Genomic DNA, 213,683 nt, shown 5'->3' with positions numbered 1-213,683 from the left:
AACCACTGCGTCCGGTTTCAGACCTGCCATACGGCACTTGATGTCCAGGAACTTCTCAGCTCCAAGGTCTGCACCGAAGCCGGCTTCGGTTACTACGTAGTCCCCTAATTTCAGGGCCATCTTGGTTGCCATTACAGAGTTGCAGCCGTGCGCGATGTTGGCAAACGGTCCGCCGTGTACGATGGCTGGTGTATGCTCCAGAGTCTGTACCAGATTCGGCTTTAAGGCATCCTTCAGCAGTGCGCACATTGCGCCTTCTGCCTTTAAGTCTCCCGCGGTTACCGGTTTCTGGTCAAAGGTATATCCCACAACGATTCTTGCCAGACGTGCCTTCAGGTCATTGATCCCTGAGGACAGGCACAATACTGCCATAATCTCGGAGGCAACGGTAATGTCATAGCCGTCTTCACGGGGCATTCCGTTGGTCCTTCCGCCCAGGCCGTCTGTCACGAAACGAAGCTGACGGTCATTCATATCTACACAACGTCTCCAGGTAACTCTTCTCGGGTCAATTCCCAGTTCATTTCCCTGGAAAATATGGTTATCCAGCATAGCGGCCAGAAGGTTGTTGGCTGCACCGATGGCATGCATGTCGCCTGTAAAATGCAGGTTAATGTCTTCCATTGGCACTACCTGGGCATATCCGCCGCCTGCGGCTCCGCCCTTTACGCCGAATACAGGTCCTAAGGATGGCTCACGGAGCGCAACCATAACGTTTTTGCCAATCTTGCGCATACCGTCTGCCAGACCAACGGTAGTTGTTGTCTTGCCTTCACCGGCCGGTGTCGGAGAAATTGCTGTTACCAGAATTAACTTTCCATCTTTTTTGTCTGTGTCGCGAAGCATGTTATAGTCGATCTTAGCTTTGTAGTTTCCGTACTGTTCCAGATACTTCTGATCAATACCAGCTGTCTTGGCAACCTCTAAAATCGGCTGCATCGTCGTTTCCTGTGCAATTTCGATGTCTGATTTGAATCCCATAGTAAAATCCTCCTTTAAGTTGTGTAAATTAAAATTACTCTCATCGTTTCTGCCCTTTCCCCCAAAAAAGCAAGAAAGGGCAACATCTGCTCGCTGCAAATGCTGCCCAGACGGTCGGCTTACTATAAATCCTGATCTCACTGTGGTGCTCCACATTAAACCCGTCAGAAATCAGAACCCTCTTTGATGATATGTTAAAAATATCACATTCTTACAGTTTTGTCAATAGTTTACAGCAAAGTTTGTGAATTTTTTGCCAATATCTCCTATCAGTAATGTTCCGGCGCATTCGTTGAGGTAATAATAAGTGTTATTATACACGTTCTTATCCTTACTTACAACACTTTCCTTTTATTCTATCAGCATAATTTCATCTAACTTTTTAACCCTTCCGGGCTCTCTTGTAAGTGTCATGTCGTAGTTATCTGCATTTACCAGAATTACAGGAGTAGTCAGATCATACCCCTCTCTTTCAATAAATTCTTTCTGAAATTCAATCAATAGATCCCCCCTCCTTACCTTTTCACCCTTCTTCACCCTGCAGCTGAAATATCTGCCCCCAAGATTAATGGTGTTAATTCCCACATGCACCAGGATTTCCGCACCGTTTCTTCCCGAAAGTATCACTGCATGTCCGGTATCAAAAGTCACTTCTATGGTTCCGTCCACAGGTGCTGCGATCTTCCCTTTGGAAGGGCGTATGGCCACGCCGGGTCCCAGAACGCCTCTGCCGAAGGTGGCATCGCTTACCTCCGCCAGGGGTATCAGTTCTCCCTGTACAGGCGAAGTGACATGGAGGTTTTCTTCCCTCCCTCCCAGAATCCACGTTAGAGCAAAGGAAACTGTCAGAGCAATAAAAAGACTGATAAGGTAATCCCAGGGTTTTTCAAGATACAGAGGGAAGGCAAAGATGCCTGTAATCCCCGTTCCCGAGGCCCCCAGCCCACGCAGAGCCGCATACCAGCCGCCGAAGGCACCGCCCAGCGCCGCTGCCAGAAAAGGAGTACCATAGCGGAGGTTTACGCCGAAAATTGCCGGTTCCGTAATCCCCATAAAGGCGCTTAAGGCCGAAGGAATTGCGATCCCTTTTACCCTCCGGTTCTTCATTCTTATAGCCATGGCGAGGGCGGCCCCTCCCTGGGCTATATTCGCTGCAGAAGCTATCGGATTCAGATAATTAAACCCATAGGTAGCCAGCTGTCCCAATTCCAGTACCGTATACATATGGTGAACTCCGGTAATCACAGTTGCGGAAAAGATTCCTCCCATAAAAAAGCCGCCGATTCCCCAGGGCGCTGTCAGGATACCTTTTACCACCAGAAGCAGGATATCTTCGATTTTAAGAAAAACAGGGCCTACAACAGCAAATGTCAGATAACCCGAGATAAACAGGCTCGCCAGAGGCGTTATAAATAAATCAAGCATTGGAGGTACTGTCTTATGCAGCTTTTTCTCCAGTGCACTCATAATCCAGACCGCTATAATCACAGGAAGTACATGTCCCTGATATCCTGTCATGGGAACCTCGTACAGACCGCAGAATACACTCTGGTATGTCACGCCCCCGTCAGACACTTTGGACCAGGCATTCTGCAAGTCCGGATTCAGCATCATCATACCCACCACAGCGCCCAGATAGGGATTGCCTCCGAATACTCTGGCAGCACTGAAGGCGATTAGAATAGGCAGAAATGCATATACGGAATTGACGATCAGACCTGCAAATGAATAAAAGGAATTGTCCAGTCCGATATTCAGAATCCCATGCTGGGACAGGGTTCCCATAAGGTCCACAATTCCCTTTAAAAATCCGGCAGCCACAAGGGCGGGGATGATGGGAATAAAAATATCTCCCATTTTTTTCACTCCCTTTTTCAGCCAGTATCCAGGAGATTTTCTTCTGCCGGATGCCCTTTGCATCTCATCCCTTTCTGTCAGATACAGATGGTTAAAGATCCGGATAACTGTCCCCGGCCCCAGAATTATCTGCAGATCTGCCCCGTCATGGACAACACCGCTGACCTCTCTCAGATTTTTTAAGCCTCGCAGATCCACTTTTTCCGGATCCTTTACCGTTACTCTGAGACGGGTAGAACAGTGCTCCACCTTTTCCAGGTTATCTCTCCCTCCCAGTTTCCGGCATATCTGCCTTGCCGCCTTTTTATAATCCATCTCCGGTCCACCCTATTTTCCACTATTTGCCAGTTCTCACCTCTATTTTCTCACATAGTCATTCTTACGTAAAGTAGGTTTCCGTGTTACTTGTCATTCTCTTCTATCCGCAGCATTCGGTAGCCGATTCCGATATGGGTCTGGATGTACTCGGGCTCCGAGGTGTTCTTTTCAATTTTTTTTCTCAGAGTTGCCATAAATACCCTGAGAGACGGTACATCACTCTGCATCACATTCCCCCAGACCTCATTCAGGATAAAATTGTGTGTAAGTACTTTTCCTACATTCCTGGACAGAAGGCAAAGCAGCTTGTATTCGATCGGCGTGAGATGTATTTCCTTACCGTCTACACTTACGCACCCCGAGGCGTAGTCAATGGTAAGTCCGCCATTTCTGAAAACAGCACTGTTCTCAGATGCATTGCTGTTTTGATACTGTACCCTTCTCAGGCTGACTCTCACTCTCGCCAGCAATTCCTCCACACTGAATGGCTTCGTAAGAAAATCATCGGCTCCCTCGTCCAGCGCTGTAACCTTATCCCTGTCCTCGCTTCTGGCACTCACTACTATAATTGGTACCTGGGACCAGGAACGGACCTTGCGGATGATCTCCACCCCGTCCATATCGGGAAGGCCCAGATCCAGAATGATTACGTCGGGTCTCTGAGATACCGCCTCAACCAGGGCCTGAGCTCCGTTTTTCGCCACATGATAGCGGTATTCCTGGGTATCCAGCGTTGTGGAAATCAGGTTTCGGACTGCTTTGTCGTCCTCAACAACTAATATTAATGGTTTATTCATGTATAATTACCTCCTCTGCAGGCAGCGTGAAATAGAAAATGGTCCCGTGAGGGCTATTTTCCTTCACACCAATATTCCCTCCGTGTGCAGTTATAATGGACTTGCACAGCGCAAGCCCCAGACCCAGGCCCCTTCGGCTGTCTCCCCTCTCATTATTTGCCGTATAAAACATATCAAATAATTTCTCCTGTTCCTCCCTGCCGATGCCCGGTCCGTCGTCCTCTATTTCTATATATAAATACTTTCCTTTCTTTTTCCCGATGATACGGATACAGGAACCTTTCTGCGTATACTTGATCGCATTATCTATGATATTAATAAAAACCTGCACAATTAATCTGGAATCCATCTTTCCCATAAGGAACTCATCTTCCAGTTCTACCTGGATCGTATGGTCCGTACTTTTTCTGTTTATATGGTGCAGAGCCTCTGTGATTACCTCCTCCAGCAATTCCGCCTGCATCTGTATATTCATGGTTCCATTGTCGATCCGTGTTACAGACAGCAGGTTTTCTACCAGATTTATCAGCCACATGGAATCGTCAAATATGTCCGTGTAAATCTTGTTTTTCTGGGTCTCTTCCATATGTGACCCGTTCTGCATCAGCACACTGGCATTTCCTGAGATACTGGTCAGAGGTGTCCTTAGATCGTGAGAGATCGCTCTTAACAGGTTAGCTCTCAGCTGCTCCTGCTGGGCTTTCAGCGCAATCTCATTCTTTTTTTCATTCAGCACCTGCTTTTCCAGAGCCAGCGCACACTCGCTGAGCATTGCTATTAAAAGACTTTTTTCAAAAGATTCCAGCATGTCACTGTTTAAAACAACACCCGCAACCGCCAGCGCCTGTTCTTTATTACGCACGGCCAGATAAAGGCATTTTGCCCCCGGAAGTGTGCTGGTGGTCGCCCCGGCATGTTTGTTGTTTTTATAAACCCACTCTGCCACTGCCTGCTCCTCTTCATTGATATACACGGAGGTATCCTCTCCCTCCTGTGTGCCGAATATGCTTGGGATCAGCTTGTTTTTCTTATCCGGTGTATAGAAAACCACAGGCCGATCCAGCAATTTTGTCATCTGGCCCGCAGCTTCCCTGATAATTCCGTCAATGGTGCGCTCTTTCTGAAGCTTCTGGCTGGTCTCAAGCAGAATCTCTGTGCGATATGCCTTGGCCGCTGACTGGAAGGCCTGCTGTTTCACCTTCATCGTAAGGGTTGACGTGATAAATGCCACCAAAAACATGATTACAAAAGTAACCGGATACCCAGCCTCATAGGCATTAAAAGAGAATCTGGGAACGGTAAAAAAGAAGTTAAATGCAAGCACGCTGATAATCGAGCTGATAAGGCTGTAGCTTTTGCTCTTCGTACACAGCGCGGTTACCAGTACTCCCAGGATGTACACCATTATGATATTGGATTCTGTAAAGCCGAGGCTCCTGAGCCAAAGGCCCAAGGCGGTGCATACCACCAGGATCCCAAGAGCCTTTAGCGAATCAAGCAGTGAGAAACCACGGGCCGGCTGTCCTCCTTTTATACTCTGATAGGGCTTTTTCTTTTCCTCTGCTGACTCCGGAATAATATAGATGTCAAGATTCGGGGCAAGCTGCGTCAGCTTATCCGCAAAGCTTTGAGATGAGAACAGCAAATGCCGCCTCTGCTGGCTCCTCCCCAGAACAATCTTAGAAACCCCTGCCAGCTTAGCATACCCCGCAATCTGCTGGGCGATATCGTCCCCGAATACGTTAACTATTTTAGCTCCCATCTGCTCGGCCAGGCGCAGATTGTCTGCCAGCCTCTGCTGATCAAATTTACTTAGTGTCTTCGTCTGAGAGGTTTCCACGTAAACTGCGGTGAACATGCCGTGGAAGGCGCTGGCCATACGGGCTGCCGTACGTATTACCTTTGCATTGGAGGGAGAAGATGACAGACAGATAAGTATGTGTTCATCCGTATAATAATTACTGTTTTTCATCCAGGGCTTATTTTTTTCCGATATTTTGTTCACCCTGTCAGCGGTACGGCGCAGGGCGATCTCCCGGAGCGCCACCAGATTATCCTGCTGAAAAAAGTTCCCCAGGGCCTTCTTCGCCTGCTTGTATTTGTATATTTTCCCTTCGTTCAGCCTTTTGATCAGATCCTCCGGCTCCACGTCTACCAGTTCCACCTGATCTGCGTCATCAAAGACATCGTCAGGGATTCGCTCCCTGACCACCACCCCGGTAATGGATGCCACGATATCGTTCAGACTCTCCAGGTGCTGTACATTTACTGTCGTATAAACATCTATTCCGGCCCGGAGAAGCTCCTGGATATCCTGATATCTCTTTCTGTGGCGGCAGTTTTCTGCGTTGGTATGAGCCAGCTCATCCACAAGAATCAGCCTGGGTTTTCGTTTGATAGCACCGTCCAAATCAAATTCTCTCAGTGTAATTCCTTTGTACGGAATCTCCAGAGGGGGGAGCTGGCAAAGTCCCTCAAGCAGTGCCAGCGTATCCGGCCTTGTGTGTGGTTCAATATACCCCACAACCACGTCCAGGCCAGCCTTCTTCGCCGCGTGAGCAGCCTCCAGCATCGCATATGTTTTTCCCACTCCTGCCGCATAGCCAAAAAATATTTTTAGTTTTCCTTTCTCTTTTATTACCTTCTCTTCTTCGATCTGCTTTAGAATGGCATCGGGATTCGGCCGTTGTTCCATCTTTTCACTCCCCCATACAGGATTCATCGTCAAATTCTTACTCCTTATGTTTTCTTAATATCTATTAGGTATTATACCTGATCTCCCAGAATTCAGAGAATAAATTTTTTCTGCAGCGCATTAAGATTGCATTAAGATCAGAAAAACGTATGAAAAGGCTGTCACACTTTTCCATACGTTTTTCTGCTAATTCGTACGAGGAACGGCAGGAAACAGAAGTTTAAGGAACAATTTTTCCGCCGCTGCGGAAGACCGGTAATCCATCCATATTCGACGGCCCTGCCGATCCAGGATCCTAAAGTCATCTTTCTCATAGAGAACAGATATTCCTGCCTGGGACACTGCCATCTGCAGAGCCAGGTTCCATTCAAATATATTAATCTCCCAGTCTCTTCCGATGGCATCGTTCAGATATTCAAATTCTACAGGGCTTACCCCTTCCTCCAGATACACAGTCCAGAGTTCTTTTTTTTGTTCTAAGGTGAGTATATTGAGGAAAAATTCTCCCTGTTCCTCCCTCAGCTGGAGATAAGCAAAATATGTGTCAGGATCTTTTTCTGTCCAGTCTTCCCCCATATCCTTCCACTTTTTGCGGTTAACAGCCGCATAATCTTGCCGATAGTCCATATGGGAAAACAATTCCCAGAGCGCCTCATATTGTTCTGTGCTTTTTGCTTCTATTTCAATGCACAGACTTCTGATACTTTCAAAATCTGAGCCTGAACTGTTCCGTTTCCGGTATCTGATATTTTTTTCATCTGTAAACTCAGCGGCAAGTTCTCCCAGCTCCAATTTATCTGCCATACCATAGACTTTCACATGGATATCTTTTTCTATGGAGGCCAGCAGTACCCCGTATTCTTCAAAAAAAGTGTCACAATCAAAACAGAAATACGGATATTCCAGCCATATCACCCTGTCCTTGTCATTTTTATAGGTTTCAGGATGATTACAGTATTCCATACTCAAGGAGTCTGCCAGTTCTGTGAGCAGGCTTACAGGCTCCCCAAAGTCCGGGGCAAACTCCAGCTTTCTTTTTGCTTCATATGCAATTCTTCTGTTAATCACTGTATTCCACTCCTTTCATCCGGCACTGCAGCTACAAAATACCGTCCAGCGCCAGATTTACTTTTAATACATTAACTCTGGGTTCTCCAAAGATTCCCAGGAAACGTCCCTCTGTGTATTTGTCCACTATATCTCTGATCTCTTCTTCTGATTTTCCTGTGGCTTCTGCGATTCTGGGAATCTGGTATTCTGCAGCAGCAGGGGAGATTTCAGGATCTAATCCGCTTCCTGATGCTGTCACCAGATCCACCGGCACTTTACCTGCCTGATCCGGATTGCTTTCTTTTAGTTTTTTCACACGCTCCTGAACCAGCGCTTCCATTTCTTCCCCGGCAGGGCTTAGATTGCTGGGGCCGCTGTACATAGCAGGGCTGCCGTTCTCATCTGTAAAGGTTTCCGTATTAATATTCATAACACGTCCCCACATATGGCCATCATCAGTGAACTCCTGAGCAAGAAGCTCACATCCGTACTTCTTTCCGTCCACTTCTATAATACTGCCGTTGGCTTTGTCGTGAAACAAAAGCTGAGAGATTCCTGTCATCGCAAAGGTGTAGATGAAACCGCATATAATAATAAATGCGATCAGGATCCCCAGAGACTTTAAAAATACTTCTTTTCCATAACTTTTCATTTTCCCACACCTCTCTTATACAAGTCCGATTCCCGTGATAATCATATCAATCAATTTAATAGCAAGGAAGGGAGCGGCAATGCCGCCAAGACCATAGACCAGCAGATTTCTGGACAACAATTTTCCGGCCGGAACTTCCCTGTACTTTACCCCCTTTAAGGCAAGGGGAATTAACGCAACAATAATCAGGGCATTGTAGATGATTGCTGAAAATATGGCGCTGGATGCACTCTCCAGATGCATAATGTTCAGAGCGGCCAGTCCCGGATATAACCCCATAAAAAGTGCAGGTATAATAGCAAAATACTTTGCCAGGTCATTGGCTATACTGAAGGTGGTAAGGCTTCCTCTTGTCATCAGCAGCTGTTTTCCTATCCGGACTATATCGATAAGCTTTGTGGGAGAGGAATCCAGATCTACCATATTCCCCGCCTCTTTTGCCGCCTGTGTTCCTGAGTTCATGGCTACTGCCACATCTGCCTGTGCCAGAGCCGGCGCATCGTTGGTTCCGTCCCCGGTCATTGCCACAAGGTGTCCCTGGCTCTGGAATTCCCTGATGAATGCCAGCTTGCTTTCCGGAGTTGCCTCTGCGAGAAAGTCATCCACTCCTGCTTCTGCCGCAATGGCAGCCGCTGTCATAGGGTTATCTCCGGTAATCATAATGGTTTTAATCCCCATTTTTCTAAGGTCTGCAAATTTTTCTTTTACCCCCTGTTTGATGATATCTTTCAGGTAGATAACCCCCATAATCTTATGGTTTTTAGCTACTACAAGGGGAGTTCCTCCCTGGCGGGAGATTCTTTGCACGACTTCGTCGCATTCTTCACTGTATATACCGCCTTTGTCCGTAACATACTGCTTTACGGCATCCGCTGCCCCTTTTCGTATCTCATTTCCGTCATAATCCACCCCGCTCATACGGGTTGCGGCCGTAAACGGGACAAAGGTCATATTCATATCCTGCATATGCCTTCCCCGGATATTGAATTCTTCCTTTGCCAGGACAACGACGCTCCTCCCCTCGGGAGTTTCGTCTGCAAGGGATGCCAGCTGGGCGGCATCCGCAAGCTTTTCCTGTGTATTGCCGTCTACGGGAATAAATTCGCATGCCTGCCGGTTTCCCAGTGTAATCGTACCTGTCTTATCCAGCATTAATACATCCACATCACCCGCCGCTTCAATTGCACGGCCGCTCATAGCCAGTACATTTGCCTGGTTCAGACGGCTCATTCCCGCGATTCCGATGGCCGATAAAAGAGCGCCGATGGTTGTAGGTGCCAGGCATACCAGAAGTGCGACCAGTGAGGTCACTGATGTAGGATTCGCAATCCCTGCCTGCTTTGCAGAAAATACGGAATAGGTATACAGGGACATGGTTACCAGTACAAAAATAATAGAGAACGCAATCAGTAGAATCTGGAGCGCAATTTCATTAGGTGTTTTTTTTCGGGAAGCCCCCTCTACCATAGCAATCATTTTGTCCAGAAAACTTTCCCCCGGTTCGCTGGTAACACGGATCACCAGCCAGTCAGATATCACAGTGGTTCCTCCTGTCACTGCACTTCTGTCTCCGCCGCTCTCGCGGATAACCGGAGCAGACTCACCCGTAATGGCACTCTCGTCCACGGATGCCGCACCGTCGATCACCTCGCCGTCTGCGGGAATTTGTTCTCCGGCATATACAACTACAATATCACCTTTTTTTAAGTCGGCCGAGGACACCTTTACAATGACATCTCTCTCCTCTGCCGATGGTATTTTGTGTGCTTCAACGTCTTTTCTGGCTGAGCGCAGGGCGTCTGCCTGGGCTTTCCCGCGTCCTTCTGCAATAGCTTCTGCAAAGTTTGCGAATAATACAGTAAACCACAGGATAACAGCAATTCCCAGAGTGAAGCCTGCAGGTGCGTCCTGAATCCCCCCCAGGGAGAGGAAGAACAGGATGGTAGTCATGATTGCAGATATATAAACCAGCATCATAACAGGGTTCTTAGCCTGGGTCTTTGGCGCCAGCTTTACAAAGGAATCCTTTAGCGCACGGATAACCATATCTTTGTCTGCAAGTCCTTGTTGTTTCTTAGACATTATTCTCATCTCCTCCTATCCTATCATCTGAAAGAATTCTGCTATGGGTCCCAATGCCAGTGCCGGCAAAAAGCTCAAAGCGCCGATTAGCAGAACTATAAATATTAATAAGAATACGAACATGCCGTTGCAGGTGGACAAGGTACCGGCACTTGTGGCAACTGTCTTCTTTTTGGCCAGACTGCCCGCGATTGCAATTGTTGCAAGCATTGGAAGAAATCTCACAAAAAGCATTACCAGCCCGATGGTCACATTCAGGAACGGAGTATTGGCATTAAATCCGGCAAATGCAGATCCATTGTTGCCGCCTGCGGAGGAATATGCATAGAGCATTTCCGCAAACCCATGGGCTCCGGGGTTGTTCAGACTGTCTGCCACTCCCGGCCAGACTGCCGCAATACCGCTGCCTACAAGGATTCCTACCGGGGTCGCCAGGCACACAAGCACTGCCATTTTCATTTCAAAAGGTTCAATCTTTTTTCCAAGGTATTCCGGAGTTCTCCCCACCATCAGGCCGGCGATGAATACCGTCATAATGGCAAATGCAAGCATCCCGTACAGCCCGCAGCCCACTCCGCCGAAAATCACTTCCCCCAGCTGCATCTGCAGCATAGTTATCATTCCGCCGATAGGTGTATAACTGTCATGCATGGAATTCACCGAACCATTCGACGCCGCTGTGGTGAAGGCAGCCCAGGTTGCGGATGTGGCAATGCCGAATCTTGTCTCTTTGCCCTCCATGTTGCCCCCCGCCTGATCCACAGTTGTCAGATTTACCTGGCCGCCCGCGGACAGCTGAGGAGTTGCCTGCTGTTCGTTATATCCGATAATCCCCAGTGCAGCTACCAGCATAATCGCCATAGCCACAAAGATTGCATATCCCTGTCTCTTATCCTTTACCGCCTTTCCAAAAGTGAAGCACAGGGAAACCGGAATCAGCAAAATTGACAGCATTTCAAACAAGTTAGACAGGGGGGTGGGATTCTCCAGCGGAAACGCAGAGTTTACCCCGAAAAAGCCCCCGCCATTGGTTCCCAGCTGCTTTATTGCAATCTGGCTGGCTGCCGGTCCCATTGGAACTGTCTGCTCTGTTACCTCTGTCCCATCCTCTGTCTCAAAGGATTCCACCAAAGATACCGTTTCATATGGTTTCAGATTCTGCACGACCCCCTGGGAAACCAGTACCAATGTTACCACTACACTCAGAGGCAGCAATATGTAAACTACGGTTCTTGTCAGGTCTACCCAAAAGCTTCCAAGAGTGTCTGCTTTCTTTCTCACAAACCCTCTGATTAATACAAATAAAACGGCAATACCTGTAGCCGCCGAGACAAAATTCCATACCGTCAGGCAGGTCGCCTGGGTAAAATAACTCAGTGCAGACTCTCCGCTGTATGCCTGCCAGTTCGTATTTGTGACAAAGCTGGCCGCTGTGTTAAACGCAAGATGCCAGGACAATCCGGGAAGCTTCTCCGGATTTAATGGCAATATCTGCTGAAGCATCTCAATTGCAAAAAAAATTACAAGACCAATGCCGCTGAATAAAACAGTAGACAGCGCGTATTTCTTCCAGGTCATTTCTTCCTTTTCATCCACACGCAAGACCTTATAAATCAGTCTCTCACATGGCCTGCAGATACAGGACAGGAACACCTTATCCCCTTTCATAACCTTAGCGATATAGCCGCCCAGAGGAATTGCCAGGGCAACCAGAATCACAAGGTATAATACATACTGCAAAATAGACTCCATACTACCTGTCACCTCCTAACAAAACCGCCGTCAGATAAACCAACACGCCAAGTCCGATAACGCCTATGATTCCTATTACAATATTCATAATAAAATCACTCCTCCTTTATATTTACTTGAAACACTTTACCATCTTTTTTATAAAAATAGTGTTAGGGAAAAACAGAAGAGTATTAAGATTATGAAAAGAGGAAAAAGGGAAAAAAGGGGACGTGTTCTTTCTACAAAGAACACGTCCCAAAATAGGATCGGCCTGTCCCAGATTAAGATCGGCCTGTCCCCAACTCTTATCTTATTAACGCACGTACATCTTTATGATGCCCTACTATTATCAGGGTCTCTGCCCTGCTGAAGATATGGTCGGCCGGCGGCAGCGGTCTCAGATCTTCCCCCTGTTTTGTGGCCAGTATACTGATATGATATTTTGTTCTGACTCTCTTTTCCAGTATGCTTTTCCCTACCCATCCCTCTGGCACTGCTATCTCGTAAATGGAGTAGTCGTGTGTAAGTTCTACATAATCAAAGATATTGTTTGTTCCGTATTTCATGGCAAGGCGCTCTGCCATTTCTTTCTCAGGATAAACAATCCGATCTGCTCCGTTTCGCAGCAGGAATTTTGCGTGTACATCCCTGTTCGCCCTTGCCAGGACAAAACTTGCTCCATAGTCTTTCAGCAATGAGGTAGTCTCCAGCGAGCTTTGAAAGTTATCACCGATTGCAACCACACAGATATCAAAGTTCCGTACGCCCAGGGAGGCGATAAATGCCTCACTTGTGGCGTCTCCTATCTGTGCGTTGGTAACTGTCTCCAAAACTTCGTTGACTCTCTCCTCCCTGTTATCAATGGCCAGTACCTCATTCCCCAGTGCCATCATATTCTCGGCCATATATTTGCCAAATCTTCCTAATCCTATAATTAATACTGATTTCATAATACCTCCTGTTATAGCTTAGATCCCACGCTATCCAACTGTAACCTTTTCCAGGGGCAGCTTCGATGGTCTGAAAGCAATTCTGTTTCCAAATGAGATTAATATTGTGATGCCCCCTACCCGCCCGATAAACATTAACAACACAAGAATCAGATGGGAGACGGTTGATAATTCCGGGGTAATGCCTAGGGACAATCCAACTGTGCCAATGGCTGATGTAACCTCAAATAAAGTCTCCTCGATGGATGACTGGTCAATTGCTGCTATGGCGACAGTCGCCCCCATAATCAGCATAACATACAGCATCATGATGCAGGTGGCATGGCGGAGTATCTCTCCGTCTATTCTCCTTTTGAAGCATTCGATGTCTTTTCTTTTAAATAATTCTGTCCAAATACTCAGCAATAAGACCATCGCTGTAGTCGTCTTAATTCCCCCCGCTGTGGAACCCGGGGAGCCCCCGATAAACATAAGAGCAATCATTGTCAGCTGGCTGGTTTGGTTTAATTTATCTAAAGGAATTGTATTAAAACCCGCCGTCCGGGGAGTTACCGACTGGAAAAATGCAGCCATTACTTTCTCCCCCACACTCTTTCCTTCCATTGACTGCCCGTGAAATTCAAAGAGAAGCAGCAGCAAAGTCCCCGATACAATCAGAAATACGGTCATAGAAATTACCATTTTGGTATGCAGCTTATAATTTTTGAAATGTCTCCCGTGCTGCCTGATATCTGACCACACAAAAAAGCCAAGCCCTCCTACTATAATAAGTGCCGTAATGGTCAGGCAGACCACCGGACTGTTCCCTGCGGTAACCAGCGATGAGCTTTCTTCAAATTGTCCCATAAGATCGATCCCCGCATTGCAGAACGCTGATATGGAATGAAACACAGAAAAATAGATTCCTTTCCCAAATCCCAGCCGCGGCACGAACCAGAAAGCCAAAAATATAGCACCAATTCCTTCGAACAGCATTGCTCCGCATAGGATAAACTTTGTCATCCGGACAATACCGCCCACCTGTGGTGCCACAACTGCTTCCTGCATTATCAGACGCTGGGAGAGCCCTATTTTCTTTTTTGTAAATGTCAGTGCCGTGATGGCAATTGTCATAAAACCAATGCCGCCTATCTGTATCAGCAGCAAAATCACTGCCTGGCCAAAGCCGGACCAATATGTAAAGGTATCGTGCAAAACCAGTCCGGTCACGCAGGTGGCAGAAGTTGCCGTAAAAAGAGAATCTATAAATCCGGCCCCTCCGCTCCCTTTGCTGGAAATGGGAATCATCAGCAAAAAGGTGCCGGTTACTATAACTACTAAATACCCCAGAACTATTAATTTTGTAGTAGTAAATTTCTTACTCAGCAATTGAATCATAAAGATTCCACCTTACTATTAAAAATACGATTTTATCGTGATTCTTAATGCCTTCTTTATATCTTGTGTAGTTAATTCTAATAACTTTTCGATTAAAATAGGATAAAGCTTTTTACTTCCGCATTAAGAACGCATTAAGATGTTTTGCTCTTTACGTATTCTTAATATGTCCGCATCTTCCGTAATGCCCCTTTAATCCTATACCTGCTATGCTATAAATAAAGGAGGGGATTGTCATGCGTGATGTGTTGTTAGTACTTATAACGTTACTAGGTATGGGAATCGGTTTTCTCCCAATGCTTAAAATCGGTGATTTTCTTGAAAAAGGAGGCTTTCGGCCCGAAATATACCGCAGTAATAAAATTTCTTCCAAAAAAAGAAAACACAGCGTCAAAAATGCCTGACGCTGTGTTTTCTTTTCTCACTTCTTCTTTTGTTCCGGCCAGAGCCATTGCACAAAATCCTCCAGGGCCTCTTTACACCCCCGCATCATATTGTCAAATACACCCATCTTATAGAAATTAATGATAATAGCACCAATGGGCACCGCCAAAATCATTCCCAAAACACCCGCCAATTTATAACCGGCATACATGAATACCAGCGTAGCCAGAGGATCTATCCCTATAGAGTCCCCTACCAGCTTGGGTTCCAGAATACGCCGCAGCAGTTGGGTGAACAGATACAAGATTGTCAGCTCCACTGCCATTTTCATATCTCCCGAAAGAATCCTGAACAATGCCCATGGGATCAAAGCCGTACCCGTGCCGAAAAAGGGAAGCATATCTAAGAATGCCACTAAGAACGCAATAAAAATGGCAAACTTTACTCTCATAAACATAAATCCCACCACCAGTACAATCCAGATAATGGCCATAATCTTAAACTGCGCCTTAAAGTAACCGCCGATAACACCTCTGAAATTGTCAGCCAGCACTTTCCATTTCCGCTGTATAAACATGGGCGTATTATCTCTTCCAAATTCCAGGATCTTATCTCTGTCCGCTATGAAAAAGTAAGCCGAGAGAATCGTAAAAATAATGCCGATGAGCACATTTGGCAGGTGCTTGGCAATATCTCCCGCATAGGCAACTGTCCACTGACTGAAGCCTGAAGCAAACTCTCCGATCTTTGCCCCTATATTTTCCTGCATGTCCAGAATCGAGTCCTGAACCCCCTGGGGCAGTTCCAGAATAAACCGATCGAGGTTCTTCTCTACCTCTTTATAGTCCTGGCTGAAGCTCTGATAGATATCAGGTGCCTGCTCCACCAGTTTTGCGGTCTCCTCCACAACCTTGCTGCCCGCCAGATAGACGGCCCCCACAATCAACCCCAGAACAACAATGATGATCAGCATGGAGGTATACTTGCGTACAATCTTCATCCTGCTCTCAGCAAACCTTACCAGAGGGTTGGCGATCAATGCGATAATCCATCCAATTACAAACGGCATAAAAAACCTGAGGAATTTTATGCCGATGATAATGCCTAGTACAATGCCCACAACGGTGAACAAAAAGGCCAATATACTTTTAATATATTTCTTCACGGTTACATTCATTTTCAATACCTGCTTTTTTAGTAATTGTATGCTTGTATTATACACCTATGCCAGGTTCTGTAAAATGATTCATCCGTTAATTTTTTATTAATTATTTGTGTATGCTAATTTCTCCGCAATGCCTCAATAGGACTTAGCTTTGCCGCCTTTCTCGCCGGATAGATTCCAAAGAAAATTCCAACCGCACAGGAGAACAGCGTAGCCAGCAGGATCGTAGTAACTCTGATCCCCGGGGTAATTGCAGAATTCATGGAACCGCTCATAACAGAGCAGATTCCAAAGGCCCCCAGGATACCCAGAATAATTCCTATAACGCCTCCCAAAGCTGTAATAATTACTGATTCCGCTAAAAACTGCATCATAATTGACGAGGTTTTAGCGCCTAAGGACTTACGGATACCAATTTCACGTGTTCTCTCAGTCACGGATACCAGCATAATATTCATAACACCGATTCCTCCAACTAAGAGAGAAATTGCTGCAACAAATGATATAAATGCTGTTATCATACCCATCATAGAATTCATCTGAGCGGCTACATCGTTAAAGTCCTGCACCAGGAAAAATCCTTCCCCTGAGCTCTGATGCCTGGACTCCAGAATTCGAATGACATTATCTGAAATAGTTTTGGAATCCACTACCTTATCTCCGATGACATATAGATTAGAAAACCCGTCATATTCGATGTCATAATCTACCATAGCCGTATAGGGCATATCAATATTAACCGGCGCACCTTCATATGTGTAAGAAACAAAGTTACCATTTGTCAGATTATCCCGGACTCCTATAATGTTTACGCTCTGGGTAATGCCGTTTATGGTGACATCCATATCCATTCCTACAATATCGTCAGTACCAAACAGGCGGATAGCATCCCCTTTGCTTATGACTCCTACTCTTCGTCCTTCCTGTATATCTGCCTCAGAAAGATATCTGCCCCTGATGATCTGTAGCTTAGATGTAAGCTGCATATCCTCTGTTCCCACACTTACCGATATATCAAACTCTCCTTTGGAAGTGTATACCTGTCCGCTCTCCCCCCAGCCCGGAGTTACTCCCTCCACGCCTTTGACTTTGCTGCGGATCGCTTCCATATCTTCTTCCGTAATTGACTGCATATTGCTGACAGCTTTATCGCTGGTATAAATATATATCTGTCCTGCGGCCAGATCATTCAGCTCACTGTTCATCTGATCCGTAGTACCTGCGCCGACTGCCATAATCATGATGACCGACGAAATACCAATAATAATACCCAGCATAGTCAGAAATGAACGCCCTTTGTTGGCTTTGATATTCTCCACTGCCATCTTTATATATTCTAAAAGCTGTGCCATAGATGACTCCTTTCGTTCTGACTACGCGCTATTCTGCCGCAACAGTATCCTGCTGTGCTTCACCATCTGTCTGGCCGCTGGCTTCCTTAGCCTCTACAGGCAGTCCCTCGGTAAGGGTATCCGGTGAATCTGTGATTACCACATCCCCTTTCTTCAGTCCTGACTTCACTTCAATGTAGGAATCAGACGCGATTCCTGTCTCAATAGTTCTCTTTGCAACCTTACCGTCCTCTACTACATAGCAGAAAGAACCAGTCTTACCCGTATTTACTAATTCTACAGGAAGGAGTACTGCATTCTTGGCTTCGTTGCCCACTATGGTAACCTTGGCGTCTACTCCCAGATAAATATCCTGATCCGGATTATCAATATGAACCTGCGCACCTAACACAGGAGTACCCTTCTCGTTAGGAATAGCTACCTTATTAATCTTGGTCAGAGTTCCGTCGTAAGTCTTACCTGCAATGGTAACTTTTGCCTTCTGCCCTACTTTAATTTTATCAATATCGTACTTGGACACGGTTACAGAAACACTTACATCCTCCGTACTCTCCAAAGTAAACATTTCCATTCCCTGGGTTACCGCAGCTCCGTCAACAATTTTGGAATCTGAGATAACGCCTGTAAATTCTGCCTGAATCCCCTTTTTGCCCTCTGCAATTAATTCATCCAGCGTCTTTGCTTCTAATTCTGTGAGGTTGTTATTAACCTGAAGCTGTTTCTTGGCATCTTCTGAAAGAACGCCCGCGTCTCCGCTTTCTGCCACAGACTTGTTAGTAGCCAGATCGGATTGAAGCTCTGCCAGTTCTGACTGGGCATTTTGAAGCTGGAGCTGAAGCTGGCTGGTGTCGGCTGTGCCTGCCTCTCCTGTTCCTCCCGAAGCTCCCTGATATACAGGCGGGTTATTAAGCAGATTATCCCTTGAAGCCTTTGCCGCATCCAATTTGTTCTGGGCATCTGTAAGCACTTTTTCCTGTTCCTTAACTGCCTGCTCATTGGTGCTGGTTTTAGAGGAATCCCATTTGCTATATGCCATATCATAATTTGTCTTTTCCTGATTATATTTTGTCTGGGCATCCGTAACTGCATTCTGAGCATCCGCTAACGCTTTATCATAAGCCTCTTTGTCTTTCTTATACTGTGCAGCCGCCTGGTTTGCCGAGTCTTCGGCTGCATTCTGAGCGTCTGCAGCAGCCTGAGCCTGAGCGCTGCTAATCTGTGCGGTAAGATCTTCCACTTCCTGCTTCTTAGCATCTACCTGGCCTTCCAAAGTCGCAACCTTTGCCTTGGCATCCGCCACATCATTTGCTGCTTTATTAGACTTCTTTATACTGTCATTATACCCATACTGCCCTGCCTTTGCAGTCAATTCTGCCTTCTGGTTATCTCTCTCAAGATTCTCCAGGTCAAAATCAATCAGCTGTGTGCCGGCAGCGACACTATCGCCTACCTGGAAGTTCAAATTCTGTACCTCGGCATTCACCGGTGAGAAAAACACCTTTTTATTCTGGCTTTCCACTGTTCCGCTGGTATCCACCTTTTCCTGTACATCGCCGGTGGTAACCGTCTCAACATTGACGGACGGCAGTGTATTGCCCTTCATCATGTTACTCACTAAAACCAGTACTACAAGAACCACAACTACTGCGGCAATAACTATGTACAATACCAGGTTTTTCTTCTTTCCTTTCACTCCTGCTTTCATCTTACTCCTCCTGCTACTCACTAAAATTCTCGTTGATAAAGTCTGATTCTATTTTACCATCCATAATCCGGACTACACGCTTTGCCTGAGCAGCAATTCCGTCATCATGGGTAATTAAAATTACCGTTCTGCCGCCGTCGTGAAGCTCCCTTAGAATCTTCAGAATCTCCCTGCTGGATGCAGAATCCAGGTTACCGGTAGGCTCGTCTGCCAAAATCACTGGAGGCTTCGCAGCAATGGCTCTGGCAATTGCAACCCTCTGCTGCTGTCCGCCGGACATCTCTGATGGTTTATGCTTCATCCGGTGCTCCAGTCCTACCATCTCCAGTGCCTGAATGGAAAGCTCCCTTCTGGTCTTTTTATCGATCCCTCTATAGATGAGAGGCAGTTCCACATTTTCCAGTGCTGTCAGATTCGTTATCAGGTTAAATCCCTGAAAGATAAATCCAATTTCTTTATTGCGGACTGCAGACTGTTCATTATCTGTCATAGTCGACACATCTGTCCCGTTCAGATAATATTTACCGGTGGTCGGCACATCCAGACATCCCAGCATATTCATTAAAGTCGATTTTCCGGATCCGGATTGTCCGATAATAGCTACAAACTCTCCCTCTTCTATTACCAGATGAATATGATCCAGAGCACGAACTTCATTTTCCCCGGGATTATATATCTTGCACAAATTCTCTACTCTGATTAACGCTTCCATCGCTTTCCTCTCTCTTCTTCCCGATATATCCCATTTTCTGTATTATTGTATTACTTATATAATACAATAATACCTCCATATCAATTTGTCAAGTGGATATTTTGATCTCCAAATGAACCGTCTTCTATTCTATCTTTCATATCTTCAGATATCACGAATCATTTCTTAAGATTTCCTTAAGATATCGTTTCCCAGAAAAGCATTTGATTGCTGAAATCGGTATTTAATTTGCCATTATCTTTGAGCCAGGAGAGGTAAGAACGAATCGTGCTTCCTACCAACGCATACTGTTCAAAGTTCATGGAAAGGTCATATTGATGAAATATTTCCTGAAGGATCACCTCAAAGCATTTTGGTTTCCGGCATATATCCAACAGACGTTGGGCAGCTTCCAGCACCTTATCCCGATTATACCCTGCCAGCTCCTTCATGTCTCTGGAAACTTCTGCATGGGAAGGTACAAAGACAGCTGCCTCCATTTGCTCAACCTTGTCCAATGTCTCCAGATAAGCCTGTACATCGTAGATAAATGGGATTCCATATTTATCCAGGGTCTCTCTGCTGCTGATGCAGTCTGCCAAAAAAACCGTCTGATCCGGTGTCCGGAAGCCAGTCATATCAAAAAAATGTCCGGGCAGCGGTATCACTTCTATCTCTTGGGGAAATTCTTCATCTGTAAAGGGAGATGTGCGGCATTCCTGGGCCAGCAGGAACTTGTGCCGCAGTTCCCTGCATGGATAACCTCCATATAGAAAAGATGGCTCCAGAATCGGATGGCGTGTAAAATCTTCTTCAATCCCTTTGGCGTAAACTTTACAGCCCGTCTGCGACTGCAGGTAATGATTCCCCCCAATATGGTCTGCATTGGAATGTGTATTCAAAATGCCCTTCAGATGCCAATGGTTTTCCTCCAGGATTTTTTTTACTTTGCGCCCCGCATCCTTATCATTTCCGCTGTCTATAAGGTATACCCCGTTATCCCCGGCTGTATAGATACCAATTTTGGCAGGGCAGTTAATATAATAGCTCTTTTCTCCTGCTTTTCTCAATTCATACATGCTGCACATTCCTCTCATCTTTATTTCAGTCTTATTTGCCTTTTTTGCCTCGAAATATAAGTATTATACCACCCCTGTATCTTCAACCACAACAACTTTATTACTAACAGGATTTTCCGGATGATACTACACGGTATGTATCATTATATTTTTTGAATATGCATTCTCATCCGTCGCCGCCGTATGCCTGCAGGATATGTGTTATAGGATGCTCTTTAGGTATATAAAAAGAGACAATGAAAATCTGATAACTTTCATTGTCTCTGTATTTGCAGCTCACTGCCTATAATTCTTCCTGCAAAAATCCAAAAGGCTCCTCTTCCTCATGGAGAAAATGCATCAGCATATACGCGCAGATAATTGCTACTTTTTCTTCCCTTAAAATTCTTTTTACTTCTTCCCGGTCTGCGAGTACTATCTCCAGCTCTTCGGAATCTTCCAATCCGCACTTGGAGGGGGTACCGCATGCATATCCATAAACCGTTGCACAGGATTCATCTGTCATTCCAATAGTTGTGAAAAATGGCTTTTCATAGGCCTTATCCACCTTAAACGGCTCAAAGTCCAGTCCAGTCTCCTCTTTCATTTCCCGGATTCCGGCCTCCCGATAATTCTCACCGGGTTCCACCAGGCCCGCCGGAAATTCATAAATATAATCATCAATCGTATAACGGTACTGACGCACCAGCACTACCCTGTCTTTCTTCTCACCGTACAGGCTGTAAATTACCACACCGTCCGGATGGTTCTTGCCGGTCACCAGCTTCAGGCCCTCCGTACTCTCCGCCCTGGATGATACAAAATAGTGTACCGGCGTGCCTATCTTGCTGGTTGCGTCAATAGCATACATATTAAGATGCTTATTCTCTGTCAGCGGTGTCACTTTATGAATATGTCCCATAGTGGTTATTCTCCTTTTAATAAAACTCTGACTCTTTTATATAATAGCAGAGTTATCAGGGAAACCACAACCCCTTTTACCAGATTAAAGGGCGTTACTGCCAGAAGCACAAATGTAGCTACTCCGTTAATTCCCCCATTGATTGCTGAACCGGCCGCGATGATCGCTTCCATTCCTCCAAATGCCGCTGCATAGAGAGGCAGTAACACGAACGCATTGCACAAACCTCCGATCACCGTCATAATCGCAGTCCCGGCACCCATTCCAACCAAAGCGGCTTTTCTGGTCCTCTTATACTTGTAGAGCAATCCTGCCGGTACAATAAAGGCACACCCAATTACAAAGTTTGCCACATCCCCTACGCCGGCCGTTGTCGTTCCCATAAATACCATATGAAGAACTACCTTAATCAGCTCAATAATCACGCCTGCCAGAGGACCCATTGCAAAGCATCCAATCAGTACCGGAACTTCACTCAGATCAATCTTATAAAATGCCGGAGCAAAAGGAAGGGGAAATTCAAAAGACATCAGAATCACTGCGATAGCGGAAAGCATGCCAATCTGTACCATGGTTCTGATCTTTGATCTGTTCGCCGTGCGGGCATTCCTTACATTTTTGTTGCTTACAACTTGTTCACTCATTTTCGTTCTCTCCTTTTTTCATGTTATTTTAATCAGCATAAAAGGAAATTCTTACGAAAAAAGCCCCGGATACAGCATCCGGGGCAGATAAACGATGGATATCATATTACCTTCTTCTCACATCCAGACTATACTGTCGGTACTGGAATTACACCAGTTCAGCCATTTGCATGGGTCGCGGACTGTCACCGCCGGTAGGGAATTACACCCTGCCCCGAAGAATTTTCTTTTATTCTATAGGAAATTATAGCGCATTTACCCATAGTTTTCAAGGTATTTGTGAATATTATATAAAAATGGATCAGCTGAATTCATGTCCGGGAATCCCGTTGCACATATAAGAAATGCCTTCCGTCGGGTCAAATCCCGAAACTTCAATGGTAGTCACATCAGGGAAAGTAAAGTTTAGTGTATACTGCTTTCCAAAATATGCAGCTGTTGTCCCGTCTCCAGTAAATACTGCCGTATGCTTGTTAAAGATTACACTGTATGAATTCGATGACGGATCCCACTGTTCTATCCTGAAGTCAAAGGAAGTATCCGTAACATTCGATACGGAGATCATGCATGGATTCTCCGGACAATTTGGATTGTCACCGAACCAGCGGTAATCGTTATACTCTCCGGCATACAGTTCAATATTTCTGGCTGTGCCTGTATCCTGTTCCTGGGCATCTTCCTTGGGTCTTTCGCTTTTTACATACTTCCCGGCTCCATGTTCCGTGTCATGGTTATTTCCCGCCATGCTGCTCATAATCATGGCATCTCTTCCCTCCGTCAGAGTAAACGAGTCTCCCTCCCAGGTAATGGTCACGCCGCTGAATTCCAAGGTGTTTCCGTCAATAATTTTTCCCTCCTGATCTTTGCAGGCAAATTGCGTAGGGCTGTATGCATACTCATATCCATCATACAGAACCGTTCCAGAGGTATTGTCAATGCTCTTCAGATCCATTGCCCAGTATCCGTTGCTGTAATATCCGGCCCGACTCTCCGGAAATTCCTGGGATTCTTCGGAAGACACTGTCTCTCCCTGGGAAAAGAGCTCCTGGCAGAAATTTTGCATTTCTTCCGGACTCTGCTTTTCCTTCCCGGCATAATACTCTGCCGCATTCACATTCTCATATTCATCTTTATAAATCGTCAGACTGTATTCCTTTTCCTGATGGATAAAAGAACATTTAAGAAATTTTTTTCCGTCTTCCTCTTTATACTTCCATTCAACTACTTCGTATTCTCCGGTAAATGCCTCCCCAATGGTTCTGCCGGGATAGGCAGTCAGAGATAATTTTTTCAATGCCTCCACTTCTTTACTGTTATCTTCCCATTCGCTTTTCTCAGCTTTGACTGTTGTTTCATCGGGTACTTTCTGGGTATCTGCCTTTTGTCCGCACCCGCTGATAGAAACTGCTAATAAGCACAGTACCGTCAGCATTGCCGCTTTCTTTTTCATCACTCTTTCTCCTTCGCATACATTTTTCTATTCTTTATTTCCGCATAGCAGACATAAAATACCTAATTTTAATTTAGTCTTTACACTTTCTTAAATCTTCCATCACAAAATCAACACATTTCATCCCTTGTACTATTAACAATACTCCTGCTTCTATATATTATAACTTTTTTCCTATTATATCACAACTATTTCTCCTTTCGTTATTGTTGTTAACTTGTGATAATATCGCGTTAGGATTCACTTATGAAAATGTCACTTTTGTGGAACCTATAATAGTATGAAAGAATCCTCTCTTCTGGCGCATCCTCCCTCATTCATGGAAATACTGGTAGAAAGCCTGTGCACACTCTTTCTGACAAAGAAAAAGAAGCTGTCCTTGCTATCCACTCTTTCCCAGAGTATTCGCAGGCCAACTTCCTTCACTTTCAAAAAATTCTCAAAGACAAGTATGACATTACTATATCATATTCCTCTCTTCTTAGTATACTAAAAATGCTGGCATTCAAAGCCCTCAGAAGAAAAAAAATAAAAATCGCCCCCATTGGGGGCAAGCGTAAGGCCTATGTCGGGAAACTCATTCAGGTGGATGCAGCTCCTTTTGAATGGTTTGGCAACGGCCAGAAATTCGCTCCTCATAGAAGAGCCTATTTAAAAAGTGGCATTTTCAAAAGTTATTGACAAGGTTTTTGTGAAGATATATCAATATGTTATACGTCTCCTATCACCTTCACATAATACTCCCTGTTCCTGGGTCCATCGAACTCCAGAAAGTAGATTCCCTGGGAACCGCCAACCAGCAATTTTCCCTTATGGATAATGAACATCCTTTCTATTCCCAGCAGTGCTGACTTAACATGGCCCGCAGCATCCTGCGGACTATCATGCTGATGATGAAAGTCAATTCTGGTGGGAATCAGCCTGCATATTTCCTCCTGCACCCCGCTCTTACTCACAGTCTCCTTTATACTATCTGTAATATCGTAAATATCATTATACACTGTGCTTATCTCAAATTTTCTTAACAAAGCCATGTAATCCACTCCTTACACATATGGTGCACATATTGTCCAGCCTATTCATAAATCCCTGCAGAAGAGGCCCGTAGAGTACCGCAGTAAGAATAGTTGCAATGCCAATAGGTCCGCCGAACAAAAATGCCAGCGTGCACAGTCCGATCTCAACAGACGTTTTCGTCACTCTAATACTAAGATGGAGCCTGTCTTTTATTGCAAAAATAAAATCATCCAATGCACTTTTGGCAAACCCGCTTTTAAAATATATGGCTGTTCCCAGAGGGCCTAAAAGAATTCCTGCTCCGTACATCAAGATACGGATCCCCATACTGTCTGGTTCGTAAAAGTGTTGAAAAAACCGTGCCCACAGATCAAAGAATACGCCGAAGATAAATGAGGACACCAACCCTCCCGCCAATGGTTTTCTTCCGGATAAGACTGCTGCTGTACACATCATGAGAAAGGCGGTGGCCGCCACCCATGTTCCCGGGGTAAGCCCCGCGCTCTCAGACAGTCCCACACAGAGAGCATCCAGTGCGTCTGCCCCCAAGCCTGCCTCCACAAACAGCCGCTGTCCCAATGTGAGGATAATCATTCCTCCCAAATAAAGAGCGCCCTTTCTTAAAAACAACATTATATCTCTCCCTCTATTACCTGATTATGATCTCACTTTCTCTCACGCAGCGGCCTCCCTTGCTGAACTCCCAGGGTCCTTCGCCGTCTCTCCCGTAAGTTTCTCCTGTTATAGCTGACAGATACCCTGCCATGAGACACAGAGGAGCAAAATGCGTGACAGGCATATGAATGGGATATACCGGGGCGTGTACCTGGATATAGGCAGCCCTTACGCTGTCAAAATCCTCGGGGCCCCCGTCGGTTATTATTGCCAGCGGACGCCCCAGCTTTTGCGCATACCTTACCATTTCTTTCGTTCTGCTCACGGCCGGATTAGCCGTATTGCACACTACCACAGTTCCTATCTTATCTGCCTCCCTGGCGAAGAAATTCAGGTGATGCCAGTCCTCCGCATTGCAGTGCATGACGAACTTTCCCACCGCCTCCAAAATCTTGGCATGTCCGAACCAGGCTGCTGCATAGTCAAATCCGGCCCCCACATATTCATAACAAGGACAGTCCTTCCACTGACGGGCAACCTCCAGGCAGATTCCGTCCATTTGGGGAAGCAGTTCTCTTAACAAATCAGACTGGTTTCTGATATCCTTCCGGTAGCGATCCCCCATTTCAGAAGTATAGTTTCTTCTCAGCTCTCCTAAGCGGACAGCCAGAAGATTCAGCGCCAGGATACTCACAAGATAGCTCCTGGTTCCCGGTGCGTTTTCAAAAGTCGGGATCTGCGAACAGAGGATTTTTTCACTGTGTCTTCCCAGCTCTGAGTGCCGGTTTCCTGTGATTCCCAAGGTCATAGATCCATGCATACCGGCCCGCTGCACTGCCTCAGAGACCCTGGCCACATTTCCGGAATTACTGACAGCAATCACCAGGGGATTCCCCTTATCCTGGCCGAACTGTTCCTTGCAGTAATATCTGGCCAGATCAAGGGCCGGGACTGCCTCTGTGGGAATTCCGGTCAGCGTCTCAAAGGTATACTTCTCCGCCATACATGCGGCATAGGAGTCCCCGCAACCGGTGAGGATGATTTTCTGAATACACAGCGCTTCCTCCCGAGTCCACAGGTCCGCAATTTTAGGAATTAAGTCACTGACCTGCTGCTCTATTAAATCCGGCAGGCTGAATACCTGCCGTCTCATTGGATTATCATATCCTTCCATTCATACCTCCTACTTATTTGCAGTGAATGTTACACCATAGTTCATACAATGGCGGAATCTGTGCTCTCATCTCTGGTTCCAGCAGGCTCCAGATAACCCCTTTTGTGGGTTTGGGATACTCATTCCTGGTTTTTATCACCCTGGTAGGAGTGACAATATAATCAATAGCCGTGTCAAACTCCCTCACAGCCACGTCCGCGTCCATGATCTGGCAGTCGTGGCCTGCAGCTACCACCGGAGTTTCCGTATCCACAATTCCCATGGTGTACAGCATCGCCCACTCCAGATCAAAATACCCGTGGCCTTTTCCAAACCGTACGCCTCCGGGGGTAATGGCGGAAGCCCCTGACACCAGCACGTCAATTCTTCCCACAGACGCTTTTAATTGCTTTAGGGTCTGATGCTTCCAATATCTTCCCACCCCGTCCAGCAAAGAGGCCAGTTCTTCCTTCCCTTCCGGAACCGCATCAGGTGTTACCAGAAAAAAGCCTCTGGTAATCCCGTAATTCGTCATTACCAGTGTTTTTTTGTCTCTGATCACCTGTTCCCTGAGGCGTTCCAGGTTATTGTCCGGTGTGACAAAAATCACCTTTGCGTTCTGATACAGCTCTGTCTGGCAAAACCGCCGGGCGCCCTCGCCGCTGCCTTCATAATCGGTAATAAATTCCCCGAACTCCCAGCTGAAACGGGAGTCGGGCCTGGCCACTTTTCTCAGTTCTTCCCAGATAAGCGGCCTTGCTTCTGTTGCATCTATTTTTTTCATTTGCTTTCTTCCTTCATACTCATAGCTTAGTTAATCTTGCGCCAGTCCGGGATGCCAGTATGGTTTTCCCTTTTTTTCTTCGTCCATCCGCTTCAGTATGGCGCAGCCTTCCAGGGCAATATCCACGGCCACGTTGTGTCCGGCCCCGGCACTGAACTTTCTTCCAGTACATATGTTATCCGCCACGGAACAAACAGAGCCTCCCCGGCGCTGAAATAAGGCTGAAAGAGTAATAATGGCGGAAGACTCCCTGTCTCCGTTCAGACAGCCAGCCCGGTTATAGCTCCCTGCCTTTTCTATGTTTTCCGGCTGAAGATATCCGCCCACTCCTGGACGTCCTCCGCCTACATAGTCACTGTCACTGGACACGGTCACCCCCACATGATAGGGATGGCCAATCTTCTCTGCAGCTTCCACCATAGCACAGACCACCTCATAATGGCTGGCCGCCGGATATCCGGCATCAATATAGGCTCTTGTCATTCCCTCTGCCCGTACCGCTCCGCTGGAAATCACCACATCCCCAGGATTCACCTCATCCCCAAAGCCTCCGGAGCCCCCTACTCTTAGAAAGGTATGAGCATCCGTATGTTCCATATAGTCATATAAAATCATTTCCATCTCAGGAGCGCCGCTGCCTCCGCTCACCACAGTAATAGAGGCTCCTTTGTAATATCCGCTGTAGGACAGATACATTCCGGACTGACCTATCATACGGGCATTATTCAGTTTTCCGGCAATGACTTTAGCCGGATCCTGGTCATAAGAGCACAGGGCATCCCTGACACAGATTAGGACAAACTCTCCCACCTGGGAGGTATCTATCTGGGTCAACGCCGGCTTTCCCTGGATATAAAATCCCTTTTCCGGGATGTTTTTGTCATATTCATACTGTGTATGGATCTGTCTGATTGACTCTTTTGCCCTGATTTTATCGCTTAATTTCCCCAATCTTTTACTCCTCCATCATCTGTCTTCTCAGCCTCTCAGCATTTCTGCGAAGCCCGTCATCTATGTTTTCCGGGACAGCATACTGGGTAATGCAGGATGCGGCGGATATACTGCCAAGGATACCGCATTCCTTTGGTCCAAGTCCCTCACAATAACCATAAAGTACTCCGGCGGAGGAACTGTTGCCTCCTCCTGTGGAATCTATTACTGCAAGGTTTTGTACCCCGGGAACATCCTGAATCTCCCGGGAAGTTATCATATAAGCCCCTTTGGAACCTCTCCGGTAGTAGACGAGAGGCACTCCCATAGACCGGAGCCGTTCCACCGCTTCTGCCTCCTCACACCCAAACAACCTTTTTGCCTCCGCTGCATTAATGGAAAAAACATCAATCCCTTCTGCGATACTCCTGACAGCATTCGCATACTGGGGGCAGGCATAATCCCCGTTCAGCTCCCACAGGATACGGAACCCATACTGTTTCTTTAAGTCCAGAATTTCGTTCCAATAGCCTGAATCCGTGCCCTTAAATATATATACCCCTTTGGCATCCCTGCAGTGAGGCTCTATCTCGCGGGGAACCGCCTCCATCCATTGATAATGTTCCGCGCCGTAAAGAGGCGTTTCTGTTCGCTCCCCATTCTCCTGATACTGCAGAATTGATATCGGGCTGTATTCTGACTTTATGGTAATTCCCTCCGTAGAAAGCTGGTTCTTCTCAAACCAGCTTTTATGCCTGTCATACAAATCCTGCCCGGTCCCGGTTACTAATATCACCTGATCCGTCCACAGTTTGGCCCCGCATAGGGCGTAAATGCCCGCTCCCCCCAGCAGCTTTCCCATATAAGTTCCGTCGGCCAGGGTCATATCATCCATCACTGCAGTTGATACTACTACGTATTCCATGCCAATTAACCCTTACACGCCTTTAACCGTGAGGCCTTCCGCCACAATAGCACCCTCATCCACCATGAACCCTGCTGCTCCGTTTGCAAAGGTATCGTCTGTGCAGGCAACTTTCTGTTCTCCGTCGATAAACATGGTCAGCCGGTTTCCCTTTACCTCCAGTTTTACTTCATGTGTCATATCATCTGTGGTGGGAAACGCAGTGGCAGCCAGAGATATCACATCACGGTCAAAGCGTTTTATGATCTCCGCCTTGTTGTCCCGGAAGACAGCTGCATAGTATCTTCTGTGGCCTTTGGATCTTGCCACAACCCCCGCACAGTTGCCATGTACAAACTGAAGCTTTGTCTCTATGGAATAATCATCCCAGTCCGTAGTTCCTATAGTCATTACTCCGTTTTCTTCCGGATGGGACAGGGAAATGGTAGCCAGATAGTCCGGACCATAGTGTTTTACCGACGTCATAAACGCGGACAGCCACTGTGTACGTGTCACAAAGGGGCTGATACCCGGTGTCAGTTCATTGGCCTTTCCCATATGGAAGAGTTCCGGAGACCCTTTCCAGTCCAGGCTTTTTATTACAACAGATCCATTCAGCATATGGTCACTGTTCAGCCGGATTCCCAGGCGGTAGATGGACCGGCCTGTGGTATCCGGCACCTTCCAGGCAATTTCATTTAGACCTGGTTCCAGCCTTATCGTATCCCCTTCTATGGTGCTGATTCTGTCATTCTGATCGTAGTAATCAATAAATAATTTCAAATCAGGATTTTCCACCTCAAAGCATTTCACCGTCATGTGCACGGTCTGGCCGGAATAAATGGAGGGACTTGCGTATACTTCGAAATAAGAAGTCCCGGCTTTTGCCTTTGGCGCAGGATCCACAAAGGTTGCCACTGACGCGGAGGCCTTTGCCCCTCTGCCCAGATTCTTATATGTAATCTGAAGTCCGGCCTCACCCTTTTCTTCCCATGCATTCTTTACTTCCGTGGCTGCCTGTACATGGATGGGTTCCGGATGAAGCATAAAGCCCTGGGTAGATCCCCTGTATTCAAATGCAAATCTATTTTCCGGAAGTTCTGCAGCTTCCCCTGCCAGGGCAGATGCTGCTTTAATAATCTTTCTGCTCTCCTGCACTGCGTCGGAGATACAGGACCCCCCGTCGGAGCTTACCACCAGCATCCTGTCAGCCACGGGGCCTCTAAGGTCAACGCCGTGATTGATAGCATCCAGACCCAGACGGATCCCGTTTAAGCATCCTACATTTCCTGCATTGCAGTCCGTATCCCAACCCGCGCTTGTAGCGATGGAAATGCTCTCCTGGAAATCATCCCCCGCCATTTTCAATGCCATGATCACTGCCAGATGATTGGGTACCATGGGGCAGTTTCCGGGATACAGATGGTATCCGTGATTCTCCTGGATCCAGTCACGTACCTGCCTCCAGTCCGATGCCCGGCTGCACTGTTCCACCACATCATCCACAAGCTTCAGGAGTTTTTTGCCATATTCCCCCTGTACGTATTTTCTGGCACTGCGTAGCAATTCATCTACGTCTTTGATATCAAAAGCCAGGGCTTCAATGGCTGCCAGATACACGGCCGCCTCCACTGCAATCCCTGCGTGACTTACAATGGCTGCCTCTCTTGCCATTTTTGCAGCGCGTTCAGGATTTCCCGGATTACTCATGGCCCAGGTGTCAATAAAAATCTGTGATCCGATGGCTTCCGCAATAGATTGTCCATTATATTCAAAAGAGCCGCTGTAAGGAGGTTTTACTCCCTGTTTTAATCTTAGATAGGCAGAGTGCTCTGTAGATCTTGCCAGGCCGCCCCACCAGAGTATGGTTTTGTCTTCTATAATATAATTCAGCCAAGTCTGTCCAATCTGATCCGCCGTCACGTCTTTCGGATAGCCGTTGTCCTCAAGGGCACGGTAAAATACAAAAGTGCCGGATATATCGTCATCTGGAACAATTAGAGGGAAACCATTGTGCTCAGCCACATAATTCTCTATTTTACCGAATTCATTTACAATGTTTTCATAGGACCAACCTTCCACTGGCCTCCCCATATATACTCCTATGATTTTTCCTAACACTCCTGCATAGATTTGTTCGCTGTATGTCTTGCTAATCATCACTAACCTCCAATATTATTTTTATTATCCTTTTACCGATCCGCCGGTCATACCTTCAATAAAATATTTCTGCAGCAGAAGGAATACAATAACCACCGGAACAATCATAATTACTGCTCCCGACATGATAATACTCATATCTCTGGAGAATGTTCCATTTAAATTTAAAAACTTAATGGTTGCCGTAAAATTTGTCTCCCCCTGGAGCAAAGTGGAACTTAACAGATATTCATTCCAGGAATTCAGTGCTACAATTACGGCTACTGTTATCAGTCCCGGCGAGACGATGGGCAGCATCACCTTAGTAAATACCTGAAAGGTTCCTGCCCCGTCAATACGCGCTGCTTCTTCCAGATCCCTTGGTATTTTCAGGAAGAAGGTACGCATAAGGAAGATAGGCAGGGGAAGATTCCATGCCGCAATTACCACTCCTGCGGCAAATGGATTCCCCATGAGTCCTAATTTGACAAACGTGGAGTACAAAGGCAGTAAAAACAGCTGCATGGGAACCGTTGTCACCAGCATGAAGTAGATCAGAATCATGCCCCACATCTTAATTTTCTTTCCCGCAATGACATATCCGCATCCTGCGGATGCAAGTACTCCAACCACAACGGCGGTTCCGGAAAGCTTGATACTATTAGCAAATCCTTCCCCAAACTTGCCCAGCTCCCAAGCCTGCTGGTAATTGTAAAAAGAGAATTCTTTCGGCCAGGCCAGTGGATTCGCTACAATCTCCGCGTGCGTCTTAAAACTATTCACCAATACCAGAAGCACCGGTGTAAGGGCAATGACTGATAGAACTGCCAGAATAACTACGATAATAACTTTATGAATGACCTGCTTCCTTTTCATTATTCAGCCACATCCTTTCTGCTTATCCAAACATAGCAAAATGCTGCAACACTTCCGAAAATCCCCATCACTACAGATACAGCGGCGCTGCGCCCGAACTTAAAGGCAGAAAATGCCGTACTGTAGGCAAAGGTGCTCAGCAATTCCGTGGCATGGGCAGGTCCCCCTCCTGTCAGAAGATATACATAATCAAAAGAAAGGAATGAATAGATCACAATCATAACAAACATCAACTTTACGGTAGGCATAATGTTTGGCAGATATATATAACGATAGATCTGCCATGCATTTCCCCCTTCTACCCGTGCCGACTCAATCTGGTCTATTGGTGTCTGCCGCAGAGCCGCCAGATAAATCACGGTCAAAAAACCCCAGTAATGCCATATATCTACTCCAACTACACCGTAGAGCGCGGAAGACATATTACCTAACGGTGATGAAATATCCAGCCCCAGGTCCTTCAAGTATCCAATCACCCCTGCATTAGGGGAAAACATGATATTCAGCCAAATTACTGCATTGGTAGAAGGTGCCAGAATATAGGGAATCAGATAAAAGGTCTGAAACATATTTTTGGTCTTCTTCATGTTGATCAACAGGACTGCCGCAACCATCCCTATGGTTACCGGGACGATGAGAAAAATAAGCGTCCATCTAAAATTATTCTTCAAAGATGTCATGAAAATTGGATCGCCCAGAATATCTTTGAAGTTCTGCAGTCCTATCCATTTCATCTCTCCCATGCCGTTCCATTCCGTGAATGAAGCATAAATGGTGGTAACTGCCGGAATCAAAACCACAGACAGGCTTAAAAGTATAGCGGGTGCGGCAAGTAAGTAATAACCTGTTTTTCTTTCTCTTTTACTCTTTCTATCGCTCATCCCTTATTACTCCTATTTACTTTGCTCTGGCAGGCTCTGCCAACGGGCTTACCAAATTCTTCTCCAACTCAGCGGGGAACACGGCATCCACAGAGTCAAGGAACTCTTCGGGTGTCATAACTCCCTGCCAAACCATGTCAATATCTCTCCATTTTTCCTGAGTCTCCGGAGGCATAAACGTGGTTGGATGGAAGCTGAACTGTCCGTTATCAATAGCTGTACAGGCTTCTTTTACTGCGCCGATAAATTCACCGCCCAATCCTTCAATTGAGCTTTCATCTACTGTGATCTCCTTGAGAGGTGTTGCCCAGTATCCCGGCCATCCTTTTGTCATTTCTACCAGGAAATCTTCTGTCAGCATAGTGTCTAAAATTTTGGCACATTCGTCCGCATACGGTGTGTTGGCGCTGATGCTGAAATTACAGGGGGTAGCCACATCATACACCGGTGAAGGCTGATCAGACTGCAGGGATGGAAATGGGACAAATCCAAGATCATCTTCTAAGTCTCCGGTAAAGAACTGTCCTGCAAACTGGAAATACAAGGTAGGCGCAAGGACAAAGGGAGATTTTTTCTCTGAAAGCATCTGCATACATTCTTGAGAATCCAGATCCGTGTAGTCCGAGCCTCCCAGATATCCTTTTTCGTACCACTCTTTCGACAGCTCAACGGCTCCTGCCATTTCGGGATTGTTAAAAGGAGTCTTGCCGCTGAGACAGTCATACATTACAGACGGATACGTAAAATGGCTGACCATAAGAGAACTGAAATTATCGTTGCAGGGCTTCCATCCTTTATTTCCGGCCAGAGAGCCATATAAACCATCTTTTATTGCCTCGTCCATAATGGCTGTCAACTCATCTACCGTGGAGGGTACCTCCCAGCCTTTCTCTTCGAATAAAGCTTTATTATAAAAAATCCCTCCCACAGAGATAGAATTAGGAATGGAATACAGACTTCCGTCTACCGTACATGCATCATACAGAATTCCCAGCATTCTGTCCTTCCAGCCGTACTGCTCTGCATATTTATCCAGACTGATTACCTTTCCCTCCTGGACATAAGTGGATACATACGAGGGACCGGAAGCATATACTATATCCGGACCGGAATCAGCCGCCAAAGCAACTGGAATATCTTTGTCCACGGTATTTCTGAATTCCAGAGTAAGCCAGTATTCCTCCTGAGACTCGTTGTAACTGTCCACCAATACCTTCTGCATGTGTTCCTGATAAGGGGTGGCACAACCCCAGAACCACATAGTAATCTGTTTTCTGTCTCCCTCTGCCGATGCCGATTTACCAGACTTCTCTTTTTCTGAGCTGCCGCACCCGGCCATTCCTACTGCCATACACAATGCTAATACCAAAGATAATACTCTTCTCTTCATATCAGATCCTCCACTTCTTATTCAGCCACCTGCCACTTAGGTGCTAAGTTGATCAAATCTTCTGCTACCGGCGTCATATCTATATGATTTACTTTATTAACCGTTTCTCTCCATACCAGCGGTACGGCATCCACGCCGTTCATTGCTCCCGCCATTGCCCCTGCCATTGCGGCATTCGTATCACAGTCCCCCCCGATATTGACGGCATACTCGATGGTATTCTTAGGATCTCCTTTTCCCAGGACAAATAGTCCTATGGTCTGTGGAATGGAATCCGCACAGAGATCGCCTCCGCCAAAGTAGCTGTAAATGGCATCCATTCCCTCTTGAGGGGATTTTGCCTTAAATGCCAGGTCTGCCGCACAGTCAATCCGCTTGCCGATGGACGGTGCCGGAATATCATTTCCAAATATTTCCCCTGCTGCTGCTGCCTTTATAGTCTCTTCCACCACTTTACCGACATCGGTCTCACCTTTCATACAAACTGCAATCCCCCATGCGACTGCGGCTCCCGAGGACACTGCTACTTTCGTGTTATGTGTCACAAGGCATGTCTGATATACATCTCTGACAATCTCCTCAATAGAGCTGTCCCGCAGCCCGTGGATGATTCCCAGAGGGCTGATTCGCATGGCAGAACCATTGGTATTGCCGTATTTCCCGGATTCCCCGATAGGGCAGCCTTCCCGTATCGCTTTCAGTGCCCGCTCCGTGCTTGGTCCGAAGGGACTTGCGTATTTATCTTTCACTCGCTCAGCCCATTTTTCCAATTCCTTAGCAATGTCTTCCGGAACTACTTTGCGGTACCGGAGAAAGGAATGGGTCAGGGCAAGAGCCTGCTCCGTATCATCTGTATATTCCCCTGCCAGAAGTCCGTCATGGTAAATATGTCCCTTCTCCGGAGGGTAAAAAGTATCAATCCATCCATATAATTCCCTGATGCGGTTAGGTGTCAAAAAAGATGACGGTACACCCAGGGCATCTCCGGTTGCTGTTCCGTAAAGGCATCCCAAAGTTCTGTCCATTTTGCTGATTTTCATGTTTTATCCTCTCTTACCTTTTATTTTTTGTGCTGTCTCAGGGTATGTCTGCTCCAGCCTTTCGATTAACTGTGCAAATTCGGGCAAATTCGTCTGCCCACCTATGGTCTCCAATACAAAACTGGCATTGGCCGCCCCTACATAACCTGCCAGTACCGGTTCCATCCCCCACACTGCTAACGCTGATACAACCCCGCTGGTGTAGGCATCCCCGGCGCCGGTAAAATCTATGATTTGATTCCCGGTTACCACAGGCACCTGGGTCATCCGGCCCTTCTCGTAAACTTTACTTCCCTTCTCCCCGTTAGTAATAAACAGCAGTCCCCCGTCTACATAAGCGGCCAATTGTTCTTCCCTGCAAAATCCCAGATGTCTCATCAGATAGTCAGCCTCATGCTGATTAATAATTACCGCCTTCACATCCGGCAGATAGGGAATCAGTTCCCGGGAGCATATACCGGTTACAATACAGGATTTTTTCTCTTCGATTCCACGTTTCAGATACTCTTCCGTATATCCATTCAACACGGGGGCTATCACTACCCATTCTCCTAATCTAGCTTTTGCATCTGCCTTCCCGCACCGGGCCGCTCCTGCATAACCAAGACAGATAGTTTTCCCATCCTTCTGCATGTACATGTGCGCATATCCTGACCGGCAGTTCTCTACTTTTGTTACGTTTTCACAATTCAGTCCCTTATCTTTCCAATAATTTTCCAGGCCGCTGTCTTTATAGTCATAGCCCACCGGATAGAACAATTCCGGTGTTGTCCGAGTCAGATTTTTAATTCCCACCGCAATATTCGGTGCACACCCGCCCCACACCGGCTCCGGATGTTCTCTTATAATCTCTACAATATCTCCTGGTCCAGGCAGTTTATTTACTTCATATATGTAATCACATACTGCTGCTGCTCCAATTACTGAAATCCTCTCCTTTTCCAGAATATCTCCTCCTTCCATTTTTCTACATCTTGTCTGCTTGTTATGTTGTATTAACTTTAACACAAGTTGTGCAGTATGTCAACTATCAACTTTTAAATTATTTTTTCTTGTGCAATTTTTCTTTTTATAAATAAATTTGACATTTAGGAAGAAAGTATGTAGAATCAATATATAATCTTGTCTGCTTGTAATAACTATATAACAATAAAGGAGGGAACAATATGGGACAGACATTAGACCGCAATTCCCCCATTCCCGCATACTATCAGATAGAACTTGATTTAAAAGAACGCATTACGAAAAAAGAATGGGATATTAATGACCGGCTGCCCAGTGAAGCAGAGTTATCTGCCCAGTACGATGTAAGCCGCGTTACCATAAGACAGGCATTAGCAGAGCTGGAGAAGGATGGAATTATCAAGAAGCAGAGAGGGAAGGGTGCTTTTGTCAGCGCCAATCCCCAAGCATTTATACACGATTTAGATTATAGTATTATTTCAGGCGAAAAATTGAACCACCAAGGGTTTGAAATGCATGCTAAAGTTTTAGAGCTGCAGCTGTTCACAGCCCCCCGAAGTGAAGTATATGAAAACCTGGAGATTTCTCAGGACTCCCCGGTAGTTTATATTAAAAGGCTTTTTCAGCTGGACGAACGGCCTATAGCAATCTGTGACTCATGGCTTCCTGCCTGCCTGACGCCAGAGCTGCAGGAGCGGGGACTTATAGATGGAAAACTGTCCAAAACATTAAGTACTTATTATCAGCTTGTGCCTGAAAGGATAACAGACTATCTGGAAGTCCTCAGACCTACCAGCAAACAAGCTCTGCTGTTAAATACAACATCTGAATCTCTATTAATCCTACTGAAAGGTATCTCCTATATGAAGGATGGCACCCCTCTGGAATATTCAAATACTTATTGGCTGGGCGATGTAATGCGATTCAAATTTCAGCTCCATGCAACAGAAAACGGGTTTGAAATCGATAATTAAGCATGAAGAACCACCGGTATAAAACCGGTGGTTCTTCATGCTTAATTGCCGATGACTGCTCAATATGTCGCCTTTAACCTGTCATTTGTTCAACTCTTATTACCATGTCATCTGCCACATTAAGAAAGGTAAAATCACATGTATGCATATTTTATTTAGTCTTTACACTTTCTTAAATCTTCCATCACAAAATCAACACATTTTTCTTTTATAGTGATAATCAAATAAAGGCCAGCTGCCTTTTTCATATAGATTTCTTTTCATATACGCCGGTACCTCATTCGTACCGGCCCTCCTTTTTTAGGCCTGTATATAGTATAACTTTTTTCTTACTGCTTGACAACTATTCCCGCTTTCGTTACCATAAACTTAGTTTACCGTCATGCCGCTTACCGGCTGCATGATTATCCTGAAAGGAGGAGTTTAAAATGATACAGCATTCCAGAGAAGCAGAAGAAGCCGCTGTAATACATGTTGCCCGTAAGATGTGTGCTGCTGCCAGGACCGCCCCCAAGACAAAGGGAGAGGACTATCTGGCCGCCTGCATTCTGACCGGAAAGGAAAAAGAAGAACTGGCAAACCAAATGGAGGAGTTGTCCCCAAAACTGTCCTACGGCTTTTTCATGAGAGACGCGGCAAATGTACGTGACAGTTTTGCGGTAGTATTGCTGGGCATTAAGAACCAAGCCCGTAAAATGAACGAAGGCTGCCGCTACTGCGGGTTTGAAAACTGCAGCGCCTGTATGGAAGCAGGAGGAATGTGCGCGTTCGGCCCTATGGATCTGGGCATTGCCATAGGCTCCGCAGTCAGTGTTGCTGCTGATGCCAGAATTGACAACCGGGTAATGTTTTCAGCCGGCAGAGCGGCTAAGGAGCTTGGAATTCTCGGAGAGGATGTAACAGACGTTATCGGCATCCCCCTTTCAGCCAGAGGAAAATCTCCATATTATGACAGAAAGAGATAAAAGGAGGATCAGCTATGTCTATAGAAAAAGTACGGAATCATCTGAAACAATACGGCTTGGATTCTAGAATTATGGAATTTGATACCTCATCCGCAACCGTAGAGCTTGCGGCACAGGCTGTGGGATGTGAACCTGCGCGGATCGGCAAAACTATGTCTTTTAAAGCAGAGGACAAGCCCATCTTAATTCTCACCGCCGGAGATGCCAAGATTGACAATGTCAAATATAAAAATCAGTTTCACGTAAAAGCAAAGATGCTGGCGGCACAGGAAGTAGAGCCTCTTATCGGTCACGGGATCGGAGGCGTCTGCCCCTTTGGAATTAATGAGGGAGTTGATGTCTATCTGGATGTCTCTCTGAAACGATTTCCCTCAGTATTTCCCGGTGCAGGGAATGACAGCAGCGCGGTTGAACTGACCATGGAGGATCTGGAGCTGTGCGCAGGAAGCAAAGGATGGATAGACGTGTGTAAGGGCTGGGAATAATCCCCAGCCCTTATTTATCTGTGAACAGCACCACGCAATACTTCGGTAATCGTTCCCTTTACAGCCAGCACTGGGTATCCTCCAGGTGTCTGGTAAACAATCTGCCGGCGTCCTCCGGCTTCTTGGCCTGATGGTATTTAAACAGCATCTCATCCTCTGCCGCCATACCAAGGATCTCTATTTTGCCGGCTTCATGGGAGAGGACATAGCGGAAGTTTTTCCCCATTCCGTTCTGCATACCCTTAGCCTCCTCTACAATCTGAAAGCCCTGCTTTAAAGGAACCTGGAACTGGTTCTTCACACCGCTGACCGGACGGCACTGAAATACATAGTATGGGAGTACTCCCGCTGCTGTTAGTCTTTTCAGCAGCATCCCCAGTACCTTTGGAGAGTCGTTAATTCCTTTTAAAAGTACGGCCTGATTTCGAACGGGAATTCCCACATGCAGTAAAGCCTGAACGGCTGCCTTGGATTCTCTGGTAATTTCATAGGGATGATTGAAATGAGTGATTACATAGATTTGCTTTTTGCTGCTGTATCTCTGCAAAATATCCAACAATTCTTTGTCTTCTGTTATCCGCATGGGCAGCACTACGGGGGTTCTTGTCCCAAACCGGATAAAATCAATATGCTCCATTCTGCTTAAGCGCTCCAGATACTTTTCAATTACCTCGTTGCTGTTGAGGAAGGCATCCCCTCCGGATATAAGTACATTGCTGATTTCAGTGTGTCCTTCTATGTATTCCATAATCTTATCGAAATACTTCGCAATCTCTTTGTCAGATAATCCAACCAGCCGCTTTCTGAAACAATGACGGCAGTACATGGCACACCTGTTTGTGGATAGTATCATGGCACTCTGTTTATATTTGTGCTGCATTCCTTCCACCACTGTATTATCTGCCTCTCCGCTGGTATCAAAGCTTCCGTCCAAATCTGTCTCCAGGATAGAGGGAATGCACATTTTTCTTATGGGATCATTTTCGTCTTCCCAATGAATCAGTGATAGATAGTACTGGGTAATGGACATAGGGAATTGTTCCAGTATCTGCTTTAGCTTTTCCGTCTCCTTATCGTTAAGTTGCAATACGCCTTTGAGTTGCTCTGCTGTAGTAAGATTGTTTTGTAAATTTTCTGCCCAGTTCATGCTAACACCTTCTTTCATAGTTGTAACGTCTGATACTAAAACAGCATTTCATGGGTATCCTGACGTCCGTTATTATTGACAAAAATGCTGTATATGAACTTTATTATAGCAGAAAACGACTGTTTTGAGAACACCTTTCATATTCCTCCGCCAGCATACTGCACAATGTCCTGGAAGAAAAGGCAATGTCTTCAAATCTGTGCACCGGCATGATCCCCAGAAGAGAATTCGTTACCATCATCTCATCGTACTCTCCCGCCTCACAGGGATAAACGATTTTTTCCTCCACCGGGAACTTTTGCATCACAAACTTTCGGACAATGCCGTCCAGCAGGCCGCAGGAAAGGGGCGGTGTGTACAGTCTTCCATTTTTTCCAAAAAACAGATTGGTTGTTGCCCCCTCTGCAAGCTGCCCTTTTGTATTTAGGAAGACCGGTTCATCTATTCCTCTGCGGCGGGCAGCCCTTTTTTCCAGAATATTCTCCCCGCAGTTCAGTGATTTCAAGTAGGTAAAAGGGGAAGTCTCATTCCTGGCCGTAGATGCCAGATCCAGTAAAAATCCTTTTTCATACTGTTCTTTGGTATAGGGGTTTTCCCGGAAGCTCAGCGTAACATTGTCCTGGGAAACAGTTATCTTTAAGGCCCCTTTTTCTATGCCTTCTCGCCGGACAGTTTCCAGAAGATACGCTGTTGAAAGCTTCTCTCCTCCCCCTGGATGGGGAATGTGAAGGGCCTCCATCCCCTTTCTCAGTCTTTTCATATGCTCCTCAAAGAAAACCACCCTCCCCTGCTCGATTCCGATCGTCTCAAAGACACCGATTCCAAAAAAGTACCCGTCGTCCGCTTTTATCTCATTCATATACTGCCTCCAAGATTGCTTTTGCTTTTTGTAAAGTTTCCTCATATTCAAATTCCACATCAGATTCGTAAGTAATTCCGCCCCCCACTCCCAGATGGTATCTCCCATTCTCATAGACAGCTGTGCGGATAACAATATTCAGGTCACAGTCTCCGGAAAAGGACAGGTACCCGATGCTCCCCGTGTAGAGGCCTCTGCGGTCATGTTCCAGTTCATCAATAATCTCCATTGCCCTTATCTTGGGAGCGCCTGTAATAGAACCTCCGGGGAAAACTGCAGGTATCACATCCATTCCGTCCATCCCCTTTTTCAGTCTCCCCTGTACGGCTGAAACCAGCTGAAATACAGTAGCGTATTCCTCCACCTGAAAAAGTTCCGTCACTTCCACACTCCCTGGCTCACAGATCCGGTTCAGATCATTCCGTTCCAAATCCACAATCATCAGCAGCTCACTCTTATCCTTGTCAGAATTTTCCAGTTCCAGACGCAGCGCTTCATCCTCACCGGGAGTCTCCCCTCTTTTTCTGGTTCCCTTGATGGGACGGGTCTCTATAATACCGTTTCTTATTTTAAAGAAACGTTCCACAGATGCGCTCACGATTTGGAAGTCTCCATAATTCATATAGCTGCCGAACGGGGACGGATTATGCCGCCGAAGATAGGAAAAAACTTCATATGGACTCTTTTTGCTTTCAATCGTCAGCTGCTGTGTCATATTGGCCACATAGATGTGCCCTTCCTCCATATATTTCATCATGTTTTCTATTGCCTGTTTATACTCGTCTTTCGTAAAGTTTGGCTGAAATTCCGCCAGCTCTGTCTGCCTCTGACAGTTCCTCCCGCAAGAAGCCTTCTCTATCTCTTTTTCCACTTTATCCAGAACTTCCTCCGGCATTCCGGTCTCCCCTCTTGCGGTCAGAAAGAGGGTTTTCTTCTCCAGATCTCCTATAATATATACATCGTAAAAACAGAACATTGCCTCCGGCATATGAATTTTCTTCTCATGCCGGGAAGGTATCCCCTCAAACTTTCTTCCATAATCATAGCTGAGATACCCCACTGCACCGGATACCATGGGAAGCCCGGTGGGGTTTGCCTCCTTATTTTCCTTCAGATATTTGTTCAGAAGAGATTCCAGGCTTTCCTCCGTCCTGCTGTTATTGCAGTAGCAGATACCGTCTTCCTCTCTGAGACATACATAAGGGTATAGTCCTATCATGGAGTACCTTCCCAGCCTGTTCTCAAGGGATGAGTCCAAAAAAACGGCCATAGGCTCTTCCCTGAATCTGCGGAAAATATCTTCTGGTTCCCGGTAAAAGGATAATCTTCTAATTACTGTACCCATGCTCTGCCCTCCAATGCCCCGCACACTTTAAAAAATTATGCAGAAGCTCATGTCCATAATCTGTCAGTACTGCTTCCGGATGAAACTGCACGCTATAAACCGGCATATTTCTGTGGTGCATACCCATAATCTCTCCGTCTTTGGACCAGGCATCAGCCTCCATACAGCCGGGAAGCGTATGTCTGTCTACCACCAGAGAGTGATACCGGGTTACCTGAAAGGCTTCCGGCAGCCCTTCAAAGAGTCCCTTTCCGTTATGCACGAGCCCTGTAACCTTTCCATGCATGGGCCGCACCCCCTTTTTAATCTGACCTCCGAATTCCCGCCCTATGATCTGGTGTCCCAGACAGACCCCAAGGATAGGTATCCTCCCCGCCAGCCTCTTCACCATCTCTCCCACACCTTCGCACTCGGAGGGACTTTTGGGACCCGGAGATATGATAATTCCTTCCAGTCCGCCGGATGCGGCCTCTCTCTCCGCCTTCACGGGATCTATACTGTCATTTCTGACAATCTCCAGTTCAACCCCCAGTTCTTTAAAATATGCCGCCAGATTATGGACAAATGAATCATAATTGTCAATCATCAAATACATCGTTAACTCCTTTCCCTTCTTATCCAAAGCTTCAGGCAACCTTTCAGGAATACAAAAAGCCGGATACAGAGAGATGCAGTTGACCTGTATCTCTCTGTATCCGGCAGTTTTCTGGTACAATCATTCAAGTACCCAGACACACCTGAATTGCATTCAATATATCACAAATTATCTCCTTTGTCTATTAAAAACCGCTTTTTTCCCCTCTCTTCCCTATATTTTTTGGGAGTCATCCCCACGATTTCCCGGAAGACCTTCGTAAAATAGCTCTGCCCTTCAAACCCGCACAGGCTGGCAATCTCTACAATACTCAGATTCTCCTCCAAGAGAAGGAGCTTACTCTTTTCTACCCGTACTTCATTAATATACTGCGGAATAGTGCTGCCTGTCTCCTTCTTAAATATGGTACCCAGGTAAGACTTGTTCACGTATGTAAGGGCAGCTAATTCATCCACGGTTATCTTCCTTCTGTAATTATCCTTTATATATTCAACTGCTTTGTACACTACATCCGCATGTTTTACATTATCAAAGTTAAAAGTATAGGCAATGAGCTGCTGCATCAGGTTAGTGGTCCATATGCTGAGTTCCTCAATGCTCTCAAATTCGTGAATATGGTTTACAAACATCTGAATCATTGCATCCGTCTCATTCATGTCTGCCCCCGCATCCACCGCTGCCCTGGAGATAACTACCACCAGCTCAGACAGCCTGGGTTTTATTGCCTTCAGGTTATGACAATTAGAGACATAGATATAGGCAAGAATCTGATTGAGAAGCACCTGAGCTTCCTCCACTGCCTTGCTTCTTACTGCGATCCGCAGTTTTCGTTCCAGAGCAATGGGATAAGTATAATATTCTGTATCTTCTGTTTTTTTGAGCTTCTCCGCATATATAGCATTAAGCAGATGTTCCTGCTTGTAAAAATACCTGCCTGCTTTCCCGTGAGTAACCCCTGAAATAAACCCGGTAACGGCGCTCATAATCTCGCCCATACTCTGTATCTTCTCCGGTGCAAAACAGGGACTCTCAGATACAATTTTTTGAAGGACTGGATCGTATATTTCCTGAAAATTATCCTCCGGGTTACCCATGCACAGAGGGCCGGCCGCGATCCCCCCCGCCAGCTCACCGGTCTCGTCAGACAGCGGTGCTGTTATTAATATAAGTCCCAAGGGGCAGAGGGATATATAGATGCCGTCCCAGCGATAGGCTTCCTCGCAGCCTTTCCGATAGGCGTTCATCCCCCAGCATCCAAAATGATTGCACTGTTCGCAGGCTTTGCATATCTCTCCTGGTTCCCACTTATTCTCACCTTGCTCCTGGTCCCCCTGATTTACCGGTACACACTCCACACCAAATATTTCCGCAAGATGTCTGCTGTATTTTATTACCTGTTCCCACATATGTCCCGACATTCCACTTCTCCTGTTGTGCTTTCCCTAGTTTTCTGTTCTCCCCTCCTGTCCCCTCATAGAAAAACAGGAGGATTCCACGGCCACGACCTGAACCTTCCTGTTTCTCAGAATATCATAAATATCTTATTTATACAATCATATCCAGCAAATGCTGTTTATAATAAAATGATTTTGCAGTGTCAAAGAATGCATCTATATTCTCAAATTCTGTCAGCGGCGGAATATCGCATCCGGAAGAAACGATAAAGTTTGGAAATTCTTTACAGTTTTCCAGCACCCTCATAGTCTCTATCCTCACAGAAGAGGGCGTCCCGTTGAGAAACTGTGCAGAGGGGCTTACATTCCCCATAGCAAGACAGTTTTTCGGGATGCGCTGCATCATCTCCTTCATATCGATGCTGTCCCCGAAATGGTACATGAGACACCCGGTATCCAGGATCTGATCGATGAGCTGGATAACATAATTGCCGCAGTTATGATAGATAACCACAAACCCCTGATCCTGCGTCTTTTCAACAATCTCTTTTACGTAGGCACTGGAGAATTCCTCCATGAGCTGGGGAGACAGCATACCGGCAAGGGGTTCCGCCATCACAATTCCGTGGGCCCCTGTTTTTTTGTATTCCAGAATATAGGCAATGAGAAAGTCCGTCACCTTCCGAAGAATCGTGTGTACCATATCCGGCTCCTCGTAGCAGTACAGCATCACCTCGTTCACATCCATCAGTCTCCCAGCCAGTGAAAAGGGACCGATGCAGCCTGCGAATACCGGGCGATCGGTGATAAGCTTCAGGGCTTTCCGGATACCCTCCAGGCATACGCCGGTACGTCCAGCCCCCACCTCAGGGATCTTAAGCCGCTCAGCCTCTTCTTCTGTTTTCACTATATTCCCTATGATTGTGGGAACCTCATCCGCCGCATAGACGCAGCGCGCGCCGAAGGCTTCCGCCTCCACAGACAGATCCATAAAGCTCACTGCCGCTGCCGTGTCGTACTTATCTGCAAGCATCTTCATCCCCAGCGCCTGGTAATTACTGTCCGCGACTAATTCCTTCACCGTAACACACAATAGCTGCACTGACGGAAAGGACAATATAGGCATTGGTTTTTTCTCATCCGCATAAATCATTTTTTCTATCCAGCGATACATATTCATAACAAAAACCCTCCGTGAAATTTTTAACGTAATAGAAATATTATCACTTTTCAGAAGATTTTTGTATATCACAAATATTCAAATTTTATCACTTTTTTTACATCTTTATCAGTATCTCAGTTTTATCCTGGACAGTTCTACCGGAACCTGGTACCCGTGCCTGTGCAGATAATATTCCATTCCTTTTCTCGCCAGATCACTGTCATTTTTGGGAGCCACGGTAATTCCCCGGATCGGCAGCTTATTGTCTGATTCCAGCATGGTAATCTTTATATAGGGAATTAAAAAACCTTCTTTTTCCCGGAATAACACATTCATCCCCTCGCTCTTTTTAAACACAAACCGATACTCCCGTTCTTCTGTAAATCCCTCCTGCTTAAAGAACATCGCATAGATTTTGGCGGCTTTCTGAAACATTCTGCACGCCTTCTGGAACACGGGATCGCTCTCCGAGGTCATACCTCTGTTCATAATATCGGCAAAGGAAAGCCCAAAGGACTCCGGTATCTTCTTCTGCATCAGATCCAAAATATAGTCTCTCTGTTCCTCCAGGGCATATACCACATATCCGTGATAGGCAATGGCATTGCTTTTCGCTATCTTTTTGATGATTTTTTCACTGTCAAAGGCCATGTTGTATCCGGTCTCATTGCCAAACTCTGCCCACAGAGTTATGCTGTCGGAGCAGGTGGAAAATGCCAGTACGAAAAATTCTTTATTTTTCTCATAGACAAAATGATCCCCCTCCTTGAAAATATTCTTAAGGAAAAGCTCCTTCCATTCTTTGTTCTTAAAGACGGATCCGCTCATCTGCTGGATCACTTCTATGATGTAAGAAAATTCTCTCGGGTCATTGAGAAAGTCACTTTTTGTAGCCCAAAAGCTTTTTTCATCCAAAATTCCCTGCACCCCAGCAATCTGTGTGTAATGATACAGGGTAGTATTCCGTTCTATCGTTTTTAGATGGATAATCTGATTTCTCATAGCTTTCCCTTCCATGCAAGGCAGACCTTCGGTCAGAATCCTCTGATTTTATCAGTGCTGTCATCCCGGGTGTTCTGGATTTCCCTGACAACAACGTAGTATCCGGTTTCTTCATTTATTTTAACCAATACCCGGTCCCCCGCTTTATGTCCCAGAATAGCCTTACCGATGGGAGACTCAGTGCTGATCATACCCTTCAGAGAATTTCCCCGGATAGAGGTTACCAGCTTGAATTCTTCTGTCTCGTCCTCATCCTCAAAATATATTTTTACCGTATTATTAATCCCTACTTCGTCCTCCCTGGACTCATCCGATACGATGACAGCTGTTTTCAGCATCCTCTCCAGATAGCGGATCCGGCTCTCATTTTTATTCTTATCCTTCTTGGCCGCATAATATTCAAAATTCTCGCTGAGATCTCCCTGAGCCCTGGCTTCCTTCACGGCCTCTATTGCTTCTTTCCGCACAACCAGCTTTCTGTATTCTATCTCTTCCTGAATCTTTTTTACGTCGCTCTTTGTTAACTGTTCCCTCATACTTGCTCCTTTAACTCCTGTCTTTTCCCTTATTTCTGTCCCTTAACAGTGTATCACAGTTATCCCTTTTTCTCATCAGTTTTTTCTATTTCAGAGAAAGGTACAGTCCCAAATCCGATTGACTTGCTTTCTCCTGTCACTTAGAATAAGAGATAGCTTATCTCCCTGCGGAGAATCTAATGAAAGTGAGAGAAACTTATGTGGAAATCCTGCCTGAAGCTTATTATCCCCATGCTGATTTTCGGAAGTATCGGCATATTTGTCCGGGGAATTTCTTTATCTACCGTGGAACTTGTCTTCTACCGCGTTTTTATTGCCAGCATTTTTTTCTCCCTCCTAATGCTGCTGAAAAAAAAGAACCCCTTCCGCTGCGGGAAAAGGGCTCTCTGTCTGGCCGCCGTATCAGGTGTTATTATGGGGATCAACTGGCTCCTGTTTTTCCAGGCACTGCGCTGGACCACTGTAGCCGCCGGCACTATGACCTATTATCTGGCACCGGTGCTGGTTTTATTCGCGGCTCCCTTTGTCCTGGGGGAACATCTGTCCAAAAAACAGGTTATCACTGCCCTTCTGGCTCCAGCCGGACTGGCTCTTATTGTATTCAGCTCCGGGGAATCCGCCCTGACCGTGTACCATCACGGGCTGGGGCTTTTATGCGGTGCCGGTTCTGCTCTGTTTTATGCCATGCTGATTCTCTGCAATAAAAAGCTGGACAACATCGATAATATGGACCGGACGCTGATACAGCTGCTGGCTGCCGCTCTGGTGCTCTCTCCGGTGCTCGTAAAGAATCATAATTTTTCTGTAGTGAGGTCCAACCTTCCCATGCTTTTGATTTTGGGGATTGTACATACCGGCATTGCATGTTATCTGTATTTCTCCGGTTTGAAGGAGACCCCTACACATCTTACGGCTGTACTCAGCTACATTGATCCTGTATCTGCTGTCTTCTTTGCCGCCGCCTTTCTGGGGGAGCCCATTTCCCCCGTTCAGCTGGCCGGCACAGCTGTTGTCCTTGTCTCTGCTTATTTGTCAGGAAAAAGCCAGACGGGAGCAGGCTCTCCAGGATGTGACAAAGTAGATGAGGTAAACTAATCCGAACAATCCCAGACTGATTCCCTGGGAATGCAGAAATGTTTTGTCGGAAATCTCATTCATCAGCATCCAGTACGAAAGCTGTCTGGACAAAAAGATGCTTAGGGGCACCGGAATCATCAGGGGCACCCCGAAAAATAACAGCTGCTGCTGAAACACCAGTTTCTTCCCCTCCCGGTTTCCCACACCCAGTTTAGAGAGAATCTCATAGCGGAACTGATACTTCACCGCCTCGCTCAACTGATGAACCGCCAACACCGCAGCGGCAGCACAGACGAAGATAAGTCCCACATAATACAGGGAAAATGCCAGAATGGTAAATACAGAAAGATACGTATCCCGTATGCTCCCTTTGGTATTGCAGGTGTCAATCCCCTCATAGCTGTATGTTTCATACAGGAGATTTACCAGATTAACCGCATCCTCCGGGGTGGTTTCTTTTTCGGTCTGGACAGCCAGAGACATATGGTACACGGGAAGCTTTGCTGCAATATTGTCCGGTACAATCACCACGTATCCTGTCCCGTTGAATCCATCTCCTACTCCAAATGGTTCTGACCGGCTTTCCTGGAATGTAAGTGTCTCCCCTCCGAAGCGTATGTCCGGAATTTTCTCCTGCTCTGCTATCTCCCTGATTCTGGGAGTGCACTGAATGAGATACCTCCCCTCTTTTAGTTCTGTCTCTCTGTATCCCAGCATTTGTCTAAGCTCTTTGTAATCTGAATAAGCCAGAACCGGCGCAAATTCCATCCATCCCACCGGACTGTCCTGTTCGCGGAACCAGTCTGTCAGTGTCTTATTTCCCCCGTCATACAATGGGTAGGCAAGCTGGCTTTGAATTCCAAGTTTTTCTTCTGCATAGGCAGATACCGGACTCAAATCTTCAGAGGGCCGTGCGGTAGATGCCGTGATATCAAAAGACATGGTGCTCTCTCTTTTCTCTGAAAAGAACCGCTCAAACAACAGCCCCATAGAGGTTGCCGTAAGCGTCAGGGTTAAAAGCAGAGCCAGAGTCCCTATGGTTACTCCCATGGTTCTCATTCTGGCGGTCATATTTCTCAGAAGAAACAGGCGGTGTTTCTTATATTTGAAGCTATTCCCTGCCAGCACTGTTTTGCTGAGAAAAGAGGTCACCGTCATATAGATCCCATAGATACTCCCGATCAGCAGAACCACGGAGAGAAGGAGCAGCACGCCTCCATTGTGCACCTCCTCACTGTGGTGGCAGAGATACCATAAGATACCTCCCCCCGCAGCGCAGGCTGCCACTGCGGCCAGAAAAAGGGTCCAGTGGCCCTTTCCGGTCTTCAGAGCCGAGGCTTCATTTTTTTTCTCCATATACAGGAGATCACAGATCTTAATTTTACTCAGCTGCCGTCTTACTCTCGCCATGGCAAACAGATAGATGGCAGCCCCGTATCCTGCGGTCAGTGCCAGTGCTTTGGCAGAAAACTGAAACTGTATCTGATATGACGCCTGAAAGATTCTCATAATTATCATATCCAGAATCTGATACAGAAAGCTACCCACCAGAAGGCTTATCATAAGAGCCGCAGCGCCCATCAGGAGATTTTCCCTGACAAAAAGGCTGGCGACATCCCGGTTGGGAATTCCCAGAAGAAGATAGGTGCCGAATTCCCGGCTTCTCTTCTCCAGGATAAATCTAGTCATATAACAGATCAGCCAGCCGATGACTAATACAATAATCAGAGAGATAAAAATAATGATTCCGGTCATGGCGCTCATGCCGTAACTTAGGTTCCGTATCTCGCTGGAGAACACAATCAGATTAAAGGCATACACCATAGACAGAGAAAAGGTTACGGTTACCAGGTAAATCAGATAATCCCTTGCCGAACGCTTTGCATTCCTTACTGCCAGTCTACTGAGCATTGGAAACATCACCTCCCAGCAGGGTCACCACATCCAGGATCTCCTGAAAAAATTCCTTTCTCTCCCTGGTTCCGCGGCGGATCTCATTGAAAATCTCTCCGTCTCTGAGAAACAGGATCCGGGAACAGTAGCTGGCGGAGAATACGTCATGGGTAACCATTAAAATGGTAGCCTTAAGTTCCCGGTTCAGAGCCCCGAAGCTCTCCAGCAGCATTCTTGCCGACTGGGAATCCAGAGCTCCCGTCGGCTCATCCGCCAGAATGAGCTTTGGTTGGTTGATCATAGCCCTGGCACATGCACAGCGCTGCCTCTGGCCTCCGGACACCTCATAGGGAAATTTGGTAAGGATGTCCCCTATACCAAGCCTCTTTGCGATCTCCTTTACCCGTATACTGATTTTTTTCGGATCTTCTTTGCAGATCACAGGTGCAAGTCCTATATTTTCTTCAATGGTAAGGGTATCCAGAAGATTAAACTCCTGAAATACAAACCCCAGATTCTTCTGTCTGAACTTTGCCAGCTCTTCTTCTCTCAGTGCTGTAATATCTTCCTCTTCCAGATAAATATGCCCGGCGGTCACAGTATCAATGGTCGCAATACAGTTCAGCAAGGTTGTTTTTCCGGAACCGGACGCCCCCATAATCCCCAGAAACTCTCCCTCCTCCACAGAAAAGGAGACCTGGTGCAGGGCCTTTGTGACAAAGGAACGGGAACCGTAATATTTTTGGATATCCTCAATTCTCAGTAATGTTTTCATGCAATCACTCCTCGTGTATGTTTTCTTCAGTATACCTCCCATCTCTTCCTTTGTTTACTTACAAAGTTGTAATACTACTTTTTTCCCTTACATTCTATGGAAATTTCCCACAGGAAACTCAAGAGTAACTGTAGTCCCCTCCCCCTCTTTGGAGGCGGCAGACAGGGCAATTCCCAGCCTCTCGCACAGCTTTTTACAGAGATACAGCCCGATGCCTGTGGCCCCTTTTTTCTGCCTGTCCCCTCCTGTAAATCCTTTGTCAAAGATCCGGGGCAGGTCCTCCGGAGGAATCCCCCTCCCGTTGTCTTCCACACACAGCCGGATTTTCCCCCATTCTGTGCAGGAGTAGATATGAATCCCGGGCTCTTCCTTGTCCTGATACTTTACTGCGTTAGACAGAATCTGACCCAGAATATAGCGCATCCATTTACCGTCTGTGTATACAGTTTCAGAGAGCTCCTCTACCCGCAGCCCAATCCCCCGCTCCAGAATATAGGGACGATAGGCCAAAAGCGCCGGATTCACTACGTCTGAAAGAATGCATTCGGAGATAAAATAATCTTTCTCCACCTGTTCACTTCTGGCAAAGTACAGCACCTGTTCCACCAATTCTTCAATTCTTGCGAATTCCTTTTTTATCCTGCTGCCCTGTGGGGAAGGATGATTGCTGCAGATAAGGGTTCCGGCGGCAATCGGAGTCTTTACTTCATGAATCCACTCTTCAACGTACTCCTTATACTCCCGGCTTATCTTCTGGACCTCCTCAATCTTCTCTGCCATGGCCTTGTTAGCTCCCCGGACCATTTCATAATACATCTTTTCCATCTGATCTTTGGGTTTCCCCATTAGTTCACAGATCAGATACTTTTCCTTTAGCCCGTCAAAAAGTCTGCACATTTCCCTGTATTTTCTTCTCTGCCTCTCATACCCCCACAACAGGTTTCCTGCGAGAATTAAAAGCCAAATACCGATAAAGTAAAATATAACGGCCCCCGGATTGCCGCAGGCTCTCAGATAAACCCCGGCAAGAACCATGAGAAACAGGTTTCCCATCATCACAAAGATCTTTTCTTCCAGATAGCACAAAAAATTCATTCCGGCTCCCCTCCTGCCCGGTACCCTTGTTTCGGTACCGTATGAATCAGATCTCCCAGTCCAATCTCACCCAGGCGCTTGCGCAGTCTGGAAAGATTTACATTTAGAATATTTTCATCCACATACCATTTATTCTCCCAAAGATATTCCACAAGTTCGTCTTTTGCAACAGTTCTCCCCTGGTTGAGAAACAGGAAATAAATAATCTGCAGTTCTTTTTTGGACAGTTCCAGAGATTTTCCCTGGAACTCAATCACCCCGAACACCAGATTCAGGGCGGCTCCATCCACAGTTATGCTTTCCTTTGCCTGGCTGTTCCGCTGAAGAATCCTCCGCACCCGTGCAGTCAGGACAGGCAGACTGTAGGGCTTTCGGATAAAATCATCTCCTCCGGAACGAATGGCAGTCAACTCGTCCTCCTCTGAATCCCGGCAGGTGACAAATAGAATGGGGACCGCCGATTCCCTCCGGATTTTCCGGCAGAGGGACAGTCCATTTTGGACTCCCAGCTGAATATCCAGCAGTACCAGATCCGCGTCTTTGATTATTGCCTCATTGCCCTCCCATGCATCGCAGGCTGTTACTGCAAATCCCTGACCGGCAAAATGTTCCTTCAATTCCCGGCGGATCCCTTCATCATCCTCAACAATAGTAATCTTCCACATATGCTTTCCTTTCCGATAAAATGTGCATTCCTGCCCTATACGGGTCCGGCAGTTTTCAGCTTACCGGATATGAACTCCATGAAATGCCGGCTGGCTATAGGCAGTGTCTTTTTCTCCTTAAAAGCCAGGGCAATAGTTCTGGACAGGCACGGCTCTATCTCCTTTACCGCAATATTGTAATTCAGTCTGTTCAGTATAAGCTCCGGCAGAATGGCAACCCCCAGTTCCTTTTCCACCATTGACATAATGGTATAGTCATCGTGCACCCTGTACTGTATATTAGGGATAATCCCATGCTTGTGAAAAAAGTCCAGGGGCTCGCTGACCCGCCCCTCTTCCAGGAGAATAAAGGGCTCTCTGGCCAGGGCCTTCAGGGAGACCTTATCTCTGGCCGCAAGGGGATGGGAAGGCGGCAGCACTGCCAGCATAGGATCTTCCCTGAGAGGTATGGTTTTCATATCCGGTACTGCCTCAGGGTTAATAAATCCGAAATCTACACTGCCTTCGCGGATCAGTTCTTCCACTGTGTTGTAGTCCCCCTGATACAACTCAAAATGTACCCCCGGATAACTCTCCCGAAACTCCTTCATCAGCCCGGGGAGCCAGTGACAGGATACGCTGGCAAAGGTGCCGATGCGGATGATTCCGCTCTCCAGCCCTTCCATTTCCCTCTGCTTTTCCTTTAGTTCACGGTAAGCGTGATATATATTTTTTATGTAGGGAAGCAGTTCCTCCCCATCGGGGGTAAGCTCCGCCCCTTTTTTAGATCTGGTAAATAAGATGGTTCCCAGCTCATTTTCCAGGGACTGTACCATCTGGCTTACTGCCGACTGCGTGTAGCCCAGTTCCTCCGCCGCCTTGGTAAAGCCTCCTGTGTCTACGATTTTGACAACAGCCTGATATCGGTTCATATGTAACCCTTCTTTTAATTTATATAAGTATTTCTTATGTATTCATAATAAACATTTGTTTTACTGATGTAAAGATTAATGCTATAATTTGTGCAAAAAGCCAAGGAGTACCAACTATGAACAGTAATTATTTGCAGTGGAAATACGGCGTCAAAGATGGTATCCCCATCTGTCTGGGGTATTTTGCCGTATCTTTTACCTTCGGCATTATGGCCAGCGGAGCCGGTCTTACGCCGCTCCAGGCAGTTGTTATGTCTGCCGCTAATCTGACTTCTGCAGGTCAGTTTGCCGCACTGGGAATTATCAGTGCCTCTGCCTCCTATACAGAGATGGCCGTCACTCAGCTTATTATCAATCTCCGCTACTGTCTTATGTCCTGTTCCCTCTCCCAGAAGCTGGACAGCAGGTGCAGCTTTCTCCACCGGTTCCCTGTGGCTTATGGGGTCACAGACGAAATCTTCGGAGTCTCCGTGTGCAAGCCTGGACTCTTAAGTCCCTTTTATAATTATGGACTGATTACAGCAGCTGTACCGGGATGGGCCGGAGGAACACTGTTTGGAGCTGTCTGCGGAGATATTCTCCCGGGCAGAGTGATCAGTGCGCTGAGCGTGGCTCTGTACGGCATGTTCCTGGCTGTTATTATCCCTCCTGCAAAAGGCAACCGGGTTTTAACAGGAGTCATTCTGGCTTCCATGGGACTAAGCTTCCTGTTCACCAAGCTGCCCGTGGTCAGTTCCATCTCCTCCGGCTTCCGTATTATCCTGCTGACAGTGCTCATTGCAGGAGCAGCCGCTTTTCTGTTTCCAGTAAAGGAGGAATCCCATGAAAAGTAATATCTACATGTATATCCTTGTAATGGCGGTGGTCACCTATCTGATCCGCGTGCTCCCCCTCACCCTTATCCGGAAAGAGATTACAAATGTATTCATAAAATCCTTTCTGCACTACGTACCCTTTGTGACGCTCTCTGTGATGACCTTTCCGGCCATAATGACTGCTACGGCTAGTATGTGGTCCGCCCTGGCTGCATTTGCAGCTGCCATACTCCTGGCTTACCGGGGACGAAGCCTGATTCAGGTATCACTGGCTGCCTGTCTCTGTGTGTTTATTATCGAGCTGTTCTTGACGTGATCAGGGCCTGCCTCCGCATTCTGCGGATGCAGGCCCTGCTTACTTCTCAATCAGACTCTTTCTACTGTGAATCCATCTCCCAGGATGGCCCCCCGGTCTACGACATAACCGGCTCCGCCCTGGGCATAGCTGGAATCCTCCGCCTCTGCCACAGTCTTTCCGTTTACTGCCATAGACAAATGTTTCCCTTTTACGGTAAATGAAACCTGATATTCTCCGTCAATTTTATAGGCATAAGGCACTGCCGCGAGCTCCGTAATCTCCCAGTCCTTCCTGCGGATAATCTTTGCCTTCCCGTCCTGGAACACGGCGGCATAATACCTTCTGTGTCCTTTCGCCCTGGCCACAAGGCCGGCACATTCCTGCTGGGAAAATGTAACGGCAGAGGTAACCGTATAATCCTTCCAGTCCGGTCCTCCGGTGGTTACAATACCATTCTTTCCGGGGTGAGATACGGAGAAGGTTCTGAGGTAGTCCGGATAAAAATTATCCGCCGAACTGACAAAGGTCTTCAGCCAGATGGTTTCGTTCGTCCAGGTTACCAAAGAGGGGGTCATCTCGTAAGACTTGCCCATCTCATACTTTCTGGGGGCCCCGGTCCAGTCCATCCATTTCAGAATCACCTTTCCGTCCAGCCTCTTTTTGCTGTCAAGCTGTATTCCCAGCCTGTAAATAGCCTGTCCGCAGTGTTCCGGTACTTCCCAGGAAGTTAGATTCTCACCTGGCTTCAGCAGAAATTCCTCCCCGGTTAACTTCTGAAGCTGATCCTGGCCGTCATAATAATCTACAAAAAAGCGGAGGGACGGCGTCTCTTCATCCGGGCAGAAGAACAACGCATTTATGGTCTGGGTAGGATATAAATTAGGGGATGCATATACTTCAAAATAGCTGGTTCCTCCCACCCCCTTAGGGCTCTTGTCCACATAAGTCTCCACGCAGGCAGCTGCGCTGCTACCAGGTGCCAGATGCCGATACTCCAGTTCCAGTCCCTGCCCCAGGGGATTGGATATCCCGCACAGGGCCTGCTCCTCTGCATAATCCGGATGAATCATAAATCCCTGCACACTGCCGGGATATTCAAAGGCGTATCTCTTATCCGGAAGATCCACGTTTTCCTGATACAGTTCCGCGGCTGCTCTCAGAATTTTTCTGGTCTCCAGCACCGCATCAGATACACAGTCTCCCCCGTCTGCTGTAACTACATATAGACGATCTGCAACAGGGCCCCTAAGATCTGCTCCCCCATTAATTCCCTCCAGGCCCAGACGGATCCCGTTCAGGCAACCCACATTGCCGGCATTGCAGTCCGTATCCCATCCTGCCGAGGCTGCTATCATGATTGATTTATTAAAATCATCACCGCCCATTAAAAGAGCTGCCAAAACTACCAGATGATTGGTTATCATAGGGCAGTTGCCTGGGTATTTTTCATATCCGTGGTTAGCCGCTATCCACTCCCTTACCTCGTGCCAGTCCGATGCCTTTCTGCATTGCTCTCTGACATCCGCCACCAGTCGGTGCAGCAGCCCGTCATCCACATAGGACAACCCCCGATCTATAAGGACATCCATATTGGTCTCCTCAAAGGCCATGGATTCCATAGCCGCCAGGAAACACGCAGCAGACACCGCAATCCCGTCATGACTCACGCTCGCCGCTTCTTTCGCCATGCGGACTGCCAGTTCCGGTTGATTGGGATTTACCAATGCCCAGGTATCGATAAAGATTTCAGCGCCGATGGCCTCAGCCATGCTCTGTCCATTCTGGGCGATGCTTCCGCTCTCGGGCGCCGGAATTCCTTCCTTAAGTCTTATATACGCAGAGTGCTCCGTGGAACGGGACAGACCGCCCCACCAGAGAATTGTTTTATTCTCCACCAGATAGTTCAGCCAGGTATCCCCTATCTGTTTAGCTGTAAGATCTTTCGGATAGCCGTTGTCCTCCAGCGCCCGGAAAAAAGCAAAGGTTCCTGAGATATCATCGTCAGGCACAATCAAAGGCGCCCCCGCCGCCTTATGTTTAAAGTTATAGACTTCCCCGAATGCCTGATTAATCCTATCATAGAACCATCCCTCTACCGGACGCCCCATATAGACTCCCAGACATTTTCCAAGTACGCCTGCATATATCTTCTCTCTGTAAGTATTGATCATAGTTTTGCCCCCTTGTATCCATACAATTTTATTTTGTCAGTTTTTCTATTAAATCTTTCATCAGCGCATCCCGATGGATGCGGTATATATAGTTTATCAGGTGCCTGTCCCTGCAGCAGGTATAGGTATCATCATATTCAGGAATCGGGCTGGATACCAGCCTCTCTTCCATAAACTGCCCCCGGTCATTCAAAAGCCAGGCCACTGCCGTCACATCCCATATTGTCTTGGACCAGGGCGTTCCCTCTGCCCATGCCTCCATCTCTCCTATGGTAATCCCCGTGAGATAATCACACAGAGGATTCTTTCCCTGCAGCCAGTACTCCAGTTCCGGACGGGTAACCGTAAAATGCTCTGCCACATCCATACACGGCACCTGAATCAGCGGCACTTTGCTGTTAAATACCACCCTTGCGGCTGCCAAATCCTGCATCATATTAAATTCCCGGTTGTGGGCAGAATGTTGTGCATTTCCTCCCAGCCACACCACTGCGATACGTTCCTTCAGCGCAGGTTCTGTCAAAAGAGCTGAGGCAATATTGGTGAGAGCTGCTATCCCCACTACATACAGGGGATTTTCAGGGCTATACGCCATTGCTCTCTGCACCAGATCCCGCACCGCAGGGGAATCCACAGGTTCGGTCTCATTTTTAAGGAATCTGTCGGCCCCGTAAAATACCTGTTCCTTTTTCCCACCGTGTCCCCCCAGTTCCAGAACTTTTTTGATCTCCTCATAGCTCTTATTCATCCCATCCAGAGGGGAAGCGGATTTATGATTATGGAAGGGTGCTGCATAAATTGCAGCGGGATTCAGCTTTTCGCCGGAATTCATCAGATAGGCAATGGCAAACTGGTCGTCAATCTCATTAAAAGCATCTGTATCTAAAACAACATCCACCCGATGCAGAGGTACCTTCAGATTTTTTCTGTATTGGCTCTCATCCATAGCTTTATTCTATTTCCTCCGGAACCCAGCAGGGAAGATTTTTTTTCTCCTTCTGTACATCCATGTTATGTAAATTGGCAAGCCCCTCAAGGACTACCTGGATGGAATCATCATGTCCCTGTCCTGGTATAAACCGTTCTCCCGTTACAATATTATTGTCTATGGAAAATACCGCGCCCCCTCGCTTCCGGAACAATGTACATAGTGTGGCAATGACACTGGATTCCCGATCCAGATTTAGAACATTCGCCCTGTTATAGTACTCTATAATCTCCGTGTGCCAGGGCTGAATATACCCATTCACAGCCGGGCGTCCGCCGCCCACGTGCTCACAATCAGAGCATCTGGTAACCCCCACATGCCACCTGCAGCCCAGATCCGCAGCACTTTTGCTCATTGCCAGTACCACTTCATGGCTGCACAGGGCAGGAAATTCAGGTTCTATATAAACCTTGGATACTCCGTCCCCTCTTACGATTCCGCTGCTTATCACCACATCCCCGCTATGTATCTCTTCGCTGATGGCAGCAGAGCCTGCAAGCCTTATAAAGGTATCTGCTTTTGTATAATGCATCAGCTCCACCAGGGGCAGCTCCGCCTCAGGCGCGCCGCTGCCGCCGCTGACAAAGGTTATATGGGCTCCCTTATACCATCCGCTCCAGGTGGTAAAGAGTCCTGTTTTGCCGGCCAATACCGGCTTCTCCAGTCTTTTGGCCAGAATCTCAGCGGGATCCCCGCCATACACAAGCAGAGGATCCCGTACCAGCATAACTACATATCTTCCCACCTTGTCAGGGTCAATCCCTGTCATAGCAGGTTTTCCGTCAATTACCAGACCGCCCGGGGCCATGATTCCTCCCGGTTCCATACGGTCTTTGTACACATAACTATCAATTATCCGTTTTATGGATTCTTTCATACCATTCCTGCCTCCATAATGCCTTCTCTGTATCGGTTTTCCAGCTCTTTCTTTTCCTCCCGGGCGATTCTCTTATTCTCCGGGGTCAGTTCCATGGCCCCCTGGTATCGCAGATTCATTCCTGCGGTAATATTAGCCGCGGCAGCAATTCCGCAGACATCCATATTCTCACACCAGGCGTAAAAAGCTGCGGCAGTAGAACTGTTTCCGCATCCGGTCACATCCACCACGGAATATTTCTGAAAGCTGGGGGCAAAAAACACCTCTTCCCCTTGGATAATGTAAAGTCCCTTTGATCCAATCCGATATACTGCCATAGGCAGCTCAAGTCCCTGCAGAGCCCGGATGGCTTCGCTGTCTTCCTCCACACCAAACAGTCGGTACGCCTCTCTGCGGTTAATAGAAAATGCGTCTATATTCTTCAGGATTCTTCGGATCACCGGAAGCTTTTCCGGCACGGTAATAGTGGCCTTGATTTCCCACATGAACCGAAAGCCGAACTCATTTCTCAGTTCTGCCATCTGTCCAAAAAAGTCCGGATCATCCGCCCGAAAGCAGTAGACCCCCTTTGTCCCTTCCAAAAAGTCCCGCAAATGGTCCTTTTGGGGATCACAGTCCAGGCTTTCATAATGCTCGTTTCCATATTCTGTATAGGAATACCAGTCTCCGCTGTCTCTGTACACCAGATAATTTAAAGGATTTCTGGGATCTCTCACATGAAATCCTCTCCGGTCAATCTGGTTGCGCTCCATCCAGTCTCCCATATGCTCCATATAATCCGCACCGAATCCCCCGCACATCAGCACACTGTCTGTCCACAGCTGGATCCCGGTAAGGGCAAACAGGGTAGCTCCTCCAGGCATAAAACCGGTGCTTGTTCCATCGGCAAACGTTATCTTATCTACAGCAGCATTGCCGGCAATCACGTAATCTGCCATATCTCCTTCTCCTATTCTATATTCAGTTGATTTTTTTTACAGAATCTCTCTTTACAAGAGACGGAGCAATCCGGATAATCTTATCTGTAATTGGTTCATTGTGGATCTGCTTCATTAAAAGATCCACGGCTGTCTGAATCATATCATCCACGTGCTGGTCCACCGACGTCATGGCCGGCTGGGCACACTCAGACAGTATCGTATTGTTGTAGCCAATGATTGATAAGTCCTCCGGGATTCCAAGCCCCATCTGTGCGCACACCTTATAGACACCCATTGCCAGCACATCATTTTCACAGATCACTGCAGTAAACTTGTTTTTACTCTCCATAAGCTCCCGAAAGCATTTTACTCCGTCCAGCATACCGAACCCCACAAATTTCACCAGATTGGGATTCACTGCAAGACCGGAATCCAGCAGGGCATTTACGTATCCCTGATACCGGTAATGCTCAAACATATGAAAACGCAGGCCTGAGATATACGCGATCTGTGTGTGGCCGTTTTCTATCAGATGTTTTGTTGCTTCGTACATGCCCCATACGCCATTGGAGAATACCAGGGCCGGCACGTTATACTCTGACAGGTAGCTGTCTAGCACCACGAAGGGCTTCCCCGCATCTTTGAGCATATCGTAACAGTTTTTTTCCTCATTTACAGTACTCATGTAGACGATTCCCTGCACATTCTGCTGAATCAGTTTTTTGATGTACTGCTTTTCTCTCTCAAAGGATTCCTGGCTCAGGCAAAGCTGCACATTATAATTGTAGGTTTCGGAACACTTCTCTACAGCCTCCACGATTTGTGCGAAAAAAGGATCTGTAATATCAGGAATCACCACAGCGATATTGGCCGGGGTTTTCATCTTTGCATTCACATATCCATTCTTTTCCGCTAACTCATCCAGCTTTTTGCGGGTACTCTCACTCATAGAAGCGTAATCCTGATTGATATAACGGGATACGGTGGCAATTGACACTCCTGCATCTCTCGCCAGATCCCGTACGGTATACTTTGAACTTGCCATTTTCTTATTTCCTTTCCCCCGATTATGTAATTATAGATAAGGCCATCTTTATCATGTCATCAAAGCTGTTCTGCCTTTCTTCCACGCTGCATTTTTCGCCAGAGAATACCAAATCAGAAATCGTGCAAATTGCCAATGCTTTTTTATGAGTCTTTGCCGCATTCATATACAGCGCAGCCGACTCCATCTCCACTGCCAGTGCTCCCATCTGTGCCCATTTTCTGAGAATTTCCTCCTCATAGTAGAAGGCCTCTCCTGAAAAAAGCATCCCCGCCCGGCACCCAAGCCCCTTTTTTTCGGCATAGTCAAAAGCTTTTCTTGCCAGCCCGAAGTCCCCGCATGGGGCAAGAGTTCCGGGCAGACCGTACTGGAGGGCATATCCTGTATCCGTGCTGGATGCAGTGCCTATCACAATATCTCTGAGAGCCAGATGAGGAGATAATCCCCCTGCGGATCCCACCCTTATAATCTTTTCCACACCGTAAAACTGAAAGAGCTCATAAGAGTATATTCCCATAGATCCTGCCCCCATACCGCTGGCCATGACGGACACTTTCCTGCCCCGGCAGCTGCCTGTGTAGGCATAAATGCCTCTGACCTCACTGACCAGCCTGGCATCGGCAAGATAGTTCTCTGCGATAAAACGTGCCCGCTGCGGATCCCCGGGCATGAGCACGCATTCCGCTATCTGCCCCTTCTCCGCCTGATTATGCAGGGTTGGTGTCTCCCTCTTTGTGCCGTCAGATTTCATCATAGGGTTTCCCCCCTACGGCTTCCACAAAGGTTCTCTGATAGCGTTCACTGTCAATTGCGCAGGCCGTCCATATCCTGGGAATATGTGTCCATTTAAAATGGTTTCTTCTGTCCCACAGGGTCATTCCTCTGGTGAGCTGATTGTCACTGGTGTCCACCTCCACATGGATCTCTCTGGTTTCTATGATGTCAGGCTGTATCACCGCACACATAGCTACCGTGTCAATCGGACCATTATTGAACAGGTCCGGCAGTGAATTGTTCTTATCCACATAATCTATAATCTCAAGCACATATCTGGACGCTTTGGTATTCAATTTTTCCAGCTTTTTAAGCGCCTCTTCCCGGATGTTTACCCATTCCGGATTGAACGCTACATCCAAGCCTATGGTTGTCAGCTTTACCCCGGACTCATATACTGCCTTTGCCGCCTCAGGATCCACATAAACGTTCCATTCACTCATAGGATTGTCCCCTGTTGCATTGAGAAATGCATAATCCGTGACCCCATATGCACCGCCCAGGTGATATACCTCTTTAACCATAGGAATAATGTCTGGTTTTAGCATAAATGCCAGTGCAATATTTGTCAATGGAGCAGTAGACAGGATGGTGACCTCCCCGGGAAACTGCTCCACCAGGTCTATGATCATCTGTGCCGCATATCTTGGATCCGGCTTTAACTCAGGTTCCGGAAAAAAATGATTTCCCAGTCCGTCTTTTCCGTGGGAATAGGGATCTTTTGGATACTCTCTTACCAGAGGGTGCTCCATTCCCTTGGCCACAGGAATATCCGGGCGTTCCATAAGTTCCAGAATCCTGAGGGCATTGGCACAGCTTTTACTTGCAGGCAGGTTCCCGCTTTCAGCCGTAATCCCCAGCAGATCAATTCCCGGATGAGTAAGCCCCATAATAATACATACGGAATCATCCGTCCCCGGATCACAGTTTAGTATTAATTTTTTTCTTTCCATAGACAACTATAACCTCATTTCTTTACTTTTTGCATATACTTCCGCTAACAGGCAAATGCCTTTACATAGCACATGCGGTTTCTGGGTCCGTCAAATTCCAGAAAATAGATCCCCTGGGAGCTTCCCAGAAGGGCCTTTCCGTCTTTGATCAGAACCGGCAGTGTGCAGCCGGTAAGAACCGATTTGATATGTCCTGCCGCATCCTCGGGAGTGTCAAACTGGTGGCAAAAATCTACCCTGGTGGGCACAATCCGCCGCAGTTCTCCTTTGATATCCCCAAAATCTGTTTCATCCCATTTTGAAGTTAGGCAGAGTCCTGCGGTTGTATGAGGAATATGCACCATACACATCCCCTCCTGAATCTGACTCTCTTTTATTGCCTCCTCCACATACCCGGTGAGACAGAAGACATCGTCCTTCTTTGTAGAAAATCTGAACTCCTTAATCATAACTTATCTCCTATAGAATCTCTATTCTGCTTTCTGTGAGAAGCTTTGTTGTTCCGCACACCTTCCAGCTGTCCCGGCATCCTCTTCCATAGGCCTCCCCCTTCAGTTCGCAGAGATAACCCGCCAAAAGCGACACAGGAAGGTAATTCAGCAGAGGCCACATCCAGTCTTTCTGGCAGCCGGGTATCCATATCCGCTCTGTGCCTTCCGGCAGCACCAGGTCTCTGCTGTCTGTTATCACACAGAAATCCATCTTCATTTCTGAGATCGCGGTCATAAGTTCCTTTGACCGGCTAAGTTCCGGTCCCTTTGCCGACGCGTACTGAACGGTAAGCTTTCTGGAGAGATGCTTGAAAAAGCAGTTCAGATGCATCCACCCTTCCGTGTCGCTGTATGTCGCCCACTCTCCTGTAGCCTCAATGATTTTGGCCTGGGAAAACCAGGCAGTGCCTGTGTTTCCCCCGGATCCAATAAAGTCAAACAGCTCCTTGGAAGCATATTTCTCTGCGGCCCTGAACATCTGCTCATCCAGATCAGGCATTATGTTCCTGAATTCCTCCGCATAGACACAGATTTCATCTCTTATGCTCTGGGAAGCCTCCATCGTATACCTGCCTTTTACTTCCCCTATGCGGATTGCTATAATCAGCAGGGCAAGCATAGATACCAGATAACTTCTCACCCCGTTTCCGGATACAAACTCCGGAATGGATAACTCCACTACTTTTTTGGATACACGGGCCAGTCTGGATTCCCTGCTGCCGGTGACGGCAACGGTAAGACATCCGTAGTTCCCCGCTCTCTCTATGGCCTCCCCCAGCCGTGCTACCTTTCCGGAGTTGCTCACTGCCAGTACCAGAGGGGTGCCTTTCTGTCTTGTCAGCAGCTCCGAGGGAGTATACCGGGCCAGATCCACTGCGGATATCACTTCCACAGGCAGTCCGGTCAGAACTTCTATCGCCGGCTTCATGGCCAGGCCTGCAGCATAAGAGTCTCCGCAGCCTGTCACAATGATTCTGCCCAAATCCCAGATCTCCCCGGCAGATACCGTAAGACGGGAAGCCTCCTCTATCAGCCTGCACTGGCTGACACAGAGACCTGGGACGTCCCGCACATTTTGAGCCATAGGGTTATCGTATTCTTCTCGTACCATTCGTTTCTTACTCCTCCTTTTTCTATTCTTTTACTGATCCTGCAGTGAGACCATCCACCACATACCTCTGCAGAGACAGAAAGAAGATGAGGATTGGTATCACAATAATCAGGGAACCTGCCATCTTCATCCCCTGGTCAAAGGTAACAGAGCCTCCGTTCAGAGACAGATACCCCAGTGTGGCTGTAAAGTTCTTTTCTCCCTGCAGAAAAGTAGAAGAAATCAGATATTCATTCCATGCATTTAATATGACTATCACTGCTACGGTAATGAATCCTGGCTTCACACAGGGAAAAATAATCTGGAACAGAATCTGCCGGGTATTGGCCCCGTCCAGCATGGCCGACTCCTCCAGCTGCATAGGCACCCCAACGAAAAAGGTGCGCATAAGCATTACTGCCAGAGGTATATTGATGGCGGCAATCACAAAGGAAACTGCATAGATATTTCCAATTAAATCCAATTTGGCAAATACACCATAGAGAGGGAACAGGAATAACTGCACCGGTATGGTCATAGCCAGGAGAAAATACGAAAGCAAGAGCCCTTTCCCTGTAAACCTTTTTGTCCCCAGGGCATATCCTGCAAAGGCAGAGGCCGCCAGCACAATTAGGGCGGTCGTGACCACAAGGCGGATACTGTTAAAAAATCCTCTTGAAAAACCAGCCGTTCTCCAGGCCTTGGAAAAGTTGTCCAGGAAAGCAGACTTTGGAAAACTAATGGGATTGGTGACAATATCAGCATGAGGCTTGAATGCGTTTATCACTACCAGATACAGGGGAAACAAAACAATAAATATCAATAGGGCAATGATGATCCACTGAAAAATCGCCGTACGTTTTTTTCTCTTCATAACTAATCCCTTTCCTCCCCTCTGCTTAACTTCATATATACCACAGACGCAATCAGGCCGAAGAAGCTCATGACAATGGAAATGGAGGAAGCCATTCCGATCTTCCGCTCACTGAAGGCAGCGGAATAGGCAAGGGTGCTCAGCACCTCCGTATAATGGGCCGGCCCTCCCTGAGTCATCAGCTGAACATAGTCGAAGGCCAGGAAGGAGAAGATCACAATCATAATCTGCATCAGCCGTACCGTAGGCCTGATATTGGGATAATATACATACCGAAACCTCTGAAAGGCATTGGCTCCGTCCAGCTTAGCCGCTTCTACCTGATCCTCAGAAACCTGCCGCAGAGATGCCAGATAGATAATCATCAGATAACTCCAGAAATGCCAGATATCTACGGCTGCCACAGCAATAAGTCCAAAGTTCTTGCTGGTCAGAGGTGTTTTCAGCACAAATCCCAGATCCATCTGATTGATAAACTGAAGGAGACCAGAGGTAGGACTGTATATAATATTTTTCCATATCATAGCGGTCACCACAGGTGCCAGTACGTAGGGAATCAGCATAATCATCTGCAGCATATTCCGACCTTTCTTTCTGTTTAAAAGAAGAAGGGCAACTCCCATTCCTATCACCACCGGCACGGTGAGAAACAGAGCCATCCAGATCAGATTATTTTTCAGAGCAATCCAGAAATATTTGTCCTGGAACAGGCTGATATAATTTGCCAGTCCGATAAAATTCTTTTTGGCTGCAAATCCATTCCAGTCTGTAAAAGAGGAATATATGGTATTTATTCCCGGTAAAACTACAACGCTGGCGCTGATAAGGATAGCCGGCAACATAAAAAGAATATATTTTGAATCTTTTTTCTTCATAAGCTTCTCCGTCTTACTGGGAGGGGCAGCTCCCTGCCCCGTCCCCAGTTATGCTAAGTAAATTAGAATGCAGGTTTAGGAATGGTGGCTACAGATTTCTTCTCTACGTCCTCTGCAAAAGCCTTATCCATATTATCCAGATATTCCTCCACCGTGGCCTCTCCAAACCATACCGTATCAATATCAATGCAGGCCTCATAGGTGGACGCCGGGAAACAGGTAGCCGCGCCGTAGGCAAAGTCACCCTCATCCAGGGATTTCACAATATCCGTGCAGGTTTTCATATATTCTTTGTAAATTCCCTGATACTGTTCCATATCAATCTGCGTAAGATCCTTCAGAGGCATTCCCCAATAGCCGGGCCACTGGGAGGACATTCCCGCTGAAAAATCAGAGGTAAGCATATAATCCAGAACCATAGCCGCCCCGTCCGGGTTTTTGCACTGAGAATTAATAGAGAAAGAACAGATGGAACCCAGGGATGCTCTGTGATCTGTACTGCCGTCATAATTGGGCAGGGGGAAGAATCCAATGTTATCACACTGTTCCTCTGTGGCTATGTTTTTAATAAACTGAAATACATTAAGCGCACCGTAGAAGAAAGGAGACTGCTCGTTGGCAAGCATCATAGCCGCTTCATTAAAGTCAAAGTTCCAGTAATCATCCCCGGCAAGATATCCATTCTTATACCAGTCCACCAACACATTCATAGCCTCAGCAACCTCAGGGGAATTCCACTTCTGCTCACCGGTAAGAACCTTATACATGACTTCAGGACCTGCCACATGGGTCAGCATCATCCCCACATACATCTCATTGGTATACCGCCAGTCCTTGGCTCCGGTAAGACCCGCATAAAGCCCCTTCTCCTTTGCCTGTTCCATAATGTCTACCAGCTGTTCATAAGTTGCCGGCACCTCCCAGCCGTTATCTTCGAGAACCTTCTTGTTATAGAACACACCGGTGGAGGTCAATGCGCCCGGTATACTGTAAAGACTTCCGTCTATCGTACAGATCTCATAACAGGGATCCAGCACACGCTCCTTCCAGCCATACTGTTCTGAATACTTGTCGAGATTCAGAAACAAGCCTTCCGCCGCGTATCCTGCTACAAAGGCCGGGCCTGAACCATATACAATATCGGGCCCCTCTCCTCCTGACAGGGCAACTGCAATATCATTATCCACAGATGCCCGGTACTCTACAGTCAGCTCATACTCATCCTGGGATTCATTAAACGCCTGAATGAGATACTTGTCCATAGCTTCCCTCTGATAATCAGATGCGCCCCAGAACCACATGGACAATTCCTTTTTTCCCGAGGAATCCCCCTCTTCTTTGGAAGAGGCAGATTCCTGTGATCCTTTTTGCTCTTCTTCCTTCCCGCACCCGGTGAATACAGTTGCTGCCATAGCAGCGGCCATGAGCATGGCAAGAGCTTTTTTCGTTTTCTTCATTTCATTTCCTCCTTCTTATCCTTATATTTTTCTTTTGTTACTTTTTTGTTTCGTAAATTTTACGTATCATGTTTACGTAACAAACATACATCTTTTTACTAAACTTGTCAATTGATTTTCTCTATTTCTTTTCCCTCGTTTACATTTTTGTTACTTTCTTATGATTTACGTACGCATTTATTGACATTTTTCACAATTGACAATATCCCGCCGTGAGGTATACATTAGAAACATAATTGATATTCTGATTTTTGTTACGTTAACATCGAATCGGAGGAACCTATGAAGGAAAACTACGTATTTACTAACACCACTATTTTAACCCTGGATGACACTGCCCCTGTACGGTATAACGCCTGCCTGGTAACCGAGGACGGGCGTATCTCGTATCTTGGACAGGAACTTCCCCCGCAGCTCCCTGCCCGGCACAAAAGAATTGACGGAAGAAACCTCCTGCTCTGTCCCGGACTTGTGAATGCCCATACCCATACGCCTATGACTCTGCTTCGGGGATTTTCTGACGACTGTTCTCTGGAGCAGTGGCTGTCACATATTTGGCCTGCAGAGGAAGCCCTTACGGAAGACGACTATTACTATGGCTCTCTCCTGGGAATTGCAGAGATGCTGGCCTACGGCACAACTTCTGTCAGCGATATGTACCGGTCCTCCCACACCATCCTCCGTTCTGCTGTTGACAGCGGGATAAAGGCTACTATCTGCGAAAGTATTACCTGCCCTGCAGACCAGGATCCGGCCCTTCTCCCCTCTGTCAGGCGTTCCATTGACCTGATTCATACTTATAACGGCTGGGACAGAGGACGTATCCGGTGCGATACCAGTATACAAAGTGTATTTCAGACCACCCCGGCCCTCTGGGAGTTTATCGGGGATGTGGCAGCCAGGGAACATATAGGGATTCATACCCATATCTGTGAAACCAGAAAAGAGGTGCAGAATTGTATCCAAAATTACGGCTGTACTCCCATCGCCGCCCTGCAAAGGGCAGGGGTGTTCCGCTCAAGAGTGGCTGCCGCCCACGGTATCTATGTTTCAGAGGAGGATCTTGAGATTCTCAGCTCCTCCCGGGCGGTTGTTGTTCACGATCCCTGCAGCAATCTGAAATGCGGCTGCGGGATTGCCAACCTGAAACCTTTTATCCAGCGGGGGATTCCGGTTGCGCTGGGAACAGACGGGGTTTGTTCCAACAATTCCGGCGATATGTTTGAAACCATGAAATTTACTGCTCTGATCCAGAAGGGAATCCATGAAGATCCGACGTTTGCGGACGCCGGACAAGTGCTCTCCATGGCGGTTCAGGGAGGTCTCCTGTCACAGGGACGGGAGGGAGAATCCGGCATACTTGCCCCGGGGAGAGATGCCGATATCATCGCCCTGGATCTGAGCCATCCCGGCCTCTCCCCCCTTACTTCTCCTGTGTCTAATCTTGTCTATGCGGCCCACGGAAATCATGTGGCTATGACTATGGTTCGGGGGAATATATTGTATTATAAAGGGGAATATATGACCATTGATTTGGAAAAAGTGAAGTATGAAGTGAAGAAGTGCATGGAACGGCTTCTGTTATAACTTTCCGGTAACGGCAAAAGGTACCCGTAAAGGGAATGTCACCTCAGATAACATTCCCGTCCGGGTACCTTTTTCATCTCTGTAAATGTTTCAGTATCTTATCATTCTCCAGATATTCTCTCTTAATATTATAGTAGGCATCTAAAATGGGCTGACACCGCTGCAGGGTATGTTCCATTATTTCTTCGTAATCCGCCACTATACAGCTGACGCATTCTGCATCAATGGTTTTCTCCCTTCGCATGTTCTCAATAATATCTACTACCTTTTCTCTGGGATATGCATCCTTATAGCTTCTGGTGCCTGTGAGGGCGCTGACAATATCTGCTACAGCCACAATTCTCTCTCCCTTTGTCAGATCCCTGCCGGTGAGTTTTCCCGGATATCCGGAGCCATCCAGTTTTTCATGATGCCTGAGGGCAATCCTCTTTGTGGTCTCATCCACATCTGTCCCAAGAATCTCTTCCGTAATCTTTACATGGGTCCGCATAATATGCATGGCCTGAGGGCTTAACCGTCCCGGATACTCCAGTATCTCCACAGGTATTCCGATTTTCCCCAGATCGTGGAGAAGGGCTCCCCGCACAATACTGGTGATCTCTCCCTCCCCCATTCCCATTCGGAGGGCCAGCTCGTAGCTAATGCTGGTGGTCGTCATAGTGTGGGTTACTGTATGTCTGCTGCGGAAATCTATGGTACAGATCACCATCCTGAGATAGTTTTTTACTTCTTCTTTTGTAAAAGGAAGGCTTCCCAGCAGGTTCTTAAATTTCTCGTCTTCCAGGGCTCTCTTTTCCAACAAGCCTTCCGTCCCAGCCTCTGTCACAAGTTCCACCAGCCAGGGGGCAAATTTATTGCCGCTCTCCTGTCTCAGCAGTCCTGTAAAGTCCTCCCAGCGGTGTCCCTCTTCCTCCATGTACACATCTGTTCTGTCAGCGATATTTAGAATCTGGGCAAGTGTCTTTATCTCTTCGCTTACATCCTCCATCTCCTTTAGCTGCTTCCAGGAAGTGTGATGAAGCAGCACAACCGGGGCCAGTCTGGCAAGGGGAGAAAAATACTTAATAAACAGATACCCATAGTTGGAATGCTCCCATACATTCTCCGTCTCAAACTCCAGCATTCTGCTAATCTCTTCGGTTTTATAAGCACCTATATCGTGCAGCATGGCCAGGATACAGATATCCCTCATCTCAATTTCGCTGTATTTTCCTGTCCTTTTCAATATCTTTGATACTAAATATGAGGTCCTGTATCCGTGGTTCATAAGCCTGGGATCCACATAATTGCAGGACCTTCTCATAATTCCCAGGATCCCCTCATTTTCTATCTGATCAATGTACTGCAGCATTACCCGGTGCCTGCCTTTCTCTTTACTTTTCTGCAATTATAACATACTTTAAGGTGCACGGATATAATTATTACCGGCCGCCATAGGAATGACGCCGGTAATAATCCTATTCCCTTCGAAGGGAAATATTTGTTAAGTTTTCTTATCTGGTCTTTGTCCAGGCTCCGGAAGCATTGACATAATACTTGCCTATCCACTTACTGGATGCCATTGCTCCGCTGCTGTACAAATAGTACCATTTGCTGCCTACTTTTACCCAGCCCGTGGCCATTGCCCCGTTTGCCTTCAGATAATACCAGGTTTTTCCATCCAGAAGCCAGCCTGTGGCCATTGCTCCATTGGATTTCAGGTAATACCAGGTCTTTCCGTCCAGCAGCCAGCCGGTAGCCATGGCCCCGCTTGTTTTCAGGTAATACCAGGTTTTTCCGTCCAGCAGCCAGCCGGTAGCCATGGCTCCATTGGATTTCAGGTAATACCAGGTTTTCCCTATCTGCAGCCAGCCGGTTACCATTGCTCCATTTGCCTTCAGATAATACCAGGTCTTTCCGTCCAGCAGCCAGCCCGTGGCCATCATTCCGTTTGCTTTCAGATAATACCAGGTCTTTCCATCCTGCAGCCAGCCCGTGGCCATTGCCCCGTTGGATTTCAGGTAATACCAGGTAACTCCATCCTGCAGCCAGCCCGTGGCCATTGCTCCATTGGATTTCAGATAATACCAGGTCTTTCCGTCCAGGATCCAACCGGTAGCCATATACGTATCTTCATTAAAGTAGTACCACTGTCCGTCAATCTGCTTCCATGTCTCTGCCAGGAAACTTCCGTCCGGATTTCTGTATTTCCATTTGTTTCCTTCCTGTACCCAGCCGGCCTGAATCTTTTCTTTCACAGTAACCTGGAAGTCAGCCGTTTTATCTTCATAGGATACCGTCACCGTCTTGGTCCCCGGCGTCATAGAATCAAATCCCTCAAGTTTGCTGTCTTTTGTCACATCTTTGCTTGTTCCATCACTGTACAGAGCAGTAACCTTCATTCCAGCTGTGTTCAGCTCCTCCCCTACCAGATATTCTGTCTTATCCGGGGCTTTGACCTGAATCTTGGTTACTGTCACATCCGGTGTCTCTGCCTTGACAACCACTTTTGCGGAAACCTTTATTGCCCTGCTGCTGTACAGCTGTTTATCTTCTGCGTCGTACTGAGTGGATCCGTCTTTTCCAACCCACTGATCCTTGTTTGCACTGATGGACTGTACGGTGCCCACAGCCTTATAGGTTCCGGCCTCGTCAAGGTTCACGTCAGAAGTATCCCAGGTTACCGGAAGTTCTGAGGTGCCCATATTATATGCCAGGTTCACCTGTGCCGTCTGCGGCAGAAGTTCTGCCAGATCCTCTGCTGCTTTTCCCTGGCTGATTTCTACACTGTCAAGTTCCTCAGTCACTGGGGATACAGCATCTGCCCCTCTGACTGCATCATACTGCTTTTTCGTAAGAGAAATCACACCGCCGTGCTTCGTGTTTGGAGTCAGGAAATAATCAGGACTGTCAAGATAGTCCCATCCCTGGTTCAGGTCCGTAGATATCATCGGCTGATAACCGGGAGAGGGAAGATCATCTACAAAGAGATACCAGCGGTTGTCATTGCTGTGGTCTTTAAATACTGCCGGCCCTTCTACCGATCCAAATCGGCTTTGACCGATTCTCTCCTGTACTCTGGTCCACTGGGTACCTTCTTTCCACCACTCTTTGTCATCCGTATATTCCATGATAATCTGCAATTCGTTGCTCTTTGTTATATGGTAGGTTCTGCCTTCGTTCTGGAGAATAGTGGTATCGATCCAGCCTTTGGCTCCGCCATCCAGGAATTTTCCGCCGTATTCAAAGGTTTCCTGTGTAAAATCCGTGGTTGCTCCCCACATTATGCTCTCAACGCTGGAAGCATCATGGTTGGGATCATCCTCTGCATAGGTTTTAGAGGACCAGTATACGACAAAAGCGCCTTTTCCTTCCCCGTAGTAGTCCGGTACCCAGGTGGCTTCCGGTGCCCACATCATACCCAGCTCCGCTACCTTGTTTCCATCCATATCACGGGCCACGTCAAACTGACGTACATCGCTCCAGTGGATGAGATCTTTGGATTCCCACACATTCATCTTTGTGCTGTAGCTCTTAGACCATGTACCCCAGCCTGCATCGTCGCCGCCAAAGACACGAAGATCCGTTGCTATGATATAATAAGTTTCTGTCTCCGGATTGTAAGTGAGATAGGGATCTCTGGTACCGGTGGTTCCCAGGTTGGATGCCAGTATCGGCTCACCGCCGTTGAGGGGATCCCACTGCTCCGGATTATCTCCTCTGGATATGTCAAGGTAAATCTTCTCACAGTATCCGTTGCTGTCCTCAATAAAGTGAACCATCATGTACCCGTAAGGATCCTCCTCACCCACTGCTGGTTTTACCGTCACATTTACTTCCTTTCTCATCTGCTTTCCGCAGATAGAGATCACAGCAGTAAGTTTTCCTTCCAGAGGCTCTTCTCCCGCGGCCGGCTGCTCTACTTTGGCGGACAGTCCGTCTTCTGCAATTTCCACTTCCTCCATTGCAGATTCCCAGGTCACGGTTCCTTCATAATCAGGAAGAGTTGTATTGGCATCGCTGATGACAACATCTTTGACCTCCTCTGCCTTCTTTTCAAGCATCAGATTTACAAAGCTGTCATCCGGAATCTCTTTTATCTCTTCCGCTGTGAGGGCTTTGCTGTAGATTTTGAAGTTATCAATCCAGCCCTTATAGTATTCGCCGCTGCCCCAGTTTGCTTTACCTATCTGAAGAATGCTGCTGCTGCCCAGAAGTTCTTTCACTCCATAAGTGCTTGCCTCCTGCGCCTGTTTTACTCCATTTAGATAAATGGCTGTGTCAGTTTTGCTGATGACTACATCCACATGCACCCAGTCACTTCCAGTGGTTACAAATGGGTTCTTCGGCCGGCCGTTTGTGTTATTGTACCGTTCAGCAGTTGTTGTGCCGTTATTTGCCAGTATACCAATATATTTTTCGTTCCCATACTCCTGCCTGTTTCCGTTCGGAGCGGCGAACATCACCCAGTTCGTTGTTGTGCGATCTGGTTTTGCTTCATAGGAGATCGTTAGTTCCTCTGCACCGGTAAGAAGGCTCTTTCCGTCTTGATCTGTCACAGTCAGATAGTTGGAGGCAGAACCATCCAGATACAGAGCCTTTCCGTTTTCGTCATAGCTCTCTTTTAATGTATAGCTGCCCGTCGCTCTTGCCCTTGCACTTGTCAATCCGGTCTCTTCATCATTAAAGTGGAAGTCAGCCAATAAACTGTCATCCTGGGTACCCTCCACGGTAACAGTAAAGGCGGACTCAAATCCTCCATAGCTTACCGTTACAGTTTTACGTCCCGGTGTCCTGGAATCAAACCCGCTCAGCTCGCATTCGCCGGTCACATCTTTGCTGCTTCCGTCACTGTACTGGGCCGTTACCTGCAGGCCTGTAGTATCCAGTTCTTCACCCACCAGATATTTTGTCTTCTCAGGGGCTTTGACCTGAATTCCTGTAGCCGTTATTTCTGGTTCTTCATCCCTTGTAACAATAATGTTGTCATAAGTTCCTGTGCGCAGGAATCCTGTCTTATACGTACATCCCAGACTGGCATCTACTGTGTCCAGAGCGCTCAGCTTAAAGCCAAGCTCCTGTGCGCCTATCAGTGTCTTCTGGCCTGTCATTACTGAGACTTTTCCTGTGGCATCATCCTCACTGTATATAATTTTTATGTTCTGCCATTCGTTCAGCTTCACTGGTTCGGATAATTCGTATTCTGTCTCTGTACCTGCCGCACATACCTTCAAATACCCTTTGTTATCCTTCCGCTGGGGAATGATACGGAAATGATTGTCACTGTTTCCAATCATCGCCATGGATGTATTGTCATCAAGTCCGTCAATGTTCACATCCATTCCCAGGGTAAAGTTTGTATTTTTAAAGATTGCCTGTGCCTTTTCAAAAACACCGCCGCCGTTTGCAGGGCTGTTGCCTCCCGCGATCCATCCGGACGTAATTCTAAGTACATTGCCTCTCTCGGCATCTTTTTCTACAGACGCACCGTTTCTGGCAGTGATGACACCCTGCTCTTCCAGCGCTTCCCCGAAGAATTCAACTACATTTACCTGTGCAGTTCCGGTTCTGCCCGGATTTGCTTTGGACGCTGCCGTGACGGTAAGCTGTTTTGCCGTCTCATCCGCTCCAACCGTAAGAACACCCTCCGCCGTCATAGAGGTACTGCTGCTGCTGTTCCCTTCCACCTTCCATGTAACGGATGCGTCAGCTTCCTCTTTTGTTTCTGCTGCAAAGGACTGTGTACTTCCTTTTCCCACAATGGTGATACCCGGAGTTACTGTGATATACTTCACCGTAGGATTGTCAGACGCAGGGGTTACAGCCGTCACGCCCTCCAGCGTGGGCGTCATAGTCATGTAGCCGTTTTTGTCGAAGAATATCTCATCAATACAGGTTTCCCTGTGCTTCCCAAGACCATCCCCTGAGGTGAAGATATTCAATGGCGTATAGAATCTGTGGTAAGCCATGTAGTAATGATCCTGTCCTTTTTCGTCTCTGATATAAAGAATAGAGGACTGGTGGGCACTTCCAAGGATTCCTTTTTCCGTATCCTTCTCAAGCAGAGTACTGTGTTTTGTAATGGAACCGTCCAGTGTATCGGAAGTTCCGTATTCTACATGGTAATTAGGGCTGTTGGCATCATCGCAGGACCAGGTCCAGTGATAGATTCCGTTTACCTTGATTACATTTACAGATTCTCTGAAGTTTGTCAGGCCATTCAGTTTCCGGATGGTATCCTTCTTAATACTCATCATATCATCGCCCAGCTCTACGATCCCTGCTCCGCCGTTGCCGTACAGCAGATAGGATTTCCCGTCGTCATCGGTAAAGATGCCCGGATCAATAGCTTGACCGACTCCTGCTCCGCCCTCTGAACTGATGGCTTTTGTCATCAGGGGCTCCCCTTTGTCAACATAAGGGCCTTCCGGGCTGTCTGCTACTGCAACACCTATCGCAGACTCCCCGTTTAACTGCTTTCCGCAGTAATAGAAGTAATATTTTCCATTTTTTTCTTCAATAGTAGGTGCCCAGGCACTTCCCACTGCCCATTTGGACGCTGCAATCTGTATCCCGTTCTCATTTAATCCGGGATTATCTTCCTTCAAATCCATAATGACGCCTTCATCCGTCCAGTTTACCAGGTCCGGAGAAGAGAACGCATGGAACTGATATCCACTCCAGGAAGGATAACCGTCTGTGGTTGGGAAGATCCAGAATTTGCCGTCAAAGAAATCCAGATCCGGGTCTGCATACTGACCGGGTAATACAGGATTATTGCTGATCACAGGTTTCTTTATCGTCCAGGTTTCCTCTGTGCCGCCTGACTGCAGAACCACCTGCACATCCTCGGACAGATCCAGAGCAGTCCCGTTTTCAAAAGACTCTCCATTTACAAGGATGGCATCTACTTCTTTGTTCAAATAAAAGGTAACAGGAGTTTTCGTACTGTCAGCTGTCTTCCGGATATAGGATGTCACTGTCATATTCTCCTGATCTACTTCTGTCAGAATTGCCGTATGATCATCCGTCCCTCTGTACTCAAGGGCCGTCTCCCTGTCAGGTGCTGTCCCTACCAGTACATCTTTGACTGCCGGCAGCTTACTGAGTAAATTATCAGCTAAGGCTTTGATCTCCTCATCGCTCAGAGTATAATTAGCCACTCTGAAGTTGTCAATCCAGCCTTTGAAATATTCACCGCTGTTCCAGTTCGCCTTTCCTATCTGCAGAATACTGCTGGTTCCGAGAATCCCCTCCAGTGTATAGCTGCTGGCTTCGCCGGCCTGTTTCACTCCGTTAACATAGACTGAAGTATCTGTTTTGCCGAATACAACATCCACATGGTACCAGCCGGATCCTGTGTCTGCATATGGATTAACAGGTCTGCTATTCGAATTATTGTAACGTTCTGCTGTGGTGCGGCCCCCCGCTTCCAAAATGCCCAGATATCTTTCATTCATATAAGAGGCCGGATTTCCATTCGGGGCTGCAAAGAACGCCCAGTTTGTCTCGGTTCTGTCTGGTTTCATATCATAGGATACCGTAAGCTCCTGAGCCCCTGTCAGCAGGCTCTTCCCGTCCTTGTCTGTAACCGTCAGATAATTAGATGCTGATCCGTCCAGGTACAGCGCTTTGCCGTCATAGCTGTCTTTGAGTGTATAGGTACCCTCTGCTTTTGCGTTTTCACTGGAGAGCCCTGTTTCTTCATCGTTAAAGGTAAAGTCTGCCAATACCTTCTTATCCCCTGTGGGAGGCTCAATGTTGGCAAAGGCTTTCCGGACAGCATGGTATTCTTCCTCTGTAATGGGAAGAATGGTGCCGTGGCGCTTTTTCAGTGATCCGAAATTTACATCAGATGCCGGAGACCAGCTGTCTGTACTCATGTCTGCCATATTCGTTGTCCGGAATGGCAGATAGCCTCTTCCCTCGGCATACTGATCACACATAAGCCCCCAGGTGTCAACCTTGTTTCCGTCTTTGTCTGTCAGGAAGTCTCTGTCGTTATACTTAAAGAATTCCGGGCCTTCAAGCTTTGCCCCGCTGTAATTGTCATTGTTAAAGATATCCTTTAAGGTTCCGATGATTTTCCATCCATCGTATATAGAATCACTTTCTTCAATCGTGATCTGGCCGTCGCCGGATGCACGGTAATATTTGCCGTTGGCTTGGATCATTGTAGTATCAATGATGGAATGTTCTCTGTCAATCCAAAGCACGGGTTCTGAGAATGTATAGAAGTCACGGGTAGTGGCATAATACATATTCATGGGATCACCCAGTTCATTGCTCTCACCCGATGCCGTAGCCCAGTAAACTACATACTGGCCGGTCTCTTCATCATAAAATGCTTCCGGCGCCCATGCACAGCCCGCACCCGGAATCCTGGATGCCACATCCACCAGACGCGGTTCGCTCCAATTTACAAGATCAGAAGATTCCCATACCACCAGACTGGTGCTTCCGGTAGTAGTAGCAGCAGCATTGCCCCAGCCGCCTCTGTGATAGATACTCAGGTCTGTAGCAATCAGGTATGTCTTATCGCCCTCAGGAGAACGCACCAGATAGGGATCTCTGACACCTTTGTCTCCCAGTTCGGAAGAAAGGACAGGGTTTCCGTTTTCTCTGAGATCTGTCCACTGGCTTCCGTTCTCGCTTGTGGCAAAATAGATCTGTTCGTCGGTGCTTCTGCCTTCTGATCCGGTGAAATGCGCAAACAGATATGCTGTGGTTTCCCCTTTTTCTTCCGGTTTTGCTTTTACAGTAAACGTAAAGGATTTACTGTCCGCACTGTCGCCCACGGAAACATCTGCGGTAAGCTGAATTTCCGTGTCTTTTGCCGGTCTGGTTACCACACCGGCAGGAATTGTTCTTCCGCCTTCGGATGTCTGATCTTCCACCGTAATGAGATCTTTTCCGGCTTCGTTCACAGACCACTGAACAGCTGCCCCGTTTGCAAGCGCTGTAGGAAGTGTAATATTCCCGTAAATCTCTGTATACGCAAAGGTCAGTGAATCCATCGCTTCTGCCAATATGGAGTCTGTCCCCACAACCTTTACGGTAAACGTTTTTTCTGCAGTAGCGCCGTTCAGGTCAGCCTTTGCCGTTAAAATTACCTCTGCATCCTGCTGTGCTGGAGAAACCTCTCCGGCATCGGTGATCACATCCTTGCTATCTGAGCTCCAGGTAATGCTGCTTCCGTTGCCTCCAACAGAGGGCAGGTCCAGATCTTCGTATACAGAGTCCGGCAGAGAGATTTTATCCAAATCAGCTGCTGCCAGCATATCCTCAGACATTGTGGGAGAGTATACTTTAAAGCCCTTCAGCGAGCCCGTAAATCCCGGATCTGCAGAATACAGGGATTTACCGATATACCCGCAGATGTCTTCCTCTGCATTTGTACCATCGGCGAGTATCTTCTGTACAGAATATCCCGTTTCCAACCCACTGACTACTTCCACTCCGTCCACCAGAAGGCGCATAGTTCCATTCTCAAAATCAAGACGAACGGTAGCGTAAGTATCCGGTGTGAGTTTGGCCGTCTGGGCAAGCAGCTTTTCTGAGCCGCTCTTAATTCCGGCACGAATGGCTCCGCCGCCCTGCATAGGGTTCACAAACACATAGTTATTTCCGGTTCCGCTGACCTTTGTTCCCAGACACCACAGCCAGTGATTTGCCTGCTTGCCGGTCTTAACGGTTGCCTCAACAGAAAATGTTTCCCCCTGGATTAATCCCTTGGGAAGCTCCACATATTTGTTTTTATCGCCAGTGAAGTTCAGCACTGCGCCGCTGTCTTCTGTAAAATCAGCATCTGTCATACCCACAAGCCTGGCGTCCATTCCATTCCCGCTGGTATCAGTCAGTGTATCCCCCTGATGGCTCATATCATAAGAGGCTACCAGATTTCTATCGTCTTTGTCCTCACTAGCCTTTACAAGCACCTCAAAAGACCGCTCTGCGGTAGTGCCGTTGCAGTCTGCGGTTGCCGTCAGCACAACCTTGGTATCAAATGGCTGACGGGTAACGGTACCGTCTGTGCTGATTACATCTTCCCGGTTTGAGGTCCATGTAATTACACTCCCGTTTGTTCCTGCCACAGGAAGCTCTATATCTCCCTCAATTACCTCTGGAAGCGTAAGCTCATTGACATCAGCCTCCGCTGTGTCTCTGTCCGGGTTCTCAACCGGAGAGTATACGTTAAATTCTGTCAGAGTTCCGGCAAACGCTTTATCCGGTGTATATAGTGATTTGCCGATATACCCGCAGAAATCCTCCCCCGGATTCGTTCCCGCATTCAGGATATCCTGAATGGAATAGTTGCTTACGATATCGTCTCCTACCTTAACGCCGTCCACATACAGCTGCATAATACCCCTGTCGAAGTCCATCCGGACTGTGCTGTAAGTATCCGGTGTCAGGGAAGGCATATTGCCGAACAGCAATTCTGTAGCCCCATCCTTTATCCCTCCGCGGATGGTGCCGCTATCCTGCATAGGGTTTAAAAATACGTAATTATTCACATTCGGCCATGTGTTCTCCTTCGTACCAAGACACCATAACCAATGTCCTGCTTTTGTGCCTGTCTTGAACGTTGCCTCAATGGAAAAACTTTCACCTGTGATTATCCCTGCCGGGAGTTTTACATACTTACTTTTGTCAGCTGCAAAATTCAGTACCTCGTCTGTCTCATCTTCCTCGCTGAATCCAAAGTCGTCGTCCGTAAAGCCTACCAGCTCCGCATCCATCCCGTTGCCGCTGGTGTCTGTCAGCATACCTTCTGCATGGCTCATGTCATAAGAGGCCGCCAACGTTCTGACGATACTGTCATTCCCTCCCGGATCCGCACTTACAGCGGTAGGCGGGAGCATGGAAAACAGCATGCTTGCGCTCAGTATCCACGCGGTAATGCTCGTAGATAGTTTCCTTTTCCTCATCTTCATCCTCCTGTTCTTATTTGTTTTTTCCCTGCCCTGCCGGGCAGAAGTATCCCTGAAACGAGATACTTTGCTTTCATTTTATCAAATACCGCCAGGTTCTCTTGGGACTATGATTCTAAAAAGGTAGGAAATCTTACCCTCTTTTGAACTGTCTGCTATTTAGGACGGGAAAGTTTAATTATTTTCTTATTTTTGTATATTTTTTTACAGGAAAGTGTTATTGTTTATTTGGCATAATATTGCTATAATAACATGGAACATTTTAATCCTACAGGAAAGGTCGTTACATCTATGAAAAGAACATCCGCCCAATTAAAGCAATCAGCCCGAATGGCGCTGAATGGAAAATATGGAACACCTATGGCCGGCTTTCTTCTGCTGGCGGTGATCGCTGTCTCCCTATACATGCTGTCCACTGCACTTTTTGGCGGCTACAGTATTTCCACCATGGTGATGGAGCAGATATTTACCATTGTTATCTCCCTGATCCTCTCCGTATTTTCCGCCGGTTTCTTTAAGCTTCACCTGAATCTGTGCAGAAATCAGCCATTTCGCGCAGGGGATATTGCCTATGCCTTTTCTCATCATCCGGACAGGATCATTATCTCTGCATTTTTACAGTCCATTCCGGGATTCATTGTACAGGTTCCCCTGTATGCTGCCCTGATGACATACTATCAGCATCCGGAGCGGATGACCAATCTCTCTCTGAATCTGATTATGCTGGGGACAACACTGGCAGGCAGTCTGGTGAATCTTTTTGTGAAACTGCTGTTTTTCCTCTCTATTCCTATGCTGCTGGACAATCCGGAACTAGGAGCGCTGGACTCCCTGAGGGAAAGTTTCAGACTTCTGAAAGGGCACAGGGGACGCCTGCTGTATATCGAACTCAGCTTTTTGGGAATGTTGGTACTATCTGTATTTTCCTGTTACATAGGACTTTTGTGGGTGGTACCCTATATGACGGCAACCCAGGTCTTTTTCTACCTGGATGTGACAGGAGAACTTGACGAACCGGTGCAGGAAACACATGCCGAATATCAAACCCCTTATGGAAATTATAACGATATTGGATAAATGGATAAAATAGAAAAGCTGCTCGTTTGATGAGCAGCTTTTTTAGACTAAAGTGATTTTGGGACGTGTTCTTTCTAGAAAGAACACGTCCCAAAATCAGACAGGCCTGTCCCTTATTCAGCAAGTCCAAAGGCCTCATGCACTGCATTCATAGCCTTCTCTGCATCTTTTTCTTCAATGAGTACGGTTACACGTATCTCTGAGGTAGAGATCATATTAATGTTAATCCCCTCATTATACAGACTTTCAAACATTTTTGCCGCCACCCCGGGATTGGACATCATTCCGGCCCCAACTACGGAGAGTTTTGCAATATCTGTCTTATATTTTACTTCATCATAAGCAAATCTTCCGGATTCACGGATGGCCTGCACTGCCTCTTCCAGATCGGTATCCGCTACGGTAAAGGAGATATCTTTGGTATTGTTCCTGCCAATGGATTGAAGAATCACATCTACATTGATGTTCTTTTTTGCCAGTGTATCAAATAATTTAAATGCGATTCCCGGTTCGTCTTTTAATCCGATCACTGAAATCCGGTCTGCATTTTTATCCAGGGCCACCCCTGTGATGAGCATTCGTTCCACTTTTACTTCCTCCTTAATTACAGTACCCTCTGCGTCATTCAGACTGGATCGCACCACCAGGGGCACCCCGTATTTCTTTGCCATTTCCACGGATCGGTTGTGCAGTACCCCAGCTCCAAGAGTGGCCAGATCCAGCATCTCGTCGTAAGTAATCTCTGCCATTTTCCTGGCTGTCCTTACTATGCGGGGATCTGCTGTGTAAACCCCGTCTACGTCTGTATAAATCTCACAGGCATCTGCGTGAAGAACCGCTGCCAGCGCCACCGCTGTGGTGTCCGAACCGCCTCTGCCCAGAGTTGTATAATCGTTGTATTTGTTGACTCCCTGAAAGCCGGTGACAATAACAATCCGCCTGTTTTCCAACTCATTGCGGATGCGATCGCTGTCAATTCTTTTCAGCCTGGCGCTGCCGTAATTGCTGGTGGTATACATAGGAACCTGAAAGGCGTTTAGAGACACAGCCGGAACCCCCAGCTGGTTCATAGCCATTGCCATCAGAGACACTGACATTTGTTCACCAATGGTAAACAGCATATCCATCTCTCTTTTTGGGGGATTTGGATTGATGTCTCTGGCCTTTTCAATCAATTCATCCGTATATTTGCCCATGGCCGAGAGCACTACAACGATGTCATTCCCCTTTTTATACTCTTCGGCACATCGGCCTGCCACATGAAAAATCCTTTCTTTGTCAGCAACCGAGGTTCCTCCGAACTTTTTAACAATCAGCATAGTTACCTCCAATTATGAATATCTGCAAAAAAACCTGGCTGCATTTACTCTCGGCAAATCGCAGCCAGGTATGTCTTTTTTACCCTATTTATCTGGCAAACAAATACTCCATCAGCTCATAGCCGTGGGCAATGACATTGCCGCTGGCTCCAGCCTCTTTTTCATTGTAATTCCAGGTATTGTTCTGAAGCTTTGTACTGTCATACAGCATATAGGGCACTGGATTCCCCGTATGCGTTCTCACACAGATTGGGGTGGGATGATCCGGAAGTATCATCATTCGATAGTCTTCCCCCGAAGCATCCATGCGTTCTTTCACATACTGAATCACTCTCTCATCCAGATACTCTATCGCCTGTACCTTTCGCTCTACACTTCCCTGGTGCCCCATCTCATCGGGTGCCTCAACATGGATATATGCAAAATCATATCCGTCCCTGGTCAGTGCATCCACTGCAGCCTGGGCCTTCCCTTCGTAATTGGTATGGAGCCCTCCGTTGGCGCCCTCTACGGATATATTATGCATACCGGCTCCTGCTGCAATACCCTTGAGCAGATCAACCGCAGAAATCATAACACCCTTTTTGTGGTATTTCTCCTCAAACGACGACAAGGCCGGACGGGTGCCTGCCCCCCAGAACCAGAAACTGTTGGCAGGGTTCAGCCCCTTCGCCTTACGTTCCAGATTCACGGGATGATTTTTTAAAATCTCATAGCTTCTCTTCTGCATGCAGCGAAGCTTCTCATCCTGTGGAAGGTACTGCCCTATCACCTGCGTCAGTACATCATGAGGCGGCGTCAGAGGCACCACGCTTCCCTTCGCCCAGATGAGACAGTGACGGTAGCTGGTTCCCAGATAAAATTGATAAATCTCATCTGCAAGCTCACTGGTTACAGCGTCCAGCAGAATCTTAGCGTCTGCGGTGCTGATTTCTCCGGAGCTGTGATCCATAATCCTCTGCTCCTCATAGGGCTTATCCTCTTCTGTTATAGTAACAATATTACATCTCAGAGCCACATCATCAGGCTTCATATCCACCCCGATGCTAAGTGCCTCCAGGGGAGAACGGCCGGAATAATAGATCTTGGGATCGTAACCCAATACGGAAAGGTTCGCCGTATCACTGCCGGGCGTCATCCCTTCCGGTATGGTATGTACCAGGCCGATCTCAGCCTTTTTTGACATTGCATCCATGGCCGGAGTATCCGCATATTCCAGCGGCGTTTTACCGCCGATTGCCTCCAGCGGTTCATCGGCCATACCATCACCTAACACCACTATATATTTCATGATTTTACTCCTATACTCTTGCTCTGATTCTGCTGATCACGCCTTCCACGCGGGCAGCTTTCTCCCTGAACTCTTTCTCTGTCATCTCTTCTGTCAGGAATCCGAACTCATCTGCCACATCTGCAACTCCATAGGGCTGAACACTGCCGAATACTTCTTCCACCTTAGAGATATCACCAGTCATACTTCCTCTTACCCGGACAAAGAAACGGTTCTTTACTTCTTCCACATCCATAAGATCTAACTTTTTGCTGCTCCAGCTCATCATAATATTTCTGTGAAGATGCTTTGCACAGTCAACCACATCCGCCACCACTGCACTGGCTGTAGGCAGTTTGCCGGCGCCGCTGCCATAGAACATGGCATCTCCCAGCACATTGCCGTGCACAAAAATGGCATTAAATACATCATTCACGCTGTAAAGCGGACTTTTGCGGTCAATCATTACAGGAGATACCATGGCATAGAACTTGTCTCCCACCTTTTTGCTTGTAGCCAGCAGCTTAATGCTTGTGCCCATGACCTTGGCATACTTGATATCTGTAGCTGTTATCTTTGTAATTCCTTCCGTATAAATATCCTCATAGTCCACATGATCCCCGAAGGCCAGAGAAGACAGAATAGCAATTTTACGGCAGGCATCATAGCCTTCCACATCTGCCTCAGGATTGCGCTCTGCGTAACCCTTGTCCTGAGCGTCCTTTAATACTTCATCAAAATCAGAACCGTTTTCTGCCATCTGAGACAAGATATAGTTTGTAGTACCGTTTAAGATACCAGTGATCTCATCAATCTCGTCCGCTGTCAAAGAAGAGTTCAGGGGACGAATAATGGGAATTCCGCCGCCGCAGCTTGCTTCAAAGAGGTAATTGATATCCCTCTCTTTCGCTATCGCAAGAAGCTCCACCCCATGCTTTGCCACCAGCTCTTTATTGGAAGTACATACGCTCTTGCCTGCTTCCAGCGCTCTTTTTGTAAAGGTATATGCCGGCTCCACACCGCCCATAACTTCTACTACGATTTGTATCTCCGGATCGTTTATTATTGTCTCAAAGTCATGTACCAGAACTTCCTCTACCGGATCGCCCGGAAAATCTCTCAGATCCAGAACATATTTAATATTAATATACTCACCGGCCTTTTTATTAATACTGGTGTGGTTTGTCCTGATAACCTCCACAACTCCGGAACCAACGGTTCCATACCCTAACACTGCGATATTAATCATCGTTTTTTCACTCCCTGCCTAGTATTTTTAAATAATGTACACCCTGACATGCTTCGATATCATCCACCATAGCTTCCGCGTCTCCCCGGTTGGGAAGAATGTCCACACTTAACGTAAGACTGGCGATTCCATTGATGGGGATACTCTGATGTATCGTCAGAATATTTCCGTGATTCTCGGCAATGGCCTGCAGCACTTCAGAGAGCAGACCGGGTTCATCATCCATCTGAATAATGAAGGTAATGGTCTTACCTCTGGCATTCTCATGAAAGGGGAAAATATCATCCTTGTATTTATAAAAAGAGCTTCTGCTGATTCCAACCTGCTCTGTTGCTTCCTGCACAGTCATCCCCTTTTTGGAATCCAGCAGCCGCTTAGCCTCTACCACCTTTGCCAGTACCTCCGGCACAGCCTTCTCTTTTATTACAAAGTACTTACTTTTTTCAGACATGTCTATCACCTTGTTCGTTCACGAAATACATTTGTTTTTCCACAAAAGATATTAGCATAAACTGCTTAGTTCTGCAAGTCTTTTTTGGAAAGGGTTATCCATTTGAGATATGCATTGATGAATAAATCCAAATCCCCGTCCATAACAGCATCCACATTGCCTGTTTCCGCGCTGGTCCTGTGATCCTTGACCATAGTATACGGCTGCATCACATAGGAACGAATCTGATTTCCCCAGCCAATCTCTGACACCTCTCCTCTGATGCCTGAAAGCTTCGCCTCGTTTTCCTGCTGCTTTAAAAGATAGAGCTTTGCTTTCAGCATCTGCATTGCCTTATCTTTGTTCATATGCTGGGAGCGCTCATTCTGACACTGCACTACAATATTGGTAGGCAGATGGGTGATCCGGATGGCGGAAGATGTCTTATTAATATGCTGCCCTCCGGCACCGCTGGATCGATAGGTATCGATTCTCAGATCCTCGTCACGAATCTCAATGTCAATATCTTCGTCAATGTCCGGCATCACATCGCAGGACACAAAGGATGTCTGGCGTTTTCCCGCTGCATTAAAAGGAGAGATCCGCACCAGTCGGTGGACCCCTTTTTCTGATTTCAGATATCCATAAGCATTGATTCCCCTTACCTCAAAGGTAACAGACTTTATCCCGGCCTCATCGCCGTCTAGATAGTCAATGACCTCTGTAGTAAATCCATGCTTATCCGCCCATTTCCCATACATCCGGTACAGCATGCCGGCCCAGTCACAGGACTCAGTTCCCCCTGCCCCTGCATGGAGCGTTACAATGGCATCATTCTTATCATACTCCCCTGACAGAAGAATCTTAATCCTAATGTCTTCAAAATCCTTTGTGAATTCTTCCAGCATTTCCTGAATCTCCGGAATAACTGCAGGATCATTTTCCTCATATCCCATCTCGATCATCAGTTCCATGTCTTCCATCTGGGTCTTCAGACGATGGTACGTATCCATATCGTCTTTCATTCCTTTTAATTCTTTCATCATCTTCTGGGAACGCTCTGTGTCATCCCAGAAGCCGGGAGCTTCCATTTCTCTCTCTAATTCCTGAATCCGCTTTTCCTTGTTAGCCAAGTCAAAGTGAATCCCCCACTTCCACTAATGGTTCTGCGTACGTATTCAATGTATATTTGAATTGATCTAATTCAACCACAGCTTCACCTTCTTTCAATTAATCGTACTATTTTTCATTATAATGGGATCCGGCAGAATACACAAGGGAAAATCTATTTTACTAATCCGCCACTCATACGGCATAGTTAATAGTGCATATAAGAGCGCAGCAGTTTTTTTGTATATGCATGCTGAGGATTAGAAAATACATCCTTCACAGTCCCGGATTCAACGATCCTTCCTTCATTCATCACAGCCACCCTGCTGCAAAAAGACTGCACCACCTCCAGATCATGGGAGATAAACAGCATAGCAAGCCCCTGTTCCCGGTGTTTGCTTTTCAGCAAACTGAGAATCTGCGCCTGTACAGACACATCCAGCATGGATGTAGGTTCATCGCAGATCAATAATTTCGGATTAAGTGACAGTGCCCTGATAATAGAGAGCCTCTGGGCCTGTCCTCCGCTGATCTCATGGGGATATTTCTTAAGCTGGTCTCCGGTAAGTCCAACCTGCTCCATTAATTCCTCCGCCAGGCGGTTCCTCTCCTCCCTGGTTTTTACCAGACCGTAATTGGACGCCGGTTCGGTACAGGCGAACCGGATGGTCCCTCTTGGATTAAATGTCATCTGGGGGTGCTGGAATACAACCTGGATGTCTCTGCGCACTTCTTTCCACTCCTTTTTCCTCAGTTTTGTAAGATCTCTGCCCTCAAACAGAATACTTCCCTCTGAGGGCTTTAATAATCCCAGAATCATTTTAGTAATGGTGGTCTTGCCGCAGCCGCTTCCGCCAATCAGCCCGAAAATCTCACCCTCGTTCATTTTAAAGCACACATCCTGCACCGCATGGACAGTCCGGGTGCGGATGACACCTGACCGGTACTCTTTGCTTATGTGATTTACCTCTAAGAGCATAGCTGTTCCTCCCTGCTTTTTATGATCTCTCCCCAGCGGCGGCATCTTACCCAATGTCCGGCATCCGCCTCCTCCATCTCTTGAGGGCGGCTGCACACAGTGTCCCTGTACCGGCACCTTGTACAGAAGTTACATCCCTCGGGCAAGTCTGAAAAAGAAGGCATAAATCCTTCCATTACCTCAAATCCATTGGCAGGCATAGCCCGGATAAGACCCCGGGTATATGGGTGGATTGGATGATGCAGAATGTCCTCCGTTTTGCCCACTTCCACGATCTCACCGCAGTACATAACCGCCACACGGTCCGCCACATAGCTTGCCACCCCAATATCATGGGTAATCATCATCATAGCACACCCCATTTCCTGTTTTAACCTCAGAAGGATATCCGCAACCTCTTTCCGGAGTGCCCAGTCTATAGCCTTCGTGGGCTCGTCAACAATCAGCAGACGGGCATGTGTTATCATTCCCATGCCAATCAGCACCCTCTGGCACATGCCTCCGCTAAGTTCCCACGGGTAATTTCCATAGCATCTGTCTTTTCCGGGAAGCTGCAGACGTCTGAAAATATCATTTACGGCAGTGCGGACGCTTTCTCTTTTTCTTATTTCTTTTCCTGTGATACATTCAGCCACCTGGTTCCCTACCTTCATCATAGGATTCAGAGAGGTACCGGGACTTTGAGGAATTGCAGAAATCTCTTTTCCCCTGAGTTCACGGTAGTTTTCCTCTTCCATGTATAAAATTTCTTTTCCCTTATACAATATCTCACCCTTTACCAGAGCATTTTCAGGGAGCAGACGAAGAACCGCGCTTCCCGTCACAGACTTCCCGCACCCGGTCTCTCCAATTACACCCAGAATCTCTCCCTCTCCAATGGAAAAGGAAACATTTCTCAGTACCTGAACCTCCCTCTTCCCTACCAGAAATCCTACGTTCAGATCCTTAACCTGTAATAAATCCTTCATTTTATCCTCCTCACTCCGACTGCACTGCCTCTCTCATTCTGGGATCCAGCAGATCCCTGATACCGTCCCCCATCATATTAAAGCCTAGGGCCGAAACTGCAATAGCAAGGCCCGGAAACAGTGTCATCCAGGGAGCATACTGCATATAATTCTTTCCGTCGCTGATCATGACCCCCCAGTCCGGTGAAGGAGGCTGAGCCCCCAGTCCCAAAAAGCTTAATGACGCACAGTATAAGATAATACTGCCAATATCCAGAGAAACCATAATTAAAATTTTAGAAATAACATTGGGGAAAAAGTATTTTGCCAGCAGCTGCAGATTACTGCATCCTATGGCTTTTGCAGCCTCAATATATTCCGCATTCTTTAATAGAATCGCCTCTCCTCTGGCGATTCTTGCATACCTTACCCACTGAACACAGCAGATTGCTATAATCAGATTGCCCTGGCCCGTACCCAGCAGCGTTGAAATCGCCAGTGCAAATACAATGGTGGGAAACGCAAGCAGGACATCTACCAGCCTCATCAGTATCATATCCATAAAACCGCCGAAAAATCCTGATACCAATCCGATTCCCGTCCCCAGCGCTGCGCTTACTAATACCACTGCCACAGCTGTTGTCAGAGATACCCGGGATCCTTCAATGACTCTGCTAAGAATATCTCTCCCCATATGGTCGGTACCAAACCAGTGTTCTCTGCAGGGAGGAATAAATTTATCTTCAAGTGACATCTTTGTAGGATCATACATCTCCAGATGGGGTGCGAAGATTACGATTAAAAGCATACAGCCGGTTATAAGAATACCTAGAATCAAAATTACATTTTTACGGTTCAGCATATTAAAAAAATTCCGAATTTGTCTCATGCTCTCTCTCCTCCCGTATATCTTACCCTGGGATCGATACAGGCATATATGATATCTACAATTACATTTACTATGGCATATCCAAATGTAATCAAAAGGACACACCCTTCTATCATAGGCAGGTCCTTAGCGTTTACGGCATCTATAAACAAGGCGCCGATCCCCGGCCAGGAAAAAATATTTTCTACAATTACAGCGCCACCGAGAATATGACCAATCTGAAGCCCTAACACAGTTACAATAGGGGGAATGGCATTGCGGATGGCATGTCCCCATATTATTTTCCCTGGTTTTAAGCCCTTAAGTTTTGCCACCGTCATATAATCCTGTCCAAGCACATCCAGCATACTGGACCGCATCATTCTGGTTGTGGTTGCAATCATACCAACAGATAATGTCACAGCAGGCAAAACGATGCTGGCTGCCCCTGTCATTCCGCTCACAGGCAGCAGTTTCAGCCGTATAGAGAATATTATAATTAAAATCAGTGCGATCCAAAAGGATGGGAAGGAGGAAGTCAAAAGTACAAATCCCCTGACTCCATGATCCAGAATGCCATTATGGCGAAGGGCGCTGAGTATTCCTATGGGCAGCGCAATGATCACAGAGAGAAGGAATGCCGCTCCCCCCAGCATAATGGTATTCGGAACCCGGATGGCCAGCATCTCAAGCACTGGTTTATCATATTTATAGGAAGTTCCCAGATGTCCTGTCGCCACATCCTTCAGCCACTCCAGATACTGCATATATACAGGCTTTTTCAAATCAAATTTATCTCTTACCCGTTCAAGGGTCTCTTCTGACACTGCGTCTTCCCCGTATACTGAGACAATAATTGCTTTTGCTGTGTCCCCCGGGGTGACGTGCACCATAAAATAAGTCAATGTAGATACCAGCCACAGCACGATTAATACAACGCCCAATCTTTTTACTATGTATTTTGCCATTATGTTCCTCCTGTTCTTTATAATAAAGAAGGGGGGCTTTTATCAGCCCCCTTTTACTATCTATTTTAAACTAACTTCATTCGGAACGATAAAGTCATGCACCGCAGCGCTGTAAGAAAAGTTTTCAACTGCATCCGAAAGTACAAAAACTGCACCATAGTCTGCTACTGTGTAGACAACTGCGTCTTCCTGAGCGATTGCCTGGGCTTTCCTGCTCAGCTCATTTTTTTCCTCTCCTCTGTCGGCAGCCTTGCACTGTTCTATCAGACTGTCAAGTTCCGGATTAGAATATCCGATGTTCTTCCCATTGCTGCTTTTGGAATGATAATAGGTTTCCAGGTAGTAGGAAGCGGATGGCACATAGCCAGTGGCCGCCGAATTCAGGCAGAGATCAAAGCTGCCATTTTCAATCACTTCATTGTATGCATTTCCGTCCAGCACCTCCACGGCAGCCTCAACCCCGATGCTCTCAAAATATCCCTGAGTTGCCTGGGCAATCAGTGCATTTCCCGGACGGCGGGAACCAGTTACTATATTCAGCGACAGCTTTTCCCCATCTTTATCCAGGATTCCGTCTCCGTCACTATCCTTATATCCCGCCGCCTCCAGCATAGCTTTTGCTTTCTCAGCATCGTAATCATAATTATCTACCTCTGTGTTCGCCCAAGGCATATCTTTAATAAATATACCCTCCGGTACTGCGCCCACTCCCAGCAATACGTCCTTCACCAGCTCGTCCCTGTTGATTGCATAGATCAGAGCTTTCCTTACATTTGCATCCTTCAGGTACTCTTTATTCACATTGTAGGAATAGAAATAGGTCCTGGCGGTGTTAAACTGCTGCACCTGTATCCCATCCGCATCCTTCAGAGTCTCCAAATCGCTGAAAGGAACATCTGTAGCAACATCTATCTCATGATTCTGGGCAGAGAGAGAACGGGTGCTGGCATCGGCAATGCTCACTATCTTCCGTTCAGTTACGTTGGTTTTGACATCTTTATAATATCCGTCATAGGGAACACAGGTAAATGTACCAGATCCTACATCAAAGCTCTCCTGTTTAAAATACCCGGTTCCTACGGCTGTCACGAATTCTCCTGCATCGTTTACAGATGATTTGGCTACAATAGCCGTACCCACATTCGTAAATGCCTCCGGAAGTTCACCGGTAGCCTCAGTCATAGCAAACTGCACCGTATGGTCGTCTATGACCTCCACGGTGTCAATCCCTGTTGTTTGTCTGAGAGACTCATTATCCTTCAGACTTCTGTCCAGGCACCACTTAACTGCTTCCGCATTAAATGGGGTTCCGTCGTGGAATGTGACATCATCCCTCAATTTGAATACCCATGTCTTATCTCCTGTGCGCTCCCACTCTGTGGCAAGAGAGGGCTGAAGCTCAAAATTAGAATCCACGTTGACTAAAGTCTCAATGACACCAGCTACTTCCTTCAGCATAGTAGCGCCGTCTCCATCCATTACGTCGAGAGACGTAATGGTGGAAGGAAATGCCAGGCGAAGCACCTTCTCATCCGAAGCACTGTCTTTGACCTTCTCCTTACCTGTCTCCCGGGAAACATCTGTGTCCGTTTTCGGTTCTGTTGTTTTGTTGTCACCGCATCCTGCCAGCATAGCTATGCACAGTCCTGCTGCCAACACCTTTGTTATTCCTTTGTAATTCATAAACTCCTCCTGAATTCTTAGATTATTCTTTCAAGTCTCCAATAAATGCATACCAGTTTTCTCTGTCACTGTTTAAAAGATGGCAGCCCGGCATGGATTCTATTCTCACATCTGCAAAGCCTGTCTCTTTCAATAGCTCTACAATATTGTCCTGCTTGACATTTCCAAAGGGCAGTTCCTCTGCCTTAATATCCTTCTGGTATTTTTCTATCTCCCCGCACCGGATTCCATCCCCCGGCTCCAGTTCATTAATGGCTATTAATCTGCCTCCTTTTTTCAGAACACGCTTCCACTCCCTTACCGCAGCCTGGGGTTCTGTCAAAGTCCACAGCAGGCGGGAACTGAGCACCACATCAAAGGTTCCATCTTCAAAGGGAAGCTCCAGTGCATTGGCATATTTATAGGCTACATTCTCCAGCTTCTGTTCCTTTGCGTGTTCAAGGGCAATATACATCATCTGTTCCGATACATCCACTCCCAGAACCCTTTCATACCCCATATCTCCCAGCATATTGGCAATCATCCCTGTTCCTGTGGCAACATCCAGGATATGAATTTTCCGCTTCTCTCCCACGAATTCCCCCAAACGCTTTTTCCAGGTATCTTTGTCTGCCAATGCATGGCCAGCTTCGTAATCTGCAGCACTTTTGTCCCAAAAGTCTGCCATTCCTTCCTCCTCTGTCTGGCGTTTTGTGACAGGTTTCGTACCCATAAGCACAAACCACGGTTCATAGTCGTATCCAGGTCTTGTAAGCCCCGGGAGCTTTCTGATTTCCACTTCTGTAAAGCCGCTGTTCACAAGCAGTTCCCGCAGCTCTTCCATCCCGGCGCTCATTATTTCCAGACTGGAGTCGGTTTCCCGGTCCTGATAAATATTATCCTTCCAGACAGTGAGTCCAACCTCCTCCTGCATCCGGTTGAAGCACATTACCTTTCCTCCCGGACGGATTACCCGGTACCACTCCTTCAGGGCCTTTTTTGGCTCTACCAGAGTCCAAATCAAACGCGCGTTTATTATGTAATCCACAGAATCCTCCATAAACGGCAGTTCCAGTGCACTTCCCTCCATATACATAGCTGGGGAACCGCATTTCTTTCCATGGCGGACAGCATATTTCATCATCTCTCTGGACAGGTCAATGCCCACAGTGGGATATCCCAGCCGGGCAGTCATATTTGCCAGAAATCCTGTTCCGGTTCCCAAATCCACGATACTTTTATTAGTATCTTTCCCTAAAAGCTCTGATAAAGCAGCTTCCCACGCCTTGCCGTCTTCCGTGTCATGCTCCTTATCGAATTCAGATGAACGCTCATCCCAATAATCGCCAATTACCTTTATTACGTGATCCAGTCCCATAGTCTCCTCCTTACGTATTGTCAGCCCTGTGCCGTCGCTCCCACAATTGGCCTATGCACAGCATAAATGCTGGTATTTTTCTTCGCAAGCCCCCCTATGGGTGATAAATACACTTTTTTTCTGACGCTTTTTCCAGGGCTTTTTGGGACCTTTTTCTCTGTCCGTATCCCCATCCGGGGGTGTCCGTATCTCCGATACAGCCCGCCGCAAATAAAATTTGGCGCCAGGCATAAAAAGAAAGGGGGCGACTCCTCAGTCGCACCCTTTCTTTTTATGCCCTTTATGCAGTTTTCTTTTTCTTTGAAAACATTCCCGAAATTTTCTGCTGTACAACTTCAAGATATACAGCTACGATAATAATCAATCCGGTTGCAATATACTGATAGAAGGTATCCATACCTACCACTACCAGTCCGATTTTCAGTGCCGACAGAATCAGAGCACCCAGAACAGTCCCCAGTATACTTCCCTTTCCGCCTGCCAGACTGGTACCTCCTATAGCCGCAGCTGCGATTGCATTCAGTTCATATCCCTCGCCGCCTGTAGGCTCCCCGGTTCCCAGCCGGGCAAGTGTAACCATACCGGCCATTGCAGCTCCCATACTGCAGAGCATGTATGCCATAATCTTATATTTATCTGTGTTCACTCCGGAAAGCTTGGTTGCCTCTTCATTCGACCCAATTGCATATATGTACACACCAGTCTTTCTTTTCTTGAGAACAAATGAATATACCACTGCCATCAGCACAAGTACAATCATTGACATTCTCAGATTCGGGACTATTGAATACTGGAATATCTGACGGAATTCCTTGGGAATATTCAGCACCGGCCAGCCCCCGGTAATTAGGTAGGCAATACCTCTGAGAACACTGTTTGTTCCCATCGTGGCGATAAACGGCTGCAGCTTCATTTTTGTGACAAGCAGCCCGTTGATTGTTCCGATCAATGCCCCAAGCCCCAGGCCTATGACTACAACAGCAAGAGGCGGTACTCCCGCCACGGCAAGTCTGCCGCATGTCACAATACTGACCGCCATAGCAGACCCAACCGACAGGTCAATGCCTCCTGTAATAATAGCGCAGGTAACACCGATTGCAAGAAATCCGTTTACAGTCCCCTGTTCTACAATATCCATCAAGTTGCTGATTTCAAGATATCTTGGAGCTATGGCTGAAAATATCACAATAATAATCATAAGTGCCAGCAAAGTGGATAATTCCCGCGTGTATGACTTCATGACTTTTCTCAACTTTTCCATCTCACTACTCACCTATCGCATGTCCCAGTAATACAGTTTCACTGAACTCGTCCCTGTTTACCTGAGCCGACATGCGCCCTTCCTTTAATACAATAATTCTGTCACTCATTCCAATGACCTCAGGAAGCTCCGAAGAAATCATAATAATCGATTTTCCTTCCGCCACAAATTCTTCCATCAAAGCATATATCTCAGCCTTTGCGCCCACATCTACTCCCTTGGTCGGCTCATCGAAAATAAGGATATCTACACTTGTTGCCAGCCATTTTGCCAGTATCACCTTCTGCTGATTACCGCCGGAGAGATTCTGTGTCAGATGCTCCGGATCCATAATGTTGAGTTGTACCTTATTTCCATAGGTTTCAAAGTTTTTATATATGAGTTGTTTATCTAAACCGATCCCCTTATAAAAAGAAGGAAGGGCCGCCAGTCCCATATTCATGGCATTGCTCATAACCGGGACAAAACCTTCACTCTTTCTATTTTCCGATATCAGGCCAATTCCATATTTAAGTGCATCCTGAGGAGACTTTATATCCGTTGGTTTCCCATGTACGAAAACCTCCCCGCTTATTTTTTTATCTATTCCAAAAACTGCTCTCATAACTTCCGTTCGTTTGGCACCCACCAGACCTGAGACTCCAAGGATTTCGCCTTTGTGAAGTACGAAGCTGATATCTCTGAAACCGTTCCCGCAGAGTTTCCGAACATCCAGCACAACCTCCTCCTGCACACAGGGCGGCTTCAGTCGTACGGCATAGCTGGAAACATCACGCCCAACCATATTTTTGATCAATTCTTCCTTTGTGATGTCCGCAACCTTTGTGGTCATGATATAAGTTCCATCCCTCAGAATCGTAGCCCGGTCGGCAATGCGGAAGATCTCATCCAGTTTATGGCTGATATACAGTATTGTAATTCCTTTTTTCTTTAAATCCTCAATGATCGCAAATAATTTCTCTGTCTCTGCATTAGACAAAGATGCGGTAGGCTCATCAAATGATATGATCTTTGCATTATGGTAAAGTGATTTAGCAATGGCTATCATCTGGAGTTCGCCCACACTCAGCCCGCTGATGCTGTCTTTGCTTTTAAACCTGCAGCCCAGCTGTTGTAGTATTTCATCTGTTCTTCTGTAAATATCCTGATAATCAAGCATCCCATGCTTCTGCATTTCAAACCCTAGTGCGATATTCTGCCCTACGGACAGGCATTCTACCATATGTATCTCCTGATGAACCTTTGCAATTCCATACTTCAGCGCTTCCACAGGGGTCTCAAAGTTCACTTTCTCTTCCCCTATATAAACGTCTCCGTCTGTAGCAGTAAAGACACCGTGGAGAATATTCAGCAGTGTCGATTTTCCTGCTCCGTTTTCCCCGAGAAGTGCATGTACCTCCCCTTTTTTTACCGAGAATGACACTCCTTTTAAAGCATAAACCCCTGGGAACTTTTTCTGTATATTATCAAAACGAATCATCGTATCACTCACAAAACACTGCTCCTTTCTGATTCGGCAGCCTCTGGAAGATGCAGCCCAAAGGCAGCCCTGCCGGGCATAACAGCACCGGCAGACAGCCCGCCTTTTTATTCAAATGCCGGATTTTCCCATCCCAGATTTTCTTCTGCTGTGTTATCTACATTCTCAGAATCCAGCATCTTACTCGGTGTAAATACAACACGCGGCACTTCTTGTCCGATCATCCAGCGGTAGCAAACCTCAGCTGCCATATATCCCTCATAATATGGGAAAGAATCAATTGTCGCTGCCATCTCTCCTGCACGGATGGAGTCATATGCTTCTGACTGTCCGTCGCACCCAACTACATAGATGTCTTTATTCAGCTCCAGATTTGCCTCTTTCACCGCTTCAACGACTCCAAGGGCCATAACATCATTGTTACAGAAAATCGCTTTCAGATCAGGATATGTCTTTAGGAAGGTAGCCGCTACATCCTTTGCCTTGGATCGATCCCAGTCAGCATTTTGCTTGGCGACAACCTCAACGTCCTTATTGTTCTCTTTGAACCAGCCTTCAAATCCTTCCGTTCTGTTTCTCGTCACACCTGTTTTCGCCATCCCCATGACGATTGCAACTTCGCCTTTTCCGCCTATCTTCTCATTTACCCATTCTGCCGCGATCTGTCCCTGTTCCAGTGAATTGGGTCCCACAAACATGTCTGCGCCATTAAATTCATTATTCACTGCAAACACGGGGATATCCGCATCATGGGCCGCCTCGATCCCGGGAAGGCAGTTCGCATCAGAAATAGGTGATAAAAGCACTGCATTCACGCCCTGTCTTACCTGATCCTTCAGAATAGAGAGCTGTCCTTCCTCATCATCCTCTCCCATAGGAGATGTGGTGTCTACTGTGAGCTTCCTGCCTGCTGCTTCTGCATCCTTCGCAAACCCTTCATACCCGTTTGCAATTTCCTGCCACACTACATTTTCAAACGCTTTTACATTTCCCGCAAAACTGAATTCTTTGTCTGATGCCGCAATATCTCCTGCTTTTTCCCTTAGCTCTTCAAAAGTAATGGCGTCCTCCTCTTCGAGGGGATTAAATGTCTCATCGGTAGATGCCCATTTCGTACCATCAGATTCTTTTGATGCACTCTTACTGTCTCCCTCTGAATCTCCTTTTGAATTTCCGCATCCGGCAAAAACAGCTGACACTGTCAGCACTGCGCATAACAAACATGCAACCTTTCTCTTCATAGCTTTTCCTCCATATACTTTTTAATTAGTTAATACTAAGTTAACTCGTTATTTTCCAAGGGCTCTCCCCGGATTTTCCCGTGTAATCCGGCATATTTCCCCCTCTGTAAAGCCACATTCTTTTAATCTGGGAATAAATGTCTTTAGGATATAATCCATTCCGCATCTGCCGCCGTATGATTTCAGCCGATCTGCAGTTGGATCTGTTGAAATTAATATCTGATCCAAAAAGCCTTTGCCGGCCATGTGCTGAAGCATCCGGATTTCCGATTCGTTATCATGAAATTCGAATAGAGTTATGGTATCATATTCCATAAATACTCCTGTTGAAGCTATCTTCTCATGTATGTCCAGATCCTTTACCTGCCTGTCCACATGGCATATAAGAATCCGTTCCGGTGCAAGTCCCAGCTCAGTCAAATACTGTACTGCTTCCAGGGCGCCTTTCCCATACTCTGTGTGGAGCATAAGGGAAGTTCCCGTTCTTGCTGCTGCGCGCCCTGCAGCACCCAGGAGGACTCTGGTTCTTCCGCTTACCCCTTCCTGCGTCAGCATTGCCTTTACAAGGCCGGCTTTAATATCTGTCTGATAAGAAGGCCAGCCATAGCAACCGCCCAGAAACATTCCCTCCGTTAATTCCCTTACGAACATCTCCTCTAGCTTTTCTTCCGGCGTGTCCCATATCCAGTGGTCCTTTGTATAAAACACAGGGATATGATAACCCGTACACGCAATAATCTGTACGCCGGAAACCTCTGAGGCTGTTTTCAGAGCAAGGGCATCCCTTCCCGTGGCAAGTGGGTTTGCATCTACTAAAGTGTTCCCTCCCGCCTCCTTATAAAGCTTTAGCTCCTTTATGGACGCGGCCAGATTGTTGAGCCGCAGTTCCGGATTCGTAAGCAGTGCCGGGGTCTGCGTGATGTATACATGCTCATGGGGCTGACAGTGCCCTGCATCTCTGACATCTGACTGTCCGGTCACGGTTTCTATTACGCTCATTATTATCCCTCCCGTGGAATTTTGCTTTTGTTCAGAAGTACAAACAGTGACATCTCTAAGCCTTACTATTACCTTACTTTAACTTCGTTTTTATTTATAAAGACTATATCACAAATGAAAATATTTTTCAATAGTTTTATTTTATTTTGTAAATAGTTTTCAAGTTGAAATTATTTTTTTGTGCAGTTTTACAAAGGATTTTCCAATTATCACTGGTATTAACTGGAATTCATTGAAAACATATTACATATGCCTTGATCTTGATTGTATATTTTTTTCACTAATGAATGAAACACAGTTTCGTCTCACATAAAAAAGGATGCTATAGAACAAGTATATCCTTGCTCCAAAGCATCTTTTTATAATAGTTATGCATTTCCTTCTACTTCATAAAACTATCTATTGATTTATTCAATTTATGGATGGACTCCCGTTCCTCTCCGTCAACAGCATCCCTCACACTCTGCGTGATATAGGTTTTTAAGACTTCCTTGCCGGTATTATTCACTGCTGACTTTACTGCAGAAAGCTGGATCAGGACCTCACTGCAGTCTCTCTGGGTCTCAACCATAGTTCGTATAGACTTCATATGGCCGATGACCTTGGATAACCGATGAACGATGGCTTTGTCATATACTGTAATCTTATCCTCTTTTCTGTCTTCCATGTGTACTCATCCTTTTTGGTGGAGGCAGCGGGGTGCCATCGCCCCATGGCCCCCGCCAGTGAATTCTATTTTCTATCTTTTATCTTGGCTGGTTTAAGAATACTACACTGCAAGATGTTTCTCAAGCCTCCCCGGGGGTTAAAAAGTATACAAATTCCCCCATACAGCAGGCGCCTGCCTGCCCTATGGGGGAATTTCTTCTGCATAATGCAGCTATACTATCTTGTCTTAGTCCATACGCCTGAACCATTCACATAATACTTGCCAATCCAGGTATTTGAAGCCATTGCTCCGTTATCCTTTAAGTAATACCACTTTCCGCTGACCTGAATCCAGCCTGTCGCCATAGCTCCGCTGCTCTTCAGATAGTACCAGGTCTTTCCGTCCAGCAGCCAGCCTGTCGCCATGGCTCCATTACCTTTCAGGTAATACCAGGTTTTTCCGTCCAGCAGCCAGCCTGTCGCCATGGCTCCGCTGCTCTTCAGATAGTACCAGGTCTTTCCATCTAACAGCCAGCCCGTCGCCATGGCTCCGCTGGCTTTCAGATAGTACCAGGTCTTTCCATCCAGCAGCCAGCCTGTCGCCATGGCTCCGTTGGCCTTCAGATAGTACCAGGTTTTTCCTTCTGACAGCCAGCCTGTTGCCATCACACCGTTGTCTCTCAGATAATACCATTGGCCTCCGTCCAGAATCCAGCCAGTTTCCATGATACCATCCCGGTTAAGATAATACCACTGGCCTCCGTCCAGAATCCAGCCGGTCTGCATATATCCGTCTTCATTAAAATGATACCACTGGCCACGGATCTGTCTCCAGCAGTTCTCAGCATATGTGCCGTCACCGTTGCTGTATTTCCACTTGCCATTCTCTGCCACCCAGTGAGGCTGCAGCTTTTTCGTCACGGTAATCTTTGCAGTACCCTGATTTCCCTTGCTGTCCTCTGCTGTGACAGTTGCAGTTCCTACTCTCACACCGGTAACCACACCGTTCTGATCCACTACAGCAATTCTGGTGTTTGAGGATCTCCATGTGAGTTCCCCTTCATAGCTGCCTGCCGCGGTCAGAGGCAGACTGCTCTCTGCGGGTATCACTGCTTCTGCAGGTGTTATCTTGATTTCTACCGGTTCCTCCACGTCACCGCTTACCGTTACCGTTGTGGTAATGGTACGGTTTTCTGGTGCAAGCTCTTCCTCTGCTGTCATATAGAGTACCGGTGTCCCGTCTGCCGCGAAGTTAACTGATTTTGCTCTTGCATGACGTCCCGGATCATCTAATCCGCCGTCTCCAGGGCCTAATTTTTGTCCTTTGGTACGGGCATGATAAACGATGACAGGATTTCCAGCCTGATCCACGGTAAAGGAATTGTGGCCGGGTCCTACCTGTGTATTGCCCAGTTCATCATTGCCAAACACTTCACAGTCTGTTGTTGTAAAGATCGGATATGGATTCTTGGTCCAGCTCTCCTGATCCAGAAGATCTGCCCCTGCATCAGCGGATAACATACCTACGCAGTACTTATCATCCACCGTAGCGCCTGAGAAGCAGAGGTAAACCTTACCGTCATTTTGTATAACCGCCGGTCCTTCATTAATATACTGTCCGGCGTTCCATTCCCATGCGAAGTCAGGTGAGGAAAGCATAACTTTTTTGCTGGTTAGCTTGCTGGGATTGGAAGGATCTACTGTAGCAATATAAATATTGGCAGAACCCGGTTTCTCGGACCATGCATAGTAGCTCTGTCCGTTTGCCTCAAAGTATGTCATATCAATAGACAACCCCTGATAATCCAGATCTCCTTCTACCAGATCCACTCTCTGCGCTTCCCCCCAGTTGTCAGGGTTCATCACTCCGCCTTCCGCTGTGCCTTCACAGGTTATAATATGCGGCTTCAAATTCCACACATTATTCTCTACCAGGCTTGCGGTAAACAGCACACACCAGGTATCCCCAATCTTATGAATCTCCGGCGCCCAGATGTACCTTCCCTGAGGATGATCTTTTTCATCCCAGATGACGATCTCTTCCGCATCCTTTAATCCATTGATGGTCTTTGCTGTTCTCAGCACAATCCTGTCATATCCTTCCGGATCGTTCACCTTTCGGGTTGGATAAGAAGCTGTGAAATAGTAGCAGTCATTTTCTTCATCGTAAGTAACACAAGGATCGGCGCGCTCCTCAATCAGAGGATTGAAGTATTCTGTCTGGGCTACTTCTCCTGTCACCTCATAAGTACCGGGTATATTCAGGTTTACACCGTCGGTATCCCATTCAACAGCCATATCCTTGGAGGATCCGTCACTGTAAGAAGCAGTTACCTTAGAGGGCAGTTCAATCTCTCCGCCTTTCTCTACCGTCACCCCATCCACAGAACTGATTCCGGTATTCTTAATTCTGCTGTATTTGTTTGTCACTGCATCGTATTCTGCCTTTGTTACTTCGAAAGCATTAGACTCCTCTTTTACTGCATTCCCCGGCAGAGTCTGCGTGATTCCGAATAAGCTGTCCGGCTTAGCCGCTTCTTTTGTCTCACCAAATACAGTAAAGTCTTTGGTACCTGTCACATAGGATTTTCCGTCATTTCCATCCCAGTAGATCTTATAAGTTTCTGTAGATCCATCGTAGATACACACCGGATTCTTCACCTTTTTGCCGGGCGCCAGTTCTGCCTGCTTCTCATTGGTAAAGCTTATCAGATCCTCGGATTCATAGAGCAGTACGGAACTGCTGTCGTTATTGACAGATGCAATCAATCCATAGGTTCCGTCTGCCTTTCTGAACAGGCTTGGGGAACCCATCTGGGTGCCGCCGTTTCCATAAAGAATGGCTTTCCCGTTATTTAATGCCTCATACGTTCCGTCCTTCAGAGCTGCCAGGAACAATGCGTCGGAACGCTGAGTATTCCCTGTTGTCACATAAGTGAGCAGGGAGCTGTACTTCTCTACCACAACCAGTTTGAAATCCCTGCTCGCACTTGCCTGATTCTGTGTCAGAGTTGCGGTAAGAGTAACTTCCTGATTGCCCTTTCCTGCCTCTGGTCTGGTAACCGTCCCGTCCTTCTTTATAAGCTCGCTGCTGGAACTCCATGTAATAGAGATGCCGTCAATGTCAGCGGGAAGTTTCAGATTAGAGGTTACAAAGTACGTATTCAGATCAATTTCCTGTGCTTTCAGCATCAGATCCTTGGAGGGATCATTTTCTAATACTGTAATGACAAATTCTTTTGTTACACTCTGCTCCATGTTAGTAACCGTTGCTGTCAGGGTAATCTCGGCGTCGCCTTTTCCTTTGGCAGGGCGGGTTACTGTTCCGTCCGGAGCGATCACATTCTCATCCGAAGAGGCCCATGCAATCGTAGAACCGTATGCCCCCTCTGTTATAAGCGTGATGTCATCCACAACTGTGGTCTTGTCCATCTGGAGTGCCAGTGCATCCAGTTCCGCCAGGCCTTTTCCATATTCCTTGCTTACATCATCCTGGGTCCAGGTATCTGCAGAAACCTTTACGTTGCGCACCTGTCCTTTGTAAAACATGTCATTATAGGAAGAACGCCCGATATAAGCTGCCAGATCCTCCCCAAAATCACTTACATTTCTGGCTGTTTTTACAGATCCAACTTTTTCACCGTTAAAATATGCGGTAATAAATCCTGGCTGGATTACGGTTGTATAGAGCCCCCAGGAATCATCCGTCACAGGACCGTCCACACCATTCTTACCATCCGTTGGAGAGAATCCATACTCTGTCATATACGGCTGACCGGCATTCACACTGTTGGTCACCACGGATTTCATTCTTCCGCCTGGATTGCAGGGGTTCAGCAGCCAGTACTGAAGGGGAAGGCTTTCTGTTGTTCCGAAGAACATAGCAGCATAATTTCCCTTTCCTGTCTGGTTTTTCAGCCATACGGAAATTGTCAGAGTATCCTGGTTGTCGAACATACCGGTAGGAAGCTGTACATACCCGGCACTGCTTCCTGCTGCTCCTCCCGGAAGCGTCAGGGTTCCATTTTGAACAGAAGCGCCTTTTCCTTTGATCTCACCGTCATTTCCTTTTCCGGACATATCTTTGACAATATTGCCTTCCACGCTTGAAAAATCATAGTTCAGAATCAGTTCCTTTTCGTCAACGATAGGATCGCCTTCCACAACCACCTCTACAGAAACTTCTTTGTTCTCCGGAAGCACAGCCTCATCTGCTGTCATATCCAGAATCGGAGTTCCGTCTACAGACCAGTAAACTTCACGGATGCCTGTATGACGTTTTCCCCCGCTGTTCTGGGGAAGGGCGTGGTATACGTTTACATAATTGCCGTCCTCATTCACATAATAGGAGTTGTGGCCGGGACCATATTCTCCGGGCACGGATTCCGACAGGAGAATAGGATAATTGCTCTTCTGCCAGCTGTCAGGATTCAGCATATCATCTGCATTGGTACAGGTAAGCATGCCGACACAGTAGGAAGGATTTACTCCCGCTCCTGAGAAGGTGATAAAAAGCTGTCCTTCTTTATTGCGGATTACGAAGGGTCCTTCATCCACCGGTGTGGTATTTCTGTCCCATCCATAATCCGGGGCACACAGCCTTACAGGATCGCTGGTGAGCTGATAAGGTTTTTCCGGATCTATCGTGGCAATCATAATATTCGAAGACCATGTAGGATTAATCCGGCGCTCTGCCCACACTACATAGGAGACACCGTTCTCCTCTATGTAAGTCATATCCAGTGTAATCCCCTCGCTGTACAGGGCACTTCCATCTTTTCTGACCACCCGTACCGGCGCCTCCCAGTTGTCCGCGTTGGTGGGATCTGCATCCGGTGTTTTTAACTTCATCAGTCTGCACTGTACCGCATTCCAGGCTCCATTGGTAGAAGCCGCAAAGAATATATACAGTTCCCCATTTACCACATGCAGTTCCGGTGCCCACAGGCTTCCGGACATATCACCGCTGCTGGTTTTGTTCAGAATTAAATGATCCTGGGCATTCTTCAGTTCACTGACCGTTTTTCCGCTGCGGATATACAGCTTGCCCTGTCCGTTTTCGTCTGTGGCAATAAAGTAGTACATACCATTGTAATATAAGATATTAGGATCTGCCCGATTCTGAATTACCGGGAAATCCATATCGGACTGGCGGATAGTACCCTTAACCGTATAAGTACCCGGCTGCTTCCAGTTCACATCTGTCGTATCCCAGTCAACAGAACGCTGGAAAGTCTGTCCGTCGCTGTAAGTAAGGCTGGCCTTTATACCAGATAAATCAGCGGCTTCGCCCGTACTGGTGGTAACCTGCTCCTGATTCAGGGAGACACCAGTATTAACGATTTCCCCAAGACGGTTCTGCAGGCGCTCTGCCTCTGCCTTTGTGACAGGAATCACATTCCCGGATTCTGCATTAGGAATGCCAAGTTCTGCACTTGCCTTATCTGCGGCAACTCCCTCTTTCGGTGTGTCATCACAGGAAAGGCTGTTCAGATCCGCTATAGTATTGCTATATGTGTTTCCATCTTCCCCCTTCCAGGTAATACGGTATTGTTCATTTGCACCATCGTATTCGCAGGCAGGTGCTTTGATGATCCCTTCTGTTTTCAGATCGATCATACCGATTTCCTGGTAGTCAATTAAGTCCTCGGATGTGCAGAATAACACTTTTCCTGCATCCTCCGCATCTGTACCTGAAGTCTGTGCTCTCACAGCCACGATGCCGAAGGTGCCGTCCGGCATACGGAAAATGTAAGGTTCTGAGAGAATCTTGGATTCATCCCCTTCCGCATCCACATTGTATGTTTTGGCGAAAAGCAGCCCCATATTGTTGTGCAGCGCTTCGTAGGCTGACCCATCTGCACTAAGAGCAAGATGCATGCTTTTTCCGATTTCTTTATTGCTCGTGCTTCTTGTGTAGCCTGCCGCCAGAGAGGCTCCGGATTCTGCCACCTGTACCTGGAACTGTTTGGACTGTAAGCCATCTGCTCCCAGATCGATCTGAGCAGTGAGTGTTACTTTTTCAAATCCGGCTTCCGGACCGTGAAGAACTCCGTCATCACCAAGAATAGCCGGATTATCACTGGACCAGGTAATAGCTCTTCCCTCAATGGACTCCGGAAGAACAGTGTGTTCCGAAATAGTATAGGGCAGATTCAGCTTGCCCAGTACATACCCGGAAACTTCACTCTGGGGAAGAGTGTGTACTGCAAACTCCCTTTGAACTGACTGCTCACCGATTGACAGGGTTGCTGTGAGTACAGCATCTTTTGCCTCGTCTCCCAAAAACACTTCTCCGGCCGTACTGATCACGGTTGGGTCAGAGGTCTCCCAAGTAACTGCAGTTCCATTGGCGCCCTCCGTCGGCAGTTTCAGATTCCCCGTCACTGCACTGAGATCACCCAGATCCAGCTGGCTCTTGGCATCCTCCAGCAGGCTGTCAATAATGGGCTCTGTAACTGTTTCCGTGTCTTCATAGACATCCGCCACGCCCTGGGCATCCAAGGCTTCCCCGTAGACACGAAGATCCTGGAAGGTTCCGGAATAATCCGGGTCATCCAAATAGTTGGATCGCCCGATGTAGGCTTCCAGCACATCCCCGAATTCAGCTACTGTTTTCGTCTTCTCTGCGGTTCCTACCAGTCTGCCGTTCACATACCCTTCCACTGAGTCTGGCGTCAGTACCGTGGTGTAATGCACCCACTTATTCTGATAGACTGAAGTATCATGAGCAGCTACCCCCGCTTCAGTCTCCCATGGTTTTGACTCATTGTCAGAATCCGTAAACACAGATTTAAAGAGATTGTTCGGGTTTGTTGGGTTGAACAGCCAATAATTCGTGGGAACGCGGCTGGCGTTTGCCGGTGTCCCGAAAAATAACGCTGCATAATTTCCCTTAGCTGTATTACTCTTCAGCCATACAGAGATCGTCAGATTTTCCTCTCCCTGGAAGATCTCTCCGGGCAGTTTTACATAGTCGCGCTGTTTGCCTCCCCCCGGGAGATACAGGCCGTCTGCCCCCACAGCCGCTCCGCCGACAAGTTCACCGTTAAAATCATTTCCGCTGTAATCACTGACATCCTCTGTGAGGGGATACCAGGCCAGCGGTGCTGGATTTGTACCGCCTTCCGTTTCATTCGGTGCAGCTCCTGCGGGGATGCAGCAGCCCACAGTCATAATCACCGAAAGCATCCAGGCGATCGCTCGTTTTGCCTTCTTCATGTTTTCCTCCTTTTTCCTCTTTGCCGAGATACTCCCTGCTTTCTTCTATCTGCAGCAAAGGCTTTTTATCTGCAAACTGGCAGCAGCCAGCAGACAGATCGCAGTCTATTTTGTACTATTTTATATTTTATCAGTTCGTTTTCTAATTTTCTTCGGACTACGATTGGAAAAAGGTTGGATTCTTTACTGAAATTTTAGAAATAAATTCATCCCTGTATTTGAATATCTTGTGATCAGCGCCTAGTCATCAATTCCAAAGAGATATTCCAGCTGATCTTCACTCTCGTCCAGCTGATCCTCAAGAGAATCTATCTCCCGGTCTTTTGCCCGGTATTCCTCACGTGTAATGGCACCCTGTTCATACTGTGTCTCAATTGAGTCATCCCAGACATCCAGATTGCGATCTATGGCGTCAATTTCTTTTTTGAGCTCCCGGTATTGGGCGAGCTGCTCCTCCTGGGTTCCGGCCGGCTTTGCAGTATTCACTTTTTCTGCAGCAGCGCTAACTGACTGTGCCAGTTCTTCCAGGGGAGGAAGTTCCGGGGATACCTGGGGTTCAGTCCCGGATTGCGTCTCGGATGCGCTCTCCCCCGGCTTATCTGCAGATTCTGTGCCGGTATTATCTGTCTCCGTATTCTGCTCCTCAAGGTCCGTGACTTTTTGCTCCAGCTGTTCCACCTGGCTTTCCAGCTCTTTTTCACGGCTGTCATCCCCGCATCCGCCAAAAAAAGTCACAGATACCAAAAGAGCAGCGGCGGCAATTGTACCAATTCTTTTTGCTTTCATAATAGCAGCCTCCTTTTATGGATAGTATTTTGTATTTATATTTTCATCATACAGAGAAAAGATTAAAACATTATTAAAACACCAATTTTAATCTGAATTTCATTTTTATCTAATACAATTAGGAAATCAGACAGGCTGTGGTATATAATAATCATTAATAGGAAAAGGAAAAAGAGGATGCAGAGGGAGCACTACAGCGTAGATGCCTGTGCAGACGGGAAGGAAGCGCTGGATTTCGCAGAGGTGACAGCCTATGACATCTTAAAGTACAGAGTATTGAGGGAGAAGGCCATCGCTGGCTGACATACGATATGGCCATGACCCGTGAGACACAGGTCATCTGCTGGGTAAGAGGTGTGGCCTCCCTCAGTGCATTTTCGCAGATCAATTCCATTCTGCTTAATCTGCTATTTATCGTATGTCCCCTTCTGGCTGTATTGGCAATTATCAGTGGATATTTTATTACGGGAAAGGCATTGAAACCTGTAGAGGCCGCCCTTGAAAATGAAAAGCGCTTCACTGCCGACGCCTCTCACGAACTGCGCACACCCACTGCCGTAATTCTGTCCCAGTGCGAGTATGTCCTTCTCCCGGACACTACCAGAGAGGAAATGACCGAATGTATAGAAGTAATACTGGGCCAGAGCAGAAAAATATCTGCCCTCATCCCTCAGCTTCTTATGCTTGCCCGGCAGGATGCAGCCAAAGAGAGGCTGGAGCTGGAACCTGTGAACATAAGTATGCTGACAGAGATCGTTGCCGGCGAGCTGGATGCGTCTGCAACCAGAAACAATATTCGTCTGAGACTGGACATAGAGGATAATCTGGTTGTGAGGGGAGATCAGAATCTGCTCATGCGCTTGATGGTTAATCTAATAGATAACAGCATTCAATATGGAAAATGCGGCGGCTCCACGTGGATAACTCTCCAGAAAAAAGGTAATTATGTGGAGGGCTGTGTGCAAGATGACGGCATAGGCATTGCACCGGAGCACCAGAAAGACATATGGAAACGTTTTTATCGGGAAGATAAAGTCAGAAAAGGAACACAGGAAACCCATTCCGGTCTGGGACTTTCTATGGTTCTGTGGATCGTGGAGGCTCACGGAGGGACAATCCGGGCAGACAGCAGAGAAGGAGAGGGAACCGCCTTTATCTTTCTCCTCCCACTGCTGAAAAAGGATACTTTTTAAAACACTGAATCCACTAATATTCTGGTATATTCCTCCCTGGGGGAGCGAATCACCTCATCCGGTGTTCCCTCTTCTATAATCTTTCCCTGATACATCACCAAAACTCTGTCGCACATTGCCTGTACCAGTGCCAGATCATGGCTGATCAGCAGATAAGACATCTGTGTATCCCTCTGAAGCTTTTTCAGCAGTTCTACAATCTGAGCCTGCACAGTCACGTCCAGTGCACTGGTGGCCTCGTCACAGATGAGAAGTTTCGGGGATACCGCCAGTGCTCTGGCAATGGCGGCACGCTGGCACTGGCCCCCGCTGACCTGATGGGGATAACGCCCTGCATATTCTGCCTCCAGTTCTGTCATCTCCAGGAGTTCCCGGATACGCACCTGGGCTTCCCTCTTTTTCATTCCCTGGTTGCACAGCGCCTCCCGGATGCCGTCCTCCAGCTTCTGTCTTGGGTCAAAAGAATCCTGAGGTGTCTGGAACACCATCTGCACGCGGGAATAAATCCGTTTCCATTCTTTTCTTCCCGCCTCCCGGATCTCTCTGCCCTCCAGCCGGATGCTTCCGCTGTCCGGCTTCTCCAGGCCCGTAATAATCCTCGCTGCAGTGCTTTTCCCGCACCCGCTCTCTCCCACCAGCCCCAGGCATTCCCCTTCTCCCACCGAGAAGCTTAGTCCATTCACTGCCATAAAGGGCTGTTTCCCCTTATAATATGTCTTTTTTACATCAAGGACCTCTAAAATTTCCCTCATATCCTCACCCCCGATTCAGACGCAGCACAGCTCCCAGAAGTTTTCTGGTATATGGTTCCCTGGGAGAATGGATTACTTCATGCTTTGTTCCGTACTCTGCCAGTTGTCCCTGGCACATGACCGCTATGTTATCTGCCATGCGTTCCACAACACCAATATTGTGGGTAACTATAATAATACTGGTCCCAAAGGTATCCCGCAGATTGATCATTTCCCTCACTACCTGCGCCTGTATGGTAACATCCAGGGCGCTGGTAGGCTCATCTGCCAGGAGCAGAGCGGGTTTAAGAATCATGGCCATCATAATCCCCACCCGCTGGTTCATGCCCCCTGACAATTCAAAAGGATAACTGTCCAGTATCCGGCTGCCGTCAGACAGCTTCATCTTCTCAAAAAGATCCATAGCTCTGCAGCGCACTTCCCCACGGCTGACGTGCTCGTGCTGGATGACTGCCTCGTAGAGCTGGTCTTCAATCTTTCGGATCGGACAAAGAGATGCCCCCGCATTCTGGAACACCATCCCCATTTCAGGGCCGCGCATCTTCCTAAGTTCCTCCTGGGTTCTATGCAGAAGATCTTTCCCCTTGTAATAGATCTTTCCCTCTGTCACAGCGCCTTCATTTCCCAGCAGTCCTATAATTCCTTTGATGACCGTACTTTTTCCGCTCCCGGACTCTCCTACGATTCCAAGAATCTCCCCTGGCATCACTTCGAAGGTTAATCCGTGCACCGCAGGAGTTCTGCGGTAGCAGATTTCTACCTGTTCCAGTTTTAGCAGCGGCTGTTTCATATCTGCATGTCCTCTATTCATAATCAAGATTTGCTGTGATTTCATAGTAATCTGACGGATGAGCTTCAAATCCTGTCACATTTGCCTTCATGGCAAAGGACATTTTTAAATGAGATGCAAAGATAAAGCCTCCGTCGTCCAGGAGAATCTGCTGCATTTTCACTGCCAGCTCTCCTCTTTTTGCCGGGTCAAATTCTCCATGGAGCTGTGTTTCCAGCGCTTCCAATTCCTCATTGTAATACTTTCCTCTGTTCTTGGCAGAGTCCTTCAGGCAATGGGTAGTAAAGAAATATTCGGGATCTCCGGTAGGCGCTGTCACAAAGGCACTGGCATAGATATCCCACTCGCCCTTATCCAGAAAATCCTGCTGGTTTGCCGTATTGTTTACCTCTACTTTTATGCCCATTTCTTTTAAGGTTGCCTGTGCGGATTCAGCCAGAAGCGGCAGTTCCTGACGCCCCGGATACGTGAGCCAGCGGATAACCAGAGGTTCTCCCCCTTTATCTGCGTACCCGTCGCCGTCTGTATCTGTATAGCCGGCTTCCTCCAAAAGCTTCTTCCCTTCCTCAGGATTGTATTCGGGAGCTTTCACCGATTCATTTCCAAAAGAGAAATTAGAGGGGAATATCCCCGAAGCAGGTGTCCCATTCCCCCCGAGAAGCCCTGCGGTAAAGCCCTCCTTGTCAATCCCCATAGCAATTGCCTTTCGCACCCTGTCATCCTGGAGAGCCGGCGTATCATAGTTCAGCTGCGCAAAAAATACCCGTGAGGTGTTTACAGAACTCACCTTATAACTTTCATTCTCCTGGAACAGAGGCAGACTTGCATAAGGCAGCCCCTGAGCGGCATCTATTTCTCCGGACTGAAGTGCCATGGTAAGAGTATCACCGTCAATAATCTCTTTTACATTTACACTGTCCATCTTTACCTCTCCGCCCCAATACTCAGGATTCTTCCTGAGGCTTATCTCCGTATCCGAAACATGCTCCGCGATAAACGGCCCGGTTCCAGCCACGTTTTTATCCTCTGTCACTCCATATTCCATATCAATAATTGCACCGTAAGGATCGCTCAGATAATTCAGTAGTGCAGGAACCTTTTCCTCTGACGTTATAGTTACTGTCAGGCCGTCTGCTGTAATCTCCTTGATCTTAAGATCCCCGGGAGCCCTGTCATGCACTGCCACAAGATCCTCCAGACATTCCTTCACTGCCTGGCCGTCCAGCTTTCGTCCGCTGGTAAACATAATATTATCCTTCAGTGTAATCTTAACCGTATACTCATCCACCTGTTCATAGCTCTCTGCCAGCCAGGGTTCTAATTCCATGTGTTCCGTAAATTTAAACAGAGTCTCCCCCACGCCATAACGCACCGCAGACCATCCGGAGTAATTGTCATGAGGATTAAGCCCCGTATTTCCCATCTCTACTCCATAAGCAGTGGTTCCATAGTTAAATACCTTTTCCCCATCCTGCGCCGTGGTCCCCTGTTTCTCATCCTCTCCCTTTTTATCTTCGGAATTCCCGCATCCGGCAAGAATTCCCGCTGCCAGAACAGTACAGATCAATACTGCTGTCAATCTTCTCTTCATCCTTTATCTCCTATCCACATGTTGTACTGACTGCCTGGGATCCATCACATCTCTCACAGTGTCTCCCAGCAGATTAAATAGCATTACTGTTACAAATATAGCGCATCCGGGTGCCAGAATCACCCACGGTGAAGTCTGAAGCATACTGCGCCCGCTGCTCATCATAGACCCCCACTCTGCGATGGGAGGCATGGCCCCTAGCCCCAAAAAAGAAAGGCCTGCAATTTCCATCATCATAGTACCGATATCCAGTGTTGCTGTCACCAGAACAGGCCCCAGTATGTTGGGCAGTATATGACTGAATACAATCTTTGTTCCCCCTGAGCCGGACAGCCTGGCTGCAGCCACAAACGGGGCATCTTTGATCATGAGCACCTGGCTTCTCGCCAGTCTGGCAAACTTTGGCCAGGAGATGCAGGCCAGTGCGATCACAGCATTGAGAATCCCTCCTCCCAGCACGCCCGCCACCGCTATGGCAAATACCATGCCGGGAAATGCCAAAAAGATATCCGATATTCTCATGATAAAGGAGTCCAGCTTTCCTCCCCTCCAGCCGCAGAACAGACCCACAGACGTTCCCGTGACAGTTATCACCGCAACAAGCAAAAGTGCTGAAAATATAGTAGTCTGTGAACCCATAATCACCCTGGACAGCATATCCCTTCCATACCGGTCTGTCCCCAGCAGATGGCCTCTTCCGGGAGCCTGAAGGGCCTGGGACAGATTCTGTTCATAAGGATCACAGGGAACCAGATGAGGTGCAAAAGCCGCAATTCCCAGGAGCATCAGAACCAGTGCGAGCAGAACGTACAGCTTTACTTTTTGTCTCCTCATGCAGCTCCCTCCTGTCCCAGACGTATTCTCGGATCCAGATAATGATAGAGAATATCTGTGATAAGATTGACTGCCACATAGATTACAGCCATCCAGATTACGTAAGCCTGTATCACAGGGTAATCCCTCATGGTAATAGCATCCACCGCCATCTTCCCGACCCCGTCCCACATAAAGATGGATTCCACAATGGCGGTTCCCCCCAGAAGAGATCCGATGGACAGAGCCAGAAGTGTCACAATGGTAAGCATCGACGATTTCAGGACACTAAAGTACAGGATCCTTCCCTCTCTTACGCCTCTGGCTCTTGCCCCTGTTACATATTCTTTGTTCAGCTCCTCAAGAACAGAGGCTCTCACCTGACGGGTATATTTGGATGCCATAGCAATGGCAAGTGTCAGAGTGGGAAGAATGATACTTTTCCAGCCCTGTGCATTCCCCATAACCGGAAACCACCCCAGCTTCAGTGCAAAGAAATAAATCAACAGCAGAGAAACAAAAAAGTTAGGCAGAGAGTTTCCGATAAAACTCAGGAAACGTATGAGGTAGTCTAAAAACCGGTTTTGTTTCACCGCAGCCAGAACCCCCAAAGGAACAGACAGCAGAATAGTCACAAGCACAGAGGCAATGGTAAGGGCAATAGTTGCCGGCAGTTTATGCACAAAAGTAGAGAATACAGGTTTCCCCGACACATAAGATTTACCCATATCACCGGTAAGTACCTGTTTCATCCAGACTGCATACTGTTCAAGAAACGGTTTGTCCAGCCCAAGCTCCTCCCTGGCTTTTGCCTTTGCCTCCTCCGACAGCACCCCGCCCCTGTTTGCCTCCAGTATGTCCACCGCATCTCCGGAGGCGCTGTGCATCAGCGCAAACGAAAGTAGCGTAATTCCCAGCAGTATGGGGATCAGCTGCAGGAGCCGTTTTGCTATATATTTTTTCATACAGTATTTCCCTTTTTTCCGCAAATCATAAACATAGGCGTGGGATTATAGAAGGCATCTTTTTCCAGATATATCTTTTTACTCACACCCAGGTCAATTTCAAACCTCTCCAGGCCTGTCCGCCCCAAAATCTCCAGATCCCAGGCCGGACGCATATAGGTGCTGATAGGCAGCTGACGCTTAATCTCCTCACACTCCCGCATCATCTCATCTCCCACCTCAAAATGGGCATGGTTTTCCGGCAGTTCCGAAGTGTCAGAAAAGTCTGAGGCCCCGTAATTCGCGTCAAAATTCAGAAGGATCCCTCCCGGCTTCAGCACGCGGCACCACTGGGTATAAGCTTTTTCCGCATCCGGAAGCGTCCAGGTGAGATTCCGGGAGATCACAACATCAAAGGTTTCATCGTCAAAATCCAGCGCCTCAGCATCCATCACCAAAAATTTGCAGCCCGCCTGCTGTTCCCCGGCCAGCTTTCTGGAATTTACCACCATCTCAGGCGTCAGATCTGTCCCGATCACCTCATGGCCCCGCCTGGCCAGAAGAATGGAAAAAAATCCGCTCCCGCAGCCCACATCCAATATCTTCAGTTTCTTTCCAGTCCCAATCTGCTCCTCTATCCTTTCTATCCAGCGCCTGGCCAAGGGACTGTCGAGCTCCGCCCTTCTCTGTTCCAGAAAGCTGTCACTTCGTTTTGTCCAGTACTCTGTAATTCGTTCCTTTCTGTCATCATGCCGTCTCACAATCCTGCCGTAGGCTATCATAGGCCCGTCTTCCAGAACCTGCAGACTTCCCGTCTGATAAAGAATCACCCCATCGTACTCCGCCCGGCACACCTCCAGTAGTTCCCCATCGTAATCTTTCACTGCCCCCAGTTCCTCTCCGCCCCGGATCAGATCCCCGGGCATCTTTCTGGGATACCAGAACCCCGTATGTTCTGCGGCCTGATACACAATGTCCGATACGTCCAGAGGATAATAGGTTCTGTACCCCCTCTGTCCCCGGTAAATCCCCAGACTGCAGAGAATGCTCCTCACATCCCGTTTGGTTGACTGCACCTCCTCCGGTGTCCAGGCGCCCATGCCGCCCCGTTCAATCAGGATCCCTGGGATCCCCCTGGATGCCGCATAATTATAGGCGCCTCCGGTTGACACCGTAGAGCGGACCATATAGGGAACATCCACCTGCTCCGCCATTTTTCTTGAGGCCTCCACTACCTTGGGACTGGCCTTCCCCGCATAATATACATAAGGTGCCAGCTGTTCATAGTCATCGCCGCTGTGCAGATCGATATAATAATCCGCAGCCCGGAAGAGTTCCTCTGAAATTGCCCAGGCCAGCTGCTGTGTCTCACTTCCCTGGGGATCCCCCGGGAATTCCCGGTTCAGATTCCTGCCGTCCTCCGGTCCCATACTTCCTGCCCGGTGTTCAAAGGCCCTGCGGCTCACTGCCTTTACAAGGATCACTGTTCCCTGCAGTTTCTCTGGCTTGAGGCTCTGCGAAAGCTCCACAACCGCCTGAATGCCTACATACTCCCCTCCATGGATGCCGGCTGTAATGACTACGGTTTTTCCCTCTTCTGTTCCGCGGATGACAGCAGCCGGCAGTGAGAATTCCCCTCCGGCCAGCTCCAGCTCACCGCTTATCCGTTCCCCCGGCTTTAGGGAAAGCCCCTCCAGGCAAAATCTTCTGATCGTATTTTCAGTCTCTTTATGCATGTATATCTACCTGTCCTTTACATCCCTGAATCATAAACATCGGCGTAGAGCCATAATTGAGCTTTTCTTCTTTGCTCCACACACGCCTCCAAACATCCACATCCGCCTTTATCTCACAGAATCCAATCCTGTCCAACACGCTCTGATCCCACTCGGGCCTCTGCATCCGGGACAGGGGAACCTTTAAAGCAATTTCCTCCATTGCGTCAATATCTGTGCAGAGATAGTGATCATCCAGCTGATATTGCTCTACATTTTTTCTGTCCCGCTCATATCCCTCCCGCTGGGTTTCATCGTAGAGATATCCATACCAATTGGCGTCAAAATTCAGCAGACGCCCGCCCGGCCTCAGCACCCGGTACCACTCCTGATACGCCTGTACTGGTTTCTCCAGATTCCAGGTAAGGTTTCTGGAAATAATCACATCAAAGCTCTCGTCCTCAAATTCCAGGTTCTGTGCATCCATCCGGTAAAAGGAGATACGTTCTCCCAGAGAGCCGGCATTCTCCGCGGCCTTGTGCAGCATATCCTCTGTGTAATCCACAGCCGTCACATGATACCCCGCTTCTGCCAGTATCACAGGGAAAAATCCGGGGCCTGTTCCGATATCCAGAATTCTCAGTTCCTCTTTGGGGATCTGCGGAAACTGCCCGGTAAGCGTTCCAAGCCATGCTTCCTTCTGCATGCCCTCCAGTTCTTTATGATTTACTTCAGAGTACCCCTCGGTACGGGTGCTCCAATATTCTGCAATTTTCTCCAATAATTCCGCCATAGTATTCTCTTTTTCTCCAATTTATTTTATAGAATTACTTTAACAAATCAAAAAGGGAGCCACAAGCCCCATGGGGGGATAGCGGCTCCCTTTCTTTCCTGCATATCCTAAAGCCCAAATCTGTCATATGTATGCCAGCAGTCCAGACATACATATCTGCCCTTTTCTATGCGGAGCATGGATTCTGCAGTATTCTCATGGCATACTTCGCATTCATATGACTGAAAAATCATGGCCCGCTCCGGTAGCTGCATTTTTACCTCCTTCACATCAAAAAGCTCTTTGGGGGATACATTTTTTACTGTTTTCTCCCAGTCTCCTCCCCGTTTTCCGCGGTTTGTTTTCAGTACCAGCCGCACTGCCGTCCCTGCGGAGCGATTGTAAAAGGAGTACGCCTGCTTTCCCCTCAGCCGGAACAAAAGATTTCCTTTTCCCACACTGCATCCCAGTATCACCTGGATGGCATCTACTCCGCAGGAATCATTTTCCGTCACACATACCACCTCTTCATCCTCTGAAAATCCCAGTTCCAGCAGCTCAGCCGCATACAAAGCAGCCTGGTATCCAATAGCCAGCCCTCCGCACTCATGTCCGTGAAATGCTGCGCATTCCTTCCACAAAGTCTCTCTGTCTTTCATCCCAGCACCTCCTGAATTATCATAATTCTGTTACATACCTCTGATTATACACATCCTCTCTTTTTGGCCGCAAGCCTCCCCGGGGGATTAAGCCTCTTATACAGAAAAAAGAATGATTTCAAGAAAACTGCGGAAACTATAAGCGTCATCTTAATAAGACACATTATAATAAGGAGGGCTATGTTATGACCAAAAAAGAACCTGCCTTTTATGCCTGTGATAAGTGCGGCATCATGATCGAGGAGATCTGCGGTGAGAAAGAAGAATTTTCCTGCTGCGGTATTCCTCTGAAAAAGCTCACCCCCAACACATCTGACGGGGCGCAGGAAAAACATCTGCCGGTTGTAGAATGCAATGGCAGTCAGGTAACTGTGAAAGTAGGCAGCGTATTCCATCCTATGTCAGAGGAACACAGCATTGAGTGGGTCTATCTGGAAACAGAAAAAGGCTGCCAGAGAATTAATCTGAAGGCCGACGGAGAACCTGTAGCAGAATTTTTCCTTTGTGACGGCGACCGTCCGGTTGCTGCATACGCATACTGCAATCTTCACGGTTTCTGGAAAACCACAATCTAAATATGCCAAAAGGCAGCAACAGCATCAATGATATTCATTGAGGTCTGTTGCTGCCTTTTCCTGTCTCTGCGTGATACGCCGCGGTTTTATTCTCGCTGCGTTCACAGCATTATTTCAGCTCATTCTTGGTCAGCTGCTTATAAAAAGATACCAGCATAAAGCAGATAAGGATCATAAACGGAAAACTAAATACAAATGACAATGACTGAACTGCAGATAATCCTCCGGTTACAACAAACATAATAGAAAGCATTGCCAGAATCACGCCCCACAGAATCTTAATCTTTCTGTCATTATTCTCCATACCCCGTGAACTCATAACGGCAACTACCTGTACACCGGCATCCGCTGAGGTCAGGAAGAACACGGACAGGGATATGATAACCAGTACAGATATAATCTGAGGCAGCGGCAGTGTGGAAAGCATGGCAAAAATAGAGGAATTGGTATCTACCACACCGTTCACAGCAATACTTCCCGGGTTCTCCAGTTCAATATGTAGAGCAGAGCCTCCAAGCACGCCAAACCAGATACAGCTGAGAATCGTTGGGATAGACATAACCGCCAGAATAAACTCACGCAGGGTTCTTCCCTTTGATATCTGTGCTATAAAACTTCCCACAAATGGAGTCCAGGTAATCCACCAGGCCCAGTAGAATATGGTCCAGTTTCCAATCCAGTTCTCTCCCGTATGGGCAGCAACCGCTCCGTCTGCATCCTGGAAGAAACTCATAGGAATCAGCTGATGGATATAAGCGCCTATGGCTTCCGTAGTACTTTTGATCAGATTAATCGTAGGGCCGGTAAACAGGATAAAAAACAGTACCAGAAACACAATAACCGTATTGCTGTTGCTCAGCTTCTTCATCCCCTTCTCGATGCCCGCAGAAGAAGATATGATAAACAATACCGCAAATACAATAATGATTAAAATAGGAGTAAAATCTCCCATTGAAAAGCCAAAAACGTAGTCCAGACCGCTGGCAATCTGAAGACTGCCCAATCCAAAGGAGGTTGCAACTCCTATAAGAATCAGAATAATAGTAAAAGCGTCAATTCCCTTCAGAAGAGGCTTCTTAAAAGATTTGTTCTCTAAAAAGGGTGTAAAAACCGAACTGACCAGCATTGGTTTTTTCTGTCTGAAGTGAAAATATCCCATTGGTACAGCTACTGCCAGATAAAGCGCCCAGGGATGGATCCCCCAGTGGAAGAAGGTATACTTGAGAGATTCCACAACTGCCTCCGGTGATGCAGGATCTGCTACCGGCGGAGCAAAAAAATGGTTCAACGGCTCGGCAACGCTCCAGAATACAAGCCCGATTCCCATACCTGCCGCAAATATCATAGAAAACCAGCTGATATTGGAATACTCAGGCCGGTCAGTATCTGCCCCCAGGCGAATCTTCCCGTATTTGCTGAAAGCAATAAACAGGCAGAATGCAATAACCAGAGCAGCAAACCAGATAAAAGTAAATCCTAATTTGTTTGTCAGATAGTTAAAGATAGACGACAGCCATACAGATACGGTGTCTGAGAAGGCGATACACACAATGGATATTATCACCGTTACTGCCACAGCGATACATACGATAGAAGTATCTATCGTTTTAGCAGCTTTTGTAGTGTCAGATTTCTGTTCCGCATTGTTTTTCTTCATGAAAACCCTCCATTCTGTTGTTTCAATCCACGCTCGGTAATTACACAGAGTATGGCAGAATCTTCTATAGACGTATAAGTTATCTATGCCAGTTGGAGATGCTGATTCCTCTGCGCCATTATGTTATCGTGATAACATAATGGTAACATGAAAATCATGATACGTCAATGCTGACCCGGAATTAACGTCTTGAAAATAGAACAAACAAACATATTTTATCCTACAATTAATTCCATATTACTAATATTTCAGAAAAGCTCTTAGACTGCCGGAGACCAGAGCATCTCCGCCTGGTTACCACAGTAGCCATTTTGGGCTTCCTGTGCTATACTATCTCTATTAGTTTCCCACATCTTTCAAAAGCTGACGGGAAACCATTAAAAACTCAGGAGGGCAAGATTACTTTGGAAAATTCAGAAATTGCTGTTCAGGTATATGAACATGTAAAATCCTGTATTCTGTCGGGAGAATGGAAAGAGGATACCAGGGTAAGCGAACGGTATCTCTGCGATATGTTTCACACATCCAGGACAACGGTCAGAAGCGCTGTTAACCGGCTAAAAAATGACGGGTGGCTGTATGTGCGGGCCAAAAGCGGTACTTATGTAGCCCCTGTAGACATCAAATCTATAAGAGATAATTTTGAGGTCCGGAGCATACTGGAACCCAGTATGGTATTAATGGCCTTTCCCAATATAACCCCAGGTGACATACAGCGTATGAAGATAAACTGTGAGATAATGGAAAACGCCGGCATAGAAGAATATATTCTCACCGAGGCAGATAATCACAGTGTTATCAAAGAACGCTGCGGGAATCTTACTATTGTAAAAATTATTACTGATATGATGGACACCATCTACCGAATCACTTCTAAGTCTGCGATCACTGCCAAGAGAAGGCATTTCAGCATAAGAGAATGGCAGAACGTGATACAGGCTATCGAGACCCAGGATGTAAATATGGCAAGGCAATATATGACACAGCACATTATGAATGCCTCAGATTCTTTTTGGGATACTTTAAATATGAAATAAGCTATAAAATCCTGCGATGCAGGATTTTTTTTGCAGCTATTAAGTTTTAGTTGCAATTCTCCTTGCAAACTGGTATACTAGTTTTATCAAATTCTTTTATTTTTTTTGCAAAAACATAAGTTTAAACATTTTATTCTCTGTATTTTCTGTTTTATCGGCAACTTCTGGTATACCAGATATCAATGCGCGCAGATGTCTCCTACACCAGTTAATAAAAAAATAGCAAAGGAGAATGTATTATGGGCAAATATAATTTTTTGTACCTGTCAGAAGCAGACATTTGCAGTCTGAATATTCAGTGGCCAGAAATCTTCCATTGTATGGAGCTGGCCTTATCCGAGCATGGAAATAAAACGGTAGAGAATCCCCCTAAGCCAGGCGTCCACCGTTACTCAGACTCTTTTATGCATGCAATGCCTGCCTATTTAAAAACAATGAATGCGATTGGTGTCAAATGGGTGGCAGGATATCCCTCGAACCGTGAGAAAGGAATTCCCGTGACTACAGGACTGCAGATCATTAATGATGCAGATACCGGACTTCCCCTGGCAGTTATGGATGCCACCTGGTCTACGATGATGCGGACAGCCGCTGTTACCTGCATATCTGCACTCCGCTGCGCCAGTGCAGATGCCAGGATACTTGGAATCATCGGTGCAGGGGTTCAGGGCAAGACAAATGCCGTTGCTCTAAAAGAAGCGCTTCCCCAAATCAGCGAAGTCTTATTATATGATATTTTCCCTGAGGCCGCCCTTCATGCCCAAGAGCAGCTATCAAGCCAATTAGGAATTCCTGTCCGTACAGCACAGACCCCGGAGGAGGCAGCCAGGCAATCTGATATTCTGATTACTGCCACGCAAAAATTGACCCAGCCCATTGTCCGCTTGGAATGGCTGAAAGAAGGTGTGTTATGCCTGCCTCTGGAGTCCAGCCGTGCATGGTACAATGATGTCCTGTTTGGCGTAGATAAATTTATTAATGATGATTTAGAGCAGGCGAGACTGTACCAAAGGCAGGGAGCATTTACCGGAGGCATTCCTGATTATTACGCAGAAACAGGAGAGATTATCGCAGGACTAAAGCCCGGCAGGGAAAATCCCCTGGAAAGAATTATGGTTATGAACATTGGATTAGGGTGTGAAGATATTGCCTTTGGTAAATACATATACGAAAAAGCGGTTAAAATGGGGAAAGGAACCCGTTTGGAGCTATAATACCTATCGTTTGCCAAAGCAAGGAGGGTTTATATGAAAAAAACTTCCCAGAATAGAGAAATCACTTTTATAGAAGCGATTATTATGCTTCTGGTTTATGTAATAATTTTTGCTTGGGGAATCGGTAAATATCCAACCGGATTATCCATTTTAATGTGTGCCATCTTTACATCGCTATACGGAATCCTACTATTAAACATTTCATGGGAGGAGATTTTCGGCAGCATACTAAAAATGTTTCAGATGGGTATGCCTTCACTTCTGGTACTGCTCATGGTTGGTTTTATCAGCGCCTCCTGGCTTGCCTCCGGCACCATTCCCGCCTTGATTGTTTACGGGCTTAAGATTTTGAACCCCTCTATATTTCTGGTAGCTTCTTTTTTAATTACCACTCTGGTGGGAATCGCTACAGGATCTTCCTGGTCGGTAGTTGCCACCTTCGGCGTGGCTCTTATCGGTATTGCCAATGGCATGGGCATCCCTCCCGGACTTGCAGGAGGAGCTATCGTATGCGGATGCTGGCTGGGTGACAAATGGAGTCCTCTCTCAGATACCACGAATCTGGGAGCTGCAATGAACGGTCTCAATATCTTCGATCTCTGGAAACATATGCTTCCCACCAGCGGTCTGGGAGGCATTGGAGCAGCAGTTATCTTTGCCGTTATAGGTTTTCATTATGCAGGCGGAAAGATTGATACTGCCGGAATCAACACGCTCACCGAAGGCATAAACGGCCAGTATCACATCAGCCTTTTACTGCTCCTACCGGTGGCTCTGGTAATTTTCTTCAGTATACGTCAAAGGCCTGTACTCCCCGTACTTATCTTAGGTGTAGTAGTCGCTATTATCCTGGCAGTTGTCGTACAGGGAAAAGCTCTGGGTGAAGTAATGAACGCTATTTATAACGGTTATACTACATCAACGGGAGATGCCAGTCTGGATAAGCTGTTAAGCGGAGGCGGCCTTTTATCAGTTGCCGGGATTATGATGATCATCTTCTGCGCGTTCACCCTGGCAGGAGCCCTGGAGCCAGTGGGGGCTATGAGAGCCATAGCAGTAAAGCTTGGAAGTATTGCCAAAAAACGCGGACCTCTCACACTTCTGACTGTCTTTACCGGAATCTTCGGAACATATTTGGGCGGTACTGCCTATACCGGGGTAATCCTGAATTCCAGCATGTACGCAGATTCCTATGAAAAAGCCGGCCTGACAAAGCTGGATCTGGCACGTGCCTCCCTGGAAGGCTCAGGGCACACCAGTGCCCTGGTTCCCTGGTGCGGCAGCCATGTCATGATTGTCACTTCCCTGGGAATTACATGGGGGCAATTTCTCCCCTACTATTTTTCCTTTTGGATCTCGATTAGTCTTATGATTTTGTACGGGTTTACAGGATGGTTTTTCCAGAAGGAAAAGCCGGGAGTAAAGCAGCTTTCGGACAGTGCAGACACGACAGATGGAACTGGGCGGTAAAGAAAAAAGCCTCTGCCCCCTGTATGTGTAATTATATACAGGGGAGCGGAGGCTTTCTCACGGCCCGATATGCCGTCCTCCGGTGCTTTCTGTTATGATTGTGCTCTTTCTATATTATCTCTGCGGTTTTCTAATCTGCAGATTCCCTGTGTCATAGTTCCCATGGGACAGAAGGTACACCAGCTCCTGGGCTTATACAGCAGCATCACAGCCAGGCCGATAATCAGAGAGGTGAGCATAAGTCCGTAAAACCCAAAGCTAAACTGAGCAATCCACGGGGAAACAGCCCCTGCGGTGTAGGTCCATCCCCAGGGTACCCGAATGGTCCACAGCAGTTTGATAGCCTCCCGCAGTCCGGCGGTTCCCGATGCCACCAGCCAGGTCTGGAATACCATATTACCGAACATTGTCATAAAAAAGAGCAGAAAACTGTAACGGAACCACTTAGAAACCATCCACTTTGGGGTGGGTTTATTTCTGGAAAGCTTCAGCTTTCCCCCAAGAAGGGCAAAGAGCTGTCCTCTCCCGCACAGATGATTGCAGAACCATTTACTTTTTCCAAATACAGCAATTAGGAGGGGCAGCAAAAAATCTATCATTCCCAGCCAGGCAAAAAGTATATTAAAGAACCCCATTGCAAAATAAATAATTGACCAGATCCAAAGATAATCATACCATTTTTTCGTTCTCATAAGGCTGCCTCCTTCTTCTGCATAATTACAGCATTGGCAGGACAGATATTGGCGCAGATGCCGCAGCCTATACATTTTTCCAGATTAATCTTTGTGTAACATCCCTTCCAGACAGTCACAGCTTCCCTTGGACATACATTCTCACACGCACCGCATGCCACACAGATCTCCTTTATTACAGATGCATTTCTTTTTGCCACAGTTCCACATCCTCCATAGACTTATTATTTATTTGTTTAGTATATCTTAAAATCCAAATATGTTCTGTAATAAAGTCACATAAGGAATGGGTTTGTGTATGCAGAGGAGCTGAAGAAGGACAAAAGCTGAATATTTGTTTGTTTTCCCCTACTTCCCAAACAGACTCTCCGGGAATGGCGGAATTCGAACAAAAACCAGGATTCTGTTGATGGCAATCCCGATTTCCGTTTGCTATAATGCAGATACAAGCAAAGAAATCCAGCGCGCAGAGATTTCCATAATGAATTCAGGAGGTATCTATATGGGTTTTGAATTTAGAAAAGAATATGTAAATGACTATGTCGCCCCTTACGGACAGGAGATCATGCACGGCAAGATCGCCCTGGAGGAACACTATGAATCTCCCCAGTGGGAGGCCACCGGGGATCCAGGAAGTGCATCGGCATTACAAGGAAATGGCTGGAGGACGGCATGAAATACAGTCCTGCATATCTCGCGGAACTTCTGACGCATCTGACGTTTCAGGGGGTATTCCATGGCCTGGAACTGGATAAGATGATTGAACTTCCCAAATAATACGATCCTGAAAAGCCTTCCCCGGAGGGCATACGAATTTATGGGGTTCTGCCGTTCTAACTGATATACAGAATCGGTACATCCCCAAGAATCCTTTGAATCTCCCCCCGCAGAAACGCCTCCGCCTCTGCTCTGGCCTCCGGGCGATAGCAGTACCTGCCTCTTCCCCGTCCTGTCATCAGGTCTTTGTCATACAACTGAGGGGCATTGGGGAAAGCCTCCTCATTGATGGCCCTGTGGATGTAAGAGTAGGTCATCAGTATAATCTCCAGAAACATCTGCGCTCTCATCTGATCTGACAGTCCCTCTCTCAATTCCTCCAAAAGTCCTGTGTATGCCTCTTTCCATCCATCTGTCAATATCACAGGAGCGATTAAAAGTCCGCAGGGATATCCCGCCGCACACATTTTATTCACCGCAGCGATCCGCTGCTTCAGGCCGGAAGTCCCCAATTCTATCCTCCGGATCACGGACTGAGGGTTGACACTCATCCGGAAAATAACCTTTCCTCTGTGGTCCAGATTCAGCAGCGGATCCACCATATCAAATTTAGTAGGAAAGGTGAGAGAGCCTGTGCCCTCCTCTGCAAAACGTGAAATTGTATAGGTCAGATTGTCTGTTATGGTATTTTCCAGCACCAGATCACTATTGCTGCCGATTTCAAAAGTAAGAGGCCTGTCACTTTTACCTGATTTGCGTATCAGTCTGTCCAGCATCTGTTCCCGGTTGACGAAGAGACGCAGATACGCACATTTATTATAGTTGCATACAAGATAGCAGTACAGGCACATTGCCGTACAGCCAGAGGACGTGTAAGGGACGAGATAGTCAGACACTTTATGATTTTCTACATATTTATGGGTTTTTCGAATGCCGATGATCAAGTTGCGTTTCATATGCCCGAACTCCGCATTGGGTTTCTCCTGCATCTCCCTGATAGAATTGTGGTTCTCTATGGGGATCCAGTCCAGATCGCCAAACCTCTCCTTCAATGCCTTTCCGAGAGGGTATGACAAACTTTCTGTCTCATAATAAACTGCGTCAAATTTCATAATATTTGCCTTTCCAGGATATCGTTCTTTCGTTTGCTTCTCTTCTAGTATGCGTCATTCCCATAAAAAAAACCGCTACTGCACAAAGCAATAACGGTTTTATCCAAATTCATTTTTAGTCTGTTACGTAAGGCATAATAGCGATATGTCTTGCTCTCTTAATCTCAACTGTAAGAGCTCTCTGATGTTTAGCACAGTTACCTGTGATTCTTCTGGGAAGGATTTTCCCTCTTTCAGATACATATCTTTTTAATTTGTTAGCATCCTTGTAGCTGATTTCATTGTTTTCTTTACCACAGAATACACAAACTTTTTTTCTTCTGCGACCGCCTCTTCTCTTCATTGGAGAATCTGGTCTTTCACTTTTATTGTAAGCCATGAGCTTTAACCTCCTTATTTTAGTTAAACGGCAGTTCTTCGTCTATGCCGTCAGGAATATTCATAAAGCCATCGATAGATGCTGCATTGTTCGGTGTCGGATCTGCGGCCTGCTGTGATGCCTGTCCCACATGGCTGTCACTGACTGCTTTGCTCTCAGCGAATTCCTGCTCCTCTACGACGACTTCCGTAGTATACACTTTCTGCCCTTCCCGGTTCGTATAGCTTCCAGTCTGGATTCTTCCGCATATGGTTATACGGATTCCCTGACGGAAGTACTTCTCCGCGAACTCTGCCTGTCTGCCAAATGCAACACAGCTGATAAAATCTGCTGTTGCCTCTCCGTCTCTCCGAAATCTTCTGTCTACGGCAAGTGTATATCTGGCAATTGCCAGTGCATTCTCTCCTGCTGAATATCTTACTTCAGGATCCCTTGTTAAACGCCCCATTAAAATTACTTTGTTCATATCTATTACCTCGTATTATTTACAAATTATCAATCATCGGCTATCAGAACCATTATAATCAAAATGGCGCTTTTCAGTTAAAAAATTATGCTTCTTTTTTAACAACCAAATATCTCAAAACATTGTCCATAATACGCACGTGTCTTTCAACTTCTGCCGGACAAGCTGCATCTGCCTCAAACTGAATAAAGTAGTAGAAGCCTTCTCTCATTTTCTGAATTTCGTAAGCTAATCTCTTCTTACCCCATTCTTCCACTTCTGTTACAGTTCCGTTGTAGCGTTCGATGTATTTTTTCGCTTTTTCTACAACAGCTGCACGAGCTTCATCTTCAATTTTGGCATTCACAACTAATGCTAATTCATACTTGTTCATGCTGTTTTACCTCCTTTTGGTCTTTTGGCCCCCTGATCTCTTCAGGGAACAAGGATATCTTATAATATATCACAATTTTTGATTCTACCATAAAATGTATGGGAATGCAAGTTATTTTGCCTTTTTTTTCAATTCTCTGGTATTCTTCTCTACCAGCTTTCTGGTCACCATAATCTGATGGCCGCACCCCGTGCATTTGAGCCGGAAGTCAGCGCCAACCCTCAGGATTTCCCATTCACTGCTGCCGCAGGGATGCTGTTTTTTCAGCCTTACAATGTCTCCCACTTCATATACCATATCGTAAACCTCCGAAAGTTATTTTACGGTTATCTGTCCGAACACTTCCCCGATGGGCGCCTGTATCAGAAGATCCGCCTGCTTGTCTCTGGGTGTCGGGGCCTTGTTGATCACAACCAGGGCTTCCCCCCGGAAATAATCTATAAGGGATGCTGCAGGATAGACGGCCAGAGAAGTGCCCCCAATGATCAGAACCTGAGCTTTGCTGATGGCAGATACCGCCGCCTCAAGGGTATGGCCGTCTAAGCTTTCCTCATACAAGACCACATCCGGCTTAACCGTTCCTCCGCATTCACACTTGGGAATCCCACTGGCTTTCTTCATAAAGGCAAAGTCATAGGCTCTGCCGCAGCGGATGCAGTAGTTGCGATACACAGATCCGTGAAGCTCCCACACATGCCTGCTCCCCGCCATCTGGTGCAGGTTGTCTATATTCTGGGTAATGACTGCCTTAAGCTTCCCGGCCTGTTCCAGTTCCGCCAGTTTTAGATGGGCCTTGTTGGGCTTTGCCGTATCACAGAGCATCTTGGCCTGGTAAAATCGGAAAAATTCCTGTGGATTTCTCATAAAAAAGGTATGGCTCAGGATTGTCTCCGGAGGATAGTCGTACTGCTGGTTATACAGACCGTCCACACTTCTGAAATCCGGAATCCCGCTCTCAGTAGACACTCCCGCGCCTCCGAAAAACACAATATTATCGTGTTCGTCAATAATTTGCTGCAGCTCTTTTATTTCTTTCATCATTTATACACCTCCGGCAGGCGTTTGGCCTGAACCACAAATCTTGTCTTATCATTTCCGGTGCAGGTAGATAATGTAACGATCTTATCGCTCTGTGAAACCTGAACATCATTTTCTATCTCTGAAGAACTCTTCATTTTATCCAGATACTGCTGGAATTCCTGACCTGGCGCACTGAAAAGGGTATACGTATCCCCTGTGGCACTTGTGGTGTGATAGGAAAAAATCTCATACCGATAGCTTCCGCCGGGCGTACAGATCCACAGATAAGGGCTTACAGAGTACACATCCTCCCGCTGAAACTTCTTCAGCTGCCCGAACATGGAACCATTTTTCATATTATGCCCATATATGATTGTATTGCAGTCCGAAAAATCTGATTTATTGGTATATTCCATAAAAATAGCCCCAGCCGCGTTCTTCTTCCCCTCAAAGGTATAATGAAGATACTTATCGTTATCCTTTCCCTTCACAATGGGGTAGCTGATATCAATCGCCTCCAGTTCCAGCCACCCCACCACATCGGGGTTCGTGGCCTGAAGAGACGCAAAATCTATCTGCGGGGCCTGAATCTGGGGTTCCTCTGTTTCCTCCCCAGTCTCCTCCCTGGCCGGCTCAATGACGGCAGTGTCTTTTATGGAATCATATTCATCCGATCCCTTTTTGTACTCCATATAAATACGAAATAACTGGAAGGCAGAAAATAAAAATATACCGATGCATACAATCAGCAGTACACTGCGGACAATATCTCCTGCGCCCCTTTTCTTTCTTTTCTTCTGTTTTCCCATAGCTTCTCCTATCCTTCTCATGCATTTACTATCAAAATTATACCACCCCCGCCCTCTCGCTTCCACCCCAAGTTGCCGGAATTTTATCTTCTATAATATATGTTCCCAAAAAAAGAGTACCCGCCGGCAGTTCTTTCGGCAGGTACTCTGTTATCCTGATTCTATAATTTAACTTCCAGTTTCTGCTCCTCTACCTTATGCTTTTCTACATACCCCGTAAGCATAAGAGTGAGGGCACCGTCTCCGGTCACATTGCAGGCAGTTCCAAAGCTGTCCTGGAGTGCAAATATCGTGAGCATCAGTGCGGTTCCTGTCTCGTCAAAGAGAAGGATACCGGTAATCAGTCCCAGGGAAGCCATAACAGTGCCTCCCGGCACCCCAGGCGCACCGATGGCGAATACCCCCAGAAGCAGGCAGAACAGTACCATCGTTCCGGGGGAGGGCAGTGAGCCGTACAGGATCTGGGATACGGTCATGACAAAGAATACCTCAGTAAGTACGGACCCGCAGAGATGGATGTTGGCAAACAAGGGAATTCCGAAGTCTACCATATCCCTGCGCAGCACCCTGGACTTTCTGGCTCCGTTTAATGCCACTGCCAGCGTGGCTGCCGATGACATAGTTCCCACAGCGGTGAGATACGCGGGACCATAATATTTAAGCACTTCCCACGGACTTTTCCCCGAATACAGGCCCGCAAGGAGATACAGCAGAGCCAGCCAGAGGTAATGCCCCAGCATAACAATCAAAATGACTTTGATAAATACAGGCAGCTGTCTGGTAATGGTTCCCTCGTAGGCAAGCCCGCAGAATGTAGATGCAATAAAAAACGGCAGAATAGGAATAATTACTCTGGTAACAATCTGAAGCACAATCTGCTGAAATTCATTCAAAACCCCTGTAATATAGTTTGCCTTTGTCCATGCAGCCGCCAGACCTATCATTACAGAAAATACAAGGGCGCTCATAACGCTCATAATCTGCGGAATCTCCAGCTGGAAAATCACCTCCGGAAGTTCCTTTAACCCATCTACCGTAGATACGATTGACAGATGCGGGATTATCCCATAGCCTGCCGCCGCCGCAAACAGGGCTGCCCCTATGGATGACACATAAGCGATCACAAGAGCAATTCCCAGCATTCTGGAAGCGTTGCTTCCAAGTTTGGTAATAGACGGTGCAATAAAGCCAATAATGATCAGAGGCACACAGAAGGTAATCACCTGCCCCAGCACATATTTTACAGTGACAATGACATTCATAAAACTCTCATTGGCAATTAATCCAATGATAATACCGGCCGCAACGCCCAGCAGCAAGCGGAAAGGCAGGCTGTTCCATAATTTACGCATAGGTTTCCCCCTTTTTCTACTTCTTTTAGATACTGCACTATTTTAATACAGTATCTCTCCTTTGGCAACACTTTCTTTTTCTGTTATTATAGTATGGCTCTCCGCTGAAGCGGTGCGTTCTTCCGCCTATTTCCTGTCTTTAACGCTCAGCCAGGCGGTTTATCTGTGTTGCCATATATCCCGCACCGAAGCCATTGTCAATATTTACCACGGCAATCCCCTCGGCACAGCTGTTCAGCATGGTTAGAAGAGCCGAGAGCCCTCCGAAATTAGCTCCGTACCCCACTGAGGTAGGAACTGCTATCACGGGTTTGTCCACCAGGCCTGCCACCACTCCTGCCAGGGCCCCCTCCATACCGGCTACCGCTATGATGCAGTTGGCATCCTCTATCACATCCACTTTGGACAGAAGACGGTGTATCCCCGCAACCCCCACGTCGTAGATCCGTTTTACCTTTGCCCCAAAGAATTCTGCGGTCTGAGCTGCCTCTTCTGCCACGGGAATATCTGAAGTGCCTCCGGTACAGACCGCCACGCATCCCGTCAGTTCCCGCTCTTTGCTGTATATAGAAAGAACCTTTGACATTTCATCATACTGCGCCATAGGCAGCACCTCTTTCACTGCCTCATACTGTTCTCTGGAAGCCCTTGTTCCCAGTACATTAGAATCATGTTCATAAAAATGCTTATAAATCTCCACCAGGTGCTGTGTCTGCTTCCCCTGGCAGAAAATCACTTCCTCAAATCCTGATCTGGCTTTTCTGTGGTGATCCAGCTTGGCAAATCCCAGCTCTTCGTAGGGCAGCTTCTTCAGCAGCGCCTCCGCCTGGGAAATCTCCATTTTTCCCGCTTTTACCTGCTCTAATAGATTTTGTATATCCATGATAATTCCCTCTTTTTCACATATTTTTCTTCTTGGTTTATCTGGTAAGATAGTATCATTTCTTCTCAAAGGTGTCCACTATTCTTTTCCTTTAGACAGCCCATTTTTAAGGGTTTCACGCTTCTTAGCCGGTTTGGGAAAAAAGAACACAAGCATTCCAAGCATTATTACTAGTATACCAACAAATTGCTGAAGTATCATAACTTCATGGAGTATCAGATAAGCCAGGATACAGGTGCCTACAGGTTCTCCGAGAATGCTCATTGTTACGGCAGAGGCCGGTACATTTTTTAACAGAAGATTAAATACAAACTGCCCGCCAATCGTTGAAATCAAGGCCAGACCAAGAAAGGCCTGCCATGTCTGTCCCGTATAACCCCAGAAGGATTCCTTCCGGATTAGAATATACGCAGCCAGAAGGACCGCACTGAAAGAGTAGCTTAGCGTAGAGTAAGTAACGGCAGAAATATCTTTTCTGACATTTTCCCCCACAAAAAAGTACAGCGATATCACTCCTGCTGCTACTAGTGCCAATACATCCCCCAGCAGGTTTTTCCCATCGATTCTAAAATCGCCGAATCCTATGATGAAACAGCCGCATAAAGCAATTACACAGCCGGCCAGCGCAGAGGATTTTATTTTCTTTTTGCCTATAAACCGTTCCAGCGCAAGAGAGTACAGGGGCTGCAGGCACACAAGAACCGTGGAGCTTGCAACAGACGTGAAGTTCAGGGATTCAAACCAAAGCACATAGTGCAGAGCCAGCAATAAACCCGCGGACAGAATCTGTACCCATTGTTTCGTTTGGAGCTTTTTGATTTCCCCCCGGCTTTTGGGGATGCACAGAAGAGCAGGCATAAGCGCCGCTGCGGCAATGAAAAGGCGGTAAAATGCGGTGACGGATGAAGGAGCATTCGCTATTTTAACAAAAATAGCTGACGTCGACAGTGCAAAAACACCGCCAAACAAAATTAGATACGTTTTTAGACTGGAATACATAGCACCTCCGGAATTTGCTGTATCAAAGGGACCGGCAGGAAAACATTCCAGCCGGCCCCGGTTTTCTTATTAATCAGCCATATCAGGCCTTATTCCCACTCTATAGTGGCTGTGGGCTTGGGAGAAAGATCATAGCAGACTCTGTTTACATTCTCCACTTCCTTCAGGATACGGTCTGTAATCCTCAGAAGCACCGGCCACTCTACCTGTTCTATGGTAGCTGTCATGGCATCCACAGTATTCACTGCACGGATAATCACTGGGTACTCAAAGCATCTGGCATTATCCTTTACTCCCACAGACTTGAAGTCCGGAACTATGGTAAAGTACTGCCATACTTTTTTGTTCAGGCCTGCGTTTTCAAACTCCTCCCGTAGAATCGCATCTGCTTCCCGGACAGCCTCCAGACGCTCTCTGGTGATAGCGCCCAGACACCGCACGCCCAGTCCCGGTCCGGGGAACGGCTGACGGAAGACCATGGAGTCAGGAAGCCCCAGCTCCAGGCCGCAGGCGCGCACCTCGTCCTTAAAAAGCTGTTTCAGGGGTTCTACCAGCTCAAATTTCATATCTTCCGGCAGACCGCCCACATTGTGGTGTGACTTCACCATTTTTGCGGTTTTGGTACCGCTTTCTATAATATCCGGATAAATGGTCCCCTGCCCCAGGAAGTCAATTCCCTCTTGTTTTCTGGCCTCTTCTTCAAAGACACGGATGAATTCGCTTCCGATAATTTTTCTTTTCTCCTCAGGATCTGCAACACCGGCCAGTTTTCCAAGGAACCGCTCAGTGGCATCTACGTATACAAGGTTAGCGCTCAGCTGATCCCGGAAGACGGAGACAACGCTTTCAGATTCCCCTTTTCTCATAAGACCGTGGTTTACATGGACACACACAAGCTGCTGTCCGATGGCCTTGAGAAGAAGGGCCGCCACAACAGAAGAATCCACCCCGCCGGAGAGTGCAAGCAATACCTTTTTGTCCCCCACCTGGCGCCGTACCAGTTCCACCTGATCCTCCACAAAGTTCTTCATATTCCAGTTAGGCTCTGCTTTGCAGACGTTGAACAAAAATTCTTTCAGCCAGTTTGTATCCGGCAGTGCTTCCAGCTTTGTCTCACACTGTGCTGCCTGGTGATCAATGGCAGCAACCGGATATCCGCAGCCGTAAATCTCTGGCAGCACGTCAATGGCCTGGCCGTCCACCACCCGGTTTTCACCGCCGTTCAGTATAATGCCTTTTACATTTTCCAGCTCCTTGAGCTCACGGGCAGTGATATCATGAGGGTGAATCTCGCTGTACACCCCCAGGTCACGGATAGCCCTCGCAAGTGTGGTATTCTCTGTGCTTCCCAAGTCTAAGATAACTATCATATCCTGTTTCATCCCTAATTTATCTCCTTATCCTAATTCGTAAAATTGTCAAAGTAACCCTGTACCAGAATTACGGGGGTACCTTTATCCCCTGAGCCGCTGGTCAAATCACAGAGAGAACCTATGAGATCCGTAAGACGTCTGGGTGTGGTTCCCTGAGACGCCATATCTCCCACAAGATTATCGCCCTTTTCTTTGATCCTCCCGGATATAGCTTCCTTCAGGGCCTCCCCGGACAGTTCCCTGAAATCATTGTCTGCCAGATATTTTAGTTTTACTTCATTCGGGGTTCCCTCAAGACCAGGTGTGTGGGCTACGGAGACACAGGGATCCGCCAGTTCCCATATCTTTCCTACGGGATCCTTGAAGGCTCCGTCACCATATACCATAACCTCCACACATTTGCCTGTTGCTTTGAGAACCTTGTCCTGTATCTCTTCTACCAGACTCTTACACTCTCTGGGGAACAGTTTTACGGTATCTTCTGTTGATTTATTAGAGCCCAAAAGTCCGTATCTCTCATTACAGCCGCTTCCATCCACCGGCGCCGTAAGAATGTCATCCAGACCGCACACAGCCTTTGCCCCAGCCTGTCTGAGAATTCGTTTGGTACGCTCCCGGGAATGAATGTCACAGCACAGAACACTGTCTGCATAAGATAAAATCTCTTTTGGATTGTTGGCAAAGATCACCTCCACCTGTGCCCCGGCCTCCCGGATAATCTCACTGTAATATGCCACATAGTCAACGCCTGTGAAAGGATGCTTGTTCTCTCCAAACAGCTCTCTGTACTGTTCCAGTGTCAGCACATCACTGTAGGGATTTACGCCGGCCTCATCCAGCTTGTCCAGAGATACCAGTTCATTCCCTACTTCATCACTGGGATAACTCAGCATAAGGACTACTTTTTCCGCCCCTTTTGCAATCCCCTTCAGACATACCGCAAAACGGTTTCTGGATAAGATAGGGAAGATGACTCCTATCGTTTTTCCTCCCAGCTTCTGCCTTACATCCTCTGCAATGGCCTCCACAGAAGCATAGTTTCCCTGAGAACGGGCAACCACAGATTCTGTCACGGCAATCACATCCCTGTCTCTCAGGGAAAATCCTTCACTCTCTCCTGCGTCCAGTACGCTCTTTACTACAATATCACCAAGGGGATCCCCTTCCCGGATAATCGGGCAGCGGATTCCTCTTGAGATGGTTCCTACTTTTCGTTCCATAGAAAAACCTCTCCCTATATTTATTTTAACATACAGACTAATTATAATATAAACCCGGGTGAAGTAAAAGGATTTTCTTGTCGGATTATAGGCTGCGTTCCAGGAACTCCTCCAGCGTCATACGTCCCAGGTCTCCTTCCTCCCTGCTTCTAAGCGCTATAGTTCTGTCTGTTTCCTCACGCTCTCCCACAACTATCATATACGGAATCTTTTCCAGCTGGGCCTCTCTGATCTTATAACCTATCTTTTCATCCCTCAGATCCATCTTTGCCCGGAGGCCATGGTTTTTAAGCTGCTCCAGAATATTCCCGGCATAAGCACTGTGTTTTCTGGATACCGGGAGAATCTTCACCTGCACCGGTGACAGCCAGAAAGGAAATTTTCCTGCAAAGTGCTCTGTGAGAATCCCTATAAAACGCTCCACAGAGCCAAACACCACCCTGTGAATCATAATGGGACGGTGCTTCTGTCCATCCTCCCCCGTGTATTCTGCCTGAAACCGCAAAGGCAGCTGAAAGTCCAGCTGTATGGTACCGCACTGCCATGTTCTCCCGATTGAGTCTTCCAGATGAAAGTCAATCTTCGGCCCATAAAAAGCCCCGTCCCCCTCATTTACCTGGTAGGGAATCTCCATCTCCTCCAGGGCCCTTTCCAGCCCCCTGGTAGCATCCTCCCAGTCCTCATCACTTCCCATACTGTCCTCTGGCCTTGTAGAAAGCTCCACATGATATTTGAATCCAAATTGGGAATATACCTGATCAATCAGGCGGACTACTCCCTTTATCTCCGGCAGGATCTGATCTTTTGTCATAAAAATATGGGCATCATCCTGGGTAAAACACCGCACCCGCATCAGGCCGTGGAGAGCACCTGATTTCTCATGGCGGTGTACCAGTCCCAGCTCACCAATCCGCATAGGAAGATCCCGGTAGGAACGGGGCTCTGACTGATAGACCAGCATACCTCCCGGACAATTCATAGGTTTGATGGCGTACTCCTCGTCATCAATCGTTGTAGTATACATATTTTCCTTATAGTGTTCCCAATGGCCCGATGTTTCCCAGAGGCTTTTGTTCAGCATCACAGGGGTAGATATTTCCACATACCCTTCCCTTCGGTGGATGTCTCTCCAATAGTCAAGAAGCACATTCTTCAATACCATTCCCTTTGGCAGAAAGAATGGAAATCCCGGTCCTTCCTCCATAAATGTAAAAAGTCCTAATTCTTTCCCCAATTTTCTGTGATCTCTTTTCTTTGCCTCCTCCATCTGTTCCAGATACGCCTTCAGCTCTGCTTTTTTGGGAAATGAAGTGCCATAGATTCTGGTGAGCATCTTGTTCTTCTCGCTGCCTCTCCAATAAGCTCCTGCCACTTTTGTCAGATGGAAGGCTTTTACGGGTGCTACGCTCATCAGATGAGGGCCTGCGCACAAGTCAACATATTCCCCCTGCTGATAAAAACGGATAGGTTCTCCCTCCGGGAGCTCCTCTATCAGTTCCTTTTTATAGTCTTCTCCCCGGGCTGCTGCCAGCTGAAGCGCTTCCTCCCTGGTAAGGGTAAATCGTGTGATCTTATACCCTTCCTTTACAATCCTCTGCATTTCCTTTTCCAGCAGCATAAGCTCTTCCTGGGAAAAGGGGACTTCTCTGTCAAAATCATAATAAAAGCCATCCGCGATGGCAGGCCCAATGGCCAGCTTAGTCTCCGGATACAGCCGCTTCACTGCCTGCGCCAGAATATGTGCGGTGGTATGGCGGAAGACCTCCCTGCCCCTCTCATCCTGAAACGTCAGGATCTCCACACTGCAGTCTGCAGTCAGCACTTCTCTCAGATCTGTCAGTGTTCCGTCTACCAGCCCTGCCACTGCATGCTGTCTCAGCCTCTCTGAAAGATCCCCGGCCAGCGCTTCAAGTGTCACCGGCCCCTCATATACTTTTACAGTTCCGTCTTTTAATGTTATCCTCATACTATACTGTCTCCTATTCTTTTATTTTTGAACTGCCCTCTGCGCAGAAAGACACGTTACCGATATAAGAAAAGCACCCTTAGAGCTGCACAATTGTACAGTTCTAAGGGTGCATACTATTACGAAATGCACGGTTCCACCTTAACTTTTCACTTTCGGATTCCATCAAATCCTAGCCTTTAACGCAGGCATACGGCCATACTTAACAGAAAACTTCTGTATTCATACGCAGCTGATCTTCTGCATCCTGCAGAACATCCAGGAGTGGTCTTCACTGATATTTTGCATAAGCAGCTTCCACCGATGTGCCGCTCTCTCTGTATGCATCCTATGAGTTACTCTTTCCTTCATAGCTTTTCTTATATTCTGGGATCATTATATCACTTTTTATTCTTAAGTCAACCCGGTAATTATAGCTCTCTCAATGTTTTTACTGCTGTTTTCAGCTTATCAATATCCGGATCGTAAGATTCCCGGGTTCCTGTGACTGCCACACTGTAATATGCCACATCAGATTCCACATATAAGATATAAGCCTTGAAGACTTTGCCTGATTGGGTCATCTTATATTCCTCTTCTCTGGCATGCTTCATTTCCTCCAGCGCTGCATCCCCTTCCGACTCTGGTCCTGCCGCCGCCAGGTCCGGGATCACCTGACTTTTATACGCTGTCATAAAGTCCTCCAGTCCGCTGCCGTCTTCTTCCTCCAGCCCTTCCTGGGGAAAACGCTGTATCAGGATACTTAGAGACTGGTCCTCGTTGTCCAGCACCAGGTGGTCCTCATTATTTGTCTCTGTTATCTTCCATTCCCCCGGGACTGTGACGGAAAATGTATTCCCCTTATTTATATATTCTCTGGTCTTCTCTTCCTTCCCCTGACACCCGGCCAGCAGGCAGAACATACTCACTGCCAGTAACCAGAATGTAATCTTTTTACTCATGGCCGTCCTCCTGCCTCTCCCTGGCTGCCTCCAGACGCTTCTCGCTGATTCTCAGATACTCCTCTTCCCGTTCCAGTCCGATGAACCTGCGGCCCAGACGCTTGGCGGCCACTCCGGTAGTTCCGGAACCGCAGAACGGATCCAATACCATATCTCCCGGTTTGGTTGAGGCAAGTATTATGCGCTCCAGCAGATACTCCGGTTTCTGGGTCGGATGCTTTCCGAATGTCTTCTCAGAGGGCTTCGTCAGGCTTCCTGTCCAGACATCCTTCATCTGCTTTCCCCCGTTCATTTCCTTCATGTCGTCATAATTAAAGAGATGACGGGCCTTTTTTTCATTCTTCTGCGCCCAGAGAATGGTCTCTGTGGAGTGGGTGAAGCACCGGCATGCCAGGTTCGGCGGCGGGTTCGTTTTCTGCCAGGTAATATTATTAATGATTTTAAATCCCTCCTGCTCCAGCGCCATGCCGATGGAATAAATATTGTGAAGAGTCCCTGATATCCAGATACTCCCGTTTTCCTTCAGCATTTTTTTACAGGATCGAATCCATCTGCGGTTAAAATTGTGTTTGTCCATAACAGAATCACACTGATCCCATTTTCCTTTATTCACAGATACCATTTTACCGCCCTTGCAGGTAATTCCGTCATTGCTGAGAAAATAAGGGGGATCTGCAAAAATCATATCCACAGACTCTGGTATTCCCTTTTTCAGCAGTTCCAGGCTGTCTGCCTGATACAGCATGATATGTTCTTCTGTATAAATTGGTTTTAAACTGGAGCGAAACAGTTTGTCCATCCCCACTCTCCTTCTCTGTCCGGACATGTCCAAGCCTGCCCGTTGAATCGTTATTTGCCCGCTGTCTGCTTTACCGATAATTACGTATAATCAATTCCTTGCCGACCCGCTTGCTGGCATTGGAATTAATGGCTCGCCTCACATCAATCTCTTCCATGAAAAACCCGTCGTATAATTCATGAATCAGCTCCGTATTGTGATTGGTCAGCATACAGTAGCAGCCTTTATCCGTGAGTCTGCGGAAGACTTCTGCCAGCCGCCTGTGCTCTTCAATGGTAAATCCTTCCTTGGTGTATGCTTCAAACGAAGTGGGATTCAGCGGCGCATAGGGGCTGTCCAGATAAATAAAGTCCTGAGCCTCTGCCCCTTCCAGTGCTGTCTCAAAGTCCTGGCAGGTAATGGTCACGTTCTGCAGATAATAAGAAACCCCTTTTATATTTTCAATATCAATGGATTTGCCCGAAATCTTCTGATTCCAGGGTACGTTAAACAACCCCTTAGCATTCACCCGGTACAGCCCATTAAAGCAGTGCTTATTCAGATACACAAACAGAACTGCCATCTCTACATCATACTCACCGCCGGAAAGCTTTTCATTGTAGCGCCCTCTGGTCTTGTAATAAAACTCCTTAGTACAGGTGACACGATCCATCTCTTCCATCCGGCTGATAAATTCATCCCTGGAGTCCCGGATCGCCTCGTAGGTATGCATCAATTCACGGTTGATGTCATTGATAAATGCCTGTTCGGGCTTGCTGTCAAAGAGCAGCGCCCCTCCTCCTACAAAGGGTTCGTAGTACTTTTTGCAGGCAGACGGCATCCGTGATCTTAATTTCTCTAATAATTGTCTTTTTCCCCCTGCCCATTTTACAAAGGGCTGTGTACTTGAATGGCTCATGGCTCTTCCAACTTTCTATATTACTTAGTCCTAACTTCTCTATTATAAGGAAAAAGCTGAGATTTTTCAAATATAAAATATAATAGGGGCAGCTACCTGCCGCAGCACTTTTTGTATTTCCTGCCGCTTCCGCAGGGGCATGGATCGTTGGGATAGATTTTCTGACTCTTCTGTACCGGCCCCGGCTTGCCGGCTCCGGACGAAAGCGCTGTTTTTTTCTGAAGTATTTCCAGCTCCAGAGGGGTGTATCCCCGATCCCCCAGACGCCTGGTATGGTTCCAGACACTGCGGAGTCTTTCTGACAGACCAGCCAGCTGTTCCTTTGTGCCGGGAGTAATATTATACTTGGCGGCCGCTGCAATGAGATCTTCCATCTCATAATTTTTATGTATCAGTGCCTGGACTTCGTAAAAATAGCTGTTTGCCTGGGCCTGTCCTGCGTCCAGCTCTTCCCTCACATACCGGATAAGTTCCCTTCCGTTTTGATCCGGGGCTTCCCCGTAAAGTACGCCGTACTGAAGAAAGAGTCCCCGAACCGGGGGGATATAGTAGGGTTTTGTCCCCTGAAGCAGCAAAAGCATTCGGTAGGCGTCCTGCTCCAGCAGCTCATTTGCCACAATAGAATCATTGATTACCGTGACAGTCCCTCCGTTATTCATCAGTTCCATGCACCGGGTTCCCATGATTTCTTCCGTAAGCCGGGTTCCTTCATATTGATTGTATAATTTAGTCAGAAGAGAAACAGGGGTCACCCCATACAGATAGCTGGCACTGCTGCAGTATTTCCTCAAAGTTTCTATCTCTTCATGTTTCGCCTCAAATTCCGGAGTGATAATCTTCCGGCAGAGCGCCTTCACTTCCTCAGGCACTACCAGGGTGGTATCCCTTGTAAGAATGCAGCAGCTTCTCAGAAGACGGGAGCGATATACAAAATTCAAATCTGCCCGTCCCCCGCGCTCGCCTGCCGTAAGCTCCAGGAATACTCTGTACTCGTCTGCTCCTGCATAGAGCAGAAGCTGGGACATATGGGCCTCGTTAAGCAAAAGTTCTTTCAGCCGTACCGTCAATTCCTCCTTAGTCAGGTTTTTATAAGATGCCAGATGATTCAGTTCTGCCAGCTCTTCCAACTCCTCAGGATGTGCCTCCATCAGCCACTGTGCCATGGTATACTCGCCAGTTTCCCCAGAAGCCCCGCTGTTTTTATGAAAGTCCAGGTGTTCGGCAAGGTACTGATTTACCGCCTCCAGAGAGTACTCCTCTTCCCCAGCCATTCCCTTTTCCTGCAGTTTATAGTACCCGGCAATCCCCCCGCAGTCTTCCGGCAGATTTCCGCCTTTATATTTATCCACCCGGGGATAACCCAATGCATCATCCACTTCTTTTTCTATTTCCACTCTGTGTTCCCACGCATTCTCCGAACCGTAGGTATAACGGATCCATTTATGGTTCTGAAGCCAAGGGGCAATTGCCTGGTCCTCTGCCGGACCGATCTTTATCTTTTTCTGAGGAATCTCAAATATATAAGGTTTACTGTCCTTCCAGCCGTACACGGCCTGTATCACACGGTGCAGCTGCCCAAAGGTGATGTCCCCGGGAACTGCCGTCCTTCTCCAGATAGGCGGCTTGCTGTTCTTAATGATTATCTTTAGTTGATATCCCTGCATATACTCTACTCCTTTTTTCCACATGCGCACAAAAGATAAGACAGACCTCTCTGCCTTATCTTTACCTGCGAATTACTATTATAGAGTGAATCGCCCTGAGGTGCAAGGAAATTTATTATTTACCGCCTTACTTTTTCTGTTCGGCGCGGAAAATTCCGTTCCGAAGATTCGGCCGGAACCATATCACACTCAAGTGCGGGTCTGGTTCCGGCCTTTTGCCCGAGGTACATTTCTTATGGATTTCTGTCCCTGCAGATGTTATACTAAAATAGATAAAAACTGCAGTTATGGCAGATCTCGTTGGAAAGGACGGGCTTCTTATGGATGAACTGGATTACAAAATTTTAGAGATGCTAAAGGCTAATGCCAGGCAGAAGGCCTCTGATATCAGTAAAGAAGTGCATTTATCGATTTCTACAGTTATTGACCGGATTCACCGGATGGAGGATATGGGAATTATCACTTCTTATACTGCCATCACAGACGACAACAAGGTGGGCAATGGTGTGACGGCACTCATGGAAGTAAGTCTGGACCATCCCAGATATAATGAATCCTTCATAGAGGGGATTGCGGGAAACCCAAAGATTATTTCCTGCTATTATCTCACCGGAGAATTCGACTTTCTCCTCAAGATATCCTGCCGTTCCTCTGAGGAACTGGAGAAAGTACACCGGTGGGTCAATGACCTGGGCGGAATCCGCCAGACAAAAACCCATTTTGTCCTTCGCACGGTAAAAAATATATACTCCTCCCTGCCTTCCGACTGAGCAGGGAGGGCACTGCCGTCAGCTCTGCAACGCTCCTCTGTGTCTGCCTGATACCACCCATTTCCCGCCCTCTATTTTTTCATCATAATAGCTAACTCTTTGCGATACCGTCTTAGCATATCCTGTGCCTCTTCGATGGATACCGGAAGAAACCTCACCAGATCCCCCGGCCTTCCCTGAGCAATCCTGGGTATATCAAAAGAACACACCACCGCAATCTTGGCATAGCCTCCCGTTGTCTGGCGATCTGCCAGCAGTACAATCGGCTGGCCCTCTGCCGGGACCTGCACTGCGCCCAGGGGAATAGGATCCGAGATAATGTCTGTCCCGTTTTTGCTCTCGACCGCACCGCCGCTCAGCCGGTACCCCATGCGGTCACTCTCCCCTGATATGGTATATGCACTGTGATAAAAGGTCTTTTTCCCCTTGTCCGTAAAGTAAAGCGCCTGAGGCCCCTCTACCACCCGGAGAACGATCTCCCGGGGAAACATCCGCTGCTGAACCTTCCTGTCTTTTACTTCTTCAAAATTTTTTTGGTCTGCTCCCACCTCCAGAATATCTCCTGCCTTCAGCGCACGGCCCTTATATCCCCCCATGCTGCATTTTATATAGGTGGAACGGCTCCCCATGACAGCAGGTACAGTGATGCCGCCTGCCGCCGCCAGATACGTACGGCATCCCTCTCTGGCCATATCCATATGCAGTACAGAACCTCCAGGCGCCAGGTGGGGCACATTCATTGCAACCCTCTGACCGTCCAGCCTGGGGCACATGTCTGCCCCTGTCAGGGCAAATACGGTATCCTCAGTAAACTGTGTACTGCCTCCGAACAGGGTGAATTCAAGACCTGCCTCCCCCTGTTCGTTGCCCACCAGATAATTTCCGGTCTCCCAGGCTTCCTGATCCATAGCTCCCGCGGGGGGAATTCCTGCACTCTGGCGGCCGTATCTCCCCCCGTCCTGGACCGTGGTCAGCGGCCCCGGGAGCAGAATCTTTACTGACATAAGCGCTCTCCCTCCTGTTCCTCTGCCTCCACCACATAACTTCCCTTTTGAATCATCCGGCGGATATCGTAGTAGTCGTCAATAGTTATGGGAATAAAACGGATATATTCTCCCGCTCTGCACAGTATTGGTTCCTCCCGGTCCGGATTATAAAAGTCCACAGGCGTGCCTCCCAGAAGCCGCCATCCCCCCGGGGATGCCAGGGGGTACACACCGGTCTGATTTCCCCCTATGCCAACAGCTCCCGGCTGAATCTTAATCCGGGGTATCTTAAGCCTGGGTATCTCCAGCCTTTTGTCCAGTCCGCCCAGATAGACAAACCCCGGCAGAAATCCCAGCATATAGATTTTATAATCCACAGAGCTGTGAATGGAAATAATTTCATCCCTGGTAAGATTCATATACTGCTCCATATCTGCAAGGTCGCAGCCAAAGCGTGCCCCATAACAGCAGGGGATCTTCAGAATCCTCTTTTTTCTTTGGGCCGTTTCCCCTTCTCCCTCTTCCAGCTCCTCAATCCTCTTCTTTAGTTCCCCGTAAGAAACCACCTGGGGTTGATAATAAATCATCAGAGAACAGAATGCAGGCACCAGTTCTGTAACCCCCGGAATCTGCCGGCCGCTGATCTTCCTGGCCAGCCCATGAACCCTGTCATTTGTCTGAGTACTAATCTCCTGTGGAAATTCTGCTAGAATGGCACAATCCCCTGCCGGTACACATCTCATATATTTACCTCCAAAAAAGCCCAGCCAAAAGGAAACTCATTTCCGGTCACTGTGTCTGCCGGTTCTCTGTCAGAACCTTTATGCCAATCTCTTCTGCCTTATCCCCGTCGCCCCCGGCATTCTCATCCCGTACATAAAACGCAAAATAAAAATACTTACCCTGGTATTCCTGAAAACCTACAAACCAGCCGTCCCCTGCATTTCCGCTTCCCGTCTTCCCGTATATTTTATGACCGTCCGCCTCCTGAACCAGCATCAATTCCTTCAGAATCTCCGTCTCGCCAGAGACATACTCTGAGCGTCCCTCCATGATATCTGACATTATGTTAACCTGCTCCATAGGTGATATCAGCAGCGAGGACTCCAGCCAGAATCCATTCAGCTGAGGCTGCGGATTCACACCGCTCCCCTCCCACTGGGAAATATCACAGTTTCCATATACCAGTTCATTCAGCTGGCGCTGGACTTCATCCGTTCCTGCCTGATCCAGAACCTTTCTGAAATACCAGATGCAGGAACTCTGGAATGCCTCTTGCAGAGTCAGATCCTTATTCCACGCTTTTACCGGATAATTGGTATTATCGTATCCCATAGTAGTATCCGGCCCTGTGAGAATACCAGTTTCCAGCCCAATCAGAGTGGATACGATCTTAAATGTTGAGCAGGGGGAAAACTGTGTGTAGCACATCTCCTCGTTGTATACCTGGTATTCGTCTTCTTTGGAGTCAAATACCACCGCGCATCCCTGCACGCCCTGAAAATATCCGCTGTAATCTGCAGTGTTCCAGACGGGATCCGGAATAGCCGCCGCACTGCTTCTGCTTCCCTGAATAGTTATCTCTTCCTTTTGTTCTGTGTTCCCCTCACTGTCCTCTGCCGCAGATGCTGCAGTCCTCTTTTCCCCCTCTTCCCGACTGCCGCATCCCACAATATTGCAGCATAAAACAGCAGCCAACACTACTGCGAATTTCTTAATCATTTGTGTCTCCTTCATATGCACCTGTGTCTTGTTAAGTAAATACCAACGCCCTTAAGAATTTCTTAATATAATTCTATTATAGTACAGAATTTCCAATCGTCAAATGGTTATTTGAAAAAGGAAGCACAGAGGCAAATACTTCTATGCCTCTGTGCTTCCCAGGTTGATTTTACAGTATTTTCAGAAATCAAGACGTGCTCTCACTTCAGGATTTACAACATTTAAAGTCCATCTCCTTTGCAGAATATCAATTGTCTGTACAGAAAGCTTTCTGTACATGTCTTCCATGGCCTGTTCAGAATACATGCCCACGTGGGGCGTAAATATAACATTTTCCATATCCAGCAGTACATGTCCGGGCTGCAGAGGTTCGTCCTCACAGACATCCAGTCCCGCACCGGCGATCCATCCTTCCGCAAGTGCTCTTACCAGAGCTTCGGTGTCCACTATGGGACCTCGGGACGCGTTAATCAGGACCGCATCTCTTTTCATCATTTTCAGCTGTGTCTCCCCTATCATGTGATATGTCTCCGGCAATAAGGGGGTATGTAAGGAAACAGCGTCTGCCTTCTCCAGCAGGTATCCCAGATTGTCCGTCATCTCTATATCTGCCATGCCGCTCTCTGTTACAAAGGGATCATAAACAAGAACCTTCATTCCCATTCCCAGGGCCATACGGCTCAGCTCTTTCCCAATCTTTCCGTATCCGACGATCCCCATAACTTCACCGCGGATTCGGGTGCACCGAATCTGGGTTCCCTGGGCATAGCCGCCCTCACGCGCCCGCTTTACAAAAGGCCGCAGCTGACGTTTCAGACACATCATGAGGGCAAACGCGTGACTTGCAACCTCATAAATACAGTGATCCGGAACATTGCAGACAGCAATTTTTCTCCCGGTTGCCGCTTCCACGTCCACATTATCTACCCCTATCCCGCAGCGGCCGATAACTCTGAGCCTGGGAAGGGATGACATAACCTCCTCTGTAACAGGTACTGCCATTAATAATATACCGTCTGCATCGGCAGCTTTTTCTATAATCTCCTGGCTTTTTTTGCAGGAAAGGAAAGTAATTTCGATTCCTGCCTGGGAAAAGGCCTCGTGCAGCTGTTCCTTTTCCTCTTTATTTAAAAATTGTTCATCTAAAAAATAAACTTTCATACCTCTTTCCCCCGGCTCCTTACTACTGATTCTGCCAGTTCCGCGAACTCTTCCCTGGTAATATCCCGTTTCTTTTCAATTGCCATATCCTTTATCTTTGCATTTAAAGGTTTTATACAGTCCTCAGGGAGATCAATCCCTAACTCCTCCGCCACCAAGAGGATATTAGCCGCCCCGCTCTTTTTTCCCGTATAGATATAGGGCTCCCTCTGGCCTGTCATAGTCCAAAGATATGGAAGCATAACCAGAGGATTTTCGTCCCTGCAGTTTTTCCACATGCCTACCGGCATTCCCGTCTCCCATCCGAATATCTGCTCTCCCACAATTGCCTTTGTAGGCGGAATCTGCATATTGCACAATGCCGCTACTTCTCTGGAAAGTTCCAGCATCTTTTCCGTGTCAATGCCTGTATCTACGCCGTAAAGACACTTTAAAGCTACAATTAAAGGCTCTATGGGTGTATTGCCTGTACGCTCTCCGATGCCATTTACAGTTACATGGGCTACTGATGCCCCGGCCTGAAGTGCCGCAAGTGTGGTCGCCACCGACAGTCCAAAATCCTCATGAAAATGTGCTTCTACCGGTTTGTTCAGCCGCTCCTTCAGCTTTCTCACCGTATAGGCAGCCCCCTCCGGTGAAAATGTACCAAAAGTATCCACCAGAGCAACGGCATCCAGATGGCCCCCGTCCGTTATGGCCTCCAGTGTATCCAGAAGAAACGGAAGACTGGCCCGGGAGCCGTCAGCCGGAAAGAAAGTGACCTTCAGTCCCAGCTCATGTGCAGCCGCGGTGGTTTCCCTGGCTGCCTTTACAGCTTTCTCAACTGTCCATTTCATTCCTTTGTCCAGCATGTGTTCACTTCCGGGTACTTCACACAATACACCGTCTACGCCGCAGGCTTTTGCCAGTTCAATATCTTTTACAACGTTTCTGGTAAAACTGTAGATCTCTGCCTTCAGACCGCTGCTGCAGATCTCTTTAATTGCATCTGCATCCTCTGAGGATACCACAGCATTCCCCGCTTCAATCCGGTGAACTCCCATCGCATCCAGTTTTTTAGCGATTTTTACCTTATCCTGCCTGGAAAATACAACTCTGGGCTGCTGCTCTCCATCCCGAAGTGTAGTATCCAAGATCTCTATCTTCGGCGCGAATTCAAACTTTGCTGCAACCTCACTCTCATAATTTGCCGGGCTTACCCACCACTCTTTTTCATGATATCCCATACCATATCCTCCTTATCTGCTTATTTTTATTCTTGCATCTGCACCTATGAATCTTTTTTCCGCTTCATCAAAAATCAGCGGGTTAATATCCAGCTCCTCGATTTCCGGGAAGTCAAGGAGCAGCTGATTAACTCTTGCAGCAGCATCCTCCAGCTGTTTCAAATCCACCCCTTCTGCCCCCCGGTATCCTTTGAGAACCGGGTATTCCCTGAGGCTTTGAATCATTTGTTTTATATAGCAACGTTCTGCCGGCACATGGCCGAAGGCTATATCTTTTGTCACTTCTACGTTTGTTCCCCCCATTCCCACCAGAACCCCGTGTCCGGTGGCAGGATCCTTTACCCCTCCCAGTATGAGCTCAGTCTTTCCGCTTATCTGCTCCTGCACCAGGATGCCGCGCAGCCCGGGGAAGCGCACAAACCATGCCTCAGCAGTCTCCTGCAATTCTGCCGGTGATGAAATATTCAGTCTGACCCCTCCCACATCTGCCTTGTGAAGAATGTCAGGATGATCAATTTTGGCCACTACCGGGTAACGCAGATCCAAATGTCCCGCATCTTCCGGTGCCTCCAGATATCCACACCCTGCTGCCGGGATCCCATAGGCATGGAGTACACGGAAACAGTCCGCAGGTTTCAGATACCCGCTCTTATAGTCTGCCAGTATATTTACGGTTTCCTCCCTCGCCTCCCTATTGCCTTTTTCAAAGACAAACTCTCCGCCGGCAGTTTTGGGATGCATCCCGTCCAAAACCACTGCCATCTGTTCCGGGTAATCAAAGGTGGGAATCTGATTCCGTCTCATAACCTCTCTGGCACCCTTCCCCAGATTAGGAGCAAAAAAACAGGTCAGCACCGGAATATGAGACTGGCGCAGTGTATCTGCCATTGCTTCCCCTATACTTTCCGTATCTACAGTAGCCGCCGGCACACAAGTTACCAGAAGTGCGTCAAAAAGTCCGGAATGTATCATCTCCTTCGCCGCCAGATTGTAGTGTACCGGCAATGCAGGAGCTACCAGGTCCATTGGATTTCTCACTGATGCCTCGGGCAGCAGCATCGGTTTCAGGCGGACTGCCGATTCTTCAGGAAGGGCCGGCAGTTGGTAGCCCCTTTCCGTAAGAGCATCCGCGGCCAATATCCCCAGCCCCCCAGTGTTTGAAAGAATCCCTATCCTTTTCCCTCTAAGTACAGGAAGCTTTGACAGTGCGGCTGTGAGGATAAACGCCTCCTCCAGGGTAGACGCCCTGACAGCACCTGCCTGTTTCAGCAATGCGTCTGCAATAGCATCGTCTCCCGCCATACTTCCCGTATGAGAACTGGCTGCCGCCGCTCCGGCCCGGGTGCGCCCGGACTTAATAACCACCACCGGTTTCTTCATGCGGGATACAATTTTCCGGAATCTTGCCGGTTCACTGATCTCCTCCAGGTACAGCAGAATTACCTTAGTATTTTTGTCTTTCTCTGCCAGGGGAAGGAAATCACAAACGTTCATATCTGCCTGATTCCCTGTGGACACTACCAGAGAATACCCAATAGCAAGGTCGGCAGCAAAATCCAGAAATGCCGCACCTAAGGCTCCGCTCTGTGTAATCATAGCTACATTTCCCACCTCCGGGGGATTGGACAAAATTGTGGCGTTCAGGGATACGTCTGCATCTGTGTTGATAACTCCCATGCAGTTGGGTCCAATCATGCACATACTGTATTTTTGTACAATCTCCATGAGGCGCTGCTCCCTAGCCTCCCCTTCTTCCCCTGTTTCACGAAAGCCGGCAGAGATACACACCAGGGATTTTACTCCTTTTTGTCCGCATTCCTCAGCTATCCCGGCCACAGCATGGGATGGCAGCGCGGCCACGGCCATATCCAGATCCCCGGGAATCTCTTTCACGGAAGTATATCCCTTTGCCCCCTCCGCATCCTCTCCCCTGACATTTACAGCATAAAGACTGCCGGAAAACCCCTGACTGATTATATTTTTTACGATTGCTTTACCGATCCCAGGCTTTGCCGACGCCCCAAGTACTGCAATGCTCCGCGGACGGATCATCCCCTCCATGCTTCTGAGGCAGGAGGGCAGGTACTGATTCCAGTTATCCAGACGTATCCCTTGTGGGGCCGGCCTTCCCCTGTAATACAGATGGTTCTGCTCATCCTGCCGGAAATGCCCCAGAGCCAGTTCCAGCAGTGTGCGGGCGCCCGTTGTTCTGCTCTGCTCATTTACCAGTTTCAGATAATACCGGAATCTCTCATCCTCGTCCTCATGCAGCTGATAATCCACAGGTACAGGCGGGGAGGTAATCAGTACAGGACCGCCGTCCACCTCACTTGTCACCAGATGAGAGCTGGCACAGAGTACCTTTTGCTTTTCCCGGAACGCGGCCTTAATCCCATTCGCACCCGCCAGAACTCTTTTTCCGTCCCTGACTACCGTTAAATCCCCGGGATGAACGTTCAGCATAGTGTATCGCTCTGTAACCTCATCCGTGACTGCCCACACATATCCCGCAAGCATAATAATGTCTGGTTCCCATTCTTCATATAACTTACGTGCCTGCCTGTCATACTCTCTGCGGAGTTCCATGTCTCTGAGGGGCCTGCGGCGCTCCGCATAAAACTTCCGGATATCAATAGCCGCCTTCTTAATGCCATAGTCATCCGCTCTTTTCACAGCTGCCGACTCCGGCTGATCCGAAAAAATACCTATAATCTCATACGGACATCCTTCCAGCGTCTTCTCCAGTTCCTGCTGAAGCTCCCACGCTTTCCAGAGTGTATTGCCGCTGCCAGAGGTGAACCCCATAACTCTTAACTTTCGCCCCGCTGCAACCAATGGCCTCATTGCTGTAGCCTCCTTTCACAACCTTCTCATTTGTTATGAATATTATATTTTATTTTCTTAACCTTGTCAATCTATTTTACAATAATAAGAAATATATTTTTCTTTTCCTTTCCCATCCAATATGATATGATAGGAATAAAGCAGGTACACATCTGCTATAGACAGAGGGCGGAAAGGAGAACTTTTCTATAATGGGGGAGAAAACCACACACACACATATAAAGTTAAACATTAAGGATGCGGCATCTATGGTAGGCGTATCCGCTGCAACTATCAGAAACTGGGAAAAGTACGGCTTATTTACCGCCAGACGCACACCCAGCGGTTACCGGTTCTATGATTTTAATGATATAGAGACTTTAAAGAAGATAAGAAAATACATGGTGGAGGAACATTTTTCGGCCAGCGCTTTAAAGCAGACTCCTCTGCTTAATCTCATTGATCCCTCCGCCAGTCCGCAGGGAATCCCGGTTGCAGAGCCCCAGGAGGCTCCCGGTGATGCCAGCTTCTCCGGTGCAAAATGGAAAGAAGCCCGGGAGCGGATGCAGTATACGCTCGAGGACGCCGGGAGCGCCATGGGCATATCCGCTTCCTATCTAAGCAAGATTGAGAATGATCTTGCGAATCCTTCCTATGATTTATTGTCCAAGCTGGCGGATTTTTACGGGGAAACATTAATCTATTTTACAAAAACAGGGGATGAAGGCAGCAGTCTTGTCCTGAAAGACGGGGATTTGCCTATAGATTTGGGATTTGAAGGGGTGGAGTGCCGGCAGCTTTCGAATCTGCAGGAGCGGGTTATGCATCCCACAATCTTCACGCTGAAGCCCGGAGGGAAGTCTAACGGCTCCCATTATCACCGGGGAGAGGAATTTGCCTATGTACTTTCCGGTAAGCTTAGGATTGTTCTGAACGAAACAGAAGTATATATTCTCAAGCAGGGAGACTCTTTCAGTTTTAAAGCAAACATCCCTCATTCCTACTGCAATACCACTAATAAAATTACAACGGTACTGTGGGTGCACTGTTCTGTATAACAGCTTCCCGCCTACAGCACAAAAAGGGCGGTTCACAGTCTGAACCGCCCTTTTTGTGTTACCAGCAGACGATAGTCTCTCCGGTAAGCCTGTCTGACGCACCCGATGCCAAAAAGTATATTATGCCGGCCATATCTTCCGGCTCTGCAAATCGCTGCAGCCTGGACAAGGATTCGTTTTCTTCAATTTTTCTTGTGGCATAGATTCGGGCCGACTTTGCATATCCCGGTGCCAGACAGTTTACATTTACGTCATAAGGCCGCATCTGCTCCGCCAGGCATCTGGTATACTGTTCAATCCCCCGCTTTGCAGCCCCGTATATTACCCCCTCCGCGGCAGCCATATGGCCGCCTATGGAGGCAATATTAATAATTTTACCTGCCCTTCTCTCCCGCATATGCAGGCCTGCGTATTTGCACATATACATGGTGGAGAGCAGATTTCTGGAAACTACGGACTGGATGTCTTCTATTTTGATGTCCAGGCAGTCATTGGGATCCGGCCGGGGAGTCACTGCCCCGATATCACCCCCTGCATTATTTACCAGGATATCTAAATGTCCATAATCCCGGATGATACTGTCAATGAATCTGCGGACTGCATCCGGATCTGTAATGTCACATGGATAAAAGTCCGATCGCACTCCTTTTAAGCGTATCTCCTCCACGACCTGTTCTGCAGAAGATACTTCTTTGAATCTTGCCGCTGCTTTGCTGTCTTTGTCATGGATAATAACATCCGCCCCTGCTTCAGCCAGACGCATGGCGTAGCCCCTGCCTAAGCCTCTTCCGGAACCTGTCACCACTGCAACTTTACCGGTTAACTCTTTGGTATTCATTCTTTCCACTCTCCTTTATTTTCATATTTTTCCAAACTCTATGACAGAAGTCCCGGCAAAAACGTAGATAGTGCCGGAAATATATTAATGAGCAGCAAAGCCGCCAGAAGCGCACAGATGGGTCCCACAGCTGCCTTCGCCACCTGGGACACAGGCATTTTAGTCAGTGCCGCCGCCGTATACAGATTGACACCGATTGGCGGTGTTACAAAGCCGATTGCCAGATTAGCAATCATAATAACTCCAAAATGCAGCGGCGATATCCCTATGCCTGCAGCAATTGGAAGAAGGATTGGCGTCAGTATTACAATAGCCGGCAGGGTGTCCATCAGCATACCGGTGACTAATAACAGCAGATTTATGATCAGCATAATGACAATAGGATTGTCAGAGATCCCCAGTACGGCATTGGAAACCATAGTCGGAAACTGTGCCAGACTGAGCACACGTCCGAACACAGTGGCAACTGTCACAATCAGCAGAACAGGAGCATTTGTTCTTGCTGCGTTCAGAAAAAATGAGGGAAGCTGCCTGAACTGTATGGTCTTATATATAAACTTACTAACCAAAATCCCATATAGCACAGAAACCGCTGCCGCCTCTGTGGCAGTAAAAATCCCGCCGTAAATGCCTCCGAGTATAATTACAGGGCACAGGAGGGCCCAAAACCCTTCCTTTACACTTTTCCAGATAGAGATACGGTTGTTCAGCTGATTGTCAACCGGATGACGCCGGCAGAAAAAGTATGCATACAGCATAAGGGCAAGCCCTGTAACGCAGCCAGGCAGTATCCCGCCCATAAACAGACTTCCTATGGACTCATTGGCTGATATGCCGTACATCACCAGAGGCAGACTGGGGGGAATCAAAACCCCCAGGCCCCCTGCGGATGCCGTAAGCCCGGTTACAAAGCCTTTGTCGTACCCCTGCGCCTCCATGAGTGGGATCATGATCAGTCCCACCGCCGCAAATGTCGCTACTCCTGAACCTGAGATAGCTCCGAACAGCATACAGGTAAATATAGTTGCTATGGCAACGCCTCCTGTCATCCATCCAAGACATGCATTGGCAAAGTTAAACAGTCTCTTGGAGATCCCTCCCTGCCCCATAATCTCTCCTGCCAGTATAAACATAGGAACTGCCAGTATAGGAAAACTATCTAACGAAGAAATCAGAGAACGGCCGATAAAGGAGGCTGACATGGTCCCCAGTGTAGCCGAATTGTGAAAGATCGCCAGCCCGATTGCCCCTGCAATCGGTACACCCAGGGCCATAAGCCCAAAGAACAATATAAATAAAACTGCCATAGTCAACAACCTCCTTTTTCCTTCTCACTGCACCGCCCTCTTCGCATAGCAAGGAGTTCCAGAATAATATTCTGCAGCTGCCGCAGGGTTGTAAGCCCCATCCCTACAGGCAGGGCCGCATACACCCACACCATTGGCAGCCCCAATACCGGGCTGCTCTGGGGCTGTCGGATCAGCCCCTGGCAGACAACTATGCCCACCGCTGCAGCGATGACCGTAAATCCCATAAATATCACTTTACAGATAATCCCCAGATACTTCCTGGCTCTTCCCTTCACCAGATGTTCCAGGATATCCACTCTGACGTGCAGATTCTTTTTGGATGCAACTGCGGCCCCGATAAAGGTCATCCAGATAAATAAATACTTTGCTGTCTCCTCCGTCCACGCCACTGAATTTTGCAAAATAAAACGGGCAATTACCTGCCATATACATGAAAAGGTAAACCACGCCATAAAAAGTGTAATTAACATCTCTTCAAAATTTTTATCCAGCCATTTTAACAGTTTCATTTCGGCCTCCTTATGTACGGACAGGCCGTGATTTTACTCATCAACGGCCTGCTGCTTCCCTATCTATTTTCCTAATTCCTTTTCCGCCTTATCAATGGCATCATATAAGGAATTCACGGTTTCCTCTCCAACCATATCTGTAATTTTTTCCACTGCGGGTTTTGCTGCCTCTTCGAACACACCCAGCTGCTCATCTGAGAGTTCTATGATCTCAACTCCGGCCTCTGTAATGGTCTTTTTGTACTCGGCTTCCCGTTTCGCCGCCTCTTCTTTTTGGAACTGATAGCAGGCGTCCACAGCTCCCTGTACAATTTCCTTCGCCTCATCATCCAGGCTGTTATACCATGCAGGATTTGCCACCACGACACCTGTTGTATATACATGATTGGTAAGCATCACATATTTCTGTACCTCATACAGCCGTGCTGTTACAATATTTTCAAAGGGATTTTCCTGAGCCTCCACAGTACCCTGCTGTAGAGCTGTATACAACTCTGAAAATGCAATGGCTGTGGGCTGGGCGCCGAGAGCTTCCCAGATAGCAAGATGAACCTCTGTGGGCATAACCCTGATTTTTACCCCCTTTAAATCATCAGGGGTATACACCGGTTTATTTGCTGTCAGTTCCCGGTATGCAAACGAATCTATGTAGCCCAATCCTTTTAATCCGCAGCCTTCTTCCAGCGAATCCAGCATTTCCTTTCCCCAATCCCCCTCCAGCACAGCATAGGCTACGTCCTGGCTTTTGAAAGCAAAGGGCATGGAAAAGATATTCATGCTTTCCTGATATGAAGTCATATATCCGTTATTAATCCCTATCATCTCCAGGTCTCCGTTCTGCACCGCAGTTACGTGGGCGGCATCATCGCCCAGCTGTCCTCCGGAAAATATCTGTACCTGGATCCTTCCTTTGCTTTCCCTTTCCATATACTCTTTCATTGTTTCATATCCGAGCTGCATCATACAAGTATCGCTCCCCGTATGACCCATACGGATCACAATCTCTTTCTTTGTGTCGGAACCTTCAGCCGAATCTTTGGAGTCCTTCGTGTCGGAAACGGAAGCTGTTTCTTCTTTATCCGCAGCTTTTTCTTTCCCGCAAGCGGTAAACAGCATGCTTCCCGCCATACACAATGCCATGATCTGAAATCTTTTTCTTCCCATCTCTTTTTCTCCTGCTTTCTTTGAAATTTCGCCGGTTACCAGAAATCCGTTCACAGTTCATTTACTTCACGCGCGCTTTCATCTTTGTATGAATATTTTATAATATTTTTCTAACCTTGTCAATCTTTTTTATAAAGTTACTAAAATTATTTCCCTGTTTATTTACGGCTTCCTTCCCTTCATCTTAAATCATAAAGCAGTATTCTGTCATTTGGTAAATATTTCCTCAGCGTCTTCTTCTCTATAAACACAGTAGCTTTTGATAACAGGCATTTCAAACCCTATGAGAGGTATCATTCGAAGTTTATTTATTTTTACAGAATCATGCACCAGGTTTTCCGGCAAAAAGCTGTAACCCTTTCCTTCCATGAGATATGGAATCAGTTTTGTACTGTTATCTATCTCAAATGAAAATTGGTAATAAGGAGGAAACAGTCCTCTCAAAAAGCTCCCGACTTCTTCCAGCATGAAGTTACACATCAGATAATCAACATTCCTCAGTTCTTCCCTGCTGATCCCCTGTTGGAATTCCCTGTTTTCAGATGAAGTAACCAGAACCAGATTTTCCTCCTGAAACACTTCACAGCAATACCCTTTTTTATTCAAAGGGACATACGTATAAACCATGTCCAGCACAAAATCCTGAAGCTGCCGGAGCAGCTCTCCGGAGTGTCCCAAGGTTATTCTCATAGCTGTATCGGGATGTTCCTGCCGGTATCCGGCAATTTTATGCTCCAAATAGGACTCATAGAGCGTATTTGTTGTTCCTATACGCAATGTTTTGTCAAACTCCCTCCGTGAATGGAGATGCTGAAGGGATGCTTTTTCCAGTGTTAGTATCCGTTTGGCATAGGTTAAAAATATCTCTCCCTCTGCGGTAAGCATAATCCGCCTCTTTCCCCGCTCCAACAGCCGCTTTCCCACTTCCCGTTCCAGCTCCGCTATACGATTTGTCACTGTTGATTGTGCTACAAAAAGCAGTTCTGCCGTCTGTGTAAAGTTTTTAACGCCAGCCAGCATTACAAATGTTTCCAGATTCTGTGTATCCATAGCCTTCCTCCATTCATTTTTCGAATTATTTCTATTATAATTATCTGTTTTACAAATATCTTAAGGTGTCTGTATAATAATGTCAAAGCTATTTATATTTCAGGAGGTGTCTAATGAGAATTGTACATACATCCGGGGAGGATCCGGATTTTAGATTGTTATGCGAAGAACTGGACCGGACTCTGGACCGGGCCATAGGAGGACATGATAAAAGACAGAAATATTTACCTCATAACCGGATTGAAACTATGGACACAGTACTCCTTCTGTACTGTCAGGATAGGCCGGCAGCCTGCGCCGCCCTGCGAAGATATGATGAAGAATCGGCAGAGATTAAACGTGTCTTTGTGTCTCCGCCCTTCCGGCAGCATGGATTTGGCCGCACCCTGCTCTGTGAACTGATTGCCTCTGCCAGGCGGATGAACTGCAAAAGACTGCTTCTGGAGACAGGAGAATTCCTCCAGGCCTCTATCCGCCTATACCAGAGCCTTGGCTTTTATAGAATCCCCAATTATCCTCCATATGAAAAAATGGACGAGTCTTATTGTATGGAGCTTCTGCTTGACCGCTCATCACAGCAAAAGGCAAAAATACAGTATTAAGATAGGCTTTTATGAGAAATTTGGCTTTGAAGTGCAGCATGGGGCGGTTCCTTTAGTGCTATTATAGTGGGCCTCTCTCCCCTTCTTTCACAAACATTATCAAAAATCCCCCAAATAAAAGTCCTCCTGCCATCCAGATAGCGCGTTCCCCCAACCACAAACTCATAAGAGCGCCCCCAGCTGCTCCCAGCGCAAACACCAGAATGACAAAATAATAGTGCCGGCATTTCCTTCTCAGCTCTCTGTCCTTTGTTATATGGTACCTGCAGAGCATCTCCGTGGCACTTCTCATATTCCCGATGCACATTGTTGTGGCGCATGGGATGCCTCTGAATTTGCGGAAGCTGTTTACCTGCATGGCACAGGCAAAAGACATCAGACCGTTGGCCAACATGTTCGCTGACTGCGGAAGCAATCCGACAACAGCCAGAAGTATTGCCTCGGTGCAAAGAACCATCTGCCGCCAGTGCAGACGCTGATATTCCTTAAACAGGTGGCGGACCCACTCCGTCACATAGACACCAGAGATAAACGCCCCCAGGGGAAGGAGGTAATGCAGAGCTTCCTGCCAGCGGCCCTGGGCCAGATTCTGTCCCAGAAGTACAATATTCCCCGTCTGAGCATTCGCAAAAACTTCCCCTCTGCAGTTATAAGAATAGGCGTCCTGAAATCCTCCCGCCAGAGTTAAGAACACTGCCAGCAGAAGAGACTCTGACATCTGGCTCCTTGTTTTTAACTTCACCATAAGCTTTATTCCCCTTTCCTAACAGAGAAACTGCCGCACATACATAAAACCGGCAGGAACTGCTCCCCCGGAGCCTTCCTGCCTTTGTCATCTCAGCAACTGTCTCTTGCTTTTCTTTTACTATCATATTATACTTTTCTCCAACCAGATGTAAAATGTATATTTTAGATAACATCTATATCATTTTTATATAATACAGGAGGCAATATGAATATTTCCTACGAGTATTACCGGATTTTTTATTATGTAGCCAAATATAAAAGCTTCACCAAGGCAGCCAACATTCTGATGAATAATCAGCCCAATATTACCCGCTCCATCCATAATCTGGAGCACCAGCTGGGATGCCGCCTTTTTATACGCTCCAGCCGGGGCGTCACGCTCACCCCGGAGGGGGAACAGTTATATCCCCGAGTTGCGGCAGCAGTCACCCAGCTCCTTGCGGGGGAGGAAGAGCTTCTAAAAAGTAAGTCTCTCCACAGCGGTCTGGTAACCATAGGTGCCAGCGAGATCGCTCTCCACGGACTGCTTCTGAAAAAGCTGAGAGAATTTCACAGCCGCTATCCCGGAATACGGATCCGCATCTCCAATCATACCACCCCTCAGGCCATAGCTGCCCTGCAAAGCGGACTGGTAGATTTTTCAGTAGTCACAACTCCGGCTGGCGTATCAAAGCCTCTTGAAGAAACTCCCCTGAAGGCCTTTCAGGAAATTCTTGCGGGCGGTCCGGGCTACGCCAATCTCGCATCCCAGACATGGCATTTAAACGATCTGAAGGAACACTCTTTTATTTGCATGGATGCCAAAAGCAAAACCTATGAATTCTACAACCAATACTTTATGGAGGAACACCTGCCTCTTGAGCCGGATATGGAAGCTGCAACCACAGATCAGGTACTTCTTATGATAAAAAATGATCTGGGAATCGGTTTTCTGCCCCAGGCTCTGGCAGATGATGCCCTTGCAAATAAGGAGATTTTCCGCATTCCCCTATACCGCGAGCCCCCTGCCAGGCACATCTGTCTGATACAGGACAGGGAACGCCCCTTAAGCATCGCAGCTATAGCAATGAAGGAAATCCTTCTCTCCCTGCAGGACTGCTAAAATTTTCTCTTTTCCAGACACCAGATTCTCACCGCTGTCAGGATACCTCCGTACAGGATACACACTCCTGCGGCAAAGGCGGTATCTTTCAAGGTAAAATGTAAAGCCCCGGCAAAGACTCCTGTAACATCTGCGATAGGGGGCAAAAAAGAACAAAGCCATCGCACCCAGGCTGCATCCTGCAGGATTGCAGCCTTCCCTATGGCTAAGACAGCAATCAGCACGGTAAGCACTACAGCTGCCTTTCTGTCTTTCATCACTCTGGGGTGCAGCAAGGTCCCAAGAGAACTCCCCAGAAACGCTCCTGCCCCCAGAAACAGAAAACCTCCCGCTGCATCCTGAAGCAGAATTCCCGGTAAAAACAATTGTCCGCTATTCACTGCATCCAGCGCCAGGGGAATTAAGAGAGAAATTAAGGTGAATATCCCCCCCAGAATGCAGAGAAATAGACTTTGACCGATATAATAGAGCGTTTCACTTTGAAGGCGCAGTATCATCATCTGTTCTTCTGCTGCCTGCTGCATTTCATTGTATGATAACCCTGCCCATGTCATCAGTAAAAACAAAAGATTACAGGAAATAGTAAAGCTGTCTGTCACACCCACAGGCATGGAAGTATATAAGCTGAAAAGAAATACCATCAGAACTAAAAAAGGCATGGCAAATCTATTGGTCTTAAAATACGTCCGGAACTCATAGGAAAGCATTCCCCATACAGAACCACTTTGTCTTTCCACCCCGGTCTCTGGCAGCTCAAGCTCTGGGATAACTCCCCCGGTTTCCTCTCTCTCCCCTGACGGAACCGGTTCTTCCCCCACAAGAGTAAAATTTTCCAATTGAAACCCTTCCTGTATCATCTTCGCCACTACCTCATTGCTGTTTTCATAGGAGGAAATAAAACGCAGTCCCCCCGGTACTGTCTCCCCTGTCACAGGCAGTTCAGGCGCAGTCTTGTCCTCAGAAGCTTCAAATGTAATGAGAGCTTTTCTCTTCTGATTTCCCCGTTCTAACCGTACCTTATGCATCTTCCCGCCTTCTATCCTGCACACAGTATCCCCCACTGCGTTCACCAAAAATTCCTCATGACAGGAAACGATCAGGGCAGTACCCTCCCTCTTCAGAGCATTGACCAGTTCCACAAATACAGCCTGAGATGCGGTATCCTGTCCGGACAGAGGTTCATCCAAAAGCAGTACATCCGGTCTTTTCAGAACCGCCTGAATTACCCCCACCTTCTGCAGCGTGCCTTTAGACAGCAGTTTCATGGGTTTATCTTCCATCCCCTTCATGTGAAACCGTTCAAAAAGATCCGCGCTTTTTTCCTGGATCTCATCCCTCCTCAGGCCTTCAATTTTCCCCACTGCACAGATATACTGCCGTGCAGTCAGATTCGACTTTGGAAATCGTTCCGGTACCATGTGGTACAGCAGTCCTCTTTTCCTATATATCTTCCCCCCTGACGGCGCAATCAATCCACCGATCATTTTCAGAATCGTACTTTTTCCGGCTCCATTGGTGCCTGTAAAAACTACGGCCTCACCCCTTCTGATTTCCAGATTTATATCCTCCAGAATCCTGCTTTTGCCGTATTCTTTTGCTGTTTTCTCTAACCGAATAAGTGTCTCCACTGCAATTCCCCCTAACAGCAAAAGAGGCAGTACTATCTGCCTCTATGCTTTTCTCTTTTCTTCTGCTGCCGCAGCTCAAATCTGCGCTGCTGTTCTTCTTCTCTCTGCAGTCTGCTGCGAACTCTGCGCTCGGTCTTCGACTGCTCCTGCTGTAATTTCAATGCCTGCTGGGACCTGGTTCCCATCCCCGCATGTTCCAGCTGCTTTTTTGCCTCCCGCTGCTTACGCTTGGGGTTTGCACTCTTTTCCTTTACACAGGCCGCGACAGCCGGACTAAATCGCAGCTTCCCATAGTTTTTCAGAAAAAAGTCCCATACCTGCCATTCTTTTGGCTCCGGCCCGAATGTAATCTTGGCTGCATCCAGCATGCCGTCTGTTACTCTTTCCACAATCCCTACCCAGAAGGGATCTTCAAAAAAAACTTCCAGGGTTACCGATACTTTGTCCATGATAATTCCTCCTTAAATATAAAAATTCACGGCAAAGAACGGACGACCTAAGGAGGAAGGTTACTGACAGCGCTTTTATGAATATCCGCCGCTGCGCCCGGACTACCTACCGGGACTGTGTTTTTATCTCTGCCTCTCTATTATACCCGCCGTATAGGGTACCCTGTCAATAGCCTGCATAACTCTCTACAATTCCTTTTTTCCAAGTGCACAGAAAACTTCCTTCTGGCTTTTGGACAGAACCTTCCCGTATGGTGCACCGGAACAGTTCTAGATGATGGAACAAAAATAGAACAAGAGTGCCGCGGCCCATGATATCTATGGAACCCGCGGCACTTTTTCTGGGAGGAATCATTCTTTAGTTTTAAGTATTAGAAGCTCCTCATTTTCTTGAAAGAAGGCGTCCAGAACCTCAGGATTGCAGATATTCACCGGCCGCTTCCCGGACAGCAGAAGTTTCAGGTCTCTTAAGATCATTTCATTCATGTGATTCGTGATCTCCTTTGACTGGCCTGCAAAATGCGGAGTCAGCACTACATTAGGGAGTTCCAGAAGAGGATGGTTCTTGGGAAGGGGCTCAATAGGATATACATCCAGGGCTGCTCCTGCTATTTTATTCTCCTTCAACAAGCGGTACAGGGCGTCATAATCCATAATAGGGGCTCTTGCAGTATTAATAATATAGGCAGACGGTTTCATTCGGGAGAGCATTTCCTCATTTACCATTCCAATCGTCCCTTTATTAACATTACAGTTAATGGAGATGAAGTCTGCCTGTTCCATGAGTACCTCCAGAGGCACTACTCTACCTTCCATCTCTTTTACCGCATCTTTATCTGCAAATGGGTCACTAATCAGCAGCTCCATCCCAAACGCCTGTGCTCTCTTTGCCACTTCTTTTCCTATCATTCCGAATCCAATCTGACCAAATTTTTTTCCATATAGTTCCGGATATCCTCCGTATACTGCATTTGGCCCCTTAGGATCCACCGACCAAGCTGAGCTCACTTTTTCTTTGCTCTGCTTTTTATCATCATATTCTTTCCCTACCAAAGTATCCGTGTATTTCATAAGGTAGTCCATCAGAGCAATCCTCTTGCACAGGGAGAGCAGCAATCCTATCGTGAACTCAGCTACTGATACCGCATTCCTCCCTGCGCATCCGATTACAGGGATCTTCCTTCTGGTTGCCTCCTCAATGTCTACACTGGCAAATGCCTCGTTTCTTCCGCAAAAGATTGCCTTCAGCTCCGGGCATTCCTCCATCACCGCTTTGTCAATCATCTCCACGCCATTCAGTACAATGTCGCATCCCTGAAGATTTGCTATCATCTGCTCCTGTGTAAGTTTATAACCGTCAAAACCCCTGCCCGCCTGAGTATAGTCTGCTGTAATCTTCGCCAATTCCCCGTGGTATTCTTCAGGAAATTTCATGGTCACTAATACCTTCATATTTTCATCTCCTTTTTTCATCTTCCCTGCAACTCTTCCACAGTGTCTGCCAGTTTCTTCAATTCCGGATCAAGGCACTGATACATGCTTCTATAATAAGGGTAAAGTTTCTCGTATACTTCCACCCAGTCTTTTTTAGGTTCAATCACTTTGTCTATGGTTACAAATTCACTGCTGGTTTTCCCCAAATCATCATAAAGCCCCACTGCTTTACCTGCCAGTAGCGCATCTCCTAATATGGCATTTCCGCTCTTTCTATCCGGAACTAATACAGGTATGTTAAGGACGGACGCTTTAATCTCAAGCCACAGAGCATTCGCTGCTCCTCCTCCAGACACCCTCATACTTTCAGGTCTGGCACCTAGTTTCTTAGCCTCCTCACACAAATGACGCAGGGCGTAGGATGTCCCTTCAAGAATGGATCTAGCCAGATCACTTTCTGTAGTATCCAGGGTCATACCTATAAACATCCCTCTCGCATAGGTATTCCAAAGAGGGCCTCTCTCCCCCATCAGATAGGGAAAGTAAAGCAATCCACCGCATCCGGGGCTTGCGTGAGCAGCATGCTCCGTAAACAAATCCAGCACCTCTTTTTTTTCCCTTTCCGCCTGATTCTTTATTTTTTCACCCATCATATCCAGGTACCATTTCACAGACGCTCCTGTGGCGTTAATGGGCGCATTCAAAATCGTTGGAATGGAGGGAACCGGACTTTGTTTCAGCATTAGCCTCCCGGGATCCGCAAGTTTCTCCCCGTGAGTAAAATAGGCCAGCGTAGAAGTCCCTGTAATCTCTGCCGCCTCCCCCGGCCGGGACATGCCAAAGCTTAACAAAGCCGCAATGGTATCTGTAGTTCCTGCGGCAACCGGAGTACCCTCAGGAATGCCCGTGACTTCAGCAGCGTCTCTTGTGACAGTTCCAATCAACTCCTCATTCTTATTCACAGGCGGAAACAAGGAGCCAAAGTTCATCCCCACGGCCTTTTCTATCTCCTCGGAAAATGTACCGGTTCGGACATCCATACACAGGCTGAGCATAGCATGAGAGATATCATAGCTTCTCTCATGAGTCAGACGGTAATTAATATAGCCGTTAGTCTGCAGGACAAACTCCGTTTTTTTAAATAATTCACGCTCCTGTTTTTTATACCAGTATAGCTTGGGAAGCAGGTAAAAGCTATCTGGAGATGCCCCTGTTATTTCTCTGAATCGGGTATATTCAATGGTGTTTACAATTTCCCTTAATTCTTTTTCTGCCCTTCGGTCCATCCAGATAAGAGCATCCCGAAGGACCCGTCCCTCCCTGTCTACAGGTACCAGGGACGGCGCCTGAGAGCTGACAGATATACCCAAAATCTTATCAGCAGGAGAAAGTCCTGCCCGCTGCAGCATCTGCCTTATAGCGGAAACAGCAGAGTCCCACCATTCCTCAGGTCTCTGTTCAGCCATCATATTTCCCCGGAAATAGGTTTTATGTGTACCACTTCCCAGTGCACACAATTCTCCTCCGTCCGTAAAAAGGCCTGCCTTAACATTAGTGGTGCCCACATCAATTCCAATTAAATATTCTGCCATAGCTCTATCCCCAAACTATTTCTTATGTATTTTGCTTTCCATTCTGCTGCGCTCTGCTTCTGCAAGCTTCTTCTGTCGATCTTTTACCCTTACTGACAGTTCTTTCATCTGTTCTTCTGTAATATTTACAATTTTTTTCTGTCCCCGGATTGTCATATTTACCGATTTTGCGCTGTATTCTGTAATCTCAAAGCGGTCAAAGGATTTGAATACTGCAGGGCTTGCAATAATATAGCACTCGTTTTCCACTATTGCCACCGGACGATTTACTGCCAGGTATTCCGCAATTTCGTCCTGCTTCGTAAAGGTACTGCCGAAAGGAAACTTTTTTGTACTCATCAGAATGTTATAACTTTCCGGGATCAGTGTAATGTCATAGTCTGTCTCCGATACAGCATAGCACATGGCATAAGGCGGGTTCGCCGCTACTATGCCGCCGATTCCGGGATTCTTATCATATATCTTTTGGAAAAGCTCCGCATAAAACTGAGGGACCTTTCCTTCCTCACATTTCCCATTCTGTATAAGTACCATATCGTCTGGATCCGCATAGGCATGATCCAGCCCTTGAGGTGTAATGAGGAAAGAGTTCCCGTCTACCCTTGCTGAAATAACTCCGCCGGTAGCTGAAAATATCTCTTTCTGGCAGGCACGTTTACATAGCATCGCCATCATCTCTCGCTGCAGCTGCTCCTCATTTCCAACTCCGTCAGGAGCGAATGTACCCATCACCGGAACCTGAGCCCTCTCGTTGTATTCCTTCAGCTGTGCCTCCCTGATCAGGCTGGGCTCATGGCCGCACAGGACTGGAGTATTCAGCTGAGTTCGGATCCCAAAATCAATGGCATCAAAGACCTCAAATGCATGCTTCATGCTGCGGGTACTCCCAATAAATAAACCATGATTCTCTAAAATAGCAACATCACAGCCCTCTTTGAATACTTTCGCCACATTAGCAGCAAGAGTATCACTTCCCGGCGCACCATATACGGCAAGAGCTGATTTTCCCGCAATATTGGCAAGCGCCGGATACAGCATGGTCTGAGGTGTTTCATGTACGATACTTAGAGCTACCGCAGCCGGGGAATGCGCATGAAGAACGGCTTTTATGTCCTGTCTAGCTGCAAGAATCGCCTGATGGATAGGTGTCTCCAAGGACGCCGGCTTTGTGCCGATCACCGTCCCATCCGGCAGAATCTCCAGCACATCATCGTGTTGAAGGTTTCCCTTATCTCCCCCTGAGGGAGATACCCAGATGTGCCCCTCCGAATCCCGTATGGATAAATTACCTCCTGAGACAGTAGTTTCCTTTCTGTCATATATACGTTTCATAATCTGGCAGATCTGATCTGCCGGGTGTAAATGATCAAATTTCATTGTCCTCCTCCTTACTTTCTGTTATCTGTATTCTCTCAACACATCAAAAACCCTCTGAACGTTTTCCATGGCAAAATTATTCTGCAGGTTATGTACCACTGAAAAGACAAATCCGCCGTCTTTCCGCAGGATATCAATATTTTTTCTCATCTCGCGCTCGACATCTTCCGGCGTCCCATGGGCCATGGTTGTCTGTGAATCCACACCGCCCCCCCAAAAGGTCAGCCTCCTGCCATACTGCGCCTTCAGACTTTGGGGATCCATATGGTCTGCGGACAGTTGAATGGGGTTTAAACAGTCTATACCGCAGTCAATCATGTCCTCCAGGATGTTCACCAGTGAACCGCAGCTGTGGTAAACGGTTTTCCATGAAGTATTCTCATGGACCCAGCCATTTATTCTTTTAAAATATGGCATATACAGTTTCTGGAACATCTTTTTTGACATAATCTCCGAATGCTGTGTGCCAAAATCTGTCCCGCATAGAAATACAGCCTGCGCTTTATCCCCTACAGCCTGTCTGAGTAGCTTCAGGTTCCTGATGCAGAGCTTCGTCCACGCCTCAAATATTTCTTCTATATATTTCGGATACAGGCTGTGTGCCACTAAAAACTCGCTAAAATCCCGAATCCCGGGAGTCAGCTTTGCATATCCTCCATTCAGCATAGTCTGTGATCCCAGGTTCCCGTATTCTGCATTGAGTACCAGGCCGCATCCTGTATGGCTGTAATAATAATCTGCCTGGTCTTCATAGAATTTTAAAGTGGTATCATCAATGGTCATCACCTCCAGCTGTTCCAGGTAGTCTTCATATCCACTCAGCCTTTCTTCATCAAATGCATCCTGTCTGGTTAGATAGTCAAAGTAGAAACCGCCCTGAGGCATACAGCCGCTGGGCCTTGCATTCAAGTCTCCCTTAGGATGAATATATAAGCGTCCGCCCTTCTCAGACATAACGCAGCCTTCCCCAATCAGTGCCGGCGTACCATCCGGTGTTGTCCACGTTTTCCACTTATCATTCCGATAACCAAATACTGTCATATCACTCCACAGAGGAAGGACATCAATGCCAAACATTTCAGCGTCCTTATCATCAACAAGGCCTACCATCTGGTACGTGTCATATATTTTTACCGGTTCATCTCTTCCGTACTGTTTTCTCAGCCGGTACAGCAGACTGGCGCTTATTCCCGTGGCCTTTGTTCCTCCCAGGTCAAATGTGACCTTTCCGCAGTCCCGGTGTTCTAACGTTTCTTTCAATTTCTGTCTACCATCCATAATCTGTTTCTCCATTTCTTAATATATAAGGTTCACAAGCCCTGTTGAGAAAAATGGCACAAAAGTCAGTAAAAGCAGGCATATGAGCAGCATAATATAAAACGGCCCCGCCTCTGATATAAAATCCCGGATTTTACATTTCGTGATTCCACAGGTAACAAAAATCAAGGTTCCCAGGGGAGGGGTTACACAGCCGATAGAGGAATTGAAAATATATATCATAGCAAACTGAATAGGATCAATCCCGTATTGATTTGCCACTGGTGCAAGCATTGGGACCAGGATCAGCATCGTTGCATTCCCCTCAATAAACATTCCTACAAGAATCAGGAAAATGTTAACTGCAATCAGAAATACATATTTATTGTCGCAAACAGAGATCATATAACTTGTAAACTGTTGGGGAATCTTCTCATACGTTAAAATCCAGGAAAATGCAGAGGCCGCAGCTATAATAACCATGACAGAGGATGTTGTAAAAACCGTTTCCTTTATCGCCTCCCGAAATCCCCCCACCGAAAGCTCCCTGTATACAACAGCCAGTATCAAAGCATAGATGATAGCAACCGCCCCTGCCTCAGTAGGCGTAAAGATTCCAAGACGAATCCCTCCGATAATTACCAGTGGAAGCAGCAAAGGGAGAATAGCCTTGCGAAGGGCCGCCCAGAGTTGGGCCGGGGGAACACGCTCTGTCCTGGTGGGCAGATAGCCTCTTTTTTTAGACATAAACCGTACAAGGATCATCATGGCCGCACAGAGCAGCACACCTGGACCAATGCCGGCCACAAACAATTTGCCAATGGATACATTCGCGATGGTGCCATAGATAATCATTGCGATTCCAGGAGGGATCAGCGGTGTAATCATAGCGCTCACAGCTGTCACAACAGTAGAAAAAGATTTTGTAAATCCCTTTTTCTCCATTTCCGGAACCAACATCTTAGCCTCCATTGCAGCATCTGCCAGGTTAGAGCCTGACAAGCCGCCCATCAGAGTAGACAGAAGAACGTTAACCTGGGCAAGTCCTCCATACATCTTTCCTGTAATAACCGAACAGAAGTCCATAATCCGTTTTGTCACACCGGAATAATTCATAAATACTCCAGAACACACAAAAAAGGGGATTGCCAGAAGAGATAATGTCTCAGAGCCAGACATTACTCTCTGTGCAAATATCTGACTGGCAACATTTGGATTTCCTGCAAAATACAAACCGGAGGCCGCCAGCACCGCAATAAACACAGGTACTTTTAAGAACATCAGTATTACCATAACTATGGCACAAATCAAAACCAAATTACCGCTCATTTGTCCCGCCTCCTTCTTTATTCTTTTTATATTTTTGGAACGTTACATACAGTACGCTTGCCATCATAGTTACACACCCTATTGGCATTGATATGTATAGTATCCCGTAGGGAACATTCAGAAGGCTTGTTGTCCGTTTTGTCCTCCACAGCTGTTCCACCAAAATACTTCCCTGGATAAACAGATTCACCAATACATACATCGTTATCAACAGCCCTAAAACCGTTATCACCTTCTGAACCTTCGCCGGCAGATAGTCTACAATTATATCAATGGCTACATGCCCGCCGTTCCTGAAGACAGCACCGGCCCCAAAATAGGTAATCCACAAAAAGCACCACTTCTGTACTTCTTCTATCCACTGAAACGGAGCATTGAACACATGGCGCATAACCACGTTCATAAAGGTAAGGATAATCAGAACCACCAGCGCTGCTCCCGCAATCCATAAATCCAGATTCCCCAATACTTTTTTAATCTTCATAATGTCCACCTCCCAAATATGAAATCCGAGTCCCCCTGCCCGGATCCCATATTTGATATTCATCTCTTATTTGCCCATTGCCTTTCTGACTGTCTGATATAAATCCGGGGACCATTGTTTGGTCAGATCCGGATCTTCATAAAAGCTTATAGCCTCGTTACGGAAGGCTTCCTTTTCTTCCTCTGTCAATTCTTTCACCGTCACGCCCGCATCCTTCAGCGCCTTCAGACTTACCTCATCAGAATCTGCTGCCAGCTCCTGACTGTACAATCCTGCCTCGTGCCCGGAATCTGTGAGCCATTTTTTCTGCTCATCCGTCAGTGTACTATACCAATCTGTACTTGTACACCATGTAGCAAAGTTCAGAACATGTCCGTCGAGAACCAGATACTTAGCGACCTCCTGGAAGCCATTGGCGTAGAGTACATGCAATGGATTCTCTACACCGTCAATGGTTCCCTGCTGAAGTGCTGTGTACACATCTGTCAGCGCCATGGGTGTTGCAGTCGCCCCTACTGCCTCAAACCCTTTTGTCTGGATGGTATTATCCGGTACCCGGATTTTTTTATTCTTAAAGTCTTCTACTTTATTTACAGGGAAGGTTGTCATAGTATGTCTTGTTCCGGATACCCAGTTATCTGCCACAATTGTCAGGCCAAGATCCGCGAGTAGGCTGCACTGCTCTTTCCACCAGTCGCTCTCCACAAGTTTCCAGCAGTCCTCCCAGTTGTCGAATAAATAAGGTCCAAACACAATCCCCATATCTTTTGCTCCGCGATCTGCATAGAATGCGCCGTCTGCAATAGTGATAATAGGCTGGCCCGCCAGAATCTGATCAATAATATCATTGGTGTTCCCCAGCTGACTGGAGGGATATAACTGCATCGTCATCGTTCCCCCGCTCATTTCCTCAAGCTTTTCTTTCCACAATGTACATGCCTTATCATGGGACGTGTCAGGATTGTCAGGATAACCCACTGAAATTACAATCTGTTCCTCCGAAGCCTCCTCCTTTTTCGTTTCCTGCTGAACTGCCTCTTCCGTCCCTTTTTCTTCTTTTGCCCCTGAATCACCGTCTCCGCATGCGGCTAACCCTAATGTCATAATTGCTGCCATTGCTAAAGCTACTAATTTCTTTTTGATCATTTTGCATGTTCTCCTTTTCTTCCTGTTTTTGCTACAATGGTTTCTATAAAACAATCTTTTCTATAATTTCTTCCATTAACTCCTCCCTTCCGAAGCCTCCGGATTTTGATATAATCTGAACCGGTTTTCCATCCATATCAATTCTGGAAAGTACCGTTCCCTGATTCAGCTCACAGATCGGAACCAGCTGTGCTCCGTCTATTTCCTTTACAAATCCCATCAATGTATCACCTCCGGTCACCAAAATGGTGTTCACATCGGTTCTCTTAATCAACTCCTTTATAATTCTGCCCTGGCTGCTTACAATAGCAAACCGGATCTCATTTTTCGACATCCCGCTTTTCTGCGCCTCTGAAAATTCTTTGAAGGCTCCCCGCTCCAGGGTATCTATTATAATTACTTTATTTGTTCTGCACATCCTTTCCAAATAATTCAGAAAGGCTTTTCCTTTTTCTGAATCATAATAGGAATAATCCATCCTTTGCTCCGCGGTGAGGTGTATTCTCAGAATCCCTTTGCTTTCCAAATAATCCATCTGCCTCTCTGTGATGGGATTCAAACTTCCGCATGAGATAATGAGCTTTTCGGTTTTAAAATAAGATTTCTGGCAATTCCCGTGAAGTCCCAGATACTCTGGCAGGTGAGAGGCGCACCCTGCACATCCTGCCAGCATAGACAGCTCATTCTCTTTTTTTAATTCTTCCAGCCTTTCTGTGATATCCCCATCGGTTTCCGCATCGCATACATAAATAACCTTTTCTCCCTCACACATTACGGGTATTTTTTGCCCCACGTTCAGGCTGACCACTTTCACACGGCTCTGGGCACCGATCAAGTCAGGTATGTAGGGGCAGGTAATGGGTTCAAATAAGTCTCTGCCAAACGCCGTCTGGGAAAGGGGGATCCCATCCAGATACTGTACCCCATTTTTTGTAAATCTTCCCAACTCCGGAAAAGCAGGAATAAAATACAGTCTGTCTCTACCGAATTCTTTTAGAACAGCTTCCAGTTCACTCCCAATATTACCACGCAAAGCCGAGTCCGTTTTCTTGTAAATTCTGGGAATTCCCTGTTTCTTTGCCCATCTCACACTCTCCGAAACTTTTTCGCCGGCTTTCTCCACAGAAAGGGGGCGGGTTTCCAAATCTAAGACCAATACTTCTGTATCTGATAATATTCTAATCGTTTCCAAACGTTCTCCTGTATCAATCTGTGTAGGTATTCCCTTCTCCACAAACTGAATCCCTGTATCCAACGCTCCTGTAAAATCATCTGCCAGTATTAGCAGCTGGATCATAAATACTCCCTCCTGTCTAACGGTTCTTGGCCAGAGTGACCGCATAATCAATTGCGTTTTCCAGGCTGGCTGCGTTGGCATTTCCCTTGCCGGCATGCCCGAAAGCGGTTCCATGATCCACAGAAGTGCGGATAATCGGAAGCCCCAGAGTAATATTGACCCCTTTTACGGCATTCCATTCTCTCTTATCCCGGTCATACACAAAACCCACTACTTTTAGGGGAATATGCCCCTGATCATGGTACATAGCTACTACAATATCATACATACCGCCCCTCGCCTTTGAAAAAACAGTGTCTGGAGGAATCGGTCCTTCCGCCAGAATCCCCTCATCCTGCGCTGCTTTTATTGCCGGTTGGATTTCTGTAATCTCCTCCGTCCCGAACAATCCATTTTCCCCACAGTGGGGATTCAAGCCGGCAACCCCAACTTTGGGGTTCTCTATTCCCAATGCTCTGCACGCCTTTTCTGCAATCCGGATCACATCCAGCACTCGTTCCTTCTTCACTTTGTCACAGGCATCTCTCAGCGAAACATGTGTGGAAACGTGTACCACCCGGAGATTTTCATGCGCCAGCAGCATAGTATACTTCTCCGCTCCTGTAAAACGCGCGTAGATTTCAGTATGTCCCGAATAGTGATGCCCTGCAAGATTGAGTGCCTCTTTGTTCAGTGCATTAGTAACTGTAGCGTCAACTTCTCCGTCCATAGCCAGTCTAATAGCCTTCTTCACACTGTGAAATGCCGCATTGCCGCACATAGCGGATACCTTGCCGTATTCCAGCTTTTCCATATCCACCAGTTCCAGATGATAAACATCTATGTATCCAGGAGTGAATCTGGCGTCCTTTATATCTGTTATCTCATGGATTGTCAGCTTCCGCTCCAGCCCAACCAGGCGAACCGCTTTCTCCATTACCCTGGCATCTCCTATAATCAAAGGACGCGCTTTTTGATAAATCTTATCATTTGAAAGTGCCTTGACAGAAATCTCAGGCCCGCTCCCTGCTGGATCTCCCATAGTGATTGCTAAAATTGGTCTGTCCATATTCTCTCCTTCTACTCTAATACCTTCAGATATATATCTCGTATCTCTTCAAGGGTTAAAATTTTTTTATTGTTGTCCAGGAGCCGTTTCTGCTGGCTGCCAGATGCAACCAGAAAATCTAAGTCCTTTTTCTTAACACCAAAGGAATTCAAGTTTACCGGAATCTCTGTATAGGCAACAACCTCTTCTATTTCTCTGATCACCTTATCCGCCATCTCCGTACTGCCAAGCCCCGTTAGTTCCGGCCATACAACACGGCATAATCTGGCAAGCTCGCTCTCACAGGCATCCTTATTCATCTTCATTACATGAGCGAATAAAACAGCATTAGACACCCCATGGGGAATATGAAACCTTCCGCCCAGCGGGTAGGATAAGGCGTGTACCGCCGTTGTACCGCTGCCGGTAATGGCAACTCCCCCATAATAAGCCCCTAGCATTAAGTTCAGCCTGGCATCCAAATTATCAGGCTCCGAATATGCCCGCCGGATATTTTTGAAGATAAGCCTGGCGCTCTCTCCTGCATAAAAATCACTGAGGGGAGTCGCCTTATTAGAAGTAAAACATTCTATCCCATGAGCCAGCGCATCCACACCTGTCGCTGCAATTATGGATTTTGGCAGCTTTTGGATCATCAGCGGATCCAAAAATACATAATCCGGAATCATTTCCTCATTGACTATTCCTTTCTTCACCTGCTCCTCCGGTATGGCTACAATTGCATTGCATGTAGCTTCTGCCCCTGTTCCGCATGTGGTTGGGAACATTACAGTCTTAATCTGTTTCCCTCCTGCTGCAGGGCATCTCATCAAATCCTGTATGGTATATTCCGCTCCCTTCAGAAGTGAGCACAGCTTAGCCGTGTCCATTACACTTCCTCCGCCTACAGCAATTATCAGGTCGCAGGAAAAATCCTCCGCACTCCTGCAGACAGACTCTACTTCCTGATAACTAGGTTCGGGTTTCAGCTCATCCAGAGTACGATATTCTGCTGATTCTGTTCTCAGCTGCTCAAGTACCATTTCAGTCAATCCAGCGCCTTCCACTCCTTTATCTGTAAATACCAGAATCCTTTTAGATTGCTCCCGAACAATAACCTCGTGGAGTCTGGATGTACATCCCTCTCCGCCATAGATACAGGACGGTATCTTTAATTTATAACTCATTTATGTCTCCTCCATTTTTCTTTTAATGCAATTTAAATCATCAGCCGGCTTTTTTGCACTATTTTGTCTCTATCTGTTTTTTTCTTTTCTTTTCCTTTATATTACGTGTTATTTTTTCATTTTGCAACATTTGTATTTTAAATATCGTTTTATTTTGAAACATAATATTAAAAAATTGGTTGATTTTTCAAAAGAAAAAAGATATGATAGAAACAGAAAGTTACAATTTGGAAAGCTTAAAAGGAGGTTTAGAGATATATGATTAAAATACTTGCGATTGCCCCTTATGATGGAATGGCAGAAAGCCTCCTGGCAATCTCTAAAAAACGGCAGGACATCTCCATGACCGTAAAGACAGGCAATCTGCAGACTGGCGTGCAGATTGCAAAAGAATGTATTCACAACAACTATGATGTAATCATTTCCAGAGGAGGAACTGCTAAATTACTTCGTAAGGAATTTGATCTTCCGGTTCTTGAAATATCTATTTCCGTATATGACATGCTCCGTGCTCTTAAGCTTGCACAAAACTATACAGACAAGTTCGCCATAGTAGGATACCCCAGCATTACCAAATGCGCCCGCACCTTATGTGATTTGCTTCAGTATGAAATTGATATCTTTACTTTCTGTGAAGATTCGGAAGTCCTTCCCACTCTCACCGATTTAAAGGACAAGGGGTACCGCATGGTCCTCTGTGATATGATTGGATCTGTGACAGCACATAAAATCGGGCTGAACTCTATCCTTATAACCTCCGGCCCGGAAAGTATTGAAAATTCTATTGATGAAGCAGTAAGCCTCTGCCAATCCTATCAATTTGTTTACAAACAAAAGGAGCTTTTTCAGCAGATGTTTCTCGCCTCTGATTCCGAAGCACTTTTATTCACCGGGGACGGAAAGCTGACCTTTTCCTCCCTCCGGGACGATGAAGAAGATCAGAAAATATTGAAATATATTAAAAAGCTGCTTCCCACCCTGCTGGACGCACCGGTATACAGGGTAGAAAAGAAGCACAACACCTGCATGCTGTCTATTTGCAGTAAGCAGATTTATCATGAGAACCGTCTGTATCTGGCCGTGTACATTCATCGGAAAGCTCTTCTATCTTACTCGGAAGAAAGCTTTCTTACGGTTCAGAACCGGTTGAATACAGGGGAGGAGGACCTGGAAGGGTATTACAACAGCGCCGCTTATGTTGGAAATCTCAGATCTACTATTGAGGATTATGCAAAAACGGCCTATCCTGTTCTGATTCTGGGAGAAAAGGGAACAGGAAAAGGAAAAGCGGCTTCTCTCATCTACGAATTGGGGCTCTATCAGAACAGTCCCTACTACGTAATCGACTGCTGCCTTGTCACCGACAAAAAGTGGAAACAGTTTCTGGAGGATGAAGATTCTCCATTCTGCAATATACATTCAACCATTTATCTAAAAAACACAGAATGCCTCTCAGAAACAGCAGCCGCCCATTTAATTACGTTTCTGGACGGAACCAATGTATGCAAAAGAAACCGCTTTATTTTCTCAGCCGCGGTATCCCGGCCGGATGTCCGGACATTACTGACAGATTACCTAATGAATCACCTTTCCTGCCTGACTCTTTATATCCCCCCTCTCAGAGACCGCAGGGAAGATATCCCCAGTATTATCACCCTTTATCTGAATCAGTTGAATACTGCCGTAGGAAAGGAAATCATCGGATTCGAAGCAGATGCTCTGCAGACGATCCTGGACTTTCCCTGGAAGGAAAACCTGGATCAGTTCAAACGCGTTTTAAAAGAATTAGTAATCACTGCCCGCGGTTCTTACATTACGCAGGACGAAACCCGGGCAGTTTTAAGAAAAGAATCTCCGTCTGTCCCTATCCTGCTTCCAGGCACGGCAGCCGTCAAAATCAATCAGCCGCTGAGCGATATTAATTACGATATCGCCTGTATGATCATAGAAGAAGAGGACGGCAACCAGGCAAAAGCGGCAAAACGGCTGGACATCAGCCGAAGTACCCTCTGGCGTATGCTCAAATCGAGAGAGAATAGTTAAAAAAGACAGGGCAGCACTGTTTCTATCCGTGCTGCCCTGTCTTTGTCAAGTCTCCCACCATAGGAAACCAAACCTCAGGCCCTGATTATTTTCAACATTCGTTTCTTCAAATGTACATTTCTTTCCACACCTCTGCCTCTGTTTCAAGCTCCCTCTGCCCATCAGCGATACATTCAATCACCGGCAGTCCTGTCCTCTGTTCTATCATATACCGGTTATCTCTCTCCATAATACTATCGTCGTGATAATGATTCAGAATAAATCCCCACACCGGCAGTTTATTCTGCTTCATATATTCCGCCGTAAGCACTGCAGAATTGATGCTTCCCAGTCCGGCGTCCGCCACGATCAGGCTCGGAAGCTTCAATTGCCTGATAATGTCCTCCAGCCATAAAACCTTTTTGTCATACCTGATGGGGCAGACAATTCCTCCGCTGCCTTCCATCGTGATGAAAGCATACTCCCGGGAAAGTCTGCGGTATCCGGCCGCTACCTTCTCTAACTCCACAGGATTCCCCTCCAGCTTTGCCGCCAGATGGGGAGATACAGACTGGCGGTAGACATAGGGCACCATGGATGCCAGTGTCTGGCCATTTTGGGAGATTTCTCTCACATACTCCCCATCTCCCGGTATCAGTCCTCCGGGTCCTTCTTCATTCCCGCTGACCGCAGCTTTATAATACCCGGCACGCAGCCCGCCCTCACATAGCTTTTTTATCAAAAGAGCCGTAACATAAGTCTTTCCCACATCTGTGCCGGTGCCTGTAATAAACAGCCCTTTACTCACAGTCTCTCACCACCTCATATCCCAATTCCTTCAGCATCCTTTTATCCTGTTCAATGGTAATTCCTCCGGTAGTCAGCATATCTCCCGTAATTGCCGCATTCGCTCCGGACTGGAAGCATCTTTTCCCTTTATCCGGCATAAGCCCCCGGCCTCCTGCCAGGCGGATATAGGCGTCCGGTACCAGGAATCGGTACACTGCCACAATCCGGCACATTTCCTCAGTCGTGAGTCTCTTGTTCTTCTCATATGGAGTCCCCGGAATAGGATTCAGCATATTTACAGGTATAGATCTTACCCCCAGTTCACGGACTGTCAGCGCAAGATCGATCCTGTCCTCCATAGACTCTCCCAGTCCCATAATCCCTCCGCTGCACACGCTCAGACCTGCAGTCTGGGCAGCCTTCAGCGTGGCAATTTTATCATCGTAGGTATGTGTAGTACAGACATTGGGGAAATAATTGCGTGAGGACTCCAGATTATTATGTACGCGCACAGCCCCGGCCCCTTTTATTTTGCGGAATGCCTCCTCGTCCAGAAGTCCAAAGGATACACAGACGGCCACGTCTGTCTGCTTTCTGATTTCCCGTATGCTGACACAAACCTGATCCACCTCACGGCTGTTTAGTCTCTTTCCGGAGGTAACAATGGAATATCTGGGCACCCCCCTGCTGGCATTGTATTGTGCCTGCTCCACCAGCTTTTCCCCGGATAGCAGGGAATACCCCTGGATTTTTGTGCTGTAATAGGAAGACTGGGCACAGTACTTGCAGTTTTCCGAACATGCTCCATTTTTTCCGTTTATAATAGTGCAAAGATCAAAACGGCTGCCGCAGAAAACCCGGCGTATTTCATCAGCAGCGCTGCAGAGTTCCTCCAAAGGCATCTCTGCAAGCGAGAGAGCCTCCTCTTTGCCCAAGGAATCCCCATTCAGCACCCTATTTTTCAATTCCTTCAGTTTTGTATTCATTGGTTCTCCCTTTCTTCTCTGTAAATTACTGATCCATTCTTTTTATCCGTCCATCTGCGACGCTCTGCCGTCCGGCTGCCTTCAGGGCCATCCCTTTGGCTGCAGGCACCAGACGAACCGCAATCATTGCCGCCGCCAGGCACAGAATTACATCTCCGGGCATATCCAGGGGAAAACAGTCTGCCAGTACCATTGCAAACGCTGTTTTTTCTCCCACATAGAGATTCAGCATCAGATATTTATAGGCCAGACCAATGGTGTAAGTAACCGCGAATCCTGTAAAGGCAGCCCAAAGATATTTCTTATACGAGTTAGCCCTTACTTTCTCAGTCACAAATCCTGCGGCAAAAGCAGCCGCAATAAACCCGATTAGATACCCAAAGCTCGGCCGAAAGATGTATCCAAATCCCCCGCCCGCTGCAAATACAGGCAGCCCGAACAATCCTAAAAGCACATAGACTCCCACGCTTACTGCGCCCAGTCTGCTGCCCAATACCATTCCTGCCATAAGTACAAATAAAAACTGAAGGGTAAAATAATCCATTCCCGGGACCGGTACCTGTATAAACGCCCCAATAGCTATAAGCGCTGTAAACAGCCCTGCATACACCATTTCCATCGCTGTCCATGTTCTCTTCAAGTTCTTTCCTCCTCTTTACTGTAATTGTATTTTGCATCCAAAAATATCATATCGAAAGGTTTATCTATTGTCAACCTATTTTTTATTTAGGTTAACAATATGGATTTTCAATATTTTTCTTGGAAAAAGGGGAAACTTACAGTATCATTATAAGAAATCCTTATGCTTACTATTGTACAAGGGTTTGCATCTGCACTTTTTCACGGAATGTGACTTGAAATAAAAGGAGACAGCGTATGAAAGTATTAGTTACCGGTGCTACCGGACAATTGGGATATGATATTATGAAAGAGTTAAAGAGCAGAGAAATCCCCGCAGTTGGCCTTGGGTCTAAAGACTGTGATATTACAGACCTCTCTGCTGTACTGCACATTGTTGAGGATATCCAGCCGGATGCTGTGATTCACTGTGCCGGCTATACTGCAGTAGACAAAGCGGAGGAAGAACCAGACCTATGTTATACAGTCAATGTAACCGGGACACAGAATCTGATAACTGCCTGCAAAAAAACAGACTGCAGATTCATGTTCGTAAGCTCTGATTATGTGTTTGACGGTCTGGGAGATCGCCCCTGGAAACCGGATGACAAAAGAAACCCCCAAAGCGAATATGGAAAAAGTAAATATCTGGGGGAGCTGGCGGTGGAAAAGCAGCTGGAAAAATATTTTATTGTCCGGATATCCTGGGTATTTGGAATAAACGGAAATAACTTCGTCAAAGCCATCTTAAAACGGGCAAATTCCGGTCAGACAGTCTCCGTAGTAGCGGATCAGATCGGTTCTCCCACCTATACTCCGGATGCTGCAAAATTAATGGCTGATATGATTCAGACAGAGGCGTACGGCACCTACCATATTACCAACGAGGGCTGCTGCTCCTGGTATGAGTTTGCCTGCCGAATCTTAGCCGAATCTCATATAGATATCACCGTTCATCCTCTAACTGCAGAAGAGTACGGTGCAAAGGCAAGACGGCCCAAAAACAGCCGCCTGGATAAGTCCTGTCTGACCGATAACGGTTTCCGACTTCTGCCCCGCTGGGAAGATGCCCTGAAAAGATTCTTAAAAGAATACCATTCGTAGGTTCTTCCGATACTCAGGTGAGAGATTCTGCGGCGGAGACTCTCTCACCGTCTGTCCGCCATTTGTTTTATCCTTCCCAAAACCCTCTCAAACCTTTCTTCTCCTCTGAGAAAGTCCAGGCTTTCATCTTCCTCCATTGCTTTTATCATCATAAATGCAATATTCCCGGTCTCCCTCTTCGTGTATGCCAAGTGGCTGTACAATTCCGATTTCCGGTAAGGCGCGATATCCTCCAAGCCGTCGGTCATCTCTTCCAGCAGGCACAGGCAAGCCTCTTTGTCCTTCCTCATATATGCCAGTGAGAATTCCGGGGAGGCCTCCATGTACTTTCCCATCTCCAGTATTTCCGCAAGTTTTTTCTGCTTTTGGGCAATCCGTTCTGCCTTACCCATATGGTTCTCTTTTATTGCCAGGGCACTGATCCCCTGCAGACACCAGGTGAGATCGCTGTATCCCTGAAACAGCATCCGTTCATACAATTCATATGCCTGATCATTCTTTTCCTGTTTTGCGTACAGCAGCGCCCTGTATCTCATGGAATTCACTTTCTGCTGGGGAATCTTATCCAGATACTGTTCTGCCTGTTCATACTGCTCTTTTTTTAGGGCGATCAGAAAAAGAGCCGTTAAAGCAGTATGAACAGCGGCAGAATCTGTACTGTCCAGTATCCGCCTGTAAAGACTGCAGATCTCCTCATCATACTTCTCTGCCTCCGGTATCTGGAGTATGTCTCTGTAAGCGTCCAAAACCTGGACAACAGACAGGATCAGAGCCTCACAGCCGGGGTATTCCTGAATCACACCCAAGCCCCATTGGAACACTGTACCATACTCCTCCTTTTTCATACGCGCACTTAACTGGGTGAGTATCTCCTGGATTTCCTGATCTGTCAGCTCCTCACGATAAGATAAAAGTGTATCGGTTGTAATACCAAGCAGGCGGGCAATGGGGGCCAGCAGGGTGATATCCGGATAAGAGTTGCCATTCTCCCATTTATTCACTGCCGGGGGCGTAACGCCCAGACGTCTTGCCATCTCCTCCTGCGTCATCTGTTTCTCTTTTCTGAATGTCCTGATTACCTTTCCTAACTCCATGGGTTTCCCTCCTGTACTATAATCCTGCATCGGCCTTTGCTGCTTATAGAATAGCAGAAGTTCAGAAAATGTACTACTGAACCTTCGTTAACTATTATGAAATAATATTAACCGGCAGTTATTTCAGACGCATAAAAATCTCCGGGAAACTTCTGCATCCCGGAGGTTTTTTCTATTGTTTGCCTCATACTTTCCATACTGTTATCTGAAATCAATTGCCACCTTCAAGTCTCCATATTTTCCTGTGGCATGTTCAAATGCTTTCTCCCATTCCTCAATGGGGAACATGGCAGAGACAACACCTTCTGTTTTCAGATTTTTACTCATAATATTTTCTATCACGAAAGGATAGCAGTAGGGACTCAGGTGGGATCCTAAAATATCCAGTTCCTTCCGATCTCCAATGACAGACCAATCGACTGTTGTGGGGGATCCAAATACACTGAATTCAACAAAACGCCCCAGCTTCCTCACCATATTCAGTCCCTGGATAACGCTGGAGGGGTGGCCGGTGGCTTCTATATAGACATCACATCCGTATCCACCCGTCAGTTCCATAATGTTTTTTACGACATCACAGGTACCCGGATTCCACACCATGTCAGCCCCGAATTCCATGGCCTTCTGGAGCCTTTCTTCTTTCATGTCCAAAACTATCAGTTTCCTAGGATTCTTCCTTCTGGCATAAGTAACCATCCCCAGTCCCAGGGTTCCCGCACCTGAGATCACCAGGATGTCTTCATTCGTCACCTGCCCCCGGTCTACCGCATGTTTGGAGCATCCGTAAGGCTCAATTAAAAGTGCCTCCTCCGCTGTCATTTCTTCCGGTACACGAGACAGTACAGCCGTGCGGGGATATTTCACATATTCCGCCATCCCGCCATTGTTGCATTCCTGAAAACCAAAGATATTATGAGGCTGGCACATCCAGTAATGTCCGTCCCTGCAAAACCTGCACGCTCCGCAGGGTACGATCTGATCTGCGATCAGGCGTTCCCCCAGCACAAAGTCCCTAACATTTTCTCCCAGCTCCACAATATGCCCAAAGAACTCATGCCCGGGGATAAACGGAGGCTTTACCCAGGGCGGCTGCATCTCATCTCCCCAAAACATAGCTGCACCGTGGCTGCATTTGAGATCTCCTGCACAGATACCGCAAGCCTCTGTCTTGATAATAATATCGTCCGGCCCGCATTCAGGGGTAGGATATCCGGTTTCCAGACGATAGTCATCCTTTCCATATGCCACCAATGCCTTCATAACCTCAGGTATCTTTCTCTCTTTCTTCATCTTTTTCATCCTCTCTACGACTATGCTCTGGACTTTTTCTGGAGTGTCTGCATAAATACTGCACACAAAATGATCAGGCCTTTTACTACCTGCTGTGTATAAGCAGATACTTTTGTCAGGTTCATAATATTACCAATCATTCCAATCACAAAGACGCCGATTAGTACTCTTCCGGCAGTACCTTTCCCGCCGTTCAGACTAACACCGCCGATTACCGTAATGGCTATGGCATCCAGTTCAAAGCCGTCTCCGGTAAGGGGGGAACCTACTCCCGTCCTTGAAGAATTTAATATGGCCGCTGTCGCAGCAAATAACCCGGATACCACATAGACAGAAAATTTATAGATTCTGCTGCGTATGCCCGATAAGCGCACGGCCTCCTCATTGCTTCCAATAGCAGTTACTATACGTCCGTACGTCGTATACCGCAGAACAAACCAAATGAGCAGAAAGATAAGAATCATGAGATATGTCTGCTTTGGAATTCCCAAAAACGTACCATATCCAAAAGCAAGAAAATCCGGGTGTTTAATAGAGATGGACGCCCCCTTACAGATTATGTAAGCGTAGCCTCTGGCCACTGTCATAACAGACAGCGTAACCACAAAAGGCTGCAGATTTCGGTACGCCACAAAGTATCCGGAGATTGCCCCGCAGGCAGCTCCCACCAGCAGGGTTACCCCAATGGAATATCCCAGGCTGTGTGTCTGCATCATAAATGCAAAGATGACATTTCCCACCCCAACGATGGAGCCCACGGAGAGGTCAATCCCCCCTGTAAGTATAACCAAAAGCATTCCCATTGCAATGATCCCAATCCCTGCATTCTGCTTCAGAAGATTGGTTAGATTCTGCACTTGCATAAAGTTTGTCGTTAACAGTGAAGCTATAATTACAATAACACAAAACACGATAACGGTATTCCATTTTTCAAAAAACTCACTTACAGTGATTTTGTGCTTTCCTTTCTTTTCCATGACTCATATACCTCCTGCCTTAAGGGATTGTTCTGAACTGTTGTTTACAGAACAGTGAATAATATTGTGTTTAGTGAGTTCCTCCTGTTCCAGAATACCCTTAGCCAGACCTTTGTGCATCACCAGTACCCGGTGGCACAGGCCGCAGATCTCTTCCATTTCTGAGGAGGCAATAATGATTGATTTTCCCTGCCTGGCTAATTCATGAATAATTCCATAAATCTCCATCTTAGCTCCAATATCCACCCCACGGGTGGGTTCGTCTAGAATCAGCACATCGCTGTCCACACTGAGCCACTTAGCCAGGGATACCTTCTGCTGGTTGCCCCCTGACAGATCTCCTGTAAGGGTTTCTGAACCGTTAGATTTGATGGAGAGCCTGCGAATCATTTCCTCCACATACTTCTTTTCTTTTTTTATATGAAATACCATGCATTTACTCACCTTTTTCATGGATGCCATGGTAACATTTTCCCGTATTTTCATATCCAGCAGAACCCCGTCCTCTTTTCTGCTCTCAGATAAGTAGGTAATTCCATTTTTAACACCTTCATAAGGAGAAGCAGGGCGAATTTTCCTTCCCTTCAACACAATCTCTCCCCGTGCACCCTTGTCTGCCCCGAAAATGGCCCGGGCTGTCTCCGTTTTTCCGCTGCCCACCAATCCCGCGATTCCGAATATCTCTCCCTTATGCAGCGCAAAGCTTACACTCCGTACCATATTGCCCAGGTTCAGGTCTTTCACTTCCAGCACTGTCTCATTTCCCGCCGCTGTTTTTTCCGGATACAGAGACTGTACACTTCGCCCCAGCATATCAGAGACAATCTTGTCCATTGACGTTTCCTCCGTGCGGTTATGGCTGACCACCTCTCCGTCCCGGAGTACTGTAATCTCATCTGACAGCTGGAATACTTCATCCAGCCGATGAGAAATATATACAATGCTGGTTCCCTGCTCTCTCAGATGCCTCAGAACCTGAAATAGCTTTTCCGTCTCATAGGGCGATAATACAGCGGTAGGCTCATCCAGCACAAGGACGCGGGCATCCTCTCCCAGAGCTTTGGCAATCTCTACAATCTGCTGATAGGCAACGCTCAATTCCTCTACCTTCTGACGAGGTTCAATCTGAAATCCTATCTTATCAATAATTTCCCCCGCCCTTTGATTCAGTTCCTTCCAGGATATAAAGCCTTTTCCCAGGTTCATACGGTTAATAAAGATATTTTCCGCCACCGAAAGATCCGGGGCAAGGGCAAACTCCTGATAGATAATTCCCACGCCTGCCTTTTTCATTCCCAGAGTGCTGCCTCCTGAAATCTCTTTCCCCTCTATAATAATCTTTCCGCTGTCTTTGGTATATGCACCAGACAATATTTTCATCAGGGTGGATTTTCCAGCCCCATTTTCACCTACCAGGGCATGAATAGTTCCCTTTTCAATCTGAAAAGATACCTCCTTCAGCGCATGGACTCCGCCAAAGGTCTTCGTGATCTCCTCCATCTCAACTGCGTATTGTTTTCCCATACCCCCATCTCCTTCTCTTATCCGCACAGCGGGAAGACCTTCCCGCCGCGCGCTGTCTGTTCTGTTTCTTAGAATGCTGAATCAGGGTCGTAGTACTCGTCTACATTGTCTATAGTTACGCAGGCACTTGGTGTATAGGTTCTGTAAGGGAAGGAAGTCTCTCCCTGCTGAATTTTCTGGGCTGTCTCCACTGCCGTCTGTCCCAGAAGTGTCATTGAGTTCAGTCCGGTAGCTTTATAGGCTCCCCCTTCCTTAATCAGTTCAAAGGCTTCTTTCTGACCGTCGGCATCTGCCACTATCATAACCTTGTCCAACATCCCCGCGTCCTGCAAAATCTTATAACACTCAATCGCCATAACATCCGCCTCGGCAAATACCACGTTAAACTCTTCATTCAGAGCCATAATATCTTCCATTGCTGTCACAGTTGCATCTGCAAACCACTCAGTGTATGCCTGAGCTACGATCTCAACCTTGGCATCGCTTCCCTGCCTCAGCTGTTCTTCCACAATTCCCTCAATAAAGCTGGAACGGCGGACACGCGATACCTCTGCACCCTTTGCGCCGCTGATGCAGACAATCTTTATATCCTGTCCCTTCAAAGTATCAGCCACAAAATTACCTACCAGCACTCCATTCTGATGATTATCTGCCTGAATGGTAGTGGCCAGCTGCGCCTCATCGCTCAGTGCATTGTCCACAGCGATCACGCGGATTCCCTGAGCAGCGACATTGTTTATAACCGGTGTCAGAACATCGGGGTCATAAGTGTTTACAAAAATCACATCGCATCCCTGGGCCGCCAGATCCTCAATATCTGAGATTTGCTTATCCAGGCTTTCCTGGGCATCGGTACACACATATTCATATCCAAGCTCCTCACAGCCTTTTCGGATCTCGGCTTCCATTGTGATATAGGAGGGATGTACCAGCACATTCATGGATAAACCCACCTTAAAATCTGCAGCATCCTTTTTCTCACCGCTCTCACTTCCACCGGACGTCTCTGCTGTCCCTGTTTCCTTTTTGTCTCCGCATCCGCTAAGACCTGCCATAGCTAATACTGCTGCCAACAAAATAGCCAACATTCTTTTCATGTCTTTTCCTCCTTTTGCTTTCCTTTAGTTCTCTGCATATCTATATTGATGTACGCTTTCCACCAGCGCCTCAAAGTTCTTCAGAGGCACATTTCTCATAATATTAATGGGTGCGCAGAACATCCTTCCGTATTGGCCCAGAGTTTCAATCGTCTCCTTCACATTGGATTTCACCTGCTCCGGAGTTCCGAAGGTGAGTGTATCCTGAGTGTCAAACCCCCCGTAAAACACAAGGCGGCTTCCGTAACGCCGGGAGAGTTCCCGGATATCCATAGCCGCGGCCTGAACCGGATGGATGGCATCAAGTCCAATCTCAATCATTTCATCCAAAAACTGTTCACAGTCCCCGCAGCTGTGGTGTACCACCGGGAGTCCATGTCTTTTATACACACCCCAAATTTGTTCCAGACGGGGTTTGTAAAGTTTCCTCCACAGAGGCAGCGACATAATGGGGCCTCCTTGGGTACCAAAGTCATCCCCGCTATGCCCATAAGTAACTCCTCTTCGGCAGATCTCTTCTGCCATTTCCACACGGTACTGAGTAATCCTGTCTAAAAGAATTTCTACCTTCTCCGTCTCCTCATACATATCCATCATAAAATCCTCAAAGCCCCGGATGAGATATCCCTTCTCAAAGGGGCCGAAATATTGCGCCACATCAACAGATAGATTCCTGTCTATATACCCCTGAATGTTTGTATCTACCACATAAAAGTTCTCTTTTCTTGTGGGATTCGGCGCCTGGATCTTGTCCAAACCTTCCCAGTCCTTCAGGGGACTGGAAACTGGAAGCTGCCCGTCGCTTACCATATTCCATCCAATTCCCCACTGATCAAAGCAGAGGTCAGGATCTTCGGGATTAGGGTAAGCGAATCCATGATCGAAGGCATATTTCATAAGCGACTTATTCTGCAAAAACAGCTCTATCTCATCCATCACATACAAATGACGTACATCATTTTCCAGATACGTCAAAAATTCTTCCTCTTCCATGCCGTAATGACCGGCGAATACCTGCAGCGCCGTATCATCTGCGAAATGAAAATCTACAGGCAGACGATCCGCCGGTTTCCCTGTCAGAACTGCCTGCACACGTTCTCTACTGTTCATGCCATCCCTCTTTCCTATACATTTTCCGTTACATAAGCTTAAGTTTTGTGACCGCCATCTCCGACAATTCTTCTTTATAAAGCTCTCCGGAGATCTCACCCTTTTTCAGGACAATTACTCTGTGGCACAGGGAGACCAGTTCCTGCAGATCATTGGTAATCAGCAATACTGCCGTGCCGCTTTTGCTGTATTCCAATATTCTTTCCAGCGTCTTTCTTCGTTCCTTTTGCTCCATCCCGTTGGTAGGGTGGTTCAAAAGCAGCAGCTTCAAGGTTTTATCCTGCCATCGGCCAAGCAGCAGCTTTTGCCGGACATTGCCGCCTACCTCATTAAGAGTATTCTTGGCAAACTCACTGATGTTTTCTTTTTCGCACCAGTCCTTTGCCAGATATCCGGCAATGCTGGGCTTCAGGTATCCAAACTTATTTTTTGCTGTCTGCATCTGCAGAAAGGTGAGATTGTCCTGTACCGTCTGGTTTTCCAAAAGAAACCGATCCCTCTCTTCGGGGACAAACCCAATCCCCATACGCACTGCCTCCTGTGGATCTTTCACTGTAACAGGCTGACCGCAGAAATATAAGTTTCCCGACCGGCACGTTTTACAGCCATAGAGAATATCTCCCAACTCTTCCTTTCCCGCGTCATCTGCCCCTGTCAGTCCCAGAATTTCTCCCTGCGCTATGGAAAAACTAACCTTCTTCAGATAAATCCCCCTGATATCCTCCAGGCGGAGTATTTCCCTTCCCAGATGCGTCTCCGGGATCTTGCCGGCCTCTCTGTCCTTTGTGCCCAGAACCAGGTTCATAATATGGGCCTCCGAGCAGCTGCCGTTTTTTACCGTGCCCGCAATCCTCCCTCCTCTTAGAACCGTTATCCTTCCGCACTCCTCTGAAAGTCTGGGCAGATTCTGTGAAATCACGATACATGATATTCCATTCAGACACTGCTTCTTAATAATCCCCCAGAACAAATTAACGTCTTCAGGCTCCATGCCGATTTCGGTATCATCAAAAATCAGTATTTTGGGATTATAAGTAAGGGCTTTAGCAATTGACATAAACTTTTTCTGGCTCCTGGTCAGTTTCCCCATAGCCATCCCAGGAGGCAGGGGATATCCCATCCCCTCCAGCAGCTTAATGGTTTTGCCTTCCATCTCCCGCCTGCGAAGCAGGACACGTTTTGATGCCTCCTTTCTCAGCGTAAAGATATATTCCGCGATACTCATAGTGCTGATTGTGTCCGGATCCTGAGGCACCATAGCGATTCCCATATTCATTGCCATTTCCGCTGATGTAAGACTTACCTTCTGGTTTTCCAGAAAAATAACGCCCTCATATTCCTGCTGCCATCCGGCGATAACCCGGGCAAGAGTAGATTTGCCGGCCCCGTTGTTCCCAATGATCCCATGAATCTCGCCTTCAAACAGATTAAAATAAATGTTGGAGAGTACTTTGTTTCCATAGAGTCTCTGGGTAATGGACTGTAACCTTAAGATTTCCCTGTTCATCTTTATCCTCCGGTCATATTTTAATTATAAAAAGGCGGTCCATTTTAAAAAACAGACCGCATTATGAAAAGGTGTTCTTTTTTATGATTTTAACTCCTGGCAGATAAGAGGCAATACCACCTCTACTTCTGTGCCGATCCCCTTTGTGCTGTGCACATGAATCCCGTAATCCTCCCCATGTAGTATACGAATTCTCTCATTTACATTGTATAGGGCAATGCCGGTCCTCTCACCGGTCCTGCCCGAGGCGTATCCCCGCTGAAGCTGTTCCTCAATCCGTTCCAGAGTTTTCTCATCCATCCCCAGGCCGTCGTCGCTGACTGTAATAATTAATCGGCTCTCTGTTGCCATAACCATGATGACAATGGTTCCTCCTCCCCGCTTTGTCTCCAGTCCGTGACATACTGCGTTTTCTACTATAGGCTGCAGCACCATATGGGGCACCTGATACTGTCTCAGCTGGGGATTTTCTTCATCAATATATGTTACAAGCCGGATCTTATTGGAAAACCTGTACTTCTGTATCACGAAATAATTATCGATATTGGTCAGCTCTTCCTGCAAAGTAACGGTAAGACTCCGGTTATCAATGTTATACCGAAAGAGATTTGCCAATGCTTTTGTCATATTAGCAGCATTTTTCGATCCTTCCCGCAGAGCCAGACCCCGGATTGACTCAAGGGTGTTGTACAGAAAATGAGGATTTATCTGATTTTGAAGTGCATTTAGCTCTGCCTGGCGCTTCAGTATCTCTGACTGGTATTCCCTGGAAGTCAGATTCTCAACATGTGTTATCATGGAATTAACAGCCCGTCCCGCAGAAGCCAGCTCACTGGAATCATCAATCTCTACTTCCAATCCCTGATTGCCGTTAAGAATCCCATTGATTGCGTGTTCCACATGTATCACAGGATCGTATACCTTCTTTTTAAAGACCGCAAACGTGCCCAACAGAAGAATCAAAAGTATACAGACCGCGGCCCCCAGCAGCCAGAGGTAGCCGGTAAATTCTGTTTCCAGTTTTTCATTTTTGACACAGAGCATCCCATAAAAGCCATATGTACTGCTCTTCTGCAGAAATACTGTGTAAGACGGGATTCTAATGGATTTACCCTGGTAGTTTTCCCTGAGTTTTTCCTTAACCTCGGAGAAATCTGGCCTCAAGTATCCCTGAGGGTATACCGTATTGCTGTCCGGAGTATATATGTAAAATTCACAGGCAGAGTCTATGGAAACATCCAGGGTACTGGAGACCATAATATTTTTCTCTGCCTCCGAATGCATCCACCCCAGCTGAAGACTTCCCACACGGTAACGGGAACTGCTGCTGGTTCCCAGCAAAAGCTTCTGTCCCTTCCCTGGCTCTGTCAGCTGTCCTTTATGACTTTCCAAAAACCCCAAAAACAGTGCTTCCTCTCTTGGAAAACAGGTGATTTCCCCATTCTCCCAGACGGCCAGTCCATCCGCCCCATCAAAGGCCTGAACCAGTTCCTCCCTGTGCTCCCGGGGAATCTCTGCTGCCTCTTCTGCCAGTCCGCTGAGAAGTGCACATTTCTTTTCTATCTCACCGGTCACGTAGGAAACCATTGTCTCATATGCACTGTTTTTCTCCCTCCGGGCCTCCCGGGCTGCAATCTGAAACGCAGCCAGCGCAAACCCCGTGATCAACAGTATCATACAAAACCCCCACCCCAGCAGAATCCCCCTAAGTCCTGCCTGCACATGATAATATTCTTTCCTTTTTTGGTACCAAGTTCTGACTTTATCCACAGTTTTCATATCTTATCCCGCATATATAACTTTCTGTAATCCCTGGGAGATATCCCCACCATTTTTCGAAATAACTTGCTGAAATATTTGGAATCCTCATAGCCCACCTGCTCTCCCACCTCTGTCACTTTGTACTCCAGATTCTTTAAAAGCTCCTTGGCCATTTCTATCCGGTATTCCGTCAAAAATTCATTAAAATTCATTCCCGTTTCTCTTTTAAAAATAGCACTGAAATAGGTTGGGCTTAAGTATACCTGTTCCGCCACATCCGCCAGGCGGATATCTTTATTATAATTCTTTCTGATGTACTCTTTTGCAATGTTGGCCAGACGATTCTCCTTTAATACAGACTGCTCTTTACAGGACAATAGAATTTCCTGTATCTGCCCATTCGTCTTTCTGATAATCTGAGCGACACTGCTGCAGCAGCGCAGTTCTCTGCACATTCGTTCTATAAGCCCCCGCATATCCGCCACCTCTGCCCCCAGATAGCTCAGTCCCTGAAGTACCTCTGTCAGAATTCTCAGGTGCAGCTGATAGTACATATCCGGATCTGCCTCTTTCGGTATATTTTCATAAAGCTCCCTGGCAGCATCTCCAATCTGTTCCCAGTCCATAAGCTCCAGACGTTCCTGCAGTTCCTTCACCTTTTTCATGCTCAGAAGCTCCTCCACCTTACAAGGGGCGAATGCAGCTGCATCATATTCCAATATCTTCCCGCATCCTTTTAGAATCCGCATGCTGCAGGCCTTCTCCGCTTCTTTTACCAAGGCAGGCACCATGGCAGGCACCCGTGCGGTACCGCTGAGTCCTGCCGTCACCACGCCCTCATTAAGAGCGGACGCGTGAGCCTGCATTTTAAGAAATGCCTTCCCTACTTCCTGCCCGGTTTCCTCCTCTGTGCCGTTTAAGAGCACCAATTGGCTTTCCTTCGTTTCTGCAGTATACCAGACCATTGATTCAGGAAGGCAGGTACAAAAATAGTCGACACACTTTCCGGTAAGATACCTGGACTCCTCCTCTGTGATGCTTCCGTACGGATTATCCCATCGCAACACCGCAGCCCGGTACAGATCGCCGCAAAATTTTGCCCCGAACACCCTATTAATCTCTTCTTCTGTTATTTCCTTCAGTCCATACTTTGCAGTCTCTCTTCCCTCCAGAAAATCCGTCAAAAACTGATGCCACAGCCTCTGCCTGCTGTCCACAAGCTGCTGGTTCAGTGCCTGCTTCTCCTTTGACTGTTCCATTGCAATTTCATTTTTTTCCTGAATTTTCAAGAGGATATTCAGAAGCTCCTCTTCTTCAATGGGTTTCAGCAGATAGGCAGCTGCTCCCAATCGGATGGCTTCCTGTGCATAAGAAAAATCTTTATAACCGCTTAAAATCAGAAACTGAGCCTCGATTTTCTCCTCTCTTGCCTTTTTAATCATCTCCAACCCGTCCATTCCAGGCATACGAATATCCGTTATTACAACATCCGGATGCTTATCGCAGATCGCCTCATAGGCTTCCTCCCCATCATACACACAGCCCAGGAGCTGCATCTGATATTCTTCCCAGTCAATTAAGGAACAGATTAGATCACAGATAATCTCTTCATCATCAACAACTAATATTTTTAACATGTTACGTCCCGCCCATCCTATGTATTTTCTGTGGTAACATCTTACCAAATTTTTATTAACTATATTAATTTTATCACATAATTTCAACAATGTATTATGAATTATTATCCAATTGTTTCCAAAGAAAAAAGCCCTGAATCCCTTCAAGGCTTTATCATCTCTATCTCATAAAAAATATTTTAATTCCCACATGAAATCCCCTTCAATGCCTACCAGTTCATTTGCCAGGTCCATGCTCTCTTTCGATGCACCGCTATACTTGTTCCTGTCTTCGCTGATAGACTGAATTCCCATATTACAGCCGTCCATCAGAAGCTTGGCAATCTGGTTTCTGTCGTCCTTAAGCATCAGCTTTATCTCTGTGGTAAACCAGGAGAATACAGAAGCAGCAGCTCCAGGCTCCTTGCCCGTCTCTCCATATCTCTGCAGAAGTTCTGAGGATTTGTCCTCAATTTTTTTGTGCTTATCCCGGTAAACCGCAACTACCTGGCTCAGCTTCTCATCCTCAATGTAGTCACTGACCTGATCCATACTGTTCACTGCCATTTTGCAGCCGGAATTACATTCCTCCAGGAGTTTTTTTGTATGTTCTTCCATAGGAGTACCTTCTTTCTGCCTTTTTCTTTTAGTATCAGCATATTTTTTCTAATCTATACCTGATTGGTCAAAAAATATAATGTACCGCTATGGCAAGGTTCAGATACCCGGCAAAAGTAAGCCACACTAGATAAGGGATCAATAATCGTGCAGCTGTCTCATTGATATCCTTAAACTGCTTTATCGTCAGGCAGACAAGGTACCAAAGCAGGAGCAGCCATGCAAATGCCAGAAGGTATGCATCAAACCTGAAAAAGATTACAGACCATAAGGCATTTACCAGAAGCTGCACTCCGTAAAGTTTTAAAGCCTGCGCTTTTCCGGGTGCATCGGACTCATAAATGATATAGGCGGCAACCCCCATAAGTATAAACAAAATATTCCACACTACCGGAAATACCCATCCCGGAGGGGCAAGGGGAGGCTTATAAAGACTGCTGTACTTCTCCATACTATCAGAAGCAAGAAATGCTGAGACAGCCCCTGTGCCAAGACTGATAAGCAGGCTTACGAGCAGAGGCTTCCACTGTATTTTTTTCACAACAAATACTCCCGAACTGCTTTTTACTATTATATTCGGAAGTCCTTACCGCATGAGTACTTTCTTAGTTCCCAAGCGCACTCTCCCGGTACGCCCCGGGAGTCATGCCCGTACTCTTTTTAAAACTGCTGCTAAAGTATTGAGAGGAATTGAATCCCACCAGAAATGCTACCTCATAGGTTTTAATGTCCGGTCTTGCCAGCAGCTTTTTGGCATTATCAATTCGGATTTGATTTAGCAGGCTGACATATGACGTTTTCTTATACTTTTTGATGGAATTGCCTAGATAACTGGCGCTCAGGTTCACATGTCTGGCCACATCATTCAGATTTAAATCCGGATCCGGAAAGTTTTCTTTAATATATTCTACTGCCTGATTTACCCGTTTTTCAATGTCCGTAGTATTCTGGGAATCTAAATAGCTGTATAGATTATTAAAATACATATCTGCCGCTTCTCTCAGTTCCCACAGATTCCTGGCGGCTATCATCCTGGAAAACAGCTGTCCATACTGTTTCAGAAAGGTTTCATACAACTCTCCCTCTTCCGTCATTTCCCAGCAAAACCGCAGAAGCTCTACAAGCAGGAACTGTACTGACGGCAAGTTTGTCTTCCCTGTTCTTTTTAATTTCTGAAACAAGCTTTCCACTTCCTGGCGTATTTTTTCCGAACTTCGCTGCTGAACGCCCTCCTGCAGCCTTTTTCTGACAGCTGGAAGCTCCACGTCATAATCCGCAGCCTTGCCTTGAACCTCCGTGTACAGAATGACGCTCCGGTTTCCATATCCATACCGCTGCTCCAATGCATAAACCGCTTCCTGGTAAGAGGACGGCAGCCTATCTGCGCCATGGCACACCCTGCCCACACCCCCGGCAAGAAATACGGTATCCTCCTTAGCAATCTCTTCCATTATTCCGGTAATACGTTCCACAATTTTTTTGCCTGAATTCCTGTCCATATATTCGAATACTAATACAATCCGGTTGCTTTGCAGGAACAGGCTGCAGTCTTTCTCCCTGCTAATGCGTGTCCGCAGCTTGTCGGCCGCCATGCGCAGCGCCACTTCATCCTCAATCAATGCATTTTTTCCGCCCTCCTTTTCACCGGGTATCCTTCTCAGATACAGGATAACTGCCTGGAAATAATTCAGACGGGAACAAATACCGCTGTTTTTTATAGTTTCTTCCTCTGCAGTTCCGTAGAGAGTCACCTCCTCCAGATTTTTCTCCTGAATCATCCCCAGGTTTCTCTGAATCCTGCTTCGGTAATTTCTCTCTTCCTCCAATGCATCTGCCGCACGCCTCACAGCCTCCAGCACTTCCTCATTGGTAAAAGGCTTTGTAAGATATTCAAACACCTGAAGCTTGACTGCCTTCTGTGCATATGCGAATTCTTTGTATGCCGTCAGCATTATAATTTTTATCTCCGGATAGGTCTGTCTCACAGCATAAGAAAATTCGATGCCATCCATAAAGGGCATATTGATATCAACAATCACAATATCCGGTTTCTCACGCTCCACATACTCCAGAGCCATCTCTCCGTCATAGACAAGCCCCGTTATCTCAATATTATTCTCCTCCCACGGAATACAAGTCCCCAATCCCCTGCAGATAATCTCATCATCATCTGCAATTAAAAGTTTATACATGTCCGCCGCCCCTTTCAATCCCGCTTTTTCTCACAGGAAGCCTTACTTCCGCTCTTGTATATATCCCTTCTTCACTGCTGATGGAAAGCCCGTAAGGCTCCCCATACTGCATCCGGATCCTCTGGTGTACATTAATGACCCCAATGTGATCCGCGGCCTGAATATTCCCCGCAGAGCTGAGTTTCTTTTGAAGTGCTCCCAGCTTCTCTTTTTCTATTCCTGCACCATTATCCCATACCGCGAGAACGATCATTTCCTCTTCCTGATACCCCAGGACTTTAATAAAGCCCTTTTTTCTCTGCCGCTTAATACCGTGGTACACCGCGTTTTCCACCAGCGGCTGAAGGGAAAATTTGATAATCTCATTCTCCATGATTTTCTCATCCACCTCTACAGAATACTCATATTTCGAACTATACCTGAGTTTGAGGATCTGGAGATAACAGGTCAGATGTTCTGTCTCCTCCCGGATGGTCACCTGGTCATAGATTCCGCTGAGACTTAATTTGTAGAATTTCCCAACCGCAGTAAGCATCTCAATTCCGTTGGGATCCCCCATCTCCACCAGGAATTTGGCCGCCTCCAAAGTATTATATAAGAAGTGCGGCTTTATCTGCATCTGCAGCATTTTCACATAATTCTTCCGGCTTTGGATCTGCTCTTTTTCAATATCAGCCATCAGCTGCTGAATCTCATCCATGAGCTGATTGTAAGTCGCTGCAAGCACCCCTACCTCATCTCTGTATCTGGGGTGAAAGCGATGAATAATCTGCCTGGTATGCCGGTTAGCCTCAATGATTTCCGTCATTTTTTTGATGGGCTTTGTGACAATAAATACAATATAGGATACGCAGATAAAGAGCACAATCCCTGTGGTAAATATGATTACAATGATATACTTCGAGAGTACCTTTGCACTGCTGCTGATACTGCTTTTTGCTGTAACCATAGAAAGCTTCCACTGGTTGACAGACAGCTGGCTGCTCATGGCAACACTGCTGCCAATCTCCTCTACTTCTTCCCAGCCCTCAAACTTCATCAGCGCCTTCTGTTCCTCATGGGTATACTTTCTCCATTGTTCAGGCTGTCCAAACACTGCGTGCTCCCTGTCAAACTGAAGCATAAGTGTACTGTCGCCCCCTCCAAGTTTCTCCAGATATTTGCGGATCGCCTCCTCTCTGAGATTTACAATCAGCATACTTTTCACTTCTCCATATCTGTAAACCGGCATTATAATACTGATTACCGGCTCCTTATCACTGGAAAAAAAGTAACTGTCCGGCACAGGAGCCCCCCACTGGCATTGCTTTGTCACCTTATTATCTCTCAGGATTTTCTCAAAAAGAGGCTCCCCGTTGAGCTTGAGGTACTCGTCCAGCACAAACGTATAGTCCTGGCTGCCATTGAGAATCAGCATGGAATTAATGAACTGATAGTTATTGTCTGCTGCTATGAGCTGGTTAAACATGCCCTGATATACAATATACTGGCTGATATAATCGTCGGAATCCTCTTCTCCGTCATTGAGAATCTGCCGGCTCAGCACTTCATCCCGAATAGGAACCATCTCGTTAACAATATCCTCCATGGCCTGGTTTAGATTAATAGCCATCTGCTGTACCGTTTTTAAGTTTGATTCCGATATGTTCTCCTCAAATTTGTTTGACACGATGGAGGTAAATACCAGCCCGTTGAAAACCTGAAGAACAACCACTACCACAAACAGCAGCACCACCATTTTAAAACGCAGCGAATGGTTCTGAAACCATTCCATCCATCTCTTCATCAGAGTTCTCCTCCTGACCTCTTCTATCCGGAAACGCCAAATAGAGGCACAGCCAGACAGATAAAGAAATCTTTCTTTTTCTGTCTGGCAGCCTCATTTTTGTGCCTCCATTCTATGCCACTATATCTATTTCCATTTACTAACTTGTGTCAAAAATACTCCTTACCGCTCAGCATGCCGCCTCTTTCAAGGCTTGGGATATCAGGGGACATACTGATTCCCGGTTCCTGAGGCAGATAAAACCTGCCGTTCTTCTCCTCCGGCCTGAGTTCCATAATATCGTAAAACGGCCGCATGACAGGAACCAGATACTCTACCATGTCTTCTTCTCTGCCAGTAGCAATAAAGGACGCAGTCAGATGGGAATACCCGCCGGATGTAAGCTCCAGATTGTGCTCCACTGCCAGCCGCTTTGTCTTCATCCAATCCTCCACCGAGCTGAGATTGCTGGGAATCGGCTGCAGCTGAGCAACTCCTGCCCTTACGTAGGATTCCATAGGATAATAGCACCTGGGAGACTCCCCCATAGCTATGGGTATCGGCGACTGTTTTGTCAGCTTGGCAAGCTCTGTCATATCATAGGAATGAACCGGCTCCTCAAACCAGGCAATATCAAACTTTTCCACTTTGTCAGCAAATTTCAGCGCATCTTCTGCATTCCAAAGCTGATTCACGTCTATAGCCAGTCTTGCCTCACGGCCAAGCAGGGAGCGCACCTTCCGCACCCGCTCCACATCCCTGTCAATGCAGGTGCCAAAAGAACCGGCACATTTCATCTTGAACGTGGTATATCCTCCTGCCTGGAAAGACTTTATTTCCTCTTCCATCTCCCGGTCTGACAGATTCGTACCGCATCCGCTGGCGTACACTTCAACCCAGTCTCTGTCAGCTCCCAGAAAGCGGTGGAGGGGAAGATTTTCTTCTTTTGCCATCATATCATGAAAGGCCAGATCCAGTCTTCCCAGTTCCACTGCTGCTTCGCTTGAAAAACCGCAGTTTCGGACTGCCCAGTAGAGCATATGGTACCAGTCCTTATAGCTTTTCTCTTCACTTCCTACAATGAGCTTCAAAAACTGTTTCATTCTTCCTGAACAGGGACACTGCCCCGCCGTGCCATTTTGATTGTACAGGATCAGCCAGGCATCCACGGGAACCGTGTCAAACGGTCCCCCTGTAGAATCCCAGAACTCTCTGGGCAGTTTCAGCGGACGAAATCCGTATAGCTCTGCCCGGACAAACCTGACTTTTTCCTGGTAAGCTTTTCTATAATCTACCTTTTCCATTGCCCTATTTATTTGCCTCCAGATACTCTTTCTGCGCTGCTGTCAGATAATCTGCCCATTCCTTCAAGACTTCCTCAGATGTCTTCTCCTTCAGCAGTACGGCCTGGAATCCAGGCTCCTGATATTTGCTTCTGAATTCATTCCACTGAGTAAGCCATACCGGATGGGTAAGGAATTTTACATTTTCAGCCTCCATCAGCTCCCTGTAAACACCGTTGTAGGGATCGTTTTTATACCATTCTTCATCATAAATCAAGTTATTGATAGGAACTCTGCCTTCCTGCTCACAGAGATAGGAAGCCCCCTCGCATGAGACCAGATATTCAATAAACGCAATAGCCCCTTCCTTATTTTTAGCATTTTCCATTACCGAATATCCTGTGAAAGACAAATTCTTGGTTACCACATTTCCCTGTTTATTAGCAGGCGCAATTACATTTTCAAAGTTTCCTTCCCCCAGATTCTTTTTATGTTCTGCAAGGGAGGATGAATTGTGGCTGATATACATACTGGTCTTAGAACCGAATTCAGCTACCATTTCTTTAAAACTGTTTGTTACACTGTCTTTGGAAGTCCATCCATTCCAGTATATACTTGCATACTTATCCATGGCCTCCGCAAAAATGGGCTGGGAAAGAACACAATTTCCTTCTTCATCAAACATACTGTCCTGATCTGCGTAAGTAAAAATAAAATCAAACAGATTCTCCATAGAACCGGCCCCGCCCCTCAGAGAGTAGAAGTAAGAACCATTGTCCGGATCTGCATATTTTTCGCAGTCCTCCATAAATTCATCCAGTGTCTTAGGCACTTCAATGCCTTTTTCTTTCATCAGCTGCGTATTGCACCAGGAAATATCTGTGGTAATATACTGGGGCAGGCAATACAGTTTCTTATCAATGGAACATAGACGAGTTGCCTCGATTACAGCCTCATTCAGATTCTCCTTTTCAGGAAATTCTTCATACACATCGTCCAGGCACATCAGGGCATCCTGATTAATAAACGAGGAAACATCCATATCACGGATACTCACTACATCCGGCACAGTGTTCGTCGCCACTGCTGTATTGTATTTCTGCAGATAGGAATCAGCGGGCAGCCCTACATACTTCACCTCATACTGAGGATATTTATCCTCAAAGCGTTTTATCAGCTCCTCAAATATCGGGTTTGATGTAGGGTTCCCATCATGGTACCAGAATTCTATGGTTTGCTTTTCCCCGGATGCCTCCTGCTGCTTTCCCTCGTCCTTGCTCCCGGAAGATGTCTTTTCCCCGCCATTGCCTCCGCAGCCTGCCAGCATTGTCACACTCAGTACACCTGTCAGAAGTAACCCCATAAGTCTTTTCTTTCTCATTGCAATTCTCCTTTACTCTTTTATTTTAAATGTTCCTTCTATATCCCGCCAGTTTTTTTCCGCATAATCCAGAAGATACTCTGCCTGTTCCTTAGACATCTCCGGAAAATGCAGGAATAAACTGTGAGAGCCGTAACGTTTGACCAGTCTGTCTGCATTATTCAGCCAGTCTTCAAATTCCCCGGTATATACCTTCACCCATATAGATTTTCCTGCGGCTATGGCCTTATCATAAATCTCATCCCATTTTTCCAGGGTTCCGTCCGGGCCTGCGTCCCCGCTTGTCCACTGGATTGCATCGATACCATCAACTTCAAGAATGGCATCCAGGTGCTTGATATTGTCCGGCCCGTCCAGATGGTAAACCACCTGATCCAGCTTCGACGCCTGTTCCTTCAGGGAGTCCAATACAAACTTCCGGAAATGATCCGGGGATATCATCGCTCCAAAATCACACTGCAGTTTAGCTGTCTTTCCCTCCCCCCAGATCTGGAATACCATATAGGCACTGCCCTGATCTTTTTGGTTCCGCACAAGTTCATAAAATCTGTCATAGTATTCAAAGTAGAGATCCCCAATCTGTTTTACCCGGGCTTCAATTTCTTCCGGTTCCTCTATCAAGTCATAAATCATAGGCATTGGGCCTCTCAGTGCTGCTATCACATCCAGATTCTCCATCAAATCCGGAATACAGACATAAAAGTCGTCCCCAGCCAGCGCCGCACACTCCTTTGTAAGTTCCATATGACGCTTAAACCACGGGTTGTCCTCCCGGAATGCAAAGGGCGGCTGCCCCTCCCAATCGTCAATGCAGGGTTCAAACCAGATGGTATCATCATTAAATACAATGTCTGATCCCAGATAGGCCGCCATACTTCCCGGTCCGAAGTCCACATTCATATTCGGAAAGCTTTCTCCCAGGAACTCATGAGTCTCACAAAAATGCCGGTATCTTCCCACTATTTTTTCTGCGTTCAGGTATTTTTCCTCGGGGGTTTTACAGTTTAATTCTTCCGGAAGGCAGTAATACCGCCCCTCACTGCGGCACACATCGGCAGCCTCCTTAGTTTGCGCAGCCTCCTCTATCTCCGGTTTTCTGGCTATCACGCACATGAGAGGTCTCCCTGTGTTCTCATGCTTCCAGTACCGCCGCCATTTTTCCTTTGTCTCTTCCCAGTTTTCCTTATATCTCATCTATGTATTCTCCTTATGGTTATTGTTTTAACCCTTTACAGCCCCGGCGGACATCCCCTCTACCAGGTATTTCTGAATATAACAGAATATCAGCAGTACCGGTATCAGTGCAACGATTGTTCCCGCAGCCAGCCCTCCATAATTTACAGTGAACTCACCTTTCATCATACTCAGCCCAACCGGAAGGGTAAACTTACTGGAATCATTAATAAAATTCAAAGCATATACAAACTCGTTCCAGGAATTCACAAATGCAAATGCGCTGCTGGATACCACACCAGGCATAATGGATGGAACCACAATTTTAAATATGGCTTTCCAAATAGAACATCCGTCAATCTGAGCCGCTTCCTCCAGCGTAGCCGGAATCCCTGAAAAGAATCCACTCATCATAATCATACAGAACGGCAGATTTACCGTAGTATTCGTAATAATCAGAGACCAAAGATTATTAATCAGCCCCAGCTTGTTAAATATGGTAAACAGAGGAATCAATATTACAACGCCTGGCAGCATCTGCGTAATCAAAAGCATAAAAAATGTAAGTTTTTTGCCTCTGAACTTGTATCTTGAGATTGCAAATCCTCCCCAGATTGACACAATCATAATGATGACTGTAGTTACCACCGAGACTATCAGACTGTTCACAAAGTATTTATCAAAGCCCATACTTGCCAGCATATTCTTATAGTTGTCCAGAGTAAACGGCGTGGGCAGATATCGGATAGGAAGTTCCATGATGCTGCCCTCCTCCTTCAGTGAAGTACACAAAAACCAGTAGAAGGGGAAGATAATAAAAGCCGTAAACAGTAGAATCGGCAGATAACAGCCGAAGAATTTACGCAGCCCTTTTTTTGTCTTTTTATTCATTAGTAGTACTCCTCCTCTCCATATTTTCCAACCTTAAGATAGATGGCAGAAAAGATCAGCAGGGCCAGAATCATCAGCACAGCCATGGCAGAAGCATATCCCGCATCCAGAGTATCATTAAAGACCATCATGATATATACCGGAATGGTAAGAGTTGAGAAATTGGGTCCTCCCTTTGTCATTCCATAGATGATATCTACCACATTCAATGTCCAGATTGTACGAAGTAAGATCGTCAGCAGTAAGGTATCCTTTATAAGCGGCAGTGTTATCTTCCAGAACTTTGTCCAGGCATTTGCCCCGTCTACATCGGCAGATTCATATATTTCAACTGATATGGTCTGAAGGCTGGAAAGTATACTGATAGCAAAAAAGGGAATTCCTCTCCAGGTATTGGCTATTGTCAGCGCCCACATGGAAAGTGTTCCGTCGGAAAACCACGACATACGATGATCCAATATTCCAAACTTCATCAGCAAATCTCCCACTACCCCAACACTTTCGTTAAACATAAAGCTCCAGATCAGAGCTACCAGAATTCCTCCCACAGCCCAGGGGGTAAACATCAGGGCACGGAATAATCCTCTCCCTTTAAATTTCATATTCAGCAGCAGGGCAACCAGAAGGCCAAAAAATGCCTGCAGCCCCACATTTACTACCGTCCACCAGAGTGAATTGCCCGCTGCTTTTATAAACGTCTCATCCTGCAGCAGGGTTTTGAAATTGTCCAGCCCCACAAACCCTGCATCCTTCATATTCGTGAGTACATGATTTTGAGTACTAAGAAAAAATGTATTAAAAATCGGATACAGCATAAATATCCCAATGATCGCAAATGTGGGAAGCAGCATCAGATACGGCCGGGCGTTTTTTCCAAATATTTTTTTCTTCATTTTCTACCTCCTTCGTTCGGGGGCCTTCCTTGTGCTGTCAGCCCTCTGCGAATGTTTCTAAAACAAAATTAAAGTTTTGACTGTATCCTGCCCGTCCGCCAGGGTTTCTTCAAACGCCCTCTGAATCTCTTCCACCGGATATTTCCTGGAAATCATAAGCTCTTCGTTAATTTTTCCCTCTCTGAGCCACTCCATCACCTTCGGAAATCTGCGGCAGTTCATCCTGGATCCCACAATCGTCAATTCCTTTTTTGTGATTTTAACCGGCGGTATCCCTGCAGGCTCTCCGTCAAACCCAATGACGGCCAGCCGGCCGGCCGGCGCCGCCAGGTCAGGCATCTGCTCAGTCAGAGCTGCAATCCCTACCGCGTCTATCACCACGTCTGCACCTCCGGGGGCAAACCCCTCAACAGCATCCTCCAGAGAGTGTACTCTGCTGTATACAGTATCGTCCGCACCGGCTTCCTTTGCTCTGGATAGTTTGGAGTCAACCACATCTGATACCAGAACCTCTGCCCCAATCCCTTTTATGGCTTGTACAATGCAAAGTCCAATGGTTCCGCTGCCCATAACAACCACTTTGTCTTCAGGCATAATCCCGGTCCTTGCCACTATATTGGCGGCAATAGAAAATGGTTCCGCCAAAGCTGCCGCTTCAAAGGAAACATCTTCCCCAAACGGATAGAGATGACTTTCCTCCACTACAATATAATCTTGAAATCCCCCGTCCATCTGCACACCATAACACTTTACGCTGCTGCACACATTCACATGGCCGCATTTACAGGTTTTACACTCTCCACAGGCAAATACCGGATCCAAAACCACCCTGTCGCCTGTCTTCACCCGGGTCACCTGCGCTCCTGTCTCTCTTACAATCCCGGATAATTCATGTCCCATAACACGGGGAAGCTCTACATCATCCCTCTCTCCCCGAAAAATATGTAAGTCCGTTCCGCAGATTCCCACGGCTTTCACTTCTACCAGCACCTCATCGGGATGCATAATCACCGGTTTCTCTGTCTCTTCTATCTCAATTTTTCCCGCACTTATAAGCTTTGCTGCTCTCATCTTCTTTTCCTCTTTTCCATGATTTCAAACACTCCCGCCTTTACGGCTGCTTTCCGATGTATGCCAGGATACCTCCGTCTACATACAAAATATGTCCGTTAACAAAGTCGGACGCCGAAGATGCCAGAAATACAGCCGGACCAGCCAAATCTTCCGGAGTGCCCCACCGTGAAGCCGGTGTTCTGGAGATAATAAACTGATCAAAAGGATGCCTCTCGCCATTCTCCTGAGGCCTTCTCAGAGGTTCTGTCTGAGGGGTGGCAATATAGCCCGGGCCAATCCCGTTGCACTGTATGTTGTATCCCCCATATTCTGATGCAATGTTCTTTGTAAGCATCTTCAGTCCCCCCTTGGCCGCAGCATATGCAGACACGGTCTCCCGCCCCAGCTCACTCATCATAGAACACACATTAATAATTTTGCCGTGTCCTTTTTTTATCATGCCGGGAATCACTGCCTTTGCCATAATAAAGGGAGCGTTTAAATCTATATCCACTACCTTTCGAAATTCCTCTACACTAGTCTCATGCATTGGGATCCGCTTAATAATTCCTGCATTGTTTACCAGTATATCTACCGTCCCCAGAGTCTTTGCGATCTCTGCAGTCATGGTACGAACTTCCTCCTCCTGTGTTACGTCACAGAGATATCCCTGGGCCGTGATCCCAATCTGTTTATATTCTTCCAGTGCCTGATCCCTGTGCTCTCTGCTCCTGCAGTTAAAAGCGATCTTCGCTCCTGCCTCCGCTAATGCACGCGCCATAGCAAACCCAATTCCATAAGCACCCCCTGTAACCAGGGCTACTTTTCCATCTAAAGAGAATCTATCCTCTCTCATCTAACTCTCCTCCGTCCCGTATTGTTTTCTTATGGTGTAATCCTAACACTTTTTAATTTTTGTCTCTTTCACTTTTTAATTCTGACTGTATACTTTTTCACTTTTTTGGGAGTATTTAGCCTTTTATTTAGTACTTTTACTGCATATTTCTCTAAATTCACATCAATATACGTTGTTTTTTGCTTCCGGGTATCCAGATATTTATGTTTCTTTGTGCATTTTTCCATCAAAAAAAGCCAGTATCATACTTATGATACCAGCTCTTAATGCGCCGTTCAGAGGATTCAGCTTCCTCTGTCTTTATTATTAAATTACTTTTTAAGGAGCTTATAAAAATGTTTTTAGAACCTATATTCAGGACGAACAAATTTCAATTCACACCGCCCTCACGGACAGCGGCATCTTGGTGTTGACAACATCGTTCAGATTCAAAAATTTCAATCCACACTGCCCTCACAGACAGTGACATATGGAACGGAAATAAACCCATGGTACAATGTATTTCAATCCACACTGCCCTCACGGACAGTGACGTGATGTGCGCTTGAACAATATCTATGAACTGGGATTTCAATCCACACTGCCCTCACGGACAGTGACTTCATCGTGGCTGTAATCCCGATCTTCAAAGTTGTTATTTCAATCCACACTGCCCTCACGGACAGTGACCCTCACCCGCCTCCCATTCTCTGTATATGGTCATATTTCAATCCACACTGCCCTCACGGACAGTGACAACCCACTCAACAGCACGATTTGGTATCTTCTGCAATTTCAATCCACACTGCCCTCACGGACAGTGACGAACGAATTGCTAGAGATGACAAAAGTTTTAATGATTTCAATCCACACTGCCCTCACGGACAGTGACTGGATGAAGCAGCTAGTGTATTAAACCGTCTCAAATTTCAATCCACACTGCCCTCACGGACAGTGACCAGGATATTCTGTGATTGATATCGGTTGAATCCAATTTCAATCCACACTGCCCTCACGGACAGTGACAAGTTAAGAGATTAACTTAATACCGGGCAAGCGGAATTTCAATCCACACTGCCCTCACGGACAGTGACGTTTACCACCTCCCATCTAACTATTTGCACATAATAATTTCAATCCACACTGCCCTCACGGACAGTGACAATTGTCCAGGCTCGTAATATTTTCGATGCCATTATTTCAATCCACACTGCCCTCACGGACAGTGACCTTTCATACCATTACTGGTGACTCCGATCCCGGCATTTCAATCCACACTGCCCTCACGGACAGTGACGGGAGATATACCGAGCTGTCAGAGGAACTGATAATTTCAATCCACACTGCCCTCACGGACAGTGACTTTCTCCTGTATAGTCAACCAATGCCGCAATCATAATTTCAATCCACACTGCCCTCACGGACAGTGACTTTACACCACTAAGCAGATAATCCACATCAACATTATTTCAATCCACACTGCCCTCACGGACAGTGACCGGGAAGCGGTGTAATATGGATTAGGAATGAGGTATTTCAATCCACACTGCCCTCACGGACAGTGACCGCCGGCCCTTACGTCGGGGCCCCGCACCCCGTCTTATTTCAATCCACACTGCCCTCACGGACAGTGACAGCAAAAATGTACCAAATTATACCCATTCTCTCACATATATATGTGCATACCAAACAATATTAATGTTTACCCTTAACCTTTTAAGCACTTTATGTTAACTTTTTTCCAATTATCTTAGTGCGAATCTCCCAGGATTTTTATGTTCACTTGGCATTCGCACCAAACAATGTGAAAGATTAACTGCATTCTACTTTCCTGATAAATATACAGTAGCTTCTCAACATTCTCAAGTTCTTGGTATTCTTCATAGAACTTTGGCAGTGCCCTTATAAATTAGAGCCATTGTTTTTATCACATTCCCATCGTCAGGATATTTTTAGTTGAAAGAAAAAGAACACTCCCGCAGGAAAATCAAGTATAACTACTCCTGATCCCTGCCGGAATGTTCTTATTATATGCTACAAGGACTAAAACTCCGTATTAACTGACAGTCCTTAGAATATTAAATTCCGGCCAGCTTAAGAAGATCCGGTATTTTAGATTCCCAGCCTAATGCCATGATATGTACACCCTGACAGTATGGTTTACATTCTTTAATAATACGTGCAGCGATCTCTACACCAGTGATACCTGCTTTTGTTTTTTCCTTATCGGCCTTCAGTTCGTCGATCATTGATTCCGGAACATGGATACCTGCAACATTTGCATTCATGAATCTTGCCATTCCCACAGATTTCGGAATTACAATACCCAGCTGAACAGGTTTTCCGAACTGTTTTGCTTTTTCCATAAATTCAATGAATTTTTCAGGTTCATAAACTGCCTGCGTCTGGAAATAGTCAGCGCCAGCCATTACTTTTCGTTCCATCTTTGCAAGCTGTGCGTCAACAGAATCACTGCATGGTGATACTACTGCACCTTTTGCAAACTTGGGCGGTTCGCCCACCAGCTCATTTCCGCCAAGGTCATAGCCTGATTCCAGCGTTTTTACTGTATGAATCAGGGAAACAGAATCCAGGTCAAAAACAGGTTTCGCCTGAGGATGATCTCCCATCTTGGTATGATCACCGGTTAAGAGAAGCAGATTTTCAATTCCTAACATAGCAGCGCTCAAAAGATCTGACTGCAGTGCGATACGGTTTCTGTCACGGCAAGTCAACTGATAGATTGGTGTTAGTCCTTCATCCTTCAGTACCTTACATGTCGCCAGAGAGCCCAGACGCATAACGGAAGACTGGTTATCTGTTACGTTCACCGCTGTAACCCCGGTCAGATAAGTCTTTGCTTCTTCTACAAGATGGTCAATATTGGTTCCTTTCGGCGGTCCTACTTCTGCAGAAACTACAAATTCACCACGTTGAAATAATTCAGTAATATTCATTCTCCCTTACTCCTAATCATTATAAATTTGCAACCATTCAGTCCCATCATAGTTACCACGCGGGATACTACCCGCTGAATAGTCACATGAATTTTAACAGTTCTCTGTTTGCTTAGACACTTCATCATCGGTTGCGTAATTGCGTACCTGTACCGGACATTTCAGTGCATCCTGACGTCCAAGCTGTGCAAGGCGTCTGTAAATACGCTCCCAGCCGCATTCCATATCTCCGTCCACTTCGCATTTGCCGTTTTTGGTACCGCCGCATGGTCCGTTGACCAGGCTTTTAGAGCAAGCGGTAATCGGGCAGATTCCGCCAGTGATGTTCAGATAACATTCTCCGCACTGATCACAATCATATTCTAAGGGTGTTACACCTTGGAATCCCGGCAATGGATATGTATCACATGCTGCACATACCTTTTTGTCCTCCAGGTACTCGGCAATTGTCTGTACACCGACGCCGCAGGAGAATACCAGCACTACATCTGCAGCCTCAATCGCACTCATATGTTTCTGAAGCCGCAGCTTCATATTTTCCGGATTACAAATATAGTCAGTTGTAATAATTCCGGTCACATTCCCGTCATCCGCCAGCTCTTTCTGGAATTCTGCGGCTTCTTTTTCCGGGAAATGAACTTCTTTGCATCCCTGGCAGTTAATGATAAAAACTTTCTTTCCGCCCACCAGTGATACGATAGTTTCCTTTGCTTTTAATTGGGTAATTAACATATCACTTCATCTCCCTTATCGCATTTTTTCCAGCCTTAATTTTGCTGACTAATGGAATCTTGGAGGAACATATATATTCACAGCTCCTGCACTCAATACAATCCATGACATCTCTGTCACGCATATCCTGCCATTTCTGCTCATCCGCAAGTTTTGCATAATACAGCGGGGCAAGCTCCATCGGACACACGTCCACACAGCGTCCGCATTTGATACAAGACATTTCCTGTGTCTGATCCGTATCAATCGCAATGATTCCATTGGAGCCTTTCATCATAGGTACATTCAAATCTGAAAGAGCAAATCCCATCATTGGTCCGCCCATCTTAACCATAACATCATCATCTGTGAATCCGCCGCAATAATCGATAAGCTCTTTTACATTCGTACCAATCTTTACGATATAATTGCCGGGCTTCTTAATCTTTTCGCCGGTTATGGTGGCAACACGCTCAATGAGCGGCATACCCTTCTGAATCGCATCAGAAACAGCCTTTACCGTGCTGATGTTACTAACTACAACCCCTACATCTGCCGGCAGGCCGCCGCGCGGCACCTGTCTTCCCATAATATGCTTAATCAGCATTTTTTCAGCACCCTGGGGGTATTTTGTCTTAGCCACTACTACTTCTATATTGTCACAGTCGGCAATTTTGGCTTCCATAAGTTCAACGGCATCCGGCTTATTATCCTCAATAACAATAATACCTTTCTGGGCATCAACTGTTTTAATCATTGCCTTAAGGCCGTAAATAATATCATCTGCAAACTCCAGAAGCACTCTGTGGTCTGCTGTCAAAAGCGGTTCACATTCACAGCCGTTGAGCAGGATAGCTTCGATTGGCTTGTTCGGTTTCAATTTGACAGATGTCGGGAATCCGGCACCTCCCATACCTACAATTCCGGCCTCCCGAACAATCTCGATGATTTCATCCGGCGTAAGGTCTTCTAAATCTTTATTCGGTTTTACTGATTCGTACAGAGTATTTTTTCCATCTGATTCAATTACAACAGCCATAACTTCGCTGCCTCTTGTAGCATGCAGGCGCGGTTCAATTGCGACAACAGTTCCGCTGACACTGGAATGGACAGGAGCACTGATAAAGCCTGCAGCTTCAGCGATCTTTTGTCCGACCTTCACTGTATCACCCACTTGTACAATAGGATTTGCCGGAGCCCCTAAATGTTGTGACATGGAAATAACAACCGTTTTCGGTTCCGGAAATCTTTCCAGTGCAATATGCTCACTGAACCCTTTGCGTTCGGATGGATGAACACCGCCATAATAGCCTGCAAATCTCTCCTCACGAATAGATTTTACATATTCATTAATAACATTAAAATTAACTTTTGAATAGTCACGTAACTGAACCGGCTGATTCAAAAATTCCTCAAGACGTCCCTGCTTCTCCAATTTACTATTGATTTTTTCCCAGGCACAATCTTTGTCCGGATCTACTTCACATTTCCCATTCTTCGCGCCCCCGCACTGTCCATTGACCAGACTTTTGGAGCAGTCAACGATCGGACAAACTCCTCCGGTTATATTCAGGTAGCACTGAGCACATGCGTCACAGCGCTTTTTAGTCAGCGCCATACCGTGATGTCCTGTATAGTTCAATGTATTGCTTGCCGCATATACAGGTACTTTTGCCCCGTCTGCAACTGTCTGGATACCCAAGCCGCAAGAGATTACAAAAATATGCTCCGTGCCTTCGGGAATCATATCCTGTAACTTTTTCTCAGTCTGGGTTTTGTTGCACAAAAAATCGACCTTTGCGCTTCCTGTGATTGTTTTTCCATGTTCCGCGGCGATTTTTTCAAATTCACCGCAATCTGGTTCGTCAATGGTCTCAAATTCCTTGAAGCATTTGTTGCAGGCAATGACGAACAGTTTATCTTTATCAGCCAGTAACGCAGCCAGCTCGTCGTTCCCCTTTAGCTTATACTTGGTATAGTTTTCCAATTGCTCACCTTCCTTAATGATATTAATTTACAGACCTAAAGCTTATCTGATTATGTTATTTTTCCATTCTCTGTACTTTAATGAAAGAATAACAACAGGCAGATAATTTACGTCCGTAATTAACACATATTATAACACATAATGTTTGTATTATCTATTCTAAACCTACATTATTCATAATATTTCATGCCGCAATGTCTTATGCCATTATAACATATAAGAGCCCTATTATCTATTCTTCACCGGCATTATTCCTAATATTTCATGCTACTGCTCCATATCCCCCAAAATTGCTGTATTTTATAATACTTTCTACTTTCACCTGATAAGTGAAAAAGTTTAAGCAAATAGAATTTTTAGTACATTATACTGTCCCGAGGACAGACTATTTGCACTTGCTGCAGCCGCCTTCAGGAGCGCGAATCCCAATACGAATGCCACTGTCCTAATCGAAATAATAAAGACAAAAAAACTTATTTTGCCTGGCCGTTCATCTTCTGGATTTAGAAGACTGCAGGGAAGTTATGAAACAGCCCAAAACCAATCTATCACATTGAAACTTAACCGAAAACCAAAGAAAAAGAAGTAACATACTTATCAATGGATCGCTTTAGTGATATATATCCTTTGACACCCTTATATATTTGAAATACCTCCGCTCTCATTCTCTGCCCCTTACTTATTATAGTAAATCAGCATGCTTAAACCGGCTTCCTCTTCCCCCACATTTTCATAAGAATGTGATACATCTGCAAGGAACCGTATAGAATCTCCCTGCTCCAAATGGTATGTCTCTTCCTCTACCGAAATAATAACTTTCCCATAGAATACCGTAATATATTCTTCTGCTCCCGTCATATGGGGCTGTGCCGAAAGCCTTCCCCCCGGCTTTATAACAATTCGGTAGCTCTCAAATAACTTCTGCTCGTCGAATCCAAAAACAGGGTAATTAAGATAGCGCCCGTCATCTTCTGCTAATGGTGCAGCCGCCATCCTCTTTATCATAACAGCAGGTTCTTCCGGTCCCTCCACCAGTGAAGTAAATGAAACCTTGTAGCCATTGGCAATCTTCCATAGAACTGATATCGTAGGGTTTACATCCCCTTTTTCAATCTGCGCCAGCATACTGCGGGAAACCCCTGTGGTCTCAGCAGCTGCATCCAATGTCAGTTTCTTTTTTTCCCTTATATCCTTTACATTTGCCGCTACAATCTTAGTGACATCCATATATGCTCTTCATCTCCTTGACATTATAATAAACTTAAAGTACAATATAAAAGAATTCTTATATATTATACTATTTTCCATTATCTTATCACACCATAATTAAGGAGGTCAATGATGTTTCCCTGGTTTTCTTTTCTTACCTATGCCGTAATTACTGCCGTAACACCAGGCCCTAATAATATTATGTCTATGTCAAATGGAATCCGGAAGGGATTTCGCGGTGCATTGCCCTTTAATCTGGGAATTCTGACAGGTTTTTCTCTCGTGATGCTATTATGTACAGCCTTCTGCAGTCTGCTCTCCTCCTTCATCCCCAGAATCAAACTGCCTATGCTTCTGGCAGGGGCCTGCTATATGTTATATCTTGCCTGGGAAACCTTCCGCAGCTCTGCTTCTGTGGAAGCGTCTCATTCCCACGACGGTTTTGTCCCTGGTTTACTTCTGCAATTTATTAATCCAAAAATCTATATCTACTGTATAATGTCAATGGAGGCTTATATTCTTCCGTATTATGCCGGACAGACGCTGCCTCTTATGGGTTTTGCCTTGCTGCTTGCCTTGATTGGTTTTGTATTTACACTACTGTGGTCAGCTTTTGGATCCGGATTTAAATGGCTGTTCTCCAGACATGCCCGCATAGTCAACACTGTTATGGCCTTACTGCTGGTCTACTGCGCATTCTCGCTCTTCGGTTCCTAAATATCTATAATAAGCTTGGCGTATAGAGCTTCTTTAATCCGCAACAACTATCCTTATGGGCGTGCATTTTCTGCTATTGCAGTCACTTTCCGATACACTACAGGCAGCTATCCCTAAACGCATATCCATTTCTGCCTGTAAAACCACTTTGTCTCCTGCTTTTGACAGGGGACTTTTGACCTCTATAGCTCCATTCATATCTACTTTTGTGTACATAAATAGATTTACAGGATGAATAATCTGCCTTGTCTCTTCTAAACTTTTGTTTATGTTATCCAGGCAATTGGGATGCCCTTTTCCATTATGGTAAAAAAATTCATACATCTCCGGTCGGCAGCAAGGGTGCAGTAAATCATGTTCTCCAACATCATCGGATAACACTTTTAATAATGGACGATAAAGATTAGAATAAATATAATCCCCCACTTTTAATCTCAAAGACTCATTGCAGTCAATCGTAACACCAGTTGACAAAAACTCGTTGGGGTTATCTGAAAGCTCAGCAAAAAAGTCAACAACTTGCCCGCCTTCTATATCAATAATCGTTATGGTCTGCCCGCTTACTACCTCAATAGCCTGGCCACTGCAAGCGTTTATAATATATTCCTGTACCATAGTTACCTCCTTATATTCCGAATTACTGTTTGCCTATTTGATAAACTATGAGACACCTTGGCCCCATACAGTCACATCTAAAACATAACAAACTCAGAAGAAACCGTCAATGCTGTGAATGGACAAACCCTCAAAGCAATAACTTGGAACAGAAAGAAATATAAAAAAATAAAGTCCGGACTGCCATACAATGAGTAGATGAGGAGAATATGAATACAAACATAGATACATACAAGAAGCAGTAGATGATATAGAATCGCATTTAGAGGAAAGAATAACACTTGTCAGAATCTCCGGAGAGATAGGCTACCTTTGGGATTAAATGGCTATAGTACTTGGGATACGCATAAAGAGAATCAGCCATTGCTCCCAGATCCGCATTTTGATATAGTGATCCTATCAACTACGGTGTGGTGAAAAATGGTGAAGAAACGAAAAATACCAGTTTGGATATGGGTCATTCTGCTGACCATGTTACTCCTCGTTGGGGTCTTGTGTCTCGCATCATTGGTCTGCCCGGAGATAAGGGCTGGTCTGGTTTATATTAATGATGCAGACCAGCCCCTGGATGACAGCTGTTGTACGGAGATGATATCCTGGGGAAAATACAGAAGTAGCATGCGGTATATCAGCTATTAATATGAAGGTTCACTAGTTTCTGCTGCCGGAAGGCAGCATATTGTTCCGCGAGAGTGCAAAGTTTTTGTTTATCCTGCAAAATCTTCCAAAGATTCATTGTAATCTCCATTCCCCTGCTCTTCTTCTTACTGGTCCAGTTGCCAATAATTTCTCCCCGGTACAAAATAGCCCCTGGATTTGTTGTGGTTTTCCATATTTCCCTGTGCAGAAATTTATCCTGCAGCAATACACTTCGGTCACGCTGGTCCAGAAATGGATCATGACCTCCCAGAAGAAGCAATTCTCTTTTGCAGTCCGCCTGTGAGAAAAGCCGTTCTCTGTCAGCAGATAATATAAAGGCTTTTTCCCGGATACGGTAACTGGCTCTAATTCCTCTGCAATCAGATTCCACATACGTCTTCCCTGTTTTCCGGAGCACCCGAGCCAGTCTGCGAACCTGTCTGCAGTTGCCGGTCCATAACAGTGAACAAATTTGCGCACCAGCTGTTTTTGAGGCTCCTTGCAGGCTTTCGTATCATGGCCCATCCAACTTTTATAAGAGGTAAACTCCTGGCTAATTCCCTTTCGCTCTCCAAAGACTGCCAGTCCGCTGAAGGCACAGGGGCAGCATCCAGTCTGCCAGAGTTTGATCTAAGGCAGTTTTGCTCACAATAATCTCCCCGTCCAGCTTGGGCATAACCTGTTTTAATATAGAAAACAATTCTTCAAAAGGTATCTGCAGAAAGTTCAAGGCCAGCGAAATCCCCTGACTGTAAATCCATGGCTCATCGCCCTCAGGAATAAGTGCAGACAAAAAAACATCGCTTTCCTCCTCAGGGAATACAAAGGGCGCTCCTCTCAGGCTCCATGCCTGGAGAAACGATTTCTCTTTGTACAGCAGAGACTCCATCTTCTGGAAACTGCAGCCCGGAACCCGGTTGTAAAGAGCCGTCTCCCATGCGCCTGGCGGGGTATTCTGCAGCCCGCATGACCCAGCAAGCCGGATAATGTCTCCCTCTCTATATTCAGCATCCAGATGATGGGAGCCCAGCCTGTAATTTCTTATCTGCTCCACACTTGCCTCTGCCATATGATACTTCCTTTCCCTGCATATTGTGTTTCACCTTATAATTTCTAAACTAAACCGAAAAAACAGAGAAGCATTCGTAAGTTTTAAGATACAGCCTTAGGAATGCGATTTTGTCTGCCTCACCAGCAATGCAGCCCCAACTATCCCCACCGCCGAAAATGCAATCAGCAGTATAAATATCTTATTAAAACCTGATGCGATATTCCCAGCTTCTATTGCAGCATCCAGCCATATCCCGCAAATCGTCGGCACGATAAAATCAGGGATAAATGCAATAAAGGAAATCACCCCTGTGGCAATTGCGGTCATTTTCAAGGGAATCCCTGCCTGCCCCATTATGCTCCAATAGGTTGATTTCATAATATTAGCCATTAAAGCGAGAAACAGCGTAAGTCCGATACAGATAGGAACTACCTTACTTGTGCACATCACTGCCAGTGTAGTGACCACTGTAACAGACAGGAAAACCATGAATCCCTTTCCCTTATAGGTAAACTTATCCAGTATCCATCCTCCAATAAAGCCCGCCGCCAGTACAATGACATAGCTTCTTACGATTCCAATGGTGGATGCTAAGGAAGAGGAAATGCCAAGAACCCGAACTGTATAAGTAGTCAGATATCCATTTCCCAATGTCCAGGAAACGTAAGAACACATAATAACCCAAATGGTAATCCATACCCCCTTATTGGTTAACACCTCTTTCAGGGGAATCTTTTCTTCTTTCTCCCTTTCCTGTTCCGCCGCGGTCTCCGCAGGCAGGAAAATCAGAGCAAGAACCAGGAAGAGTCCTGTAATTGCCGCACCTGCAATCATGACAAACCGAAATCCAAGAACAGGCGTAGCAGCAACATTCATAATCCCAAGAAAGAGAAAGGACGTAATCGTCTGGAGAATTCCGCGTGTGGATTCACTGCTTCCAAAGATTGCACTCTGGGACTCCTCGTCCCCAAGGCTCCGAATACCGGAAAGGTAGGCCGACCATAAGGTTGCAATACCGAAAAACCCATATAATACATGAATTCCAATTAAAACAATGTAATTCGTTGTAAATGCAAAGAGTCCTGTCAAAAGAGCAAAGGCAGCCAAAGTAATGCAGATAAGCTTTTTCATTGGAAAACGATCCGCAAAAAAGCCGCCGATAGGATAACACAAGGTGTTAACCAGGGTCAGGCAGGTACCCAGAACTCCCATCTGTGTATCATTGATTTGCAGCGCCTCCATCATCTGATCATAGAAGGTATATTTCATATACGGGAGCTGATAGGCCAGCGCAACCGTTGCACTGAGTATAATAAAAACAATCAGTTTATCTTTTCCTAATGATTTCATAAGCACTCCTCTCCATTCAGCATAATTTACGGTATGAGATGTTTTCTTAACTCTGCGTCAAGCTCAGCAGGGAAATCAGGCTGCACATACTCCTCCAACATTTTTTTCCACTTCTCATTTGCCCGTTCCGCAACTGTCTTCTTCCCGCCGGCCTCCCACTGGGCCACATTTAAAGAGTCACTGATAAATGGGAGATAGTGTGCGTCACGGAAATGTTCATAGGTGTGTTCCTCCGTCAGGAACTGGCCGCGGGGTCCAACCTCTTTGATTACATCATAAGCTAGTGTCTCCTCATTTACTTCTATCCCCCGATGTATGCGTCTTACAAGCCCCATGAGCTCATAATCTATCATTGATTTTTCAAAGGAAACCGTATCATACGTGGCCATAATGCCTCCCCCGTGCAGGATAAAGTTTCCCCCTGCCATTTCGGCAGTCATAAGATTCATCATGGATTCATAACCCAGCTGAGGATCGAAGCATTTGCTGTCAGTAATTGCGCCGCTGATTCTGCATGGCAGATGATAGAACTTAGCCAGCTGTCCGTTAATCAGAGACATTAACGCGCATTCCGGAGAACCTATGGTTAAGGAGCAGGTACGCATATTTGCGTTAGATCCTGATGCCGAATAAATAACAGGTGTTCCGGGATTAACACACTGAGCTAAGACAATACCGGCCAGTATCTCTGCATTCTGTACTGCAACGTTTCCGGCCAGTGTTACAGGTGCCGTTGCCCCGGCCATTGCCAGCGAATTGATAAGCTGAATCTGACCATACTCTGCAAAAGCCATAAGAGTAGCCAGGGATTTATCATCATAGCATAGAGGGGTTACTGTACAGGGGTCCGCGAGCAGAACCGGTTTTTTATTTTTAACGGCCTCCAGGCCGCCAAAGGGCGCCGCTGCCATCTCTATGCATTCCTTTGCTTCTTCATAGGTAAACATAAAAGGCATCAGCGGTTTGTCGCTGTACTTCATGGTCTCGTAGACAACCGCTTTGTTTCTGATTGCCGGATCCACATCTGTCATCTCACAGGGGACATGATGCATTTCAATAAGATCCATGGATTGATACAGTTTTATCAGGTTAATAAAATCCTCTTTTTTACTTGGGCGGCGGCCGTGATCCAGATCCGCAACAAAGCAGGAACCTCCGGGGCCGCAGTAGTGGGTATCTTCCAGATTGAATAAAACATTTCCATCGGGATTCCTCGCATAGAGTGTGAAGGAGGAAGGAGTAAGTTTCAAACTTTCTTCCACCAGTTTCCTGGGAAACAGCACCTTTTTACCGTCAACTTTTGCCCCATGCTTTGCTAGAAGCTCACACGCTGGTTCATATGTCATAATGACACCCACTTCTTCCAGAATTTTTAGAGACGTTTCATGAATTTTGGTTAGATCCGTTGGATCTACTGCTTGGTATCTCTGCATAATCATACACCCTCCTATATTTTCTCGTATAAATAGATTTCATTTGTTGTATGTATTATTGCACATCACCTTAGACACAGTCAATGAAAGTATCAGAAAATTCATTGTAAAATTTTATTTTTACAGTTTTTTCGCTTTTTTTCTCCTTTACACTTTTTTACGTGTACTGACACCAAAAAAGGCCCTCTCTGAAAGAAGGCCTGAATGTTTGATTCATTCTATATGATATTTTTTCATTCTATAATGCATCAGCTGCCTGCTGATCCCCAAGATACGGGCAGCCTGTGAAATATTTCCGTTGGTTTGTTTTAAAGCTTTGATAATCTCCTCCTGCTCTTTTTCCTGGGCTTCCAGATATAGCTTTCTTTTGCTGAAATACGTGTCCTGCTTCACTGCGCCGCTTCCGGCACCCCCTCCTGTCAGTGCCCCAGACGGTTCATCGCTGGAATTAAAATGTGTTCTGGGCGTCCGGGTCTCATAAAAAACATTGGCAGGCAGATCATCTGCATGGATCTCATGACCATCTTCTGTCAAATTCATAGCTGCTTCTATACAGGAGCGAAACTGGCGGATATTTCCCGGCCAGTGATAGATTCTGAACCATGACATCACCTCGCTGTCCACACCCTGAATCCTTTTATGAAACCGACGATTAAACTCACTGATAAAGTAATTTGTCAGCAGTGGAATATCTTCTGTACGTTCTGCCAGAGAAGGAATGGGAATCTGTACCACAGAAATACAGTAAAAGAACTCCATGCGCAGACGGTTGTTGCGTATCATTTCCGCAGGCGGTTCACTGCTGCTGCAGATGATACGTATATTGACCGGAATAGCCTCACTTCCGTTCGGCCTTAT

184 protein-coding genes, 1 pseudogene, 1 CRISPR repeat array and 2 riboswitches (1 of these 188 only partly in view) are annotated in these 213,683 nt (G+C 46.8%); of the genes and pseudogenes, 25 read left to right on the top strand and 160 right to left on the bottom strand.

Features of this window, described 5'->3' with window-relative positions; genetic code table 11:
- The 10 genes from BUA56_RS05700 to BUA56_RS05655 all read right to left on the bottom strand — a co-directional run.
- The coding region (locus BUA56_RS05700; RefSeq protein ID WP_139249466.1) for a formate--tetrahydrofolate ligase at nt 1-981 on the bottom strand (981 nt) is incomplete at its 3' end.
- Nucleotides 982-1,078: 97 nt separating this feature from the next.
- A riboswitch (ZMP/ZTP riboswitch) is annotated at nt 1,079-1,163 on the bottom strand.
- Between the two features lie 169 nt (nt 1,164-1,332).
- Complete coding sequence (locus tag BUA56_RS05695) at nt 1,333-3,153, bottom strand: glucose PTS transporter subunit IIA (protein ID WP_072849760.1); 1,821 nt, start codon at nt 3,151-3,153, stop codon at nt 1,333-1,335.
- A gap of 86 nt (nt 3,154-3,239) precedes the next feature.
- Nucleotides 3,240-3,953, bottom strand: coding sequence for a response regulator (locus tag BUA56_RS05690; protein WP_072849758.1), 714 nt, complete (start codon nt 3,951-3,953; stop codon nt 3,240-3,242).
- Nucleotides 3,946-6,675: a sensor histidine kinase gene (locus BUA56_RS05685; RefSeq protein ID WP_242946725.1), complete on the bottom strand. Its 2,730-nt coding sequence runs from the start codon at nt 6,673-6,675 to the stop codon at nt 3,946-3,948. The genes BUA56_RS05690 and BUA56_RS05685 overlap by 8 nt, the downstream gene beginning before the upstream one ends.
- 159 nt (nt 6,676-6,834) lie before the next feature.
- On the bottom strand, nt 6,835-7,716 hold the full coding sequence (locus BUA56_RS05680; RefSeq protein WP_072849757.1) for a hypothetical protein: 882 nt from the start codon (nt 7,714-7,716) through the stop codon (nt 6,835-6,837).
- A 31-nt stretch (nt 7,717-7,747) separates the two neighbouring features.
- The gene (kdpC, locus tag BUA56_RS05675; protein ID WP_072849755.1) at nt 7,748-8,350 is read right to left on the bottom strand and encodes a potassium-transporting ATPase subunit KdpC; all 603 of its coding nucleotides are present in this window, start codon (nt 8,348-8,350) and stop codon (nt 7,748-7,750) included.
- Nucleotides 8,351-8,365: 15 nt separating this feature from the next.
- The gene (kdpB, locus tag BUA56_RS05670; protein WP_072849753.1) at nt 8,366-10,432 is read right to left on the bottom strand and encodes a potassium-transporting ATPase subunit KdpB; all 2,067 of its coding nucleotides are present in this window, start codon (nt 10,430-10,432) and stop codon (nt 8,366-8,368) included.
- Nucleotides 10,433-10,447: 15 nt separating this feature from the next.
- The gene (gene kdpA / locus BUA56_RS05665) at nt 10,448-12,184 is read right to left on the bottom strand and encodes a potassium-transporting ATPase subunit KdpA (RefSeq protein WP_072849750.1); all 1,737 of its coding nucleotides are present in this window, start codon (nt 12,182-12,184) and stop codon (nt 10,448-10,450) included.
- Between the two features lie 287 nt (nt 12,185-12,471).
- Nucleotides 12,472-13,116, bottom strand: a complete 645-nt coding sequence (locus tag BUA56_RS05660; RefSeq protein ID WP_072849748.1) for a potassium channel family protein — start codon at nt 13,114-13,116, stop codon at nt 12,472-12,474.
- Nucleotides 13,117-13,146: 30 nt separating this feature from the next.
- Complete coding sequence (locus tag BUA56_RS05655) at nt 13,147-14,493, bottom strand: TrkH family potassium uptake protein (RefSeq protein ID WP_072849746.1); 1,347 nt, start codon at nt 14,491-14,493, stop codon at nt 13,147-13,149.
- 236 nt (nt 14,494-14,729) lie between these two features.
- Between BUA56_RS05655 and BUA56_RS22925 the strand changes: the two genes are divergently transcribed.
- Nucleotides 14,730-14,897 carry a hypothetical protein gene (locus BUA56_RS22925; RefSeq protein WP_158640980.1) on the top strand — a complete coding sequence of 56 codons (168 nt, stop codon included), beginning with the start codon at nt 14,730-14,732 and terminating at the stop codon, nt 14,895-14,897.
- A 17-nt stretch (nt 14,898-14,914) separates the two neighbouring features.
- Here the strand turns inward: BUA56_RS22925 and ytvI are convergent, their stop codons facing one another.
- The 8 genes from ytvI to BUA56_RS05610 form a co-directional block, all read right to left on the bottom strand.
- On the bottom strand, nt 14,915-16,054 hold the full coding sequence (ytvI, locus tag BUA56_RS05645; RefSeq protein ID WP_072849742.1) for a sporulation integral membrane protein YtvI: 1,140 nt from the start codon (nt 16,052-16,054) through the stop codon (nt 14,915-14,917).
- Nucleotides 16,055-16,158: 104 nt separating this feature from the next.
- Nucleotides 16,159-17,394: an ABC transporter permease gene (locus BUA56_RS05640; protein ID WP_072849740.1), complete on the bottom strand. Its 1,236-nt coding sequence runs from the start codon at nt 17,392-17,394 to the stop codon at nt 16,159-16,161.
- A 28-nt stretch (nt 17,395-17,422) separates the two neighbouring features.
- The gene (locus tag BUA56_RS05635; RefSeq protein ID WP_072849738.1) at nt 17,423-19,099 is read right to left on the bottom strand and encodes an efflux RND transporter periplasmic adaptor subunit; all 1,677 of its coding nucleotides are present in this window, start codon (nt 19,097-19,099) and stop codon (nt 17,423-17,425) included.
- 13 nt (nt 19,100-19,112) lie between these two features.
- The gene (locus tag BUA56_RS05630) at nt 19,113-19,811 is read right to left on the bottom strand and encodes an ABC transporter ATP-binding protein (protein WP_072849735.1); all 699 of its coding nucleotides are present in this window, start codon (nt 19,809-19,811) and stop codon (nt 19,113-19,115) included.
- Between the two features lie 176 nt (nt 19,812-19,987).
- Nucleotides 19,988-20,869: an MBL fold metallo-hydrolase gene (locus BUA56_RS05625; protein WP_072849733.1), complete on the bottom strand. Its 882-nt coding sequence runs from the start codon at nt 20,867-20,869 to the stop codon at nt 19,988-19,990.
- A gap of 283 nt (nt 20,870-21,152) precedes the next feature.
- Nucleotides 21,153-21,770 carry an NUDIX hydrolase gene (locus BUA56_RS05620; protein WP_072849731.1) on the bottom strand — a complete coding sequence of 206 codons (618 nt, stop codon included), beginning with the start codon at nt 21,768-21,770 and terminating at the stop codon, nt 21,153-21,155.
- A 5-nt stretch (nt 21,771-21,775) separates the two neighbouring features.
- Nucleotides 21,776-22,414, bottom strand: coding sequence for an ECF transporter S component (locus BUA56_RS05615; protein WP_072849728.1), 639 nt, complete (start codon nt 22,412-22,414; stop codon nt 21,776-21,778).
- 107 nt (nt 22,415-22,521) lie between these two features.
- Nucleotides 22,522-22,640: riboswitch (FMN riboswitch) on the bottom strand.
- Between the two features lie 75 nt (nt 22,641-22,715).
- Complete coding sequence (locus BUA56_RS05610) at nt 22,716-23,864, bottom strand: hypothetical protein (protein WP_072849726.1); 1,149 nt, start codon at nt 23,862-23,864, stop codon at nt 22,716-22,718.
- Between the two features lie 342 nt (nt 23,865-24,206).
- On the opposite strand from BUA56_RS05610, the gene BUA56_RS05605 reads away from it, so the two are divergent.
- Nucleotides 24,207-24,545 (top strand): hypothetical protein, encoded by a 339-nt coding sequence (locus BUA56_RS05605; protein WP_072849724.1) that lies wholly within the window; start codon nt 24,207-24,209, stop codon nt 24,543-24,545.
- 29 nt (nt 24,546-24,574) lie between these two features.
- Here BUA56_RS05605 and BUA56_RS05600 read toward each other — a convergent pair whose 3' ends face one another.
- Genes BUA56_RS05600 through BUA56_RS05545 form a run of 12 tightly spaced genes read right to left on the bottom strand, consistent with a single transcriptional unit; the run spans nt 24,575 to nt 36,556 of the window.
- The gene (locus tag BUA56_RS05600; RefSeq protein ID WP_341443379.1) at nt 24,575-24,898 is read right to left on the bottom strand and encodes a YjbQ family protein; all 324 of its coding nucleotides are present in this window, start codon (nt 24,896-24,898) and stop codon (nt 24,575-24,577) included.
- Nucleotides 24,876-25,514, bottom strand: coding sequence for a YczE/YyaS/YitT family protein (locus tag BUA56_RS05595; RefSeq protein ID WP_072849722.1), 639 nt, complete (start codon nt 25,512-25,514; stop codon nt 24,876-24,878). Before BUA56_RS05595 ends, BUA56_RS05600 begins: the two co-directional genes overlap by 23 nt.
- 16 nt (nt 25,515-25,530) lie before the next feature.
- Nucleotides 25,531-26,670: an SIS domain-containing protein gene (locus BUA56_RS05590; RefSeq protein WP_072849720.1), complete on the bottom strand. Its 1,140-nt coding sequence runs from the start codon at nt 26,668-26,670 to the stop codon at nt 25,531-25,533.
- A gap of 13 nt (nt 26,671-26,683) precedes the next feature.
- Nucleotides 26,684-27,433 (bottom strand): 5-formyltetrahydrofolate cyclo-ligase, encoded by a 750-nt coding sequence (locus BUA56_RS05585; RefSeq protein WP_072849718.1) that lies wholly within the window; start codon nt 27,431-27,433, stop codon nt 26,684-26,686.
- 30 nt (nt 27,434-27,463) lie between these two features.
- Entirely contained in the window at nt 27,464-28,384 is a 921-nt protein-coding gene (locus tag BUA56_RS05580) for a nucleoside phosphorylase (RefSeq protein WP_072849716.1), read from the bottom strand.
- A 4-nt stretch (nt 28,385-28,388) separates the two neighbouring features.
- Nucleotides 28,389-29,288, bottom strand: a complete 900-nt coding sequence (locus BUA56_RS05575; RefSeq protein ID WP_072849714.1) for a carbohydrate kinase family protein — start codon at nt 29,286-29,288, stop codon at nt 28,389-28,391.
- Nucleotides 29,289-29,300: 12 nt separating this feature from the next.
- Nucleotides 29,301-31,427: an ADP-ribosylglycohydrolase family protein gene (locus tag BUA56_RS05570; protein ID WP_072849712.1), complete on the bottom strand. Its 2,127-nt coding sequence runs from the start codon at nt 31,425-31,427 to the stop codon at nt 29,301-29,303.
- Between the two features lie 24 nt (nt 31,428-31,451).
- Complete coding sequence (locus BUA56_RS05565) at nt 31,452-32,282, bottom strand: carbohydrate ABC transporter permease (protein WP_072849710.1); 831 nt, start codon at nt 32,280-32,282, stop codon at nt 31,452-31,454.
- Complete coding sequence (locus BUA56_RS05560) at nt 32,282-33,163, bottom strand: carbohydrate ABC transporter permease (protein WP_072849708.1); 882 nt, start codon at nt 33,161-33,163, stop codon at nt 32,282-32,284. Before BUA56_RS05560 ends, BUA56_RS05565 begins: the two co-directional genes overlap by 1 nt.
- A gap of 16 nt (nt 33,164-33,179) precedes the next feature.
- Nucleotides 33,180-34,553 carry an ABC transporter substrate-binding protein gene (locus BUA56_RS05555; protein ID WP_072849706.1) on the bottom strand — a complete coding sequence of 458 codons (1,374 nt, stop codon included), beginning with the start codon at nt 34,551-34,553 and terminating at the stop codon, nt 33,180-33,182.
- A gap of 17 nt (nt 34,554-34,570) precedes the next feature.
- Entirely contained in the window at nt 34,571-35,593 is a 1,023-nt protein-coding gene (locus BUA56_RS05550; protein WP_072849704.1) for an ADP-ribosylglycohydrolase family protein, read from the bottom strand.
- Nucleotides 35,594-35,596: 3 nt separating this feature from the next.
- A complete protein-coding gene (locus BUA56_RS05545; protein ID WP_072849702.1) occupies nt 35,597-36,556 on the bottom strand; it encodes a PfkB family carbohydrate kinase in 960 nt (319 codons plus the stop codon).
- Nucleotides 36,557-36,759: 203 nt separating this feature from the next.
- On the opposite strand from BUA56_RS05545, the gene BUA56_RS05540 reads away from it, so the two are divergent.
- The 3 genes from BUA56_RS05540 to BUA56_RS05530 all read left to right on the top strand — a co-directional run bounded on the left by BUA56_RS05540 (nt 36,760) and on the right by BUA56_RS05530 (nt 38,980).
- A complete protein-coding gene (locus tag BUA56_RS05540) occupies nt 36,760-37,530 on the top strand; it encodes a GntR family transcriptional regulator (RefSeq protein WP_072849700.1) in 771 nt (256 codons plus the stop codon).
- A gap of 428 nt (nt 37,531-37,958) precedes the next feature.
- Nucleotides 37,959-38,495: a ferredoxin domain-containing protein gene (locus BUA56_RS05535; protein WP_072849699.1), complete on the top strand. Its 537-nt coding sequence runs from the start codon at nt 37,959-37,961 to the stop codon at nt 38,493-38,495.
- Between the two features lie 14 nt (nt 38,496-38,509).
- Nucleotides 38,510-38,980, top strand: coding sequence for a YbaK/EbsC family protein (locus tag BUA56_RS05530; protein ID WP_072849697.1), 471 nt, complete (start codon nt 38,510-38,512; stop codon nt 38,978-38,980).
- Between the two features lie 58 nt (nt 38,981-39,038).
- Here BUA56_RS05530 and BUA56_RS05525 read toward each other — a convergent pair whose 3' ends face one another.
- From BUA56_RS05525 to BUA56_RS05490, 8 genes are all read right to left on the bottom strand, one after another.
- On the bottom strand, nt 39,039-40,145 hold the full coding sequence (locus BUA56_RS05525; protein WP_341443377.1) for a KamA family radical SAM protein: 1,107 nt from the start codon (nt 40,143-40,145) through the stop codon (nt 39,039-39,041).
- Between the two features lie 85 nt (nt 40,146-40,230).
- Entirely contained in the window at nt 40,231-40,986 is a 756-nt protein-coding gene (locus BUA56_RS05520) for an aminotransferase class IV (protein ID WP_072849693.1), read from the bottom strand.
- On the bottom strand, nt 40,979-42,331 hold the full coding sequence (gene pabB / locus BUA56_RS05515; RefSeq protein WP_072849691.1) for an aminodeoxychorismate synthase component I: 1,353 nt from the start codon (nt 42,329-42,331) through the stop codon (nt 40,979-40,981). The genes BUA56_RS05520 and pabB overlap by 8 nt, the downstream gene beginning before the upstream one ends.
- Nucleotides 42,315-42,926, bottom strand: coding sequence for an anthranilate synthase component II (locus BUA56_RS05510; protein WP_072849790.1), 612 nt, complete (start codon nt 42,924-42,926; stop codon nt 42,315-42,317). Before BUA56_RS05510 ends, pabB begins: the two co-directional genes overlap by 17 nt.
- A gap of 161 nt (nt 42,927-43,087) precedes the next feature.
- Nucleotides 43,088-44,344, bottom strand: a complete 1,257-nt coding sequence (locus BUA56_RS05505) for a helix-turn-helix domain-containing protein (protein ID WP_072849689.1) — start codon at nt 44,342-44,344, stop codon at nt 43,088-43,090.
- Nucleotides 44,345-44,471: 127 nt separating this feature from the next.
- Nucleotides 44,472-45,500 (bottom strand): uroporphyrinogen decarboxylase family protein, encoded by a 1,029-nt coding sequence (locus BUA56_RS05500; protein ID WP_072849687.1) that lies wholly within the window; start codon nt 45,498-45,500, stop codon nt 44,472-44,474.
- Between the two features lie 108 nt (nt 45,501-45,608).
- Entirely contained in the window at nt 45,609-46,484 is an 876-nt protein-coding gene (locus BUA56_RS05495; RefSeq protein ID WP_158640979.1) for a DUF2971 domain-containing protein, read from the bottom strand.
- A 32-nt stretch (nt 46,485-46,516) separates the two neighbouring features.
- Nucleotides 46,517-47,020, bottom strand: coding sequence for a GreA/GreB family elongation factor (locus tag BUA56_RS05490; RefSeq protein ID WP_072849684.1), 504 nt, complete (start codon nt 47,018-47,020; stop codon nt 46,517-46,519).
- Between the two features lie 198 nt (nt 47,021-47,218).
- Between BUA56_RS05490 and BUA56_RS05485 the strand changes: the two genes are divergently transcribed.
- Nucleotides 47,219-48,115 carry a DMT family transporter gene (locus tag BUA56_RS05485; RefSeq protein WP_072849682.1) on the top strand — a complete coding sequence of 299 codons (897 nt, stop codon included), beginning with the start codon at nt 47,219-47,221 and terminating at the stop codon, nt 48,113-48,115.
- On the opposite strand, the gene BUA56_RS05480 is transcribed toward BUA56_RS05485, so the two are convergent.
- The 5 genes from BUA56_RS05480 to BUA56_RS05460 form a co-directional block, all read right to left on the bottom strand.
- Nucleotides 48,053-50,008 carry an FtsX-like permease family protein gene (locus BUA56_RS05480; protein WP_072849680.1) on the bottom strand — a complete coding sequence of 652 codons (1,956 nt, stop codon included), beginning with the start codon at nt 50,006-50,008 and terminating at the stop codon, nt 48,053-48,055. The two genes, BUA56_RS05485 and BUA56_RS05480, sit on opposite strands and share 63 nt — an antisense overlap.
- The gene (locus BUA56_RS05475; protein WP_072849678.1) at nt 49,998-50,765 is read right to left on the bottom strand and encodes an ABC transporter ATP-binding protein; all 768 of its coding nucleotides are present in this window, start codon (nt 50,763-50,765) and stop codon (nt 49,998-50,000) included. The genes BUA56_RS05480 and BUA56_RS05475 overlap by 11 nt, the downstream gene beginning before the upstream one ends.
- Before the next feature lie 87 nt (nt 50,766-50,852).
- Nucleotides 50,853-51,860: a sensor histidine kinase gene (locus tag BUA56_RS05470; RefSeq protein WP_072849676.1), complete on the bottom strand. Its 1,008-nt coding sequence runs from the start codon at nt 51,858-51,860 to the stop codon at nt 50,853-50,855.
- Nucleotides 51,857-52,525, bottom strand: a complete 669-nt coding sequence (locus BUA56_RS05465) for a response regulator transcription factor (protein WP_072849674.1) — start codon at nt 52,523-52,525, stop codon at nt 51,857-51,859. Before BUA56_RS05465 ends, BUA56_RS05470 begins: the two co-directional genes overlap by 4 nt.
- Nucleotides 52,526-52,560: 35 nt before the next feature.
- A complete protein-coding gene (locus BUA56_RS05460) occupies nt 52,561-53,436 on the bottom strand; it encodes a LysR family transcriptional regulator (RefSeq protein WP_072849672.1) in 876 nt (291 codons plus the stop codon).
- Between the two features lie 116 nt (nt 53,437-53,552).
- On the opposite strand from BUA56_RS05460, the gene BUA56_RS05455 reads away from it, so the two are divergent.
- On the top strand, nt 53,553-54,269 hold the full coding sequence (locus BUA56_RS05455) for an AzlC family ABC transporter permease (RefSeq protein ID WP_072849670.1): 717 nt from the start codon (nt 53,553-53,555) through the stop codon (nt 54,267-54,269).
- Nucleotides 54,259-54,567: an AzlD domain-containing protein gene (locus BUA56_RS05450; RefSeq protein ID WP_072849668.1), complete on the top strand. Its 309-nt coding sequence runs from the start codon at nt 54,259-54,261 to the stop codon at nt 54,565-54,567. The genes BUA56_RS05455 and BUA56_RS05450 overlap by 11 nt, the downstream gene beginning before the upstream one ends.
- A gap of 50 nt (nt 54,568-54,617) precedes the next feature.
- Here the strand turns inward: BUA56_RS05450 and BUA56_RS05445 are convergent, their stop codons facing one another.
- From BUA56_RS05445 to BUA56_RS05390, 12 genes are all read right to left on the bottom strand, one after another.
- The gene (locus BUA56_RS05445) at nt 54,618-56,720 is read right to left on the bottom strand and encodes an ADP-ribosylglycohydrolase family protein (protein WP_072849666.1); all 2,103 of its coding nucleotides are present in this window, start codon (nt 56,718-56,720) and stop codon (nt 54,618-54,620) included.
- 28 nt (nt 56,721-56,748) lie between these two features.
- The gene (locus BUA56_RS05440) at nt 56,749-57,666 is read right to left on the bottom strand and encodes a nucleoside hydrolase (RefSeq protein ID WP_072849664.1); all 918 of its coding nucleotides are present in this window, start codon (nt 57,664-57,666) and stop codon (nt 56,749-56,751) included.
- A 4-nt stretch (nt 57,667-57,670) separates the two neighbouring features.
- Nucleotides 57,671-58,585: a nucleoside phosphorylase gene (locus BUA56_RS05435; protein ID WP_072849662.1), complete on the bottom strand. Its 915-nt coding sequence runs from the start codon at nt 58,583-58,585 to the stop codon at nt 57,671-57,673.
- A complete protein-coding gene (locus tag BUA56_RS05430; protein ID WP_072849660.1) occupies nt 58,582-59,523 on the bottom strand; it encodes a carbohydrate kinase family protein in 942 nt (313 codons plus the stop codon). The genes BUA56_RS05435 and BUA56_RS05430 overlap by 4 nt, the downstream gene beginning before the upstream one ends.
- A gap of 22 nt (nt 59,524-59,545) precedes the next feature.
- On the bottom strand, nt 59,546-60,550 hold the full coding sequence (locus tag BUA56_RS05425; protein ID WP_072849658.1) for a substrate-binding domain-containing protein: 1,005 nt from the start codon (nt 60,548-60,550) through the stop codon (nt 59,546-59,548).
- Between the two features lie 22 nt (nt 60,551-60,572).
- Complete coding sequence (deoD, locus tag BUA56_RS05420; protein WP_242946724.1) at nt 60,573-61,304, bottom strand: purine-nucleoside phosphorylase; 732 nt, start codon at nt 61,302-61,304, stop codon at nt 60,573-60,575.
- Nucleotides 61,291-62,277: a nucleoside hydrolase gene (locus BUA56_RS05415; RefSeq protein WP_072849656.1), complete on the bottom strand. Its 987-nt coding sequence runs from the start codon at nt 62,275-62,277 to the stop codon at nt 61,291-61,293. Before BUA56_RS05415 ends, deoD begins: the two co-directional genes overlap by 14 nt.
- A 44-nt stretch (nt 62,278-62,321) precedes the next feature.
- On the bottom strand, nt 62,322-62,726 hold the full coding sequence (locus tag BUA56_RS05410) for a secondary thiamine-phosphate synthase enzyme YjbQ (protein WP_072849654.1): 405 nt from the start codon (nt 62,724-62,726) through the stop codon (nt 62,322-62,324).
- 10 nt (nt 62,727-62,736) lie between these two features.
- The gene (locus BUA56_RS05405) at nt 62,737-63,879 is read right to left on the bottom strand and encodes an SIS domain-containing protein (protein WP_072849652.1); all 1,143 of its coding nucleotides are present in this window, start codon (nt 63,877-63,879) and stop codon (nt 62,737-62,739) included.
- Nucleotides 63,880-63,901: 22 nt separating this feature from the next.
- A complete protein-coding gene (locus BUA56_RS05400) occupies nt 63,902-64,732 on the bottom strand; it encodes a carbohydrate ABC transporter permease (protein ID WP_072849650.1) in 831 nt (276 codons plus the stop codon).
- A gap of 2 nt (nt 64,733-64,734) precedes the next feature.
- Nucleotides 64,735-65,607: a carbohydrate ABC transporter permease gene (locus tag BUA56_RS05395; RefSeq protein ID WP_072849648.1), complete on the bottom strand. Its 873-nt coding sequence runs from the start codon at nt 65,605-65,607 to the stop codon at nt 64,735-64,737.
- A 62-nt stretch (nt 65,608-65,669) separates the two neighbouring features.
- The gene (locus BUA56_RS05390) at nt 65,670-67,064 is read right to left on the bottom strand and encodes an ABC transporter substrate-binding protein (protein ID WP_072849647.1); all 1,395 of its coding nucleotides are present in this window, start codon (nt 67,062-67,064) and stop codon (nt 65,670-65,672) included.
- 282 nt (nt 67,065-67,346) lie between these two features.
- Here BUA56_RS05390 and BUA56_RS05385 point away from each other — a divergent pair, with 282 nt between their 5' ends.
- A complete protein-coding gene (locus BUA56_RS05385; protein WP_072849645.1) occupies nt 67,347-68,651 on the top strand; it encodes an amidohydrolase family protein in 1,305 nt (434 codons plus the stop codon).
- 73 nt (nt 68,652-68,724) lie between these two features.
- Here BUA56_RS05385 and BUA56_RS05380 read toward each other — a convergent pair whose 3' ends face one another.
- A complete protein-coding gene (locus BUA56_RS05380; protein ID WP_187143909.1) occupies nt 68,725-70,002 on the bottom strand; it encodes an HD-GYP domain-containing protein in 1,278 nt (425 codons plus the stop codon).
- Between the two features lie 142 nt (nt 70,003-70,144).
- Entirely contained in the window at nt 70,145-79,561 is a 9,417-nt protein-coding gene (locus BUA56_RS23285) for a family 43 glycosylhydrolase (protein WP_072849643.1), read from the bottom strand.
- Between the two features lie 294 nt (nt 79,562-79,855).
- Here BUA56_RS23285 and BUA56_RS05370 point away from each other — a divergent pair, with 294 nt between their 5' ends.
- Nucleotides 79,856-80,641 carry a DUF975 family protein gene (locus BUA56_RS05370; RefSeq protein WP_072849640.1) on the top strand — a complete coding sequence of 262 codons (786 nt, stop codon included), beginning with the start codon at nt 79,856-79,858 and terminating at the stop codon, nt 80,639-80,641.
- Between the two features lie 113 nt (nt 80,642-80,754).
- Here the strand turns inward: BUA56_RS05370 and BUA56_RS05365 are convergent, their stop codons facing one another.
- The 18 genes from BUA56_RS05365 to BUA56_RS05270 form a co-directional block, all read right to left on the bottom strand.
- Nucleotides 80,755-81,960, bottom strand: coding sequence for an aspartate kinase (locus BUA56_RS05365; RefSeq protein ID WP_072849638.1), 1,206 nt, complete (start codon nt 81,958-81,960; stop codon nt 80,755-80,757).
- Between the two features lie 88 nt (nt 81,961-82,048).
- On the bottom strand, nt 82,049-83,251 hold the full coding sequence (locus tag BUA56_RS05360; protein WP_072849636.1) for a cofactor-independent phosphoglycerate mutase: 1,203 nt from the start codon (nt 83,249-83,251) through the stop codon (nt 82,049-82,051).
- 10 nt (nt 83,252-83,261) lie between these two features.
- Entirely contained in the window at nt 83,262-84,479 is a 1,218-nt protein-coding gene (locus BUA56_RS05355; RefSeq protein ID WP_072849634.1) for a homoserine dehydrogenase, read from the bottom strand.
- A gap of 7 nt (nt 84,480-84,486) precedes the next feature.
- A complete protein-coding gene (locus tag BUA56_RS05350) occupies nt 84,487-84,930 on the bottom strand; it encodes an ACT domain-containing protein (RefSeq protein WP_072849632.1) in 444 nt (147 codons plus the stop codon).
- 65 nt (nt 84,931-84,995) lie between these two features.
- Nucleotides 84,996-86,121 (bottom strand): peptide chain release factor 2 gene (prfB, locus tag BUA56_RS05345; protein WP_103711144.1). Its coding sequence is split into 2 segments (ribosomal slippage): nt 84,996-86,045 and nt 86,047-86,121, totalling 1,125 coding nucleotides; the frame shifts between segments, so codons are not numbered across the junction.
- Nucleotides 86,122-86,227: 106 nt separating this feature from the next.
- Nucleotides 86,228-86,998: an ABC transporter ATP-binding protein gene (locus BUA56_RS05340; protein WP_072849628.1), complete on the bottom strand. Its 771-nt coding sequence runs from the start codon at nt 86,996-86,998 to the stop codon at nt 86,228-86,230.
- Nucleotides 86,989-87,966, bottom strand: a complete 978-nt coding sequence (locus BUA56_RS05335; protein WP_072849626.1) for an ABC transporter ATP-binding protein — start codon at nt 87,964-87,966, stop codon at nt 86,989-86,991. The genes BUA56_RS05340 and BUA56_RS05335 overlap by 10 nt, the downstream gene beginning before the upstream one ends.
- 10 nt (nt 87,967-87,976) lie before the next feature.
- Nucleotides 87,977-88,834, bottom strand: a complete 858-nt coding sequence (gene nikC, locus BUA56_RS05330; RefSeq protein ID WP_072849624.1) for a nickel transporter permease — start codon at nt 88,832-88,834, stop codon at nt 87,977-87,979.
- A complete protein-coding gene (locus BUA56_RS05325; protein ID WP_072849622.1) occupies nt 88,831-89,781 on the bottom strand; it encodes an ABC transporter permease in 951 nt (316 codons plus the stop codon). The genes nikC (BUA56_RS05330) and BUA56_RS05325 overlap by 4 nt, the downstream gene beginning before the upstream one ends.
- Nucleotides 89,782-89,841: 60 nt before the next feature.
- Entirely contained in the window at nt 89,842-91,464 is a 1,623-nt protein-coding gene (locus BUA56_RS05320) for an ABC transporter substrate-binding protein (protein WP_072849621.1), read from the bottom strand.
- Nucleotides 91,465-91,486: 22 nt separating this feature from the next.
- Nucleotides 91,487-92,821: a class I SAM-dependent methyltransferase gene (locus tag BUA56_RS05315; RefSeq protein WP_072849619.1), complete on the bottom strand. Its 1,335-nt coding sequence runs from the start codon at nt 92,819-92,821 to the stop codon at nt 91,487-91,489.
- A 280-nt stretch (nt 92,822-93,101) separates the two neighbouring features.
- Entirely contained in the window at nt 93,102-94,082 is a 981-nt protein-coding gene (locus BUA56_RS05305) for an ABC transporter permease (RefSeq protein WP_084067680.1), read from the bottom strand.
- A 4-nt stretch (nt 94,083-94,086) separates the two neighbouring features.
- Complete coding sequence (locus BUA56_RS05300; protein ID WP_341443371.1) at nt 94,087-95,574, bottom strand: sugar ABC transporter ATP-binding protein; 1,488 nt, start codon at nt 95,572-95,574, stop codon at nt 94,087-94,089.
- A gap of 95 nt (nt 95,575-95,669) precedes the next feature.
- Nucleotides 95,670-96,803, bottom strand: a complete 1,134-nt coding sequence (locus BUA56_RS05295) for a substrate-binding domain-containing protein (protein ID WP_072849615.1) — start codon at nt 96,801-96,803, stop codon at nt 95,670-95,672.
- 48 nt (nt 96,804-96,851) lie between these two features.
- Entirely contained in the window at nt 96,852-97,802 is a 951-nt protein-coding gene (locus BUA56_RS05290) for a phosphotriesterase family protein (protein ID WP_072849613.1), read from the bottom strand.
- A 382-nt stretch (nt 97,803-98,184) separates the two neighbouring features.
- A complete protein-coding gene (locus tag BUA56_RS05285; protein WP_072849611.1) occupies nt 98,185-98,469 on the bottom strand; it encodes a metal-sensing transcriptional repressor in 285 nt (94 codons plus the stop codon).
- Nucleotides 98,470-98,687: 218 nt separating this feature from the next.
- Nucleotides 98,688-105,671: a family 43 glycosylhydrolase gene (locus tag BUA56_RS05280; RefSeq protein ID WP_072849609.1), complete on the bottom strand. Its 6,984-nt coding sequence runs from the start codon at nt 105,669-105,671 to the stop codon at nt 98,688-98,690.
- Between the two features lie 240 nt (nt 105,672-105,911).
- Entirely contained in the window at nt 105,912-106,457 is a 546-nt protein-coding gene (locus BUA56_RS05270; protein ID WP_072849606.1) for a hypothetical protein, read from the bottom strand.
- Nucleotides 106,458-106,634: 177 nt separating this feature from the next.
- On the opposite strand from BUA56_RS05270, the gene BUA56_RS23855 reads away from it, so the two are divergent.
- Together BUA56_RS23855 and BUA56_RS05265 are read left to right on the top strand one after the other, a co-directional pair.
- Complete coding sequence (locus BUA56_RS23855; RefSeq protein WP_278320845.1) at nt 106,635-106,760, top strand: response regulator; 126 nt, start codon at nt 106,635-106,637, stop codon at nt 106,758-106,760.
- Between the two features lie 8 nt (nt 106,761-106,768).
- The gene (locus tag BUA56_RS05265; protein WP_072849604.1) at nt 106,769-107,650 is read left to right on the top strand and encodes a sensor histidine kinase; all 882 of its coding nucleotides are present in this window, start codon (nt 106,769-106,771) and stop codon (nt 107,648-107,650) included.
- Here BUA56_RS05265 and BUA56_RS05260 read toward each other — a convergent pair.
- From BUA56_RS05260 to BUA56_RS05225, 8 genes are all read right to left on the bottom strand, one after another.
- Nucleotides 107,647-108,402 (bottom strand): ABC transporter ATP-binding protein, encoded by a 756-nt coding sequence (locus BUA56_RS05260; RefSeq protein WP_072849602.1) that lies wholly within the window; start codon nt 108,400-108,402, stop codon nt 107,647-107,649. The genes BUA56_RS05265 and BUA56_RS05260 overlap by 4 nt on opposite strands.
- Nucleotides 108,403-108,406: 4 nt before the next feature.
- Nucleotides 108,407-109,213 (bottom strand): ABC transporter ATP-binding protein, encoded by an 807-nt coding sequence (locus BUA56_RS05255; RefSeq protein ID WP_242946723.1) that lies wholly within the window; start codon nt 109,211-109,213, stop codon nt 108,407-108,409.
- Nucleotides 109,206-110,783, bottom strand: a complete 1,578-nt coding sequence (locus BUA56_RS05250; protein WP_072849600.1) for an ABC transporter substrate-binding protein — start codon at nt 110,781-110,783, stop codon at nt 109,206-109,208. The genes BUA56_RS05255 and BUA56_RS05250 overlap by 8 nt, the downstream gene beginning before the upstream one ends.
- A 3-nt stretch (nt 110,784-110,786) precedes the next feature.
- On the bottom strand, nt 110,787-111,617 hold the full coding sequence (nikC, locus tag BUA56_RS05245; RefSeq protein ID WP_072849598.1) for a nickel transporter permease: 831 nt from the start codon (nt 111,615-111,617) through the stop codon (nt 110,787-110,789).
- Nucleotides 111,614-112,561 carry a nickel ABC transporter permease gene (gene nikB, locus BUA56_RS05240; RefSeq protein WP_072849596.1) on the bottom strand — a complete coding sequence of 316 codons (948 nt, stop codon included), beginning with the start codon at nt 112,559-112,561 and terminating at the stop codon, nt 111,614-111,616. The genes nikC (BUA56_RS05245) and nikB overlap by 4 nt, the downstream gene beginning before the upstream one ends.
- A complete protein-coding gene (locus tag BUA56_RS05235; RefSeq protein WP_072849594.1) occupies nt 112,558-114,276 on the bottom strand; it encodes a methyltransferase domain-containing protein in 1,719 nt (572 codons plus the stop codon). The genes nikB and BUA56_RS05235 overlap by 4 nt, the downstream gene beginning before the upstream one ends.
- Entirely contained in the window at nt 114,269-115,048 is a 780-nt protein-coding gene (locus BUA56_RS05230) for a class I SAM-dependent methyltransferase (protein WP_072849593.1), read from the bottom strand. The genes BUA56_RS05235 and BUA56_RS05230 overlap by 8 nt, the downstream gene beginning before the upstream one ends.
- Nucleotides 115,049-115,155: 107 nt before the next feature.
- Complete coding sequence (locus BUA56_RS05225; RefSeq protein WP_072849591.1) at nt 115,156-115,686, bottom strand: FmdE family protein; 531 nt, start codon at nt 115,684-115,686, stop codon at nt 115,156-115,158.
- A 185-nt stretch (nt 115,687-115,871) separates the two neighbouring features.
- Between BUA56_RS05225 and BUA56_RS05220 the strand changes: the two genes are divergently transcribed.
- Nucleotides 115,872-116,261 carry a desulfoferrodoxin family protein gene (locus BUA56_RS05220; RefSeq protein WP_072849589.1) on the top strand — a complete coding sequence of 130 codons (390 nt, stop codon included), beginning with the start codon at nt 115,872-115,874 and terminating at the stop codon, nt 116,259-116,261.
- Between the two features lie 109 nt (nt 116,262-116,370).
- On the opposite strand, the gene BUA56_RS05215 is transcribed toward BUA56_RS05220, so the two are convergent.
- Entirely contained in the window at nt 116,371-117,918 is a 1,548-nt protein-coding gene (locus tag BUA56_RS05215; protein ID WP_072849587.1) for a BCCT family transporter, read from the bottom strand.
- Nucleotides 117,919-118,322: 404 nt separating this feature from the next.
- Here BUA56_RS05215 and BUA56_RS05210 point away from each other — a divergent pair, with 404 nt between their 5' ends.
- The 3 genes from BUA56_RS05210 (at nt 118,323) to BUA56_RS05200 (ending at nt 121,639) form a co-directional block, all read left to right on the top strand.
- Nucleotides 118,323-118,955 carry a GntR family transcriptional regulator gene (locus tag BUA56_RS05210; protein ID WP_072849586.1) on the top strand — a complete coding sequence of 211 codons (633 nt, stop codon included), beginning with the start codon at nt 118,323-118,325 and terminating at the stop codon, nt 118,953-118,955.
- A gap of 239 nt (nt 118,956-119,194) precedes the next feature.
- Nucleotides 119,195-120,169, top strand: coding sequence for an ornithine cyclodeaminase family protein (locus BUA56_RS05205; protein ID WP_072849584.1), 975 nt, complete (start codon nt 119,195-119,197; stop codon nt 120,167-120,169).
- 33 nt (nt 120,170-120,202) lie between these two features.
- Nucleotides 120,203-121,639 carry a Na+/H+ antiporter NhaC family protein gene (locus BUA56_RS05200; protein ID WP_072849582.1) on the top strand — a complete coding sequence of 479 codons (1,437 nt, stop codon included), beginning with the start codon at nt 120,203-120,205 and terminating at the stop codon, nt 121,637-121,639.
- Between the two features lie 92 nt (nt 121,640-121,731).
- On the opposite strand, the gene BUA56_RS05195 is transcribed toward BUA56_RS05200, so the two are convergent.
- Both BUA56_RS05195 and BUA56_RS05190 read right to left on the bottom strand, forming a co-directional pair.
- Nucleotides 121,732-122,331, bottom strand: coding sequence for a 4Fe-4S binding protein (locus BUA56_RS05195; protein ID WP_072849581.1), 600 nt, complete (start codon nt 122,329-122,331; stop codon nt 121,732-121,734).
- Entirely contained in the window at nt 122,328-122,531 is a 204-nt protein-coding gene (locus BUA56_RS05190) for a 4Fe-4S binding protein (protein WP_072849579.1), read from the bottom strand. Before BUA56_RS05190 ends, BUA56_RS05195 begins: the two co-directional genes overlap by 4 nt.
- A gap of 302 nt (nt 122,532-122,833) precedes the next feature.
- On the opposite strand from BUA56_RS05190, the gene BUA56_RS22920 reads away from it, so the two are divergent.
- Nucleotides 122,834-123,007 carry a hypothetical protein gene (locus BUA56_RS22920; protein WP_158640978.1) on the top strand — a complete coding sequence of 58 codons (174 nt, stop codon included), beginning with the start codon at nt 122,834-122,836 and terminating at the stop codon, nt 123,005-123,007.
- On the top strand, nt 123,004-123,108 hold the full coding sequence (locus tag BUA56_RS24065) for a hypothetical protein (protein ID WP_207650911.1): 105 nt from the start codon (nt 123,004-123,006) through the stop codon (nt 123,106-123,108). The genes BUA56_RS22920 and BUA56_RS24065 overlap by 4 nt, the downstream gene beginning before the upstream one ends.
- A gap of 56 nt (nt 123,109-123,164) precedes the next feature.
- Here BUA56_RS24065 and BUA56_RS05180 read toward each other — a convergent pair whose 3' ends face one another.
- From BUA56_RS05180 to BUA56_RS05100, 17 genes are all read right to left on the bottom strand, one after another.
- A complete protein-coding gene (locus tag BUA56_RS05180) occupies nt 123,165-124,160 on the bottom strand; it encodes an SPL family radical SAM protein (protein WP_072849575.1) in 996 nt (331 codons plus the stop codon).
- A 115-nt stretch (nt 124,161-124,275) separates the two neighbouring features.
- A complete protein-coding gene (rpsR, locus tag BUA56_RS05175) occupies nt 124,276-124,539 on the bottom strand; it encodes a 30S ribosomal protein S18 (protein WP_072849573.1) in 264 nt (87 codons plus the stop codon).
- A gap of 19 nt (nt 124,540-124,558) precedes the next feature.
- Nucleotides 124,559-125,005, bottom strand: coding sequence for a single-stranded DNA-binding protein (locus tag BUA56_RS05170; protein ID WP_072849571.1), 447 nt, complete (start codon nt 125,003-125,005; stop codon nt 124,559-124,561).
- Between the two features lie 85 nt (nt 125,006-125,090).
- The gene (gene rpsF, locus BUA56_RS05165; protein WP_072849569.1) at nt 125,091-125,378 is read right to left on the bottom strand and encodes a 30S ribosomal protein S6; all 288 of its coding nucleotides are present in this window, start codon (nt 125,376-125,378) and stop codon (nt 125,091-125,093) included.
- 111 nt (nt 125,379-125,489) lie between these two features.
- On the bottom strand, nt 125,490-125,675 hold the full coding sequence (locus BUA56_RS05160; RefSeq protein WP_072849568.1) for a DUF951 domain-containing protein: 186 nt from the start codon (nt 125,673-125,675) through the stop codon (nt 125,490-125,492).
- Nucleotides 125,676-125,693: 18 nt separating this feature from the next.
- A complete protein-coding gene (locus tag BUA56_RS05155; protein ID WP_187143923.1) occupies nt 125,694-126,419 on the bottom strand; it encodes an NAD-dependent protein deacylase in 726 nt (241 codons plus the stop codon).
- Entirely contained in the window at nt 126,416-127,228 is an 813-nt protein-coding gene (gene srtB / locus BUA56_RS05150; protein WP_242946722.1) for a class B sortase, read from the bottom strand. Before srtB ends, BUA56_RS05155 begins: the two co-directional genes overlap by 4 nt.
- A 140-nt stretch (nt 127,229-127,368) precedes the next feature.
- Complete coding sequence (locus tag BUA56_RS05145) at nt 127,369-128,559, bottom strand: dicarboxylate/amino acid:cation symporter (protein ID WP_072849565.1); 1,191 nt, start codon at nt 128,557-128,559, stop codon at nt 127,369-127,371.
- 139 nt (nt 128,560-128,698) lie between these two features.
- Complete coding sequence (larB, locus tag BUA56_RS05140) at nt 128,699-129,442, bottom strand: nickel pincer cofactor biosynthesis protein LarB (protein ID WP_072849564.1); 744 nt, start codon at nt 129,440-129,442, stop codon at nt 128,699-128,701.
- Nucleotides 129,443-129,520: 78 nt separating this feature from the next.
- The gene (locus BUA56_RS05135; RefSeq protein WP_072849562.1) at nt 129,521-130,441 is read right to left on the bottom strand and encodes a DMT family transporter; all 921 of its coding nucleotides are present in this window, start codon (nt 130,439-130,441) and stop codon (nt 129,521-129,523) included.
- A gap of 89 nt (nt 130,442-130,530) precedes the next feature.
- Nucleotides 130,531-131,823 (bottom strand): glutamine-hydrolyzing GMP synthase, encoded by a 1,293-nt coding sequence (gene guaA, locus BUA56_RS05130; RefSeq protein ID WP_072849561.1) that lies wholly within the window; start codon nt 131,821-131,823, stop codon nt 130,531-130,533.
- Between the two features lie 20 nt (nt 131,824-131,843).
- Nucleotides 131,844-133,034, bottom strand: coding sequence for a coenzyme F420-0:L-glutamate ligase (locus tag BUA56_RS05125; RefSeq protein ID WP_072849560.1), 1,191 nt, complete (start codon nt 133,032-133,034; stop codon nt 131,844-131,846).
- Nucleotides 133,035-133,119: 85 nt separating this feature from the next.
- On the bottom strand, nt 133,120-135,000 hold the full coding sequence (gene thrS, locus BUA56_RS05120) for a threonine--tRNA ligase (RefSeq protein ID WP_072849559.1): 1,881 nt from the start codon (nt 134,998-135,000) through the stop codon (nt 133,120-133,122).
- Between the two features lie 410 nt (nt 135,001-135,410).
- Nucleotides 135,411-135,941, bottom strand: a complete 531-nt coding sequence (locus BUA56_RS05115; protein WP_072849558.1) for a hypothetical protein — start codon at nt 135,939-135,941, stop codon at nt 135,411-135,413.
- On the bottom strand, nt 135,934-136,740 hold the full coding sequence (locus BUA56_RS05110; RefSeq protein WP_072849555.1) for a DNA-methyltransferase: 807 nt from the start codon (nt 136,738-136,740) through the stop codon (nt 135,934-135,936). Before BUA56_RS05110 ends, BUA56_RS05115 begins: the two co-directional genes overlap by 8 nt.
- A gap of 70 nt (nt 136,741-136,810) precedes the next feature.
- Nucleotides 136,811-137,638 carry a DNA adenine methylase gene (locus tag BUA56_RS05105; RefSeq protein WP_072849553.1) on the bottom strand — a complete coding sequence of 276 codons (828 nt, stop codon included), beginning with the start codon at nt 137,636-137,638 and terminating at the stop codon, nt 136,811-136,813.
- Between the two features lie 92 nt (nt 137,639-137,730).
- The gene (locus tag BUA56_RS05100; RefSeq protein WP_072849551.1) at nt 137,731-139,302 is read right to left on the bottom strand and encodes an IS1096 element passenger TnpR family protein; all 1,572 of its coding nucleotides are present in this window, start codon (nt 139,300-139,302) and stop codon (nt 137,731-137,733) included.
- Nucleotides 139,303-139,622: 320 nt separating this feature from the next.
- On the opposite strand from BUA56_RS05100, the gene BUA56_RS05095 reads away from it, so the two are divergent.
- Complete coding sequence (locus BUA56_RS05095; RefSeq protein WP_072849776.1) at nt 139,623-140,072, top strand: Lrp/AsnC family transcriptional regulator; 450 nt, start codon at nt 139,623-139,625, stop codon at nt 140,070-140,072.
- 71 nt (nt 140,073-140,143) lie between these two features.
- Here the strand turns inward: BUA56_RS05095 and BUA56_RS05090 are convergent, their stop codons facing one another.
- The 6 genes from BUA56_RS05090 to BUA56_RS05065 all read right to left on the bottom strand — a co-directional run bounded on the left by BUA56_RS05090 (nt 140,144) and on the right by BUA56_RS05065 (nt 148,011).
- Entirely contained in the window at nt 140,144-141,076 is a 933-nt protein-coding gene (locus BUA56_RS05090) for a 5-oxoprolinase subunit C family protein (RefSeq protein WP_072849550.1), read from the bottom strand.
- Nucleotides 141,067-141,801: a 5-oxoprolinase subunit PxpB gene (gene pxpB, locus BUA56_RS05085; RefSeq protein ID WP_072849549.1), complete on the bottom strand. Its 735-nt coding sequence runs from the start codon at nt 141,799-141,801 to the stop codon at nt 141,067-141,069. The genes BUA56_RS05090 and pxpB overlap by 10 nt, the downstream gene beginning before the upstream one ends.
- 46 nt (nt 141,802-141,847) lie before the next feature.
- Nucleotides 141,848-142,780: a penicillin-binding transpeptidase domain-containing protein gene (locus BUA56_RS05080; protein WP_072849547.1), complete on the bottom strand. Its 933-nt coding sequence runs from the start codon at nt 142,778-142,780 to the stop codon at nt 141,848-141,850.
- Nucleotides 142,781-142,960: 180 nt separating this feature from the next.
- Entirely contained in the window at nt 142,961-143,941 is a 981-nt protein-coding gene (locus BUA56_RS05075; RefSeq protein WP_084067674.1) for a C-terminal binding protein, read from the bottom strand.
- Complete coding sequence (locus BUA56_RS05070) at nt 143,938-145,167, bottom strand: LeuA family protein (protein ID WP_072849546.1); 1,230 nt, start codon at nt 145,165-145,167, stop codon at nt 143,938-143,940. The genes BUA56_RS05075 and BUA56_RS05070 overlap by 4 nt, the downstream gene beginning before the upstream one ends.
- A gap of 12 nt (nt 145,168-145,179) precedes the next feature.
- Complete coding sequence (locus BUA56_RS05065; RefSeq protein ID WP_072849545.1) at nt 145,180-148,011, bottom strand: acetate--CoA ligase family protein; 2,832 nt, start codon at nt 148,009-148,011, stop codon at nt 145,180-145,182.
- Between the two features lie 191 nt (nt 148,012-148,202).
- Between BUA56_RS05065 and BUA56_RS05060 the strand changes: the two genes are divergently transcribed.
- Complete coding sequence (locus BUA56_RS05060; protein WP_072849543.1) at nt 148,203-149,048, top strand: cupin domain-containing protein; 846 nt, start codon at nt 148,203-148,205, stop codon at nt 149,046-149,048.
- Nucleotides 149,049-149,106: 58 nt separating this feature from the next.
- Here the strand turns inward: BUA56_RS05060 and BUA56_RS05055 are convergent, their stop codons facing one another.
- The 5 genes from BUA56_RS05055 to BUA56_RS05035 form a co-directional block, all read right to left on the bottom strand.
- Nucleotides 149,107-149,886 (bottom strand): SDR family NAD(P)-dependent oxidoreductase, encoded by a 780-nt coding sequence (locus BUA56_RS05055; protein WP_072849542.1) that lies wholly within the window; start codon nt 149,884-149,886, stop codon nt 149,107-149,109.
- A 38-nt stretch (nt 149,887-149,924) separates the two neighbouring features.
- Nucleotides 149,925-151,193, bottom strand: a complete 1,269-nt coding sequence (locus BUA56_RS05050; protein ID WP_103711227.1) for a TRAP transporter large permease — start codon at nt 151,191-151,193, stop codon at nt 149,925-149,927.
- 2 nt (nt 151,194-151,195) lie between these two features.
- Complete coding sequence (locus BUA56_RS05045) at nt 151,196-151,705, bottom strand: TRAP transporter small permease (RefSeq protein WP_072849540.1); 510 nt, start codon at nt 151,703-151,705, stop codon at nt 151,196-151,198.
- Between the two features lie 63 nt (nt 151,706-151,768).
- A complete protein-coding gene (locus tag BUA56_RS05040) occupies nt 151,769-152,869 on the bottom strand; it encodes a TRAP transporter substrate-binding protein (RefSeq protein WP_139249464.1) in 1,101 nt (366 codons plus the stop codon).
- A 207-nt stretch (nt 152,870-153,076) separates the two neighbouring features.
- Nucleotides 153,077-153,919: a LysR family transcriptional regulator gene (locus BUA56_RS05035; RefSeq protein WP_072849537.1), complete on the bottom strand. Its 843-nt coding sequence runs from the start codon at nt 153,917-153,919 to the stop codon at nt 153,077-153,079.
- 113 nt (nt 153,920-154,032) lie between these two features.
- Here BUA56_RS05035 and BUA56_RS05030 point away from each other — a divergent pair, with 113 nt between their 5' ends.
- Entirely contained in the window at nt 154,033-154,521 is a 489-nt protein-coding gene (locus tag BUA56_RS05030) for a GNAT family N-acetyltransferase (RefSeq protein ID WP_072849536.1), read from the top strand.
- 61 nt (nt 154,522-154,582) lie between these two features.
- Here the strand turns inward: BUA56_RS05030 and BUA56_RS05025 are convergent, their stop codons facing one another.
- Nucleotides 154,583-155,266: a YoaK family protein gene (locus tag BUA56_RS05025; protein WP_072849535.1), complete on the bottom strand. Its 684-nt coding sequence runs from the start codon at nt 155,264-155,266 to the stop codon at nt 154,583-154,585.
- Between the two features lie 207 nt (nt 155,267-155,473).
- Here BUA56_RS05025 and BUA56_RS05020 point away from each other — a divergent pair, with 207 nt between their 5' ends.
- Complete coding sequence (locus BUA56_RS05020) at nt 155,474-156,370, top strand: LysR family transcriptional regulator (RefSeq protein ID WP_072849534.1); 897 nt, start codon at nt 155,474-155,476, stop codon at nt 156,368-156,370.
- Here the strand turns inward: BUA56_RS05020 and BUA56_RS05015 are convergent.
- The 12 genes from BUA56_RS05015 to BUA56_RS04955 all read right to left on the bottom strand — a co-directional run bounded on the left by BUA56_RS05015 (nt 156,367) and on the right by BUA56_RS04955 (nt 170,577).
- Entirely contained in the window at nt 156,367-157,998 is a 1,632-nt protein-coding gene (locus tag BUA56_RS05015) for an ATP-binding cassette domain-containing protein (RefSeq protein WP_072849532.1), read from the bottom strand. The genes BUA56_RS05020 and BUA56_RS05015 overlap by 4 nt on opposite strands.
- 32 nt (nt 157,999-158,030) lie before the next feature.
- Nucleotides 158,031-158,447 (bottom strand): YjdF family protein, encoded by a 417-nt coding sequence (locus BUA56_RS05010; RefSeq protein WP_072849531.1) that lies wholly within the window; start codon nt 158,445-158,447, stop codon nt 158,031-158,033.
- A gap of 351 nt (nt 158,448-158,798) precedes the next feature.
- On the bottom strand, nt 158,799-159,899 hold the full coding sequence (locus BUA56_RS05000) for an NAD(P)-dependent oxidoreductase (RefSeq protein WP_072849772.1): 1,101 nt from the start codon (nt 159,897-159,899) through the stop codon (nt 158,799-158,801).
- 17 nt (nt 159,900-159,916) lie between these two features.
- The gene (locus tag BUA56_RS04995; protein ID WP_072849527.1) at nt 159,917-161,473 is read right to left on the bottom strand and encodes a xylulokinase; all 1,557 of its coding nucleotides are present in this window, start codon (nt 161,471-161,473) and stop codon (nt 159,917-159,919) included.
- A 15-nt stretch (nt 161,474-161,488) separates the two neighbouring features.
- Nucleotides 161,489-162,850, bottom strand: a complete 1,362-nt coding sequence (locus tag BUA56_RS04990; RefSeq protein ID WP_072849525.1) for a class II aldolase/adducin family protein — start codon at nt 162,848-162,850, stop codon at nt 161,489-161,491.
- 21 nt (nt 162,851-162,871) lie between these two features.
- Complete coding sequence (locus tag BUA56_RS04985; RefSeq protein ID WP_072849524.1) at nt 162,872-164,128, bottom strand: uroporphyrinogen decarboxylase family protein; 1,257 nt, start codon at nt 164,126-164,128, stop codon at nt 162,872-162,874.
- Between the two features lie 18 nt (nt 164,129-164,146).
- The gene (locus BUA56_RS04980) at nt 164,147-165,436 is read right to left on the bottom strand and encodes a TRAP transporter large permease (RefSeq protein WP_072849523.1); all 1,290 of its coding nucleotides are present in this window, start codon (nt 165,434-165,436) and stop codon (nt 164,147-164,149) included.
- A complete protein-coding gene (locus BUA56_RS04975; protein WP_072849770.1) occupies nt 165,426-165,920 on the bottom strand; it encodes a TRAP transporter small permease in 495 nt (164 codons plus the stop codon). The genes BUA56_RS04980 and BUA56_RS04975 overlap by 11 nt, the downstream gene beginning before the upstream one ends.
- Nucleotides 165,921-165,986: 66 nt before the next feature.
- Nucleotides 165,987-167,066, bottom strand: coding sequence for a C4-dicarboxylate TRAP transporter substrate-binding protein (locus BUA56_RS04970; protein ID WP_072849522.1), 1,080 nt, complete (start codon nt 167,064-167,066; stop codon nt 165,987-165,989).
- 43 nt (nt 167,067-167,109) lie between these two features.
- On the bottom strand, nt 167,110-168,363 hold the full coding sequence (locus BUA56_RS04965) for a four-carbon acid sugar kinase family protein (protein WP_072849520.1): 1,254 nt from the start codon (nt 168,361-168,363) through the stop codon (nt 167,110-167,112).
- Nucleotides 168,364-168,379: 16 nt separating this feature from the next.
- Nucleotides 168,380-169,411, bottom strand: a complete 1,032-nt coding sequence (pdxA, locus tag BUA56_RS04960) for a 4-hydroxythreonine-4-phosphate dehydrogenase PdxA (protein WP_072849519.1) — start codon at nt 169,409-169,411, stop codon at nt 168,380-168,382.
- A gap of 11 nt (nt 169,412-169,422) precedes the next feature.
- Entirely contained in the window at nt 169,423-170,577 is a 1,155-nt protein-coding gene (locus BUA56_RS04955; protein ID WP_072849517.1) for an iron-containing alcohol dehydrogenase, read from the bottom strand.
- Nucleotides 170,578-170,835: 258 nt separating this feature from the next.
- On the opposite strand from BUA56_RS04955, the gene BUA56_RS04950 reads away from it, so the two are divergent.
- Nucleotides 170,836-172,620: a sigma-54-dependent transcriptional regulator gene (locus BUA56_RS04950; protein WP_072849516.1), complete on the top strand. Its 1,785-nt coding sequence runs from the start codon at nt 170,836-170,838 to the stop codon at nt 172,618-172,620.
- A gap of 106 nt (nt 172,621-172,726) precedes the next feature.
- Here the strand turns inward: BUA56_RS04950 and bioD are convergent, their stop codons facing one another.
- The 3 genes from bioD to BUA56_RS04935 are packed head-to-tail and all read right to left on the bottom strand — an operon-like array spanning nt 172,727 to nt 174,993.
- Entirely contained in the window at nt 172,727-173,407 is a 681-nt protein-coding gene (gene bioD / locus BUA56_RS04945; protein WP_072849515.1) for a dethiobiotin synthase, read from the bottom strand.
- Complete coding sequence (gene bioB / locus BUA56_RS04940; RefSeq protein ID WP_072849514.1) at nt 173,400-174,374, bottom strand: biotin synthase BioB; 975 nt, start codon at nt 174,372-174,374, stop codon at nt 173,400-173,402. The genes bioD and bioB overlap by 8 nt, the downstream gene beginning before the upstream one ends.
- A gap of 25 nt (nt 174,375-174,399) precedes the next feature.
- Nucleotides 174,400-174,993, bottom strand: a complete 594-nt coding sequence (locus tag BUA56_RS04935) for a biotin transporter BioY (RefSeq protein WP_072849768.1) — start codon at nt 174,991-174,993, stop codon at nt 174,400-174,402.
- A gap of 257 nt (nt 174,994-175,250) precedes the next feature.
- Between BUA56_RS04935 and rfbD the strand changes: the two genes are divergently transcribed.
- Complete coding sequence (gene rfbD, locus BUA56_RS04930; protein ID WP_072849512.1) at nt 175,251-176,096, top strand: dTDP-4-dehydrorhamnose reductase; 846 nt, start codon at nt 175,251-175,253, stop codon at nt 176,094-176,096.
- Nucleotides 176,097-176,140: 44 nt separating this feature from the next.
- Here rfbD and BUA56_RS04925 read toward each other — a convergent pair whose 3' ends face one another.
- The 24 genes from BUA56_RS04925 to BUA56_RS04810 all read right to left on the bottom strand — a co-directional run bounded on the left by BUA56_RS04925 (nt 176,141) and on the right by BUA56_RS04810 (nt 207,038).
- Nucleotides 176,141-177,190, bottom strand: a complete 1,050-nt coding sequence (locus tag BUA56_RS04925) for a helix-turn-helix domain-containing protein (RefSeq protein ID WP_072849511.1) — start codon at nt 177,188-177,190, stop codon at nt 176,141-176,143.
- 201 nt (nt 177,191-177,391) lie between these two features.
- Nucleotides 177,392-178,480: an alcohol dehydrogenase catalytic domain-containing protein gene (locus BUA56_RS04920; protein WP_072849509.1), complete on the bottom strand. Its 1,089-nt coding sequence runs from the start codon at nt 178,478-178,480 to the stop codon at nt 177,392-177,394.
- Nucleotides 178,481-178,500: 20 nt separating this feature from the next.
- Nucleotides 178,501-179,457 (bottom strand): ABC transporter permease, encoded by a 957-nt coding sequence (locus BUA56_RS04915; protein ID WP_072849508.1) that lies wholly within the window; start codon nt 179,455-179,457, stop codon nt 178,501-178,503.
- A gap of 3 nt (nt 179,458-179,460) precedes the next feature.
- On the bottom strand, nt 179,461-180,981 hold the full coding sequence (locus tag BUA56_RS04910; RefSeq protein WP_072849507.1) for a sugar ABC transporter ATP-binding protein: 1,521 nt from the start codon (nt 180,979-180,981) through the stop codon (nt 179,461-179,463).
- A 68-nt stretch (nt 180,982-181,049) separates the two neighbouring features.
- Nucleotides 181,050-182,078, bottom strand: coding sequence for a sugar ABC transporter substrate-binding protein (locus tag BUA56_RS04905; protein WP_072849505.1), 1,029 nt, complete (start codon nt 182,076-182,078; stop codon nt 181,050-181,052).
- A 24-nt stretch (nt 182,079-182,102) separates the two neighbouring features.
- Nucleotides 182,103-183,188: a uroporphyrinogen decarboxylase family protein gene (locus BUA56_RS04900; protein WP_072849504.1), complete on the bottom strand. Its 1,086-nt coding sequence runs from the start codon at nt 183,186-183,188 to the stop codon at nt 182,103-182,105.
- A gap of 28 nt (nt 183,189-183,216) precedes the next feature.
- A complete protein-coding gene (locus BUA56_RS04895; protein ID WP_072849503.1) occupies nt 183,217-184,695 on the bottom strand; it encodes an ATP-binding cassette domain-containing protein in 1,479 nt (492 codons plus the stop codon).
- Between the two features lie 81 nt (nt 184,696-184,776).
- The gene (locus BUA56_RS04890) at nt 184,777-186,474 is read right to left on the bottom strand and encodes a sensor histidine kinase (protein WP_072849501.1); all 1,698 of its coding nucleotides are present in this window, start codon (nt 186,472-186,474) and stop codon (nt 184,777-184,779) included.
- Nucleotides 186,471-188,093, bottom strand: coding sequence for a response regulator (locus tag BUA56_RS04885; protein ID WP_072849500.1), 1,623 nt, complete (start codon nt 188,091-188,093; stop codon nt 186,471-186,473). The genes BUA56_RS04890 and BUA56_RS04885 overlap by 4 nt, the downstream gene beginning before the upstream one ends.
- Before the next feature lie 165 nt (nt 188,094-188,258).
- Complete coding sequence (locus tag BUA56_RS04880) at nt 188,259-188,690, bottom strand: hypothetical protein (RefSeq protein WP_072849499.1); 432 nt, start codon at nt 188,688-188,690, stop codon at nt 188,259-188,261.
- Nucleotides 188,691-188,757: 67 nt separating this feature from the next.
- A complete protein-coding gene (locus tag BUA56_RS04875; RefSeq protein ID WP_072849497.1) occupies nt 188,758-189,231 on the bottom strand; it encodes a TspO/MBR family protein in 474 nt (157 codons plus the stop codon).
- A gap of 64 nt (nt 189,232-189,295) precedes the next feature.
- The gene (locus tag BUA56_RS04870) at nt 189,296-190,882 is read right to left on the bottom strand and encodes a response regulator transcription factor (RefSeq protein ID WP_072849496.1); all 1,587 of its coding nucleotides are present in this window, start codon (nt 190,880-190,882) and stop codon (nt 189,296-189,298) included.
- The gene (locus tag BUA56_RS04865) at nt 190,875-192,668 is read right to left on the bottom strand and encodes a cache domain-containing sensor histidine kinase (RefSeq protein ID WP_072849494.1); all 1,794 of its coding nucleotides are present in this window, start codon (nt 192,666-192,668) and stop codon (nt 190,875-190,877) included. Before BUA56_RS04865 ends, BUA56_RS04870 begins: the two co-directional genes overlap by 8 nt.
- Before the next feature lie 149 nt (nt 192,669-192,817).
- Nucleotides 192,818-193,951 (bottom strand): enolase C-terminal domain-like protein, encoded by a 1,134-nt coding sequence (locus BUA56_RS04860; protein WP_072849493.1) that lies wholly within the window; start codon nt 193,949-193,951, stop codon nt 192,818-192,820.
- A 4-nt stretch (nt 193,952-193,955) separates the two neighbouring features.
- Complete coding sequence (locus BUA56_RS04855) at nt 193,956-195,311, bottom strand: ABC transporter substrate-binding protein (protein WP_072849492.1); 1,356 nt, start codon at nt 195,309-195,311, stop codon at nt 193,956-193,958.
- Nucleotides 195,312-195,323: 12 nt separating this feature from the next.
- On the bottom strand, nt 195,324-196,505 hold the full coding sequence (locus BUA56_RS04850; RefSeq protein ID WP_072849490.1) for a uroporphyrinogen decarboxylase/cobalamine-independent methonine synthase family protein: 1,182 nt from the start codon (nt 196,503-196,505) through the stop codon (nt 195,324-195,326).
- Between the two features lie 27 nt (nt 196,506-196,532).
- Nucleotides 196,533-197,375: a carbohydrate ABC transporter permease gene (locus BUA56_RS04845; protein ID WP_072849489.1), complete on the bottom strand. Its 843-nt coding sequence runs from the start codon at nt 197,373-197,375 to the stop codon at nt 196,533-196,535.
- Nucleotides 197,375-198,268 carry a carbohydrate ABC transporter permease gene (locus tag BUA56_RS04840; protein WP_072849487.1) on the bottom strand — a complete coding sequence of 298 codons (894 nt, stop codon included), beginning with the start codon at nt 198,266-198,268 and terminating at the stop codon, nt 197,375-197,377. The genes BUA56_RS04845 and BUA56_RS04840 overlap by 1 nt, the downstream gene beginning before the upstream one ends.
- Before the next feature lie 57 nt (nt 198,269-198,325).
- Nucleotides 198,326-199,339 carry an alcohol dehydrogenase catalytic domain-containing protein gene (locus BUA56_RS04835; RefSeq protein WP_072849486.1) on the bottom strand — a complete coding sequence of 338 codons (1,014 nt, stop codon included), beginning with the start codon at nt 199,337-199,339 and terminating at the stop codon, nt 198,326-198,328.
- Between the two features lie 40 nt (nt 199,340-199,379).
- On the bottom strand, nt 199,380-200,177 hold the full coding sequence (locus BUA56_RS04830) for a gluconate 5-dehydrogenase (protein ID WP_072849482.1): 798 nt from the start codon (nt 200,175-200,177) through the stop codon (nt 199,380-199,382).
- Nucleotides 200,178-200,544: 367 nt separating this feature from the next.
- Nucleotides 200,545-201,791: a CRISPR direct-repeat array (repeat unit 33 nt; unit sequence ATTTCAATCCACACTGCCCTCACGGACAGTGAC).
- 443 nt (nt 201,792-202,234) lie between these two features.
- Entirely contained in the window at nt 202,235-203,113 is an 879-nt protein-coding gene (locus BUA56_RS04825) for a methylenetetrahydrofolate reductase (protein ID WP_072849481.1), read from the bottom strand.
- 93 nt (nt 203,114-203,206) lie between these two features.
- Nucleotides 203,207-203,845, bottom strand: a complete 639-nt coding sequence (locus BUA56_RS04820) for a methylenetetrahydrofolate reductase C-terminal domain-containing protein (RefSeq protein ID WP_072849480.1) — start codon at nt 203,843-203,845, stop codon at nt 203,207-203,209.
- Between the two features lies 1 nt (nt 203,846).
- Complete coding sequence (gene rsxC, locus BUA56_RS04815) at nt 203,847-205,811, bottom strand: electron transport complex subunit RsxC (protein WP_072849478.1); 1,965 nt, start codon at nt 205,809-205,811, stop codon at nt 203,847-203,849.
- 675 nt (nt 205,812-206,486) lie between these two features.
- Nucleotides 206,487-207,038: a helix-turn-helix domain-containing protein gene (locus tag BUA56_RS04810; RefSeq protein WP_072849477.1), complete on the bottom strand. Its 552-nt coding sequence runs from the start codon at nt 207,036-207,038 to the stop codon at nt 206,487-206,489.
- A 114-nt stretch (nt 207,039-207,152) separates the two neighbouring features.
- On the opposite strand from BUA56_RS04810, the gene BUA56_RS04805 reads away from it, so the two are divergent.
- Entirely contained in the window at nt 207,153-207,737 is a 585-nt protein-coding gene (locus BUA56_RS04805) for a LysE family transporter (protein WP_072849476.1), read from the top strand.
- A gap of 33 nt (nt 207,738-207,770) precedes the next feature.
- On the opposite strand, the gene BUA56_RS04800 is transcribed toward BUA56_RS04805, so the two are convergent.
- From BUA56_RS04800 to BUA56_RS04780, 6 genes and pseudogenes are all read right to left on the bottom strand, one after another.
- Nucleotides 207,771-208,352 (bottom strand): DUF1989 domain-containing protein, encoded by a 582-nt coding sequence (locus BUA56_RS04800; protein ID WP_072849475.1) that lies wholly within the window; start codon nt 208,350-208,352, stop codon nt 207,771-207,773.
- A gap of 628 nt (nt 208,353-208,980) precedes the next feature.
- Nucleotides 208,981-209,549 (bottom strand): annotated as a pseudogene (locus tag BUA56_RS23850) (DNA glycosylase AlkZ-like family protein).
- Entirely contained in the window at nt 209,545-210,060 is a 516-nt protein-coding gene (locus tag BUA56_RS23845) for a DNA glycosylase AlkZ-like family protein (RefSeq protein WP_242975713.1), read from the bottom strand. Before BUA56_RS23845 ends, BUA56_RS23850 begins: the two are co-directional and overlap by 5 nt.
- 96 nt (nt 210,061-210,156) lie before the next feature.
- Nucleotides 210,157-211,392, bottom strand: coding sequence for an MFS transporter (locus tag BUA56_RS04790; protein ID WP_072849473.1), 1,236 nt, complete (start codon nt 211,390-211,392; stop codon nt 210,157-210,159).
- Between the two features lie 26 nt (nt 211,393-211,418).
- Nucleotides 211,419-212,825: a trimethylamine methyltransferase family protein gene (locus BUA56_RS04785; RefSeq protein ID WP_072849766.1), complete on the bottom strand. Its 1,407-nt coding sequence runs from the start codon at nt 212,823-212,825 to the stop codon at nt 211,419-211,421.
- Between the two features lie 213 nt (nt 212,826-213,038).
- Nucleotides 213,039-213,683, bottom strand: the 3' end of a protein-coding gene (locus BUA56_RS04780) for a sigma-54 interaction domain-containing protein (protein ID WP_072849471.1). It continues 831 nt past the right edge of the window; the window shows 645 of its 1,476 coding nt (coding positions 832-1,476); its start codon lies off the right edge, out of view; it ends in the stop codon at nt 213,039-213,041.

This window comes from Lactonifactor longoviformis DSM 17459 (assembly GCF_900129135.1).
Lineage (GTDB): Bacteria > Bacillota > Clostridia > Lachnospirales > Lachnospiraceae > Lactonifactor > Lactonifactor longoviformis.
The sequence above is the reverse complement of the archived record's forward strand: the minus strand, read 5'-3'. Positions and strand labels throughout refer to the sequence as shown.

Bases quoted from the DNA above. Each gene is read 5' to 3' on its own strand.
- BUA56_RS05695 (WP_072849760.1), bottom strand. From the start codon at position 3,153: ATGGATTATAAAAAGGCGGCAAGGCAGATATGCCGGAAACTGGGAGGG.
- BUA56_RS05690 (WP_072849758.1), bottom strand. From the start codon at position 3,953: ATGAATAAACCATTAATATTAGTTGTTGAGGACGACAAAGCAGTCCGA.
- BUA56_RS05685 (WP_242946725.1), bottom strand. From the start codon at position 6,675: ATGAATCCTGTATGGGGGAGTGAAAAGATGGAACAACGGCCGAATCCC.
- kdpC (WP_072849755.1), bottom strand. From the start codon at position 8,350: ATGAAAAGTTATGGAAAAGAAGTATTTTTAAAGTCTCTGGGGATCCTG.
- kdpB (WP_072849753.1), bottom strand. From the start codon at position 10,432: ATGTCTAAGAAACAACAAGGACTTGCAGACAAAGATATGGTTATCCGT.
- kdpA (WP_072849750.1), bottom strand. From the start codon at position 12,184: ATGGAGTCTATTTTGCAGTATGTATTATACCTTGTGATTCTGGTTGCC.
- BUA56_RS05660 (WP_072849748.1), bottom strand. From the start codon at position 13,116: ATGAAATCAGTATTAATTATAGGATTAGGAAGATTTGGCAAATATATG.
- BUA56_RS05655 (WP_072849746.1), bottom strand. From the start codon at position 14,493: ATGATTCAATTGCTGAGTAAGAAATTTACTACTACAAAATTAATAGTT.
- BUA56_RS22925 (WP_158640980.1), top strand. From the start codon at position 14,730: ATGCGTGATGTGTTGTTAGTACTTATAACGTTACTAGGTATGGGAATC.
- ytvI (WP_072849742.1), bottom strand. From the start codon at position 16,054: ATGAATGTAACCGTGAAGAAATATATTAAAAGTATATTGGCCTTTTTG.
- BUA56_RS05640 (WP_072849740.1), bottom strand. From the start codon at position 17,394: ATGGCACAGCTTTTAGAATATATAAAGATGGCAGTGGAGAATATCAAA.
- BUA56_RS05635 (WP_072849738.1), bottom strand. From the start codon at position 19,099: ATGAAAGCAGGAGTGAAAGGAAAGAAGAAAAACCTGGTATTGTACATA.
- BUA56_RS05630 (WP_072849735.1), bottom strand. From the start codon at position 19,811: ATGGAAGCGTTAATCAGAGTAGAGAATTTGTGCAAGATATATAATCCC.
- BUA56_RS05625 (WP_072849733.1), bottom strand. From the start codon at position 20,869: ATGTATGAATTGAGAAAAGCAGGAGAAAAGAGCTATTATATTAACTGC.
- BUA56_RS05620 (WP_072849731.1), bottom strand. From the start codon at position 21,770: ATGGGACATATTCATAAAGTGACACCGCTGACAGAGAATAAGCATCTT.
- BUA56_RS05615 (WP_072849728.1), bottom strand. From the start codon at position 22,414: ATGAGTGAACAAGTTGTAAGCAACAAAAATGTAAGGAATGCCCGCACG.
- BUA56_RS05610 (WP_072849726.1), bottom strand. From the start codon at position 23,864: ATGAAAAAGAAAGCGGCAATGCTGACGGTACTGTGCTTATTAGCAGTT.
- BUA56_RS05600 (WP_341443379.1), bottom strand. From the start codon at position 24,898: ATGGCTTTGTTAAGAAAATTTGAGATAAGCACAGTGTATAATGATATT.
- BUA56_RS05595 (WP_072849722.1), bottom strand. From the start codon at position 25,514: ATGTTGTTTTTAAGAAAGGGCGCTCTTTATTTGGGAGGAATGATTATC.
- BUA56_RS05590 (WP_072849720.1), bottom strand. From the start codon at position 26,670: ATGGAAGGATATGATAATCCAATGAGACGGCAGGTATTCAGCCTGCCG.
- BUA56_RS05585 (WP_072849718.1), bottom strand. From the start codon at position 27,433: ATGAAAAAAATAGATGCAACAGAAGCAAGGCCGCTTATCTGGGAAGAA.
- BUA56_RS05575 (WP_072849714.1), bottom strand. From the start codon at position 29,288: ATGGAATACGTAGTAGTATCAACTGCAGTGATGGATGATATGACCCTG.
- BUA56_RS05570 (WP_072849712.1), bottom strand. From the start codon at position 31,427: ATGATTAGCAAGACATACAGCGAACAAATCTATGCAGGAGTGTTAGGA.
- BUA56_RS05565 (WP_072849710.1), bottom strand. From the start codon at position 32,282: ATGAAAAGGAAGCAGGTCATTCATAAAGTTATTATCGTAGTTATTCTG.
- BUA56_RS05560 (WP_072849708.1), bottom strand. From the start codon at position 33,163: ATGAGCGATAGAAAGAGTAAAAGAGAAAGAAAAACAGGTTATTACTTA.
- BUA56_RS05555 (WP_072849706.1), bottom strand. From the start codon at position 34,553: ATGAAGAGAAGAGTATTATCTTTGGTATTAGCATTGTGTATGGCAGTA.
- BUA56_RS05550 (WP_072849704.1), bottom strand. From the start codon at position 35,593: ATGAAAATCAGCAAAATGGACAGAACTTTGGGATGCCTTTACGGAACA.
- BUA56_RS05545 (WP_072849702.1), bottom strand. From the start codon at position 36,556: ATGGAAGGAGGAGATATTCTGGAAAAGGAGAGGATTTCAGTAATTGGA.
- BUA56_RS05540 (WP_072849700.1), top strand. From the start codon at position 36,760: ATGGGACAGACATTAGACCGCAATTCCCCCATTCCCGCATACTATCAG.
- BUA56_RS05535 (WP_072849699.1), top strand. From the start codon at position 37,959: ATGATACAGCATTCCAGAGAAGCAGAAGAAGCCGCTGTAATACATGTT.
- BUA56_RS05530 (WP_072849697.1), top strand. From the start codon at position 38,510: ATGTCTATAGAAAAAGTACGGAATCATCTGAAACAATACGGCTTGGAT.
- BUA56_RS05525 (WP_341443377.1), bottom strand. From the start codon at position 40,145: ATGAAAGAAGGTGTTAGCATGAACTGGGCAGAAAATTTACAAAACAAT.
- BUA56_RS05520 (WP_072849693.1), bottom strand. From the start codon at position 40,986: ATGAATGAGATAAAAGCGGACGACGGGTACTTTTTTGGAATCGGTGTC.
- pabB (WP_072849691.1), bottom strand. From the start codon at position 42,331: ATGGGTACAGTAATTAGAAGATTATCCTTTTACCGGGAACCAGAAGAT.
- BUA56_RS05510 (WP_072849790.1), bottom strand. From the start codon at position 42,926: ATGTATTTGATGATTGACAATTATGATTCATTTGTCCATAATCTGGCG.
- BUA56_RS05505 (WP_072849689.1), bottom strand. From the start codon at position 44,344: ATGTCGGGACATATGTGGGAACAGGTAATAAAATACAGCAGACATCTT.
- BUA56_RS05500 (WP_072849687.1), bottom strand. From the start codon at position 45,500: ATGAATATGTATCGCTGGATAGAAAAAATGATTTATGCGGATGAGAAA.
- BUA56_RS05495 (WP_158640979.1), bottom strand. From the start codon at position 46,484: ATGAGAAATCAGATTATCCATCTAAAAACGATAGAACGGAATACTACC.
- BUA56_RS05490 (WP_072849684.1), bottom strand. From the start codon at position 47,020: ATGAGGGAACAGTTAACAAAGAGCGACGTAAAAAAGATTCAGGAAGAG.
- BUA56_RS05485 (WP_072849682.1), top strand. From the start codon at position 47,219: ATGTGGAAATCCTGCCTGAAGCTTATTATCCCCATGCTGATTTTCGGA.
- BUA56_RS05480 (WP_072849680.1), bottom strand. From the start codon at position 50,008: ATGCTCAGTAGACTGGCAGTAAGGAATGCAAAGCGTTCGGCAAGGGAT.
- BUA56_RS05475 (WP_072849678.1), bottom strand. From the start codon at position 50,765: ATGAAAACATTACTGAGAATTGAGGATATCCAAAAATATTACGGTTCC.
- BUA56_RS05470 (WP_072849676.1), bottom strand. From the start codon at position 51,860: ATGAATTTTTTGTGCTATCTGGAAGAAAAGATCTTTGTGATGATGGGA.
- BUA56_RS05465 (WP_072849674.1), bottom strand. From the start codon at position 52,525: ATGTGGAAGATTACTATTGTTGAGGATGATGAAGGGATCCGCCGGGAA.
- BUA56_RS05460 (WP_072849672.1), bottom strand. From the start codon at position 53,436: ATGAACCGATATCAGGCTGTTGTCAAAATCGTAGACACAGGAGGCTTT.
- BUA56_RS05455 (WP_072849670.1), top strand. From the start codon at position 53,553: ATGAACAGTAATTATTTGCAGTGGAAATACGGCGTCAAAGATGGTATC.
- BUA56_RS05450 (WP_072849668.1), top strand. From the start codon at position 54,259: ATGAAAAGTAATATCTACATGTATATCCTTGTAATGGCGGTGGTCACC.
- BUA56_RS05445 (WP_072849666.1), bottom strand. From the start codon at position 56,720: ATGATCAATACTTACAGAGAGAAGATATATGCAGGCGTACTTGGAAAA.
- BUA56_RS05440 (WP_072849664.1), bottom strand. From the start codon at position 57,666: ATGGATGAGAGCCAATACAGAAAAAATCTGAAGGTACCTCTGCATCGG.
- BUA56_RS05435 (WP_072849662.1), bottom strand. From the start codon at position 58,585: ATGAAAGAATCCATAAAACGGATAATTGATAGTTATGTGTACAAAGAC.
- BUA56_RS05430 (WP_072849660.1), bottom strand. From the start codon at position 59,523: ATGGCAGATTACGTGATTGCCGGCAATGCTGCTGTAGATAAGATAACG.
- BUA56_RS05425 (WP_072849658.1), bottom strand. From the start codon at position 60,550: ATGGCAAGTTCAAAGTATACCGTACGGGATCTGGCGAGAGATGCAGGA.
- deoD (WP_242946724.1), bottom strand. From the start codon at position 61,304: ATGATGAAATCTGACGGCACAAAGAGGGAGACACCAACCCTGCATAAT.
- BUA56_RS05415 (WP_072849656.1), bottom strand. From the start codon at position 62,277: ATGGAAAGAAAAAAATTAATACTAAACTGTGATCCGGGGACGGATGAT.
- BUA56_RS05410 (WP_072849654.1), bottom strand. From the start codon at position 62,726: ATGATTAAGGAGTTCAGATTTTCTACAAAGAAGGACGATGTCTTCTGT.
- BUA56_RS05405 (WP_072849652.1), bottom strand. From the start codon at position 63,879: ATGGTACGAGAAGAATACGATAACCCTATGGCTCAAAATGTGCGGGAC.
- BUA56_RS05400 (WP_072849650.1), bottom strand. From the start codon at position 64,732: ATGAAGAGAAAAAAACGTACGGCGATTTTTCAGTGGATCATCATTGCC.
- BUA56_RS05395 (WP_072849648.1), bottom strand. From the start codon at position 65,607: ATGAAGAAAAAAGATTCAAAATATATTCTTTTTATGTTGCCGGCTATC.
- BUA56_RS05390 (WP_072849647.1), bottom strand. From the start codon at position 67,064: ATGAAGAAAACGAAAAAAGCTCTTGCCATGCTCATGGCCGCTGCTATG.
- BUA56_RS05385 (WP_072849645.1), top strand. From the start codon at position 67,347: ATGAAGGAAAACTACGTATTTACTAACACCACTATTTTAACCCTGGAT.
- BUA56_RS05380 (WP_187143909.1), bottom strand. From the start codon at position 70,002: ATGCTGCAGTACATTGATCAGATAGAAAATGAGGGGATCCTGGGAATT.
- BUA56_RS23285 (WP_072849643.1), bottom strand. From the start codon at position 79,561: ATGAGGAAAAGGAAACTATCTACGAGCATTACCGCGTGGATACTGAGC.
- BUA56_RS05370 (WP_072849640.1), top strand. From the start codon at position 79,856: ATGAAAAGAACATCCGCCCAATTAAAGCAATCAGCCCGAATGGCGCTG.
- BUA56_RS05365 (WP_072849638.1), bottom strand. From the start codon at position 81,960: ATGCTGATTGTTAAAAAGTTCGGAGGAACCTCGGTTGCTGACAAAGAA.
- BUA56_RS05360 (WP_072849636.1), bottom strand. From the start codon at position 83,251: ATGAAATATATAGTGGTGTTAGGTGATGGTATGGCCGATGAACCGCTG.
- BUA56_RS05355 (WP_072849634.1), bottom strand. From the start codon at position 84,479: ATGATTAATATCGCAGTGTTAGGGTATGGAACCGTTGGTTCCGGAGTT.
- BUA56_RS05350 (WP_072849632.1), bottom strand. From the start codon at position 84,930: ATGTCTGAAAAAAGTAAGTACTTTGTAATAAAAGAGAAGGCTGTGCCG.
- BUA56_RS05340 (WP_072849628.1), bottom strand. From the start codon at position 86,998: ATGCTCTTAGAGGTAAATCACATAAGCAAAGAGTACCGGTCAGGTGTC.
- BUA56_RS05335 (WP_072849626.1), bottom strand. From the start codon at position 87,966: ATGAAGGATTTATTACAGGTTAAGGATCTGAACGTAGGATTTCTGGTA.
- nikC (WP_072849624.1), bottom strand. From the start codon at position 88,834: ATGAGACAAATTCGGAATTTTTTTAATATGCTGAACCGTAAAAATGTA.
- BUA56_RS05325 (WP_072849622.1), bottom strand. From the start codon at position 89,781: ATGGCAAAATACATAGTAAAAAGATTGGGCGTTGTATTAATCGTGCTG.
- BUA56_RS05320 (WP_072849621.1), bottom strand. From the start codon at position 91,464: ATGAATTACAAAGGAATAACAAAGGTGTTGGCAGCAGGACTGTGCATA.
- BUA56_RS05315 (WP_072849619.1), bottom strand. From the start codon at position 92,821: ATGGGACTGGATCACGTAATAAAGGTAATTGGCGATTATTGGGATGAG.
- BUA56_RS05305 (WP_084067680.1), bottom strand. From the start codon at position 94,082: ATGGAAAAGTTGAGAAAAGTCATGAAGTCATACACGCGGGAATTATCC.
- BUA56_RS05295 (WP_072849615.1), bottom strand. From the start codon at position 96,803: ATGAAGAGAAAGGTTGCATGTTTGTTATGCGCAGTGCTGACAGTGTCA.
- BUA56_RS05290 (WP_072849613.1), bottom strand. From the start codon at position 97,802: ATGAGCGTAATAGAAACCGTGACCGGACAGTCAGATGTCAGAGATGCA.
- BUA56_RS05285 (WP_072849611.1), bottom strand. From the start codon at position 98,469: ATGGAAGACAGAAAAGAGGATAAGATTACAGTATATGACAAAGCCATC.
- BUA56_RS05280 (WP_072849609.1), bottom strand. From the start codon at position 105,671: ATGAAGAAGGCAAAACGAGCGATCGCCTGGATGCTTTCGGTGATTATG.
- BUA56_RS05270 (WP_072849606.1), bottom strand. From the start codon at position 106,457: ATGAAAGCAAAAAGAATTGGTACAATTGCCGCCGCTGCTCTTTTGGTA.
- BUA56_RS23855 (WP_278320845.1), top strand. From the start codon at position 106,635: ATGCAGAGGGAGCACTACAGCGTAGATGCCTGTGCAGACGGGAAGGAA.
- BUA56_RS05265 (WP_072849604.1), top strand. From the start codon at position 106,769: ATGGCCATGACCCGTGAGACACAGGTCATCTGCTGGGTAAGAGGTGTG.
- BUA56_RS05260 (WP_072849602.1), bottom strand. From the start codon at position 108,402: ATGAGGGAAATTTTAGAGGTCCTTGATGTAAAAAAGACATATTATAAG.
- BUA56_RS05255 (WP_242946723.1), bottom strand. From the start codon at position 109,213: ATGAATAGAGGACATGCAGATATGAAACAGCCGCTGCTAAAACTGGAA.
- BUA56_RS05250 (WP_072849600.1), bottom strand. From the start codon at position 110,783: ATGAAGAGAAGATTGACAGCAGTATTGATCTGTACTGTTCTGGCAGCG.
- nikC (WP_072849598.1), bottom strand. From the start codon at position 111,617: ATGAGGAGACAAAAAGTAAAGCTGTACGTTCTGCTCGCACTGGTTCTG.
- nikB (WP_072849596.1), bottom strand. From the start codon at position 112,561: ATGAAAAAATATATAGCAAAACGGCTCCTGCAGCTGATCCCCATACTG.
- BUA56_RS05235 (WP_072849594.1), bottom strand. From the start codon at position 114,276: ATGCATAAAGAGACTGAAAATACGATCAGAAGATTTTGCCTGGAGGGG.
- BUA56_RS05230 (WP_072849593.1), bottom strand. From the start codon at position 115,048: ATGGCGGAATTATTGGAGAAAATTGCAGAATATTGGAGCACCCGTACC.
- BUA56_RS05225 (WP_072849591.1), bottom strand. From the start codon at position 115,686: ATGAAAGACAGAGAGACTTTGTGGAAGGAATGCGCAGCATTTCACGGA.
- BUA56_RS05220 (WP_072849589.1), top strand. From the start codon at position 115,872: ATGACCAAAAAAGAACCTGCCTTTTATGCCTGTGATAAGTGCGGCATC.
- BUA56_RS05215 (WP_072849587.1), bottom strand. From the start codon at position 117,918: ATGAAGAAAAACAATGCGGAACAGAAATCTGACACTACAAAAGCTGCT.
- BUA56_RS05205 (WP_072849584.1), top strand. From the start codon at position 119,195: ATGGGCAAATATAATTTTTTGTACCTGTCAGAAGCAGACATTTGCAGT.
- BUA56_RS05200 (WP_072849582.1), top strand. From the start codon at position 120,203: ATGAAAAAAACTTCCCAGAATAGAGAAATCACTTTTATAGAAGCGATT.
- BUA56_RS05195 (WP_072849581.1), bottom strand. From the start codon at position 122,331: ATGAGAACGAAAAAATGGTATGATTATCTTTGGATCTGGTCAATTATT.
- BUA56_RS22920 (WP_158640978.1), top strand. From the start codon at position 122,834: ATGGGTTTTGAATTTAGAAAAGAATATGTAAATGACTATGTCGCCCCT.
- BUA56_RS24065 (WP_207650911.1), top strand. From the start codon at position 123,004: ATGAAATACAGTCCTGCATATCTCGCGGAACTTCTGACGCATCTGACG.
- BUA56_RS05180 (WP_072849575.1), bottom strand. From the start codon at position 124,160: ATGAAATTTGACGCAGTTTATTATGAGACAGAAAGTTTGTCATACCCT.
- rpsR (WP_072849573.1), bottom strand. From the start codon at position 124,539: ATGGCTTACAATAAAAGTGAAAGACCAGATTCTCCAATGAAGAGAAGA.
- BUA56_RS05170 (WP_072849571.1), bottom strand. From the start codon at position 125,005: ATGAACAAAGTAATTTTAATGGGGCGTTTAACAAGGGATCCTGAAGTA.
- rpsF (WP_072849569.1), bottom strand. From the start codon at position 125,378: ATGAACAAGTATGAATTAGCATTAGTTGTGAATGCCAAAATTGAAGAT.
- BUA56_RS05160 (WP_072849568.1), bottom strand. From the start codon at position 125,675: ATGGTATATGAAGTGGGAGACATTGTAAGGCTGAAAAAACAGCATCCC.
- BUA56_RS05155 (WP_187143923.1), bottom strand. From the start codon at position 126,419: ATGATGAAAGAAATAAAAGAGCTGCAGCAAATTATTGACGAACACGAT.
- srtB (WP_242946722.1), bottom strand. From the start codon at position 127,228: ATGAGAAGGATAGGAGAAGCTATGGGAAAACAGAAGAAAAGAAAGAAA.
- BUA56_RS05145 (WP_072849565.1), bottom strand. From the start codon at position 128,559: ATGCGTAAATTATGGAACAGCCTGCCTTTCCGCTTGCTGCTGGGCGTT.
- larB (WP_072849564.1), bottom strand. From the start codon at position 129,442: ATGGATATACAAAATCTATTAGAGCAGGTAAAAGCGGGAAAAATGGAG.
- BUA56_RS05135 (WP_072849562.1), bottom strand. From the start codon at position 130,441: ATGTATTCCAGTCTAAAAACGTATCTAATTTTGTTTGGCGGTGTTTTT.
- guaA (WP_072849561.1), bottom strand. From the start codon at position 131,823: ATGAAACAGGATATGATAGTTATCTTAGACTTGGGAAGCACAGAGAAT.
- BUA56_RS05125 (WP_072849560.1), bottom strand. From the start codon at position 133,034: ATGGAACGAAAAGTAGGAACCATCTCAAGAGGAATCCGCTGCCCGATT.
- thrS (WP_072849559.1), bottom strand. From the start codon at position 135,000: ATGAGGATAACATTAAAAGACGGAACTGTAAAAGTATATGAGGGGCCG.
- BUA56_RS05115 (WP_072849558.1), bottom strand. From the start codon at position 135,941: ATGAGTAAAAAGATTACATTCTGGTTACTGGCAGTGAGTATGTTCTGC.
- BUA56_RS05110 (WP_072849555.1), bottom strand. From the start codon at position 136,740: ATGGACAAACTGTTTCGCTCCAGTTTAAAACCAATTTATACAGAAGAA.
- BUA56_RS05105 (WP_072849553.1), bottom strand. From the start codon at position 137,638: ATGAGCCATTCAAGTACACAGCCCTTTGTAAAATGGGCAGGGGGAAAA.
- BUA56_RS05100 (WP_072849551.1), bottom strand. From the start codon at position 139,302: ATGCAGGGATATCAACTAAAGATAATCATTAAGAACAGCAAGCCGCCT.
- BUA56_RS05095 (WP_072849776.1), top strand. From the start codon at position 139,623: ATGGATGAACTGGATTACAAAATTTTAGAGATGCTAAAGGCTAATGCC.
- BUA56_RS05090 (WP_072849550.1), bottom strand. From the start codon at position 141,076: ATGTCAGTAAAGATTCTGCTCCCGGGGCCGCTGACCACGGTCCAGGAC.
- pxpB (WP_072849549.1), bottom strand. From the start codon at position 141,801: ATGAGATGTGTACCGGCAGGGGATTGTGCCATTCTAGCAGAATTTCCA.
- BUA56_RS05080 (WP_072849547.1), bottom strand. From the start codon at position 142,780: ATGATTAAGAAATTCGCAGTAGTGTTGGCTGCTGTTTTATGCTGCAAT.
- BUA56_RS05075 (WP_084067674.1), bottom strand. From the start codon at position 143,941: ATGAAAGTTTATTTTTTAGATGAACAATTTTTAAATAAAGAGGAAAAG.
- BUA56_RS05070 (WP_072849546.1), bottom strand. From the start codon at position 145,167: ATGGGATATCATGAAAAAGAGTGGTGGGTAAGCCCGGCAAATTATGAG.
- BUA56_RS05065 (WP_072849545.1), bottom strand. From the start codon at position 148,011: ATGAGGCCATTGGTTGCAGCGGGGCGAAAGTTAAGAGTTATGGGGTTC.
- BUA56_RS05060 (WP_072849543.1), top strand. From the start codon at position 148,203: ATGGGGGAGAAAACCACACACACACATATAAAGTTAAACATTAAGGAT.
- BUA56_RS05055 (WP_072849542.1), bottom strand. From the start codon at position 149,886: ATGAATACCAAAGAGTTAACCGGTAAAGTTGCAGTGGTGACAGGTTCC.
- BUA56_RS05050 (WP_103711227.1), bottom strand. From the start codon at position 151,193: ATGGCAGTTTTATTTATATTGTTCTTTGGGCTTATGGCCCTGGGTGTA.
- BUA56_RS05045 (WP_072849540.1), bottom strand. From the start codon at position 151,705: ATGAAACTGTTAAAATGGCTGGATAAAAATTTTGAAGAGATGTTAATT.
- BUA56_RS05040 (WP_139249464.1), bottom strand. From the start codon at position 152,869: ATGGGAAGAAAAAGATTTCAGATCATGGCATTGTGTATGGCGGGAAGC.
- BUA56_RS05035 (WP_072849537.1), bottom strand. From the start codon at position 153,919: ATGGATACACAGAATCTGGAAACATTTGTAATGCTGGCTGGCGTTAAA.
- BUA56_RS05030 (WP_072849536.1), top strand. From the start codon at position 154,033: ATGAGAATTGTACATACATCCGGGGAGGATCCGGATTTTAGATTGTTA.
- BUA56_RS05025 (WP_072849535.1), bottom strand. From the start codon at position 155,266: ATGGTGAAGTTAAAAACAAGGAGCCAGATGTCAGAGTCTCTTCTGCTG.
- BUA56_RS05020 (WP_072849534.1), top strand. From the start codon at position 155,474: ATGAATATTTCCTACGAGTATTACCGGATTTTTTATTATGTAGCCAAA.
- BUA56_RS05010 (WP_072849531.1), bottom strand. From the start codon at position 158,447: ATGGACAAAGTATCGGTAACCCTGGAAGTTTTTTTTGAAGATCCCTTC.
- BUA56_RS05000 (WP_072849772.1), bottom strand. From the start codon at position 159,899: ATGAAGGTATTAGTGACCATGAAATTTCCTGAAGAATACCACGGGGAA.
- BUA56_RS04995 (WP_072849527.1), bottom strand. From the start codon at position 161,473: ATGGCAGAATATTTAATTGGAATTGATGTGGGCACCACTAATGTTAAG.
- BUA56_RS04990 (WP_072849525.1), bottom strand. From the start codon at position 162,850: ATGAAATTTGATCATTTACACCCGGCAGATCAGATCTGCCAGATTATG.
- BUA56_RS04985 (WP_072849524.1), bottom strand. From the start codon at position 164,128: ATGGATGGTAGACAGAAATTGAAAGAAACGTTAGAACACCGGGACTGC.
- BUA56_RS04980 (WP_072849523.1), bottom strand. From the start codon at position 165,436: ATGAGCGGTAATTTGGTTTTGATTTGTGCCATAGTTATGGTAATACTG.
- BUA56_RS04975 (WP_072849770.1), bottom strand. From the start codon at position 165,920: ATGAAGATTAAAAAAGTATTGGGGAATCTGGATTTATGGATTGCGGGA.
- BUA56_RS04970 (WP_072849522.1), bottom strand. From the start codon at position 167,066: ATGATCAAAAAGAAATTAGTAGCTTTAGCAATGGCAGCAATTATGACA.
- BUA56_RS04965 (WP_072849520.1), bottom strand. From the start codon at position 168,363: ATGATCCAGCTGCTAATACTGGCAGATGATTTTACAGGAGCGTTGGAT.
- pdxA (WP_072849519.1), bottom strand. From the start codon at position 169,411: ATGGACAGACCAATTTTAGCAATCACTATGGGAGATCCAGCAGGGAGC.
- BUA56_RS04955 (WP_072849517.1), bottom strand. From the start codon at position 170,577: ATGAGTTATAAATTAAAGATACCGTCCTGTATCTATGGCGGAGAGGGA.
- BUA56_RS04950 (WP_072849516.1), top strand. From the start codon at position 170,836: ATGATTAAAATACTTGCGATTGCCCCTTATGATGGAATGGCAGAAAGC.
- bioB (WP_072849514.1), bottom strand. From the start codon at position 174,374: ATGAATACAAAACTGAAGGAATTGAAAAATAGGGTGCTGAATGGGGAT.
- BUA56_RS04935 (WP_072849768.1), bottom strand. From the start codon at position 174,993: ATGGAAATGGTGTATGCAGGGCTGTTTACAGCGCTTATAGCTATTGGG.
- rfbD (WP_072849512.1), top strand. From the start codon at position 175,251: ATGAAAGTATTAGTTACCGGTGCTACCGGACAATTGGGATATGATATT.
- BUA56_RS04925 (WP_072849511.1), bottom strand. From the start codon at position 177,190: ATGGAGTTAGGAAAGGTAATCAGGACATTCAGAAAAGAGAAACAGATG.
- BUA56_RS04920 (WP_072849509.1), bottom strand. From the start codon at position 178,480: ATGAAGAAAGAGAGAAAGATACCTGAGGTTATGAAGGCATTGGTGGCA.
- BUA56_RS04915 (WP_072849508.1), bottom strand. From the start codon at position 179,457: ATGGAAAAGAAAGGAAAGCACAAAATCACTGTAAGTGAGTTTTTTGAA.
- BUA56_RS04910 (WP_072849507.1), bottom strand. From the start codon at position 180,981: ATGGGAAAACAATACGCAGTTGAGATGGAGGAGATCACGAAGACCTTT.
- BUA56_RS04905 (WP_072849505.1), bottom strand. From the start codon at position 182,078: ATGAAAAGAATGTTGGCTATTTTGTTGGCAGCAGTATTAGCTATGGCA.
- BUA56_RS04900 (WP_072849504.1), bottom strand. From the start codon at position 183,188: ATGAACAGTAGAGAACGTGTGCAGGCAGTTCTGACAGGGAAACCGGCG.
- BUA56_RS04895 (WP_072849503.1), bottom strand. From the start codon at position 184,695: ATGAACAGGGAAATCTTAAGGTTACAGTCCATTACCCAGAGACTCTAT.
- BUA56_RS04890 (WP_072849501.1), bottom strand. From the start codon at position 186,474: ATGAAAACTGTGGATAAAGTCAGAACTTGGTACCAAAAAAGGAAAGAA.
- BUA56_RS04885 (WP_072849500.1), bottom strand. From the start codon at position 188,093: ATGTTAAAAATATTAGTTGTTGATGATGAAGAGATTATCTGTGATCTA.
- BUA56_RS04880 (WP_072849499.1), bottom strand. From the start codon at position 188,690: ATGGAAGAACATACAAAAAAACTCCTGGAGGAATGTAATTCCGGCTGC.
- BUA56_RS04870 (WP_072849496.1), bottom strand. From the start codon at position 190,882: ATGTATAAACTTTTAATTGCAGATGATGATGAGATTATCTGCAGGGGA.
- BUA56_RS04865 (WP_072849494.1), bottom strand. From the start codon at position 192,668: ATGAAGAGATGGATGGAATGGTTTCAGAACCATTCGCTGCGTTTTAAA.
- BUA56_RS04860 (WP_072849493.1), bottom strand. From the start codon at position 193,951: ATGGAAAAGGTAGATTATAGAAAAGCTTACCAGGAAAAAGTCAGGTTT.
- BUA56_RS04855 (WP_072849492.1), bottom strand. From the start codon at position 195,311: ATGAGAAAGAAAAGACTTATGGGGTTACTTCTGACAGGTGTACTGAGT.
- BUA56_RS04850 (WP_072849490.1), bottom strand. From the start codon at position 196,505: ATGAGATATAAGGAAAACTGGGAAGAGACAAAGGAAAAATGGCGGCGG.
- BUA56_RS04845 (WP_072849489.1), bottom strand. From the start codon at position 197,375: ATGAATAAAAAGACAAAAAAAGGGCTGCGTAAATTCTTCGGCTGTTAT.
- BUA56_RS04840 (WP_072849487.1), bottom strand. From the start codon at position 198,268: ATGAAGAAAAAAATATTTGGAAAAAACGCCCGGCCGTATCTGATGCTG.
- BUA56_RS04835 (WP_072849486.1), bottom strand. From the start codon at position 199,339: ATGAGAGCAGCAAAGCTTATAAGTGCGGGAAAAATTGAGATAGAAGAG.
- BUA56_RS04830 (WP_072849482.1), bottom strand. From the start codon at position 200,177: ATGAGAGAGGATAGATTCTCTTTAGATGGAAAAGTAGCCCTGGTTACA.
- BUA56_RS04825 (WP_072849481.1), bottom strand. From the start codon at position 203,113: ATGAATATTACTGAATTATTTCAACGTGGTGAATTTGTAGTTTCTGCA.
- BUA56_RS04820 (WP_072849480.1), bottom strand. From the start codon at position 203,845: ATGTTAATTACCCAATTAAAAGCAAAGGAAACTATCGTATCACTGGTG.
- BUA56_RS04810 (WP_072849477.1), bottom strand. From the start codon at position 207,038: ATGGATGTCACTAAGATTGTAGCGGCAAATGTAAAGGATATAAGGGAA.
- BUA56_RS04805 (WP_072849476.1), top strand. From the start codon at position 207,153: ATGTTTCCCTGGTTTTCTTTTCTTACCTATGCCGTAATTACTGCCGTA.
- BUA56_RS04800 (WP_072849475.1), bottom strand. From the start codon at position 208,352: ATGGTACAGGAATATATTATAAACGCTTGCAGTGGCCAGGCTATTGAG.
- BUA56_RS23845 (WP_242975713.1), bottom strand. From the start codon at position 210,060: ATGGCAGAGGCAAGTGTGGAGCAGATAAGAAATTACAGGCTGGGCTCC.
- BUA56_RS04790 (WP_072849473.1), bottom strand. From the start codon at position 211,392: ATGAAATCATTAGGAAAAGATAAACTGATTGTTTTTATTATACTCAGT.
- BUA56_RS04785 (WP_072849766.1), bottom strand. From the start codon at position 212,825: ATGCAGAGATACCAAGCAGTAGATCCAACGGATCTAACCAAAATTCAT.